We start from the raw sequence: 230,686 nt of genomic DNA on the forward strand, positions 1-230,686 counted from the left end.
GAAGCAGTTTTATGACATCCGGCAATCTGACGGTCATGACGTCACGAACGTCGAGTTTATCTCGACCAAGGGTCGTAGTTTTGCTGTAAGGATTTTCGGAAACGATAGTCCGACTTGAACGTGTAGCCGACTATGAAACTTCTGCTTATCGAAGATGATCCGGAAATGACGGATGCCTTGAAGGTAGCCCTCTCGCAACACGGCATTGTTCTTGATGCCGTTGGCGATCTGGCAACGGCGCGGGAAGCGATCATTATGGCGGATTATGATATCGTCCTTATCGATCGACAACTGCCGGATGGTGATGGCAGTACCTTCCTCGCCGATTTACGCCGCGCGGGTTCAAATACACGATCGATCATCATCTCCGCTCTGAGGTCGACCGACGAGCGAATTTCGGGGCTGAATGACGGTGCTGACGATTACTTACCGAAGCCCTTCGAAATCCCCGAACTGGTCGCGAGAATGAGCGCCGTGCTGAGGCGGGCACCGACAACCGGCCCGTTCGTCCTGTCGGCAGGAAACGTCACCTATGATCGTGTTTCATGTGACGTGCATGTCAACGGCATCCGGCTTGCGCTCACCCGCAGGGAACTGCTCATCATCGAAACGCTTCTGAGAAACCGCGGTCGTACCGTGTTGCGCTCGTCCCTTGAGGGTCAGGTCTATTCCTTTGACGACGAGATCCAGTCGAACTCACTGGAATCCAATATGTCTCGCCTGCGCCGAAAGCTTGGCGAAGCGGAGGCCGACATTGTCATCAAGAACATTCGAGGCATAGGCTATTATCTTCATGAGCAGAAATAGGATGACCAGCACCTCCCTTCGCTGGCGGTTCACTTTTGGTTTTATCGTCCTCCAGCTCTGCGCCGTCATTGCCTCGCTCAGCCTGGTTTTCTATCTTCTTTCCGGCCTCAAGCCCGATGTGGCGATTACGTCCATCTGGCTGTCTCAGGAAATCGCAGATTCAGTCCGTCTCGAGCCGAATGGCCGTGCAAGTCTGATGCCGACGGCTGAACTTAAAGAGATTATGGAAGACTCGCCTAACCTTTGGTTCGTGGCAGATCTGGGAAAAGATATCGTTCTGGCACATGGCACGCCTCCCGGGAAAATTGCCGACAACATGCCATTCTTGCGGACGTTCAGAAGTGTCGAAATTCATGGCGATCTAGATGATCCGTTGAGTGTGGGCCGCGTGGAGCGTTTCGACACCCGGGCCGGTGAGGCGACGATTTTTGCTGGCGGTGTTCCGATGTCTCAATATGGTGTGACCGTGCTGTTGGGGAACCTTGCCATCGGTATTCCGGCGCTGATCCTCATCGCCATCTCGCTCATTGGCGCTCCGGTTGTCACACGCTGGGCTTTGCGATCCTTCAGCGATCTGACCACGCGTCTTGACAGGATCGATCTCGACACACGTGGCGCCCTGGTGGAAGAGCGGGGCTTGCCCACTGAGGTGCTTCGTCTGGTGCGCGACATCAACAGGGCGCTGCGTCGTCTCGATAATGGCTTCGAGGCGACGGAGCGCTTCTTCGTCAACGCGGCGCATGAACTTCGAACGCCGATCGCTGTCCTGCAGGTGAGGATTGATACGCTTTCACCAAGTTCTGACAAGACCCACCTGCAGACGGCCATCAAGCGACTGACAGCGATCGCGAACCAGCTTCTCGACACCGAGAAGTACCGGCAGAAGCCCCAGCAGAATGCACCTGTCGATCTCAACAGCGTTGTGTCGAAGGTCGTCGCCGACCTTGCTCCCCTGGCCATCGCCGAAGGCTACGAGATTTCATTCGACAGCGACGCGCAAGACGTGTTCGTCCCTGGTGATGCCGAATCTCTGGAGCGTGCATTCGTCAATCTGGTACGGAATGCAGTCCAGTACGGAGGTGGAAGAGGACAGATATCGGTCGGTATTGAGGCTGACGGCAGCGTGACCGTAGCCGATCAGGGCTGCGGAATTGCTGGCGACAAGCATTCGCGCATATTCGAACCGTTCTACCGGGTTAACCCTCACGGCTCAGGTGCGGGCCTGGGGCTCAGTATGGTCAATGAGATCGTGACCCGCCATGGCGGTTACGTCGAGCTCTCTTCCGCACCAGGCAAGGGCAGCACCTTTGTGGTGCGCTGGCGCGAAATGCGCGTTTTCAAACAGCGGTAGGGGCTGTCGCCTGCGCCAACAGGTCAAGGCGTTTTCATCCGTCAATGTTGGCTGAGCACGGCCGCGATCGCTTGATGTCGGGGGGAGATTTCTGGGACGCCATCCACATTACAAACACTTTTTGACGATCGGTTGATTTTACAGTGCTTGCCAAACGGATAGGCGCGACGACCGCTCTCCGTAATTTTCAGGTAACTCTCGTGACAGAGAAAGCCCGCAAATTTCAATAGCATGGGCCACGACTAAATGACACGACACATTACCCGCAAGCGTTTCATCCTGGCGGCGGCAACACTTGTCGGTCTGCTGGGCGTCTGGCTCCTGTTTCTGCGTCCGCCGGCGAAGCTTGAACTGGTGACGGCGCAGGCACGAACGGGTGACATTGAAGAGGTTGTGTTGGCGACAGGGGTTCTCGAACCGCTCGAGCTGGTGCGTGTTGGCGCCCAGGCGTCGGGTCGCGTTGAGCGACTGTCGGTCGAGGTCGGTGACGTCGTCGAGGCTGGTCAATTGGTGGCCGAGATCGATTCCCAGACCCGGCGCAACACCTTGCGGGACCGGGAGGCCGCCCTGGCCAACATCCGTGCCGTGCACGCCGCGCGTATGGCCGGTCTGGTCAAAGCCCGGAAGGATTTCGAGCGCGAGCGTGAACTGCTGGCGGGAGGCTCGATACCGCGTGCCCAGTATGACGCGGCTGTCGCCACGTTAGACAGTGCGCGCGCGGAGGTCCAGGCGCTGGACGCTCAGATCACCCAGGCGCAGGTCGCGCTGGCGTCTGCGGACATAGAGCTGGGCTATACCCGCATCACCGCCCCGATCGCCGGCACCGTGGTGGCGATCGTCACTGAGGAAGGTCAAACCGTCAATGCCCTGCAGACCGCGCCGACCATCGTTATGATCGCGCGATTGGACAGAATGAAGGTGCGCGCGGATATTTCCGAGGCTGACGTCGTTCGTGTACGGCGGGGCATGCCGGTCTGGTTCAGTATTCTCGGCGACCCGAAGCGTCGTTTCGATGGGGAATTGCGCCAGGTGGAACCGGCTCCAGCCTCCATCGCCAACGACGGCAGCTCTGCTGCAAGGGAGCTTGGCTCAACCAAAGGTGCTGTCTATTACACCGGGCTGATCGACGTCGCAAACGCGGACGGGGTTCTGCGGCCCTCCATGACGGCGCAGGTGTCCATTGTTCTCAGCCGCGTCAGCGGCGCCGTGCTGGCGCCGCTGAGTGCTGTGGAGGGTGCGCCGCGGGCTGGCGATACGGCACGCATCCGGGTGCTCGACGCGGCAAGCGAGGTCCAGATCCGGCAGGTTCAGGTCGGCGTCGACAACGGCGCGGACATCCAGATCCTTAGTGGTCTTCAGGCAGGCGAGACCATCGTTCTGGGAGCATCCACGGATGAACGCACAGATGGCCAGGCTCAATTGGCCGCGGCGAAGCGATAGGGCGGCGCCATGACGGAACCACTGATACGCGTACGCGGGGTATCCCGCGCTTTTCCCGCAGGCGACGAGATGGTGCGCGTGCTGAAAGACGTCGACCTCGACATCGAGGCCGGCGAGATGATGGCCATCATCGGTGCTTCGGGTTCTGGCAAGTCGACCCTGATGAACATCCTTGGCTGCCTCGATCGTCCAACGACTGGCAGTTACTGGATCGAGGGGCGCGAGACGTCGAAAATGGCCGTGGACGAACTGGCTGCACTACGCCGTGAGCGTTTTGGTTTCATCTTTCAGCGCTACCATCTGCTTGGCGATCTCAGCGCGGCCAGCAACGTCGAGGTGCCGGCCATCTATGCCGGGCGCAGCCGATCCGACCGGCACAAGCGAGCGATCTCCTTGTTGACCCGGCTGGGCCTGGCCGAGCGGACGGGCAATATCCCGAGCAAGCTTTCGGGCGGCCAGCAGCAGCGGGTGTCGATCGCCCGCGCCCTGATGAATGGCGGCGAGATAATTCTGGCCGACGAACCGACCGGAGCGCTGGATACGCACAGTGGCGCCGAGGTTATGAAGATCCTGCGCGAGCTTCACGCCGAAGGACACACCATCATCCTCGTCACTCACGACAAGAAGATCGCCGAACATGCGGATCGGGTTGTAGAGATAAGCGACGGCGTTATCATTTCCGATGAACGCAATGTATCGAGGTCCACGACGGCCCGTCCCATCCGCGAACACGGGCCGAGCGCGGGCTGGCGCGGCGCAATTGACCGGATGACTGAGGCCCTTCGTATGGCGGGCGCGGCAATATGGGCGCACAAAATGCGCTCGCTTCTGACCATGCTCGGTATCATCATTGGCATCGCCTCGGTGGCGGCTATCTCGGCACTGGGAGCCGGCTCGCAGCAACAAATCCTGAGCAGTATCAGTTCACTCGGCACCAACACGATCGAGGTGCGGGCCGGTAAAGGCTTCGGCGATCTGGAAGCGGGCAAGATACGGACGCTGGTTCCCGCCGATGCAGAAGCGCTGGTGAACCAGCCCTATGTCGACAGCGTGACACCAACCGTCACGACGAGCGTAACTGTCAAGCGCGCCGCTGTGGCCGTCAATGCGTCGGTCACCGGAGTTGGCGCCGACTTCTTTCGTGTACGGGGCCTTGAGCTGGCGCATGGACAACTGTTCGACGCCCAGGATGTTATCGCCTACAGCCAGAATGTGGTGATCGATGCAAGTGCCGCGCGAGACCTGTTTCCAGACCGGGTTAACCCGGTGGGGCAGGTCATCCTTCTGGGCACAATGCCGGCGAGGGTTGTGGGTGTGACGAAACGGGAAAACTCTTTCGGCCCGGCGGTTGATACGTTGACCGTTTATGCGCCTTACACAACCGTCATGGGCCGCATGCTGGGTCGTCCGAACGTCGACGGCATAACGGTCCGTATCAGAGACGATGTCGATCCGGGCAATGTCGAGGCCGCAGTTACGCGCCTTATCGAGCGTCGGCATGGCGCGAAAGACTTCTTCCTCACCAACTCGGCGACCATTCGCGAGACTATCGAGACCACCACGCAAACCCTGACGCTGCTGATTTCGTCAGTCGCCGTGATCTCGCTGATCGTCGGCGGCATTGGCGTGATGAATATCATGCTGGTATCCGTGACCGAACGCACCAAGGAGATCGGCGTTCGTGTGGCCGTCGGCGCGCGCCGCAGCGACATCCTCTCCCAGTTCCTGATCGAGGCTGTCATGGTCTGCCTTGTCGGCGGCCTCATGGGGATCATGCTCGCCCTCGGGATCAGCGCTCTTTTCAATTTGTTGAGCCCCGACTTCAAGATGATCTTCTCTCCTGGCTCCATTATTGTGGCCTTCGCCTGCTCCACCCTGATCGGTATTGTTTTCGGCTTCCTTCCCGCCCGCAATGCGGCAAAGCTGGACCCGATAGAAGCCTTGGCTCGCGATTGATGGCTGGAAAGGTGTGTGATGGTATAGTGAAGAATAGCAGTGGGCATTTCCGTTTTGGAATTCCAATTGGAAATCAGTCTCGCAAGTAGCTGGAGAACTGACTGCTTCCGAGTTCACGGCCTGATGATCGGCGGTCTTCACAGTATGGTCTAACGGCATTTCTAAATCAAACCTCTGCCTCCGATTCATTTCCTTCCCCGATCAAGATCCTGGTCGGCACGGTCGCATCGCCCTGAGACGGCAGCGGGTCTCAGACCGCAGGGCAACGGACGGTCCTTTCGGTTTGTCATAACTTGTCTGCTTTGGGCTTTCATCGAGAAACCTGCAAAGCAGACGTCCGGCCCGACCAGACCTATTGACCACGATCAGCCCGAAGTGGCCATTTCATCGATCCGGCGCACGTTCGCTAGGCTGAACCGTCAGATAGCTGGTTGGAGTATGGTTGGTAACCACAGCCGGCCCCTCCGGTTCTCCTGGACCGTAAAACAGACGATTGACCGAGTCATAAAGCAGGATCCCCATCGACGTGGACGACGGCCACACCTTGAATATCACCCCAATCGCTGGTTCTTATCAGCGCGCCGATAGGCCAGCCGAGCGACCTCAACACCCGGCAGACGTCATTCCACAGCGTATATGGCGCGACCTGATCATACGTCATGCCGGTGAGCATTTGCCGAACGCGAACCCCCACAGCCGTCATCCCTTGGCAATTGTGAGTGAAAGGGAAATCGAACTTGGCCGGGCTGGCGCAGTGACATGGTTGAGCTCCTTGATTCACGAATCTCGGCATATTGCCTTTCGACTCATGCCCTCCTCCTCCAGTCCAAGCAGGCCGGACTTGCAGATTCGCAACCGGCCGACTTTCTCCGTGGTGACGAGGCCCGCTTGCTTCAGGACGCCGACGTGCTTCTTCATGCCCGTGAGGCTAATGTGGAATTTCGCGGCGAGCTCCCTGATCGAAGCGTTGTGACGTCCAAGCTGCTCCCGGATGCCGCGTCGCGTGGCGTCCGAAAGCGCGGCGAAATGGGCATCGAGGCGGTCCGCCGCTGTAACTCGATTCCCAGCGTGACGGCCGGTCCGCTCCTGAAAGACACGCGACCTACACTTCGTTCGACCACGCTATGATGGTACAAAGTGGAATGAGGAAGGAGAGCTAGCAGGTGGTAGTATCCAGTTAGCTCCCGCTCTCGTATGTTTAAATCGTGGACCCACGGGAGTGTGTTTAGGTTAGCGTGCCGCCATCAACGGTCAGGATGGTTCCGGTGATTTGTCGGGCCGCGCCAGATGCGAGGAACGCTACCGCTGCCGCGACATCCTCCGGCTCGCCGTACCGGCCGAGCGGTATTAGGGCACGCTGGAAATCTCCGAACTCGCCCTCGGCCGGATTCATTTCGGTGTTGGTTGATCCCGGCTGAATGAGGTTGACAGTGATGTCACGGGGGCCAAGTTCTCGCGCCAGACCGCGGGTAAATGATTGAAGTGCCGATTTGGTCATTGAATAAACCGTCGATGGCCCGACAATGCGTTCCGCGCCTGCGGAGCCGATTGTGACGATCCGACCACCTTTGCCAAGATAAGGCATCGCGGCTTGTGATGCCAAGATTGGGGAACGAGCGTTGACAGCAAAAAGCGCGTCGATCTCGGCGACGGTGAAATCCGCCACGTCCTTGTAGATCGCGATAGCCGCATTGTTCACCAATATGTCGAGGCCGCCCAACGCTTGCGCCGCTTGATCAACCGACCGCTTGACCGCCTCTGGGTCCATGCTATCAGCCTGGATAGCCAAGGCCTTGCGTCCTTTGCCTTCTATCGTTGCGACAACTTGCGCTGCCCGATCAGCGGCGCGTTCGTACGTGATCGCAACGTCGGCGCCTTTCTCGGCCAGAGCGATCGCAATCGCGGCTCCAATGCCGCGGGACGCACCAGTCACGAGCGCACGTTTACCTGCTAGTTCACTCATCGATCATTCCTTTCTTTATCGACATGGGAAATGTTTCGCCCGGCCGCCTTGCGGCGGGCGTCCGTGCGGCCTGCAGCCGTACGATTATTTTCGGTTCAAGCGATCAGGACCGGCAGACCGCTCAAGCGGCGATTGTCCACGTCATCATGCGCTCGGGCTATCTCGTCGAACGGATAGCGTGTCGTTTCGAGATCATCGAACACGCCTGAGCGCAGCGCATCCCATAGCTGGGAAGTTGCGTTTTCGACTGCCGGTCCCCGGACATATTGAGGGGTTCCACCGCTGCGGACATCTACCCCCCGCCGCACAAGATCGGGGGCCGGCGCTGGCTGACCCGTCGCGGCTCCGATCGCGGCAATCACGCCACCATCACGGACACTCGAGGCGGCCAGAGCAAAGGTCGCCCGGCCGACCAAATCATAGACGACGTCGACACCGTCAGGTGCGATCGCACGGATCTTGGCGGCGATGTCTGGCTCGCCAGCGTGGAAGGCATGGGTGGAACCCGCCGCGACTTTGTCAAACTTGCCTGGCGATCCGGCGACGCCGATCACGGTTGCGCCCAGCGACCTTGCCCAGCGTGACAGGATGGCGCCAACGCTTCCCGATGCCCCAAGCACCATCACCGTATCGGCGGATTTGAGATCGTGTAGACCACGAATCCCCATCCAGGCCGTCGCACCCTTCGCCAGGAAGGTCGCCGCAGTCTCGTTCGAGATATCGGCGGGCAGGCGGATGAGCGGCGCTGTCGGAATGACCCTCTCGGTAGCATAGGCGCCTTCCGAAAAGAAGTAAGCGACCCGGTCACCGACCGACAACCCCTCGACGCCGGATCCGACCTCGGTGATGGTACCGGCTGCTTCAAAACCGGGAACCGCCGGCAACGCCATCGGATACTGGCCTTTTCGTATCATCGTATCGACGAAGTTGAGGCCGATCGCGTCTTGAATGAGCCTGACCTCGCCGGCACGGGGCGCGTGCAGGTCTTGCTTGATAACCTGCAAAACCGACGGTCCACCGGCCGACTGCATTTGAATGAATCTTGTCACGATATTTTCTCCGGATTTCAGATGGCGCGCCGCGCTCCGATTGCAGACGGCTGGAGCGCAGTGATGTTCAGTCGAACTTGACGAGATTGAGAGCGGGCAGCGGACCGCCTGGGAACTGAAGCAGTTGGCTGCCGACCGGAAGCCCGCCGAGATCGATCCCGAAGAAGCCGATGCGATCAATGATGGCGCCGACCTCAGCCTTCGCCCTCATATCGTCGCCCGAGTAAAACAGGACGCGCCTGCCTCCTTCCGAGTGGGGGTCGCCCGACAGTTGCTTTGGCGTCAGATGGTTGAACGCCTTGACGACGCGCGCGCCTGGCACGAGGGCGGTGAAAATATCCGTAGAGGTGCGGCCGCCAAGGTCCGCCGGCCTGTAAAGCGGCGCTTCGATGGAGTTGTTGGCGTCGATTACGATCCTGTCGCCGAAGTTCAAACCGGCGAGCGCGCCAGGTATCTTTGACCACGGGACTGCCACGAGAACGATGGCTTGCGCCGCGGCCTCTGGGACGCTTCCAGCCCGAATTGTGCTTCCAAGTTTTGAAACAAGCGCCGTGAGGCTTTCCGGTCCTCGGCTGTTTGCGATCACGGCTTCTATTCCTGCCTTGCCGAGCGCAGTGGCAAATGCGCCCCCGATATTGCCGGCTCCGATAATTCCAACTGTCATCACCCACTCCTTTGCGGTTCGTGAGAATTCTGTCTGCGACGGTCGGTTTTCCCGCTGCATCCTGGGCGTGATGCCGTTGGCGTTGCAGAAATCCGCTTTTGCTGTTGGCTGGAATATGGCTGGCAAATACACGCAGCATAAGTCATAGATGAATTGTTTTAGTTTCAATCAATGTTTGAAGGTTACGCTTTATGGAGACACTGGCAAACCTCGAAGCGTTCGTTCGAAGCGCAGAAGCAAGCAGCTTTTCTGGGGCGGCACGGCGTCTCTCGATCACACCGGCCGCAGTCAGCCGGAATGTTGCAATGCTGGAACGCAACCTCGGTATACGGCTGTTTCACCGCTCAACGCGGAAGTTGACCCTGACCGAGGCGGGGGAGTCGTTTCTGGCAAGCATAGGGGACAGCCTGAACCACCTTCAGGGGGCAATCGACGGGGCATCACAAACGAAGGGCGAGCCCGTCGGCGTTTTGAAGCTCAGTATGAGTTTGTCGTTCGCGATGGGATACGTTCTCCCCGCACTGCCCGACTTTCTGGCCCGTTATCCGGGCGTCCGACCTGACTGGCATTTCGACAGCCGCAAGGTCGATCTTATCGCCGAGGGTTTCGACGCCGCGATCGGCGGTGGTTTCGAACTCAATCCTGGCATCGTTTCCACGACGCTCGCACCCGTGCACGTTATCGCGGTCGCATCGCCCAGCTATTTTGCTGCACGTCGCCGGCCGACCAGCCCCGTCGATCTGGCCGATCATGCCGGAATCTTGATGCGGTCCTCGAATTCGGGCCGGATCAGGCAATGGATGATGCGGGACGCTCAAGGACGCGAAGAGCGCGCGCTCCTCAACGAGACGATTGTGATGAGCGACGCCGCGCCCATGGTCCAGGCGGCAATCGCGGGGTTGGGAATTGCATTGTTGGCTGTACCCGATGTGCTGCCGCATATGGAAAGTGGCGCGCTCGAACGTATCCTTCCGAAGTGGTATGCCGATGCCGGATCTATTTCGCTCTATTACTCAGGCCGCGTGCTACAACCACTAAAAACACGCGCTTTCATCGACTTCTATACCGAGTATTTCCGTCGCGAGCGCCTCAGTGCCCGGTTTGCAGGCAGTCTCGGCTAATGTCCACACGTCCTTGTTAGCTTCTTTGAAAACCGTGGTCTTTTGACTGCGTCGAATATCCCATATTCAACACATGCTTGAAGATGATCCAACCGATATGATGCTAATATTCTAGGACAGGGATGGGCAAATATATCACTCCACAGACACGTAAAAGGAGTGAAAAAATGATTGACTTAACCTCGTCTCGATATCTTCCACTGAACGGAAAGATCGCACTTGTCACGGGTGGATCGCGATCTATTGGCGCATCAATTGCCCAGCGTCTCGCAGCGGATGGCGCTCAGGTTGCCTTCACCTATCGTGGATCACCTGCGAAGGCTGAGGAAGTTGCTGTCGCCATAGAAAAAACGGGCGCGCGCGCGCTGGCTATTGCCGCGGATGCCGCTGATCCGGACGCGATACGCGCTGCCGTTGCCGCGACGGTCGATAAGTTCGGCGGCCTCGACATTTTGGTGAACAATGCCGGTATTGCCTTTGCCGGTCCGATCGACGAAATCGCCTTCGATGACTATCAGGCAATGCTCGCAATCAACGTAACCGGCGTTTTCGTTGCCACGCAGGAGGCCGTACGCCATATGAAGGATGGCGGCCGGATCATACATATTGGCAGTTCGATCACGAAATATGCCGGGGTTCCTGGGCTGTCAGCATACGGCCTCACCAAAGGGGCAGTCGCCGGTTTCAACCGCAGTTTGGCTCATGACCTCGGGCCACGCGGCATCACAGTCAACACCGTGCATCCAGGCCCAACCGACACTGATATGAACCCTGTTGATGGTGAGTTTGCCGCTATGCAGATCTCGCGTATCGCGGCGGGCCGCTATGGAAAGCCCCGGGAAATTGCGAACGTGGTGGCATTCCTTGCAAGTCCGGAAGCCTCGTTTGTAACAGGTGCCGACATCCGGGCCGATGGTGGTTTCACATCCTGAAACTGCCGGGGCGAAATGCAAAATTCGCTTCGCCAGCCGCAGCGATTTCGACGCCTCGCCAACAATCAGGGCTCAAGGCGGGCTTGACCGACGCGGTTGCAAGACGCCGTCGCGGCTTGGCACGATCAAAAACAAGAAGTCGCCTTCGGCCGGTTCACCGTTGTAATCTCGATCTGGAATGCGCGCGTGGCGCCGCCGTTCAAGCGCAAAACCGCACCGCTGCATATGAACTCGTGTTCGCGCGCGCATCGGAACCGGACAATAATCACGTATCATCCACGGTGATTGAGGATGTTTTCCAGCCCTTTATCCCAGTAGGGTTGATTGCCGAACCGATTGACAAGCCAGTCGATGAACACTCTCACTTTCGGTGCCAGTTCGCGAGAACTTGGATACAACGCCCAAAGCGTCTGGGTTGAGATCAGCGGGTACTCCGGAAGGACCGGCACCAATGCGCCGGACTGTAGCTCCTCCGATGCGCACCACGTGGCCATCAGCGCAATGCCCAGCCCGGCGGAAGCGGCATCGCGCACTGCAGTACCGTCATTGATGCGGAGACTCGGAGTAACACGTCGTTCGATCACCACGGAACCTTTTCCCCGAAATGTCCAAAGATCCAGCGCGCCGACGACAAGGCAGGTATGTTCCGCCAGGTCGTCGGGCGTGCTGGGCCGGCCGTGTTTTTCGAGATATTCGGGCGACGCGACCAGCACGCGATTGTCGGGAGCAAGCCGCCGCGCGACAAAGGATGAATCGCTGAGCTCGGTATAACGAACCGCGACATCGAAGGCACCCTCGACCAGATCAACGATACTGTCCGAAATGCGCAAATCAAGCGCCAAGTCGGGATATTGCCTGCAGAAGTCAGCCAGACCCGGCACAATATGCATTCGCGCGAACGAGGCGGGGGCCGCTATTCGTAATGTGCCGCGAGGCGCTGCTTGCTCTCGCCCAAGTGCCGCTCGGGCAGCCTCCGCAGCGACGACAATATGTTCCGCATGCGGCAGGAACGCCAGACCGTCTTCAGTCAAAGTTGCTTGCCGTGTGGTGCGATGGACGAGCCTTGCACTGAGTTTTCGCTCGAGAACCAACAGTTTGGCGCTCGCGCCAGCAGGCGTCAGACCCAAGTCGCGCGCTGCGGCACTGATGCTGCGCAGTTGAGCAATCCGTACGAAGAGATTTAATTCGTCCACGTCCATTCGCTGACTTTCAAATTTTTTTTGAAGGTGATCCTTAATCCGGGCCACTACCGAAAGCAATCGCGATAAATCACATAGGAGCTATTGAAACGGCGGCGGACGCTTTGAGGCCGGCAATGCTCCAACGGCGGAGCATGTTTCTCGTCCGACGCCGTCGACCAGAATCATTACCTTCGATAGAACAGGAACCTGAAATGAAAGCGATGTCACTCAAATCCTTTGGCGGCCCAGAAGCCTTTGATCTTGTCGAAGTTCCAAAGCCTCTTCCGAAGGCGGGGCAGGTTTTGGTACGGGTCCATGCCACATCGATCAATCCCCTCGACTACCAAGTTCGGCGAGGCGATTATCGCGACCTGGTGCCGTTGCCGGCAATTACCGGCCATGACGTATCGGGCGTTGTCGAAGCTACCGGTCCGGGGGTAACAATGTTCGCTCCAGGAGACGAGGTCTGGTACACGCCACAGATCTTCGACGGGCCAGGCAGTTATGCCGAATACCACGTTGCGAACGAAAATATCATCGGACGCAAACCCAGCTCGCTGACCCATCTTGAGGCTGCGAGCCTTAGCCTGGTTGGAGGAACCGCCTGGGAAGCGCTTGTCTCGCGTGCTGCCCTGAGGGTTGGTGAAAGCATATTGATCCATGGCGGCGCTGGAGGGGTAGGGCACGTCGCTATCCAAGTTGCGAAAGCCATCGGAGCAAAGGTCTACACGACCGTCCGTGAAGAAAACTTCGAGTTTGCGCGAAGTGTCGGAGCTGACGTCGTCATTGATTACAGAAAAGAGGATTATGTCGCCGCCATCATGCGGGAGACTGAAGGCCTCGGAGTAGACGTCGTGTTCGACACTCTCGGCGGCGAAACATTGTCCCACAGCCCGAAGGTGCTTGCACAATTCGGTCGTGTCGTCTCGATCGTGGACATCGCCCGGCCGCAAAATCTCATTGAGGCATGGGGCAGGAACGCGAGTTACCACTTCGTCTTCACAAGGCAGAACCAAGGCAAGCTCAACGAGCTGAACGTTTTGGTGGAACGTGGTCAGCTGAGGCCGCACGTGGGCGCCGTCTATTCGCTCGCCGACCTTCCGCTTGCCCATGCGCTGCTCGAGAAACCAAACAACGGTTTGCGCGGTAAGATCGCGATTGCCATTGACCCGCAGGCTGAGACAAAGGTGCAATCATGATTTATGAGATCGCTATGCTGCCGGTCCAAAAGGACAAGATCAGCGAGTTCAGACAAGCGTTCGGAGACGTTGTTCCTCTGCTCAAGCGTGCGCGGGGTTACCGCGGTCACGTTCTCGCCCAAGGGGTCGAAACGCCGGAGGTATTCAATCTGATCGTGCGATGGCGGTCGCTTAACGATCATACTCCGGGTTTCGAAGCGAGCGAAGACCATGAGCAGTTCATGGAAGGCATACAGGACTACTTCTCGGGGGAACCGACGGTCTATCATCTCGAGGGCGACAACAGCGGCTGGAGTGACTATCGTCATGGGAAAAGCGGCGCGGCTTAGAGCGCACAACGGCAAGGGTTCCGCTAATAGCAACGCCGGGTTTCTCTGACGCCGACTTCCGCGATGCCACCATGTCCCTATTCTCCTGACAACAACCACCAAGGAGATCGCGACATGCCTGCAGTCCTCGTCCACGGCGTACCCGACACCCACCGGCTCTGGGACACCGTTCGCTCTCATCTTGAGCGCAGTGACATTATAACGATCGATCTTCCCGGCTTCGGTAATCCGTTGCCATCAGACTTCAGGTCAACAAAGGAAGAGTATCTCGACTGGCTGATCAACCGGATCGATGAGATTGGCGAACCCGTAGATCTGGTCGGCCATGACTGGGGCTGCCTTCTGACAGGCCGTCTGACGTCGATCCGGCCGGATCTGGTGCGGACCTGGACCGGCATCAGTGGGCCGATCGACCCGGAATATCCGTGGCACTATCTCGCCAAGATCTGGCAGACGCCAGGTGAGGGCGAGCAATGGATGAAGGATCTCGACCTCGAGGAATTTGCGGCGAAACTCATCGAGGCGCAGATGCCGAAAGATGCGGCGGATGAATCGGTTCGGCATCTCGATGCCACTATGCGGGCAAGCATTCTCGCACTTTACCGTTCCGCAATCGGGGTAGGGGCGGAGTGGAAGCCGGGTCTGAGCAGCATAACCGCGCCAGCGCTGGTGATCTGGGGCCTGGACGATCCGTTTCTGCCGCACCGCTTCGCCGACGAGCTCGGCAATGCCACACACGCACGCGCCGTCGTTAAGCTGCGCACCTCGCATTGGCCGATGATAGAGCGTCCGGCCGATGTCGCGCGCGAACTCGAGGCCCATTGGGCTCACGGTTAACGCCCTACGCTTGCGTCACTTGGGCTCAAACCCACGCAGCCGCAACGTGAACGGCAATGCTTGGTCTCTCGCTATGTGCCCAAGCATTTGTCCGGAAACGAAACCATGTGACGCAGCACGGCGAGCATTGCCGGGCTGCACCAGACAGGAGCACGCCTACATGACCAATTCAGCAAACTCCCGGATCGGCGTCGGCATCGTCGGCGCCAGTGCCGATCGAGGCTGGGGCGGAATTGCTCACGTCCCGGCACTGCGGGCGCTCGATGCGTTCCAGATCCGCGCCGTCAGCACAACTCGTATGGAGAGTGCGAGCCGACTGGGCGCCGATCTCGCCTTTGACACACATCAGGCGCTGGTCGTTCGGCCGGAGGTCGACTTGGTGGTGGTTGCGGTCAAGGTGCCGGATCACAAGCAGATCGTTTCGGACGCGCTCGCCGCGGGCAAGATGGTCTATTGCGAATGGCCGCTCGCGCGAAATCTATCGGAAGCCGAAGCGCTGGAGGGGCTTGCCCGCGAACGGCGGCTGCGTACGGTTATTGGCCTGCAGGGCGGCCTGCACCCGCCGATCCGCTACCTTCACGACCTCGTCCGGCAAGGCGTGATCGGCAGGCCGCTCAGCACGAGCATCCGAGCGCATCTGAACGACGACATGTGGGTCGGCCGATATGACCCGCCATTCGAGTACATGGCTCGTGCAGAGAATGGCGCGACGCTTCAAAGCATCATGCTCGGCCACGCGCTCCAACCACTGGCCCACGTACTCGGCGGATTCGAGAGCCTGTCCGCCATCGTCGCCAATCAGCGCGGCGACGGCGTTCGCCTTTCGGATGGCTCGTCCCACCCGAAGGATGCGCCCGACGAGATCATCGTCGCCGGCGTTCTCAAAGGCGGGATCGTTACTTCGCTGCATTACAGTGCCGGACAGTCCGTCGGCTTGGTGTGGGAGATCCAGGGCACGGAAGGCAGTCTGCGCGTGGAGACGGCGTCGGGCTACATCCACTTCGGTGATATGACCATCACGTTGCGCCGCGGCAGCGAGCCTGTCCGGCACCTACGGGTCCCAACAGCATATGCGGCTCCCGACCTGCAACTCGAAGCGCCCGCGGCGGGTGTCGCCCGGCTCTACGCCCAACTCGCCGCCGACCTCCGCGACGGAACCGCAGATGCGCCAGACTTCGCGGTCGCGCTCGATCGTCACCGGGTGCTCGAGGCGATTACACAGGCCAATCTAACGGGTCATCGCCAGCATCTGTCCCTCCGCGTTACAGGCAACCCAAATCCCTAAAAACCCAGGAAGGGCTCCAGTTCGCGCGCCGTCGCTCGTCTCTGCGCGTGCAACCGAAAGGCCGAGCAACCGCGTAAGCACCCGGCCTGCTTTCGCAGTACGCTCCAGGTCGACGTGTTGAAACGCCCCAGGAATGCAATCGAAGTCTGACTTCGGTACAGTTGTGCGGCCGGGTTCCAGCGTGTGTCCGGCGTTAGAAAGCGGCTTCAACACGTCGCGGGCCTTTATGGAATACGAAGATCAGATCCAATTGAGCCACCACTTTCCGATATTGTGGCTTTGACTAGATCCGGTTTACATAAAGGGGCGCATCATTGGTGAGAGGCCAGGCGCAAACGTCTCCGCTCAAGCCTCACACCAAACTCGAAACTAGTCCCGTCGTCTCTCTCTTCTCATGCGCTCATGCTGCCGGCGTGCGTCTTCTGCCATGATCTGGCTTAGCCTTGCTGACTCAAGGGTCCGCAGTTGTGCGTCGTCACGACGCTGCTGCTGCTGGAGCATACATGCGGTATGAGACGATGATCCATATTGTGCGCCCATTCCCGAGCAGGTGTCGAGATCGGCGTAGCGTTCCTGTTCCGGTGTCTGGCAACCGGTCAGGATAAGGAGGCCTGCGAACATTGTTCCGGCAGACAGGCGTCGGATGACGATGTGATCTTGGGGGGCTTTGCTCATTTGATGTACCTTCTTTTTAGGCAAGTCAGTCAATTGCGAGAGCGAAGCGCGATCCCGCCAAAGCCATATGGAATCTCACAGTTACGCAGAAATTACGTGATTCCGGACCAAGCTGGCTTTCACGGTTGACCCCGACGCGACGTCATAGTTCAGGCAGTGTGTCGATATTGTTTGATTGTGGCGGCCCGCGTTGGCGCCGTCGACGATGCGAGGTTCGACATGACTGCACCTGATCTCATCCCGATTGAAACGCTTTTTGGAATGCCAGAATTTTCGCGGGCGCAGATTTCGCCCGATGGCCGGCTGGTGGCCTATCTGGCCCCTTGGCGTGGACGGTTGAATATCTGGGTGCGGCCAGTCGGACAAGGCACGGCGCGGCGACTAACGGGCGATGACACGCGCAATATCGACGGCTTTAGTTGGACGCGAGATACTCGCTACCTTCTCTTCATACAAGACACTCAGGGCGACGAGAACTGGCACCTTCATCGTGTGGAGGTGGATGGGGCAGAGGCCGTGGGTGGGAAGGCTAGGACTGTCGACTTGACGCCTTATTCCGGCGTGCGGGTAATGGGACTGGAGTTGTCCGCCGCGTTTCCAAGCAAGGCTTTCGTGCAGATGAACCTTAGAACTCCGGATCTGATCGACCTGTACGAGGTCGATATCGAAAGCGCTGAAACCAGGGTCGCGGCCTTGAATCCTGGTCGGTTCGTACGCTGGATCGTTACGCCGAACGGACCGATGCATGCCTTCATCATCAACGACGTGGGTGACCACGAACTGGCTCGTTACGAAAACGGTGTTTTCACCACGTTGGCGAAGCTGAGCGGACGCGACCAGCCAATCGGACCGATGCCGCTGATGGTTGCGGCGGATGGAGAGAGCGTCTTGGTTGGCTGCAACGCGGGCAGCGACCATACCTATCTTGCTGCCATTGACCTTGCGACGGGCAAGTGCAGGGTAATCGACAGCCAGCCAGATTGCAGCCTCGATACGCCACGGCCCGAGGCCGACCCGCGCTTTCCCTCCAGCCTAATCACCAATCCTGTGACAGGCGAGCTGCTGGCAGTGCGTTACCTTGGCAAAAGACAGCAGATACGGCCGCTAAACCTGCGTTTCGCCGCCGTTCTAAACAGCTTACAGCGTCTGTCAGACGGGGAAATAGGCTACATTTCCTGCGATGCCGGTGGGCGACAATGGGTGGCAGAATTTTGGGATGACCGGCATCCCGGTACAACATGGTTTTACGAACATGAGAGCGGCGAAGCGCATGTGCTTGGCGAGCGATTCTCAGCGCTCTCGGCTGAGCGGCTGGTGAGCGTGCGACCCATCGATGTGATTTCGCGTGACGGATTGACCTTGCCGTGCCATGTCACGCTGCCAGTCGGGTTCGATGCCAAGGATGAGCCGCGTGCGCTGCCCACCGTGCTTCTGGTACATGGCGGGCCGTGGTATCGCGACGCCTGCGTTTATGATCCTGAAGTGCAGTTCCTCGCCAACCGCGGCTATGCCGTGCTGCAGGTGAATTTTCGCGGCTCGACCGGTTATGGTAAGGCGTTCATGCAAGCCGCGATAGGGGAGTTCTCCGGGCGTATGCATGACGACCTGATCGACGGGCTCGACTGGCTAATCGGGCAGGGTATTGCCGACCCGGCGCGGGTGGCGATCTACGGCTGCTCCTATGGCGGTTACGCCGCGCTGGTGGGCGCCAGCTTCACGCCGGAGCGTTTCACCGCAACCATCTCCTACTCCGGCATCTCCGATCTCCGGATGCTAGTGAATGGAGTGGTCCCGTTCGTACAGCCTACGCTGATCAACACCTACCTTTCTTACATGGGCGATCCGGACATCGAGACGCAGAACCGGGACATGCTTGCGCGCTCGCCGGTAAGCCGGCTTGATTGTATTTCCAAACCGCTTTTGGTGGTTCACGGCGCGAACGATGTGCGTGTCGCAAAGGCACAGGCGGATATGGTGGTGGAAAGGGTGCGTGCGAATGGTGTGGAGGTCGACTATCTTCTCAACGAGCGCGAAGGGCACTGGTTCATCAACGAGGATAGCAATATTGAGCTTTATCGGAAGATCGAGCGCTTTCTTGCACGGCATTTGAGGGGCGAGTAATGAGGGCGGCGCATGCGCAGTAAGGAGATTGCAGGACTGGCGCGCGTGAGCATCCGCACGCTGCGGCACTACCACCAGATCGGACTTTTGCCGGAGCCGCCAAGACAGAACAATGGGTATCGCATCTACAGCGTGCCGCATTTGATCCGACTGCTGCGTATCGGTCAATTGACAGCGCTCGGTTTCTCGCTCTCGCAAATCCCAGCGTTTCTCGACGGTCGTGCCGAGATGAGCGGGGACAGTTTGGACGCTCTTCTTGAGGGGCTCACGCGGCAGATCGAACTTCTGGAGCGTCAACGCCGGACTGTTACAGCCCTGCGTGACGGCAAAGGACACCCCGACATGGCGCCGGAATTTGCTGCGTCTCTGATGGCGCTGGAGGTCGGGCGAGAGCCGAAAGCGGTGCGAGCCGGTCGGGAGCAATCTGTACTCCTGTCACACCTTTTGAATGAAGAGCAGCGCGCAGAACTGGCTCGGCTCTATGACGAACTAGCGGATATCGAACATGGTGTTACCCCAAGAGAACTGGGGCATCGATTCGATGCGTTGGGGCCCGGTAGCGACGACGTCGAGATTTCAGCCCTTGCCGAAGATTACATCGCCCATCTTGGATCATGGATGAGGGACTTCGACAACGCGTTGAGCGGCGGTAGGAGGCACCAGGCAGCAACGCTGCTCTGGCTTCATGCCCTGGAGAATACGAACAACCAGCAGAAGCGCCTGCTGGTGGAGATCAACAGCGGGCTGGTGTCTGAGCGGTGATCGGTGGTTTGCGTCGGGCCGCTCGCAAAATGATTGATCGATTGCGGGGTCGAGCACAGTCGGCCCGGCGAGCTTGAAATTTTGCGCTGTCCTTACCCGGACATCATCAAGCCATATTCTATACACTTGGTTATGACTGGATTCAGTTATAACCAAGAGCAATATCATGGATATCAACGTTGCTTTAAAGGCATTCATCCGCACCGTCGAGAAGGGTTCTATTACTGCTGCGGCACGGGACCTCGGGGTAACGCAGCCGGCGGTCACAAAGCATATTTCGAACCTCGAACGGCACGTTCAAGCCAGGCTTCTGGAGCGCTCGTCGAAAATCGTTCGCCCGACGGCGCATGGACTCGAATTATACGAAGCCAGCCGCATTGCGATCGCATCAATCGACGCGGCGCTGGAGGGCGTCCGCATCAACACAGGTGAAATCGAAGGCAATCTAAGAATTCACGCCCCATCTTGCATTGGTGTTGGTCATCTCGAACGTATAGTCGGGGAATTTCAGGATGAGTATTGCGGGATCTCCGTCGAACTGGCTCTCGACGAGCGCACAGTCGACTTGGTCTATGATAATTTCGATTTGTCAGTCCACTACGGCAAAATCGAGGATCAGGACGTCATCGCACGCCGCATCGGTTGGGTGGAGCGATTTCTTGTAGCGTCCCCTCTATATTTGGAACAGGTAGGGCAGATCAACGATACGGGACGGCTTTCAGAGCTCGAGGTCATTGGCACTCCGAAGATGCTCGCTCAGCGCAACACTATTTCCCTATTGGGACCTAGTGCGCGCGCCGAAGACGTCGCCGTCAGGCCATTACTTATAACGAACAATGCGCATGTCATGATTGCAGCACTTTTACGGGGACGGGGTGTGGGACTGGTGCAGAAGAACCTCGTCTTGGACTTGTTGGCCAGCGGCGAGCTGGTTAGGGTGCTTCCCGAGTATTGGCTGCGATCTACCGAAGCTTTTCTTGCTTATCCGTCCACAAAGTTCATGCGACCGGTCGTCCGGGCATTTACGGACTTCGTTATGCCGCGGCTCCGGAACATTGACGGGATCTCTCCGGAGCAGCGGTAGCCCTACATGGCATAGCCAACGGTTATGACGGCTATCACTCATACAGATATGGAATATTCCGTCTGTTGAAGGATACCGTGCGACTCAAGCACGTGTGCCAGCCGCAACCCGAAAGTCGCCTTCCATGATGCAGAACCGAAACAGTTTCATATCCCGTCGTACGTTCATAGTCGGCTCTTTAGCCGCGCCTGTCATACTCGGCGGATGCACAACAGTCCAAGAAAGATCGGCCTCGTCCCAGCCCATTGCCACTCCGCAGCCTTCACCGGTCGGCCCGGATCTTGCTTCCCGTTACGCTGCATTTGAAGACGGTGGACATTTCGTTCCTGCAGTTCCTTTTGAGCGAATGAACCCGGAATATCTCAGGCAGCGCGTTGCTGACCCGACCGGGGAGGCGCCGGGAACTGTTGTCGTCGATACGCCAAGGCGATTTCTCTATCTGGTGGAAAACGGCGGAACTGCGTTACGATACGGCGTTGGCATCGGGCGGGACGGATTTTCATGGGAAGGGAACGGATATATCCACTGGCGTCAGCATTGGCCAAGATGGAAGCCGCCAAGCGAGATGATTGCCCGGCAACCCGAACTGGAAAAATACTCTGTCGCAAACGGAGGGATGGATCCTGGTCTTCATAACCCGCTCGGCGCTCGGGCCCTTTATATTTTCCAGAACGGAGAAGATACGCTGTATCGTCTCCACGGCAATCCCGAATGGCAATCCATCGGCAAGGCCGTTTCATCCGGCTGCGTCCGCCTCATGAACCAAGACATCGTTGACCTTTATGACCGCGTTCCGTTCCATGCCCCAATCGTCGTGCATCAGACGCCGATGGCGGTGTGATGGTAAATTGAGTGTTACGCGTTCCGAGATGCTTGGCGGCGATACGATTGCGATGGTCGCCTAATAATACTGCGGGGCAAGATCGCTGCAGATATTTTCTGAAGAGAGCCACACATGGGGAAACGCGGCGAGCAGACCGTTTCTCAGCCATTGCTGTGCCGGGTGCCCGTCATTGCGACGATGCCAGGACAGCACGAATGGTACCGGGTTTAGGGGGAGCGGGAAATCGAAGACTGCAAGACGCTCCGCAAAGCCTGAATGAGCAACGACGCTTTCGATGACGGTCGCGACCATATCCGACGATGCAACCAATGCCGGTGCGACGTGCATATGAGGAATAGTCACGGCCGCCCGCCTCCTGAAATTCTTCGAAGCCAGTGCGGCATCAGCAACATCCAGACCCTCATTATCGGGCGCGACCAGGATATGCGTCAGAGACAGAAAAGTCTCGGGATCGAAAGGGCGGCCGAGGATTGGATGATCCTTCCTAAGGATACAAACGAACCGCTCCTGGAAAAGCCGGGCACTCAGGATCCGGCTCGTGGGCGTGGGAGGAATGCCGACCGTCAGATCGACGCCGCCACTGTCGAGCAGGGAAACCGCGTCATCACGGCTGCTATAATCCCTGACCTTGATATCAATTCCGGGGGCTTTTTCCTCAAGCAGCGACAGGAGGCGCGGCAATATGACTGAACCAGCATGTGCCGAAACGGCAATGGAAAAAGATATGGTCGATTTGTCGGGATCAAAACCCTGCGTGAATTGCAATGTCCGCTGAATTTCCCGCAGAGCAAGTGAGATCGGTTCGGCAAGTTCTACCGCTCGCGGTGTAGGCTGAAGTCCGTTCGGCCCGCGAACGAATAATTCGTCACGCAGGAGAAACCGCAATCTCGACAAAGCCGCGCTCATGGCCGGCTGGGTCCGCCCAATACGGCTTCCGGCGCGTGTGACATTGCGCTCGGAATTGAGAGCGTCAAAGGCAACGAGAAGATTGAGATCGATACCGTGTAAATTCATGGGATGGATAATTAAACTCATCCTTCATCGATCTCAAGCATCTTTTCCGTGTCAGCGCGAGTGTCCGTTTCCGTCATTCAGCAACCAACCCGGATACTCGACGGGTAGACGACTGACCTCATCGAGCTTCGCCATGTCGTTATCGTCCAGCTCAATCGATGCGGACCGAATGTTTTCCTGCAATTGCTCGACGCGCTTCGCACCGATGATGACGGTCGAGACGACCTTTTGCTTCAGCAGCCAGGCGATCGCGATTTGCGCCGGGCTGGAGCCGTGTTTCTCCGCGACAGCTTTCAGGACCGCGATCAGGGGCTCTCCCCGTATGCGATCGATGGGTGGAAAATCCAATTCCGTCTGTCGACCGCCTGCGGCATTGCCCCCAGCTGAATACTTTCCGGTGAGATAGCCGCCGGCAAGCGGACTCCAGACCATGAGGCCAACACGTTCCGATGAGAGCAGCGGGCCGATCTCGCGCTCGAGATCGCGCCCGACAAGCGTGTAGTATGCCTGCAGTGACGTGATTGGTGCGAGGGCTCTGGCGCGTGTTATCCCGATCGCCTTCATGATCTGCCACGCGGCCCAGTTCGAAAGGCCGATGTAGCGAACGTCGCCGGCCCGCACGAGTGTGTCGAGCGCCTCCAGCGTTTCCTCGATCGGTGTCGCGGAATCGAATGCGTGGATCTGGTATAGATCGATGTGGTCCAGACCCAGCCGGCCGAGGCTTGCCCGGCATTCGGAAATTATGTGCCCCCGCGACGCGCCGCGATGGTTTGGTCCGTCACCCATGGCGGAGGCGACTTTGGTGGCGATCACGACATCGCTGCGCGACACTCCAAGGTTCTTCAGTGAACGTCCCAGTATTTCTTCGCTGCGTCCGTGCGCATAGACGTTTGCCGTATCGAACAGGTTTATGCCGGCCTCGAGAGCGGCCTTGACCAGTGCATCGGCATCCTCCTGGTCAAGTCTCCCCACCTTTCCCCATAGCCCGTCAGTTCCGCCGAATGTCATGGCGCCGAAACACAATTCGGACACGAACAACCCGCTTTCACCCAGCTTGCGCATTTGCATGATGTCGTCCTTCTTTTTGAATTTCCGAGATTGACCGGCGGCGATAGATTTTGTTGAGCGTATTCCCAATTGATTGCGCTAACGGCCGGCTCGACATCCGGTGCGAACGCCGAGCCATTCTGCGATACCTCAAACGAGGTGCTGCCGTTCGCCAGTTCTTGCCGCAAGCTCGACGGCCGCGATCAAACGGCTGTTATGGCGGGCATGGTCGAAACCGGGAGTGGTATATGTACCATTCCTCAAATCGCGCCCCAGGGACGCATAGACCTCCCCGACATTGATAGCGGCGCCTGACCAGAATTCGGCCGCGGTCGGACCGACACCGTTGGCGACCGGTCTATCGGGCGCAGCGAATTCCACGCTCGATGAAAGTAAAATGTCTCCGACTTGTACGCCTGCCAGATGATTGCCGGTTAGCTTCAGCCAGCCCCGGGAACCACGGATCTCGAATACAACACTCGCCTCATCTGCAGGCACGCCCGCCAGAACCTGCACAGATACAGGCGCACCGCTTGCCGTCTTGGCGATCAGATCGAGATGATCCGGAATTTCTCGCTGTGAAGTTTCGCCTGTATCGACGATCTCGATCTCCGGCCAGAGCAACTCCGTGCGCGCATCGACCTCGGTAATGTTGCCGAGCACAGCCTCGATGACGTCCAGCACGTGGCCTGCCGTGATCGTCATGAAACTGGCGCCAGAAGCGGCCTTGTTGAAATAGTCGTACATGCTCGGAGATTGCGGACCGTAGCCGAATGTGGTTGCGCCGACACGGGCGGACATCAAGCGACCCAGCTTTCCTGACGCGACTAGTTCCGCCGCTCGTCGGACGGCAGGATTATGCCGACCTTGCAAGCCGATCGCGGTATGCAAAGACCCGACCGCTGCGGCCATCTCGTTTGTTTCCGCCAGCGTTGCGCCTAGAGGCGCTTCGCAATAGACGGCTTTACCCGCGTGCAAGGCGGCCATCACGAGATTCTTGTGCGCCGGCACCTTCACGGCGACCGTGATGACGTCAATGGTTTTATCACTGATCATCGCGTAGGGATCGGCAAACCATAGCTCTGCGCCGAATGCTTCAGCCGCCGCCCTGGCGCTTTCCTCGCGCCGGGTCGCGACTGCCGCCAGCGTCAGGTGAGCTTGTGACGCCAGAGCTGGCACATGCGATGCGCCTGCCCAACTTGCGTGAGTGTCTGCTCCAATAATACCCACACGAAATTTCTTATCCGACATCTGCAATGCTCCAAATCACGTTACGGAACGCTAACTGCGTCCTGAGCAATATCTAATCGACCCCGGCACTGCGACGAAATCGATAAGTGGTATGAGCGAACATCCACGCCATGGATATCGCCTAGCGCCACTGCGGCGACACTGCGACCAAAACAAGTATTGCCCCCGCTGTAGCTATAGCGCTCAAGACCACACGTGCCTGAAACGAAAGGGTCGACGGGTGCCAAGGCGTTCCTGACTGCGGCTTGGTCGGACCGACCGGATCGAAAGGGGCTGCACCGCTAGCAGACACCTGTTTCTCCCGGCGGATTTCCACCAGCTTATGGCGGATACGAATTGCGAGGAGGACAGCCAGATACGCCGCCGTTAAGAAAGCCAACACTGCTGCCAAGCGCAAGGCGTTCTGGTGGGCAAGAATCCAATCTCGCGAAGCAGTCGCGCGCCGTCGATATAGGATCCGAACAAAGCCTGGCCGGTAAAGGCGCCAATCGAATTGATCGCTCCAAACAGCACGATAAAACTCAAGAGTTCTCGGCCGCCTTTCTGAAGCGCGCTCGTGATGCCTAACACCAGTGCCGGCCCGAGAAAGAACATGGCCGCGAATGAGATCACCGCTTGGGACAAATAAAACCAAGGCAGATGCTCAAGGCTCGTGGCGGAGCTTTCGGCAAGTGTCGCGGCAGCTATCGCAGTGACCGCCAGCATCATGGGCATCACCAGTTTTTCGACATTTACCGCGATAGCGCTCACGATCACGCCGGCAACAGCGCTGACAAAGGTGACGATCGAAAGTGCTCTGAGGTGTTCGTCGCTGCCTCCTAGCGCGCTTAGGAACTTGGTTGCAACATTCTGTTCGGCAAGGACGACCCTGGCCATAAGAATTGCAAAAGCAAGGCGGGCGATATCATCGCTCCCTAGCCAGCGCAGGTTGAGGAGAGGTACGGTCCGGCCTTTCTCGAGTATCAGCGCGGCGATGATCATCGGAAGCGCGAGCGACAGAAACCAAATGATCCAAGGCGCCTTGAACCATCCTTCCAGTCGTCCGAGCCCCAACACTGCTGCGATCAACGCGAGGCTACTAGCCAAAAGTAGAAAGGTGAGGAAATCCGAAGGTTCGAACACTCGCTCTCGCTCGGCGGGTGGCAGCCGGAACGTCCCGACGGCGGCGAGAGAGAGAAATGCGAGACCGGCTTCGAGCAGAAATATCGACTGCCAATGCGAGCTGATAGACAGCCATGGCGAGATGACGGTCGCAAGCGGGAACGCGCACTGCGAGATGCCAAGGCCAAGTATCAGCCCCCTGACACGCCAACGGCCCGGAAGGGCCTGCATCACGTAGAACAAAGACAACGGCGTTAGCGCCGCCGCAACAAAGCCGCTTGCAGCCCTAATTGCGAGTGTGAGCCAGTGATCTGCGGTCAACAAATAGGTAAGGGAGAGGAGGGCATACAGGCCAAGGGCAACCAGCGTGAATACACACAGACCATACTGCTGTCGGAACTTGATCAGCAGCAGATTGGCGGAAATATTGGTCATGGCATAGGCCGTTGGCAGCCAGGCCGCCTGAACGGAGCTCAACGCCAAGCCCGTTTTTAACTCCGTAATGTTGACCATGACGAGTGCGTTGCCCAGTCCGCCTATCAGACCGACCAGAATTGCGACGAGGGCATAGGCGATCCGCAGCGTCAGGGCATGCTCTGGCGTCGCCGGCGACCCAGCGACCACTGGTCTTTCATGCTCGGGAAAGTCCCATGCTTCCTCACGAAAAAAGCTACGAACCCGCTGCGTCAGTCTCATCATCGTGCTCTCGTCGTTGGTTTGTCGGGATCAATCCGCAGCACCGTAACGCAATTTCGGTGGCCTGAGGCGTTGCTGGTTTTGCAACATAGGGTTCGGGGGATCGTGACTTGTTGCGAGCGGTGCCTCGTTCAAAATCACTGCACATCCGTTGACAGAGCGGACAGGTTTCACCTCTTAACTTCACGAGGGCAGCAAAGATGTTTCAAAGGTCTATCGACAGCATTACAACCACACCGCCTCTCGGCCCCGGCTTTGCGGGCGAGAGACACAAAGCAGCCCTCGTCGTTGCACCGGGAAATTTTTCCGCAACCGACCCGTTCTTTTTGATGGCGGACGATCACGTGACCGGCGAGGGGCAATTCGGTGAGGCCCACCCTCATGCCGGCCTGGAGACCGTTACGTTCATGCTTCACGGCACGATGGAGGATGCCGGCGGACGCCTGGGCGAAGGCGACGTGGAATGGATGACTGCCGGAAGCGGCATCGTGCATTCGGAAGATGCCCAGGTTTCGACAGGCATGCGTCTGTTTCAGCTATGGCTGGTTCTCCCTGAGTGGGACCGCAACATGGCGCCAAGGGTACAGATCCTGAGACGGGACGAAATGCCGGTACACTGCGGCGTCGGTTTCGAGGCGACCGTCTACAGCGGTCGTTCGGCAGGGATCATCGCATCGACGAAGAATGCCGTGCCTGTAACCTTGGTCGAAATTCGGCTTGAGGCAGGCGCCGAGTTTGAGCAGGTTCTGCCGTCATCATATAATGGCTTCGTCGTGGTCATCGCGGGCGAAATCGAGGCAGGCACCGGTGCGACGGCTCTAACTACGGATAAGGTCGGCTGGACCAGTCCGTTGGCGGTTCACGGTGACAGCTTTATGCGGCTGAGGGCGGGGAAGGACGGTGCTCGGGTGCTTTTGTATGCAGGCCAACCTCAAAACATCCATGTCGTGGCACAAGGACCATTTATCGCAGGCTCCAAAGAGGAGCTTGCCGGCTACTATGCCGCATACCGCCAAGGCAAATTCCCCAATGCCGGCACTATGCGACCTGTCTGATCTGACTGTCCAGCTGCCATGAAACCACAAAGGGTTTCGTTATCAGCAACCCGACGTTCCGCCATTGCTGTCTTTAGCCGTTCGACAGCACGGATATGTTCGCGAACAGCAGGCCCGCAAACGGGCTGAGAAAACCAGCCGCTTCACCACCGCTCGTTCAAAACTCAAGCGGATCGGATCAAGCCTTTCCGAACACGGATCGCGTGGTCCGTGAGCAGGATCACTCGTCCCGGTATGCGAAATCAGCCCTTGGAGGAAAAGATGACCCAACCCGCCACCGCAGCCGTACTGGAAGAAAAAAACGGCCGTTTCATTCTTCGTGAAGTGAAGCTTGAGGCGCCGCGCCCCGACGAAGTGCTGATTCGCATGGTTGCTACGGGTATTTGCGCGACCGATGCTCATGTCAGGCAACAGCTCATGCCAACTCCGCTGCCGGCGATCTTGGGCCATGAAGGCGCCGGCATCGTCGAACGCGTTGGATCGACCGTATCGCATCTCAAGCCCGGCGATCATGTCGTTCTTTCCTATCACTCCTGCGGCCACTGCAAGCCCTGCATGTCTTCCCATGCGGCCTACTGCGACCACGTCTGGGAAACGAATTTCGCAGGCGCCAGGCTCGATGGAACGATCGGCGTTGCGGCGCCTGATGGGAACACGCTCCATGCGCACTTCTTTGGTCAGTCTTCATTCTCCACCTATGCGCTCGCTCATCAGCGCAATGCCGTCAAGGTCCCGGACGATGTTCCGCTCGAGCTCCTCGGACCGCTCGGTTGCGGGTTCCAGACCGGAGCCGGCTCGGTCTTGAACGCGCTCAAAGTGCCGGTAGGCGCCTCTATCGCCATTTTCGGGGTAGGGGCAGTGGGGTTGTCGGCGATCATGGCTGCCAAGGTCGCCGATGCCGCCGTCATTATCGCCATTGATGTCAATACCGAACGGCTGAAGCTCGCTTCCGAGCTCGGCGCGACGCATTGCGTCAACCCGCGTGAACAAGCCGATGTTGCCTCGGCGATCAGGGATATCGCGCCTCGCGGCGTCGAATACGTTCTCGACACGAGCGGTCGGAAGGAGAACCTCGACGGCGGCATCGGCGCTCTTGCTCCGATGGGGCAGTTCGGTTTTGTCGCCTTCAACGACCATTCGGGCGCGGTTGTCGATGCCTCCCGGCTCACGGTAGGGCAAAGCCTCATCGGGATTATCCAGGGCGATGCCATTTCCGGCCTGATGATTCCGGAACTGGTCGGTCTCTATCGAAGCGGCCGTTTCCCGTTCGACAGGCTGCTCACCTTCTACGACTTCGCCGACATCAATGAGGCATTTGACGATGTCGCGGCAGGACGGGTGATCAAGGCCGTCCTGCGCTTTCCCCCGCAAGCTGCTTAACCACCTACTTTTCTTTCGATATCGCAAACACCATGGAGGATTGATCATATGTGCGACCGACACCAGAAGCTCATTAGAGCAACCGACAAACCGAACTTTTTCGGGATCGACCATTACGGCTTTCCGGAGGCCGGGGAACACCCCGCAGATCCGCCGGGATATTATCCCGAGTATTTCTCTTCCGAACGCTTCCAGCGGCTCGGCTACCATGTCGAGGAGCTTCGCGGCGGTTTCTACTGGGTCACCAGCGGCGGCTATGACGCTGCCTTCGTCGTAACCAGCGACGGCGTCGTCGCCATCGACGCACCGCCGACGATCGGTGAGAACATGCTGGCCGCGATCGAAGACGTCACGGACAAACCGGTAACGCATTTGATCTACAGCCACTGGCACACCGATCACATCGGCGCCGCCTCTGTTTTCGGACCGAATGTCGAGATCGTCGCGCACGATATCACCAAGGAGTTGCTGGAGCGGTTCCCCGACCCGAACCGACCGGTGCCAACCGTGACATTCGACAAGGACCACCTTCTTGTCGTCGGAGGCGTGACGCTAGAGCTATCTTACAAGGGCGAAAATCACTGCCCCGGCAACATTTTCATCTATGCCCCGGCGCAAAAAGTCCTGACCGTCATCGACATCGTCAGCCCCGGCAGCGCCACCTTCATGCATTGCGACGCATCGCAGAATATTACCGGCTGGTACGAAGCCCAGAAGCAACTGATGGAATATGAGTTCGATTTCCTCGTCGCCGGCCATCACATGAAATACGGGACGCCGGAAACGGTCGCAGCTTCAATCGAGTATTTCCAGGACGTCCTCGACGGAGCACAGGCAGCGGTGGATCGATTCAGCCGGTCGGATGCGCTCGTCAGCATCCTGGAGGGCGCCGGCTGGGACCAGGTGTTTTCCGGGACCGAGAACTGGATCAATTCGATGGCCAATTTTGCCACGAAATATGTCCTGGAAAAGAAGAGCAGCAATGGCCAGCTCTGGTCCGAGCGGCTTGCGGGCGTGACGACCCAGACGAAATACCACGCCTATACCGTGCTGGAGTCGATCCGCCTGGAAAGGCCGCGGCCGAACTACCGCCTGCGCGGCGAAAATCCGCCACCGTTCCTGACCTGAACTGGCATTGTCCTCTGGCATACCTCGAAATCGAGTGGGCATTACCGTCGTGTCCGGAGGCCGCCGGAGAGCGCGGGCCGGATCTCGCGCGCCCTTGCAAAATCAGAAAGGCAAGTCAATGACGACGTTTTCCGCAAGCAACTGGATCGACGGCACCTTTGTCTCGTCTTCCAAACGCGGCCGCTCCATCGATCCGGCGACATATGAGACGATCGGAGATTATCCGGACGATGGCGGAGCGGCCGCGCAGTCTGCCATCGAAGCCGCAAAACGCGCATTCCGCGGAACCGCTTGGCGCGACGATGCTGAGCTTCGGGCAAGGGTGCTCGACCAGATGGCTTCGGCAATCGAGCGAAATCGCGAGCGCCTGATCGACATCCTCTCGCTTGAGAACGGCAAACTGCTCGGCGAGGCGGCGCTGGAGATCGACGGTAGTCCGAGCAAGCTTCGATACTGGGCTGCTATGGCGCGTACGGAGGCAGGGCGAGCGAAATCGCCCAAGCCCGGCAGCCTCTCCGTGATTCTGCGACAGCCGATGGGAGTGGCGGGGATCATCGTCCCTTGGAATTCTCCCGTCATATTGTCGGTTCGTTCATTCGCTCCAGCGCTCGCCGCCGGCTGCACGGTCGTCGTCAAGATGCCCGGTCAGACGGCGCAGGTCGGCAGTGTTATAACCGAGGTCCTTGCGGAAGCGACAGACCTGCCGGAAGGCGTCGTGAACATGTTCGTCGAGAGCGGTGCGGACGGCGCTGCGCTTCTGGTTGAAAGTCCCGATGTGCCGACGATCAGCTTCACTGGAAGCACACAGACCGGGCGAACCATCGGGGCTATCGGTGCAAAGAGAATGAAACGGTTCGGGCTCGAACTCGGCGGCAAGACCCCAATGATCGTGTTTGACGATGCCGACCTTGAAGCCATGCTGCCTGTTCTCGAAAAGGCTCTCACCATCTTTGCTGGTCAGTTCTGCATGACCGGCTCACGGCTACTGGTGCACAGTTCGATCTACGAACTGGTGCGCGACCGCCTCGCCGAAAGGCTGCGTGCCGTCAAAGTCGGGCCGGCATCGGACCCAGCGAGCGATATGGGGCCACTCATTGACAAGGAGAACGTCGCCCGTGTCGACAGCGTAGTGAAAGATGCGCTGTCGAAGGGTGCAACTGTGGTCGTTCGAGGCGGTCCCGTGCCAGAAGGCCCTTTGGCAAAAGGTGCTTTTTTCCGTCCTTCGATGCTGGAGGTATTCGACAACAGCCTTCCGATCGTGCAGCAAGAAACGTTCGGTCCCGTCATAACGATCCAGCGGTTCTCAGATGAGCGGGAAGCCGTCGTGCTAGCAAACGATAACGACTATGGCCTGTCCGCCTCGGTCTGGACGCGGGATCTGGATCGCTCGTTACGGGTCGCACAGGCGCTTGAAGCGGGAAGCGTATTCGTCAACGACTGGGCCAAGGTGTACGACGGGACAGAGGAGGGTGGCTTTAAGCAATCCGGTCTCGGGAGGCTGAACGGCGTTGCCGCCATCGAGGACTTTATCGAGTACAAGCAAGTCGCTCTTAAGCCGGGTTTGTTGCGATAAAAGGAGCCAGTTGGCCTTAAGGTGTTCTTTTACGCGGCTGAGATTACTGGAGGTTAAACGGAAATTTGCATGCGGTCTTGCGACGTAATTTCCACTTAATGTTACAAATCCAATCTAGCTGACCAATGGAGATATCCGATCAAACCGGTTGGCATCTCCTCTAGTTGGATGCAGCACCTTTCGAAAGGATAGTAATTTGCAGGACAAGGTCGACGCCTTGAAGCAGGCGGAAATAACTATGATGGATGCGATACATGCAGCTGTCACCCAGGCGGCAAAGGAATCGGAGGCTGCATTTCAGTCACTTGGACCGCGCACCACCGCCCAAACTTACTTCGCGGACGTCGCCATGCGTCGGCTATTTTTGCACCTGTGTGGTGCTGATGCGGATACGGCCAAGGGTGGTGATCCAGAGCACGCCTGGGACATACTCTATGTGGGGCGCGGTACAGCCCGCTATTGGGAAAAAGAACAAGGACTTCGGTCTAGGCGCCGAAAGACGGAGAGTCATGCGGAGCTTGAAAGGGAGACGCGCGACAAATCCGCCCTTGCGCAGAGTGCTCAGAAGCTGGCAACCGACACTGCCATCCGCGCACTGATCGAACATGCGAGCATTTCCGACCCGGACCTGCGTGCTCGCTTGCTGGCCACGATTGAAGAGCGGTTCAGCACCGCCGATCCACTTTCGCAAGTTCACCACGAATTCGCCGATTTGGCTAAGGTTTCGCTCGCTCGCCTTATCGGAAAAGTCACTTGAAAACCTCGGTTGGCCCCGCTCGTCGATGACTGCATCTGGCCTTGCGGTTCTCATCGCAGGTCGTGACCTTTAGAGAACGGCAACGGGATCGCCGCCAGTCGCCTTCTGAGCAAATGATCGTGTAGGCGTGCTATCGTGCGTGGCTGCTATTATCAGCGAAACGCTCCGATCCATGGCAGCGCCAATCGCTTTCTAAGGCTCAGGCTCGTTGCTCGAAAGGGTGACTCGTCTTTAGTATCCGTCGCCATATCGACCTCGAAGGACTGCGAACGCGTCAGATTTCACGTTCGAATTTCTCATACAAGAAGTTCACCAGCGCGCGCACTCGAGCAATACCCGCGCGGGCTGGCGGCATCAATATGTGCAGATCTGCTCCCGCGTGACTATAGCCCGGGACTACCTCTTCGAGGTCGCCGCTGGCGAGCGACTCTTGAACCATGAAGACAGGCAGGACCACGATACCAAGTCCGGCGCGCGCAGCGGAAAGCATCATTTGACCATTGTCTGAGCGGAATTGTGAGTTCACGCGGACTTGTTCCCATCCATCCGGACCTTGAAAACGCCAGCCGAACGTATCAAAGGAGTAGAGGATCGCGTTATGCGCCGCCAGTTCAGAAGGCTTTGAGGGGCGCCCTCTTGCTTCCAGATAGGAAGGACTGGCGACGACAGCCCAGCGGACCTTTGCAAGCTTGCGCGTAATTAGCACGGAATCAGGGATACTTCCGATTCTTACCGCCAAGTCATACGCCTCGGCTACTAGATCCGGCTGACGATCTTCAAAGCGTACATCAAAGTGGATCCGCGGATGGAGCAGGGCGAACTCTGCCAATAGTGGAGCGAGACAGAACTCTCCGAAAGCTACGGGAACGGAAACTCTGACCTGACCGGATGCTTCGGTCGTTGACCTCACAACCATTTCCTGCGCGGACTCTAACTCGGCCAGCCCAGAAGCTGCTCGCAGATGATACTCGCGGCCAACATCTGTGAGAGCTGTTCCCTTTTGGGAACGTGTGAGCAGTGTTGCACCTAGGAAATTTTCTAGACGACTGATGCGGCGGCTGACGATCGATTTGGCAATCCCCAAACGGCTGGCCGCACCCGCGATACTACCGGTTTCAACCACCCGAATGAAAGAGATTAGATCCAGTATCTCAACAGACTCGGGTTCCGCCATCAACAACACTCCCCTCTAGTAATTGCAGCTACTGCAACACGGGGCATGAAAAATTGTCAAGTTCCCAGATCGTTCTTCGGTCGTACTCATGACATTCAGAACATAAGGCCGAGCTGAATTAACGGTCCGCGCAAGTTACAGTCTTGGCGAAGATCACCCTCAACCGCCGCGATAGGAGACGAGGTTGACCCGGCATTATGATCGACTTTGGGAAGGCAGGTGGCCCTCTGCCTCGGAATTCTGCCGCATTAGCCGCCCGAACTTTATCCACGCAGTAAGGGCGTGTCGCGTCGTTCGTAATTCCGCAACAACGGGTTTCGCCTTGACGGGCTATTGCGTCGGCGATCCAGGCCTCATGCTTGTTTTGACAGAAAACCAGGAGATTGAATTGGAGCTGCCAAACGAAAAATCCGCTAGCCGCATCATGGTGGCGCAACTTCTTGCAAAACGTCGGACGCAGTATTCACTTGGCAAAAACATCGTGCTTCCCGACGAGGAGATCGATGCACTTATTCGCGAGGCGGTTCGCCTATCCCCCTCGGCGTTTAACTCGCAGAGTTCGCGGGTTGTGATCCTGCATCGCGACGAAAATCAAAAACTCTGGGATATTGTGAAGTCTGAGCTAAGTCATATCGTCGAAGGAGAAGCTAAGAAGCACTCCTTTAGAAAGATCGACAGCTTCGCAGCTGGAGCAGGAGCTGTTTTATTCTTCGAGGACCGGAATGTGATCAGAATCTTACAAGATCAGTGGCCCCTATACGCTGATCACTTCCCAGATTGGTCAGAGCAAGCCTCTGGAATGGCTCAACTTTCGGTCTGGATCGCGCTCGCGGGCATCGGAATTGGTGCAAGCCTTCAGCACTACAACCCTTTGGTTGATGCAAAGATCAAAAGGCATTGGAACATACCTGATACCTGGAGATTACGCGCGCAGATGCCGTTCGGCTCCAACGAGGCGCCTTTTCCCCCAAAGACAATCATTTCCGACGGTGACCGCTTTCGAAGCTTCTTTCGCTAGACCTGCGGGGAAATCCCACATATCTTTATTCCGTATATTCAATGAGTTAGAAGAATTAAAGCGTAGGCTCAAGGTTCACATCCCTTCAAGGCGTCGTAATGGCCGCCAATGCACGTCGATCTTAAGTATTTGATCTCGCGCAGGGTGCCACGATATATTGAGGCTATCCCCCATTCGCAAAATTGCGGGCAGCTTGGATGAACGCGCTAAAGGCGGCTGGTGGGTTTTTTCTACCGGGGTAGTACAGCGCTAGCGGGGCCAAAGCAGGTGTCCAGTCTTCGAGAACACGGACCAGTCGACCGGCAGCAATATCTTCGCGTACATCGGCCTCCATAACGTACCCGAGCCCAACGCCATTTTGAGCTGCGATCCTGACCAGGCTTGACTCGTCGAGGGTGATCGAGCCTTGCACATCGATCTGCATGGCGTCCCCGTCCTTTTCAAATTTCCACCGAAACAAGGCGTTGTTTGGCAGACGCGCGCGGATGCAGCGAAACCGGTACAGGTCGGCTGGTACCGTTGGTATGCCATGAATGCGCAGGAAATCTGGTGATGCGACAACGGCGTTGCTTCGCTTTAAACCAAGTGACACGGCGATCATGTCGGCCGGCACCAGATCGGCCGGCCTCAAACCCAGGTCGAAGCCCGCCGCAACGATGTCAACGATACGTCCTTCCGTGACCAGATCGATATGGACCTGCGGATAGCGCTGCATGAACGACAGGATGAGCGGTTCCATCACCTCGCGTGCTGCCGTCGCGAACGCGTTGATGCGCAATGTCCCTGCCGGGGTTTCCTGAAGAGATTGGACCGAGAGCATGGCATCGTGGATGTCCATCATTGCCGGTCCAACCCGCTCGGCAAAGGTTTTTCCCGCGTCGGTGAGCGAGACGCTACGCGTTGTTCGATTGAACAGGCGAACCCCGAGACGCTGCTCAAGCTTTGCAATAGCATTGCTGAGTGCTGTGGTGGACATGCCAAGGTCGAGCGCGGCGGCCCGAAACGAACCAAGGCGCGCGATGCTGAGAACGGCGTCCAGATCGACGAGAACAGAACGTGTCATTATCCCTCTTTTCGCAATTCCTCATCCTCTTTTATCCCCGTTATCGTGTCAACCTGTTCGTCTTAGATTACCGTCATCGTCGTCCAAAGGGGGGCGGCGCCCTCAGCTGGTAGAGCCTGAAACCAGGAATGGTGGAACATGACACTCAATTTACCCAAGGCCATCGAGGCGTATTTCGAGGCCGACCGGACAAGCAGCCCGGATGCGATCGCTGCCACATTCACCGAGAACGGCATTGTGAAGGATAAGGGCAAGACCCACAGGGGCCGAGCTGCCATCCTTGCATGGATGGCTGATGAAGCTCAGCAATACAGCTACACGGTGGAGCCCTTCCTCATGACCACCAAAAACGGGAAAACCCAGGTAACGGCCCACGCCGCCGGCGACTTCCCGGGCAGCCCCATTGATCTGCGCTTCTTCTTCGTCCTCGCGGGCGAAAAGGTCGCTGAACTGGAGATCACCGTATGACACAGTTCCTCACGCTGCAGGGCCGTCGCGCCCTCATCACTGGCGGCACTTCGGGGGCCGGCGCTGCAACCGTGGCGCTGTTCAAGGATCTCGGTGCCAGCGTATTGACCACCGCTCGTAAGAAGCCTGCCGACTTCGCGGGAGCGGCGTTCGTCGAGGCCGACCTGACCACCACGGCGGGGGTAAAGACTGTCGTCGATGCGGTGCAGAGAGAACTCGGCGGCCTCGACATTCTCGTCAACGTGCTGGGCGGCTCTTCGGCGCCTTCAGGTGGTTTTGCTGCCCTCACGGACGAGGAATGGGAGAAAGAGTTCAACCTTAACTTTTTCCCCGCGGTCCGGTTGGATCGGGCTCTCGTCCCCGGAATGATCGCTCAGGGAAGCGGTGTCGTCATCCACGTGACTTCGATCCAGAGAAACCTTCCGCTACCGGAGGCGACGACTGGCTATGCTTCGGCCAAGGGAGCCCTCAACACCTACAGCAAAAGCGTCTCCAAAGAGGTTTCTCCGAAGGGTGTGCGAGTGGTGCGCGTCTCTCCCGGCTGGATCGCCGATCCGGGGGCAAACGGTCTGGCGCTGCGCATCGCCGAGGAAGCGGGTATCGACTACGCCGCCGCAGTGCAGGTGATCATGAACTCGCTCGGCGGCATACCGCTCGGACGACCGGCAAAACCGGAAGAGGTTGCCGATCTGATTGCGTTTCTTGCATCGGATCGAGCAGCGTCTATCACCGGGACCGAGCATGTGATTGATGGCGGGACGGTTCCGACCGCTTGATCTGGCCATCGACTACTCTTGCAGGTCAGGCGGGTGCATCCCACCCGCCGATCTGCGAGTAGATCGCGTCACGAAGATGCCGCACGTCACGGTTCAAGGCAGCCAGTTCCGGGGGTGTCTGGGTAGAGGCTGCCAGCAAGGTATCGCTGAGACAGCCTGCCTTGTGCTGCAACGCACGACCCTGGTCTGTCAGCGCCACCAGGACCTGCCGTTCGTTGTTCAGGTTGCGCGTCCGACTTAGGTGTCCTGCTGCTTCAAGCCGCTTTAAGAGCGGGGTGAGCGTGCTGGATTCCAAAGCTAGCTGATCTGCAATCGACACTACCGTCTGCTCGTCTTCCGCCCAGAGCACGTTCAGAACGAGATATTGCGGATAGGTCAGTCCGAGCTCGTCAAGCAGCGGCTTGTATGCGCGCTGGATAGCGATGCCTGCGGTATAAATAGCATAGCAGAGCTGGTCGCGCAGGGGCGGGGGATCATTATCGCGTTTGGTCATTCTGAACTCCTGTAGACACCAATATAACCTAAATTATCACGAAAACCAATATCGCGATAAGAATCATATTGACGCGTGTCCGAAGATATGAAAACCTATAGTTATCGCGATAACAGTTATCGCATTAAGAGAGAGGAGAGCATCATGTCACGCAAGTCCATCACTACCATTTCCGCAATCGCAACTGCAGCCTCGCTGTCGGTTGCCCTGCCGGCAGCGAATGCAGCCGACACCATTCCGAAAGATCAAGCCGTGAAAAACGTCGTTCTGGTGCACGGTGCGTTTGCTGACGGTTCCGGCTGGAAGGGTGTTTATGACAACCTGACGAAGCGTGGCTATCGCGTCACCGTCGTGCAGAACCCGCTGACGTCGCTTGCAGACGATGTCGCCGCCACCAAGCGTGCGCTTGAGCGGCAGGACGGCCCGGTTATTCTCGTCGGACATTCCTGGGGCGGAACCGTCATCACGGAAGCTGGTAGCGATGAGAAGGTCGCGGGTCTTGTCTATGTCTCCGCTCTTTCTCCGGACGCCGGCGAGACGACAGCTCAACAGTACGAAGGATTTGCGCCGGCGTCCGAGTTCGTTATCGAGACCACGAAGGACGGTTTTGGCTATGTCAGCCCGGCAAAGTTCAAGTCAGGCTTTGCACACGACGTCAGCGATGCCGATGTCGCGTTCATGAGTTCGTCTCAAGTGCCGATCAACATGTCTGCGTTCGGCACCAAGCTCGAAAATGCTGCATGGCGCACTAAGCCCAGTTGGGCCGTTATTGCGACCGAAGACAAGGCCTTCGATCAGGCAATGCTGATTCACATGGCTGAGCGCATCAAAGCGAAGATCACCAAGGTCTCCGCAAGCCACGCCCTCTTCATGACGCAGCCAGCGGTCATCGCCGATACCATCGATAAAGCCGCCAAGACCGTGTCAGCAAAAAAGCAATGATCGACGTCGCGCCATCGGGACGGTTGATGACCCTCCCGATGGCGCCGACAAAATTAACTTAAAGGCTCGGCTTTGCCCAAGTGAGATACCGGCGGGACACGTATGCCTCACGCAAATCCATCGGCGTTTCCGCGCCTCTCCAACCCGAACTTCCAGCCAATTCATCTGAAACAATTCATGGAGGAACTCACGTGAAACTACCTACCCATGACAAAAATGCACCCGCGAATCCGTTTTTCCCGCATAACTTCGCCGGCGACGTCTTTGACTTCATCGTCTGCGGCACCGGGTCCAGCGGCTTAGTCGTCGCGGCCCGACTGGCAGGGGATGGAAACGCGAGCGTATGAATGCGGCAAATGCAGCGGTGGCAAATGTAACAGGGCGCAAGATCACTTCAGATCTGGTTATGTTCGTCGGCAGTGTCTTTTCATGGTCGGCCATGGCCTTTTACTCCTCTGGCTGGCTGATAGTGTTTATCGGTTCCACGGCGCCTAGCGTGACGCGATCAGAATCGTCCCGGATTTGCCGGGCCTCTCCACGAGGGCGGCAGCCTTGCCCACATCCGCGAGATCGAACGCCTGCTCGACCTGGAAGAGCTCCGGCCTGCTGGCTGCGAGCTCAAGCGCCAGCTTGATATCGGCCTTGCGGATTTCGACAGGCAGGCCCGCCCACCGCCCGACCGTCACGCCCGATAAGCGAATGTCGCGCGTCGAAAAGTAAAGCGCAGGGACCGAGATCGGCTGTCCGGAAAGGTCGCCGTAGGACACAAGGCTCCCTCCTTGGGCGAGCAGGCCGATCACCGCACTGGCCGTCTCGCCGCCAACAGGGTCGAGCACGACGCCGATGGGATGGCCGTCGGCTGCCGCAACGACCTTGTCCTGCCAGCCCGGTTTGTCGGTAGAAACAACCGGTAAATCCGGAAACACCACATTGATCTCGTTCACGCCGGCTTCGCGCCGGACGATCCCGACCACGTCGAAGCCGCGATCGAGCAGCAGTCCGATCACCAGCCTGGCGACCGCTGATCCGGCAGCCGTGAGAACGACGACGTCGCGACCCGGTTTCGCGCCGGATGCCTCGACGGCCCGCAAGAGAAGCGCCGCTGTCAGCGGATTGATGTGAAGCTGCGCTGCGGCTTCATCTGATACTTTATCGGGGATTTCGGTAACATATTCAGCAGAGACTATTGCCTTCTCGCTCCACGCGCCGCGGCCCGGAAAGAAGGCGACGCGGGTGCCTTGCCTCAGATCGACGCCATCGCCGGCTTCCTCGACGAGGCCGTAGCCTTCAAAGCCGACGCGCACGCCCTCTCTCGAAACCACTGCTCCGGGCTGGTAGCGCCCGGATATGCCGAGAAGGTCGCCGTGGTGGACCGGCCGGAGAAGTACCCGGATCAGCACTTCGTTGTGTGCCGGACGCTTCAGATCTTCGACTTCGACCGCCTGAAGAACGTCCTCAGGCCTCCCATGCTTGAAATAGACTGCAGCACGCATCGCTGGCTCTCCATTAAGAGGTGGAGCGGCTGTCGGCCGCTCCTGTTATTGGGTTAGACCTGGGCCTGGCCGCCGTCGGCGAAGAGTTCGGCGCCGTTGACGAAGCTCGCGTCGTCAGAGGCGAGGAACAGGGTTGCCTTGGCGATCTCCTCGGATTCACCAACGCGGCCGAGTGGGATGCGCGAGGCGAGATAGTCGAGCAGGCCCTGCTGCTGTTCCTTGTCGTCACCGGCAAGCTCGACGAGGCCAGGCGTACGTGTCGCACCGGGCGAGACGACGTTGACGCGGATGCCGGTGCCTTTCAGGTCAAGCGCCCAGGAGCGGGCCAGGTTGCGGACGGCGGCCTTGGAGGCGGAGTAAACGGAGAAGGCGGCCGTGCCTTCGGTGCCTGCGGTCGAACCGGTCAGCACGATGGATGCGCCCTTGCCCATCAACGGAAGCGCCTTCTGCACCGTGAAGATGACAGCCTTCACGTTGCGGCCGAAGGTGTGGTCGATCTGCTCCTCGGTGATCTGGCCGAGCGGAAGCATGCTGCCGCCACCGGCGTTCACAACGAGGGCGTCGAGGCGGCCTTGCTCCGCCTTCACCTGGGCGAACAGCTTGTCGAGATTTTCGTTACTTGCGGAGTCGGCCTGTACGCCGACAGCGCCATGGCCGATCTCGGCCACCGCCTTGTCCAGGGCATCCTTGCGCCGGCCGGTGATGTAGACGCGTGCACCTTCGACAGCGAAAAGTTTGGCCGTTGCAAGGCCGATGCCGCTGGTTGCTCCGGTGACGACGGCGATCTTGTTTTGAAGTCTGTTGGTCATTTTACTTTCCTGATGCTGGGCGCGCGAAAGGGTTCAGCCCGAATGCGCGGCCTGTTGAAATTTTGAAACTGTACGGGAGGTGGCGTTGGTTGTTGGCCTCGTCGCCGTCCGATGAGGAGAAGTTAGTTTGTCAGGCTGGCGACGAGAAGCTGCTCAGGATGGAGACATTATCCATGGGGATGGATGGTGCGCATCTTCACATCGCGTCTGGCATCTACCGCTTCGAATATCTTCGCTGCCCATTCTGTGAAAGCGCGCAGCCGCGGGTTCGGAAATCGATCGGCCGGGTAGACGAGATGCAGCGGATGATTATCCGGCGTCCAGTCGGGTAGGAGTTCGACAAGCGCACCGCTCTTGAAATGGGGCCGCGCGAGAAATCCGAAGCTTTGGCCAATTCCCAGTCCCGACAGCAGCGCGTTCAGATGCGCGGTGCTTTCGTTGACAGAAACGCCGCCAGAGGTCGGGAAATATTCGCTTCGCTCTGCACCGCGCTGAAAGCGCAATGGAAACCTCTTTCCAGAAGACGCGGAGAAGTAGGAGACGATCCGAAACTTCTCGATATCGTCAGGTCGCTCCGGCAACTGCAGACCATCCAGATAGGTGGGCGACGCGCAAATGACGTAGTCCAGCTCGCACAGCTTCCGCGCCTTCATCGAGGAGTCACCCAGCGCCCCGCCGCGAATGACGCAATCGATACCCTCACTGATGAGGTCGGCGGGGCGGTCGCTGACGCCGAGCATGAGATCGATATCGGGGTACTGGTGCTGAAAGTCTGGGAGCGCGGGAATGAGGATCTGGTTCGCCAGCACGGAGCCGATGTCGACACGCAGCTTTCCCTTTGGCGCGCTGCGGGAACCGGCGACAGTGCCGTCCATGTCATCGAGATCTGCGAGCAGCTTCAGCGCACGCTCGTGATAGGCGATGCCCTCGGTTGTCATCGTGACCGACCGCGTGGTGCGCTCCACCAGTTTTGTCCCGAGATGCGACTCAAGATCCTGCACAAGTTTACTGACAGATGACCGGGGCAGGTTAAGCGTATCCGCCGCCTTGGCGAAGGACCCAGCTTCGGCAACGCGGACAAATGTTCGAATGGCGAGTATCTGATCCAAGACAGGCTCAACAAGCAGATGGAGATAATCTACATCTACACTTGGTCGGTGAGCCCGGCCATGCAGGTTCTTGCAAAAGGTGGATAAATCTGCGCCATATCGATGATATCTGAACGTTAATTCACGGAGAAGGCTCTAATTTTCGTGAGGGCCAAAGGTTGACAGCCCATCAAGAGCAAGGCCATGGAGGCCGCGCGCTTATTGCCAGTCCTTTGGCCAATATTGCGCTGATTCCGCAAGCTGACGCATCGGCAAGCTTGCGCTGGCACGCCAGCGACAGTGCTCGCATCTTCGTCATGCAAACAATGAGCACCTCACCTTTGTCAAACGGCGGAAGTATTGCTGCCGCAATCGCGGCTACGTTACGCCCGAATAGACGATAGAGCAGGTAATAGTGGTGAGCATCAGGCCGGCGCGGCGGCGTTCCGTCCCCACCAGCGGCTCGTGTGTCGCCGCACCCAGCCCATCATGTACTGCGCGGTGGCCTCGGCAAGTTGGGATTGTCGTGACGCAGGGACTGGCCAATCTCACTGCTCTCGCAGGCAATTTAGCCGATGAGACGAAGATTTTCCTGGAGATTGGAAAGCGCGAGGAGGCGGACAAGGTCGCGCATGCTATCGTGGAGTAATCGAAAGTAGCCAGTGATGCTGCGCGGAGTGCCATGTCGCCATCGACACGCCAGGCGGCTTGGCCTACCACCCTTCATAGGGAGGGGAAGATCAAATTTCCTCTTTTTCGTCGGAAGACGTCGCGGCGTCGTGGATGCCTAAATCTCAGACTATAATAAAAGAAAATTCGGGGGTGAGGATCATCCTAACGATCGGGAACAACTTGGGAGCTACCATTGAACGAACGACTTCGGATCGAAAACCTCTACAAGGTTTTTTCGGATAGACCGGAAAAGGCTATGGACCTCTTGAAGGCGGGAGCCGGAAAAGAGCAGGTCCTGGCCGAGACCATGGCCGTTGTGGGGCTGAACGACGTGTCACTGAGCGTGCCAGCAGGCGCGATGTACATGATCATGGGGCTTTCCGGCTCGGGCAAGTCCACCCTGGCGCGCTGCATCAACCGCCTCAACGAGCCCACTGCCGGCAAAATCCTGCTTGACGGACGTGATATCGTGCCGCTGAAACCGGCCGAGTTGCGCGACATCCGCCGACGCCGCGTTTCCATGGTTTTCCAGCATTTTGCTCTGCTGCCGAACAAGACGGTAATCGAAAACGCCGAATTCGGCCTGAAGATGCGCGGCGTGCCGCTCCAGCAGCGTCGCGAGCGGGCTGAGGAAATCCTGTCCATCGTCGGACTTGCCAAATGGGCCAAGCATTATCCGCATGAACTTTCCGGTGGCATGCGGCAGCGTGTTGGCCTTGCGCGGGCGCTCGCCACTGACGCGGATCTCTTGATCATGGACGAGGCGTTCAGCGCGCTCGATCCGTTGATCCGTTCCGAAATGCAGGATGAGTTGCTGCGTCTGCAGCGAACCCTCAACAAGACCATCGTCTTCATCACCCACGATTTCCAGGAGGCCCTCAAGCTCGGCACACGGATCGCGATCATGAAAGACGGTGCCGTGGTCCGCGAAGGCACGCCACAGGCGATCGTCGCCGATCCGCGCAATGACTATGTGAGCGCTTTCACGCGCGATATTGACCGCTCGCGGGTTTTTGAAGCTCGGGCCGTGATGCAGCACTGCGAGGCGCTCGGTCGCTCTGGCGAAATCCAGATTGTGGGGCAGACAGCCGGCAAGACGAAAAGGGCAGGCTTCGCGCTCGACCCCTCGGGCCGCGTCGTCGGCTTGCTCGATCAAGCCGCTCTATTGCAACTCGATTCCGGGTCATCCTGCGAAAGCCTGATGTCGCGCGATTTTGTCAAGATACGGGAAAATACGAAGTTGATCGATGCTGCCCGCATGAACCGGCCGCAGCAGCCGATGGCCGTTGTCGATGAGGACGATCGGTTTGTCGGCCTGCTCGAGTCTGACCAGATCCTCGCCTGTATCGCTTCTTCTTCCTCCCCGGCCGCGTCAGCGCATGGTGAAAAAAATGTTTGATGCCAACGATCTTGCCGTCTTTCCGATCGATGCCTGGATTGCCGATGGCGTCCAGTGGATCGCTCTTAATCTTCGCCCTTTGTTTGTTGCCATCAAGTGGCCGATCGAAAACCTGTTGGCGTTCAACGACCACATTCTGCATGCCATCCCGTTCCCGATCTTCCTGGTCCTGTCGTTTTTGATCGCCTATCGCCTAGCCTCGCTCGGCATCGCCATTTTTACCGCGATCTCTTTCGTCGTCATCGCGTCGCTTGGGGTTTGGGATGAATCGATGACAACGCTGTCGCTGATAAGCACCGCAATCGTCATATCGACAGTGATCGGCATTCCGGTCGGCATATGGTGCGCGATCAACAACAGCGTATGGCAGGTCGTCCGGCCAGTCTTGGATATCATGCAGACCACGCCAACCTTCGTTTATCTCGTGCCTGTTGTCATGCTGTTCGGTGTTGGTACGGTGCCCGGCGAAGTGGCCGTCGTGATTGCCGCTGCGCCGCCGCTCATCCGGTTCACCAATCTCGGTATTCGCATGGTGGAGACGGAAATGGTTGAAGCAGGTCTCGCCTTCGGTGCCGACCGGCGCCAACTCCTCTGGGAAATCCAGTTTCCGCTGGCTATCCCGACGATTCTTGGTGGCCTTAACCAGACGGTTCTGACGGCGATGGTCATGTCTGTCGTGGTGGCGATGATCGGAGCCGAAGGGCTCGGGCTTGTCGTGTTGCAGGGGCTTGGGCGTCTTGATGTGGGTCGAGCGGCTGTTGGCGGTATCGCAATTATTCTTCTTGCCATGATCCTCGACCGGATCACGCAAAAGCTCGCCATGCCCGCGACGTCAAAGGCGAAGCGTTCGTTTCGGACGACGCTCAGCACGGTTCTGATGGGAGCCCGCTCGAAACCTTCGGCCGGAACTGCCTGAGCTGCTCGGCTTCCCATGGAAAGCGCGGCACCATTCCTGAAATCCATGTGACTGAAAATCCACCTAGTCCGCCTACCGGCCTGAAACCGAAGGGTAAGGCGAAAATGCGCCCCTTCAGACGTCAAACTAAAACATATAGAGGGAACTATGACACTGAATTTCAAATCATTCGCCTTGCTGGCCTCGACAATCGTCGCAGCCTCTCTTCCAGTCTTGTCGTCCGCTTCTGCCGCGGAACTGCCAGGTGATGGCAAAACCATTCGCTTTGCGCAGTCAGACAGTCTCGGCGCCAACTATGTCGTCGCCAAGATCGTGACCAAGGGCTTTGAAGCGCTTGGCTACAAAGTTAAGCTCAGCACGGTCAACACGACCTTGTTTTTCCAGGCCGTGGCCCAGGGAGATCTCGATATCGCGACCGACATCAATTTCCCTCAGCGCGAGCCCGGTTTCCGCAAGGTGGCCGACAAGGCGGACATGATCGGCAAGGGCCTGATCGAGGGCGGTGGCATCAACGGCTACCTGATCGATAAAAAAACGGCCGATGCCTACAACATAAAGACACTCGACCAGATGAAAGATCCCAAGATAGCAGCACTGTTCGGAACGGATGGTAAGGCTGATCTCATCAACTGCGATCCCGGCTGGAGCTGCGGCGACGTGGTCGAATACCAGCTCGATAAGTTCGGCCTCAAGGATACGGTGAAGTCTGTTCGCGGTAAGTACGAAGCCTTGATGGTCGAGGCCGTCGCCCGCGCGAAACGAGGCGAACCGGTATTTTTCTATGCCTGGAGCCCCTCTTGGATGAACAAGGCGCTGCAGCCAGGCAAGGATGTCGTATGGTTGCCGACACCGTTCGATGCGCTTCCGCCAAGTGTACCAAGCTCGGGAACGAACGCTGTTGCGAACGTCGAGGGTTGCGCTGGCGCTGCAAATCCGTGCCGCATGGCAATGGCTGCCTGGAATTGGACGGCGGTCGGCAATAAAGAATTCCTGAAAGAGAACCCGGAAGTGAAGTCCTTCGTCGAAAACATGTCTTTCCCTCTGTCGACATGGTCGAGCTGGGAGCAGGCGATTAGCCAGAAGGGCGGCAGTGACGCAACGGTTCGTGGCCTTTCGGATGCGTGGCTGAGTGAGAACAAGGCTCTGCTTGACGGTTGGATTACGGCGGCCAAATCCGCGAATTAAACCTAAGCCGATTGAGTTACTATACCAAGTATGAATGGCGGAGGTGCGCCGGAACCTCCGCCGTTTTTCTTGAGTTTTCCAATTATCAGATGAAAGCGCAGAGTTTTCTGCGGATTAAGATGGTCCTGGCTGTATTGCACGCACCAGGTGGTGTTGCAGGTTTTTGCCTTTCAACCGATATCGGCGGACAGGCAGGTGCCTCGCATCGTCGCACAGCGGGCGGTTCCTGCCCATCGGCGAAGCTTTCTTCTGAAAACTGTTACGTCCTGCATGACTGTAGGGTGATGCAATGGGGCACCCAGACGCGCCAACCCTACACAGGGCCGCCCGGATTTCGCAAAATACGGTTAGCATTATTTCCGGTCAGCCGAGTATACCGAACCTCCCGACGGGCGCCATCTCGTAACGAAAAGACGGATCGTCCATCCGCTGCATCATTACGGTTTTCGCATCGACAAGGCGGCAATGTCGCTTGAAATGGTGTTGATCGCCGATACCACACTGGCATGCGAGGAGTTGACATCAAAAGTGCGGGCTTTCGCCCGCACCGGAAATCCAGCTTTAATAGCCGCAGGCGACCGAGGTCAGAGTTTCGCGGCGATGGCTCCGGCTACATCCGACGTAGACGCGGTACCGCCCTGATCGTTAGGCTTCGTCGGAAACAGCATCCCGCCATTCTCCACCGACATAGGCTTTCTCGATAAAAAGCGAAGGGTCTTTCAAACCGTGCCTGGTCATGGTCGTCCTTTAAAGTGTTCAGTAAAGAGAGTTGCGGTCGACGAGGCCGACCATCGTCTTGCCCGCGCGGTGACGGCGGATGTTGTCGATGATGGCATCGACCGCCGTATCCGGCTGGGTCATGCTGGCGGTATGAGGCGTGAGGAAGATCTTCTCGTTTCTCCAGAACGGATGCCCCGGCTCCAAAGGCTCGGGCTCGGTGACATCAAGGATCGCGCGTGAGAGTTGCCCCGTTGCCAGGGCGGCGAGAAGGTCGTTGTGGACAAGGTGCTGGCCGCGTCCGCAGTTGATGAGGGCGGCACCCTTCGGAAGCTTCGAAAACAGCGCATCGTTCAACATGCCGCGCGTCTCCGGTGTCAACGGCAAAAGGCAGACGAGGATGTCGCATTGCGGCAGGAAGGCGTTCAGCCCGTCTTCTCCGTGATAACAAGTAACGCCTTCGATCGTCTTTTCGCTGCGGCTCCAGGCGCTGAGCGTAAACCCGAACGGCCACAGTCTGGCAATGGCCGCCTGGGCAAGCATGCCGGCGCCCAGAAAACCCACCCGCAGGCGGGAGGACGGATGAAAACGCTTCAGCTTCCAGACCTCAGCCCGTTGCTGACCGACATAATCCAGAAAATGCCGGTGCAGCAGCATGACGGAAAGCGAGACATATTCCGCCATCCCCTCGGCAATGCCGGGTTCAATCATGCGCACCAACGGTAAGTCTTGCGGAATGTCGCCGAGATCGAACTGATCGACGCCGGCGCCCAGCGAAAAAAGAACTTCCAGATTGCTGTAGCGCTGCAGCATGCCCGCCGGCGGATGCCAGACGGCAAGGAAACGCACAGCATCCGGTGCGATTGCATCCGGACGATACTCGAACGGGATTTCTGGCGCCCTTTCGGCAAACAACTGAGCCCATTCGGCGCCGCGCTCGGGATCTGCGTGATATAGGAGGGTCATCTAATGGGCCTTGAGGCTGTCTCGCCGACCCCTTCAAGGGGCCGGCTAGTATGTCGCAGGGACGCTTGTCGAGATCAGGATGCCTTGGCGGCGGCATCCTTCGCCATTTCTTCCATGTCCTGGAAACGGTCCGAAATACGCGGATGCGCGCGCGAGCCGTCACTGGCACCGATCGCGACGAGGATTTCGTCGGGAGCGGGCGCATCGACCATCTGGAAGGTGGCTGTAAGAAAATGCGAGCGCTTGCCGGTCTCGCTCTTGTGGATCATCGGCAGCGAAACGAGTGCACCCGGTGCGGTGCGGATATTGGTAAAGCTCAAAAAGGCCGTGCCATTCACCGCCTCGCGGAACATGTTGCCGAACCGCAGCGTATGGATCAGGCCGGATGCGTGCTCGATCTCGCCATTGACGCCGACGACGGCGGCCTTGCCGTAGGCTTCCACCTGATCGGCGGACATCAGCGCGGTCAGGCGGTCCGTCAGTTCGCGACCGAGCGGAGGGGCAAGCGAGAGGATTTCAGGGCGCAGGTTCTCGACCCAGCCACGGCCAGCCCAGGGATTGCGCAACACTGCTGCGACGACGACCGAGCGGATCGGCCTGTCGGCTGCCTTCCCGCCCTCGATCAGCGTTTCTTCCACGAAGGTTGCATATTTGCGGACATTGAGTTCGACCATCTCGGTCATTCCTTTGTTAGATGTTGGGCAGGGATGGCAAGCCAGGTTGCGGTGGTGACTGCACTTCGGTTCACCGCAGCGGCGAAAAATCGGTTGGTAGCAGGATGCGGTTTTCTGAGCTTTCGATCAGGACCGAGAGCCGCGGGATGAAGGCCTGCCAGCGCTGATCCTCCGCCAGCTTGCCGCGGCGTTCTGCTCGATCGTCGAGGCTTGCATAACCCCACATGTGGATCACTTGGCTGAGCGGACCGATATCCGTGACGAAATAGCCGATAAGGTTACCGAGGATCGGCGCCTGAATGGCGATACCTTCCTCGCGCACGAGTTTCAGATATTCCTGCATCTTGCCGCCACGAATGCGATAGATGCGCTCCTCGACGATCATGCCTGAGCTTCCTTCTGCATTTCCGCGCGCACTTCCTGAGCGGCGCGAAAGGCTTCGACGCCGGCCGGAATGCCGCAATAGACCGCGATCTGGGTGAGCGCTGCGCGCAGTTCCGCCTCGGTCAGACCGTTGCGAAGGGCGCCGCGGAAATGGATGCGGAATTCATGCATGCGCCCAAGCGCGGCCAACATGCCGAGATTGAGCAGGCTGCGCTGCTTCAGGTCGAGAGCATCATCCGTCCAGGCCATGCCCCAGCAATATTCGTTGAGAATGTCCTGGAAAGGCCGCGAGAAGTCGTCGGCCTTTTCTAGCGCGCGGTCGACGTAGCTGTCGCCGAGAACCTTACGACGAACGGCTTCGCCTGCCTGCTGCAGGGGCTTATCCATGAGCTTTCCTCGTTTTGTTCAGAAAATCACGCATGATGGACGCAACGAGTTCGGGCGCTTCCGTCAGGATCGAATGACGCAGACCCGGAAGGATCCTGAGCATAGAGTTCGCGATCTTGCTATGGAGGAAGCCGGCCATGCGCGGATTGGAGCCGCTATCGTCTTCGCCGGTTGCGATCAGCGTCGGCACGCCAATCTGCGATAATTCCTCGCCAAGGTCTGTTTCCGCAAGCACCCGATAGGCGGCGGCGTAACAATCCGGGTCGTTTTCGGCATTTCGCGCCCGCAGGCGGGCGATCTTGTCGGGATTGTTTTGCTGGAACTCTTCGGTCAGCCAGCGCGATAGTGATGCGTCGTAGTGAGAACCGGGTTCGCCTGCCGTCAATGCCGCAAGACGGCCTGCCACGCGGTCCTTTTCCTCCTGTGTGCGACCGGCGACGGTCGACAGCAGGATAAGGTGGTCGACGCGCTCCTGATGGGTCAGCGCCAGTTTCTGGGCAATGAGGCCGCCGAGAGAAAAGCCGGCAAGCGAGAAGGTTTTGAACCCCACATGGTTGGCGAGCGCAATCACCTCCCGCACGAAGTCCTCGATTTCGTAGCGACCCTTGATGCGAGACGATGCGCCATGGCCGCGCAGGTCGAAGGTCAAGATCGTGAAGTCGTTCTTCAATGGGTCCACCACACCGTCCCACGCCTCCTTATAGGAGCCGACACCGTGAATGCAGATGAGCGGCCTGCTACCTTCGCCATCGAGCCGGTAGGCGAGTTGCACCTCGCCTACTTTCAAAGTTCCAACGTAGCCCATAGTCAGCCCACCGATGCCGTGCGCTTCATTTCCTTTTCGCGCGCAGCGAAAACCGGCATGACCTCGTCGATAAAGAGGCGGAGCGTCTGACGCTGTAACTCGAAGGGTTGATTGAAGGAAAGACCAAGGCAATATTGGTCAACGCCGGCCGCCTCGTAATCCATCAGCTTTTCGATGACCTCATCCGGCGTACCGAACATCAGGTTCTTGCGAATGCTTTCGGGGTTGTAGTTGTCCTTGTTGCGGACGAGTTCATATGGCACGGCCTCAGGGAAACCGTCTTTCACTGTGCCGATGTTCTGCATCAGGTTTTCGAAGGTGCGGCCATAGTCGATACTGTGACGGACCGGAATTTCCCAATCGTCCGCCTTTGCATAGACCGAGGTGCGTCGCTGCATCATGAAGCGTGGGCGTGGCACTTCCGGATGGTCGGAGATCGCTTTGCGGAATTTCTCGGCCAGCACGTAGATTTCCGCGGCAGGTGACGAGAGTGGCGTCGACATAATATTGGCGCCGATGCTGACCGCCCAGTCGAACGTGCCCGGGTCGCGTGCCGCGACCCAGATCGGCGGCAGCTGTTTTTGCAGCGGCTTTGGCACGGCGGCAGTCTTCGGGAATTTCCAGTAATGGCCGTCATGGGCATAGTCGCCCTGCCAGAGCTTTTGGACCGCCGGCACAAGCTCCTTCATGTAGCCGACACCTTCCTGCTGCTGGATGCCCGGCAGCATACGGTCGAACTCGTATTGATATGCGCCGCGGGCGATGCCGAATTCCAGGCGGCCACCGATCAGGTGGTCGCAGAAAGCGGATTCGCCGGCAAGCCGGATCGGATTCCAGTAGGCGGCAGCGAGCGTTCCCGTGCCGAGCCGGATACGGTCCGTGTGCTGGCCGAGCCAGACCAGCGTCTGGAACGGGTTCGGTGCGATCGTTGCTTCGATCGTATGGTGTTCCGAGGTCCATAGCGTCTCAAACCCGCCTTCGTCAGCCATCTTGGCGATCTCGAGCATGTTGTTCTTGACGGTGTGCATCGAGGCATCGGGCGATCCGCGCTCCATGCTAATGGCAACTGCAAATTTCATGTGTGTCTCCCGAAATCTGTTCTGAATGAATTAGCGAAGACGGATCACGAAGGGGTCCTGCATGGCGCCCGAGTAGTCGATGACGACATTCTTGGCGCGAGAGAATTCGCGCATCACGTCGAAGCCGCCGCGGCGGCCGTAACCGCTTTCCTTGAAGCCGCCATTGGCGGACATGTAAGCGGCCGACCGATAGGTGTTGATCCACACGGTGCCGGCGTCGATCTGGTTGGCGAACCGCATGGCGCGATCGATGTTCTGCGTCCAGATGCCCGATGCCAGGCCGTAATTCGTATCGTTGGCAAGCGAGATCATTTCCTCTTCGGAGGAAAAGGGCATGACCCCGACCATCGGGCCAAACAACTCATGGCGCATGAAGCTCATGTCGTTGGTTGCATCCGCCATCACCGTCGGCTCGAAGTACCAGCCCCTCGACAGTTCCTCCGATTGCGGACGTTTGCCACCGATTGCGATGCGCGAACCTTCGCGGACGCCGGAGGCAACGTACCCCTCGAGCTTTGATAGCTGGCTTTCGAGTGCGAGCGGGCCGATGTCGGTCGCGTCATCCATCGGGTCGCCGAGCTTGATGTTGCGGGTGCGCTCCACCAGCGCTTCGATGAACCGATCATAGATATTGGCTTCAACGAAGCAGCGTGATCCCGCAACGCAGGTCTGTCCAGCTGCAGCGAAGACACCCGAGACGACCCCGTTAACCGTCTTTTCAATGTCGACGTCCGAGAACACGACATGCGGAGATTTGCCGCCCAGTTCCATCTGGCATGGCACCAGGTTGGCCGCCGCGTTCGCGGCGATGCGCCGACCAGTCGCGGTGCTACCTGTGAAGACGAATTTGGCAATACCGTTGTGGCGGGTCAAAGCCTCACCGGTTACCGCGCCACCGCCAGTGACAACATTGACCACACCGGCCGGGAACCCCGCCTCTACGATCAGTTCCGCAAGCGCGAGTGTGGAGGCAGTCGCGTGTTCGGAAGGCTTGATTACCACCGTGTTGCCGATTGCAAGGCACGGGGCGAGCGTTCCGGTAAGCAGCATCAAAGGTGAGTTCCACGGGGTCACCATGCCGATGACACCGAGCGGCTCGCGCATGTTGAAGTTCAGCTGGTCGAGCTTGTTGACGGGGATCGTGTCGCCCTGCAGCTTATCGGCCATGCCGGCAAAATAGAGGTAGGAGTCTGGAATTGCCCGCATTTGCGCGCGCATTTCCTTGATCAGCTTGCCATTGTCGCGCGTCTCGAGCAAAGCGAGATCTTCAGCATGTTCCAGCACGAGATCGGCCAGCCGGCGAACTAGCTTACCGCGGGCGGTCTGCGTCATGCGCCGCCAGGACGGATCACGGAAGGCACGCTGTGCAGAGGATATCGCCAGATCGACGTCGTCGGCACCGCCTTCTGCAAATTGGTACCAGGCTTCGCCCGTGGTTGGATCGTAGCTATCGACGAATTTGCCGCTTCGGGGCTCGACGAAACGGCCATCAATGAACAGGCCAAGGCGTTTGCCCTTGATGGCTTCGGCAGTCGTTTGCATTCCCGTCTCCAATATCCGATTTCACTTGTTGATTGCGTTGGACCAGGGCCGTGCCTGACCGTCGATGGTCGCAAATCGACCGCCGTCGCCCGAGTCCATGTAGATGCCGAAAGATCGGTCCTGCCTTTCGCGCGTGTAGCGGCGCAGCACGGCCTGCAGTTCCCGTGTCGGGATGAGGTCGTAGGGGATCTCGTCTATCGGGAAGAAGCGATAGCCTTCCGGAAGCTCCGGGACTGACGTATGGCTCGATAGCTCGGCGCGGTAGATCAGGTGCCCCGGATCGGTGTCTGCAACGTCATAGACCGAATAGAGAAAGGTTGCGTCAGGGTGCAGGGAGATCGCGCTGTCCTCCCTAAGCTTCAGTTCCGTGTCCGCCTTGCGCTTGCGACCGACGGGCAATACCCAGCCGCCCTTACCATCCGCGCGCAGCAGCACGGAATTATTGGCCTCGACCAGATAACCGATCACCATGCCCTGCGCTTCCAGCCAGCCTTCCGGCAGCGGATCCTTCACGCTGGCATAGCGGCCACGGCAAAAGCCGAGAGGGGCTTGCGGGCTCGTTCCAAAGGCCCGGACTTCGCCGATCAGGATAACGTGGTCGCCAGCCTCAACGCGGTTGAAGACGGTGCAGTCGAACCACGACAGGCTGTCGGCGAGGATCGGCGCGCCTGTATGTACCCGGTGGTGGCGCACTGAGCCAAATTTGTCGGCAGTTTTGGACGCGAAGATTCCGGAAACATCGACCTGTCCTTCATGCAGGAAGTTCACCGCGAAACTTTCCGTCTGGCAGAAGGCTTCATAGCTCGCTGCCGATTTTCCAACACAGATGAGGAGCAAGGGAGGATCGAGCGAAACCGATGTGAACGAATTTGCCGTCATGCCGCGCGGATTGCCATCGGCGTCATAGGTGGTAACGATCGTCACACCGGTGACGAATGTTCCAAACGCCTTTCGCAGGGCAATGGGGTCGATGGCTGGGTGAGTCTCGGTCATAGACGGATAATTCCTCTTGTTCTGCCATTCACCGTAGATGCTGGAGTCCGGGCGATCTTCCGTCTTAGAATAGTAAAAGGACGGGAGGTTTTTACTGCGGTTCGACGGAGCAGTCGGGCAACGTCAACGGTATCGCGAAGGATTATCGGCGTAGGCGTCACGATGAGGCGCGAGCCGATTTAGAGCTCGGGTACACCAAAGCGGTGTAGGAGCTGAAAGAGCTAGAGACTCAATTGTCGGCCGCACGGGGACAGCGAGCACAGTGATGCGGAGGACCTAATTTTCCGAACCGCGCCACTTTCGTGAGACGAACCTGCCGCTCCACCAAGTCGAGGCCATGAAAGTCGATTGCATAGAGTCTCATCGCATATCGCGTCGCGAGCAGAGATTTCCCGGTGAACTCGTTCAACGCCCAACATCGCACGAAGCGCTCCAGAGCGACCTTTCTTCCAGGGAAACGGAGGATTAGATGTTCATCTCTTCCGTCGAGTGATAGTAGACAGGCACAATCGCCCGGCGCATTATCCGGCTTCAACTTGAGTGGACCCGAGGCTTGGATCAGAAATCGAAGATACTTTCCCTTCGCGAGGTTGCAAGCCAGATCAACAGTGGCGGCGATATCGTTACGATCCTGACGGAGCTTGTCGCCGCGTCCTGCAGACACGGCAACTGGACGCTCGGTTCGATCATGGGCATCGATGCGGCGAACGGTTATGCCTACGTCATCGCTCGCCACGATCCCGGGATCATCCCGCGCAATCTCACCGAACGCTGGGAGCTGGCAACCAGCCCCTCGCTTATCGCCCTGCAACGCAACGAGCCTGTCTACATTCGCGACGTGCGGGAATCGGAAGAATTCCCGGGCTATCGTAAGGAGTCCTTCGAGCGAGACTACCGCACGGTTCTGGTCATGCCGATGAATTGTATCGACGAACAAAACCGGCCGATGGTGTTGAGCGTGGTCTCGCGTTCCATCACCGAAATCACCGAAGAAGAGCTCGCTTTCATGGGCACGATCGTCCATCTCGGTGCTATCGCCGTGGAAAAGCAGCGTCGCCTTGCGGCGGAAGAGAAGACTGCAGGGCGACTTGACAGGGCGCTGGCGGCCCACACGTCTATGCTGGAACATGTGCTGAGCGACGGCTCTGTTTCCTCGCTTGCCTCGATGGCTGGAAGGCTTTTGCCCGACCCCCTGATAGTTGTGGACTTTACAACGAACCAGATCATCGCTGGTCGTTCACCGCTTCCCGATACTATTGATGATGATGCCTGGCAGGCTGCAGCAAGTGGCGCATTCGCCAAGGCGCTGACAAAGGCCGCGCGGGAAAGTCTCAGCACCGTCGCTTCCCAGATGGTACCGATCCTTCTTGATACCGGTTCAATACGGCTGAAGGTGGCGGCTCGAATGGAGACGCTGATGGTGGACAAACAGCACGTTGGTGCGCTCATTATCTTTTCCAATCCGGCGACGTCGGGCGAGCTGGACCAGATCATGTTGGATAGCGCGAAATTCGCGCTTAGCGTTCAGATGATGCGCAGCTTCTTGCGCTTCCGCTTCGAGACGAGGACGCAGAGCGAACTGTTTTTCGAGGTTGTGGAACGGCGCTGGCGCGACCCGGCCGACATATCCCAGCGCGCCACGCGGCTTGGGTTGGATTTTTCCTCATCACAACAGATGATCGTGGTGGATTTTCCCCAAAAGGCCAAAGCTTTCGGCGGAGGCTCGGTTGATGTCCAGCACACAATTTCCCGGGTGATGCAGCAGGTCGGGCTTGCAGCCAATCTCGTGGCGATAGAGGGCGGACTCGTTTGCCTGATGCCGTACGAAACGACGCGACGGCGGGAAAAGACCGGTAAAATCATGCAGCGGATCGCTGACGAACTGAAGCGCTATTTCGAGGAAGCGCCGATCGTCGTTGCAAGCACGCGCTGCGCCGGGTTGGATGACTATCCGTCTGCTTGGGACCGCTGCAATCGGATGATCAGCATTGGACGTTCGTTTGGTTTGACCGGCGCGGTTTCGACGCAGGATTTCGGTCCGCTTCCAATGCTGGTATCGGCTGCGGATGTGAGTGATGTCAGGAGCTTCGTCCGCGAAAGCATCGGTGCGATGGCCGAGCATGACCGCGAGCACCAGACGCCCTACCTAGAGACGCTCTCGGTCTATCTGCAGGAATCCTGCCGGGCGCAGGCCTGCGCAGACCGGATGGGCTTGCACGTGACGACGCTTCGTTACCGGTTGGCGCGTATCCAGGAGTTGTTCGGCATCGATGTGGAAACGCCCGACAAGCGGTTCGCGGTAGAATTGGCGATCCGTCTGCACCGAGTCATCGATAATCCGGTCTTTGGTGAGAAGTAAACGGAGTGCGGGGATGGGATGCCGAACCTGTGTTCGTTTCAGCAAAATGTTGCCCGGCTCCATAGATCTTGAGCAAAATCTGCGGGACGGTGGGCTTATGGTGGACCGACTGTCCGCACCCACGGGTGCAGGATGTTGGGAAAATGATCGAGGACATGCGTGTGGATGAGATACTCAAGCCCGGCGAAAGAATCCAGATTGACGCCTTCGCAATGCAGCTCGGTGATGTTGCGGGAGCGGACCTTGAGCAGCTTCATGCGCTGTCGATTTCGGTCGGCTGGCCGCACCGCGCGGAGGACTGGCAGTTCTTACGCAACGTCGGCAATGGCGTCGTTGCGACCGATGACATCGGTCGCATCATGAGCTCAGCCATGTGGTTCCGCCAATCGCCCGAGCTCGCAACGATCGGCATGGTTATCACCTCGCCGCGCCTGCAGACGCATGGCACCGGTCTCTGGCTGATGGAACACGCGCTTCGAGAACTTGAGGGCGTGAACCTGCGTCTCAATGCGACGCGGGCTGCTCAGAGGCTCTATCTGTCACTCAACTTCATGCCGGAAAAGACGGTCTATCAATGCCAAGGCATCGTCACCGAAGCGCCCAACGAGCGGGATTTGTCAGGCGAGTTGAGGGTCCTGGGGCCTGATGATCTTATCGCGGTGACGGCGCTCGACACTGCGGCCTTCGGTGTCGTGCGCGCAGTTGTCATCGAAAAGCTCATGTCCACTTCAAGAGGCTACGGCCTTTTCCGCGATGGCGTGCTGAAGGCCTTTGCCCTTTGTCGTCGGTTCGGCCGCGGCCATGTCGTCGGCCCGATTGTGGCATCGGATGACGAGGAGGCCATCGCTGTCCTTTCGCCGCATATACGCGATCGTCAGGGCCGGTTCCTGCGTCTCGATACCCACTTCGAAACCGGTGACTTCGCACTCTTTGTGCTGCGCAACGGCCTCACCGTCTACGATACCGTGCTCACCATGTCGCGCGGCAAGCGGCTCGCGGATTTTGCGACGGGCGAGACCCGTGCGCCGCTGACCTACTCACTTGCCAGCCAGACACTAGGCTGATCATGCCGAGGCGGTCCCAAAAGTAGGCAGGATACTACGCTGGTCGCGACGCGGGCCTCTTGCTGCTTTCGAACTTTTTTAGGCAATCAAGCGCAACACCCGGCTCTGTCGAAAATTCCAGGTGGTTGGGCAGAGGGACCGTAGGTTTTTCCGTTCTGCAGGATGACGCGCACAATCGGCACTGACTGATCATCATAGATAGATGGATAGCTTCTGAAGCGACAGGCTAGTCAGTTCGATTCGTTTCAACGCAATGGAGAGCCGCTTTTATTTTCCTACTCATTAGATCGGCTTGTAGGCGATCACGTCCATTTCAACTTTGACATCAACCATCATCGGAGATTGAACGGTAGAACGCGCCGGTGGGTGATCGATGAAATGCTTCTGAAAAACTGCATTGAAGCTGGAGAAATCGCGCGCGTCGTCAAGCCAAGCATTGACCTTGACGACATCGGCCAATGTGCATTCGGCTAGCGCCAGCACTTCGATGATATTCGCGATCACTCGTTCTGTCTGAGCAACGATATTGCCGACGATGATCTCGCCATCGAATGTGGGAACCTGACCCGAGACGTAGACGAAGTCGCCTGCTCTCACGGCTTTGGCGAAGGGGCGCCGCTGGCCGCCGGCTTGAGCGTCGGCGACAGCGTAGCGAATCAGTTTCTCGCAATTCATGTCATTTGCCTCTCGTTACTGTTCCCGGCAGCGCGCTCCGAAATTCGCAACCGGTTTCCAAGAAAATCTAATGACAACGTTACCATCAGATGCTACGAGCATTGTCAATGACAACGATACCATCGGGAACAGATGCAGTCTTCTTCAGCTCTTCGGCAATCAACCGGCGATCAGTCGGAATACCATGCCCAGTCGAATATGATCGGCTCTAGCCCGGCGGACGGTTTGCTCGCATTGCCGCTTCTGACCGTCGATCTTGCCGTCTATCGCGGTAATCGGGATCGCTTTCTTGCGCTTGTCTCGGCCCATGGAGCGAAGGCGGCTCCACATGCCAAGACGCCGATGTGCCCGGAGATCGCGATCGATCTGATTGAAGCCGGTGCCTGGGGCGCGACGGTCGCCGATCTCTTCCAGGCGGAAGTCCTGCTCAAGGCCGGCGTGTCGAACATATTGATCGCCAACCAGATCGGCGGATTGACATCCGCCAGACGCCTACGCATGCTCGCAGATGCTTTTCCGAAAGCCGAGATTATCTGCTGTGTCGATTCTGTTCAGGCCTCGGCCAATCTGGTTCAGGCCTTTCAAGGGCGTGTGGATGCCCCATTCAAGGTCTTCATCGAAGTCGGTGTCGGCCGCACTGGCGCCCGTACGTTGAATGTTGCAAAGGATATCATCGACACCATCTCGACAAGTGCAGAAATCGTACTGGCCGGTGTGTCGACCTATGAAGGCTCCGTCTCCGGGGAAACGTCGGAAGCACTCGATGCAAACATGGCGGCCCTGTTCGATCTCCTGACCGACAGTCTTGCATCGATACGCGAAAAAGATCCCGGGCGCCCGCTAACGGTTTCAGCCGGCGGTTCGATCCATTTCGACCGCGTGCTCGCGGCGCTTGTGCCCGTTTGCGAGGCGGATGGCAATGCGACGTTGTTGCTGCGCAGCGGCGCCATCTTCTTCTCTGATCACGGTGTATATCAGCGCGGTTTCCAGGCAGTCGACGCCCGCAACCTACTCGCATCCGGCAAGGTTGTCTTCAAGGCATCCGAGGCATTTCAGCCCTCAATGCGAATCTGGGCGGAGGTCATCTCCGTTCCTGAGCCGGGGCTGGCGATCGTCGGCATGGGCATGCGGGATGTATCGTTCGATCAGGACCTGCCCGTGGCGCTTCGGCTCCATAGGGACGGACATCTGGTCGAAGCTGATCTCTCTTCATCCGCGAAGGTCGGCAAGCTCAATGACCAGCATGCCTTCTTGTCCTTCGGGAACGGCAGCAGTCTGGCAATCGGCGATGTCATAGAATTCGGCATCTCGCATCCCTGCACGTGCTTCGATCGCTGGCGCGTCTTTCACGGAATCGATGGATCAGGCCGGATCCAGCGCATCTACACAACCTTCTTTCACTAGGACCGGCAATGCCCAGCTTCAATTTTCGCCCGCTCTGGCGCTACGAAGACCAGTTCATCGATGGTGTGCTGACCACGCTGCTGCTTACGGTTTCTGCAACAGCGATCGGGCTCATCATCGGGATTATCGGCGCTGTCGTGCTGCGCAGCGGACCGAAGCCCGCTCGCATTGGAGTGCGCGCTTATATTGAGATCATCCGCAATACGCCGGCACTGCTGCAGATCTTCATTATCTTCTTCGTGTTGCCCACTATCGGCCTGAAGTTCTCGCCGATCCATGCTTCGATTGTGGCCTTGTCGATCTATTTCGGCGCCTATGCCAGCGAGATCCTGCGATCCGGCCTGAATTCCATTCCGCCGAGCCAGATCGAGGCGGGCGTCTGCCTCGGTTTAACCCGCTGGCAGGTTCTGTCGCGTATCGTGCTGCCGCCGGCCATCCGCAACATTTATCCGTCGATGACCTCGCAATTCGTGCTGCTTTTGCTCGGCACTTCGATCGCCTCGCAGGTTTCGACCGATGAGTTGTTTCATGCGGCCGGCTTCATCGACAGTCGCACCTATCGCAGCTTTGAAGTCTATGCGCTGACCTGCGGCATCTATTTCACTCTCGTTGTTTTCTTCAAGATTGTCTTCGCGCTTGTCGGGCGGGCCGTCTTCCGCTGGCCAACGCGCCGATAGGTTTCGACCATGCGTCAGTTTTCATTTTCCGACCTGCTCTTCCTCGCAACCGCTCTCGAGTGGACCTTTCTAATGGCAGCGATTGCGCTTGCCTTTGGAGTTCCTCTGGGGCTGGCACTTGCTATCGCTCGTACTAGCGGATCTACGGTTCTGCGCGTCATCGCCTCGGCGTTTGTCGAACTCATCCAGGGCATCCCGCTGTTGGGCCTGCTGATGTTCTTCTATTTCGGCATTCCCGTGCTCGCCGGCAAGGATGTGCCAACCGTCGTCGCCGTCGGTGCTGCCTACACGATCTACACGGCCGTCTTTCTCGGTGACATCTGGCGCGGCGGCATTCAGGCTGTTCGCCAGGCTCAATGGGAAGCGGGAGCCTGCCTCGGTCTCTCCTGGTTGCAGCAATTCGTCCATATCATCGGCCCGCAGGCATTTCGCATCGCGCTACCGGCGACGGTCGGGTTCCTGGTTCAGCTTATCAAGAACACCTCGCTTGCCTCCGTCGTCGGTCTGGTCGAACTGGCCCGAGCCGGGCAAATGATCAGCGCCGGGACCTTTCAGCCGCTTCTCGTCTACACATTGGTGGCGGCCATCTACTTCACCATCTGTTTCCCACTGACCACCTGGTCCCGGACCCTGGAGGCGCGGCTCAATGGCGCTCGTTGAAATCAAGAACGTTCGTAAGAATTACGGACCGCTGGAAGTTCTCAAGGGCGTTTCGCTCGATGTCGAGAAAGGCGAGATCGTCACCATCATCGGGCGCAGCGGATCGGGAAAAAGCACGCTCCTGAGATGCATCAATGCGCTCGAAACAATCAATTCGGGCGAGATCCTGCTCGAGGGACAGCCCGTCTCCGCTAACATGGATGGTCTCCGACAGATGCGGCAGAAGGTTGGCATCGTCTTCCAAGCCTTCAATCTCTTCCCGCACATGACGATCGAGAAAAACGTCACGCTTGCGCCGGTCCTGACTGGAAGGACCGACAAGCGCGGGGCAAGGGAACTTGCCCTCTCGGTTCTCGAACGCGTCGGCCTTGCCGACAAGCTGAAGGCCTATCCGGAGCAGCTCTCCGGCGGGCAGCAGCAGCGCGTTGCGATTGCCCGCTGTCTGGCAATGTCGCCTCACCTGATGCTCTTCGACGAAGTAACTTCGGCACTCGATCCGGAACTTGTCGGTGAGGTGCTGAAGGTGATGGAGGAAATGGCGGCGCAGGGCATGACCATGGTTCTCGTCACCCATGAGATGAGCTTCGCCCGCAATGTCGCGACGAAACTGGTCTTCATGCACCAAGGACGCGTCTGGGAGCAGGGCGACCCAAAGAGGCTTTTCGCCGATCCGCAAACACCGGAACTCAAGAGTTTCATCGGTCACCACGCGCGGTGACCGGTCGAGAGAATTTAAGCGCAACAAAAGGGGAATAACATGAAACTATTCAAGCGCATTATCGCTGCGGCCACCATTGCCGCGGCTCTTTCCGCTCCGGCTTTTGCTGATACGCTGGCTGACGTCACATCGAACGGCAAGCTTCGCGTTGGTGTTCTGCTGGATGCGGCACCGTGGGGTTACAAGGATGCGGAAGGCAAGGACACCGGGCTCGATGTTGAACTCGCACGCATAATGGCCAAGGATCTCAATGCTGAGCTGGAAATCGTGCCGCTGACCGGTGCAAGCCGCATTCCGAGCCTGCTCGCCGACAAGGTCGACGTTCTCATCGCCGCCGCTGGTGCAACACCGGAGCGCGCCCAGCAGGTCATGTTTTCGCAGCCCTACGCCGCTGTCAGCCTCGGCGTTTTCGGTGGTGATGGCGAGAAGATTGATGATGTCTCCGGCCTTGCCGGCAAGCAGATCGCCGTCGCCAAGGGCTCCACCCTCGACACATGGCTGACCGACAACGCACCCGAGGTAAAGCTCGTTCGCTTCGAAGACACGCCATCCGCGATTGCCGCGTTCTTGGCCGGACAGGCTGATTATTTTGCTGAAAACAGCGCGATCGCGGTCAAGGTGGCAGACGACAATCCAGGAAAGAACGTCGCCATAGTCTACCGCATCCGCCTGTCGCCGGCACATGTCGGCGTGAAGCAGGGCGAGCAGAACTTCCTGAACTGGATCAACACCTTTCTGTTTTTCCATAACATGAACGGTGATCTCGCTAAACTGCAGATGACCTTCTTCAAGGAAAAGCAGACCCTCCCGCATATGTGATCTGAATAAAACCGGGGCTCGCCGGAAGGCGGGTCCCGCCCAGAATTGAGATTTAGAACGCGCAGGATGAAACCAGCGCACCATAAGGTGTTTCATGCATACTGGATTATTCCATTCGATCGACTTCAATGCTGAGGGCAAGCAATTCGGCTGGTTATCTGCGCCATTCTCGGTCGATCGTTCTCCATATTTTCATGTCCGGACACCCATATGCACGATCCGCAACGGTGACGGTCCGTCGATCCTGCTGATGGCGGGAAACCATGGCGACGAGTATGAGGGGGAGATAAATCTCAAGCGTCTCATCCGCAGCATCGAGCCTGCCGACATTACCGGCAGGCTGACGATCATACCATTCGCAAACATGCCGGCCGTCATGGCCGCACGCCGCTGCTCGCCGCTCGACGGCGGAAATCTCAACCGCGCCTTTCCGGGTAGCATGGAAGGCAATCCGACCAGCCGAATTGCGAATTTCCTCGAGCGCGAACTCTTCCCCGGCTACGATATCGTCTTCGACATGCATTCAGGTGGAACCTCGATGGCGCATCTGGCGACCGGGCTGATCGAGGAAAACGACGATCCGGAGCGGCATGCCAAGGCTGTGGCACTCCTCAACGCGCTCGGCATGCCCTACGCATTCATCGCCCGGAATGGCATCGATGCACCGACTTCGATGGCTGCTGTAGCCAGAGCAGGAGCAATCGGCATCAGCGGTGAATTTGGCGGCGGTGGGAGCGTGACGCCGGAGACAATGTCGATCACAGCGCTTGCGATCAACAATCTCTTGATCGCCTCGGGTATGGCCACGAAACCCCTTCTGCCCAGCAAGTCAAAGTCGCAAAAGACCCGGTTGCTTAGCCTCAACTCTCATGACCAGGCGATCTACGCCACGCGTACAGGCTGGTTCGAACCAGCCGTTGATATCGGCATCGAAGTCCAGGCCGGAGATATTGCCGGCTGGTATCATAATTTCGAGCAGCTTACGGAGACGGAAGAGGAGTTGCGGTTCGCAGTTCCCGGCGTTGTGATCTCCAGGCGCCTGCATACGCAAAGTCAAAACGGCGATTGCCTGATTCAGGTCGGCAGACTAATCAGAGACTAAGGGTTGATGCAAAGCGGGGCGAGATGATGCGTATGGCTAAGGCGGCAGAGAACGAGACCGGGGGCATCATCTACGACGAGGTGGTGCGTATTCCGGCCCGGTCGCCGCGGGCCGCCGCCACTGCTCTGTTAGAAGACAATGCGCCGCTCGAAACGGCCAGCATCGGTGATGTTGCTCGCCTTGCAGGGGTCGCGCCGATCACGGTGTCTAGGGCGTTGCGCAATCCGGAAAAGGTAAGCGCGGAAAAGCGCGCCCGGATTGAGGCTGCCGTCGAGCGTACCGGGTACAGGGTCAACCCCTTCGCCAGTGCGTTGAAAAGCGGCCGTTCGAATGTCGTCATGGCCTTTGCGTCCAATATGTTCAGCGAGCAGTTCGCGCTTGCTCTGCATGCCTGCGCGAATGTGCTTGAGGAAGCCGGCTATCTTTTCCTCGTGGGTCAGACATCCTACTCATATGATCGCGAAACGGCGGCGATCCGCTCGCTTCAGGCCCTCAAGCCCGCAGCAGTGATGTTTACCGGTGTCATCGAACTCGAACAAAACCGCGAAACACTTCGCAACCTCGGTATTCCGATCATGGAGACATGGGCGTTTCCGCGTGATCCCATCGACATGCTTGTTGGTTTTTCGAATACCGAAGCTGGCCGACTAGCGGCGGAGGCTCTCGCGGATGGCGGGTACAAAAAGGTTGGCTTTATTGGTAGAAGGGGAGGGCGTGGCGCCCTTCGCCTCAAGGGTTTTCGCGATAGTTGCAGGGATTTGGGGCTCGAATTCGTTGGAGAATTCCTTAGCGATGAGGTCGCCGGCCCCTCGGACGGGCGACGCTGCCTGTCCACGCTTCTGGAAAGCGGAGCGAGCGTGGACGCGGTCTTCTGCGCAAATGACCTCCTTGCATTGGGAACCCTGATGGAGGCTCGTCGCCGTAAGCTTTCCATTCCCAAGGATTTCGGTGTTATCGGCTTCGGTGAGAGTGACATTGCCGCCGAAATACCCCCCGGTCTGACGACTGTCGGAATAGATAGCGCCCAACTGGGAAAGATCGTAGGCGAAATGCTGTTAAATCGTTTGTCGAAGGGCGAGATCGCCGCTCCAATTCGACGTGTAGACCTATTGGTCACGCATCGAGGAAGCGTATAAGCAATTTGAACTGTTAGATTTTCAGTCGGATATCGAGTGTTGCCTGTTCGATTCCAGTCAAGAGCGAAGACTGCGACCGCCTTGCGCCTTCATCTCAGTCATTGTTTGCGGACGCTATTGACCAGAAACGGGACGTTTGCACAACAGCTGATAAACGGCTGCCAAACCTGCGGAGAATGGCCGGTCCGATCGGACCTGAAATGATTAGTATCGCCACCCACCCTGTGACGTCGCTGAAATCGGTTTCTCTCGAATTGAACCATTCGGTCCTCCGACCGTTCAAGAGGTACCACGAACTAAGGGCTGCTCAATTCAATGACGGACGAAGGCGGTAGCTGCGACCTCGATAGGGTGATCATCAGCATGTCATTGACCATCTTAAGGTTGAGTATAAACCGGAAATACATTCATGCGGTGTGATCGATGATTTCGGCGAGGCACCGACGCCGGCGGTAAAGAGTTCGCGGTCAGTCATGGCCAAGCGTCCAAAATTCCAATACACGCTTCGTTGGGTTGACGATGCCTGAGCCGGGGCGGCTGCCTGGAGGCCCGCTCCCACCACAGGAATCCCCCCGGTATAAATCCTCAAGCGCCGTGCGGAAGGAACACGCCCCGGAAGCGCATCTTCCCGGTGGATAGCCGCTCATATGCCTCGGTTGCCTGCTCGAGGGCGAAGGTCTCGACAATCGGCTTGACCTTGCCCTTGGCGGCGAGATCGAGGATTTCGGCGAGATAGTGCTGTCCGCCATGCGTGGACCCAACCACGCGTTGGCGCATCATGTGGAACGGCTTGCCGTCGGACGGGATCGAGAACGGCTTGCTGAAGTCGAGCGCGCAAAGAACGATGCGCCCGTCAGGCCTTACGCCCGCCATCGCTTTTTCGGCGGTGTCGAAGTCGTTGGTCGTAACCAGAAGAACGTCCGCACCGCCGGCCTCCAATAACTCTTTGCCATCGGCGACGACGATGTCTGCACCAAGATCGGTGGCCAACTTGTGCTTGTCGGGTGAATGCGTGATCGCGATGGTCTCAAACCCCAAGGCTTTGGAGAACTGCACGGCGACGTGCCCCAGCCCGCCGATGCCAAGTACCGCAATTCTGTCACCAGGTTTGGGCTCGGCGTCGCGCAAGCCGCTCCAGGTCGTGTAGCCTGCGCACATCATGGGTGCGGCATCCGTGTAGTCGAGCCCGTCGGGTAATAACACTGTGCCTTCAGCAGAGATCGCGATGTACTCTGCGTGCCCGCCTTGCGTCGCGAACCCCGTTGTCCTGGGTGAATCGCAGTTCATGGCTGTCTGGCCGGTCAACGGACGGTTCTGGCGGCAGTAGGAGCATCGTCCACAAGAGGACTGCACCCAGGTGGTGCCGACCCGGTCTCCCACCTTGCGCGTATGAACGCCCGCGCCGACCTCGATGATCTCGCCGACAACCTCATGGCCGGGGGTCTGCGGATAGATGTCGCCACCGGCACCCTGCGTCGCCCACACGTCCGTGTAGCACATGCCGGAGGCGTGGATTTTAACAAGGACAAGTCCTGGCTCTGCCTTCGGAACGGGAACCTCTTGAACCTCCCAAGGCTGGTTCGCCCCGGTCATGACAACAGCTTTCATCTTCATCAACTTTTCCTCTCTTCGGCGGGCCGATCGCTGGATAGGTGGTCTGGGGACCTGCCAGCGAACAGCAAGGAGCCTGGTCCCTCATGCTGCTCCCCTACGCTCAATCTATGCCGCATTGACTATCTGAACAATCTGATCAATTCTTGATGTCATGATGAAAGCAATTCACCAATCAAAGGGCAATGATCTGGCTGCCTTTTCCGCATTCCTGGCGGTAGCGACCCATCGCAGTTTTCGGAGCGCCGCTGACGAGCTCAACATGACGCCCTCGGCGATCAGCCATTCGATTAAGGTTCTCGAAGAGCGGTTGAATGTCCGCCTCTTCAACCGAACGACTCGCAGCGTCTCGTTGACGGAGGCGGGTGAACGCCTTGCGTCCAAACTCAAGCCGGCAATGGCTTCAATCGAAGAAGCCGTCCAGGAGTTGGAGGGAAATGGTCCCGTCCCCAGTGGCACGGTGCGGATCAATGCCAGCGAAGGGGCTATCCGCTTAGTACTGCGGCCGGTGCTTGCACCCTTCTTGCGCGAGTATCCTCAAGTCCATCTCGACATAGTCAGCGATGGCAGACTGAGTGACATCGTTGCTGATGGTTTCGATGCCGGCATCCGATTGGCGGAGGCAGTACCAAAAGACATGGTGGCCATCCCGGTGATGGGAGAGGTTCGCTTTGCGGCTGTTGCGTCGCCTGAGTACTTCGAGCGTCGCGGATATCCGCTCATACCGCAGGATTTACACAGCCACGATTGCATCCGCTTCCGGTTTGAAAGTGGAGCAATCTATCGTTGGGAATTTGAACGCATGGGCGCTTCAGAAAGAATCAACGTTTCCGGGCCTCTCACATTGAGTGACCAGCCGCTCATGGTGGAGGCTGCAATCGATGGGATAGGTATTGCTTTCGTGCCTGACCATCTTGCGACGGAAGCACTCGAACACGGTCGCCTGGAGCGAGTTCTGGAAGACTGGTGTCCGGCGCTTCCAGGATTATGTCTTTATTACTCTGGGCGTCGCCACGTATCATCTGGCCTCAGAGCGCTGATCAACATGCTGACTCACCGCCCTATGATACCGAGATCGGGATCGACGCCTTGTTGACTGTCAGGATAAGGCATCGAATTGCGCAATGCTGTCGATCCTGGCCAGCGCCACCAGATCAAAACTGAGCTCGATCTCGCAAGGCGGAACCGACGCTGGCGACTGCCGAGCTGAACGGTCGCGTCGATTCTGAGCCTCCGTTCTGACGGGATTGCTGAAAACGGGCTGCCCTGCGGTGTCCAGCTTGTCGGGTCACCACGCGCGGACCGGAAACCGCTCGAATTTGCGCGCTCCTATGAGGAGGCCGCCAACATCAGGACCGGCAATGCCTTCGACTAAACATCTAGATATCACGTCGCGGCGCCTGCGACCCTCGGTGAAGAGCCGTTACTGCAGCTAGAAGCCTGGCGACCTCGTTGCCGTCGATTGCCTCGATGCGATAGCGGTCATAGGGCGTACCGCCTGTCGTTTCTGCGGCGATCATCGCATTGACCACCGCCTCTTCTACGCTTTGCACCACGGCTTGATAGACCGGATCGAGCACATCGTCATTGACCATGACGATGCTCAACAGCGGTCCGGCTTTGTGGCGCATCGGATGGGGATTGGCAGTCGAGAAGGCTAGAAAAATGTCGCCGGAGTTACTTCCGCCTACTGTGCCGTTGCGGCCGATGCCGATCGCGCCGCGTCGCGCCAGCTTCTGCAATTGGTGCGGTGCGAGCGGCACGTCGGTGGCGATCACGACGATGATGGAGCCGCGCTCAGAAAGGTCTGGGTCGGTCTGTTGGAGGAGTTTGCCAACGGGTAAGCCGCCGATCGACAGCCAATCCCGTTGACCGTGGTTAGCCTGCACCAACGCCGCTACGGTAAATTCCTCACCACCGACGGCGATCCTTCGCGAGGCGGTGCCCGTGCCGCCCTTGAAGCCGTAGGCGATCATGCCCGTGCCACCGCCAACGCTACCCTCGGCGACTGGGCCGGTGTTCGCCCCGTTCAATGCCTCGAAAACGTGATCGACCGTTACATGCTGGCCATTGATGTCATTGAGTAAGCCGTCATAGGTTTCCGCCACCACCGGCATGATCCACAATTGTTCATCGCCCTCGTAGGTCGCGCTATAGCGATCAATCATCCAGCGCGCGGCGCTATGATGGGCAATGCCAACGCTATGGGTGTTGGTAATCAGGACAGGGCCGACAAAGTAGCCTCCGTCGTCGATCCAGTGCGAGCCTGTCATCTCGCCATTTCCATTGAAACGATGGATTCCGGCAAACACCGGTACCGGCTCGCTTGCCGTCGCATGCGGCAGGATCGCTGTCACGCCGGTGCGCACTGGCAGTTTGCGGCCGGGGCGGGGCACCTCCTCCCGGATCGTCGAAACGCCGACATGGATGCCAGCTATGTCGGTTATGGCGTTAAGCGGCCCGGGCATGCCGTCGAAGGCAATGCCGAAGTCGCGCGCGCGTTTTTGGCACGCTTTGTTCGTCTCGTTGATCATTGCGTTCTCCGGTTTCCAGCCGTCTCTTTCAGCAAACAGTCAGCTTCACGCCACTGCTATCCAGGCTTTCCGTTAAATCCTCACCCGGTGCTTTGTCGGTAACGACATGGGCAATGTCACGCCAAGGTGCATAGCGCGCCGGAAACAAGCGGTCGTGCTTGGAATGATCGGCGACCACGATGGTTCGCGCTGCGCGGGAGACCATCGCGCTATAGACAGCACCACATTCGAGCAGGGCGTCCGAGGGGCCATCGGGACCCAGACCGCTGGCGCCAAGTATGGTGAAATCGGCATAGAAGGAATTGAGGAACGACACCGCGTGCGCACCGACGGTCGCGCCCTCGGTGGCGTGATAATCGCCGGGAAGCATGACCACCTTGATGGTCGGATTGATGGCGAGCACGGTTGCCACGCCGAAGGAATGCGTGAGTACGGTGATGTTCTTCATCTCGACTGCGATGCGCCGTGCGGTGTGCACTGTCGTCGAGCCGGAGCCGATCATCAGGACCTGAGCACCTTTCAGGATTTGCACAGCCGCTTTGGCGATCCGTTCGCGCTCGCCGACAAAGAGCGTATGGCGCTCGGTGACCGAAGGCTCGGTGGAAAGCGAACGCACAGCACCGCCATAGGTGCGGTTGAGTAGGCCTTGTTCGGTCATCTCGTCGAGATCGCGCCGGATCGTCTCGGTTGAGACGTCGAGTCGCCGGGCGAGTTCCGCAACGCGCAGGCTCGGCGCTTGGTTGAGTTCAGTCAGGATACGCTCCTGGCGCACGCTTTTTGGTTTTTTCATCGCTCCTGGCTCCCCTGGCTTGTACAAGTCTGCTCCGCCATCCACGCCCGGCCGCCGGCCATCGTGCCTGATTGTCCCAAACGAGGCGTATCCGCGCCGACGGCCGGCATTGGCAAGGTCAACGGTCGCGAGGCAGAAAGCAATGGCGTCGCCGCATTGCCGTTTGGCGGATGATTTTTTGTAACGTCACGCAAGGTCATGAGCTGCGCGGCTTCGCCATAGTCAGCCCAGGTGAGACCTGCGCGAGGCAGGTCCACCGGAGCGATGTCGATCGGCGGGTCTGCATCGGACACCTCAAGCCAGACAGCGGTATCGGCGCGAACGAAACCCGGCCGAGTGAGGGACCAACTCAGTACGGCCTGTTTAGCGGCGAAACGGACCCCGGGGCTCTTGTCGAGGCAAAGGACTTCAGGTGCTTTCATCGGCCAAGTTGTGTCAGGAACGTTCCGGGCGAACAAGTCCAGGCTGCAGTCCATCCCCGATTGTCTCATGCCCCCGTCAGCGGCAGATAGCCGATCACCTCGTCCGTGGTCATTACGTTGGCATAGATCATGTGCAGCCGCTGGAGCTCGCTTTCATGTAGGTCCACCGAGCCGGCGGCGCAGGCATCATCGACAACGATGACGTCGAAGCTCTCATCGGCGAGGCTGCGTACGGTTGAGGAGACACACTGGTCGGTAAAAATGCCAACGCAAACGACGTGGGTGATCCCCATATTTGCCAGCAAAAGCCTGAGATTCGTGCCTGTCAGTGCGCTGTCGGTGGTTTTGGTGACAACGATCTCGCCGTCTCGCGGAGCGATTTGCGGTAGGATCTGCGAGGCTTCCTCATCCTTTGGGAGCAGAAGGTTATTCCACCCTGGTTTCCGCTGGCTGAGTGAACGGTCGCGTCCGTCGGCGCGAAGACAGGCAATTCGCGCGAAAAACACGTCGAGGCCGAGCGCGCGAAACCGTTCCAAGAGATGCTGGGTATTGGGAATGACAGTGCCGTGCATCCGCTCGTGGAACGGTGCCCAGGCATGGTAACGCACGAGATCGTTACCCGATAGAGCGTCGGGATCAGGGCGATCAAGATAAGTGTTCTGCATGTCAATGACGAGGAGCGCCACCTTGCCCTTTTCGAGCACTGGGTCCTCGGGCTCCGGCGCGCCCTGGTAATAGAAGGAACGGCGTTCGGTTTTCCAGTTCATCGCGGCGTCCTCATGCATCCGCCTGCCGGCGGCGAACCAGCATGATGGTAAGCCCGCCGGCCAGCAACAATGCGGCGGCGGAAAGCGTGCTCATCGTGCCAAGCGCCGGCACCATCGGCGAATAGCCGGCAACCATCTTCGAATAGAGCCATTTCGGGATCGTCGAGTCGACGCCTGCCGTATAGAGCGACAGCGGAAAATTGCCCCAGGAGAGCAGGAACGCGAACAGGGCGCCTGACCAGATGCCCGGCCAAAGGATTGGCAAGGTTATCTCGCGCAGAATGAACCAGCGGCTCGCTCCAAGGTCACGGGCGGCCTCCTCCAACGTCGGATCGAAGGAATAGACCTGAATGGCGATGACCAGTGTCACCACCGGAACGATCCAGACGAGATGAGCGACGACGGCCGTCTGCCAACTCGGATTGATGCCAAGTGCATTGAACCACAGGAGCAGCGCGAGCCCCAGCACGGGCTGCGGAAAGAACACAGGCAGAAGGATGGCCTTCTGGAACAGCTTGCGTCCCTTCCACTCGTAGCGGGCAAAGGCGAGCGCGCCAAAGAAGGCGAGGATCACGGAGACCAGAGTGACGATGAAAGCGATAAGAATGGAGTTCTGTACCAGCGTCTGGATCTCGAGCGAGGCCAGGGTCTTGCCCCACCATTCCGTTGAAAAGACGCGGATCGGGAAGCCGAAATAGCGCCCCTTGGACAGGCCGGCCAATGCTCCGCAAAGGATCGGGAGGTATACGGCAAGGACGACGAAAGCGGTCCAGGCCTTGACGAAAGCGCGGGCGCGGATTTGCGAGCGGGTTTCCATGTCTCACTTCTTTCCCAGAATGCGGTCGAGATCGAGCTTGGACAGGACGTAAAGGGCAAGCCCGCTGACGATGGCGACGAGCAGGAGGGCGAGCGCCGAGCCAAGCGGCCAATTCTGTGCATATGTGAAAGCAATCTCGATATCCTGCGCGATTGTGATAACCGACTGTCCGCCGAGGATCTTGGATTCGGCGATCGCGCCTGCCCCGAGCACAAAGGTGAGCAACATGCCGATCAGGATACCGGGCATGGCGAGTGGCAACTCGATCTCCCGCCAGATCATCAGCCGATCAGCCCCAAGATCGCGGGCCGCATCGACGAGGTCCCGGGGGATCATGGCAATGCCAAGCGACATTGGGAAAAGCATGAAAGGGAGATAGACATAGATCATGCCGAAGAGGATGGCACCAGGTGTGTAAAGAAGCTCAGGTCCGCCTGAGAAGCCGAGCCACTTCAGCCCGCCGTCGAGTACGCCGTTCTTGATAAAAAAGAGCACCCAACCATAGAGGCGGACATTTTCCGACACGAACAGCGGAAAGACGAAGAGCACGCCGACAAGGCCAGACCACCTGCCAAACATTCGATTAAGTCCATAGGCGATCGGATAGGCGATTACTGCCAATAATATGACTGTGGCCAAGGCATAGGCGATCGACCAGGCAAATGACATCCAAACGGTGTTAGAGGCGTCAAAGATCACAGCAAAGTTGGCGAATGTGAATGAGCGAAATACCGTGAAGCTCTTCGGCGTGGCGAAGGCGTAGGCGGCCACCGTCAGCAGCGGAGCGAGAAAGCCAAGCAGCAGAAGGATCGTGACAGGCGCGGCGGCGCGCAACCCTGCAGAGAGGGATGGCAAAGGGCTTTTCCCGCCGGCCGTTTCGGCGTGGGTCATGGTTGCCATATCAGTCTCCCACCACGATGGCGTCGCTGGCATCCCAGCCGATGGTAACGAGGTCGCCTGAACTGACACCAGAGACGGCTGAGCGTGCGGCCTCGACCAGGTAGATACGGTCCCCCGAATGAACCTGGTACTGCATGCGCGAGCCGAGAGAGTATTCGTTGTAGATCGTACCGGAGATCAGATTGTCAGCGCTCGATGCGCCGGTGATGAAGCGCATGGTTTCGGGCCGGACGATGACAGTTGCCGTCTCGCCAATCGCTTCTGCGACCGGCGCAACGGTGATCGGCTTGCCGTCGGCAAGCGTCCAGGCGCCCTCACCCTTACGCTTGACTTCGAAACTGTTGACCTCGCCAAAAAACTCCGCGACGAAGCGCGTTGCCGGCTTGGTATAGATTTCCTCGGGCGTGCCAATCTGAACAAGGTGGCCACGGCTCATCACCCCGACGCGGTCAGACATGACCATGGCTTCCTCAAGCGAATGGGTGATGTAGACAAAGGTCTTGCCGCTTTCGCGGTGCAGGTCCTTCAGCTCTTTTTCCAGAACTTTCTTCAGTTTGTAGTCGAGTGCCGATAGCGGCTCGTCGAAGAACAGAACGTCGGGATCGTAGGCAAAGGCGCGAGCGAGCGCCACGCGCTGTTTTTCGCCGCCGGAGCAACGCATCACGTTCTTGGAGTAATAGCTCTCGGGCAGGCGCACCATGCGCATGAATTCGAGCGCGCGGATTCTCCGTTCGGCAGCCGGCATTTTGCGGACCTTCAGCGGAAACTCGATGTTCTCGCCGACTGTCTTGTGCGGGAAAAGCGCAAGTGACTGGAAGACGAGACATGTTGGCCGCTTGTCGGCCGGCACGCTGTTGATCACCTCGCCACGCAGCGTGATATAGCCTTCTGATGGTGATTCCATGCCGGCCAGCATGCGCAGAAGTGTCGTCTTGCCGGACCCGGAGGGTCCGACAATGGTGACGAATTCGCCCTCCTTGATATCGACACTGATGCCGTCAACCGCGGCAAAATCGCCGAAAATCTTTCGAACGTCGACCAGTTGCAGTACCGGTTTCGGCGCCGGTTGCACTTGGGCTTGGATTGTCGATGAGGTGTCGGGCAGGCTGGGCGAGATCATCGCAAGGCTCATGTTCTTTGCTCCGTCGGGACAGGCTTGGCTCAACCGCGCAGTCGCTTGGCAGCGGTCATCAGTTCCAGTGCCTTGTCGTAGTCGGGTACGATGTCGTATTGCGCCGAGCGCGCCATGTCCTCCTCAACGGTATCCCACTGGATGGCTTCCATCTCGTCCTTTGTGAAGAGTTCAAAGCACTTGGGGTTGCCCATCTGCGTTACCGGATTGAATGTGCCTTCGGCAAAAGCGACGGTGTGGGCGACTTTCGGATCCTGGACGTATTTCAGGAACTCCACCGCAAGCGGCGAAAGCTCGGGATTGTTGACCGTCGAGGTGATCTCGATCCAGGAAATGCCGCCCTTGCCGTCCATCGGCCCCCTGAGTGGCGTGATCGCACGCAAGTTCGTATAGCCGTCGGCGCGCGCGGGAGAAACGGAATAGGTGCCACCGGTCATATAAAGGTCGATCTCGCCCGAGACGAGAGCCTGATTGAGTGACGCCATGTCGCCGACCATTTTGGCGCCCTTGAACACCTTTTCAGCGGTTTCGGCGAAGACCTTGAACTGTTCCTGTGTGTGCTCCTTGAACGGGTCTATGCCGGCGATCAGGAAAATGTTGAACACGTTCCAGTCGTCGGATTCCTGTATTCCGTACTTGCCAGCGAGCGAGGCGTCATTGAACAGGTCCCAGCCCTGCTCCTCCGCCGTTGACTTGCTGATCTTGTCTGTGTTGACCACAAAGCTATAGGGCCCGAAGCGTTGCGCCATACCGAGCAGGTCCCCGCCGTCGTCGCTCATCGCCCAACGATAGGGTGCCTTAAAGTTGGGGAGCATGGCATCGAAATAGGGTTCGAACTCGGCGCGCGGCAGCGGCTTGATCAGGCCGGCCGGCCCCATGACCTTGCGGGCCCAGGGATTATTGACGTTGATGAGGTCCCAGATTTTGGTTTCGCCCGCGCGTAGCCGGTTGATCATGGTCGGGTCGTTGGTCAGGCTCTCGGCCTTGACCGTAGCAGACTCGCTGGAGCGGAACGGATCCAGGACCTGCGCGGAATTGTAGCCCTCCCAGCACAGGATATTCAGCTCTTTTTCGCGGGCCGCGAAGGCACGCGTGGCGCTTGCCAGCGGACCAGCAAAAGCGGCCGCACCCATCATCTGCATCATATTGCGTCTGGAGATTTTCATCATCGTGGTTCCCCTTTTCTCGGCCGCGTGAATGGCTCACGGATCAATTATGTTGGAACTTTGTCGCAAAAATGTGTGATTTACAACACGTATTTTCTGCTTCATGTTGGAAAGCGTAACAGGAGGCACAGCGTCCGTAGACCAATGTGATCGTCGCGGAATATGGCTGCTAACGATCTAATATTGCTTTGCATTTCTTTTGTGCAGAAGGAGCGTGATGCGTGCCGATGTTTTGATCTGACGCCTCGAATTGAGGCAATAGCGCCTCGTTAATTTGTGAAAGTTACAACAAAAAAGTGAGTGGAACATGTTGAAGTCATTGCAAGGCAAGACCGTCATCGTTACCGGCGCAAGCCGAGGAATTGGCAAGGGCATAGCACTGCGCTTCGGGGAGGCCGGCCTGAATGTCCTCGTCGTGTCGCGCAGCCAGGTCGATGCCGACAGGGTGGCATCCGAAATCGGAGTAAACGGTTCGGGGTTTGCGGCGGATGTCAGTACAGAGGAGGGCTGCAAGGCGATGGTCGATGCTGCCGTAACCCGCTATGGCGGGGTTAACGTGCTGTGCGCAAATGCCGGAATCTTCCCGGCGGCGAAGCTGGGGGAAATGTCGGCGGCCGATTTCGACCACGTGATCTCAACCAATCTCAAAAGTACCTTTCTCAGCGTTTCCGCGGTGTTGCCGGCGATGACCTCGGCCGGTGCGGGCCGTATCATCATCACCTCGTCGATCACTGGGCCGATCACCGGTTATCCGGGCTGGTCGCATTATGGGGCAAGCAAGGCCGGCCAGCTTGGCTTCATGCGTACTGCCGCGATTGAGCTGGCGCCAAAGAACATTACGGTCAATGCCGTTATGCCAGGCAATATCATGACTGAGGGGCTCGAGGGCAACGGTCCAGATTATATCGCCACGATGGAGGCCTCCGTGCCATTGCGTCGTCTGGGTATGCCGGCGGACATCGCGAACGCCGCGCTGTTTTTTGCATCGGAGGAGGCAGCCTATATCACCGGCCAGTCGATCGTCGTCGATGGCGGTCAGATCCTGCCGGAATCGCTCGGTGCGCTGGAGGTAATGGGCTGAAATTGAAAGAAGCCGGGCGACATCATCGCCCGGCTTGCCTGCAATGTCTTCAGGCGGCTCGGCGCGCCTGGAGAATAATGTCCAGGGTGCCGGTGAAGAGGTCGACATCCTCGTTCGAAAAACACAGTGGCGGCCGGATCTTCAGCGTCGCGCCATATTTGCCCGCTGCCCCGATCAATATACTGTTGTGCCTCAACTGATTGATCGCATGGGTAGCGCGTGTGCTGTCCGGCTCCCCCGTGGCGGGGTCGACAAAATCAAGACCGATGAAAAGGCCGGCGCCCCGCACATCGCCGATTTCCGAATGCCGACTTTGCAAAGCCTGGAGCGACTGCTTGAAGTAACCGCCGACAGTGGCCGAGCGTTCGATCAGACCTTCCTCCTCAATCACTCGCAGCACGGCATGGCCTGCGGCGGCAGCTACCGGATTGCCTCCGAAGGTATTGAAATAACCGGTTTCCTCGCAGAACCTCTGGAGCAGGTCAGGTCGTGTTACGACGCCGCCCATGGGGAAGCCATTGCCCATCGGCTTACCCATCGTGACAATGTCGGGCGTGACACCGTGACGCTCGAAGCCCCAAAGGCTGCCTCCCGTCCGGCCGAAGCCCGGTTGGACCTCATCGGCGATCAACAGGCCGCCGGCTCGGTGCACCACGTCAACCGCCTCCTTCAGGAAACCTGCAGGATCGGCATAGATGCCGTCACTGGAAAAGATTGTGTCAACGATCAACGCAGCGAATTTAATGCCTCGTGAATTGAGCTCGTTGATTGCCTGTTCCACGGACGCGGCGAAGTTTGAGGCCACGCTCATGCCATCACGAGCGGCGGGCGCTGGAATGATTGCCACAAATGCGGCGGGTTTGCGCTTGCGCAGCGACGAGGGGGAGACTTCCGTCACCAGCGCAGTGTTGCCGTGATAGGCTGCCTCGGTGACGATGAAGCCTTCGGCCCCGGTCCCAATGCGGGCGATGCGCAGGGCGAGGTCGTTACTCTCGCTGCCCGTACAGGTCAAAACGACATTGCTGAGGCCTGCCGGGAATTTGGATAGCAGATTTTCGGTGTAAGCCTCGACGACGCGGTTGAGATAGCGCGTGTGGATGTTGAGTTCGCCGACCTGTCGGGCGATGGCCTCGACCACCCGTGGATGGCAGTGGCCGACCGACGGTACGTTGTTGTAGACGTCGAGATACTTGCGTCCGCCGGCGTCATACAGATAGGCGCCCTGCGCGCTCACCATCTCGATCGGCTGCTCATAAAAGAGTACGGAGGAAGCTCCAAAAGTTGCCTGGCGCTTGGCAACGCGCTCTGCAAGTTCAGCGGGAAATCCCTCGGTACGGCTCGCATCAAAACGGTTGAGGTCGAGAATTTCCTTAGTGGTGGCGCTCATTGGGCTCTCCTCAACGGTGCTCGGCCAGATAGCACTCGGCGAGCGCCACAGTGCCATCGGTGTAGGCCGTACCCATGGACTGGGCCGTCGGCGTTTCTGCGTGGGAAGCGATCCATGCGGTGAGTTGCATGCGGCGAAGCATAATGAACATCGGCAGGGCAGCCTCGTGTTGCGCATCGAGAGGTGCGACGCGGCGATAGCCTTCGAGCCAGGCCGCCATCAGGTCTGGAATGAAGGGCTCATGTTCCATGAAGCTGATCGCGGCGGCAAAATCGTAAGCGAACCAGGACAGACCGCAATCGTCGAAATCGATCACTCCAAGTCTGTCACCGTCGACCAGAAGGTTCGCGGCGCGCATGTCGCAGTGAACAAGGCCGAAGCGCTCCTCCCCATAGCCGTAGGCGGAGGTCTGTGTTTCGAGCAGCGCGTGCGTTCTTTCTAAAACGGACTTCCCATCGGGCTTCAGCCCAAGGGCGTCACGCCAGTCGCCCCAATAGGCGCCGTTCCCAAGGATGCGGTTGAAGTTCCAGGTCTTTCGAATGAAATTCTCCGGACGCGTCCATCTGCGGCTATGCGCATGCAGTTTCGCGTTAATTTCGCCGAGCGTCCTGTACCAGTGGACGAGGTCGGATTCAGCATCTGGTTCCTTGCCGGCCATGTATTCGAAGGCGACGGCGTGGCGCATGGTTTCGCCGTCTGAGAAGATTTGAAGGAGGCTGCCATCGTTCGCTGAGATCGGCCGGGGCGTGACAACCACCCCATCCTGCCTCAGCGCATCGATCCAAGCGAGCTCAGAAAGGATCTCTGCTTCAGTATGGTAGTCGGGCCGATGCACTCGCACGATCAGGTTGCGCCCGCTGTTTTCGTCGGCGATCCGAAAAGTCGCGTTCTCGGAGATCGTCAAGAGCGTCAGTTTGGCCTCGGACGAGAGGCCCCACGCTGACGAAAGGTATTTCACGCCTTGTGTCAGCCGCGAAAGAAAATCTGTATTGTACAACATCTGTGCTGCCTTATCTGGGCGAATGTTTGGTGAATACAACAATAAAAATGTTGGAAATGCAACATTAATCGCAAGCACTCAACTCCGTCCCGAGGCGCGGCCAGCTGGTTTGGGGATTCATGTCGCGCTTGGAACATGCCTCGGCTTTCATACTGCGACACGGAGATGGGGCGGAGGTTGATTTGGAATGAGCGGTTATGGCGGATACCACGAGATAATTGCTGACACCAAGCCCCGACAGGTATCGCCAGTTGTCTAACTAAAAGTGCGTTGAGATTGTCGACACACGCCTTTACGGCTTCCCAGTCAGCGATGGTCAGCAAGGAGTGAACATGGGCGGCGAGAGCAAAGCGCTTCGAGCAAGGTGTGTAAATCCCGTCCACATGAGTCCGTCTATATCCATGAAAGAGGACATTATCGCGGGCAATTAACGTAATGAGCTCGGCAGGCATTAAGAGGTCGCGAGTTCGTTTCCGCTCAAGGCGGAGAACCTCTTAATCTGAACGACTGAACTGGAAGTCAGGCGGAAGCTTTTCACCCCAGCGTGGTGCTTACTTTCGTCAGATTTTCAAGGTTCGTGGGTTACCTCCTCGACATTCCATCATGTGCGCTCTTTCGTCGAGGAGTGATCCAGCATTTCTCGAACGATGGAAATTCGGGATGCAAGAGGAGCCATCCCAAAGTGCGTTATTCATGCCATGGATGAAGTAGGCAAAAAAACATTCATTTGTTAAATCTAAACTTCCGTTGGAGGATCAGAAGAAGCGAACTTGTGACATTTCCAGGTTCGAAAAAAGGGAACGAGATGATGAAAACTGGTGTGCTTCTTCTGACCAGCCTGATCGGCCTGGTCGCCCAACCCGTGATGGCGAAAAATTTGACGATCGGTCTAAGCGGAACCGTGACCTCGATTGATCCGCATTTTTACAATGCCTCGCCAAATAACGCGATTGCTATGCAGATTTTCGACCGATTGACGGAGCGCACCGCCGAAGGTCGGCTAGTGGAAGGTTTGGCCACGAAGTGGGACACTGTTTCAGAAACGAAGTGGCGCTTTGCTCTGCGTGATGGTGTGAAGTGGCACGATGGCAAGCCCTTCACTTCCGACGACGTGATTTTCACGCTCGACCGCGCTGGAAGCGTGCCGAACAGCCCCGGCGGTTTTGGCGGTTTCATGCGCAATATTGCAAGCGTCGAAGCGGACGGCGACAATGCGGTCATCATCAGCACCAAGGCACCGGCACCGACGCTTCCAGGCGATCTCGCAAATATCGCTATCGTGTCGCGCCATGCGGGCGAGGGCGCCGATACCGCAGATTACAACTCCGGCAAGGCAGCAATCGGCACGGGTGCTTTTCGCCTTACGACATTCAAGCAGGGTATCGAGGTTGGTCTTGAGCGCAATCCCGATTGGTGGGGCAAGAAGGTCGCATGGGATCACGCAACCTACCGCATGATTTCCAGCGCAAGCGCTCGTACCACCGCAGCTCTCGCTGGTGATGTGGATGTCATCGACGCCCCGGCTGCGACCGATATTGCCCGGTTCAAAACCACGGCTAACCTTTCTTTCGTCAGCACGCCTGGCCTGCGTGTCATCTATCTCGCGCCATCGACATCGGGTGATGCCTGGAAGGCCTTTGTGAAGGGCCCAAAGGGAGAGGCGTTGGATAACAATCCTCTGGCCGATCCCCGCGTTCGCAATGCACTTTCCGAAGCGATCAATCGCGAGGGCATTGTCGACAAGATCATGGAAGGTACCGCAACCGCCTCCGGTCAGTGGCTCCCCAAGGGTGCGTTTTCTTATACGCCTGACATTCAGCCGCCCAAGCCTGATGCTGCGGGCGCCAAGAAGCTACTGGCCGACGCCGGATATCCCGACGGTTTTCAGCTGACAGTTCATGTGCCGAATGATCGCTACCCCAATGCGCCTGCGGTAGTTCAAGCCGTGGCGCAGATGTGGACGCGAATTGGCGTGAAGACGAATGTGGAGGCTCTCCCATGGACGACCTTCTCGTCGCGTAAGTCGGAATTCGCCATGAAGCTGCTCGGGCTCGGTAACGCGACCTATGACGCAAGTTCGATGCTGGTGAATGTATTGGGCACGGTCGATCCAAAGCGTGGTCTGGGTGCTGCCAATGACAGCGGCTATTCCAATCCAGCGCTTGATGACCTCGTTTCCAAGGCGATGATGATCTACGACGACAAGGCGCGTGAAGCGGCCCTCATAGAGGCTGTGAAGGTTGCCATCACTGATGGCGCCATCATCCCGCTCTACCAGCAGAGTAACGCCTGGGTGCTGCGCAAGGGGCTCAATTACGCCCCGCGGATCGATGAGCGCACGCTTGCCAAGGATGTTTCCGAATAAGGTGGAAATATGAGGCTGGTTCCACATCGCCAGCCTTACCATCCGGCAATCGGTGGCGAAGCTGCCCGAGCAAATGTCGGCTATACTGTGCTCCCCAAGCCATCCCCTTGGAAGTGGATGGTCGGTATCTTATCAATAACAAGAGGGTATCATGACCCTATGGATTGTGCAGCGCCTGATGCAAGCGATACTGGTCGCTCTTGCAATGGCCCTGATCGTGTTCGTCGGTCTTCACCTGATCGGCAGCCCGATTGAAACTTTGCTTCCGCCGGAAGCCACCTATGATGACCGCCTGCGTTTGATTGCGGACCTCGGTCTCGACCGGCCTCTTTATGAGCAGTTCTTCCTGTTTCTGAAAGGGCTTCTGCAAGGCAATCTCGGTGTCAGCTATGTCTACAAGGAGCCAGCGGTCGAACTGATCCTGTCTCGCTTGCCCGCGACGCTAGAACTGGCTTTCGCCGCTGTCTTGCTGTCGCTGATCGTTGGCGTACCGCTTGGACTTGCCGCAGGCTGGAAACCCGAAAGCCCCCTTGCACGCATCATCATGATCGGTTCGATCTTCGGCTTCAGCCTTCCGATTTTCTGGATCGCGGTCCTTCTTATCATGATATTTAGCGTCCAGTTGGGCTGGCTCCCAAGCTCTGGACGCGGCGCAACCGAAATCCTGTTCGGCATACCCTGGTCTTTCGTAACACTGGATGGCCTGCGGCATATGCTTTTGCCGGCGATCAGTCTATCACTTTTCAATATCTCGATGGTTACGCGGTTGACTGAGGCTGGCGTGCGCGAGGCGATGTCGAGTGAATATGTGCGATTTGCCCGGGCAAAAGGTCTTTCACCAAAGCGTATCCTCAGCGTCCATGTGCTCAAGAACGTTATGATCCCGGTCGTCACTGTCGTCGGTCTGGATATTGGTCAGACGATTGCATTTTCGGTCGTGACCGAAACCATCTTTGCCTGGCCGGGCGTCGGCAAGATCATTATCGACAGCATTGCCGCGCTCGACCGCCCCGTCATCGTCGCCTACCTCATGCTCGTGGTCGTCATGTTCGTCATCATCAACCTCGTTGTGGACGTCACTTACCGGCTGCTCGATCCACGCATCCGGCTTCAGGGAGAGTGATGTGCAAGCAGTTATGAACTCCTCGACACTTCGGACAGGCCTGCTATTCATGCGACAGTTCGCCCGTTCGCCCTTGGCGGTGATGGGATTGGCGCTGATTTTCCTGATCGTTCTCATGGCGGTGTTTGCGCCATATCTGTCGCCGCAAAACCCATATGATCTGATGCAGTTGGACATCATGGACGGGCGTATGGCTCCCGGCACGGAATCGTCCACGGGCTTTACCTTCCTGTTTGGGTCGGATGACCAAGGTCGAGATATGCTATCGGCTATTCTCTACGGTCTGCGGATAAGCCTTATCGTGGGGCTTGGCTCGGCGGCACTCGCCTTCATCATCGGTACAGCTTTTGGCCTGACAGCTGCCTATGTTGGCGGTAGGGTTGAAACCGCGATGATGCGGCTTGTCGATCTGCAGCTTTCCTTTCCGACGATCCTGTCCGCACTGTTGATCCTCGCTCTCCTTGGTAAGAGCGTCGGCAATGTCGTTTTTGCCATTGTCCTGGTGGAATGGGCGACCTATGCCCGCACGGCACGCGGTGCTGCCTTGACGGAGCTTCGCCGTGAATATGTCGAGGCAGCGCGGTCTCTACGACTGCCGCATCGGAACATTCTGTTTCGCCAATTGCTGCCAAACTGTCTGTCGCCCCTCGTGGTTCTGCTGACCATGCAGGTGGCTCGTGCCATCACGCTGGAGGCAACACTCAGCTTCTTGGGTCTCGGTGTCCCGGTGACCGAACCGTCCCTCGGGCTTCTGATTTCCAGCGGATACGAATTCATACTGTCAGGGACCTACTGGATCGCCCTTTTCCCCGGCATCGCGCTTCTGGTCACGATCTTTGCAATCAATCTCGTTGGAGATCGGCTGCGCCAGTTAGTGGACCCAAAGGCTGCACGGAGATGAGTGCCATGCTTGAAATCAAAGGTTTGAAAACCGAGGTCGTGACCGATGAGGGCAACATTACACTTATCGACGACATCACCCTCAGCCTTGCTGCAGGCGAAGTCATGGGGCTCGTTGGGGAGTCCGGTTCCGGCAAATCCGTGACTGGTCTTTCCATCATGGGACTGCTCGACAAGCCTGTTCAGATGACAGGTGGGAAAATCCTGTTCAAAGGGCGGGACCTGCGAAGCGCATCGCAGAAAGAATTACGGTCGATCCGCGGCAACCGGATCGCGATGATCTTTCAGGATCCGATGTCGACACTCAATCCCGTGCTTCGCATCGATACGCAAATGATGGAAGTTGTGCATGCGCACGAAAACGTCAGCAAACAGGTCGCGCGGGAGCGTGCACGCGACGCCTTGGGCATGGTCGGCATTCCAAGTCCGGAGGAGCGCCTGAGCGCCTATCCGCATCAGTTCTCCGGCGGTATGCGGCAGCGAGTGGCTATCGCCATCGCGCTTCTCATGTCACCAGACGTGATCATTGCAGATGAGCCGACGACTGCGCTTGATGTGACGATACAGGCGCAAATCCTCTCCATCGTTCAGAAGCTTGCGCGGGAAAAGGGGACGGCTTTGATATGGGTCACCCATGACCTGTCCGTTGTTGCTGGCCTGGCCGAGAAACTGTCGGTCATGTATGCGGGGCGTATCGTCGAGCAAGGCTTAACCGCCGATCTACTGAGACGTCCTCTGCATCCTTATACCAATGGCCTGATCGCAAGCCTGCCCGCCCATAACAAGCGAGGTGAAAGGCTAAGGCAGATATCGGGGACCACGCCCTCCGTCGCCAATATGCCCAAAGGATGTGCGTTTCACCCGCGTTGCTCCTTTGCCACCGAAATTTGTCTCAATTCTCCGGCGCTTGAGCCGACAGAAGGGCGTCTTCTTCGCTGTTTTCACCCCGTCATGGAAGGAGCGCCATCGTGAGCAATCGTTTGGAAGTGCGCAACGTTAGCAAGCGCTTCAGCCGTAAATCCGGCGTGGTTGAACGCGGTGCGGAACTGATGGGCCTGAAAGCTCCAAATCCTGTCGTCGGAGCACTGGATGATGTCAGCCTTACCGTTTCAGAACGCGAAGTCGTGGGCATCGTTGGTGAATCCGGCTGCGGAAAATCGACACTGGGTCGCGTAGTGGCCGGGTTGCTGCAAGCTTCCGAAGGTTCGGTTCTGTTTCGCGGCAAGCAATTGGCGGAGATGGACGGCAAGGCAGCAGAAGACGCGCGGCTGAAAGTCCAGATGATCTTTCAGGACCCATCGTCATCATTAAACCCGCGACAGCGCGTGCGCGAGATCATCGGGGCAGCGCCGCTTCACCACAAGATGACGAGCGCCCGTGAGCTGGATGATTATGTCAGCCAGCAGATGGAGCGGTCAGGGCTTGATCCATCCATGGCCAGCTGGTTTCCGCATCAGTTCAGCGGCGGCCAGCGCCAGCGCATCGGCATTGCGCGCGCGTTGGCTGTTCAGCCCGATATGTTGATCTGCGACGAATCCGTTGCAGCGCTCGATGTCTCGATACAGGCGCAGATCCTGAACCTGTTCCTCGATTTAAGAGAGCAACTTGATCTCACCTATCTGTTCATCAGCCACGATCTCTCCGTGGTCGAGCACATATCCGACCGCGTTGTCGTCATGTATCTCGGGCGTGTCGTGGAAGAGGCGCCAGTTGCAGAACTGTTTGCGCACCCCAACCACCCATACACGCGTGCGCTTCTTCAGGAAAGACCAAGCCTAGATCCCGTTCAACGGCGCTTTTCATCCATAGAGGGCGAAATCCCAAGCCCGCTTTCGCCGCCGTCAGGCTGCCATTTCCACCCGCGCTGTCCGTTTGCGATGGAGCGATGCCGTGTAGAGCGACCAGAACTTCGAACCATCGGCTCAGGGCACAAAGGTGCCTGCCATCTCAACGATTGAACCTCCCACAATCGACAATGTCAAAAGGATCAAACATGTCTGTTTCAGCACCTCTGGAACATCAACAACTGACCATAAGTCAGGAATTTCCCACTAAGGAATGGGCGAATGTGACCTCTCCAGAAAAATACGGGCTCTCTGCTGAGGTCAGAGAAAGAGTCGACGCCATGCTCGATGGTCTGTCGACCACATCTTTCATGGCGGTCGCCGCTGGCAAAGCGCTATACACCTACGGCGACGTATCTGAAGTCAGCTATCTCGCATCGACCAGAAAAAGTATTCTTTCGATGCTTTTCGGCAAGGCTGTTGCCGAAGGCAAGATCGATCTCGATCTGACCATGGCGGATTTGAACATCGATGAGGACCATGGTCTTCTTCCGATCGAAAAGACCGCGACGCTGCGTAATCTGCTGATCAGCAGTTCTGGTGTCTATCATCAGCCCGGCAGCCCCGGCAGCAACACCAAGAACATCCCAGAGCGCGGCTCGAAAAAGCCGGGTGACTATTTCCATTACAATAACTGGGATTTCAACGTTTTGGGCGCGGCCTTCGAACAGCTGACAGGTCGCAGCGTCTTCGAGGCCTTCGAAGAGGATTTCGCAGGTCCGATGGGCCTTCAGGATTTCGACCCTTCTCGCCAGCGCATGATGGGTTACGACGGCGCGTCGCGCTATCTTGCCTATCACTTCTTCCTGTCGGGCAGGGACATGGCGCGACTGGGTCTGTCGATGGTGCGCAACGGTCGCTGGGGTGACGAGCAAATCATACCGGCAGACTGGGTTGCAGAAAGCACGCGCATTCGTGTTCCCGCCGGTAAGATGAATGAGAGCGAAAAATCCCGCATTGCCGGCTATAGCTACCTTTGGTGGATCCCTGTGGTGACCAAAGATACGCCGGAGTGGGACGGTGCCTTTGTCGCAGCTGGACATTTTGGGCAGTTCATTCTGGGCATGCCTGCACTCGATATGGTGTTAGTCAACCGACGCGCCATTCCAGACGATCTGGCCATTGCCCGCAACGACGGAAGCTTCAAGGAAGAACTGCCCGCTGTGACAATGGAGCAGTTCCTGAGCGTTGCCGACCAACTCATCACGGCGAAGCTCAGCGTCAGGTGAGGGAAGCTGATCAGTGCAGGTCATCCGTAAAACATGCGGAGATCTGTTCACGTAGCCACAGGCTTGCCGGATCGCGTTCTTTTTCGGCGAGCCAGATCATGCTGGTGGATTGCTTTTCCTCCTCGAACGGCGACTCCAGCAGCAACAACTCGTGCGACCGCTCGAATAGCTTTGCCACGCTCTCCGGCATCATGGCGACGAGATCGCTGCGAGAAACGATGGCGACGGCTGCGGAAAAATGCGGTACGACCGCAACAACGCGCCGCTCCAGCCCCATCGCATCCAGTCGCTCATCGATCCAGCCGCGACGACTTGGGGACGACGTAACCTTCACATGCCCCAGTGACAGCAATGCATCAAGCGTCAGCGGTTCTTTCGCTGCCGGATTGTTTGCCGACATGATGCAGACGCGTCTTTCGGTGAAGAGAGATGCGCAGCGATAGCGCGCAGGAAAATTCTCAGCGGTCATGACAGCCACATCGATGGTTCCTTCATTGAGATGCTCCTGAACCACGGGCATGAAATCCCTGTTATGGCTGATACCGGTGCGCGGCATGTGAATGACCTCCAGAACGCAATGCTCCGCCTCGGACCGAACCCGCTCCACGAGACGCGGCATGAGGACGACGGAAAAATAGTCGTTCATGCCAATCCTGAAAGCGCGATGCGAGGTCGCGGGATCGAATGCCAGCCGCTGCAACATAACGGTTTCTGTGTCTTCGATAATGCGTCGTACTGCGGGGAAAATCTCGGTGCAAAATCGCGTCATGACGAAGCCGCGGGAGGTTTTTTTGAAGAGTTCGTCGCCCGTTATAGCGCGCACCCGCTTCAAAGCATGGCTCATGGCGGGTTGGGAAAGGCCGATATATTCTCCGGCGGCCGTCATGTTGCCTTTGACGACCAGCGCATAAATGACTTTCAAAAGATTGAGATCGACTGACCCCAATTGAAACCGCTGCATGGCAAACCTGTCCCCCTCCTGAAATTCTACCGTGATTATAATGATATGCGGGATGACTAGATAAAATAAAAGCTTGCCGCTGGCGAGCAATCGTGCTGTCTCGCAAGAAAGATTGATCAGCACCCGGTCTGTTCCTGAAGAGCAGGACCTCCGAGAGAGATGCGGGCGAGCCCGGGTGCCGAACCGGGCTTATGTTCTGGCGGCGACCACCGATTCCGCAATCTTCATGAAATCACCGGCCGAGACCTTGGTCGGCTCGTAGGTGGTTTTTCCCTGATTTCTGGCGATGGCAAACTCATCGGTTACCGCACGGCGATGAACAATGACGGTGTCGATGGCCGGAAGGCACAGAACGAATTGTCCGAAATTGCCGTTCATCAAATAGGCGCCTTTGAACGCGGGGTCGCTGGATGTGGGTATCCACCATAGATAGGCATATCCTAGACCTTCCTTGCTCTTGGTCTGCTCTGGCGTGAACCGCATCTTGGTACTTTCTGCAATCCAGCTTTCAGGCACGATGGTTTTTCCCCCCCATTTTCCACCTTTCAACATCAATTGCCCAAGGCGCGCCATATCACGTGCCGACAGGAAAAGATGATAGGCTAGATAGCGGGACTGATTTTCGTACCCCATCATCCGCTGGCGATTAATGTCGAAATCTTCGAAACCCAATGGGTCCGCCAAATCCTCTTTCAGTGCCTGGAACACAGTTTTTCCGGTACGATTCTCGAAGATCGCACCAAGCACGTTGAAATCCCAGTTGTTGTAAAGAAAAACAGTACCGGTTTTCGTCTTGCCGCGTTCCGGCGTGTTTTCGCTACCGCCGGGGCTACCTGCTGCATGATAGACGCCGGAACTTGATGTCAGAAGGTCTTTGAGCTTAGCTGTTTTTTCCAGCGGCAGAAGCCCGTCGTCCTCTTCAATGCCGATCTCGCCAATCGTCATATCGAGATCGATTTTTCCTTCCGCGACATAGCGTCCGAACAGCATGGACAATATGCTTTTTCGAGCCGAAGCCAGGTAACTCACATCGGACAGATTGCCGTAGCGATAAACGATCTCTCCGCCCTGTGCCACCATCATAGACGTGGTGGCCATTGGGTAAAGCTTTGCCTCCATTTCCGCGAGTTTTGCCGAAGACCAGCCTGCGGCAGCCACATCGCCTGCGGTCTTCCATGGTTTCCCGTTCGCGACGTAAGGTGTCGTGTCTACCGCGGATACGGTTTTTCCGACAAGGCTGACAGCGGCGAATGTCGATGCAGCCGATGCTGCGAGAACGGCACGTCTTGATAAAGTGGGACCTGCTGTCATTCTATTCCTCCCAAAAAATTTTTATTGGTGTGTTGAGCGCCTTTGGGTCAATCATCGGCGCAGCTGAAGCTTGAAGCGATTGCGACGTCGCCATCGCCTTTATATTTTGGCCAGCTTGGATATTCGCAAAGCGGTCTGCTACGGCCCTTGGTCGATGATTTTGTCGCGTCAACGACGACCGGATTGGATGGGGGCACATCGTGTTCAACCCAATTGTCGAGCGCAGCGAGGTTATCCCAAGTCGGCGAGAAACGACCGCCACCATGCGCCAGGCCGGGTACAAGAAAGAAGCGCATGAAGCCCTTGACCTTATCAGCGCCCATCTTCGCGACGATGGATTCGAACAACTTGGCATTGCCCAGCGGACTTACACTTGGGTCGTCATTGCCCTGAAGCCAGATGATCTTGCCGCCCCGGTCGCTGAAGGTAGACCAATCCGTCCTCGTAGCACCGATTACATCAGAAAGCTCAACGATCCGATCCTTGAGTTTTCCCGGCTCGCGGATATCGAATGAAAGCAGATTGAGAGGTTGATCGCGCTGGACGAAGTTTTGCAGGAATTCGAAAGAGCGGCTTGAGTGATGCGCGTTAGGCCCCGAAACGGGAGGTGTGCGCATCTGAGGCTCCGACCCGAGCTGCATCATGATACCCTCAAGGCTGTTATAGCCGGGATAGGTGTTTATGCCGTTTGCCAACTGATAAGGCAGTGAATATCCTTCATGGTAAATCTTCAGCGTTCGCTCGATCTGTGCTTGCGTCAAACAATCGTCAGGGTTTCCGGTCACGTCTGATTTGCAGGCCAGGCTTTGAACCAGCACCGCGGATTGAGCACGGCACTGCTGCATGTTGCCCACAAGGCCATCTTCGACGCCATCAAGGCCGTCACAAGATTTCAGGGCCTCTTTGGAAATTCTCTCCACGAGCTTCGGCGGAATCCAGCCTGCGGATTTGTCGTCATAAACGGCCCGCGCTAGACCGGCTCCCCAGAGCCGAAGTCCCACAAAGTTTGCCGTTGGGTAATTCGTCAAAATGCCGTCGTAGGATTCCGGCCAGCGCGAGGCTGCCGTCAACCCTTCGCGTCCACCTGTCGATCCGCCCTGAAAATAGACGCGGGTAACAGGCTTCTCATATCGCTCAGTAACGAGAACCTTCGCCACATCAAGCACTTTCTTGATGTGCATATAGCCGTAATTAAGCATCGCCTCATCGTTTTTGGCGAAAGAGGCGTCGTCCGCGTTCGGAGCTTGATGGCCGGAATCGCTGCCGAAGGTGACGTAGCCCTGCGTCAGCGGTGTCGGCACGACATCCAGTCCTAAAGTCGTTTTGTCCGTAGTGGGCGGAATGCTACCGTTGTAGCCACCGCCTCCATACTGCAGCATCTTGCCATTCCACACGCTTGGCAAGTTGACCTGCCAGATGATGTCCGGGGCCTTCGGATCGACAGGCTTTATTTGCCCGATAACCTTGCAATATTCGCCATTTTGATTGGCTGGATCAGACCCGCCGATCAGGGTTGCGGATTGTATCTTTGCGCCCGTGGTTGGCAGGCTTATCCTTGACGCGGGGATGGATGATGCAGCTATCGCCGAACACAGGCCAGCCGCATTCTGTGGCGCGGCGAAAGCAGATTTTACTGGCACATAAGCGAGCGAGATCGTCACCACAACACGTGATGTTGCTACAAGCAGAGATGTCATGATGTCCTCCAAGCCGTCAGTTACTCCAATCGCTGACAGCGTTCCTCTTCCTTAGACTTAACTGAAAAATCTTTCGTCTGTGAAATGCAAATAATAGGCCTATTGTTGCGTTCTACGCATGAACCTTACGGCTACCTGTGACGCTATTAAACCTGTGTCGTTTCAATTCTAATGCGGTAACCATATGGCCGCGACCGGCGGGAAGGGGAGTTCGTTCATCCGGTCCAGCAACTGTTCGACCCCTCAGGTGACCTCATCGGTCGGGCTGATCGCGATATGGAGTTCAGGCTCACGACCGGGTGCCGGTGGACCGGATTCACGCGATCGGCTGAAGCCCGTTATCCCACCAGACATGTCCACGCCGGACCTCGATATTGATACGGTGAAGGTGAAGAGCAAGAATGTTCAGTGATTTGCGGTTAGTGAACTACCAGTCTGGGGTCCGAATTGGTTCAAGACCCCCACCACTGGCATCCGCATTAGCGACGAAAAGCATGGTTGAAGACTGTCAGCCTCACGCCTCCGTCCCCATCGCTAAAACCGCCTTGTGCCGGTAACGATTGGAGTGCGTTCACATGCGATCTGGTTCAGGGTCCGGCCGGCAGTTTGAAATACCGGGCAAAAAAGGACTTGTGGAGATCGTGCCCGACATACTGTGCAGGCTTAGATGCTATCCCTTTATCCCACTCGCCGCGATACTGGAGATGAACAGTCTCTGCAAGCACAGATAAAAGATCAGCACTGGCAGGGTGATGATGGTGAGATAGGCCATGACTTCACCCCAGGGCGTGTTGAGCTGGAAGAAATATTGCAGCCCCACCATTACGGGCCTGTATGCCTCGGACTGGGTAACGAGAAGCGGCCATAGGTATTGCTGGCTGTACATGACGAGAAACTTCAGGATCGCCGCCGTCGCGATGACCGGGCCGCTGAGCGGCATCACCACCTGGGTATAAATCCGCAGCCAGCTGGCGCCATCAATGCGCGCCGCCTCCAGCAATTCCTTCGGCAGATCCTTGAAATATTGCACGAAGAGGAAAATCGTCAGCCCGTCTGCGATCCACGGAATGATCTGCACATGCCAGGAGTTGAGCCACCCCCAGGTAAATCCACCGCTGCCAATCCATGGCAGATTGTTGACTTCCAGCAGGAGTGGCACAGCAATTGTTTCAAAGGGAATGATGAGAGTGGCGAGGATGATCGAGAATAAAACATCCTTTCCGCGCCAGTTCAAAAAGGTGAAGGCGAAGGCGGCAAGCGAGCCAAAAAGCAGGGCGAGAAACACGGTAACGACCGTGACCAGAACCGAATTGAATATGAAGGTGGCAATCGGCGCCCGGACGAAAGCTGCCGTATAGTTTTCAAGCGAGAGATATCCCACCGGCAGGAAGGCTCGTATCGACGTCGCGTCACTCAGCAATTGGTCATTTGGTTTCAGTGACGAGAACCCCATGAACAATAGCGGCAAAATGAAGATCGCCGCGAAGGCGAGCATGAGCACATAGTTGCCGATGAGAAAAGCGAGGCTCTTGCGTTGTCCGGCCTGCATCATTGCTTCTCCCTTGTCATGTATCGCTGAGTTAAGGAAATGCACAGAACAAGCAGAAACAGAACGACAGAGATTGCGGAGCCTGCTGCGATGTCCTGCTGTCGGTATCCTCGCTCAACGGCCTGGTAGACGATGCTTTGAGTGGAATCGCGAGGTCCCCCCTTGGTCATCACATCGATCTGCGCAAAAAGCGCAAAAGCCTGCATGGTGATGACGATGACAATCAGCACGGCTGTGTTGCGCAGCAGCGGCCAGGTTATCATGCTGAACCTCTGCCAGCGGCTCGCCCCTTCAATGTCGGCTGCCTCGTAAAGATCCGGAGAGATGGTTTGCAGGCCGGAGAGCCATATGACCATGTGGAATCCAACGCCCTGCCAGACCGACATCACCAGAATGGCCCATAAGGCGGTGTCAGTTCTGCCCAGCCAGTCGATGGGCTGGAAGAGCCCGAAGCTCATGTAACTCAAGAGGCTGTTCAGGAGCCCGTTATCAGCTGCGTATATGAACCGCCAGAGCAGCGCCACCACCACCACTGACAGCACGACAGGCATGAAGTAGATCGCTCGGAAAATCGTGACGCCGGGGATCTTCTGGTTCACCAACAGGGCAAGAAATAGCGCCAGTGCAGCCTGAACAGGCGCGACGACGACCACGAAGGAAAGCGTGTTGACAAGGGCGGTCAGGAATACGACGTCCCTGGCCAGAATGATGATCTGGTGCTCGCCCCAGTTGAAGCTCTTATATTCCCGCATCCCTTCCAGATGGGGATAGTCGGGATTGTTGCGGGTGAAATTGCGAATTCTCGGATAGGAGACGGAGCCATCCGCATCCCGGCTGATGCTGCCGTCCGCCTCCTTCTCCGGTTGGAGCGTCAGCACGCCAATACCCAGCAGCCGGGTGTAATTTTCAACGCCGACAAACTCGGTAGGATTGGGAGACGTCAGCCGCTGATTGGTGAAGGAAAAACCGAGTCCCAGCAGAAAGGGCGTGATCAGGAACAGCCCGATCAGCACCATGGCCGGTGCAGCCATGAGCCAGCCCGTGACGCCGTCCCGGGTGAGTTTCTCCTTTGAAGAAAAGAACGCCATCGATCACGACCCCTATTTGGGTTGGTAACCGGAATTGCGTTCAATGTTGTTGTTTATCTCATCCGTTGCATTGTCCAGCGTATCGGCAACATCCGCACCATTGGCAATGTCGGAAAGAGCCTTGGAAAAGACCGGCGAGATAAAGGCGTAAGCCGGCGTGACTGGACGCAACGTTCCCTGGCGCTTGGACAGTTCGAAGAAAACTTCGAGCGGGCCGCCCTGCCTGTAATTCTTCGTCATCTGGGCAGCAGAGGAGGTGGCGGGAATGAGGCCGACCGCATCGGAAAACTGCGCGAGATATTTGTCCTGTATGGCGAATTCGATAAAGGCGGACGCGCCTTGCGGATGCTTGCTAGTGGCCGACACACCAAATTGCCACGATCCGGCACCGATCTTCGGTCCCTGCCCAAAATCCGGCGAAGGCAGGAACAGCAGGTCGTCGCCATATTTCTCCAGCGCCTTCACCGCAACCCAGTTGCCCATCCATTGCAAGGCGTGGCGACCTTCCAGAAAACCGGTTTCATGATCGGCAGGCGATTGTGACGTTCCGGGTGCCAGCTTCTTCTCGAACAGAGATTGCCACCATTCTCCAAACTTGACGGCACTGTCGCCGTTGAGGAAGTTTTCGGCTGTTTGATAATCTTTCTTGTCGATCAGGCTGCCGCCGAAGCTCTCCAGAAACGGGCTGAAGGCATAGCTGTACCATTCGGTTTTGTCAGCCATGCCAAGGTCGATGGCATATTCGAACTTGCCGCCGGCCGCGATTTTCTCGAGCGCCGCATTGAACTCCTCGCCGGTCCACGGCTGTTCCAGTGTAGGAATGCGAATGCCGTTTTCATCGAGAACCGATTTGCGGGCGAAGACCGCAACGGCTGCATCCCACAGCCCGACGGAATAGAGCTTGTCTCCCCACTTGCCCACCGCGCCGGGCAGGAAATTTTCAAGGTTTGCCTCATCGATCTGCAGTGGCTGCAAATAACCCGACCACGCCCAGTTCGGCATGTTCGGCCCATCGACATCCAGAATGTCGGGCAGCTTGTTGGAAAGTGCTGCGGCGGTGACGGATTCGTTATAGGCACTCTGCGGGAACTCCTGAAGCGAGACCCGCCAATCTGATTGAGATGAATTGAAGTCTTCGATGATGCCGGCCAAAATCTTGCGTTCTTCAACATTGCCCGCGCCGTGATACCACATCGTCAGGTCGGTCTGCGCCAGTGCCGCAGTGGAAAAAAACATCGACAGGGCGGTGAATGCGCCCGCAAAAATGGCTTTGTTAGTCATGGATGGTCCTCCTCCTGAAGAAGGGTAACTTCACCATCCAGAGATTGTTCCGAAGAAAAGTTGCAGTCTGTCGCTGCACCTTCTCAAGAGCGCGAATAGGAGGCGGCGTGCCGAGCCGCCCACCGCAGACTCGATCCGGCGATATCATGTAAGCGATCACATATGGCCGTAGAGCTGACGAGGTGGGAACCTTGCGATGAACTGTCCCGCTGAGGGAGAATTGTTTTATCTCAGCGCGGTCGAGCCCAAGAAGCAGGTTAAATGCCGTGCGATTATTCGGAGTACGTCACGCTTTTCCTCACTTTACAGATTTCCGAACCTCCTTCTCTATTTCGCCTTACGATCATGTCCGACAGGCTCGACTCGCCGTATAAAGTATTGTCAATTGAGGGTAAGTAAGAGCTAATGTGACGGAGGGCCGCATGAGACTCAGGAATCAGATCCTTGCATTGGCCATCGGCCCCCTCGTTCTTGCCATTATCATCATCACGGCGCTCATTACCTGGCAGTCAATGACGTTGGCGCGCACCAGCATCGACGCTTTCGAACGAAATATGCTTGCTGCCAAGGAGGCGGAGCTCCTCAACCTCACCAATCTTGCCCTTTCCGCGATTCGTTCGGTTTATGACAAGGCCGGGCCTGATGACGAAGCCGCGAAGAAAGAGGTCAAGCGTATTCTGATGGACCTTGATTATGGCACGGACGGTTATTTCTTCGTCTATGACTATGACGGGTTGAATGTCGTTCATCCGCGGCAAAATTTCCGTCCGGGTAATAATTGGCTGGATCTCTATGACCCCGATGGCAATCGGGTTATCTATGACCTGATCGTCAAGGCGAAGGAGGGGGGAGGCCTTGTCCAGTACAAGTGGGAGAAACCTTCAACCCGGAAGATCGCCGACAAGCTTTCGTTTGCGGCCGGCCTCGACAAGTGGCGATGGATGATTGGCACGGGTGTCTATCTGGATGACGTTTTTGCGGCGACGGCGGCAGCCAAAGAAGAATTGCGCCACTCGATCACATGGAATTTCCTGATCGTGGCGCTGTTTGCAGTTCCCGCTGTTCTCCTGGTGTTTGCCACCTGCATGCTGCTCAATCTGCGCCAGCAGAGGCTGGCGGACGGGCGGCTGAAGGAGCTGATGCAGAGGGTCATCGATACCCAGGATGAGGAACGCCTGCGCATTGCCCGGGAACTGCATGACGGCATTTCTCAAAATCTCGTCGGCGTGCGTTTTGCAATTGATCTCGCGCGGCGCAAGGTGACCCCGGATAATGTCGGCGCGGTGGAGGCGATCGGCAAAGGCGCGTCGGCATTGACCGAGGCGATCAAGGAGGTCCGTCGTATCTCGCACGACCTGCGTCCCCGCGTTCTTGACGACCTGGGACTGACTGCAGCTTTGGAGGCCCTGATCTCAAGCTTTTCCGAACGCACCGGCATCGCTGCGACGCTGGAATCGGTGGCCTTCAAGCACATGCTCGTTCCGGAAGCCCGTGTCGCCCTTTATCGTGTCGCACAAGAGGCGCTCACCAATATCGAGCGTCATTCGGATGCAACGCGGGTCACCATCAGGTTCTCCAGCCGGGATGAGCGGGTGCAGATGGTCGTCAGCGACAATGGCCGCGGATTTCCGGCCACGCGAACAGAGAACGAGATGCCGGCCGACAAGGGTCTTGGTCTCAGAAACATGCAGGAACGCATGACCCATTTCGGCGGCAGGCTCGATGTGGAAAGCTCCGCCAAGGGAACCGTCCTGCGGGCGGTCCTGCCCATGACGGCCATGAAGGATCATGGCCCTCGTTTGCAGGAGGCTGCGGAGTGACCGGTCATCCGATCCGGGTTCTTCTTGTCGACAACCATCCTCTCGTCCTCGACGGGTTGAAGGCGGTGCTCGAGACTTACGAGCATATTGCCGTCGTCGGAACCGCGGTGTCCGCCATGGCGGGTATTGACGCGGCTGTCGCCACAAAACCCCATGTAGTGCTGATGGATATCAACATGCCCCAGATCAATGGCATCGATGCCCTGGAGCTGTTCAAGGAAAGACAGCTTTCCGCCCGGGTACTGATGCTGTCGATGCATGACAGCCGGGAATATATCTCGACATCGGTGATGTATGGGGCGGCCGGTTATATTCTGAAGGATGTGGCTACGGAGGAAATAGTGGCGGCAATCGATACCGTTGCGGCCGGCGGCACCTATTTCTCCTCAGGCGTTCGGGACGTGCTGATGGAGAGTTCCACCGGCAGGCTGAAGGAACTGACCACCCGCGAGCAGGACGTTCTGCTTTTGATTGCCAGGGGAAAAAGCAACCGCGATGCTGCTCTGGCCCTCGATATCGCCGAGCGTACGATGGAAACCCACCGCAAGAACATCAAGCGGAAACTGGATATTGCGACGACCGCCGGCCTCATTCGTTATGCGATAGATCACGGGCTCATCAAGGCGTAGCCAAATAAAAGAGCAAGGCCCCGCAAATGTTGCCATCCGCGGGGCCTTGCTGTAGGTCACTCCGTCTTATTTGCCTGCGGTCTGCATCGCATAGCCATAGCTGTCGTAGGTATATTCGGCGACTCGGAACCATTCATAGCTCTCGTCGCGGAACGTCTTCCAGCCTGGATAAATCTTGGCCCAAGCGGGGTATTTCTGCGTGTACTCGTCGTAAAGCTCGAATGTTGCCTTGTAGGCGGCGTCGAGCACATCCCGGGGCAGCGGACGAAGCTGTGTGCCCTTGGAGACCAGCGAGCGGATCGCATCCTTGTTCTTGACGTCGTAGAGCGCCTGCATGTTGATGTTGGCGGCCTTGCAGGCGGTATCAAGCGCTGCCTTGTATTCGTCAGGCAGGGCCGCATATTGATCTTTGTTGACGAAGAAGTGGATCGTCAGACCACCCTCCCAGAAGGCCGGATAATAATAATAGGGCGCGATCTGGTAGAAACCGAGTTTTTCGTCGTCATAGGGGCCGACCCATTCTGCGGCGTCGATGGTGCCACGTTCCAGTGCCGGATAAATGTCGCCGCCGGGAAGCTGCTGTGGTACGGCGCCAAGCTTCGCAAGCACCTGCCCGGCGACCCCGGCAATACGCATCTTGAGGCCCTTGATATCCTCGATGCCCTTGATCTCCTTACGATACCAGCCGCCCATCTGGGCGCCCGTCGCACCACCGGGAATGCCGATGACGCCGTAGTCGGACAGGAATTCATTATAAGCCCCGTTGCCACCGCCATGGTAAAGCCATGCGTTCTGCTGACGGGCATTCAGACCGAAGGGGATCGTCGAGCCGATGGCGAATGTCGGATCCTTGCCTGTGAAATAATATCCGCAGGTATGAGAAATTTCGACCGTGTTGGCCTTCACGGCATCGATGGCTTGGGCGCCGGGAACAATCTCTCCGGCCTGAAAGACCTGGATGTCGAACTTGCCACCCGTCATGGCCCTCAGAGCATTTGCCATGACAACGGCACCGCCGTAAATCGTGTCGAGATTGTTCGGAAAACCTGACGTCAAACGCCAGCGAACGCTCGGCGATGACTGGGCTATGGCAGGTGTTGCAAGCGTCGACGCAGCCGCAGCCGCCCCCGCAAGCACACCGCCCGACAAGAATTGTCTGCGGCCTGGATTATCCTTCATAATTTACCTCCTCCTGTTGAATACGGGCGACGTGCTCGGGCACTTGCGTGCCCGGTCAATTGTCACGGTGTGCTTGGCTTGCCGAAGCTCGGCGCGGTGTTGCCGGGCGCGAGGAACGGGTTGGCGAAAGGATCGGCGTCGGTTCCCGCACCGGGCATGGGTACGTTGATGTGAACGGCGGAAGGATCGGCCACCTTGGCGCCCGACTTGTAGTGCATCACGATGCCGGGGAACGCGATGATGATGATGACCATTGCAAGCTGGATAAAGAGATAGGGAATGGCGCCGAGATAGATCTGGCTCGATGTGATCGGCTGGATCGTCTGTCCGGTGATGCGATCCCTGTAGGCCCTTGTCGGCGCGACGGACCGTAAAAAGAACAGCGAAAAACCAAAGGGCGGGTGCATGAAAGAGGTCTGCATATTGACCGCCAGCATGACGCCGAACCAGATCAGATCAATGCCAAGCGCATCGGCGACCGGCGCCAGAAGCGGGATGATAATGAAGGCCAACTCGAAGTAATCGAGAAAGAAGGCTAGGAAGAAGACCAGCAGATTGGCGACGATCAGGAAGCCGATTTCGCCGCCCGGAACCGAAGTCATCAGATGCTCGACCCAGACATGGCCGTTCACGCCATAGAAAGTCAGGGAGAAGACGCGCGCGCCGAGCAGAATGAGCAGGACGAAGGACGACAGTTTTGCCGTCGCGTAAAGCGACTGCTGAATGAGTCCTAAATTGAGCTTGCGATTGGCAAGCGCAAGGGCGAGGGCGCCCACCGCACCCATGGCGCCACCTTCCGTGGGTGTGGCGATGCCGAGGAAGATCGTACCGAGCACGAGGAATATCAGGACGAGCGGCGGCACCAGCGAAGTGATCACCTTCAAAAGTAATTTGCTGCCCCGCAGGGTCCGCGCCTCCGAAGGCAGGGCAGGTACTTTTGCCGGGCTGATGATCGAGGTCACGACGATGTAGAGCGTGTAGGCGCCAACGAGCATGAGGCCCGGAATGAGGGCGCCTTTGTACATGTCACCCACCGAGCGACCGAGCTGGTCCGCCAGCACGATCAAGACGAGGCTTGGCGGTATGATCTGCGCCAACGTGCCGGAAGCAGCGATTGTGCCGGCCGCGATTTTACGGTCGTAACCGTAACGCAACATGATCGGAAGCGAGATGAGGCCCATCGAAATGACCGAGGCGGCGACGACACCGGTGGTGGCCGCCAGAATAGCGCCAACGAAAATCACCGCAAAGGCAATTCCGCCACGGACTGGTCCAAACAACTGGCCGATCGTATCCAAAAGGTCTTCCGCCATGCCGCTCTTTTCAAGAATCAGGCCCATGAAGGTGAAGAAGGGGATGGCGAGCAAGGTCTCGTTCGACATCTGGCCGAATATACGATCGGGAATGGCCTGAAACAGGGTTGCCGGTAGCAGGCCGAGTTCAATGCCGATGAAACCGAAGAAAAAGCCGACAAAAGCGAGTGCAAAGGCCACCGGATAACCCAGCAGCAGCACGATGATGAGCGCCGCGAACATGATCGGGGCGAGATTTTCCGCAAGGAATGCCATTATTGTTTTTCCTTCGATCAGAGCATTGCCGCTTCGGCGTCCGCCGCTGCAACCGGATCAGGAATATCGCCCCGCAGGATGGCGACGCGCTTGATGAGTTCTGACACTCCCTGCAAGGAGAGCAGGGTGAAGCCGATCGGTATCAGTGCCCAGACCGGCCATTGAATGAGGCCGCCCGTATTATTCGATACTTCACCGGAGGCGAATTTCTGAAGAAACACCGGCCAGGAGAGGTAGACCGTGATGAGGCAGAAAGGCATGAGAAAAAAGATCGTCCCTAGAATGTCGACCCACAATTGGCCTTTGCGCGGCAGGCCTCCGTAAATCAGATCGACCTTCACATGCTCATTATTGAGGAGTGTGTAAGCGGCGGCGATCAGAAACACGGCGGAGAACAAATACCACTGGGATTCAAGCCAGGCGTTTGAGCTCATGGAAAACGCCTTGCGCATGGCGGCATTGATGGCGCTGATGAAAATGGCAGCAAGAAGCAGCCAGGAAATACATTTGCCAATGGCTGAATTGGCTGCATCAATGGCGCGCGAAACGGCCAACAGAAACTTCATGATATCCTCCCCGGAAGCGGCCGCGTACTCCTCAATACACATGCTGCCGCTATAGTTCGGGCACGATATCAATGGCGGCTTCACGCTCAAGGGCCGGTGCCGGTGAAATTCCTCAGGCATACCGAGAACTGGGTACGTGGAGGTCGGCCCCTGGAGGACGACACAGCATAATGAAATGAAGAAGCCTGTTTAGGCACGTCATAATCCGTCGCGCTAGACACCAACCCGGAGGTCAAGCGGTAAAACTTCAGCCAGCTGATCCAGTTGAAGGGTCCAGATCAACCTCCCTAAGCTGGAGCCAGCTTCCTTTTTCATTCCCCGGCATGTTTCGGCTTGCCTAGCGTTGGTTCACCTTCACGCTCGTTGCTTCGGCTTATCGAGAATCTCACGTGTTGCATGGGTTCACTTTAATGTGGCCAGCTTTTTTGAGTGACGACGTATCTATCTAAAAAAGTGAAGCTCACTTGGTCCGCCTTCGCGCCCTCTGATCGCGATGGTATATTCACGCATATTGAGGCCGATAATCCGATCGCCGCCATCGCCGTCGATGACAATATCTTAGCTTCGGTCCGTTGATTTCAGAACTTTACCGAAAGCGGCTGTCCTGGCCGGATTGCGGGGACACGCGAACTGGTTCCGCCGTATGTCGCCGCCTACGCAATGACGGAGACGGCAGGGCGGATATTGCGTGTCCTCCACGGGGCGCAGCAATGGCCCGATGCTCTGCCTGAAAATTGACGTCGCCAGCTTGGCAATCCCCCTGCCTTCTTCTGACCTTCAAGGCGAAGACGGGGACAAGGCATTCTCGCAATGACAGCATCGCACGTCAGTGCGGCCGTTCGGATCTGCTGCATCTTCGAACAGCAGTCCGACCGCGGTACGTGGTCACGCCGGCCGTATCGTCGTTTTGGTTACTGGCTGGCCAATATCATCTTTGATGTTTCGGGCGCACCGGCGTTCAGAATGGCAACGAAGTCCCTGAGCAACTGAACCCGGCGCGGTCGGAAGCTCTCCTCCGTCATATTGATGTCGGCGATGCGATCGACGCGGAACTTGCGGAAATCCTGGCGCAGGCAACACCAGGCAAGCAACACCAGCGTCCTCTCCAGATAGACGATCGCCAGCGGCAGAACTTGCCGGTCGGTCCGTCGCTGCTCCGCGTCCACATAGCTTATCACCACGGCGCGTTCTTGCCAGCAGGCCTCGCGCAGAAGGCCGACGTTGGCGAGCGGCGGGTCGCGGCGCTCGAATCGATAAACCTGGGAGGCGGCATGCAGTGTTTGGCGTTGTAGTCGGTCGGGCAGCGTTGCTGTGACCTTCGAAAGCACGGCGCCTGCGGCCGCAGCGAGAGCCGGTTCACCCATATGCCGCACCTCTGCAAGGCCCAGCACCAAGGCTTCGATTTCAAGCCGTGTGAACGTCTGCGGTGGCAAGGCGATGTCTTCCGTCAGCCTGTAGCCGAAGCCGCGCTCGCCATCGATGACGGCACCTGCGGCGCGCAAGCTCTCGATGTCCCTATAGAGCGAACGCAACGACACGTCGGTCTCCTCAGCAAGGCGCGCGGCCGTCACCGGGGAGGGGAGAGTGCGAAGCGCCTGGAGCAGGCGGAACAGACGATCACTACGAGCCATGACTTTGGAGGATAGATGAAGCCTACTGACGGAAACTGGCAGTTGGCGGACTGTACAAGATCCGCATTGCCAAACGCAACCGAGGATCCAGACTATGCTAACGCTCTTTCACGCCCCCCGCTCGCGCTCCACACGTATTGTCACCCTGCTTCGCGAACTAGACGCCATCGACAAGGTCGCGATAAAGATCGTCGACATCACCCGCGGCGACGGCAGCGGTCGCAAAGATCCAAAGAACCTGCATCCGGAAGGCAAGGTGCCGCTGCTCGACCATGACGGCGTCGTCATCTGGGAGAGCATAGCGATCATTCAGTACCTGACGGATCTCTTCCCGGAAAAGAAGATGGCGCCTGTTGCCGGCGATCCGCAGCGCGGTAGGTATCTCAGCTGGCTGGCTTGGTATGCCGGCGTGGTCGAACCTGTGCTGATCATGCAGGCAGCCGGGATTTCGCATCCTTTTGTGGATTTCACCTTCCGCAGCCCGGCGGAGCTTGCAGCACGCCTCGAAACCGCGCTCAAGGATTGCCCCTACCTGATGGGAGAGCGATACACAGCCGTTGATCTGCTGCTGCATTCGCCCTTTGCCTGGTGCCCTGCAGCGACGCCTGAGAGCGACGTGGTCAAGGCCTGGATTGAGCGCTGCGGCGAGCGACCATCGCTGCAATGGACCGCCAACTATGACGCCTGCACCGTGGTTGCGGCTTGATTATTGGCACTGGCCGCTCCGACCGTGCGGCCACTTTCGTGTGAGATGGCTCGCGCTCGTCACCCCTTATATAGCTGCTACGGAAGCATCGCGAGTGTCGGGTTCGACCGCTTCACTTGGCCACGCTGGCGCTACGTCTTGATTTTGTCCCGTATGGTGTCGAGTGATTGCTTGATCGCTCGCAATGCCTCGGCATCCACTCCGACGGCTTCGTCGATACAGCGCATGATATCGGCGGCACGGGCTCTAAGCGCGCCGCCTTTCTCCGTCAGGTGAATGAGCACCTCCCGTTCGTCAATGCGGTTCCGGGTCCTGGTGATCAGCCCGGCCGCCTCCAGCCGCTTGAGGAGCGGTGTCAGGGTGCTTGAATCGAGGAACAGTGTCTTCCCCAGCTCCCTTACGGTCTGGCCATCGCGATGCCAGAGTGTCACCATGACCAGATACTGCGGACAAGTCAGGCCGACTTTGTCGAGCAGCGGCCTGTAGAGCTGTGTGAATGCGTGGCCGGCTGAGTAGAGAGAAAAGCACAGCATGCTTCCAAGGCAAAATCGTACTTGTCGTTGCCTGACCCTCAAAGGCGATCACCCACAGAGCAGGCACCAGCTAATAGCAAAAGGAGTTCACGATCTGCGGTTGAATTACAGCGCTTCCCTCACCGGCGCATCGGTCATCCATTGCTGGCTGCCCTTGAATAGGCACCGGGCGTCTGGCCGACGTGTCTGCTGAAGGCAACGCTGAATGCGCTGGCCGAGCCATAGCCAACCCGTTGTGCGATCTCGGCTGTTGCGACGTCCTTTCTAAGGAGCTCCTTCGCCAAGGCCATGCGCCAGCCTGTTGCGTATTCCATCGGGGCCACGCCGACCTCTCGTCGGAAGCGTTCAAAGAAGGTCGAGCGGGACATGGCGGCGAATTGCGCCAGGCCCTCCACCGTCATGTTTCGACCGGGGTCCTCGTGGATTCGCCGCAACGTCGGTGCCAATTGTGGGTCGGCCATTCCGCGCAGAAGACCGGGTGGTGCTGAAGCTCCACCCGTCGAACGGAGCACCTCGATCAGTAGCACCTCCAGCAATCGGCCAAGCACCATTTCCCGAGCGGTCCGCTCGGCTCCTGTTTCATCGTTTATCATCTGGACAAGCAGAGCCAGTCGTTGCTCGCCGCGAACGTGGATAATCTCCGGTAGCAACGAAACGAGAAGTGTCTTGTCATCCGACCCGAACAGGCAGTGTCCGACCATGGCCTTGATTTCGACCGGCGCGTCGGGGTCTCCCAGTCTGAACACGCCGGGACTGGTTTCGAGGCGCTGCAACAGCGCGCCCCGAGGCGGTGGTTCGATGCTGCTCATCGTGAATGAAAAGATTTCTGGAACCAGCACAAAATCACCGGTCGTCAAGACGATCGGTGCCTTTCCGGCAACTGTCAGCAGACATCGCCCTTCGACGACCGCGCAATAGAAGGGACTTCCAAGCTCGGTTCGCTCGACCCGCCACCGACCACCGCCCGTGACGAGCTTTGAAATGGACGGGCTCGGCTTGAGTAGCGAGACGACCTCTGCGATGGGATCAGTCATGATTCTGGACTTATGCTAAAGAATAATGGATATCGGAATATAGAGAGTCCGGCCGAGATCGTCCATCCTGGGGACAGCACTTTACTAGACCCGTATCCAGACCAACCCAGAGGACACTGAGCATGAACAATCTGATCGACTTGGCCCGTCACATCCCTGCGCCTGAACCCAGTCTCACGGTCGCCTATACCCCGATCAAGCTTCAAATGGATGGTCGCCAGCCACTGGAACTGAGGCTAACCGCGCCGTCAACAGGTGCTAAGTTACCCATCGTCCTGTTATCGCATGGGTACGGTCCATCGAACTATATCCCTTCGAAAGACGGGTATGCCCACCTTGCGCAGTTCTGGGCTGAATGCGGCTTTGCGGTCATACAGCCGACGCACGCCAGTTCCCGTGTCGGCGGCCTTCCGGCGGACGCGGCGGGAGCACCATTCTTCTGGCGGGACCGGGTCGAGGAAATAAGGATCCTCATCGATCAGCTTGCCCAAATTGAAAGCCAGGCGCCCGCAATTGCCGGTCGATTGGATCACCAGAAGATTGCTACAGCCGGCCACTCTTTTGGAGGCCACACGGTGAGCCTGCTGTTGGGTGCACAGCTCCACGGAGAAGACTTCTCAGATGCTCGGATTTCAGCCGGTATTCTGATGGCTGCCCCCGGGCGCGGCGGTAAGGACATGACCGCCGAAAGCGCCGCCCGGTTCCCGTTCTTCGACCTCGATTTTTCAAAGATCGTGACACGCTGCCTGGTGGTTTGTGGCGATGCGGATAATCCCCATTTTACGACCCGCGGTTCCGAATGGCATACCGATGCCTTCCACGACGCTCCCGGGGCGGAAGCGCTTTTGATGCTGCACGGCGCTGGCCACGGGCTGGGTGGCATCGCCGGGCTTGACGCAAAAGAAACCGAGACCGAGTTGCCTGACGTACTCGAAGCAACCAAACGTGTGACGCTAGCCTGGCTTCATACCGCGCTTGCAACTGAACCTCACGCGTGGAACCGGGCCTGCAGTGCGCTCAAAGGACCGTCATTTTCCCTCGGGCATGTCACGCTCAAGACCTCCTGAACCAAGTGAAGACGGCGGCGATGGACAGCTTGCGCCATTCATCACCGCCGACCGTCGTTGGCCGCGCTTATCATGAAGTCGACGGTGGCCGGCGACCCAGGTCGGCGGCCGAGTGCGCATCAGATCATGATCTCGCCGCCGGTCACGGGAATGACGGCTCCCGTCATGTAGCTTCCCAGATCCGAAGCAAGCAGGACGTAGGCTCCTGCGAGCTCTGCCGGCTGCCCGGCACGGCCAATGAGGGTATTCTCTCCAAACTTGGCAGCCTTTTCAGCGGGCATGGTCGAGGGAATGAGAGGGGTCCAGATCGGCCCCGGTGCGACCGCATTCACGCGAATACCTTTTTCCGCCAGCATTTCCGCCAGACCCGCAGTGAAGTTGGATATCGCGCCCTTTGTGGAAGCGTAGGCGAGAAGTTGAGGCGAGGGCTGCCGCGACTGAATTGAGGTCGTGTTGATGATCGAGCTACCCGGTTTCATGTGGGGAGCGGCCGCTTTCGACAGGAAGAAAGGTGCATAGATGTTGGTGCGAAAAGTTTCGTCCCACTCCTCGGCGGTGATGTCGGCTATATCGTCATAGGTTCGCTGGAACGCTGCGTTGTTCACGAGAATGTCGACAGCACCGAGCTCATTGACGGCGCGATGTACGAGATTCTTGCAATGTTCCTCAGACTTGATGTCGCCGGGTACCAACAAAGCTCCTTGGCCGGCTTCCTTTACCCACTTTGCAGTGTCGCGGGCGTCATCGTCCTCGTTGAGGTAGGAAATGACGATGTCGGCGCCTTCTCGCGCAAAAGCAATGGCGACAGCCTTGCCAATTCCTGAATCGGCTCCGGTGATGAGGGCAACCCTGCCTTTCAGCTTACCGTCACCCACGTAGGACTGTTCACCATGATCCGGGATGGGTTTCATCTCGGCTGTCTTGCCCGGTGGCTCCTGCTGTTGTTCCGGATAGGGCGGGGTAGGGTGTCGGGTGTCTTCCATGTTTTCTCTCCTTTTTCAGGGGGAGCGCGATAAACCATCGCGGGCGCTCCGGGTTCCACAGGAATGATTTCTAGACAGGGCAGGTAACGTCAGTCGGCGGCTGTGCTCTCTCCCCCGAACATTTACGGTTATCGCCACCCGCATAATTGAAATTGGAAACTGCTCGCTTTCGCCTTACCGCTAACCTCGGAACCAACGCATAGTTCCATTGTTGGAGGACCCAAGACGCGTCGTGCCCTGGCTAACTGTCCAGTCTTCTGGCGGTCAGGTCCCCGTTGTCAGCAGCGAGGTGCAGCACCGTGAACAAGTTCTTTACGCTTTTTGCGAGCCGTACTGCCTCTTTTGCCGGCTCATCGACTGCTTTTGTCGTCGCGTTCGGCACCGTCATCGCCTGGGGCATAAGCGGGCCTTTCTTCGGGTTTTCTGAAGTCTGGCAGCTGGTAATCAACACTGGTACGACCATTGTGACATTTCTAATGATTTTCCTCGTACAGAACTCGCAGAACCGAGATTCTGCTGCAATGGAAGCAAAGCTGGACGAACTCTTGAGGGCTGTGGAGCAGGCGCGCGCGGATTTTATCGGAATCGAGCATCTCACGGCCCAAGAAATCGAGGATATCCGTGCTCGACTGGAAAAGGAGAACGGACATGGAGGCGAGAAGCCGTCGCCACATCATGCCATGGCGCGATTGCTTTCCCGGCGTTAGGTCGGACAGTTTCCCGGATAGCGGCGGTGGCAGCCATCTGCCGCCACTCATAGCCGCAACGGACGGCGTATAAAAACGACAGATAGCCCGTTAGCCACGCCGCGCCGGGCGCGCGGGTACGGCAATAATCCGGCTGAGACGGCATTTTCCCTTCCACTAATTATTTTCGGAACTCTCCGCATTTCGGTTTGTTTGGAAAGCGCCCATGCCGTCCGAGACCGGTTTCAGCCTACTGGAGGAAACTCCGTAAGGGAGGCTCGCAAGCATGTTTCTAGTGGAGGAAAAACCAGATGAAGAAAACTGTTGCCTTGCTCCTCGGTGGGAGTGGGCTTTTGGCTTACCGCCACCAAGCAACAGGAGATTGAAATGGCTGAGAAGACATTGAAAGACCTTTTCCTCGATACGGTGAAGGACATTTATTTCGCCGAGCGGCAGATCCTGAAGGCGCTCCCAAAGATGGCGCGGGCTGCGCAGTCAGCGGATCTGAAGGCCGCCTTCGAAAAGCACAGGGACGAGACCGAGGTTCATGTGGAGCGTTTGCAGAATGTCTTTGAGTTTCTCGGCAAGCCGGCACGCGGCAGGACCTGTGAGGCGATCCAGGGCATTATCGCGGAAGGCGAGGAGATCATGGAGGAGTTCAAGGGGTCATCAGCGCTGGATGCTGGGCTGATTTCATCAGCCCAGGCGGTAGAGCACTACGAGATCACCCGTTACGGCACTTTGAAGACCTGGGCGGTCGAACTGGGCATGAAAGAAGCAGCCAAGCTGTTCGAACAGACGCTGGGCGAAGAGAGCGCGACGGATACGGCTCTCTCATCGCTTGCTCAGGCAAGGGCCAACATCAAGGGAAAATCCAAAGCAGCGTGACCCGTCATACGGACGTGCCGCTGAAACCGGCGGCACGTCCGTTATGAAATATTTCTTTCATGCGAGGTTGAATCATGAGGCTGGTACGCGACAATGGATTGACGATTGTCCTTGTCCTGACTTCCCTGTTAACGATCGGAGGCATGCTCGCGACCGGCTGGGCTGTTTACAATAAGGAGCTTGTGCAGCATCACGCGACGCCGCTCACACTATTCTCTTACGCAAGAAGCGGCCATTTCCTTTCCGCACTGTTCGAAAACTGGGAGAGCGAATTTTTGCAAATGTCGGCGTATGTCATGCTGACCGCTTTTCTGTTTCAACGAGGCTCGTCCGAATCCAAAAACCCCGACGAGCCATCTTCACAGGATGAAGACCCTGCGCAAAAAGCAGATGATACCGAGGCGCCCTGGGCAGTGAGAGCAGGGGGATTTATCCGCGCCATCTATTCCTACTCTTTGGGGCTTGCCCTGTTCTTCCTTTTTGTTGTCAGTTTTGTCCTGCATCTGAAATACAATGCCGACGCGGCTGCCCTGGAGACTGCCATGCACGGCAATCCCGAGACGACGCTGTTTTCGCATCTGGGAAGTACAGAGTTCTGGTTTGAATCGTTTCAGAACTGGCAATCGGAGTTTCTTTCGACCGCAGTTCTTGTGGTTCTTTCGATCTTCCTGCGCTTCCGTGGGTCACCGGAATCGAAACCCGTCGCCGCGCCTCACAGCGAGACCGGCGGATAGAGGGGGAGGGAATTGATCGAGTTTTCTGCGGAGGGGGACTGGCGGCACCTGTGCGTCGACATGCAGCGTGTCTTCGCTGAAGATACGCCGTGGCACGTCGAATGGATGGACCGCATCAGTGAAGAGGTTGAGGTTGTGGTTGCGAGCGACCCCGCGCGATGCATCTTCACCTGTTTTGTGCCGCCTAGGTCTGTAGGGGAGGCCCGTGGGGCATGGCGAGCCTATTATGAAAAATGGCCGATGATGACACAGCAGGCCCTGGCTCCCGAACTCATCGAGGTCATCCCTTCGTTATCGCGCTACATCCCGCCCGCCCGCATCTTCCGCAAAAGCGTCTATTCACCGTGGCAACATGGAGGCCTCGGCGAAATCCTGCGGCAGGAGCAGGTTTCGACCCTGGTGATTACCGGCGGGGAAACAGATGTCTGCGTGCTCGCTACTGTGCTTGGGGCGATCGACCAAGGATTTTACGTCATTCTGGTCGAGGATGCACTTTGCAGCGGAAGGGACGCAACACATGATGCAGCCATGAAGCTGCTCTCGGGTCGTTTTTCAACGCAACTGCAGGTATGCGATACGGCAACGCTCCTTCAGGCGCTTCCACCGAAGAAAGGAGCTAGATTGCCCGAGATAAGTTAGGCCACCCGGGCCGCGACCCCAAAGGTAATCAAAATCATTGTGGGCAAGCGCACGGTACTTGAGGGTATCCTCAACACTGGCAGTGTTCTGACGGTCAAGACACGAAAGCGCGCCGAACCTCAATCCATCGAGCTTACAATCGGCGACCTGGCGCCTAAGGTTAGGACTCCGGGACCGGGTTAACCCCTGAAATCGCCCTCGTCAGCGTCTCGCTCGTCGTAGTTCAAGTCCCAGTCTTTTTCGGGTTTTTTGGCTCCGGGTGGCAGCTTGTTGGCTGTTGCGTCGTCGGACCCGGTGATAACGCGCGGCTTTGCACTCACCACGCCGTTGTTATCAGAGGTTTTTTTGCCGCGCGCAAATTGCGGTTCGCTGTCCTTGTGAATCTGCTTCAGCTTTTCGTCCTTGTTCATCGTGTCCTCCTTGATCCTTTACTAACCGTTTTCCCGCGTCACTGTTCCCTCAAAGCCTTTATCGGGCTGGAACTGCCTTCAGATGCCGCAGTTAGACCGCCGGATGAATCCATTTATTCCGCGATCCCCAAGCGGTGATGAAGCGATGAATCAGCCAGACGAAGATATCAAGCCAGAACCCGGTACAGATGATGCCTTCTACCGGAACGGCCACGAAAGCTGCCAAGACAGGGAACAAAGGAGAAAAAACGCCGAACTTATGATTGATCAGAGGCCGCAGCGGCTGTCAGCTGGCGGCGCGGAAAACGCCGATCAATTGTAGGAACTAACGCTTGGAGCGGTTCAACTGTTCGAACACCGACGCGGGAGAGTTACTGATTTTGCGATTGTACGTTGGCGTACGGCAGCCAAGCGTCTCGCGAGACATTTTTCCATCGTGAAAGGATAGAAAAATGGCCAAGCACGCTGTGAGTGGAGTTTCCGGAAACACATTGAATGATACGCAGCTAGAGGTGTTGCGTATCGGTATTTCAGACCTGGCGCCGGCCCTGCGGTTTTTGCCCGCCGCTTCGTCAGAAATGAGGAGGATGTCGATGATCTCGTTCGAGAGACGATGTTGCGAGGACTGAGGGCTCTACACGGTTTTACTCCCGGTACGGCATTAAAATCATGGCTCTTTACCATTTTGCGCAACACGTTCTGCACCCGCTACAAGGTGTCTAAACGCGAATGTGTAGGCTTGCCCGTTGGTATCGAGCAAACCATGTCTACCCCTGCCAGCCGGGAATGGCATGTGCAGCATCAGGAAGCCATGCGGGCGATACGGGATCTCGACAAGGATCAGAAAAAAGCTCTCCTGCTTGTCGCCGGAGGGACGAGTTACTCCGATGCTGCGGCGATTTGCGGCTGCCGGGTTGGCACCATCAAAAGCCGGGTCAACAGGGCAAGGGAATCGCTACGGCGCAATCTTGACTAAAGCATTTCCGGTGAAAATCGGATCTGCGGAAATGACCTTTCTCTTTGTTTTTACGCAGTCCGAACCCAATTTGCTGGACATGCGTTAGCGGCCTGCATAGATCGCAAATTGCGCCGCATAACCTTCGTATCGCGTGTTACCGACGCTGCCGTTCCGGTGAAGGATTTCTCCTTTCACCGCCGGCAGTTCGCACATGTTTTCCGAAAGGTTTGCCCGCATTTCCAGCCGTCCCGCTTTGAAATGCCAGTCGATTGCAAGACACCGAGGCTCGCAATCAAGGGAAATGCCTTTCTCGAAGTGTGAGCAGAGGAGAGGCCAGATGTGCCCGCGGCGTTTTGCAAGCAACGCGGCCATGTCTGCTCTTGACTGTCTCCCCTCGGTTGTTTCTGCATGGGTCCACTTCAGTGTAGAGAGCTGCATGGTGTGCTGATCATTCGGGTCCATTACCATCTGGGAAGCATCTGGCGGGAGTTCTCCCTGAAAACTTTCCGCCTGTTTAAGCCGGTTCCTTATTTCCTGTTCCCGGTTGTGGTCGGGGTGGTCGGAAAAGAAGAAGAACGGGTTGGCCGAGCCGTGCTCGTCCCCCATGAAGACCAGCGGCGTCTGCGGGCAAAGCAAGAGGATCGCCTCGAGCGTGCCGAAAAGCGGCGGCGGTATGAGGGCACGCAGCCTCTCACCGCGCAAACGGTTGCCGGCCTGATCGTGATTATGGAGAAAGTTCACAAATCGATGGGGCGGGAGATGCCCGCTCGGCTCGCCGCTGGCGGCAAAATTCCGAGAGGGCCGCGGTTCTCCCTGATAGACGAAGCCGGTCGCCAGCGAGCGGCGAAGATTTTCATAGGGCCGACTGGCGAAATCTTCGTAGATACCGCCCTCTTCGTTCGTGGTCGCCACGTGGATGACGTGGTGAAAATCGTCGTTCCACTGCGCATCGACCAAGATCGCCCCATCGGCCATGGGTGTCATTGGCGAGGCCGCGTTTCTCGCATCCTCTATGACCAGATGCACATGCCTGTTTCTTATTGTGCGCTTCACCTCCCGCGCCATCTCAATAAGGAAATCAACCTCTCCGTCGCCGCCAGCGAGATGATCTGCGGCATCGATCCGCAATCCGTCAAAGCGATAGGTCTCGAGCCAGTAGAATGCATTCTGAAGAAAGAACGACCGAACTTCGGCACGGTTGAAGTCCGGCGCGGGTCCCCACGGTGTCTCATGCTTCTTGAAAAATGCCGGCGCGTAGGCCTGAAGGGTATTTCCTGCGGGGCCGAAGTGATTGTAGACGACATCCAACAGCACCATGATGCCATGGCCATGGGCTTGATCAATGAAAGCCTTGAGCTCGTCTGGAGTGCCATAATCCCGCTGCGGTGAAAATTGCAGGACGCCGTCGTAACCCCAGCCGCGACTTCCAGCAAAGGTCGCAAGCGGCATAAGTTCGATGGTGGTAATGCCCACGTCTGCAAGATATTCAAGTTTCTCTGCCGCGGCGGCAAAGGTGCCCTCGGGTGTAAAAGTCCCGATATGGAGCTCATAGACGACTGCTTCGTGCCAAGGCCGGCCCTTCCAGTTCGGGTTTTTCCAGGCGAAATCATGGTTGACGATCAGGGAGGGGCCACGCGGGCCTTCCTGCTGCCGGTTGGAAGCGGGATCTGCAACCCTCGTCCTGTCGGCCAGCACGAAGCCATAGCGATCGCCGGGGAGGGCGGGTTTTGTGATGTCGTGCCAGCCATCACCAGCCGTGTGCATGTCGAATTCCGCATCGTTCAGCCACAGTTTCACTGTTGCCGAGGCGGGTGCCCAGATGCTGAAATCCGTGTCGCCGGATTGATGGCGCTGCGCACCCCATTTGCGATAATTCGCTGCATTCATCACCAGAGCCTCCTGTTGCCGGTGGCCTAACCTGTTGGTGATCCTGGGGTTCCCGCCAGCCGCCTATCAGCTCTTATCTTTGCAAAAGTCTCGGTTCTGATGTCGGCGACGGCATCCGTTTCGCGCGTGCTGTTGCCGACAAGGCTCTCGAAAAGCGCCATATATTGTGCGGCACTCTTGTCCCAGGAAAAATTGGCCTGCATGGCCTGCGTCTGAAGCCGTCGGAAAAGTTCCCGGTCGTTATAGGCGCTAATGGCACGCTCCAGCGCGGCGCGCAGATCGTCTTCATTCGCCGGCTCGAATTGAAAGCCTGTTGCTACGCCCGCTTCAATGGCCGCGTCATTCGCGTCGATAATGGTTTCCGCCAGCCCGCCCGTGCGGCTGACGATGGGCAGCGCGCCGTATCGCAGCGCGTAAAGCTGCGTCAGCCCGCAGGGTTCGAACCGTGACGGCTGGATGATGAAATCCGAGCCGGCCTGGATCATGTGCGCCAGCCGTTCGTCATAGCCGATATGGGCGCAGACTAGTTCCGGATAGCGCTTTGCCAGCGCCTGCAAGCTGTCTTCCAGTGCCGTATCTCCCTCTCCGTGAACGATCAGCCTGCCTTTCCTTTCTATTATAAGGGGTACGACGTGAGGGAGGAGATCGATTCCCTTTTGCCAGGTCAGGCGACTGACCACGCCGAAGACAGGGCCCTGGGTAGGGGCTAGGCCAAGGGCCTGAAGCAAGGCATATTTGTTGAGGCTCCGTCTTGTCGCCGTGGCAGCCGTGAAATTTGCGAGAATGTACGGATCTGTTGCCGGATTCCAGACGTCGTGATCGACACCGTTGACGATGCCGCGCAGGTCCCCTCGCCGCCTGGCGAGCACGCCATGCATTCCCATCCCCATTTCCGGCGTAAGGATTTCTCTTGCATAAGTTGGACTAACCGTCGTTACCGCCGACGCGGTCGTCAGACCGCCCTTCAAAAATGACATGTCATCGTAATATTCAAGGCAATCGACAGTGCAGAGGTGCGAGGGTAGTCCAAGCATACCCGCCCTCTCCAGCGGATACTGACCCTGAAATGCGAGATTGTGAAGGGTTAGAACGGAGGCTACCGAGGGCGTCGAATCCGCGAGATAGACGCAGGTCAGAGCCGCGTGCCAATCATGGACATGGACAACATCCGGCTGCCAGCCGTCAATCGCGCCGAGGGCTATTTCCGCCGCTACTTTGGACAGAACCGCAAAGCGAAGATCGTTGTCAGCAAAAGGCTCGCCTTTTACGCCATAGGGATGTCCGTCTCTGTCGAACAGGCTTGCCGCTTCAAGAAGCAGAAGCTTGTGACCATCGGAAACAACGTAATAAACTGATACCGGCTGCTCCAGAATATTGGCAACCAGGACCGGCTTCCGGCCGCGGACAAGCGGCGTGAGCCCGCGGTAGAGGGGTAGCAATGTCCGAACGTCAGCCCCTTTTCGTTCCAGCGCCTGCGGCAAAGCGCTCGTGGCATCGGCCAATCCGCCGGTTTTGACGAAGGGAAACATTTCGGCCGTAACGGCAAGAATCCGCATTTGGCGCCTCCGGGAACGCAGTGATTTCAGATGGTGGGGAGCCCGGAAACAGGTTGGTGACAACCAAGCCGCCAGCCGGGAACAGGCGGGCGCTCACCTGTCCTGCTGGTGGCGGTGATGAGTCATATTTATGTTTGCCTGTCTGCCCGTCTGCGTCGAAGCCTCCTGTTCCTTCACAGGACAGGTATCTTCCGTGCTCAGACGGTCACTGACACCGAGACCTTGCTGGCTATGGTTTCTTTCAGGAATGGGGAGTGCTTTCCTGGTCATGTTACACCTCGTCGGGCATGAGTGCAGTAGAGCGAACCAAACCGTACTTTCCCCTGTTTGTTCCCCTTGTCCGCCAAGTTTTATGGCACGGACAAGTAATCCCGCGCGTGAACCAAGGGGCAGGAACGTTCCGCCTACAGGCATGGCGAGATACTGGATCATCCGAAAGTTGAGCAGCGCCCTTTTGGACGGAATCAAGACCGCAACCTGGGCACCATGCCAGGCGCAATTCATGGATGTCAGCCGATACGCAACTTTGTTCGAAAATAGAGAGCGGGCAATTGCTGAAGTTTTGACGGATCGACAACACCGCGATCGAACGTTCTCAGGACATAGCGGGCGAATGCGGCCAGCCTCGCCTGCTGCCGGCGCTTTGGGTTTGAGATTCTGCCCAAGTCGGATGTAAACGGCTTGCTCCTGTCGCGCGTGGCGGACCTACGGGTTGAGGGACGCGAGTTCATGCGGCTTCTAGGTCGAGGCTGCAAACAAGATATCGCTCGTTTTCTTCGACTAGATCGTAGTAAAAGCTGCGAGGTGGCTGATCGAGACCACTGGTCCCGAACAGGGTTTGACGCGAGCTCAGATATGCCGTGACGCTGACAAACAATCGTCTCCAGGCATGACCACACGTAGCCGCGCCGGGGTTGGCGCACGCGTTAGGTCACATCGACTATCTCGGCGTGAGCTTCAAGGTGACAGAGCGCCGTGTGGCGCCCTGTCTAGTCGATTACAGGCCCGCACGCCGATAGCGCAGGCGTTCCTGCTCGATCTGGGCTGCATCATAGGGGTCGAGCGCGTCGTCGAAACGCGTCCAACCCTGCTCTTCGTAGGCAACTCGGCGTGCGGCCGGATCCACCCAGTTCGAGCGCTTGAGGATCGCCTCGGCTTCCGAGACCAGTGCGTCGTCGACCTTGGCGGTGACGAGGGTTCCGCCGCGGCGAACACCCTCCGCATATACGTGGGCATCATGTTCGGAGACACCGGAGCTCGTCATCGCTCCAATGATGCCGCCGGTCGCACCGCCCGCGACTGCCCCAGCCGCAGCACCCGCAGCTGTCGCAGCCAGCCAGCCAGCGGCAACAACGGGACCGACGCCCGGTATCGCCATCAGACCCAGGCCGGTCAATAGCCCGCCAGCACCACCAACGACCGCGCCGATGCCGGCGCCGGTTCCGGCGCCTTCGGCTGCATTGGAATCGCCATGACGCTTATCAGCGTTATTGGAGACGATGCTGATATCGTCGGAGCGCACGCCAGCGGATTCGAGCGCGCTAACCGCAGCACTCGCATCGCTGTAGTCGTCAAACAGTCCAGTCACAGTTCTCATTTTGATCTCCTTGGGTTACTTGGCGACCACGTTGCCTTGGTAGTCGAGGGCGATCGAGACGGCTTTGCCGTCCTTCATACCCGCCGCGTTCCAAATACCTTTGTCGTCCTTCTTCAGGTCCTTGACGTCGCTATAACCAGCCTTTTCGATGCGGTCCTTGGCCTGAGCTTCGGTAAAGCTATTGGCGCCTTCGACCGGTGCGGTCGGGTTCTTCGTGTCAGGGGTAGCAACGGCCGGCGTATCGCCGTTGTTGTTGGCGGTCGGAGCGGTCTGGGCGAAGGCCGAAATGGACGTGGCGGAAAAGAGCGCGGCGGCAAAAATGGCGTTTTTCATAGGGCTTCCTCTCGTGTTCGGAACTTCGTGAACGGATCCGGTGAGATAACCCCGCTGCAAGCTGATGGTTCCGGCGCGGTCTGCGCGATCTATCAGGACTATGTCTCGTTCTCAGGTATTTGTCGGCTTGATAGCTAACCGGTGCCAAGCGTTTGCGGCGCCGGGCGCATGCAACGCTGCACGCGTCGTCGGCTTCTCTGCGTCGCTCCAATCTCGAATAGGTTCGCCCCGCGCCTTTACTCGTGTGGGAGGAACTCACAGATATACCTCGCAGAGCGCCTTCGGGCACGCTTATCGACAAGCCTTTGGAACATGCCTGCGATCACACACGCGGATCACCTGACCGGACCTCCTGGATGAGACTTCCGAATGCTTCTTCCAGCAGGTCGACCATTGGCCGCACGCCTTTCTCCTGACTGAAGATGTCACCGGCGATCCGCATCGCTCCGACTGAAAGCATCGCGACGACCCGCAAAGCCGTTGATCGCTCGGGCTCAGGCCACCGCTCGCTGAGAGCTTCGTAGATCTCACCTTCCTGTTGAACGTATGATACCTGCTTGCGCGCCTGAACGCTCGGGCTTGTCCGCATCAACCGATCCATCTCGATCATGTCATTTGTCGGAATTACCTTACAGACGCCTATAGCCGCATCGCGGACCACTTCAATCGGCGTCGAGCTTGAGGGAGCCCTTCGCACGGCGTCGGCGAGCATCTCGCCAATCCCGCTTTGAAGAGACAGCAAAATCTCGTCTTTCGACTTGAAGTAGTAGAAGAAAGTCCTGCGCGAGATGCCTGCCGCGGAGGCAATTTCGTCGAGTGTGGTGTTATCGAACCCCCTCTCAAGAAAGAGTGCGATGCCTTTCTCGGTAAGACGCTTTTTAGTCTCTCGTTTCTTCCGTTCCCGCAGACCGCCGTCTGCTTCACCGTGGCTCTCGGAATTCTTCAACGCGGCTCTCTTGCAAATTTACACTCAGTGTAATATTTATTTTACACCAAGTGCGAAAATTATGGAAGAGACCCGAGATGACAAAGTGGACCGAAGCCAACATCCCAAATCAGCGCGGACGATCCGCCGTGGTGACGGGAACAGGTGGATTGGGTCTGGAAACGGCCCTGGCGCTAGCCCGCGCAGGATGCGACGTGACCATAGCCGGCCGCAATCCTGAAAAAGGTAGCGACGCCGTATCGCGCATTCAACGTGCCGCTCCCCATGTAACTGTAAGCTTCGAGAAGCTCGATCTTGCGGATCTCACCTCTATTGCCTTGTTCGCACAGCGGATGGAGAACGACAGGGAGAGTCTGGATCTGCTGGTGAACAATGCCGGCATCATGGTGCCACCGAAGCGGCAGGAAACTCGTGACGGCTTCGAGTTGCAGTTCGGTACGAACTACCTTGGCCATTTCGCGTTGACCGCTCATCTGATGCCACTGCTAAAAAAAGGAACGGACGCGCGCGTCGTTACCGTGTCTAGCGTCGCAGCTCGCGCTGGGAAGATCAATTTCGCCGACATCAATTCGGAAAAGAACTATCATCCAATGCGGGCCTACAGCCAGTCGAAACTCGCATGCTTGATGTTTGCGCTCGAGCTGCAAGATCGAAGCCGAGCAGCAGGGTGGGGTGTTTCAAGCATCGCGGCACATCCGGGAGTCTCTCGGACCGATCTCCTGCACAATGCACCCGGCCGAAATAGCTTGCAGGGTTTGGCGCGAACTTTTCTCTGGTTTCTGTTTCAGCCCGTCGCACAAGGCGCGTTGCCGCAGCTATTCTCCGCCACGTCGAAGGAGGTGAAATCAGGCGGTTATTACGGTCCCGATCGCCTTGGTGAGACACGCGGACATCCGCAACCGGCACGCATCCCGCCAGAGGCTCTCGATCGCGTCGCCGGTAAGCAACTTTGGGAGATCTCCCAACGCATGACCGGACTCTAGGAATATCCTGATATTAAGCTCTTAAAACAGGCTCGACGCTTGAATGCCGGCACGCAAGTTTGTCTGGAAGCTGGCCAGGTCACGACTTTCTGACCGCTGGCGATCATATATCTCGTAGAGGCTCGGAGGAAAGTCACCTTGACAAAAGAACGACCGTTCGTACTATTGTCTATGAGCTCAATCAATACCAAAGCGAAAATTCTTCATATAGGCATCGATCAGCTCAGCGTATCCGGGTTGGCCGGGGTGACGGTAGGGCAGCTGGCGAATGCGTCGGCCCTGTCAAAGAGCGGTCTCTTCGCTCACTTCAAATCGAAGGAACAGCTACAGATCGAGTTGCTAAGCGAGGCAGCCCGTATCGCAAAGCTGACGATTGTCGAGCCGGCAATGAAAGCAGATCAGGGCCTTTCGAGACTGCGTGCGGTGGTCGAGCTTTGGTTTGGATGGTCCCGCCGGGCAGGCCTGCAGGGCGGGTGCCCCCTCGCGGCCGCCCTGTTTGAGTTGGATGATGACGTCGGTGACGTGCGCGATCACGCGGCCCAGCTAACGGTACGCTGGAGAAATCTACTGACAATGCTGGTGGGCGAGTCAGTGACGGCCGGTCATTTGTCGGCTGCAACTGATGTGGCGCAGTTCATCTGGGAGCTGAACGGCATATACCTGAACCATCACGTGTCGACGCGGTTCTTCCGTGAGAAGGAAGCCGACGCACGGGCGACGTATGCCTTCGAAGCGCTGATTGCCAGGCATCGCCCTGAATCCGGCTCAGCTGTGACCGCCTGGAAGGAGTGCACCGATGGATGAAGGCGCAGAGGCGGACGCCGAGAGCGCTCTGGTCGAACTCCAACAACTGAGACGTCTTGAAATGGCATCGATCGCGGAAGCGACAACCCTCGTGCTTCTGGTGGGACTCGCTGTTCCGGCCAAGCATATCTTCAACTGGCCCGAAGGATCAAAATATCTGGGCCCCATCCACGGCATCGCTTTTCTCACGTACATGTGGATCACCCTCCAGACTTTAGCCGGAGGCGGCTGGCGGCGGCGGGATGCAGCACGGTTATTCGCCGCAGCGTTCATACCATTTGCGGGATACTTCAACATTCAGTGGCTGCGCCGTCGCACGATTTTGATGGCCACCAATATAGGTGACGGGACGTGAACGAACTGTATCCGTACATCGTGGCAGCGCATGTCACGTCCGTCGTATTCCTGGTTGGCGGCATGCTCATGCATGAGCGCCTTGTGAGGGAGATCGCTCTGCTTCCGGCCTCGAATCAATCGCGGATGCTGGGCGCTGTTCTCCGGCTCGACCGTCAAGTGATCTCTCCTGCCTTGTTATCGACCTGGACCTTCGGCTTGATCCTGGCGTTTTGGTTGGGGTGGTTTTCCTCTCCCTGGCTACAGGTCAAGCTCGTTGTGGTGACTGCCCTGTCCGCGTTACACGGGATCCAGTCCGGCCGCCTTCGGCGATGGGTCCGCGACGGTAGCGCCGCAAGAAGCACAAGGGGTGCAGGCGCTGGTATTGTCATTGCAATGGCCGCAATCGCATTGCTTGCGATCGTAAAGCCATTCTGATCGAGATATCTTTGCTACGCGGATCAGTGATCCCAGCTCGAGTCGACCCTGACCTTAGGAACAAGATCAGCCGACTTCTGCTGCTCAGCGCGGTTCTTGAAAGGCAACTCGGCGGCCGTATTGTCCGCGAATGGGGCAGGGAGGGCTTGTGTCTCCTTGTCGGATTGCCATCCCTCGACCGCGTGGGGCAAGGCCTCAAGTCAAATCCATAAGGCCAAGGTCAGCCTTGGTCTAGCGGCTCACCCGGCGTGCATGGCAGCGGAAACCACCGTGCGAAATTGCGGGAACTCATGAAGCCTAAACCACAAGTTTGCGAGTCTTGCCGACACTATGGGCGGCCAAGAAGGGATGACGCGCTGAAAATGGTCAATACTCCCTGGGTCAGGCGCGGTGGGTGAGCGGCGATTGACCCTTCAGATGGCAATGTCTGCTTCGGTGCAGGGGGGCGTAGTACTCGCTCGCAATTTCAAGCGGTACGATCGCGGCGCGTGCGGCGCTCGATTAACCGGTTCGCTGGATCCGCAATGCTTCTTGAATCACCTCTTCCAGTTCGCTACGCGTGGCGCCATCTCGAGCCTGAACGGACATGCCCTGAAGTACAACGGCGAGAAATCGGGCGAAGGATTTCGAACGTTCCGGATCGAGCCACCGACCCAATGCTTCAGCAATCGCATCCCGCATCGCGTCTCGGCGCTTCGACACGGTTAGAGCGAGGGGGCGTGTTCTTCCGCGCATTGGAGCATGCCGCTTGAGACCATGCACCCTCTTTCACCCCCAGGATCGGTCACGGCATCAGCGCCTTGACGCAAAATAGTCGCCACAACTTCATCCAGTGTCGATGCTGCATCCAGGTTGAGAAGCGCGCCGGGAATTCCGCCATATCGGTCCAGAGCCTCGCGATATAACTGCGCTTTGCTCCCGAACGCAGCATAGAGACTTGGCGGCGCAATCCCGATCGCCGTCGTCAGGTCATTGAGCGACACGCCTTCATAGCCGTGCCGCCAGAACAGCCGCATAGCAATGTCGATCGCCTCTTCTCGGTTGAATGTACGCGGCCCGCCGCGCCGCCTTTTGACCTGCTTATCCATAGCGATCACTAAAGACTGCTTGACGGAAGAAATCAAGTGGATAGTTTGTAGTGATCGCTAAACGTAGCAAATCAGGAGAAGCTTTGTGGTTGAGTATCGTTTCGTAAGGACAGCAAGGCACGTGTTTGCCGCCGTCGTACTGCTGGCGGCGTCGGCTGCCGCGGCTGCCGACAAGGAATACACCGTCCAATCGTCCGATGGTGTGGTGATCGCCGTTGAGGAAACCGGAAATCCGACCGGCCAGCCCATCGTGTTCGTCCACGGCCTGCTCGGCAGCCGCATCAATTGGGACAAGCAAACGACCGACCCTGATCTGCAAAAGTTTCGGTTGATCACCTATGATCTCAGGGGGCACGGGCTTTCAGGAAAGCCGGATGACGCAGAGGCCTATAAGGACGGTCATCGGTGGGTGGACGATCTCGCTGCGGTTCTGAAAGAGAGCAAAGCCAAGAACCCCGTTCTGGTCGGCTGGTCTCTGGGGGGCGTGGTACTCTCGAATTACCTTGCCGCTCATGGCGACGCCGGGATCGGCGGTCTCATCTATGTCGATGGTGTCATCGAGATCAAGCCCGACCTCATCACGCCACACCCGGAGGTTTATGCTGGGCTGGCGTCAAAGGACCTGCGGACGCATCTTGACGCTGTGCGGACCTTCCTCGCGCTCTGCTTCCAGACGCAGCCGGACCGGTCAACATTCGAACGGCTGCTTTCAAACGCAGCCACGGCGTCATGGGTGATGACGCGCACAGTTCCCTCGATGACAGTCCAGGCAGCAGAGGGCCTGCCCAAGGCAAAAGTGCCGGTTCTGTTGATCTATGGCGGTAAGGACGATCTGGTGCGGCCAGCGCCGAGCATTGCCCGCGCGAAATCCTTCAACGGACAGATCAAGTCTAAGATCTACGACGACTCCGGTCACGCGCCTTTCCTCGAGGAGGCGGCCCGGTTCAATAAGGATCTCATCGATTTCACGACATCGACGCAAGGCGGCAAGTGACACAGGGAGCCGGCATGAAAGAGCGCCCAGCTTTTACGTCATATCGCAAGGCGTTGATGACTTAGAATCGCCGAACTACCCGTCGGAGAAAGATGATGAGATGAGAGATTCAGACAACGTCGGAGATAGCATCTTCTACCCAGGTTGGCGGCCATTCGAGATGGAGGCGGATGGCGTCCAGTTCAGTGGCGTGATTGGCGGATCCGGGCCGCCGCTCCTTCTTCTGCACGGGTTCCCCGAAACGCATATTGCCTGGCGTCGCATGGCGCCCGCTCTCTCTCGCGAATACAGCCTCGTCATTCCGGACCTGCCGGGCTATGGCAGGAGCTTAATTTTAGATCACTCTGAACGGTTCACCAAACGCCGGGCGGCAAGGGCTGTGTCGTCACTTATGACCGCCTTCGGTCACAAGACATTCGGCGTGATCGGTCACGACCGCGGCGCCCGCGTCGGTTATCGTCTGGCCCTCGATCATCCAGACCGGGTCAGGGGATTCGCATCACTGACCGTTATTCCCACTCTTGATGCCTTGGCGTCTGTCGATCACGAATTCGCTCTAAAAAACTTTCACTGGTTTCTGTTCGCGCAGCCGGATGACCTTGCTGAGCATCTGCTTGATTTGGACCCGCGCGGCTATCTTGAACGGGTTCTGGCCAGGATGACGGAAGGACGTGATTTCCTGAAGCGCGAGGCCACTGAAGCCTATCACGAGGCATTCAGCCGACCGAGCGTGCGGGAAGCCATCATCGAAGACTATCGATCTGCGCTACGCGAGGACCTGGAACATGATCGGGCTGATCGCAGGGATGGACGTAAACTTCGATGCCCTGTTTTCGTCTCCTGGCCCGAAAGAGGAAGTCGATCCGACCGCGGAAGCCCGATCGAAGTTTGGAGGCGGTGGGCGGACGAGGTCACAGGCGGAGCAACATCTGGTGGTCATCTACAGCCGGAAGATGCGCCTGATGAGGTTCTGGCGATGCTGATACCTTTTCTGAGCAAAAGCTTTCTGCCTGGTCGCGCTTAACCGCAAGTTATGGGACTGACGCGTGGTACAGCCCCGTAGAGTTGGCCAGCGTAATAAATTCAATCACTTTAACGGATTTATGGCGATGAGTGCAGGTTCGATTCCTATCAAGCCGATAAAGCCGCGTTCCTCATTGCGAGCTATCCCCGCAAGCGTTATACTGTTTTTGAAAAACAGTATAACATCGGAATCGAGCTTATGAAATCCGTTGATCTGATGTACCAAACTATGCTCGCCGAGCTAGGTCAGCGCTCGCTCGACGCTGCTTGGACGGCCGATTTCCCGCCGGAGGGTCGATTCACCCCGGCGAACATCAAGGGACGGAAGTATTGGTATTTCGACATCCCGGATGGACACGGTGGTACGAAACGTCGTTATGTTGGTCCTGCTGATGATCCGGATATAGCTCAGCGCGTATCTGATCATAAGCGGGACAAGGACGATCTACGCGCTCGCAGGCGGTTGGTAAATACCCTGACCCGCGAAGGCGGGATGATTTCCCCCGACGCGATGTCGGGCGATATCGTCGAAGCTCTAGCCAATGGTGGTCTCTTTCGACGTCGTGGCGTTCTCATCGGCACGGTGGCCTTTCAATGCTACTCAGGGCTGCTGGGCGTGCGCCTTCCCATGGCTGCCATACTGACCGGCGATGCGGACATCGCTCAGGATTATGCCATCAGTCGAGAAGTTGAAGATTGTCTGCCTCCGATCGTGGAGTTGCTGCAAGAGGTCGACGCCAGTTTCCGGCCCGTCCCACATAGATCGGGAGCAGCGGCTTCGTCGGCATTTCAAAATGCCGACGGCTACAGGGTGGAATTCTTGACATCGAACCGAGGCTCGGACGACTACATCGATCAGCCGGCGAAGATGCCCGCCCTTGGCGGCGCCAGCGCGGATCCACTACGCTTTCTCGATTTTCTCATCAGGGAACCCGTAAGGACAATACTGCTCCACCGAAGCGGCATCCCAGTCGTTGTCCCCGATCCAACTCGATATGCGGTCCACAAGCTCATAGTCGCCAGCCGCCGCCACATTGACGGGCAGGGGTCAGCGAAGCGCGAGAAGGACATTCGCCAAGCCGCGCTACTTTTTGAGGCACTGCAGCAGACAAGGCGATCTGCCGACTTGGCCCTCGTCTACAACGAAGCGTGGGAGCGTGGGCCAGCGTGGCAAGAAGCTATCCGAGTCGGGGCGGGGATGCTGCCGGCACCAGATGCGGACCGGTTCAAAACGGTCCTAATCGGCGGTGCAAAGAAAAACCGAGAAGATATTGAACTTCCGTTTAGCGAATAGACCGCCCTCGCATTGAACGCCAGGCTGCCGAGTTCATTCGAATCGCGCAGAATAATAAGGTCCAATTCCGCTCAAGAGCGAGACGACGGCAGTGCGGACGACGGACGCGTACATTTTGCACGCATGCCTGCAATGGGCTGACGACGCAGCCATCACACTATGCGGCCTCCCACACCTGATTGAGGATCCGCGCCACCAATGCTGCTTTGTCCTGCGGCAAAAAGCGCCCGTAGTGCTGCTGCACGACGTCTGGCGTGTCCTGGATGGCATAACTTGCCTGCCGCATGGAGATCGGTAAGGAAATCATCTGGCGACTTGCTGGTCACACCATGGGCGAGAAGGTCTCTCGCGGGAAAGTCCTTCAGGTTCCAGGTTACGATCACGGAGGCCCTCGCTGAAATGGCGGCTGCCAGAACATGTCGATCGTCGGGATCCGGTAGCGTGAGATCCGCAATCAACGGGTGATAGTCCGCCACAACAGCCTCTGGAGGGCCCCCGTTCATCCGGTCGCGCGTGGCTTCCAGACGGTCGATGGACAAACCTGGTGTGTTAGCGGCGAGATTGCGCATCCACTCATTATGTATCTCGTCGGTCCAGCGTGCCTAGACGAGACCGGCGAAGGCGCATTGGATCAGAATGTTGCGCAGGTGGAAGGGTAGAGGACGCAGGCATCGTGGACAGCGACTGGCGGATTAGAGGCCATAGGTCTCGATCAGGTCCTCTGTATCTTCGGCTAGCGCTTCAATCGCCGTCTGTCGTTTGTCGAGCTTCGACTTCAACGCGAGCACCTCCTTAAGGAGGGCGCGGCGGTGTTTGCCGACGTAGCGGAATGGCAATCTAGCTATTCAATCCCGGGCAACATTGCATAAACATGGGACGAAGAAAGATAAGTGATGTGGCGATTGAGGCACGCGCTTGGTAGATCTGGCTTGATTCCGTTCAAGGCGAAGTCGTGTTGGAATTGCTGGGTCCCAGGTTCGACTATCAAAAGCAGACAGGCATGTACTCGCCGGGTCACTCTATGATCCCGGTGCCCAGAACGCCTATTTTAGTGCGAGCATGCGACCGCCACCACTTAGTCCATTGCGATCGCGACGAGCGGCAGGACGGGCAATCCGAACTGTCCTTCTCGTCTGCCAGCCGCCCGCATCACCAAGTCGCGCCGGCTGCTGTATAGCTGCTGCAGGAGGATCAAGTTCATCGGAGGAAGCATCGGAAAGAGGAGGACGAGAACGGCAAGCCGCAGATTGCCGTCCATCGGAGCACTCTCTGAATACCGGAGCAGGTCGCGACCAGAGACAATGGTCGCCGCCACCGACGACGCGAAGAGAGAGCGGGTGAACAGCGGCTACACATGCCGACTGACGCGACGGCAGCTATTGCGGCAGCCACCAGCACGACGGCATGCATCATCCGGTCGACGACCTTTCCTTTAGCGCGATCACCACACGACGGCTCGATCACGCTCCTGAGGCAGCCTGAATGGAATCGGACATGATCTCGATACCGTGGTCGATTTCCTCGTCTGAAACTGTCAGTGGCGGCGCGATGCGAAACACACCGCCCATTCCGGGCAACTTGACGATATTCATGCTCAGTCCCCTCCGCATCGCCTCTTCCATGATTTTAGCACCGAGAGCGAACCCAGGCGCTTTCGTCTGCCGGTCCGCGACGATTTCCAGACCCATCAGAAGGCCGCGGCCGCGCACATCGCCCACGCATTCGAATCTCTGTTGAAGGGAGACAAGTCCGGCCCGCAACCTTGCGCCACGCCCGATTGCAGCAGCGAGAAGGCCTTCTCGCTCGACAACGTCCAGGACAGTGACGCCGACTGCGGCCAGAAGCGGATCAGAGACGTGCGTGGTGTAGAACAGATATCCCTTCTCGAAGGCCTTCTGCTCGATAGCCTCGGTCGTCATCACCGCAGCCAGCGGCAAGCCGGCACCGAGTGTTTTCGAGAGCGTCAGAATATCGGGAGTGACGCCATCCCTTTGGAACGCGAACATGTGCCCGGTTCTGCCCACGCCGGTCTGAGCTTCATCTAGGATGAGAAGCATGCCCCGCTCCTCGCATTTTAGTTTGAGCGCAGCCAGATAACCTGCCGGAAGTTCCAGGATTCCACCGCTCGAGAGAATCGGTTCGGCTATGAACGCTGCCAAGCTACCAGTCGACTGATTATCGATGAGCGCGAAAGCATCATCCAGTTCGGTTTGCCAATCGTTCGTGCCATCCGGCTTTGCGAAGCGAGGACGATAAGAGTTGGGTGCGGGGATCACCAGAGAACCTGCAGCCACCGGCCCATATCCGCGACGCCCCGCGCTATAGGTCGCGGCGGCGGCGGCGCCGGTCATGCCATGCCAGCTCTGCGCGAAGGCGACCACTTCATGGCCGCCGGTCACAAGTTTGGCCATGCGAATGGCAGCCTCGTTGGACTCGGCTCCCGTCGTCAGCAGCTGCACACGATCGAGACCTGGTGCGAGCGCCGCAAGGCGCGACGCTAGTTCCACCACCGGACGCGAGAGCATGCCGCTGAAGAGATGTGCGACCGAGCGCATCTGCCGATCGACTGTCGCAACGATGTCCGGATGGGTATGGCCGAGGAGGGCGCTCATCTGTCCCGACGTAAAGTCCAATATGGGGCGGTCGTTGGCGTCATAGACGTAGCTTCCGCTCGCACGCTCGACGATGATGCTCTCGAAGCTTGGCCCGTATCGCGTCAGGTGCCTGTTTGCTTGATTCCAGAAGCTCTGTTCGTTGTTGAGAGACACGGGTCAATTCCTTCAGTTGGCGCTGAAGAAAACTACGCAGTGTTTTCTTTATGGGCAAATTGATATTATTCTATTCCGATATCAACAAAATCGATGGCCATATGACCCTTGACCTATCAGTCCTCAGAAACTTCGCAGTGGTTGCCAGGGCTGGTTCCATAAGCGTGGCATCTCAGCAAGTTGGACGCACGCAATCGACATTGAGCATGCAGATGCAGCGCCTTGAAGAGATGATCGGGCAGATCCTGCTCCATAGGAGCGGATCCGGTGTCCGCCTGACATCCGCAGGCGAAAAGCTGCTTATGCATGCGGAAGCGCTTCTTGCTCAGCATGACGAGTTGCTGGCTGATATGAACGGGGCTACTCTACAGGGCTCAGTCAGTCTCGGCTGCCCGGAAGATTACTCCATCGCTTTCCTTCCTTCCATCCTGAAGGGCTTTTTCGAACGGCACCCGGACGTCGAACTACGAATGGTCTGCGCGCCTACCACCGAGCTACGGCCGATGCTAAGAAGAAGGCAGATCGATCTCGGGATCGTCTCGCTTTCGGAATTGGCCAGTCCGGAGATCATCAGGCGAGAGGATTTCGTATGGGTGGCAAATTCGTCCAGGCCAGCTATTCTCGATCGGCCCGTCCTGCCGCTTGCCCTTTCCGCTCCTGCCACGCTTGACTACCGAGCGGCCTGCGACGTCATGGGGGCGTCAAACCGCCGGTACCGCGTCGCCTTTGCAAGCAACAGTCTCGCGGGCCTGACGGCAATCGCTCGTTCAGGTCACGCCATTAGCGTCTTCACGAGGACGGCTGTTCCGCCGGATCTCTTCGTCATAACGGACGGACTGCCGACCCTTCCCACAATAGGGCTGGCTGTGGAGCTCGGAGAGAGCCGGCCTTCGCTAATTGCGAAGGCTCTTGCCAAACATGTCCGCTCGACCCTCCCTCGCCTTTAGGGTTTGAAACCTGCATAGGACAGCCTGGACAGGCCTGGCTCTTCATTCGCTGAGACGATCAACGCGGCCGCGGTGTAATCGGATCGCAGAACGGTAAGGTGCTGGCACGGCGGATCGCCTGCGCGAGCCGGTCGTTGGTTTCCTCGACGGTTGGGATTTGTCCATATTTCACCGCCGCCCTACTGATGGTCTCGTCGATGATCCGCATGCCAGCTGTAACGGTTGCGGCACATAGGGCGTACCTCGAAGTCGGTCGGCGACATATCCGGCCTGTAAGCAATCACACGCACCATGGCGATTTCGGTCATGCGTCTTGCCATGAAGTAAGGCTCCAGCAGTGCGGGCTCGCCAAGGCACGCGGCGATGGGTATGTTCTCGAAGCTCTCTTGCCATTCAAGAACAGGGCCGCCGCCGCATTGGCAGTCGCCGAGAGAATGGATGCAAGCCTCGCTAGCGCAGTTATGGGGAAGCTTCAGTACAGAGAAGGATATGCTGATATTTCGAAAACTGCTCAAGCGACGACAATCTCGCTTTTGAAATCGGTGTGCGATCCCAAGCCAGCGGTAACCGCAGCACCTTGCTCTCCGTCTCCGCGCTGATTTCTCAGCAACTTGGTGGCCTTGGCTGTGCCGCCGTTAGGTCGACTTCCCTTTAGATGGGCGTTATTCCTATTGGCCAGCAAAACCTGTTTACGGCGGCGTCTGTGAATGAATTGTGTTGCAAGTGTTTAGCCAATCTCAGGGGCGGGGTTGACGGTTCGAATCCGCTCAAGAGCGAAACGAAGAGGTCATAGGTTTAGCTGGCATTTTAAACGCTCCGGAATGTATATTCGGTCGATCTGCATCCAACGGATCCACATCTAGTGAATGTGGGGAAGAACTGGCTTTTCAAAAAAGCAATGTTGGAAGGCCTTTGCGGCCGCCATAGCGAGCCCAAATCCAGATATCATTTTTGCTAGTAACAGGTCAGGCAGCGAATGGGACACTAACCAGTAAAAAGTTCCAAATGCCAAGAACGATAACGCAACGAGACTGAGGTGACTGGCGGCAACGGGGCGACGAAGGGCTACAAAGTGAAAGCCAGCGACACCTCCTACCAAACACGGGACGAGCTGCCCAAAAGTAGTCGTTGGCTTCGCGGTAATGGCGTCCAATAGACAAAATAGAACTACCAAGAATGCGGTGCTGAGCAATTGCAGAACGACGCCCCCTAAGAGGCGAGTACGCCAGGAATATCTAGGTTTGGAATGTCGAAAATACGTGACCAAGACGTTCTCCTCCGGAGTGTGTCGCCTCGACATGAGCCGCGACCGTCTTGCAATTCCTACAAACTCAACCAAAGCTGAGGTCAATAGGGGCTAAGGCTGGAATTTCTACTGTCTAAAACGGGGCGCTCCGCCCATAACTGCCGATTCTCTGATCGGCGGGGTAAGGTCGAGCTCTTTCGAGTTTTCCTGAGCCGGACGTTTGGATGTCAGTTCTCGCTTTACGGTACCCAACATCGGAAAGTCCTCTTACGGCGTCATATCGGCCGTTCGGCGGAAGACACGGCACGTCCGCCGCTGACCAATCTCAACGTGTTAGCTTATGAAAAATAACAGGGTCGATGGTTCTGATCCTTCAACTGCAAAGTGGTCTTGAGGCCGGCAGTTGGGCTAAAGCGGCCGCCGACCATCGCTGCAATTGCGTTGCTTATTATTTAGGGCTTATGAGATGTAATCTCTTTCCCGATCAAAAGTAGGCAGGTGGTATTTTCTGTTCTCCACTGCTGCGCGAAATCTCACCTTGGATGTGGACCGATATAGTGGGATTGTGGGCGAATGAGGCGGCCTGTCCGCTCCTGTTCCAAGACATGGGCTGTCCAGCCCGCCATACGCCCGGCCGCAAAGACATTGGTGAAGCTATCGCGCGGAAAACCCACCGCTTCCAGCACGAGTGCGGTATAGAATTCGACATTGGTCTGCAGAGGGCGCAGAGGCTTCTTTTCCTTGAGAAGTGCTAGTGCCGCTTCCTCCACTTTACCCGCAAAGGCAATGCGGTCGGAGCCCTCTTTCAGGGTGGAAACCGCGTGTTTCAGCACGTCGGCGCGCGGGTCACGAACGCGGTAGATCCGGTGGCCGAATCCCATAAGACGTTCTCCGCGCCCAAGCGCATCCAGCAGCCAAGGCTCGATTTCCGCCTCGGCGCCAATGGCGTCCAGCATATCCAGTACCGGGCCCGGTGCGCCACCATGAAGTGGTCCCTTCAAGGCGCAAAGCGCACCGACGACCGATGAAAACAGCCCGGCCCCGGTCGAAGCGATTACCCGGGCAGTGAAGGTGGAAGCGTTCAGCCCGTGATCGGCAACGGTGGTCAGATATGTATCAAGGGCGCGCACTTTCTCCGTAGAAGGCAATGTGCCGGACAGCATTCGCAGGAAATCCGCAGAATGGGTAAGTGACGCATCGGGTGCTATCGGTGCAAACCCCTGCCTGTTGCGGATGATGGCCGTGGCAAAGACCGGCACGGCTGCGACAGCCACTAAGTGATGCGGCGTGGTTTCATCATCCGGCAACCATGACAGCAGAAGGCGCAAGGCCTCGACGGAGGTGAGGGCGGCCAGGCCCGGAAATAGAAGCTGCATGAGTTCGAATGCGCGCAGCCGCGCCTTCCCCAGTTGCGAACGAATGTCTTCGGCTGTGATCTTCGTCGCCGTCTGCCCGGACCACAGAAGTTCAAGCACCTGTTCGAAAGACCAGTCAGCCAGCTCCGCCAGATGATGGCCTCGAACGACAAGCTCGCCCGCCTGGCCGTCTACATGACTGAGCATAGTTTCGGCGGCAACGACATCATCAAGGCCGGGAGCCGGGTTCTTGCCGACAAGAGCGGGGGTGGCAGACATGGTCAATCTCCTCATTCAACGTGAAACATGCTTGAGGATGCTGTGGTACACATATATGGTCAATCTTGATTTATATAATCAATACGAGATCATCATGCGGCATTCCGACAAGTTCATGACCGCCGATCGCGCTGCGGCCGAGTTGGGCATCAGCCGTGCAACGCTTTATGCCTATGTAAGCCGTGGAATGATCCACACGAGCGACGCAGCCGATGATCCGCGCCGCAGGCTGTACAGCGCACATGACATCGAAGCGCTGAAGAAGAGAAAAAACGTTGGACGGCGTCCTCGGCAGGTGGCTGCGGCTGCGCTTGACTGGGGGTTGCCCGTGCTCGAGTCCGCCATTACCGAAATTGCGGAGGGCCAGTTACGTTATCGCGGTCAGGACGCTCTTGCTCTTTCGCAGGCGGCGAGCCTTGAGGACGTTGCCCGGCTGCTATGGGACTGCGGCGAAGTTGATCCATTCGATGATCTAAAAGCTGCCCCAACGCCGTGGCCACAGCCGGTACTCGACTATGTCAGAGATCTGCCACTGACAGAGCGGTGCCAGGCGCTTCTCCCTCTTTTGGAAGCGGGCCGGGTGACCACCTGGCGGCGTGACAACCGGCGTCTTTGGCCTGGTGCCGCAGCCTTGTTGCGGGGCATCGCCGGTGCCTGCATCTCAAGCCAACCGAAGACGCAAGCAGTTCACCTGTCCCTCGCGGACGCATGGCAGACGGACGCGGCAGGTGCGGATCTCATTCGCCGGGCCCTGGTTCTACAGGCCGATCACGAACTCAATACCTCGGCATTTGCGGTGCGCGTCGTAGCTTCGACGGGCGCATCGCTGGGGGCGTGCCTGAATGCGGGGCTTTCCGCGCTGAGCGGCCCCCTGCATGGCGGCATGACAAGCCTTGTCGAAATTTTATTCGACGAGCTGGATCGATATGGGGATGTCGAGCGGGTCATCGACGAACGCTTGCGTCGGGGTGAAGCCATTCCCGGCTTTCGTCATCCGCTCTATCCAGACGGCGACCCTCGAGCGACTGGCCTGTTGCTCTATCTCCCGCCGGATGCTCAACGCGACGAGCTTCTGCAAATGATGAACGATACTACCGGGCAACTGCCCACCTGCGATGTGGCGCTCGTCAGCCTCCGGCGAAGCCTGAAGCTGCCTCGCGGTGCGGCGCTTGCACTTTTTGCCGTAGCACGAACTGTCGGCTGGGTCGCCCATGCACTGGAACAGAAGCTGGATGACAAACTCATTCGACCCCGGGCCCGTTACATCGGGCGATAGGCGCTCACTACAAAAACGCTGGAGCGAGGTCAAAACTTGGAAGCATCGGCGGCTATTTGAACCGCGTGAGGATTTGATCGTGATGGTTACGGTGCACACCCACTACGGCAGTTCATGCTAGCGACCGGTTTGGCGAGCCGCGCCAACCTAATGAAATTCGCAAAGTTGATGAGGCAGTTGCGGAGGGCGATGCCGTTGCAGATCGACATCCGTGCCGGCGGCGAGGTCCATTATCTCAGATCTGGAATATGATCGAACCCGGCCCAAGGAGGATTTTCTTTTTCCAAAAAGGTCGTCAGGTTAGTGATCGATAGGAATGAGAGCCTGATGGAATACGACGCAGTAACTTTCGATACGCAGAAGGTACGAACCAACGGCTTCAACTTTAACACCGGTCTTCTGAACGAGCTGAAGAAGCTAAGGCATGACAGGTTTCAGGTAATTGTTTCAGACATAATTCGATCAGATATACTGAAGCAGCTCTCCGAATACACACAGCAAGTAACGATTCAGCTGAATACAGCTATCAAAAAGGCGAACGAGCTCGGCATAGCGTCGATTAACAACCAGCAAAAGGTCGACCCGCGGCATGTCGCCACATCGCAACTCCGCAAGTACTTTGTTTCGCTAGGTGCACTCGTCGTATTGGTCCCTCCAATCTTATGAAGCATTACTTCGCCGGTCTTCCGCCATTCGCGTCTAAATTGGTGGTTACGCTGCGAAGGTGGCGCGGCTGTGGGACACTAACGTTTCCACAAGCCTGAAAAGGCACCCTCCGATCGACAAGACAAAAATCTTCTCTGTGTTCGGAACAGGCATAACATGAGTTTTCTTCTCTACTATTGCCAGCTGTTGTGCGAACCGGTATTGCGTCGAAAACAAATTCGGGCGAGCAAGGAGCGAAGGGATGGCAAGTTACGACGACGAGCTTGTGGCAGCTTTTTCGCGCAATGAACGCCGGATCAAACGTTACCTCATCAGCAGAACCCGTTCGCAGGCAGACAGCGATGATCTCGCTCAGGAAGCTTGGATCAAACTTGCCCGCAATGGCGCGGCGGCGTTAGCCGCGCCCGTTCCCTATCTAATGCGGATCGCGCGTAGCCTTGCGGTCGATCACGACCGCGGGCAGAAACGCAAACTCACCTCCAACGACATTGATGTTCTCATGTCTGTCGCCGACGAACAGCCGGGACCGGAGAAGCAGTTCGAAGACCGGGATCAGGTGCGCTGCCTGATAGAGATCATCGATGAACTTCCAGAACGCCAGCGCAAAATGCTGGTTGCTTGCCGGCTCGACCAGCGCCGCCATGCCGATATTGCCGCAGAATTTGGGGTCTCGATCCGCACGGTCGAGCTGGAAGTCCGCAAGGCAGTCGACTATTGCAGGGAGCGGCTCGAAACAATAAATCGAGCCTGAAGCTTCGGCTTCTCATTTTTCAATCGTTGATAGTTTTAGAAACAGGTATAGGCAGCATCCTGTAACGAACACGTATAAGGGAGCGGATGTTGGACGAGAATTTCGAAGCTCTCAGGCGCGAAGCGACAGCCTGGATCGTCCGCATCACGTCCGGTACGGCAACCACCGAAGATGCCGAGGCGCTTCTACGCTGGCGCTCCCGCAGCGACGCTCACGAGCAAGCCTTCCAGCAGTCGGCACGGCTTTGGAAAAATCTCGGATCAGCGCTTGGTGAGACCAGAAAGACATCTGCCTCGACTGTCACGCGGCGATCCTTTATCGCCGCTGGAAGTGTTGCAGCCGGTGCAGCGGGCGTAGGGGTCGTCCTGTCGGAGCTCGGATTTCTGCCGTCGGTAGACGCCATGCTCGCTGATTACGCCACCGGCGTCGGCGAACAGCGAACGGTCGAACTCGTTGATGGATCGACGGCCATTCTCGACGGTGGCACGACCCTTTCCCTTGACTACTCCCCATCAAGCCGGCACCTCGTGCTAACATCAGGAGCGGCGGTCTTCGATGTGGTCCACGATGCCGCGCGACCCTTTGTGGTGACCGCCGCCAATGGTGATACGACGGCAACTGGAACGTCGTTTTCGGTTAAGCATGGCGAGGAGGATGTCTCGATTGAGTGTCTCGAGGGACATATCACCGTGCAATGTCTGGGCGATAGCCAGCTAAATGGCGGCGAAGGCATCAGCTATTCCCGGGCTGGGCTTGGTAAGAAAGTCGCTGCCGATATCGAGACGGCGGCGGCGTGGCGGCGTGGCCTGCTGATTTTCGAGGACCGCCCGCTTGCAGACGTTGTCTCGGACCTCAATCGCCATCGGCGCGGCAGGGTGGTGATTGCAAGCAGCGATCTCCGCTCACGCCGGATGTCCGGGGTGTTTCACCTTAATCGTCCGGACGAAATCCTCGCGCATTTGGAAGAGACGTTGCAGGTTCGCCCCGTCAGTCTCGTTGGTGGAATCGTGCTGCTGCGATAGCCGGAAATTTTCTTCAAAAAAATCGAAGAAAAAATTTCGGGTTTTCAAATTCGGATCGTTCTTCCTGGTAGAGGCCGCGTCAAGGGATGGCGCGGCGACGACTGGCATGGGGACATCGGAATGGGGCAGTTCAACGTCGGCAAGCAAGGCCGTGAGGGCAAGGCAATAAACAAATGGCGAATTGCCCATCTGTCTGCGTCCATCGCATTTTCGGCGCTCGCCATGACCTCGTCCACGGTCTTCGCACAGCAAAGCGTCAGCTACTCTATTCCTGCCGGTTCTCTTGAGCGCGGCCTGATACGGTTCGGCGCTGCAAGCGGCATCCAGGTTCTCTACAACAGTGCTGTCGCTAACGGACGGGACACTGCCGGCATCAGCGGTCCGCTTTCTCCGGAGGCGGCATTGCAGGGGCTCCTCGCCAATACGGGTCTGACATACCGTTTTACCGGTCCGAAGAGTGTAACAGTCGCCGACCCGGCACCGGCACCGGGTGCTGTCACGGATGAAAGCGCGACAATACTACAGACAATTACGGTACAGGGCGCTGAGAGCGCCTATGGTCATGTCGATGGCATTGTTGCCAGCCGGTCCGCAACGGGAACGAAAACCGACACGCCGTTGATTGAAGTTCCGCAATCGATTTCCGTCATCACCGCCGATGAAGTGAAAGCCCGAGGCGCTGAAACGATCAAGGAAGCGGTAAATTATACGGCGGGCGTCCATGTCGGCGGCAGCAGTGCCTCGACCCGCGCGTTTGACAACATCGAGATACGTGGATTCGCGCCAACGCCTCTCTATCTCGACGGCACTTATCTGCCCTATATCGGCGATCTCGGTGGCTCACCACAGATCGACCCTTACCTGCTCGAGCGGATCGAAGTCCTGAAGGGACCATCTTCCGTCCTCTACGGCCAGAACTATCCCGGCGGCATGATCAACATGGTCAGCAAACGGCCAACGGACAAGCCATTCAATGAGGTTGTTGCAGGAACCGGCACGGACGGCCGAGCCTACGGTGCATTCGATTTTTCCGGCCCCGTGGCCGGTAACGATGCTTTCCTCTACCGGCTGACAGGCGTTGCAACCCGCACCGGGACGAATATCGACTACACCAAGGACGAGCGATTCATGCTGGCGCCCTCATTCGCGCTGAAGCCGGACGAGGACACCACCTTCACGTTCCTATCGCATTATCAAAAGGACAATGGCGTCCCGGACTACCAGCCCTTGCCATACATCGGAACGGTGAAGGCTGGGCCTTATGGAGCAATCAACCGTGATTTCTTCACCGGCGAGCCCGCCTACAACGGCTATGACAGGGGCCAGGCCGTCCTTGGCTATGAATTCAAGCATCAGTTCGACGACGTCTGGTCGATCCGACACAACGCGAAATATATCTCCGTCGATGATTCCTACCGGACATTCTTTAGCGGTGGTTATGTCGAGACGGGCGGCGTGACCGACTATACGAAGATGCGACGCAACGCGATCGACTATTCGTCGAACAACCAGGTTTTTGCCACCGATACCAATCTCCAGGCCGAGTTCTCGACCGGTGAGGTTGGGCACACAGTCATCGTCGGCACCGACTACAAATGGTTCCGCAATGATTATACGGGCCGTTATGGCTTTGGCAACACGCCGCTGGATGTGTTCAATCCTCGCTACGGATCTTACAGGGAGCCAACGGTCGGCGCCCGTTGGGACAACAGGATCAGCCAGCTGGGCCTTTATGCCCAGGATCAGATCAAATGGGACAATTGGATTTTGACGCTTGGCGGCCGTTATGATTGGGCGTTGCAGACCGACAACGACATCCTCTCATCGACAATTGGCAAAAAGACCGACACCGCATTCACCGGCCGCGCGGGGCTCATTTACCTCTTTGACAATGGCTTTGCGCCTTACGTCAGCTATTCCACTTCCTTCATGCCCTATTCGGGGTTTGACGGGCAGAACAACCCATTCAAGCCCACGACCGGTGAGCAGTGGGAGGTCGGACTCAAGTATGAGCCGGTTGGTTACGATGCTCTGATCACGGTCTCCGCGTTCGATTTGAAGCAAAAGAATGTGCCTACCTATGATGAATTTACCTATCTTCCGGCGCAGACAGGCGAAATTCACGTCCAGGGTATCGAGATCGAAGGCAAGGCAACGGTGTTTGATAGCCTTGATCTGATTGCAGCCGCCTCCTACACGGATTCGGTCTATTCTAAGGCGGATGACGGAACACAGGGGAACAAGGTTCGTTTCATGCCTCCGGTCAACGTATCCCTTTGGGGCAAATACCGGATCGAAGATGGTCCGCTCGAAGGGCTCGGGTTTGGCGCCGGGGTGCGTCACTCAAGCAGCGGATATGGCGATGCAGCCAACAGCTTCAAGTATCCCGCCTACACGGTCGTGGATGCAGCATTGTCCTATGACTTTGGCAAGCAGAATCCCAAGCTGGAAGGCCTGGAACTGAACGTGACGGCCCAGAACCTGTTCGACAAAACCTATGTGAGCGGGTGTAGCAATATAAACTCCTGCTTCTATGGAAAATCGCGGGCGGTCTATGCCAACCTGAGCTACAAATGGTAAGTGAGCACGCTATTGTTCTCACCTCTTAAAATAGCAATCTTGCTGTCGGCGGTGCTGTTGCTCATCGGCGGGCCAGTCCGGTCCGAGGACGGGTTTCCGCGAACCGTTCAGCATGCCCTTGGGAAAACGGCGATACCGAGCGATCCGGAGCGGATCGTGACGTTGGGCTGGAGCGGCGAAGATGCGGTTCTTGCGCTTGGAAAGACGCCGGTGGGTATGCCGCGTTATCGCTTTTTCGAGAGCGGAATCTTTCCTTGGAACGAGCAACGGCTGGACGCTATCCGGCCATATCTCTTCGAAGGCGATATTGATTATGAGGCGATCGCAGCGTTGCGGCCAGACCTCATCCTCGGCATCTATTCGGGCGTGGATGATCTCGCCTACAAGCGGCTTTCCTCCATCGCACCGACTGTTGTCTATCGCTCTGCGCCGTGGTCGGCCGACTGGAAGGAACAGACGGAAATGGTCGGGCAGGCACTCGGCAGAAGCGACGAGGCCAAAGCACTCATCGAAAAGACGGCATCCACTCTCAAGGCAATGGGCGACAGCTGGCCTGTCCTGCGTGGCAAGACATTTACCTTCGGGACCTATTTTCCCGGCGGGTCTGGCCTTGTCGTCTATCTGCCGGAGGATCCACGCGTTGCCGCCCTGCTTGAACTGGGGCTTAAACCATCGGCGGGCGTACTATCGCTATCGGCTGCCAAGCCCGGCCAGGGCTCCGTCACTGTTGGCATGGAACAGGTCGATAGCCTGGACGCCGACATCCTTATCATGTGGTACGGCGAAGGTGCACGCATTGCGGCCGAGGCGCAGCCGCTGTTCATGCGGCTTCCGGCGATCAAGCACAGTCGCTATGTGGCCCTGGAAGATCCTGTTTCCGTCTGGTCGACATCAGCCTTGAGCGTGTTGTCAATTCCCTATGGTTTCCCGAGGTTTTTGCCTCGTCTTGCCGCAGTGGCCGAGCGGGCGGGCAAGGAGTAATGATGTCCCACGATAATGTTCACGAACCCTATGTGGAAGATTATTTCCTCTGCGAGGTTACTACTGTTACACAATTGACGCCATCGATGACCCGGGTCGCCTTGCAAGTCGAGGGCGGTGAACGGTTGATATCGACCGGTCACCCCGACGAATGGGTGCGGCTTGCGTTGCGGCCTGATCCCCATACACCGGTGACGTTGCCGGTCTTGATGGGCAATGGGGAATGGGGTCGGCCGGATGGTTCGCAGCATTGCCCCAACCGGCCCTATACCGTCCGTCGCTGGGATGCGGAGCGCAGGGAGATGCTGATCGATCTTGTCGCCCACGCGGGTGGCGTTGCCGCCAGCTGGGCGATGGGCGCCAGGGTGGGCGACGTCGTCGGCATCTGTAATCCGGAAGGCCGTTTCGAGCCACCTGAGGATACGGACTGGATGTTGCTCGTCACCGACATCACGGGGCTTCCGGCAGTCGGTCGGATTTTGGAAGAACTGGGCAAGACTGAGCGCGCCATCGTGCATGTCGAGATCCCATCGCCTGCCGACCGCCAGGTGATCAACAGTGACGGCGACGTTTCGATCAACTGGTACGAGACCTATGGCCCGAGTACTGGTCGTGACGGCTATACCCAGCTGCCGCAAATCGCCGGCGCGATCGACATCTTACCCGAAGGACCGGGCTATATATACATCGCCGGGGAAGCACGAGCAGCCTCTGAATGCCGCAAGCATTTTCGCGATCGGCTCGGCTTCGACAAGACGCGGATCGATGCGATCGGCTACTGGATTGAGGGGCAGGCGCGCGTATGACCGCGCAAGTCGTGGATCAGACATGTGCCGATCCCAACGGCCGACCGCCGGCTGTAAACGGGCCATGCGGGCGCGCCTGGCAATTGCGGGCGCGGCTGCTGGTACTGGTTGCTCTGTCCGCAACCGTCCTGATGCTACTGTTTATCGCGAGCCTCCTGACAGGTGCACGCGCCATTGCACCCTCCACCGGCTTCTATGCACTGTTCGCCTATGATCCGGCATCTGCCGAACACATCATTATCCGCGATTACCGCCTGCCGCGAACGTTGCTTGGCCTCTTGTGTGGTGCGGCGTTCGGCGTCTCCGGTGCGTTGATCCAGGCTATTACCCGCAATCCGCTCGCCGATCCCGGTATCCTCGGTGTAAATGCGGGCGCTGCCTTCTTCGTGACACTGGCGGTTGGGCTTTTAGGCTTTCACGCGATTTCCAGCTATCTCTGGTTTGCGTTTCTCGGCGCAGTTGCCGTAACGCTTATCGTCTATTCAGTTGGATCGCGCGGGCGCGATGGGGCAAGCCCGGCGCGGCTTGTTCTGTCCGGCGTGGCGCTCTCAGCCGTGCTCGGGGGCATCGGTTCCGCGATCACGCTGCTTGATCCCCGCACCTTCGACGGTCTGCGGGTCTGGTCGATCGGCTCGCTTTCCGGACGAAATATGGATGTCGTGTTGACAGTGGCACCATTCATCATATTCGGACTTGTCCTCTCGCTCTGCGTGGCGCCATCCCTCAATGCCGTCGCCCTGGGTGACGATCCCTCCCGCGCGCTCGGGGTCAATCTGGTGCGCACCCGCATCCTCGTGGTAATCGCCGTGACTCTCCTGGCGGGCGCGGCGACGGCAGCCGCAGGCCCGATCGGTTTTATCGGGCTGATGGTTCCGCATGTGGTACGCTGGCTCAGCGGACCCGATCAGCGAAGGATCATCGCCTTCACCATCCTCTGTTCGCCAATCCTTCTTTTGACCGCCGATATCGCCGGGCGGCTGGTGCTGTTTTCCGGCGAACTGGAAGCCGGGATCGTCACAGCTTTCATCGGGGCGCCGGTACTGATCGTCTTGGCACTGCGCCGGCGAGCGAGCGGCCTATGAGCGGACATCACCCTGATCCTTCCAAGGCCGGTGCTCGTCGACTTGCTGTCTCAAGCTCCAGTCAAATCGACTTCGGTCGCAGAGCTGCCTTGATCAGGCTGTTTGGCGGGCGGCTGTCGATGCGGTTCGATCCGCGCAGCCTTTTTGTCGGTGTGATCCTTCTGTCGCTAACAGTGATGATCGGGGCCGCATCGCTGGCAAGCGGAAAGTTTCCGGTCCCATCTGCAGATGTTTTTAAGGCGCTGCTGGGTGCCGCCGACAGCACGATGAATATGGTCGTGATGGAATGGCGGCTGCCGCGCCTGTTTCTTGCCTTTTTACTTGGCGGCGCCCTTGGTTTGAGCGGAGCGATCTTCCAGTCGTTGACGCACAATCCGCTGGGATCGCCGGATATTATCGGGTTTTCCGCCGGCTCCTATACCGGCGCGCTTGTTGTTATTTTCGTCTGTTCCGGCGGGTATTACGAGACTGCAGCTGGTGCCCTCGCCGGTGGCGTCGTCACGGCAGCCGCCATCTATCTCCTGGCCTATCGGGGCGGCTTGCAGAGTTTCCGGCTGATCGTCGTCGGTATCGGGATATCGGCTATGCTTAATGCGCTGAATGCATGGATGATTCGCCAGGCCGATCTTAAGGTTGCCATGTCGGCAGCGATCTGGGGAGCAGGTTCGCTGAATGGTCTCGGTTTCGAACAGGTCTGGCAGGTCTTGCTGATGCTGGCGACGATCATACCGTGTGTTCTGGCGCTCGCGCGGCCAATGCGGCAACTGGAACTGGGCGATGATATGGCAACAGCGTCCGGCATCCATGTAAACCGTCTCCGCCTGATTCTGATGATCTGCGGTGTTGCGCTGACGGCGATTGTCACGGCAGCGGCTGGGCCGATCGCCTTCGTTTCTCTGGCCGCACCCCAGATTGCGCGGCGCCTCTCGGGCTCTGGTGGCGTCACCCTGCTTCCGTCGGCGCTCACAGGTGGGTTGCTACTCATCGCCGCAGACTGGGCGGCTCAGCATGCCTTCGGTGCGCAATTGCCGGTTGGCATCATGACCGTCAGCGTCGGCGGGTTCTATTTTCTCTGGTTGCTGATCCGTGAGGCAAGACAATGACAGACCGGCCGGATACCCGAATCGAAAGGCTTGAGGTTCAAAATGCGACGTTGCGCTATAACCAGCGGATCATCGCTGAGGATTTGTCTGTGAAGATTCCAGACGGTTCCTTTACCGTTATCGTTGGACCCAATGCCTGCGGTAAGTCCACATTGCTGCGTGCCCTGTCGCGGCTGCTGACGCCTTCAGCAGGAGAGGTTATTCTCGACGGCAAGGCGATCGCCGGCTATCCCGCCAAACAGCTTGCCCGCGCGATTGGCCTTTTGCCACAGAGCTCGATCGCCCCCGACGGCATCACCGTCGCTGAGCTCGTCGCTCGCGGCCGCTATCCCCATCAATCCCTCTTCCGGCAATGGTCGAGCGAAGACGAAGCGGCAGTCGCATTGGCAATGGCTGCGACGCAGACGACGCAGCTTTCCACTCGTCTTGTCGACGAGCTTTCCGGCGGCCAGCGGCAGAGAGTGTGGGTTGCCATGGTGCTGGCACAGGAAACACCGATCCTGCTCCTTGATGAGCCAACCACTTTCTTGGATATCGCCCATCAGATTGACCTGCTTGATCTTTGTCAGGAGCTTAACGCTGCAGGCCGCACGATCGTCGCGGTGCTGCACGATCTCAACCATGCTTGCCGCTATGCCACCAATATCATCGCCATGAGGGATGGCGCCATCATCGCACACGGCTCTCCACCCACCACCGTAACCGAACGGCTGGTCGAAGACGTCTTTGGCCTCCCCTGCATGATCATTCCCGATCCGGTCTCAGGCACACCGTTGATCGTCCCAAAAGTTAAGGTAAGAGCCGCCTGCATCCCAATAACGCCGGACATTCCTGAGCATTAAGGTCCGTTACAGAACGGCTCCGGCAAGAGCTGGGGATTTGGCATGGTGAGTGTGAGGGGTCATTGAATGCTCGATGTATCGAAGAAGCCATCCAGCAGATCCTCGAAGATTATATGTCGGGTCGTCTCCTATTCCCAAAAGTAAATCCCCCAACGCCAGCCGCGTGGACGAAATCGAGCAACATGTTTAAAGACGCCGGTAAATCAAGAGGGGAACTAAAATTCTGCCGCGCGTTCCCCTTCTCCTGCCTTTCTAAGCTCGTGAGCTTGATAAGCTGCTGCCTGAACCTCCTGTGTTTTGTTGGAACAACCTGTACCGACGGTTGACCCAATCGACCGCCCAGATGCTCCCCAATACACTTCGCTGCATGGTTCGTGCCCGGCAGGTTCCAATCCCGAACACAGGAGCGCATCATGACGCAAGTAAAAAGCAAACGCCGGTACAATGGATCACCAGCAGACAAACATGAGCTTGGAAAACACGCGGCGTGCCGGCCGACCGGCAACCCAAGAACTGAACCCTTTCCGCTATGGGGTGAAGGTCGGTGAAATCGAAGTACTGGTGATCAGCGACGGCGTGCTGCCTCTTCCGACGAAGATGTGGGGCACAATGCCAATCCAACGGAGCGCGCAGCGTGGTTGGACAATATGTTCCTGCCTCAGGATGCTTTCGACTGGGCGCTGAACGCGGTGGTCGTGCGCAGAGGCACGCAGGTCAAACTTATCGACGCAGGCCTCGATCCTGAACTAAACCTGCCACGGGCTGGCAGCTCGTGCAGAGACTAGAAAGCGCGGGCATCGACCTCGGCTCCGTAACCGACGTCGTCCTGACCCACATGCACATGGACCACGTTGGCGGTTGCTCGTTGACGGCGTGAAGGAAAAGCTGCGCCCGACCTGCGCATTCATGTGGCCGCCGCCAAGGTTAAGTTCTGGGAGGCACCCGATTTCACGCATGTCCAGATACCTCCCGGCTTTCCGGATGCACTTCGTGCGACCGCCAAGAGGTTTGCCGAGGAATACCATGACCAGTTGCAGCTGTTCGATGAGAAGCACTAGGTAGGCTCCAGGTGTCGTCGTCTTTCGCACCGGCGGCCATACCCCATGGCACAGCGTGGTGCGCGTTGCATCCGGACATGATGTTTGCAGGCGACGCTGTATTCGCGGTTGGCGTCGAACATCCCGATTGGTTCAACGGCTTCGAGCACGATCCCGAAGAAGCTGCCCGCGTACGGGTCAGGCTTCTAAAGGAGCTGGCAACGACAGGGAAACTGCTGGTGGCCACGCATATGCCGTTCCCTTCGCTCGGGAAGTCGACGGCGACACCTTCCGTTGGGTACCTGTTTTCTGGGATTACTGACTGCAGACCAACCAAGGTGCCAGTCACGCGACCGCATGCGATCCTACATCCAGTATATCGCGTGCGGCTCTGGAGGAAGTTAGAAGGTGCGAATTCGCAACTTTTCCCAGATTTACCCGACAAGAATGTCAGAAGAGGTTATGTCATGACTCCGACGGAAACACGCATGCTGGTGTCTGGTACCCTCGTGCAATGGTACGAAGGTCTGCTGCAAGAAATTGACGTCATTTTGAAGCAGCACCACGCCAGCGGGAAGAACGCTTCGGTCATTTTGGAAAGCTTCTCGGCTCAAGGTCGAAAACTCACCGCAGAGAAGCCGCACCAACTATACAAAGACATTCTTCGCGTCGCCGCGTCGTTTCGGGAACACGGCGTAGAGCCGTACGAAGAAGAAAGAAGGCGTTGATCGATCGTCGATGACGATGGGCCCATATCCGGAGGTGCCGCATGCCCTTTACCGGCAGCGCGAGCAATACAGGCTGGCGATCTTCATCAACTCCCGCGATGATCTGATTGCATCGACGGTCGCTGCCATCGGTGCATCATTCGGCTATGTCATCACCGCGGAGCAGGCCGGTGCGTACAAACCGTCGAGGGAAATGTTCCAATACGCGTACCGGCAGATGGATGCCACTCCAGACGAGGCCGTGCACGTCACTATGGGTAAGTATTGGTATATGAAGGCACGTTACGAACCAGGATTGCGGGGTATTTGGGTCAACCGGCAAGGAGAGGAGGGTAACCCGGACTGGCTGCCTTATGCCGAGCTTTCAAAGGGGCCGCCAGCCTGCTTCGTCCGTAACGCCAGAGGATGGGTCGCAGATTATTTTGCGCGACCGCGCCAGAATGCGGCGGACACGGTATTCGGCGAGACGGGGACATCCAGTTCTTACAAACTCAACTTGCCGGTTGCGTTTATATCAGTTATCCATAGTTCAATAATTCAAGGATTGTAGAAATATGGACGAACGTCAGGCCCTCACGTCGTTCGCGGCGCTGTCCCAGGAAACCCGCCTCCATATCGTGCGCATCCTTGTGGTCGCAGGCCCCGACGGCATGGCTGCGGGGGCTGTCGCGGAGAGGGCCAAGGTTTCGCCATCGAACGTTTCGTTTCACCTAAAGGAACTGGAGCGCGCTGGCCTGATCAAACAGAAGCGCGAGGCACGTTCGATCATATATACCGCCAATTACCACTGTCTCGGCGCATTGATCCGTTTCCTGATGGAAGACTGCTGCGCCGGCCACCCGGAAATCTGCGCACAAGCCGTCGAGGTTGCCGCTTGTGGCGTACAAACTGCGGAGGCCAAGCGCGTTGTTTGATCTGCCCGCGGCATACGCGGCGCATTTGCGTCAACCAGACCAGGATGCGCTGCGTCCGTCGTTTTCCACGCATAAGCCACGGATACTGATACTTTACGGTTCGCTGCGGCACGTGTCCTATAGCCGCCTGCTGGCACAGGAAGCTGCAAGACTGCTCGAACACTTTGGCTGCGAGGTGCGTATCGTCGACCCCGCAGGCTTGCCGTTGCCGGACGCTGGGCCGGTCAGCCATCCAAAGGTGCAGGAGCTGCGAGACCTGTCCGCCTGGTCGGAAGGTCAGGTCTGGGTCAGTCCGGAACGCCACGGCGCGATGACCGGCATCATGAAGGCGCAGATCGACTGGATCCCACTTTCCGTCGGCTCGGTGCGGCCGACCCAGGGCAAGACTCTGGCGGTGATGCAGGTCTCAGGCGGTTCGCAATCGTTCAACGCCATCAACCAGCTCCGTCTCCTCGGTCGCTGGATGCGGATGATCACAATTCCCAACCAGTCCTCCGTTGCCAAGGCGTTTCAGGAATTTGATGCGGATGGTCGCATGAAGCCCTCGTCCTATTACGATCGCGTCGTCGATGTATGCGAGGAGCTGGTTAAATTCACGCTCCTGACCCGTGACGCCTCCTCCTATCTCACCGATCGCTATAGCGAGCGGAAGGAAGAAGCGGAGAAGCTGGAGCAACGCGTGAGTTTGAAATCCATATGAGCGAGCGGGTTCCGATTGCCGCCATTGTTGCCCTCGGTGTCACTCAGAATATCGGCTACGGTACCCTCTATTACAGCTTCAGCATCTTGGCACCGGATATGGCGACGCATTTTGCGTGGTCGACCGAATGGATCTTCGGTGCATTGTCGATCGCGCTGCTGATCGGCGGTCTGACGGCCCCCTGGCTGGGCAGGCTGTTTGACCGCATCAGCGCCGGCCGGGTGATGACGATCGGTTCAGCTGTCGCGGCCGCTTCCCTGGTCGCCTGCGCCTATGCGCCGGGCAAGGCGTCATACGTCGCCGCCCTGATCGTGATCGAGGTGTCTGCCAATCTCGTGCAATACGGCGCGGCATTCGCGCTTCTGGTCCAGCTCCGCCCGCAGGTGGCATCCCGCAGCATAACGTACCTGACCCTGATCGCCGGGTTCGCCTCGACGATGTTCTGGCCGATCACGACCACCTTACATGCGCAGATGTCGTGGCAGAATGTCTATCTGGTTTTTGCCGCGCTCAATCTACTCATCTGCCTGCCGGTCCATGCCTGGCTGTCGCATGCCGCAATTCAAAGAAAGGCTAACGCGAAGACGGCACCTTCAAACGTTCCCGGCGTTCTGGCACCTGAGCGCCGCCGGTTGGGATTTCTGTTGATGGTCATCGGATGTTCGCTGATGTCGCTCGTCGGGGCAGCGCTGCTCGTGCACCTCGTGCCGCTTCTTTCCGGCCTTGGCCTCGGCGCAACCGCCGCTCTGGTCAGCACTTTGTTCGGCCCGTCGCAGGTCACCAGCCGCCTGATCAACATGGCCTTTGGCAAGCGCGTGGCGGCCCTTCATCTGGCTGTGATCGCGGCGGTGCTTATTCCAGCCGGAGTGTTGATCCTGTTATTGACAGCGCCATCGACCATGGGGGCGATGGCCTTTGCTGTCGTCTTCGGAATGGGCAACGGCTTGCTGAGCATTGTCACGGGAACGCTACCGCTGCACCTGTTCGGCAGCGCAGGCTACGGCCAGCTCCAGGGAAAGATGATGGCGGCACGGCTGATCCTGTCAGCGCTGGCGCCTTTTGCGTTGGCGCTTTCGATAGCCCGTCTCGGGATAGCCACTTCACTTGTCATTTGCACCGTGCTTGGTATTTCCGCAGTCGTCACGCTGCTGAGGATTTTCCCGTTGGTGCGAAGCAATGATGCACCGCCGCCGTCTTCTTTACCGAAGCCTAGCGGTTGTGAGGCCATCGGTCCTGAGGAAATTCGTTGATGATCAGCCGGCGAAAAGAACGATTTTGCCCTGGATACCACCTCCTGAAGCTCGTTCGTGGGCAGCCGCAGCCTCCGCCAACGGGGAGGTGCTGTCGATCACGACGCGAATGGAACCGTCGTTGAGCAGGCGACCCGCTTCTGCAAGTTGTGCACCGTTTGAGCGAACCTGCGTCGATGACACGGTTATCCCACACCGGGCAGCATCCTTGTGCGCCGAGAAGCCCAAGGGATTGACCAGGAAGAGCGCTCCGCCAGGCCGGACGACGTTCAGAAAGCGCTCCATGTTCGACCCGCCGACCGCATCGATGACAAGGTCTACATCCTCTGCGGCCGTCTCAGCGGCCGTCTTCGTGTAGTCGATGATTTGATCTGCGCCCAGCGCACGCAGGAGCGCTTCGTGCTTACCGGAAGCAACAGCAATGACGTGCGCGCCCCTCCACTTCGCCAACTGGATCGCCAAATGCCCTACGCCGCCGCCGGCGCCATTGACCAAGACCGTCTTGCCTTGCAGCGGGATCGGTGAATGGCGGAACGACTGGAACGGGTTGGGTGCATCATGACCAAGATCGACCAAAAACTGCCAGGCCGTCAATAGCGACATCGGGGCACCCGCCGCCTGGATGTGATCAATACCTGCAGGCTTCAGTGCCAGCTCCGATGCGGGGACCGTGACATACTCGGCATAAGCACCGCTTCCCTGCATCAAGTCCTCAGGAAAGCGTACCATAGCAAAAACCTCGTCACCGACGCTGAATGCCGAAACACCGTCGCCGATGGCGGCCACGACGCCCGACACGTCGGTGCCAAGGATCAATGGAAAGGTCGGTTCAGGCTGCCATTCGGGCGGAAGCGTCCGATATCCGTCGCGCAGATAAAGGTCTGGTGGGTTGATGCCGGCCGCATGCACTCGGACAAGCACTTCTCCAGATGCGGCGACCGGACGCGGAGCCTCCTCATAACTCAGGACCTCCGGGCCACCGAATTCATGCAACCGCACCGCTTTCATCATCTCAATCATCATAGCCTCGCTCAGTCTGTATTCGCATCCAGAAGATAGGGTCAATCGAAGCCGTTGATAATTGCGCTCTGCTTCGGTTTAATAGTGCCATGAAGGAACAAATCGGTTTTGAACGGCTGACGGGGCTGATCGCTTTTGCGCGGGCGGGCTCTTTGGGCAGCTACACGGCTGCTGCTCGTTCGTTATCCGTCTCGCCGTCAGCGATCAGCAAGAGCATCCAACGGCTGGAAGCGCATCTCGGCGTCTCATTGTTTACGCGTACGACGCGCTCGCTTACCCTCACGGCGGAGGGGCGCGACATTCACGGACGCGCACTGCGACTGTTGCGCGATGCGGAAGCCATCGAGCAGGCGGCAAAAACGGCTCGTGCTGAACCCACCGGCATGTTGCGGATTGCCACTTCAATGGCGATAGGCCTTCATGTGATCGCCCCTGCGCTCGCGAAGTTTCGCAAACTCCACCCAAAGGTGGCGTTCGACCTGCGGCTGAGCGACCACAGGGTGGACCTCGTTGAAGAGGGCATCGATCTCGCTGTCAGGATCGGCGACCTGCCAGACTCGCGCCTGTTGTCGCGACGGCTCTCACCACACCGACTCTGTTGTTATGCTTCGCCCGATTATCTGGCGATGCACGGCACTCCCAAACACCCGGATGATCTGGAGGCGCACGAAACCGTCAACCTGCGCTACCAAAGCACGGGTCAGGTCTTTCGCTGGCCTTTCCGGATTGGCGATCGTGACGTCGAGATCGTACCATCCTCTGGTATCATTGTTGATGCGAGTGAGGCCGTCATGGCAACGATTGCTACGGATGGCGGCATTGGAATGGCCGCGAGCTTCATGGCTCGACCCTGGGTCAATCGCGGGGAGCTCGTGCCGGTCCTGTCGGATTTTGCTGTGGAGCGCAACAACATCACGGCAGTCTGGCCCGAAAGCCGCCGCTCCAACCCTGCTGTTCGCGCCTTTCTGAAAACGTTGATCGAGCTGTTTTAACCTTTGATTGTAAAAGAGCGAGACCGGACGACCGTTTGGCAAGCCGGGACGGCGTATCAGGTGAGATCTCGTCAACCGGCAAGGTTGGTTTCCAATTGGCGCATTCCAATGAAGTGTCCGCGACGGCTCAAACGGTCCGCGATTTACCGCTTCATCTACAAGCAAGCTCGTCGGCTGGCGGGGCGGGAAGGTCGCCCGCCCCGCTGACATCGAACATGGCTTGCATCGTTTTCGGATAGACGAACTTGCTTTTCATTAGTGCGAAAAGCGATCCGTTCCCGGGGCCTCCAATACCAACCGAGGGGCATCGTCAGTCGGTTCGGACAGGTGAGTTGCTCGTTGAGGTCCGTCGATGGCGCGATCTAGTTCGGTGAACCTGGCGCTCTTACGAGCATCCCGCGCCCGAAGCGGACATTCCTCGCGGGCAGATTCGTCCTCTGCGCGCCATAAGAAATCTCAGCGCAGCTTCAGTCAGCGCGGTATGCCATACGGATCGCTCAGCCTAGCCAAATTCTGATGCAGACGATCTATTATCTGTGCGCGCGTTCCTGACCGCCGTTCCAGGAGGCCTATCGGTCGTAATATCTGGGGTTCGCCAAACTGCACCGCGACGATCGGAGCAGCAATGTCTCTCAACGCGATCCAGGGAACAACAGACACGCCCAGACCATGAATAACGCAAGAGACCACTGAAGCAATCGTGTCTATCTCAGCTATCAAGTTTGGTACGATCCGGGTTTTTGCAAGCTCCGTCTCAATGATCTGCGCCAGCCTGAATTTACTGTTGAACCTGACATAGGGCAGCTTCGACAGCATATCGAAACCGGACATTTTTGGAGTGCCGTTGGGACCGATGACCAGTAGAGGTTCGTTGATAAACGGTTGCCATCTCAATGCTGAAGGAATTCCTGAGTACTCGGCAACCATCGCGCAATCGAGACGGCCTGACATGACATCCTTCAGCAATTCGTCCGTATTGGCGACCTGGAGCTTGATCCTCAAATCGGGGTAGTCGGCCTTGAGAGCGACGATTGAGAGAGGCAGAAGCGAAAGAGCACTTGAGCGAACGGAGCCGATTGTGAACGTGCCGCTCACGGCTCTGCCGGAGATTGCGTCGATGATATTGTCTGCATCGCGCACCAAGGTCCGCGCTGCTTCGAGCATCTGCAGACCGTGGCCGTTCAGCATGATTGGTCTGGTCGCGCGATCAAACAGTTCACCCCTTACCTCCGATTCCAGCGCCTGTATTTGCTGGCTCACCGCAGATGGGGTCAGACCTACAGCGTCGGCAGCCTTCGCAAAGGTTCCGTGCTCGGCTATCGCGATGAATGTCTTGAGCTGGCGAATATCCAATGTCGTCCCGCCACGAATTAAGATTTTCTGTTTATCTTAGGCAGAATTATTCGCTTTAATCAAGAACTCCTTATGTTAAGTTTTCGCCTCAGGAGACGCCAGGAGGAACTTTGGCGTATGGGAGGATGCCAAAACGTTGCAACGGCAGCGCCGCGTCCTCGCGCATCCAATTCGAGGTACGCATGGGAAGCCGCAACATCCTGGTGACAGGACCAGCCATCAACGAGCAAGCCGTAAAACTGATAACCGACAACGGCTACCAGGTGTCTTACGTCCCCCCTTACACAAGCGAAGCCGATCTGGTCCGCATCGTGACAGAACTTGATCCCGTCGGCGTCGTGGTTCGAATGGGCCGCTTTAGCGAAGCAGCGATCAAGGCCGCGCCATCGCTCCGTGTTCTTTCAAAGCACGGGGTTGGGGTCGACAATATTGATGTGGATGCTGCGTCACGCCGGGAGATACCCGTGGTCGTCGCTGCTGGCGCAAATGCACTTTCGGTTGCTGAACATGCAATCACACTGCTTTTTGCCGTGGTGAAGCGGATAGTGCCGCTCGACAGCGGTATCCGCGCCGGGCGCTGGGAAAAAGCGGGCTATTCCGGCAAGGAACTTGCCGGCATGATTATCGGCCTGGTCGGCTTCGGCGCCATCGCTCGGCAAACTGCCGTGTTCGCCAGGGGTTTTGGCTTGAAGGTCCAAGCCTACGACCCCTTCACAGACGAGACGGCGTTTGTCGAGGCAGGTGTTCACCGGGTGGCTGATGTCGACGACCTCATCTCGTCCTCGGATATATTGAGCTTGCACTGCCCTCTGACACCCGACACGCGCAACCTGCTAGATGACCGTCGTCTTGGCATGATGAAGCCCGGTTCGTTCATTATCAACACCGCGCGAGGCGGATTGATAGATGAGGATGCCCTTCTTCGAGCTGTGGAGAGCGGTCACATTGCCGGGGCCGGCCTGGACACCTTCCAGATCGAGCCGCCTGCGGCCAACCACCCATTTTGGCAAAACCAGAAAATCGTCGTCACACCGCATATCGGCGGCGTGACCCAGGAGGCCAACGTTCGCGTCGGCGTCGATGCTGTGGAAGGTATCTTTGCGATCGTGGAAGGGCGTCACCTCGGTCGCGAAAGGATCGTGAATCATCGGGCGCTGGCAAAGACGCCCGCCTGAAAAAAAAAGACAATCAAAAGCATTGAGGAGAAGACGTTGACTATAGGATTTAGGGTTCGCAACAGGGACAGGATCGTCGATCAGGAATGGATCGACAAGTTCCGGGAGCTTCCAGTCGCTAACATCAGCGACAGCATGCACCGCATGTATGCGGGCGGGGCCGAGCTTCGCCCGATGCATCGTGACGGCAAACTTGTCGGCCGTGCACTGACTGTCAAAGCGCCTCCAGGCGACAATCTTATGCTCCATAAGGCGATGGACATGGCTGTGGACGGCGACGTCATCGTCATGGATGCAGCCGGTGACGTGACCCACGCCCTGATGGGCGAGATGATGCTCGACTACGCTCACCGTCGCGGCGTCGTGGGTTTCGTGCTCAACGGTGCTATCCGTGACGCGGATGCCTTTCTTGAGATGAACATCCCAGCGTTCGCGGTTGGGGTCACCCATCGAGGTCCCTACAAAAACGGGCCGGGCGAGATTAACACCCCGATCGCCATCGGCGGCATGGTCATCACGCCGGGAGACCTGATCGTCGGTGACGCGGATGGCGTCGTGGTTGTTCCGATCGACGATGTTGCGGAGGTCTACGAACGGACCGTTGCTAAGCACGCCGCTGAGCTAAAGCAGATCGAGAATATCAAAGCAGGGACGCATAAGCCGACATGGTTCAACGACGCTCTGGTTAAAGCCGGTTGCGAGCTGCCGTCCACGAACTGAACGATGCTGGCCGGCGCTCCGGAGGGGAAACGCCGGCCAGTCTCTAGCGCTCTGAACTAAACCAGTCGAAACCATCCTGGGAGGATAAGATGAAACATTTGATTAGAAATACCGCGCTGGTGACGACGCTTTTTCTCGGCGCAGGCGTAGCGCATGCTGACTGGCCAACCGACCGCCCTATTGAATTCATCGTGGCGTTCGCTCCTGGTGGCGGTACGGACGTGATGAACCGCACGCTTGCTCCATATGTGGAGAAAGAGCTGGGCGCGAAGATAACCGTACTGAACCGCCCCGGAGCTTCTGGCGAAATTGCCTATACTGCAATGACGCAAGCCCGGCCTGACGGCTACACGGTGTCCTCGCTTAACACGCCGGGCTATCTGACGATGCAAATGGACCGCAAGGTGCGTTTCGATCCCGCGAAGCTCTGCCTTGTTGCGCGTATCGTTGAGGACCCAGGTTCTTTTATTGTTCAGTCAAGTTCAAAGTTCATCACGCTCAAGGACCTCGTTGCCTTCGCGAAGGAAAATCCGGGTGCCGTAACCGTGGGGACGACCGGTCTGGGAACTGACGAGCACCTCGCGATGCTTCAGTTGGAGAAAGCTGCCGGTATCGACCTGACTGCTGTAACCTTCAATGGGGCGAACGAGGCTCGTACCGCGCTTCTTGGTGGACATGTCGACACAATCGGCATCAACGTCGGTGAATTTGTGGGCAGCGATCACTCGGCGTTCAAGAATCTCGGTCAGTTCGCGGAAGATCGTGCCTCGATCGCTCCTGATCTGCCGACTGCAAAGGAGCAAGGTTTCGAAGTCCTCATGAGTTCCGAGCGCGGCATCGCAATGAGCTGCGATGTTCCCGACGAAATCCGTACGAAGTTCTCGGGCGCGATCAAAAAAGCCCTCGAAAATCCTGATTTCCAGGCAAAGGCGAAGCAAATGTCGCTGGCGCTTTCTTACCGGTCATCGGAAGATTGGAATAAGGAACTTCCTGTCCGCGGTGAACGCCTGAGCGCGATCTGGAAACTGGCCAAGGAACAGAAGTAATGGCCACTCCTCGCAAGGTTAGAGGAACCGGTGACCGTCCGGACCTCTTCACCGCAGCGATATTCATTGGATTCGGCGCGCTCGGCCTCTGGGCTGGGCGCGATTTGACCATGGGTACCGCTTCCGCAATGGGGCCAGGTTATCTTCCCAGAATAGTGTGCTGGCTTCTTATCATCATTGGCGCGGTGATTGGCGGGTTCGGTGCAGTCCGGGCGCGCGTGGGTATTGCCAAGCCGAAGCTCTGGCCCTTGGTGATCATTCTGGCGGCGGTGGTTGGGTTCGCTTTTATTGCGGAGTTCTTTGGTTTCGTTGCGGCCTCTGTTTGGTTGCTTCTTGTTGGCAGCATCGCCGACCGGGATTCGAGGCTTCGCGAGGTCATCCTGCTTACCGCTGGCCTGACAGCGTTTGGCGCATTGGTCTTCATCGTCGGCCTTGGCGTTCAAATGCCAATCTGGCCGTTCTGAGGAGGAAACTCATGAACTTCGTCGACCTTCTCATGCTCGGATTCAGCGAGGCTTTGACGCCCACCAATCTCGGATTTTGTCTTCTTGGCGCTCTCCTAGGTACGCTGATCGGGGTGTTGCCCGGTATCGGACCGACAGCAACAATCGCTGTTCTGCTGCCGATCACGTTCTACCTTCCACCTCTTGCCGGGCTGATCATGCTCTCTGGAATTTATTATGGCGCTCAATATGGAGGTTCAACGACTGCTATACTCGTCAACCTGCCTGGCGAAGCGTCATCGGTCGTTACCGCTGTCGACGGTTATAAGATGGCTCAACAGGGGAGGGCTGGTTCGGCGCTCGCTGTTGCCGCACTCGGTTCATTCTTTGCCGGGACCGTTGCGACATTTGGCATTGCTATAGCAGGACCTACTCTGTCGTCTTTCGCGCTTTCGTTTGGTCCAGCAGAGTACGTTTCACTGATGCTGTTTGGACTTCTGGCCGCAACAATCCTGGCGCGAGGGTCCGTGCTGAAGGCGATCGGCATGATCCTTCTCGGGTTGTTGCTGGGCATGGTCGGCATTGACGCGAGCTCTGGTGAAGAGCGTCTCACGTTCAACGCTGTCGAGCTTTTCGACGGTATAGACTTTGTGGTCATTGCCATCGGGCTATTCGGTTTTTCGGAGATCGTCGAGAACCTTGAAAATGTCGAAGCCCGCGGCGTACTGGTCAGCAAGCTAAGTCGGCTGTGGCCAACGCGGGAAGATTTCCGGCGTGCATGGCCGGCTGTGCTGCGGGGAACCGGCGTCGGCACCTTTCTTGGCGTCTTGCCAGGTGGGGGGGCAACGCTGGCATCGTTCTGCGCCTACTCGGTCGAAAAGAAGGTGTCCAAGCGCCCCAACGAGTTTGGCGAAGGTGCCGTTGAGGGTGTCGCTGGACCGGAAGCCGCGAACAATGCGGGTGCACAGTCGTCATTCATCCCGCTTCTGACACTGGGCATACCGTCGAACAACATGATGGCGATGATGTTGAGCGCCTTCATCATCCACGGTATCACGCCAGGACCGACGGTGCTGGCCACCCAGCCGGAAATCTTCTGGGGTCTCGTTGCCAGCATGTGGATCGGCAACCTGATGCTCGTCGTCATCAACCTGCCGCTCATCGGGGTCTGGGTAAAACTGCTGACGGTACCCTACCGGCTGCTCTATCCGGCAATCCTTCTCTTCTGCTGCGTCGGGGTCTACAGCATCAACAACCGCATCTTCGACGTGGCTCTGGCTGCAGGGTTCGGACTGCTCGGATATGCATTTCGCAAGGCAAAGTGCGAACCGGGTCCGCTGCTTCTGGGATTCGTGCTTGGACCGCTGTTGGAAACCAATATCCGTCGGGCTCTGACGATCTCCCACGGAAATCCGAGCGTTTTTGTGGAGCGGCCGATCAGCCTCGTCCTTCTGATCGCGACAACTGGAGTCCTTCTCCTGATGATCCTGCCGTCGTTCCGTAAAACCCGCGAAGAGGCCTTCCAGGAAGAAGAAGCCTAAGGCCGATCTTCGATGAGCGGCCGCTGGAATGCGGCCGTTATTCTTTCCTTCAAACTCGGTGTTCTCCCCATGTCTGATGCTGCCAGCAAACCTCTTCGCGTCGTTCTCCTAGATCGCAAGACGTTGCCCGACGACATTCGCTTCCGTGCGTTCTCGTTCGCCAACGAACTCGTAGCGTTCGACCAAACGGCTCCCGACGAGGTGTCGGAACGCATCAAGGACGCCGACATCGTCATCACAAACAAGGCTCCTGTACGGGGTCCGGCGATCGCCTCCGCCCCACGACTCAAGCTTGTTGCGGTGGCCGCGACGGGAACCGACGTCGTCGATGTCGCCGCATGCGCGCAACGCGGGGTCGCCGTCTCGAATATCCGCAATTACGCAGTCAACACGGTTCCAGAGCACACCTTCGCTATGATCCTCGCGCTTCGCCGCAGCCTCCTTGGGTATCGAAAGTCGGTCAAGGCTGGACGATGGCAAGAAGTGAACCAGTTCTGCTACTTCGATTTCCCTATCAACGATCTTGCGGGTTCGACGCTGGGCATCATCGGTGACGGCGCACTCGGTCGCTCGGTGGCCGACCTCGGCCGGGCCTTCGGGATGAAAGTTCTCTTTTCCGACTACAAGGGCACAAAGGGAATGGGACCGCTTTATACGCCCTTCGAGAAAGTCCTTGAGGCTAGTGACGTCATCACTTTGCACTCTCCGTTGATGTCTTCCACCCGCAACATGATTTCGACCGCGGAGTTCGCACAGATGACAAAGCGGCCGCTTTTGATCAACACCGCGCGAGGCGGTCTCGTTGACGAGGCCGCGCTGGAGGTTGCGTTGAGAAGCGGACAGATCAGCGGAGCGGGCTTCGACGTCGTCACCACGGAGCCCCCAGCCGCCGATCATCCTCTAATGCGTCTACTCGACCTGCCGAACTTTATCCTGACACCGCATGTGGCGTGGGCGAGCCGCGAAGCGGTTCAGTCGCTTGTCGACCAGTTGATCGACAACGTCGAGGCGTTCGAGCGCGGCGCACGGACGAATATCGTGGCCGCGTGAACATGGGAGCCGTAGCGGACACCAGAGTCTTCTTGTCCGAACTGTTTCGAGCGGCGGTTGCTGCTGCCGATCCTTACGAGGCCATCAAGGCAAACCTTCCGCGAGAGCCGAAAGGGCGCACCGTCGTGATAGGAGCCGGCAAGGCATCGGTGGAAATGGCGCGTGCGTTCGATGCCCTGTGGAAAGGCTCACTCGAGGGTGTCGTCGTGACAAAGCACGGGACGCGGTCCTCCTGCAGTCGAATAGAGGTCATTGAAGCCGCTCACCCTGTTCCGGATAGGGCAGGCTTCGTGGCTTCCAGGCGATTGCTAGATGCCGTTTCCGATCTTACCGAAGACGACCTTGTCGTGGCGTTGATCTCCGGAGGCGGATCGTCCTTGCTGGCATTGCCCTGCGAAGGTCTGACGCTGGATGACGAGATCGCTGTCGCGAAGATGCTTCTCTCATCAGGTGCTCCCATCTCCGCGATGAACACCGTGAGGACCCAGCTTTCTAGGATCAAAGGTGGACGCCTGGCGATCGCCGCCTATCCCGCCAAGGTCGTGACGCTGATCGTGTCTGACATTCCGGGAGATGATCCTGTTCTGGTTGCCAGCGGCCCGACTGTCCTGTCCCGTTCGACGCCGCAAGACGCGCTTCGCGTTATAGACCGATATGGCATGGCATTGCCGGACCATGTCATCCGACATCTTCAAGACGCGGCAGTCGGTATGGACCCGGACCACCCGTGTTTCGACAACAATCAGGTTACGGTCATCGCATCCCCTCGCGCTTCACTGGAAGCTGCTGCAGTCCTTGCGCGGAGCCAAGCCGTTTCGGCGGTCGTGCTAAGCGACGCCATCGAGGGCGAAGCGAGCGAGGTCGCCAAGGTTCACGCCGTGATCGCGAAGGAGGTCGCGCGCAATGATCAACCGTTTCGGAAGCCGGTGGTGATCCTATCGGGAGGTGAAACGACGGTAACGCTACGCGGCAAAGGAAAAGGCGGCAGAAACACTGAATTCCTCCTCTCTCTGGCCATCGAGATTGCCGAGCATGGTGACATCACCGCGCTTGCTGCCGACACCGATGGCATAGACGGGTCCGAAGACAATGCGGGGTCGTTTGTCGACGGAGGCTCGGTGGCGAGACTTTGCGCCGCGGGCCTCGATCCCTACGACTTGCTCGTTTCGAACGACGCCTGGACGGGGTTCAATTCCACAAAAGACCTTTTCGTGACCGGGCCGACCGGAACCAACGTCAACGATTTTCGGGCGATCCTGATCGGATAAGAGATGCAGGCGAACGCGCGCAACCTCGACAAATATCTTTGCCTTGATGACTTCGAGAAAGCGGCCAGACGTCACCTACCTCGACCGCTGTTCGGGTATGTGTCAGGAGCCAGCGAGACGGGCGCTTCGCTGCGTCACAATAGGGAAGACTTCGCCGACTATGCCTTTCGGCCCCGCGTGCTGAGGGATGTTTCTCAACGGAGCACCCGTACGACGATACTCGGCGAAAGCTACAGCGCGCCCTTTGGTATCGTGCCGATGGGCATCAGTGCTCTCATGGCCTATCAGGGTGATCTTGTTCTCGCCCAGGGGGCGAGCCAAGCCGGAATTCCCATGATCATGAGCGGGTCGTCGCTGATTAGACTTGAAGAAGTGGTTGCCAAAGCCCCCGCCACCTGGTTTCAGGCCTATCTTCCAGGAGAACCCGAGCGGATCGACGCGCTAGTGGATCGGGTGGCCGAAGCTGGGTTCAAGACGTCGGTTCTCACTGTCGACACCTCGGCATTGGCAAACCGGGAAAACAACATCCGGGCAGGATTTGCCCGGACCGGAAAGTTAATGCCAGTAAAACCAAATGAACTACGGGTTGCCGGTTCGAGTCCTTTCGAGAGCATCCGATTACGAAAATCTCCCTCATCAACCTATGCCGTCAGGCTCGTGTAGGACGAAATCTCGATCGGCGTCCTGAAGACCCGGCTCGCCCTTGAGCGGACGACTGGTCACGGACCAGGGAAGGAATTTCTCCGCGTAGGCAGGCAGGAGGGCCACGCCTCGTGTCGAAGCAATCAGCGACATGGCCATGGTGAGATCTATTTATGTCTCGCGAGCCTCGGCCCAGTGCGGATAGGTCACAAAAGCCGTTGTCGCGCCTTCTCCCTCGGTCGTGATCGTCACGGATTGGCCCTTAGGCATGTAGACAATGTCGCCGGGCCCCGCGGTGACCGTGCCATCGCTGGTGGACACGGACAGTCGTCCCTCAAGGACGATCATCGTGTCGTCTACGGCCATCGTCTCGGTCAGCGACTGACCAGGAGCATACCGGCCATAGCCAATCGAGACCGGGCCGCCGTTTCGTTCGTCCACTAGGTTTCCGACATAGATGCCGGCATCCTGTCCCGGCGATTTGACGAGTTCTGCGTCGGAAATGCTGAACTTTTGAACCTTCATTCGCGACCTCCTGCGTTTCCAGTTGAGATAGCACAAATTCCAGACACACCAATATGACTTTGGAGAAGACATGACAGAGAACATTTGCTGCGTCTCGACGCCCGAACAGCGGAAGTCCGTTGATATCCGCGACGCGACGGAACGTCCGATGCTAGACAAAGTCTTTAAGGCGATCGACGTCGCAGTCACCGAAGTCGCAGACGGTTTCAGGGAAGTCGGGCTAGAATTCGACCCTACCAGCGGGGTAATATTTTATGTTCACGGTTCAGCAGGTGACATTCGTCCGCCTCTGCGGCGGCGTCCCGAATACGCTAAAGGGCGGCGATCCCGAACTCTGCCAGCGGATTGTCAACAATGGCCAGCATATCATCGACACCTACTGGCGAGGCGGCTGAAGACCCATAAAGAACTCCAGCCTGTCGCGAACATCCAAGTCAGCGTAATATTTCCGAGAAACGCCTTTTCGCCATTCAAGAAGACCGTAAGGATGCAATGCAATCGTTCTTCAGGCCGAAGGCGACGGCGGTTTGACCCTGTTTAAAGACCTATGGGGTACTCGCTGCTTTAATTGTCCTGGCTGGTGTCGATCGCAAATTTGTTGGGCTCGTTCCGGTCAGTCTCCTGAACATCGCGATGAACGCCGACGGGCTGTTATAGCCAAGTGTTTTGGCGATCGACTGGACCGATTTGCCATCTTCGATCAGCGACAGTGAAGCAACCAGCTTCAGTCTTTGTCGCCATTCGTTGAAAGACACGCCGAGGTGCCCGAGGAATCGGCGCGACAAGGTTTTTTCCGTAGTTTGCAGTAATCTTGCCCATTCCGAAAGCGAGCGGCGGTCGCCCGGGTCAGCCTGCAGCGCGTCGATGACAGGCTGTAGCAGATCGTCGTTCGAGACCGGCAGAAAACTCTCGCGCCTTGGTGCGTTCAGTAGCTGGTCGACCAGCACGAATGCAAGGCGCCGGTCCGCTTCCGTCTGCGGCACCGTTATGCGACGCTCGGCAAAATCGGCGAGGATCGCCTTGATCAGTGGGCTGAGCGCAAGCGTGCATGCCGTTTCGGGCATGCCCGCGCAGAGGTCGCGGTCGATATAGATCGAAACGAATTTGACGTTTTCGCGGTTATGGCAGGCATGCACCGCATCGGCCGGAATCCACGTTGCGTAATGCGGTGGGCAGAGAAAGCGTTTTCCCTCAACCCGCGCTTCCATCACGCCAGTCAAGGCATAACCGACCTTGCACCACGGTTGCCGTTTCTCTTCGAAAATTCCTCCTGCCTCGTAGCTTTCCGTGCGGAAGGAGAGGGGCGCCGGGTTCTCGCCAGCGGCAATGCGAGTTTTCATACGTCGTCCGATCGTCGCAGCTCTATGTCTTTTTATCACTATATAATGAAGAAAAGACATTTGCTAGGCAAGAGCCACTATGAACAAGGAGGCTCCGATGCCTGTCAAATATCTGCTCTTCTCTCTGCTGGCGGTCCTGATTTGGGTGGGAAACACCATCGTCAGCAAGTTGGCCGCTGGTGCGATCGCGCCCGGCACCATCGCTTTCGAACGCTGGTTCATCGCCTTCGTCATCCTGACGCCGCTGGTCTACCGGGATGCCTGGCGTCACCGCCGGACGATCGCGGCTCACCTGCCAAAACTCATCCTCCTTGGCCTTCTCGGCATGGCTGCGTGTCAAGGACTTGGATATTACGCCGCCGGTTTAACCACGGCCACCAACATGGCGATCATGCTCTCGCTCGTGCCGCTGCTGACGTTGATCCTCAGCGCAGTTTTCCTGGCTGAAAGGCCGTCGAGCCTGGCCGTGATCGGCGGTATTATTTCCCTGTCGGGTATCTTTATCGTTCTCGGACAGGGCGATCCATCCCGCCTCCTGTCGCAGGGTGTCGGGCGCGGCGATGCGATGATGCTGGCTGCGGTGCTGGCTTATGCGGGCTATGGCATTCTTCTGCGGCGCTGGGCCATTCCGCTTGCCACCTGGACATCGATCTACGTACAGATCGGTGCCGCGGTCGTGCTTCTCGTCCCGAGCTATCTCCTGTCGGCCCCATCCGCCTTGACTTTGCCGAATACGGCCATGGTGCTTTATGCGGCGATCCCCGGCTCGATCCTCGCGCCCTTTGTCTGGATGACGGCGGTAAAACATCTCGGCGCCGCCCGCACGGCGATCTTCATGAACCTGATTCCGATCTTCACCGCCATCGTCGCGGCCATCTTTCTCGGTGAGGCCTTGTATATCTACCACCTCCTCGGCGGCGGCATGACAGTGGCCGGGATCATCCTCGTGCAACGCAAACCTTTCCGCGAAAAGTCAGGCCAGAAGGCAGTCGTGGCGAGAGCTCAATGAAAAATAAAATCTCCAGCGCGGCGTCGGTTCTAGCGTCGGACATTGGAATTTTCAGCTGAACTGCCGTGAGGATCGGCTCGCACGCTGTGTGGGCTTGCCCGGGGACGACTTCCCTATCCCAGGATGCTGTCGACTGCGAGCGATTAGAGATCTGACGCCGGGAAAACTGACGCTGAGCTTTGGCCGCTTGTCGTCCTCCAGTTGCAGGCAGGTTTTTTTGCAGACTCGATCATTCCAACCCCGCGTTCTAATAGTAGCACGGGTCTTTATGATTTGTGTCGGCATCACGAGCCTCGGCCTGGAACGAATCTGAAGAGAAGGGCGGACGCGAGAGCGGCGGAAAAAAATCACGAAACTGAAAGAACGTCGGGACCGTGCGGAGCCCTGCTGGAGCAGGCCGGGTTTGCCATCGACATGAAGGGGAGTGGAAATTGTCATCGTCATCCATGGGGGCTGTTTCCACCGCTTGGTGGAGCGGGAACACGGCTTTCTTGTTTTCCCCGTAGAGCCAAAGGTTTCCATTCCTATCAAGAGCAATACCGCGAATGGCCGGAGCGTTCACTCGGTTCGTCATTGTCTCGAAAACATACTTTGTCGGTAGGTGTTGAGTTCACACTTTACCGTTTGATGATGAGCGAAATGCGCGAATTCGTCGGAATCGACAACAGCAATGGGCGACTGATTATGTTCAGCGGCCAATGCCCGGCAAGTTCGAGCTCATTGCTCTGACGCAGCTTTTATGGCGTTCGAATACGTTTTGGGGCTATACTTATTTCGATCATGAGGTGCCGCCATGCGCTCACGATGTCGAGATAACCGTTACCTTCTTCCGGCGCAGGGTTTCTCCGAATTTCAATCTGTAGGCGCGTGCAAGCGTGGACGGGGAAGAGAACCCAGTGCGAAACGCAATTTCATAAAGCGTCAGATTGGTTTCCAATGCGAGTGCGCGGGCATGGGACAGTCTGATCTGACTGTAGTACTGGCCGGCAGACATACCCAGGTATCGGTGAAACAAGCGATCCAAGCTACGCTCTGATACCGCCACACGGTCGGCAATGTCAGGCAGTTTGAGCGGCTGTTCGGCAGTTTCGCGCATAACAACGATCGCGCGCTGCAGGGCCGCGGGCAGTCCGTGATCGCTCATTCGACCCGAAAGGCCTCGCGCTAATGTCCTCTCAGCTGATTTCTGGACGCCGCCAAACATGTTAGCGACATCAAAACGCAGAGCCTCATCCGCGTGTTTTCCGATGAGGTCGAGTGACCACGTCAGAACGCTCTGTGCATCGCCGCAGGTCACGATGTTTCCATCAACGACATAAGGCGCATCCGTGACACGAACCTCCGGAAAATTTTCTGCGAATTCCTTCTTCTCCATCCAATGGATCGTTGCCCTGCGTCCGGCAAGAAGACCGATGCGCGCGAGCAACCACGCACCGGTGTCAAGCCCGCCCACAATCGGAAGACCGCGTGCTTTTCTGCGCACGGCCGCCGCTGACTCCTGGTTGAGGTGATTTCTTATTCCATAGCCTGCGACAAGGATAAGTGCGTCTGTCGCTCCCACTCGAGATAGCGGAAGATCAGCAGCGATCGCGGCGCGTGACGAACTGATAATCGCATTTCCGTCCAAGGAACACAATTGCCATGAAAAAAGCTGACGGCCCGAAAGGTCGCGTGCGGCACGAAGCGGCTCGATGGCGCTGGCAAGCACCATATTGGAAAAGCTCTCAAATAGCAGAAACGTCAGGTGAAACGGCGATTTTGGCGACATGCGCACAGTTTAGCGTGAATCATGCACATTGCGACAGGAAATTTGCTGTCACACTCTCATGGAATTCACCTCATTCCCGGAGTATTTCATGAACCGCGACGTCTTCATAACATGCGCTGTTACCGGTTCCGGTCAAAGCCATACGAAGTCAAGTCTCGTGCCGATCACGCCAGCACAAATTGCCGATGCGTGCATCGAGGCCGCCAAGGCCGGCGCCGCCATTGCCCATGTTCATGTCCGTGACCCAGACACCGGGGCACCCTCCCGCGATCCGGCCCTTTATCGGGAAGTCGTCGAGCGTGTGCGCGCCTCCGATACTGATGTTGTGCTGAACCTGACGGCAGGAATGGGCGGGGATATCGTTCTCGGATCGGCGGAAGCGCCTTTACCGCTCGCGCCACAATCCGATCTGGTTGGCGCTACCGAACGGCTTGTGCATGTGGAAGAACTGCTTCCAGAGATTTGCACGCTCGACTGCGGAACGATGAATTTCGCGGAAGCAGACTATGTGATGACAAATACCCCCGGCACTTTACGTGCCATGGCACGGCGTATTCAGGCAGCTGGTGTGCGTCCGGAAATAGAGGTCTTCGATACGGGGCATCTATGGCTTGCGAAGACACTTGTCGACGAGGGCCTTATCGATGATCCCGTAATGATCCAGCTTTGCATGGGCATCCCCTACGGTGCGCCAGCCGATATCAACAGCCTCATGGCGATGGTCAACAACATCCCGCAAGGATGGACCTATTCGATGTTCTCCATCGGTCGCATGCAGCTACCATATGTTGCACAGGCGGCCCTGGCGGGCGGACATGTCCGTGTCGGTCTGGAAGATAATATCTGGCTGGACAGAGGCGTGCTCGCGCGCAACGGCGACCTGGTCGAACGCGCAGCTACCATTCTGACGGCCATGGGCTGCCGGATACTTACCCCACAGGAGGTTCGCGAAAAGCTCAAACTGCTTCGGCGCTAATCAGCATCTCATCAAACCTATAATAAAGAGAGGAACTGTTGAAATGAGCAAAGCACTATTCGATATCACCCGACGTAGTCTTCTGGCTGGTGCAGCCGGTCTCGCCGCCGCCGGGATCGTGCCATTTGGGGCAAGAGCAGCAGAGCCGAGGCGTGGCGGTACCTTGCGGATCGGTCATCTTGGCGGCGCAACCTCCGACACCATCGACCCGGCGACGTTTGCGGCCGGACCGGTCGTGACCGCCATGCTTGCGGTGTGCAACAACCTCGTGGAAATCGATGCCGAGGGCAAAGCCGTGCCGGAGCTTGCGGAGAGCTTCGAGACCGACGCAGACGCGCGCATCTGGACCTTCAAGCTGCGGCAGACCGCAACTTTTTCCGATGGGCGCAAACTGACTGCAAAAGACGTTATCGCCTCATTCAATCACCATCGCGGGCAGGATTCCAAGTCCGGCGCGAATGGATCACTCTCGCAATTGACTGACATTCGTTCCGATGGCGATCACGTCGTGATCTTCGAACTCAAATCCGGCAATGCCGACTTTGCCTATCTTACCTCCGATTACCACTTCGTCATCATGCCGGCCAACGAGGACGGAACGCTGAACTGGCAATCCAAACTCGGAACAGGTGGCTACGTGCTGGCCGATTTCGAACCGGGCGTTCGCATCACTCTGAAACGTCGCGATGACTACTGGAAATCGGATCGGGCGTGGTTCGATACCGTCGTTCTGTCAACCATCAACGACGCCACGGCCCGTCAGAACGCATTGATAACTGGTGAAGTCGACGTCATTAATTCGCCTGACCTTGCGACACTCCCGCTTCTTTTGCGCCGACCAGGGATCAAGGCGACGGAAGTCACGGGCACTGCGCATTATGCGATGCCGATGTTCTGCGACGCCGCGCCATTCAAGGATCCCAATGTCCGCCTTGCTCTCAAACACGCCATTGATCGCAAGGCGGTGCTTGAGAAGGTTCTGCACGGGCACGGCCGCATCGCCAACGACAGCCCAATTGCGCCTGCTAACCGCTACTTTGCGGCCGACCTGCCTCAGCACGACTATGATCCGGATAAGGCAAAGCACTATCTCAAAAAGGCGGGCATGGATGCGCTCAAGGTGGAAATATCCGCGTCCGACGCAGCCTCCGTCGGCGCTCTCGCCATGGTCCAGCTGTTCCAGCAGTCCGCCAAGGCGACAGGGATCGATCTCGGCATCAAACGGGAGCCGGATGACGGTTACTGGTCGAATGTCTGGCTGAAAAAGCCGTTCTGTGTGAGCTACTGGAATGGTCGCCCGACCGAGGATGATATGTTCAGCCTCGTCTATGCCAAGGGCGTCGATTGGAACGAAAGCCACTGGGATAACGAGCGGTTCAACTCGCTTCTTGTAAAGGCGCGCACCACTTTGGACGAAAAGTTGCGCGCAGAAATGTATCACGAGATGCAGGGCCTGGTCAGCGAGGATGGCGGGACGATCATTCCTGTCTTCGTAAATTATGTCGATGTCTCCAATGACAAGGTTGCGCATGGCCCCGTTGCCAACAACCGCTTCTTCGACGGCTGGAAAATCGTGGAACGGTGGTGGCAGGCATGAAAATCGCAGCAATTGGAGGCGGTGTCATCGGCGGCGGCTGGATCGCCCGCTTCATATTGGCCGGTCATGACGTCACTGTCTTCGACCCACATCCCGAAGCAAACCGCATCGTCACGGAGGTAATGGCAAATGCTGCCGAGGCCTGGGGGAGACTTTATCAGTCGCCTCTTCCAAAGCCAGGGTCAATCAACTGGGCAAGCTCGATCGCCGAGGCTGTCGCCGGCGCCGATTACATTCAGGAAAGCGTTCCAGAGCGGCTGGATCTTAAGCATCGCATCATTGCCGAAATTGAGGCAACGGCTTCACCGCAGGCGATCATTGCCTCTTCTACCTCCGGGTTCAAGCCGTCCGAATTGCGCGAAGGTTCAGTTCATTCCGAGCGCGTTATTGTCGCGCATCCCTTTAATCCGGTCTATCTTTTGCCGGTCGTGGAAGTGGTGGGCGGCGGCGTTGCGGCGCAAAGGGCGTCAGATATTCTGGTGTCGGTGGGCATGAAACCGGTGCAGATAGGCCGGGAAATCGATGCGCATATAGGTGACCGCCTGCTCGAAGCGATCTGGCGGGAAGCACTTTGGCTGGTCAAGGATGGTATCGCCACCACTCAGGAAATAGACGATATCATCCGCTATGGCTTTGGATTGCGTTGGGCTCAGATGGGTCTGTTCGAGACCTACCGCATCGCTGGCGGCGAGGCCGGCATGCGTCACTTCCTTGCTCAGTTCGGCCCGGCGCTGAAATGGCCCTGGACCAAGTTGATGGACGTGCCGGAGTTCAATGACGAACTGATCGACCTGATTGCCGGCCAATCAGATGCGCAGTCAGGCGCATACTCCATTCGAGAGCTGGAGCGCATTCGCGATAGCAACCTGATCGGCATTTTCCATGCGCTCAAGGCCAATGATTGGGGAGCCGGACAGACCGTGAAAGCGATGGAAAATCGCTTTTATGCCCGCAACGGTAAGGTTCAGGCAGATTATCCGCTGCGTCTCCATGAGGCTCATGTCAATGGTGGCTGGGTAGACTACAACGGACATATGACCGAGTTTCGCTATTTGCAGGTACTGGGCGATGCGACAGACGCCTTGCTCATCCATATAGGGCTCGATGCCGACTACCGCGCCGCAGGTCATTCCGCTTACACGGTCGAAACCCACATCCGCCATCTGGCGGAAGTAAAGGCAGGTGCGCGGCTCACGGTGGAAACCAGGCTGCTCGGTTATGACGACAAGCGCCTCCGCCTCCATCATGCGATCCTGAACGAAGATGGCGAGACAGTCGCAACCGGCGAGCATATGCTTCTGCATGTCGATACCAAGGCAAACCGTACAGTGGCAATGCCGCCAGCATTGATGCGCGCACTTGATCATCTCAACGCGCAGGAAGAAGGACCACTTCCAGATCACGCCGGATCGGGAATCCGTGCGGTGCGGTTGAAGGAGACGTCGGCATGAAGAGCGGACGAAAGCACCCTATTCAGCGCATGGTGGCCGTGCGGCTGGGTCTCGGCTTGTTCACTCTGCTTTTTATCTCCCTACTGATCTTTCTTGCTGTTGGCCTGCTGCCGGGCGATATTGCCCAACAGGTTCTAGGCCAATCGGCCACACCAGAAACAGTTGCTGCCTTTCGACGCGAGCTTGGTCTCGATCAACCTTTGTCATGGCGGTATCTGACCTGGATCGGCGGTATCCTCACCGGCGATTTTGGTCACTCGCTCGCCAACGGCCGACCTGTTGCGGAGCTCCTGTCGGCGCGACTTGGCAACACGCTGTTTCTGGCCGCATACGCAGCCGCCATCGCCATACCCCTTGCAGTTCTGCTGGGGCTGCTGGCGGCGATGTGGAGGGGTACGTGGTTCGATAGGGTCATCAATGTTATGACGCTATCGGCTATTTCATTTCCTGAATTCTTCGTCGCTTACATTCTGATGTTCTGGCTTTCAGTTCACATGGGATGGTTTCCGTCGGTGGCCGATCCTGGTGCGGCACCCGACCTGTTCGACATGCTGCGCCGTGCCTTCCTTCCGGCAATAACGCTCGTCCTTGTTGTCACAGCGCATATGATGCGAATGACGCGTGCTGCGGTGTTGAATGTGCTGGCCGAACCCTATGTCATAATGGCACGCCTCAAGGGCGCCTCTCGCTGGCGCATCATTACCCGGCATGCCCTGCCGAATGCGCTTGCGCCGATTTCCAACGTCATCGCGATCAATGTTGCCTGGCTCATCACCGGTGTCGTCATCGTAGAGGTTGTTTTTGTCTATCCTGGTCTTGGCCAGCTGATGGTCGACAGCGTTACCAACCGTGACATGCCGGTGGTGCAGGCCTGCGCGCTTATCTTTGCCGCTGTTTATATTCTCTTGAACCTTTTGGCCGACGTGCTGGCAATTGCCACCAATCCGCGCCTGCTGCATCCGAGGTGAGGTGATGACGAGCCTTGCCCGGACAATCAGAACCATGCCTTTAACCGCACTGATCGGCCTTATCATCATCGTCATCTATGTTCTTTTGGTCACATTTGCCCCGATGATAGCGCCCTACGATCAGGCCGAAATTGTCGGTGCACAATTCGAACCCTGGAGTACGGCATTTCCCGTTGGCACGGATGCGCTCGGCCGCGACATGCTCTCGCGGCTTATTTGGGGTGCACGCAATACTGTCGGAATTGCTGCCACGACCACGGTGCTTGCCTTTGCGCTCGGTGCGATAGCCGGTCTTCTTGCGGCTGCTCTTGGCGGGTGGTTTGATCTCGTTCTTTCCCGCATTGTTGACGTAATGATGGCGGTGCCGCCACTGATCCTCACATTGCTGGCGCTGTCAGCGCTTGGGTCGGGAGTGGTCAATCTGATCCTGATCGTTGCCGTTCTGGATTCAACACGCGTCTTTCGTCTGGCGCGTGCGACAGCGGCAAATGTCATGGTAATGGACTATGTTGAGGCGGCGAAACTTCGTGGCGACGGCATTGCCTGGATCATTCGCAAGGAAGTGCTTCCCAACATCACCGCGCCACTTATTGCTGAGTTCGGGCTGCGATTTTGTTTCGTCTTTCTGACGATTTCGGCGCTTGCCTTTCTGGGGCTTGGGCTACCGCCGCCAATGGCTGATTGGGGCGCGATGGTCCGCGACAACGCAGCCCTCATCACCTTTGGAGATATCACGCCGCTTCTGCCGGCCGCTTGTATCGCCGTGCTGACCGTTTCGATCAATTTTGTCGTGGACTGGATGTTGCATCGCGCCTCGGGATTGAAGGACTAAAAGCCATGTTGCTAAAGATCGACAACCTCAAAGTTGAAGCGAAGGGTGAGGAGGGTTGGTCCCCGATCCTGCACGGCATAAATCTGGAAGTGAGGCGTGGCGAGGTCGTTGGCCTCATCGGCGAGTCTGGTGCCGGCAAATCGACTCTTGGCCTTGCAGCACTGGGTTTTGCTCACGCCGGCCTTCGTTTCGCAGGTGGGCGCGTTCTCGTTGAGAATGTTGATCTGCTGCGTCTGACCGAACGTGAGAGATCGGCCTATCGAGGTCGGCGTGTCGCTTATGTAGCCCAATCTGCTGCCGCAAGTTTTAACCCTGCCTGGCAATTGCTCGATCAGTTCTGCGAGGGCCCTGCTATACACGGCACTGCGAGCCGACCGGATTGCGAGATACTTGCTCGCCAGCTTTATGCGAGCATGCAGCTCCCTGATGCCGCAAATTTCGGGCTGAGATTTCCGCATCAGGTTTCGGGTGGACAGTTGCAACGTGCCATGGTCGCAATGGCCATGGCCTGCAAACCCGATCTCATCGTCTTTGACGAACCGACAACGGCGCTCGATGTGACAACACAGATCGGCGTGCTTACTGCCATCCGCTCGGCGGTCGAAACATCGGAAACTGCTGCGATCTACATCACCCACGATCTCGCCGTCGTTGCTCAGATGGCTGATCGTATCAAGGTCATGCGTCATGGCAGGGAAGTGGAGGAGGCACCTACACGCCAGATCATGCAGTCTCCACGCGAAGACTATACCCGTTCGCTCTGGGCCGTGCGGGAGTTCCATCGCCCTGAACGCCGTCTGGAAAGAAACGACGCGCCTGTCATCAGCATCAACAATGTCACCGCGTCTTATGGGCACTTCGATGTTTTGCGTGACGTCGCGTTTGAAATTCCACGCGGTGCCACCGTCGCTGTTGTTGGAGAGTCAGGTTCGGGAAAGTCAACCGCCGCCCGCGTCGTTACGGGCCTGCTGCCGCCACGCATTGGAAGCATAACCTTGAACGGTGAAGTGCTGCCACCGAGCTTCAGCCGCAGATCGCGCGAGCAACTGCGCAAGATCCAGATGATCTATCAAATGGCCGACACAGCCCTCAATCCGCGCCAATCCATCCGCCAGATTCTCTGCCGTCCGCTGCAATTTTATGTGGGCTTGAAGGGAGCGGCACTGGAAAGGCGCCTTGGGGAGCTGATGGAGCAGATCGAACTTTCGCCCAGGCAATTTCTTCATCGGGTGCCCGGCGAGTTGTCTGGTGGCCAAAAGCAGCGGATCGGCATCGCCAGGGCGCTGGCGGCAAATCCTGAAATCATCATCTGCGACGAGGTCACGAGCGCACTTGATCAACTGGTGGCCGAGGGCATTTTGCGTCTTCTCAGTCGCCTCCAGGATGAAACTGGCATTTCCTACATGTTCATCACGCACGACATCGACACAGTGCGCGCCATTGCTGACGACGTTGTGGTGATGAAGAGTGGGACGGTGCAGGATAAGGGCAGCAAGGCCGAAGTAATGGATCCCCCGCGCCATCACTATACGCGCCAGCTACTCGCCTCTGTGCCGCAGATGGATCCGGATTGGCTAAGGCGTCTTAACGCGGACAAACCATATGATCAGTGATCCTCAGGTTCTCGCCTTCATCCGCAAAACAGAAGCCAGCTATCCAGCGCAGGCCAACACGGCGAGCGCCGCGGAAAACCGCGCCTACTACGATGCGATGTGCGCTGATTTCCGAGCACCTCGACCAGAGAATGTCATCGTCGTTGATCGGTCGATCAGCGGCGTGGCTTGTCGGTTATACGGTTTGGCATCACCTGTTTGCGTCCTCTATCTGCATGGCGGCGGCCTTGTCGTGGGCGGGCTGGACAGCCATGATGACGTCTGTGTGGAAATCGCTGATGCAACCGGCTTGCAGATCATTTCGGTCGATTACCGTCTTGCGCCGGAGCACCGGTGGCCGGCACAGATAAACGACGTTGAAGCGGTTTGGCGCGCAGTGGATCAGCCTGTTGTTGTCGTCGGTGACAGTGCCGGCGGCTTGCTCGCTGCAGCACTTTGCCTTTCGCAGAAAGGCAAGAGGCAGCCGCTGGGCCAGGTCCTCATCTACCCTGGCCTGGGTGGTGACGGAGATGCAGCGTCCTATCGCGAAAACGCTGAAGCCCCGCTGTTGCGCGCGAGCGACGTGCTGACCTACCGGGACTTTGTCTTCGGTGGCCAGCCCGCAACCGATCCCATCGCCCGACCTTTAAAGGCTCCGGATCTTTCAGACCTCGCGCCTGCTTTTGTCGTTACAGCGGATGTGGACCCCTTGCGTGACGACGGGTGGGCTTATGCCGAGCGGCTGGCGGCGGCGGGTGTCCCGGTAACGTTGCGCAACGAGGCTCAATTGCCTCACGGTTTCTTGCGCGCGAGGATCATGAGCGACCGTGCGCGCCGGAGTTTTCAAGCCGTGATTGCGGCGATCAGCCGGTTCGCATCTAATGAGGTCCCTTTAGCAAATTTTCCCCATGAGCCATAGCGGAGGCGCGAAGGACTGTCCGCGTCCATATACTGTACGCACGTCCGCGTTTCTGAGTAGCCATTGCCGAAAACAGGCGCGCCACCGCCGCGATGCGCGACGAGGACCGATTGAGAGCGCAATCCCGTCCTTTCCAATCGAACACTAGCCGGAAATCCTCATCGACGCGATCCTCTGCGATGTCCGTCGCGCATGGACGGCAAATGCGACAGTTGCCCCGCTCGCGCAACTCTCGTGGCTTGCGCAGCCGGAAAAGCTATGGTCACCCTGGAAGTTGCAGGACGAGAATTAATCGAGAGGAAACGGGATCTTCTGCGCTTGACGTGGGACGATCAACGGCAGACAGGCAATCGATGTTGTGAGCCATGGCGAGCAAACGTGCCAGCAATTTTGTGACGACATAAATCGACTACCGACGTGCTCCCATTTTTTGAGACGACCTCATGAACTGGTCAATCAGAGAGATCGCAATGCTGAAGAAAGGTAACGTTGAGTTAGCTCTAACCCGCCGATTTTGGCGAGATCAAGCGCGGCATCGATATGCTTTTCCAATCCGGATGCGTTGAGCTTGATCTCCATTTCTCTTTCGATTAGCACGATACCCGAATAAATGGACGGCACCCCATTTTGATCCTTCGAGCAAGAACCCATGCTTAGGAGAGATCTTATACGTCCATCCGCGCATCGGATGCGGTAAGGCGAAACAAATGGCCTGCCACCAAGGATGACGTCGTGTATTCGCGCAGCAAGGCGAGGGCGGTCTTCTTCTACAATCCGTTCAAGAATGGCTTCGACTGGAACACCTTTCTCAAGGTCATCTTCGCCAATCTCGTAAATCGCGGCAAAAGCTGCATCGGCAGTCAGCGTGTTCGTTGACAACGACCACGAATAGAACCCAGCTCCATCCAGAAGATTTTCAACCAAGCTTCTAGGCGGCGTTTCCATGCCGGTCCGCTCCCTTTCCCGTTACCGTGCTTCTGGCGCCTTACGATGATGTCGGTACCTTCGCCGGCCGTATCCGAGTGGCGGTTTCACGAATGGGCCTGGAGTAGAACGCCGCGACAAGCCTCGCCCTAGTCAACCATGAACTGGCGACAAATTCCTTCAAACACGGCGCGCTGTCGAATGACGCCAGCTTGCTGGACATATCCGGAACTGTCGTGGATGACGATATCGAAATCGTATGGAGCGAGCACGGTCGTGATTCAGTCGAACAGACGAGCTCGGGAGAATTATATGGCAGTAAGCTCCTATAACGGACAGTTTCCGGCCAACTCTGAGGTTCAATCGACTACAACTGGATCGACGGCGGTGTGGTCGTGACGCTGAGGTTGATGGAATGCCATCTCGCGGCCTAAGCCGCGATCGCTACGTCTTGAATGGAGAGCCGCAGCTTGTGGTGCTGAGCGATAGATGGGATTGCAATAGCTCATTTATTGCATAATTATGAGTTATAGATAGGGGCGCAATCACTCATGAAATGGAACTGGCAAAACACTGATTGGCCAAACTTCCGGCACGACACCGCAAGCATGGTACCATTAGAGCAGAAATTCTTGCAATCCGCCGGTGAGGTTATTGGCGCTGTTCGACATTTCAACGAGGACGACAGCAACCAACTTCGCATCGAGTTGCTGAGCGACGAAGCGGTCAAGACCTCAGAGATTGAGGGGGAATTTCTGGACCGCGTGAGTGTTCAGTCATCGCTCCGCCGGCAGTTCGGGCTAAGCACTGATGATAGACAGATCCGCCCACAAGAGCGGGGGATCGCGGAGATGATGGCGGATGTCTATCGAAGCTGGCATACGCCGCTGCGTCATGAAGGACTGTTCCATTGGCACTCAATGCTGATGGCTGGAAACCGATACATTGAAACGGTTGGTGCTTACCGGACGCATGAAGATGCCATGCAGATCGTGTCAGGTCGATTCGACAAGCCCACAATCCACTTCGAGGCTCCCCCGTCTCGCCAGGTTACCGGTGAAATGGAGACGTTCATCGCATGGTTCAATCAATCCGGGCCAGATGGCCAAACCTCGGTTCAAGCTTTGACGCGTGCAGCAATAGGCCATCTGTACTTTGAAAGCATACATCCATTTGAGGATGGCAACGGCCGAATTGGGCGCGCGCTCGCTGAGAAATCCCTGGCGCAAAACATAGGGCAGCCAAGCCTCATTTCACTCGCTTTTACAATCGAGAAGAGCCGGAAGGCCTACTACTCCGAGCTTGAGCGGCACCAGCGTACGCTCGATATCACCGGCTGGATCATTTTCTTTGCAGAAACTATCCTGGATGCTCAACGGGTGACGCTTGAGCGCATCGATTTCTTCATTCATAAAGCAAAGTTCTATGATCGTTTTCGAGGCCAGCTGAACGAGCGGCAGGAAAAGGTAGTTACGCGCATCTTCAAGGAAGGCACGGCAGGCTTCAAGGGGGGACTAAGTGCCGAAAACTACATTTCGATCACAGACACATCCCGCGCTACAGCAACACGCGACCTTCAGCACCTCGTGGAGATCGGTGCACTTACGCGTACGGGTGAACGTCGGCATACTCGGTACTCGCTGTCATTGAAGAAATGAATTGATGCCAGGCAAAAGCATTAGGTGAACGGCTGTTCGATTCCGCTCAAGGCGAAGTTTCGTAGCGGATGTCGCCTTCTTCGATTGAGGCCGAAGGCGGCACATCAAAACCAGCTGGACTCAATCGTTGACAGGATGATGAAGGACAAGATCGAGCTTTATCAAAAGCTGAATATGCCCCATCTTCGCACCCGCTAAGGGCATTACCTAAATCTCACGTAAAACCGGGGAATCTTGGGGCGGGAACAAGAGCAGTCCGAAATCGTACGCTAAGAGCGAACGGAAGGGGAACTTATGCGACCCGCCGTAGCCCGGCTGGCAGACGAAGCGATCGAAATCCGTCGGGCATCTGGTGTTCGGCATCCCAGGTGTAGATGCCGGTAAGGTTGATGTGCTCCCAACTGAGCGGCGAAATATGCTTCAACAAAGTATCGGGAATATTTCGACCCTCTCGCTTCAACTGCGTGATTGCGCGGTCGAGATAGACTGTATTCCAGTGGACGATTGCACTGACAACGAGGTTGAGACCAGAGGCGCGGAATGCTTGGCTCTCGAACGACCGGTCGCGGATTTCGCCCCGCTCGTGGAAGAACACAGCGCGTTTCAGCTTATGAGCGGCCTCGCCCTTGTTGAGACCAGCTTGGCATCTCCGCCGTAGTGCCGGACTTGAGTACCATTCGATCATGAAGAGCGACCTTTCGATACGGCCGAATTCGCGGAGCGCCCTCGCGAGATGGCTTTGCTTTGGCGTTGCGGACAATTTCTTGAGGATGGTAGATGGCACCACGGACCGCGTCGTGATCGACGCCGCAAGATGGAGCAGATCGTCCCAATGGTCGAGGATCAGATTGGCATTGATCGGCGCCCCGATGTGGTTCGACAGCGCCGGATATGCATCACCCTTCTCGAACGTATGGAACTTCCGATCTTTGAGATTACGCAGTCTTGGTGAGAACCGCTTTCCGATCAAGGCGAAAAGCCCGAACATATGATCACTGGCACCGCCAGTGTCGGTAAAGTGCTCCTGGATATCGAGGACCGTGTCCTGATCGAAGAGCCCGTCCAGCACATAGGCCGCCTCGCTCTCGGTGGGACTGATGGGCAAAATGCTGAAGTAGCCGTATTGATCTGACAGATGGCTATAGAATTTCGATCCGGGCTCGCTACCGTAATGCAAATTGATGTCGCCGCGCTTTGCAGCCCGGTCGCTCGCACGGAAGAATTGGCCATCGGACGATGACGTTGTGCCATTGCCCCAAAGGCGCGAATGCGGATGCTGGGTGTGGGCATCGGTGATGCACGCTTGAGCCGTGCGGTATGTCTCCGATCGCGCGTGGAATGTGCGCATCCACCCAATCTGGTGAGCGCTAATCCCTTTGGAAGCGCCCGCCATTCGTTTGGGGCCAAGGTTCGTAGCATCGGCCAGTACACCAGCGAGCATTGCAGAGACATTTTTTGGTACGTCGCCGGTCCGAACATGCGTGAACTGATCCGCAAAGCCGGTCCATTCATGCACTTCCCTTAACAGATCGGGAACCTCGACCAACGGATACATATCGCTGATCTCGGCATTCAGTGCCTCGGCGGCCGCAGGGATTTCGCTGGCGGTTGGTGTGATGATCAACGTTCCGGCCTCAAGACGAACTCCTTCGAGCTTTCCGGATCGTGCCCTGTGCGCCAGACGCTGCAGGTTGAAGTCGAGCATCTGACGCGCTTCGGCAAGCCACTGCGCGCCATCAGCTTGGACGCCTAATCCGAGACGATCCTCCTCCTTCAACGTGATGAATGTTGTTCGCGGCATCAAATGCTCGTCAATGGGCCGGAAAGATCGGCTGCCGTCGACCCATATCTCCGCAGATCGAAGCCGGTCTCGCAAAGCAGCGAGCGTTGCGATCCCGTAGAGTCGGCGATCAGGTTTTTCTCGTTCGAAGATGAGCCGCCGGTCAGTTTGGCTAAGGTGGGTGAGCGGGACGCGATCAGGGAGCGTCCGTCGCTTCTCGGCATGAAGCCGTTTAAGCAGCGCAATTGCCGCTAGAAGTGGAGGGGGTGCGGACGAAAACTTGGACCACCAGGAGGTAGTTCATGTATTCCTACGCAGACAGACTTCGAGCGGTTGAGCTTTATATCCGGCTGGGCAAGCGGCTTAACACGACCATTCGCCAGCTGGGATATCCCACCAAGAATGCGCTGAGGGGTTGGTATCGCGAGTATGTGCAGCATCTCGACCTGCGTACTCAGCCGGTAGCGCGAGCGCCAAAATATTCAGAGGCTCAGAGGCAGGCGGCACTTGAGCACTTTCGCACCCATGATCGTTGCATCTCTGGGACGATGAGGGCGCTCGGCTATCCCGGTCGAGGAACTCTAACCGCATGGGTTCGTGAGGCTTTTCCGGAGGCGCGGACATCAATGGTCGGTCGATCGTGGCACCCTGGCTATTCCGAGGAGGTCCGGCAAGCGGGGGTAATCGGACTATGCAGTGGAGATGAAAGTGCTCAGCAGGTAGCTGACCGTCTGGGCGTCTCGAGACCGACATTGTATAGCTGGAAAGACCAGTTACTCGGTCATGAGGCTTCTTCATCCATGAAACGCCGCAAAGCCAACCCCAAGGTGCCTGAACGTGAAGAACTCGAGCGAAAGCTTGAAGCCCTCCAACGCGATGTCCGCCAGTTGCAACTCGAACATGATCTCCTGAAAAAGGCCAACGAACTATTAAAAAAAGGTCTGGGCGTCGATCTGCTGATCCTGAGTAATCGGGAGAAGACACAGCTGATTGACGCCCTCAAGGAAGTTTATCGCTTGCCAGAGCTGCTTGCCCAACTGCGAATTGCCCGAAGCTCGTACTTCTACCATCGCGCCCGTATGTGCCTGGCAGACAAGTATGCCGCCGTCCGCCTCAGCCTTGCGGAAATTTTTGAAGCGAACCGTCGTTGTTACGGCTACCGCAGACTACAGGCGTCACTGGCCAGGAAGAGCGTGATCGTCTCGGAAAAGGTTGTCCAGCGCTTGATGAAGCAGGAGCACTTGGCCGTAGCCAGACCGCGCCGACGGCGTTTCGGATCATACTTGGGAGAAATAAGTCCGGCACCCGAAAACCTGATCAATCGCGACTTTCATGCAGACGCGCCGAACGTGAAATGGCTGACAGACATCACCGAGTTCCAGATCCCAGCTGGCAAGGTCTACCTTTCGCCCATCATCGACTGCTTTGACGGAATGGTCATCAGTTGGTCCATCGGAACCCAACCAGATGCGGGTCTCGTCAACACCATGCTGGATGCAGCCATCGGGACCGTCGCCAACGGCGAGGAACGGCCTATCATCCATTCTGATCGAGGAGCCCATTATCGATGGCCCGGCTGGTTAACCCGTATCAGCGAAGCAAGACTGGTTCGTTCGATGTCCCGAAAGGGATGCTCGCAAGACAACGCCGCGTGCGAAGGGTTCTTCGGTCGGTTGAAAACTGAGCTCTTCTATCCACGCGACTGGAAGGCAATCACGATCGAACAGTTCGTCGCCGAGGTGGACGCCTACATCCGATGGTACAATGAGAAGCGTATCAAGATATCGCTGGGATCACTCAGCCCCGTCGAGTATCGTCAGAGCCTCGGCCTGAAATTATAAAGCAGTCCAACTTTTTATCCGCACCCCCTTATGCGCCTAACCGGCTCAGTTCTGCGCGGAAACCAACAGGTGTTGTCGCACCTGGCAAGCTAGTTTGATCAGAATGGCGGGAACGCTGGTTCGAATCCCTTCAGCCGCAAATGCAATGAGGTCGCGAAGTCAACCAGTATCAACACTGCCGATCGATCCTGCAGCGTTTCGAATGTCTGTTGCGCAAGCGCGCAGTGAGGCCCGTCAGCGTAGCGTGACTAATCGCGATGGCCAGAATTATCGGCTTCCGGGGCAGATTCGGGGTATCGGGCCGATCTATGAATTCTCGATCACGGGTGCCGATATCGTCGACGTTTATTACATCGGCACCTTGAATGTTCCGATACCGTCGACCTTTTACCACTTCACGCGTAGGCCCACCTGTCCCTTGACGGAGTAACTGTCGCCGAAGTCATTCAGGCTGGTCTGAACCAGAGCTTCGCCATAGATCGAGTACTTGTCGTCGTCCCAGCTATAGGTTCCCCCGAGCCCCAGTCCGGCCCAGACACGATCATTGCGGCTGGCGAGTCTCACGCCCTGGACATCGACCCTGGTGCCTTCGAGGAACTCATAGTAGAGATTGCCAATGCCGTAGACGTGGGAGCGGTTGAGCAAGCCCTTGTCATTCTGCCACGCGCTTTCATGGTCGAGGGTCACACCGAGACGACCTTGCAGGCTTTCTCCACGGTCGAGGCTGACACGGGCGCCGAATGTGTCGGTAAACGCGTCGAAGTCGACATTGGAATAGACCAGCTGGGCCTGCGGTGTGACGGACCAGCCTGGATCGATGGCAATGCGCGTGCCGCTTTCCAACGACAGTGTATAGCCAAAACCGTCATTGTTGTCGGTGAGGTTCGTGCGGGCAAGGAGAGAGTTGAGACCGCTTGTGTACCAGGTCATCTGGGCCTGACCGTCCAGATAGAAGCCATTCTCGCCATACCAGGTCAATGTCCCGCCAAGACCGTAACCGTCCGTGCTGATCTCACCATCGCCCCAAACGGACCTGGTGTCGGTTTTGCCATGGGCGTAATGGACCGTGAACCCGCCAATCAGCTTGCCGCTTTCCGTTTCCGTCAACAGCCCATCAATGCCGGCCTGAAGCTTGAAGACATTCTGGTCGTACTCGGCGGCCGCGGCGGAGAAACGCGGCTCGATGTGGTTATGTACGCCTTCAATGCGACCCCATACACCGTTTCCTTCGATCGCAACGCCTGCTCCTTCGGGAGTGGCATAAGGTGTGCCGACAGAAGCGCCATTACCGGCCCAGAAACGACTACCGACACGTTGCTGCAAGGTTGGGACGCCGTTCAGACCCAGCAATGCCTGAGGATATGCCTCATAGCTCGGAACACCGGCCTGGTAAAGCGGAGCAGTCGGCGTCGGATTCGACACGGTCAGTTGCGACCGCAAATACCAGTTGCCATCATTCGGTGATGAAGTGCCTCCCTGATAAAGCTGATAGGCGTAGGCGCCTGCAACGACCGCCTGCCTGTCGCCAATTGTGTAATCGCCAACGAGCGAGAAATACCCGTTGGAAGCACCGTTCACTTCGATGATACGGATACCTTCACTGGTCTGCGCACCCGTGCCTCCAACATTGTTGACGCCGACATTTGTCATGCCCGATGTGTCGCCATTGATGATGACCATATCCGTCTTGGAGTTGTCGTCACCAAGAGCAACATCGAACAGTATCTGTCCGCCATTGCCGTTATAGTTTCCACCGATGATGACAACATCGCCGACAGCATCATCTACCGTGGTGATGGTTCCGGCATTGGCCACATCGCCGCTGAACGAATAGACCCCGGTTCCTCCGCCCGTCCCGACGAAAGCGGAGGTTGAATCAATCGTCATGTTGCCGTCGAAGGCGAGCGACGCTATGCCGTCAAGTCTAGACCTGTTGTCCAGGAACACACCGGTCGTTGCTTCGTCCGGTTCGCCGACATGCCATACACCGTCATCAATCGACAGACTGGCTCCATCCAGATTGACAACTTCCCAATTGATGATCTTGCCGCCATTAGTCGTCGCCGTCACACCCTTAAGCGTAAGCGTATCGATCATACCATCGGCAACCGAGGTATCATCACCGCCGTCAAGCACCTGAGAACCATCATAGGCCGATGCGCTTACCATAGCCGTATCGGAACCGTCCTGACCGTAGAAGCCGCCAGCCAGAGTGCCGCCCGTCCATGTGAACGTATCATTGCCTTCATGGTTTGTGACACCGTCGTTGCTTCGAGGGTCGTCTCTGTCGTCACCGTAGATATTACCGGCATAGGTTCCACCAGCCAAATTGAAGGTGTCATCGCCGAGGCCGAGGACCGCGTCACCGGTTACGATGCCGGCGCTGTTAACGACGACATTACCGCCAATCGTGTCCGATGCAATCGGGCTACCCGCAACACCTCCGTCACGGATAGCAATCCCCGACGTTGCTGTGACCGTTGCCGAAGATGCAATATCGATGGTCGAGCCGTTCGCTGCAATCGTTTGAATACCCGCGCCCGCACCGCCACTCACTCTACTACCGACGCTGACCAGCGAGGCACCCGTACCCCTATTCGACGCCAGAATGCCGGTTCTGCCAGCAATAGAACCCGCCGTCTGTCTCACCATCAGATCGGTGGCGCTGCTGGCATTACGCGAATAGACACCGTAGTCACCGGAGGCGATCACATCGCCGGACAGTGTAACCGTTGTTGAGCCGGTTCCCGCATTGTCTGCGAAAACACCATAGGTACCGCCTTTGACCGTTCCGGATGTCTGGCTTACGAAGATACTGTCCGCTGGGGCCGCGTTATAAGCGTAAAGTCCAGCGCGTACGATTGCCGTGACATCGCCGGAACTGATGATCCTCGTTGAGCCGCTTCCCTGGTTATTGGCATACATGCCGAACCAATTGCCGGAGATCGATCCCGCGGTCTGGGTAAGAATGATATCTGTCCCGGCTGTGGAATTGTAGGCATAGACACCAAAGGTGTCGTTATTTGCCGCGCCAGTCTGGGTCTGGTTGATGACCCCGGCTGTTGTGATCGATATAGCGCCGGCCGCCCAATTATCGGCGCGGATGCCATGCGTATAACCGGTGATCGTGCTGCCGACTGCCTGGGTAATCGTGATGCCTGTCGCGTTAGCGAAATTTTGCGCCCATATGCCGTTTTCGGCTGCACCGTCCACATCGCCGGCGACACTAATTGCGGTCGCCCCAAATCCACGATTGGTTGTGGAAATTCCGTTATCCGCGCCAAAAATCGTCCCGCCCGTCTGACTGACGGTCAGGTCCGTTGCGAAGCCGTCGTTGGAAACATAGACACCATTACCGATTGTCCCAATCGCCGTGCCTGAGGATGTGATCGTTGTGGGACCTGTACCGGTATTGATGACATAGATTCCGTCAATGCCGGTGATGCTACCGTTCGATGTTATTTCAACCGCACCGGAAACATCATTGATCGCCAAAATACCCTGCCCACCAGAGGACGTGATGGACGACGCATTTCCGTCCGTTATGGCGATCCCTCCGATCGTCTCGACTCTGATGGCCTCCCCAGAGGTTGACAAACCAAATCCTGGTTGTGTGACTACCGTTACGGGCGCAGAAGAAAAGATAACCGCTGACGGATCGCTGCCTGTGGCAGCACCCGAACAGCTCCAGGTTTCAGGGCCAGCAGGATCACAGCTACCTGCCAGCGATGGCGAAGACCAAATGAGCAACGATGTAAATGCCGCCGCCGAAACGACGGACAAACTTTCAAACGACAGTACCAAACCCGCTTCACAAGGCGCTATTCCACCGACGATCCCCTTACACTTCCCCACTCGGCCGCCACTGATGAGCATGTTATTTGCTCGATTTGTATCAGAATTATCGACGAAAGACCCATCCCCGCTAGATGGACGCTTCTCGAAAAATGCTGCAGGTACGGTCATTCACGGTCCCCATTTGCTTTATATTCCGTCCCGATTGAAGCTGAAGAGTACTTCTCCCAGAACTATCTCCCCGAATCGAATTCGCCCAATGGTTGTTTCAGATGATTGGTCTCTATATTACTAAAATATAATTAACGGTGAGCCCGAGGTTGCGTAACCGTTAGAAGACTGGAACGACGCAGCCGAAATGCCAATTGGTGTTCCGCATCCCCGCATCAAGCCGCTACTTAGCGTATTGATTTAGGGTGTCGTTGGTACACACCCCTCTCTGGAGCGTTAACCATATAGGGAACCGCTACCCCAAATCCGCTTCGGTTATGTTAACCGTTGGTAAACAGAGGTGATTGGGCGGACCAACGACGTGAGCTTTGTGTTGGAGAAACACTGGGAGCGGCTGCTTAAGGAGATCGCGGCCTGTGAAATGGCAGTTCGAGAGATCGAAACCGATCTTCGACTGCGCGCAATGTCGAACGACGCCAACGACAGAGAATTGGCCCTCCCGCGGCGACTAAAAGGTGAAAAGGCCGATTTGCTTCATCGTTACCAGAACCTGAGAGAAGCGTTCATTGCGCTGCTGTGCGAAAACGATATCGCGGCCGAGCAGTTTCCTGGCTGAGATCACAGGCTAATCGTGTGAGCCTCCCTCAAATACGAAGTGTCATAGTATCGCCCGCCCGCGCACCTTGCAAATGCGCCTCCGTCCGCACCGTCGGAGCGTTCTGACCAGCCAAGCTTTTCGCTAAGCTCATTCCGATAGGTGCGACGACAGCTTGGTTGGTTTGCCATAATGTTCTGCTGTTCGATCCCGCAGTTGACGCTGAGACAGCACCCGATCGCCATCCCGCGTAAGAACCTGTCGGCCCGCAACATCATTAGCGGCCTAACCGCTTTCAGGCTGACGGAGGATGACGCGGCCATTCAGCATCGCAAAGGGCGGTCGCTTAAGGGCCGACTTTTGCACCTTACCTTTGTGACGGAAATTACACGGAAAATCCAGCGCGGCTGGCTCGCAAAACTTTGGAATTGTGCGACAGCCGCGTTCCAGTTTTCGATGCGATTTGTCAGCGCGTTCTCAGAAGGTACTCCAAGCCCCGCGTAAAGCCACGCGGCGCGACTGTGAGGTGATCCTCGTCATCGAAGACCACCGACTTCAATTGCAGATTCGGATAGTTTCGGCTCTGCAACGCTACTTCTAAAGCCCGGTTGTCGGCGACCATATCTACCGTCTGGTTGTAGCGCCGGTCGCCTTTGCGCTGCGCCTCATAGGCGCCGACATAAAGATAGACCTTCGCCGGCAGGTCCTTGTTCTGCGTGGCGTAGTCCGCTTCGAGCTTCAAGGTGTGGCGCTTATCGTATCAGAGAGAGGGGCTGCCAAGGATATAGCCGCTAAACAAGTCAGGTTCGGTGAACAGGATCTGTGCGCCGAGCAAAGCACCGTAGGAGTGGCCGAGGAAGAGCGATCTGGCGGGATCGGTCCGATAGCGAGTGGCGATAAATGGTTTCACCTGATCACCCAAATAACGCTGATAGGCCCGTCCCTGCCCATGGATCGCACCAGCAGGTGCGCTTTTTGGACCGTTCGACTTGGGGGGGGGAACACACCTTGCCGCAGCGATTCTTTTCGGCCCATATCTGTCGTAGATATCAGGCGTAGAGTTGCCGTGTTAATCAGGTTTCGCAACGGGCTGACGGGATGTGCATGACTACAAAGAAAATTGCCAAGGAACTCGGTCACCGAGCTTTCGGTGATGACACCGCAAGCTTTACCTCGCTTTGGGCGCGGTCCAATGCTATCGCTATTGTTGTTGGAAACGGAGGAGGACAATCATGGATCTGGTAATTCCCGGTGCAGCCAATCTCGGCCTGTTCATCAGTACCACGCTGGTGCTGCTTCTCGTGCCCGGCCCGGCAGTCCTTTATATTTTCGCGCGGTCGGTCGAGCAGGGCCGCTCCGCCGGCCTCGTTTCGATCCTTGGCATCCATACGGCGACGCTTGTTCATGTCGTCGCCGCCGCCGTTGGACTGTCGGCGCTTCTCGCCTCGTCCGCGCTCGCCTTCAGCGTGGTGAAATATGCCGGCGCGGCCTATCTGATCTGGCTTGGTCTCAAGAAGCTTTTTGGCCCGTCGGACATTCCCGATGTCGAGGGCGGTTTGCCGACGCGCAGCCGCATGCGCATCTTTCGCGAGGGCTTCATCGTCAACCTCCTCAATCCGAAGACAGCGCTGTTCTTTCTGGCCTTCCTGCCGCAGTTCGTCGAGGTTGACCGGGGCCATGTGGCGATGCAGATCGCTTTCCTCGGGATTCTCTACACGGCGATCGGCATTTTGACGGATGGAACCTATGCGCTTGTGGCCGGCACCGCCGGCAACTGGCTGAAGCGCAGCCCCGTGTATCTGAAAGCCGAACGCTGGGTTAGTGGTTTTGTCTATATCGGCCTTGGCGTAACGGCCGCTTTCGCGGGCAATCAAAGGAAATAAACCGCCGGACTTCCCGGTCGTTACCCTGGCGGTTACCCCTGGGGGCGAAGATCCGGAATTGACGGCATTCGATCCAGACAAACCTGAAAACCAGCAAGGGATCGGGAATTTGCGTTCCCGATCCCTTTTTTTAGTCAAACGGTTGCTGTCGTCTGATCGACGGTTTCAGCGCCCGGCGAGTTTTTCTTGATGGATTCGATGGCGTTCAAGACAGAAGCCTTGGCCTTGTATCCTTCTGAGCTGAACATGATTTCGCCGTTCGATGCCCGGAAGCGGAACCGGAATTCGCCAGCCTTGTCCTTGAAAACCTCAAATTTGTACATGGTATTTCCTTGCATTTCTTTTCAGGGGGTCCTCTCCTCGTGGAGAGGAGCTTACTTGGCGACGAGCTTGTTCTTGATCAGACCGACGATGATTTGCAGAATTAGGCCACCGACACCGCCACCCACGAGCTGACCGGCAATCGCGCCTATATCAAGACCACCGGCTGCCGCATTTTCAGCCGCTCCGAGCAGCGATCCGAGTACGGTTCCTCCGCCGAGGCCGCCGATCGCACCCGCGATCAGGTTACCGATCTGTCCAAGATCGGAATCCTTCAGTATCTTCCGCCGGCCGTGCCGCCAACCGCGCCGCCGATGAGTTGCGCCAATATCGAAGCAATGTCCATTTCACCCTCTCCACAATGGTTTCCCTGACCATTCAGGGAAACAAACCGATTTCGATCCGCGTCTATGCCGGTTGGCAGCGACCTTATGGCGACTTAATCTTTCTCTCCGAAGAGCTTCCAGATCACGGCGCCGGCAGCACCACCGACGATCGGGGCAAGCCAGAACAGCCAGAGTTGCTGCAATGCCCATCCACCGACAAAGAGTGCCTGGCCGGTCGAACGGGCGGGATTGACCGACGTATTCGTGACCGGAATGGAAATCAGATGGATCAGCGTCAAGGCAAGGCCGATGGCAATCGGCGCAAAGCCTGCGGGAACCCTTCCATGTGTCGATCCCAAAATAACGATCAGGAAGAACGCCGTCAGAATGATTTCGATCAGCAGGGCCGAAACGAGGGAATATCCGCCGGGCGAATGCTCTCCATAACCATTGGAAGCAAAGCCACCGAGATCGATCCCTGCTTTGCCGGTGGCGATAACGTAGAGGGCCGCAGCCGCAACGATTGCGCCGGCTACCTGTGCGATGACATAGGGCACCAGGCTCGATGCCGGGAAGCGTCCGGCAACAGTCAGGCCGACAGAAACGGCTGGATTGAAATGGCCGCCCGAAATGCCGCCGACCGCATAGGCCATCGTCAGGACCGTGAGGCCGAATGCGAGAGCAACACCTGTGAAGCCGATACCGAGTTCAGGGAACGCGGCGGCAAAGACGGCGCTACCGCACCCCCCGAACACCAGCCAGAACGTTCCAAAGAATTCCGCGAGAAGTTTTCGTCCCATAAAATGACCTCCTAGGTTAGACTTTTATCAACTTGTAGGTGTAGTCAGATCGCAGTCAAGACAAATGCCCAGGGTGAACCGGCCTCGTCTGGTCGTCTTCCGGAAAGGCGCGTGCTCCGGTGTGTCAGGTTACCACCTCTGCCGTCAGGCCGATCCATTACTGCGGCTGCAGAAACACCGGGCCGACAATCCTGACCGGCCGCTCGATCAAAGGTTCGACTTCTTTGACGCTACCTGTCTCTTCCATCGATACTCTGTTTTCCTCGATCTTCGGGCGGAGTGCAGGTGGCGGAACCGAAACATCTGCCATTTCTTTAGACATCTGTTTTGTCTGTTGAAGCTCATAGATGCGGGCAACATAGCGATTCCAGTCACATTTCCGGAAGTTTTCCTGATCGCGATACCTGAACGCACGGGGGAAATCCTGATAGCTCGTCTGGCTGCGGATCGAAATCATTTGCTCCGTTCCGAGATTGGCATCTTCCAGAACATAGACGTCCATTGCCGGGTCTTCGCAGATATATTGGCATTGCCGCAGGATCGCATCCGCTGCATCGCTTGCGACGAATTGTGAGTTCGGCGCCGGGAAGAGATACCCGTCAGCGAGGCGCACGCAATAGAGCACGGCCCTGCCGGTACGAAATGTTCCAGCGAATTTTGAAGATGCATGTGCCGGAGATGTTGATTTCCGTTGCTGCCGTGCAGACGCGCTGCAACCATCGGAACCGCGGGAAAACACTTTTCCTCCGAGGTCGGCGAGGTCGGCTTCCACCTTCTTCCTCTGGCCTGCAAGGTCGCGGCAGGCATTAAAAAGCCCGCCAAGAGATTTTTCGTCCCCACATTGCCGCTTGCGCTCAATGGCCCGAACCGCGGCAAGTTGCCGTTGCAACTGGGCGGCCTGCGCGCTCGCTGCGGCGTCTTTCGACGAAAGCCGGCTGTTGCCGGGGCGCAGCTTTGGGCCTGCGCCCCGGTTTGGCCAATGACCAGCGGGAACAGAAGAAAAATCACCGCCGACCGGAACCGTGTCATTGACTGATACTCGGCTTATCGGACGACGGGAACGATGGGTTCACTCCGGCCCCAAGCACCGCCTCCGGATCGAGTTCCGCCACCAGAGTGGCAAGGGCAAAACGAAGATAGGCGGGCGATGTCACGCTATCGACCGATCTCAAGGTGGCGACCGAAACGTCGAGCCGTCTGGCAATCTCTTTGTCTGACAGGGAAAGCACTCTGGCCGCACTGGCGAGATAAACGTTTCTGCTCATCTGGGCTGCGGCCTTGGAGGACGCGGGCGATGGTCCCAATGGGGCGGACGTGGGCGATGACCCCAGTGGGGTGGTCTTGGCGGACGCGGACGATGCTCCCAATGGGGTGGGCGCGGCTTGTGCACGATAACCGGCAGCCCGATGACCGGACCGATATGAATCACCGGTCGCCGCCGGTTCTGGTAGGTGGCCTGCAGATAATTGCTGGAAGCCCAGCCACTTTGTCCGGCAAAGATCACCTCGCACCAGCTATAGCCGTTCAGGCATCCGCGAATGGTCAGCGTCGCTCCGGCGGGAATGGTCCCCGTGCGGGGATATCGGGTTCCCGGCCCGGTTCTCACATTCACATTGCCCGTCGCGTAGGCATTGGCCGCTTCTACGAGTGAAGGCAGGGAAATCCCCAAAAACAAAGCAAGCGCTGCAAGAATGTTTTTTGTCCGCATTTTCTACCCCCGGTTAATGCTCGGCCGCTGACTTTGCCCGCGGCGGCACGGCTACCACTTGATGTTGAGACCGATATTTCCTTCAATGGCGCGTTTTCGTTCGCCGCCGAGATTGGTCGTATAGTCCACGGTCGCAAACACGCTGACCTTTTCGGTCAGGCTGGCGACCAACCCCCCGCCAATTTCCAGCGAGGTTCCACCCGTCTCGGTGACGATGGGATCATTATCGAAGCGGGTCATCTGGTCGGAGGAAAAGCCGTGCCAGATATTCGCCTTGAGATAGGGTTGAATGAGACCGCTGTCGGTCTGATAATTCCCCTGCAGTCTGACGCCGAGCCGTCCGGTAACGGCGTTGTCGGAATCGAATGCGACCGAGGAGAAGCGGTCGGCTTCATCGTCGAGGGAAAGTTTTTGCCAGATGATCTGGGCCTGCGGCTCCAGTGTCCAGTCTTCCGTAAGTGCGATCGGGTAACCGCCCTCAAGAGAGGCCGCGACGCTGGAGCCATCGATGTTCACCGATTCACCGGCCCTTGACGTGGCATCGCCACTGAACCATGTGCCCATCAGGACGGCGTCGAGATACCAGCCCTGAGCGCCGACATGCGTCCAATATGCACCGAAGCTCGTGCCACCGATGTCAACCTCACCCACGGCGAGGTTGTTCCACCCGAGCGCCTGACCCTTGATGTCGCCATTCATCCTGGAATAGCCGACAAAAAGGCCGAAGCGATCGAAACCTCCGGCTTCGGTTTCACGGCCGAGCAGATCCTGCCCCGCCTGAAGGCCGAAGAGATTGCCGTCAAAACTCGGCGAGACGGTTCCATCCCATTTCATCTCGGTGTTCTGGCCAAAGGTGCGCGCCCAGCTCGTCGGCATCCATCCGTCACCCTGAAGCAAAGCCTGTTCGCCGCGACGTTCATGGAAGGTGCCGAGCGTCGACAGGGCCAGATATTGCGCAAGCGGTTGTACAGCCGAATAGGTCGGAACCTCGACCCGGTAGAGCGGCACGATATCGGCAATCACCCGTGTCGCGCCCGGTGTCGGCGGTATTGCAGAGGCGCTCGGGATCATGGCGAGCGTGGTCGGCGGCACGGGCGGCGCAGGCGGAGGACTTGCAGTCCCTGCCGCCTGTGGCGTGGGCGGAGCAACCGGCTGTGGATCGCCAGCATTGATCGGAGGCGTCGGGTCCGTTGGCTCCGTCGTCGAGCTTCCCTCGGTGGGCAGGGGCGTTGGCGGCAGCTGCGAAGCCGGAGGCGCGCCGGTGATATCGGGAGCCTCAGCCTCCGGGGTGGTATTTGGCTGAAGCGGGTCCGGCGCCCCGGCAACCGCCCCGCTCCCCGGCACGATCGTCGAGCGAAGATACCAATTGTCCTGCGTGCCGGCCGAAACGCCGCCTTTGAACAGATAATATTCGTAGGCGCCGGCGGCGACGCGGCTGTTGAGCGCAAATGCACCGCCTGCGGTGGTCGCCCCGTTCGTGGCCTGAACGACCATGATGCCATCTGCGGTCGTTCTGGCGCCGGAACCGCCGGCATTGACCACGTTCATGCCCGTGCTTCCGGAAGCGGCGCCTCCGTCGATGACCAGCTTGTCGGAAGCTGAGCCGTCGGTGCCGAGAACGGTGTCGAGAAAAATCTGGCCGCCGTTGCCAACGTAATTGCCGGAGACCGTAAATGTGTCCGAGGCACCGCCGCCGCCATTGGTGAGATCGATACGGCCTGAATTGACCAGATTGGCGAATGCACCCGCCGAAAAGGCGGAAACTCTTCCATTCTGCCCGCCGCCATAGACCGTGCTGGCGGAATCGATCGTTAACGTGCCCGTCCCTGTGCCGCTGTCACCAAGTGTCAGCGTGCCATCGAAGACAAGCTCGGTATCATTGGTAAGGTTTATCGTTTCCCAACTGTCGAAGCGCGCAACGCCTCCCGTCTTGACGTTGCTCATCGTCAGGCTGTCGGTGCCCAGGCCACCACTTATCTGCGTGGTTGCCCCGATGTGGGCATTCGCGAGATTGGTGAGCGTGGCAGTGTCGTCATCCGCGCCAAGGTCGATCGCGCCGTAGATGATACCGCTACCATTCCAGTTGAACCTGTCGTTGCCGAAGCTCAGCAGCACGCTGCCGCCAACCACGCCCCCGGTAACGGTGACGCTGTCGGTTCCGCCGCTGACGCTGATATTGCCGCCGATCGTTCCACCCGAGAGAATGATCGTATCATTGCCAAAACCGGTCACCAGATTCCGGTCGATAATGCCGCCCGACATGTCGAAAACGTTGTCGTCGAGCTTCATGTTGACACGACCGATACGGCCACCCGTCATGGTGGCGACATCGCCATCATCGAACGCATCGATGATGCGTCCGTCGGACATGAAGAAAGTATCGAGATTGTCGCCCTGGTTGAGTGACTGAATGGTCCCGCCCGTCATCCGGAAATCGTCAACGCCGCTGCCCTGCTGCACATTGCCGGTAACGGCCCCGCCGGAAATCACAAAGGCGTCGCTGCCGTCTCCCTGAACCACGGCGCCGTTGATGGTGCCGGAATAGATTTCGATCCTGTCGGCACCGGCGCCGAATGTGACGTTGCCCGCGACGGTTCCAGTGCCGGCACTGGGAAGAAGCAAGGTGTTGTTGCCTCCCGTATCGGTCAGCCCACCCACCGACGTTCCGCTGTCGCAAATATAAATGTCATTTCCAACCGGGGCTGGGAAATTGCAAGCTGCGTTTGCGGGAGGAGGACAGCAGAGAAGCAATCCTGTAAGAAGTGCCGTACCAGACAAAAGCACCTTCGTCCGGCAGTCAGTAGCTCGATGCCGCATCGTCCTTCGGAACCGGCTACTCCAGCCTTCAATATTTGCAGGGCCTCCCCCTGGACGCGTTGAAGATAGACAAGTCCTTTGTCGACACGGTGGGCAAAAATACCGCAACGAGTTCGGTCACGTCACACATCATCGGCATGGCGAAAGCGCTTGGCCTGTTTACCGTGGCAGAGGGTATCGAGGCAGAAGACCAGTTGGCATATCTCAAGGCCCAGGGTGTCAACTTCGGACAAGGCTGGCTGTTCTCGAAAGCACTTCCGGCCTGCGAGTTCAACGCCTACCATCGCCGCTCAAAACAAGAGTATGGTGCCTCCCCGGAAATCATTAAGGCATCTATCAACTAGAATGCTGACTGATATATAGTTGTCGCCCATCGTCCTGGCATCCGGAATGGCTGAACGATTTTTGTTGTTTCAGGTCCAGGATATCTTCGGGACGCAACCCGTTTGGAACGATAGCATGCAACCGCTCGGATTGGAGCCGTCCAAAAGTTGGCGTTCCGACCGTCAGCGGCACCTGAGTTTTGCGCGAGCGCGCTGACTTTCGTCATGTTCACGCGCCGTGCCGCCAGCTGCAGCGTCCCATGATCAGGCTGACGGCTACCCCCGGTAGCCCTTGGAACGTCATAAAACCCGACTGTGCTTTGCAAGATCAACGGTAAGCGACAAGGAGACCCCATCTGGCGGGTCTGATGCTGAGTAAGGTATTTCGGGCATACGAGTTCTTTGGATGTGAGGATCTATGTCTAGACCTGCGGCTAGCCTTGGGTTGATGCGAATGATCGAGGCGGTGCCCGATCGCCTGGACGGGTCCCCGCGACAGTTGCGACGGTTCTGGTCTGACGAATTTAAGGAGACAGCGGTTGAGCAGGCCTGTCAGCCCGGAGTGAACATGTCGGCCGTGGCGCGGCAGATCGGTATCTTGCCATCTCAACTCTACCGCTGGCGTAGAGAGCTGTTGGCCAGTGATAAGCCTGGAGAGGCACCAGCGGCAGTTGATCCGCAGAGCGTCGCACCTGACGCCAACCCCGTTGTCGAAATCGTCATTGACGGTATCGTCGTGCGGGCCGACCGGCATATCGAAGAAGCGCATCTGCAGCGCGTGATCCGGGCGGTTCGCTCAGCATGATCCCCGCAGGTGTAAAGGTCTTCCTCGCCAGCCATCCCATCGACTTCCGCAAAGGGCCGGACAGCCTGCTGTCGCTGGTGCGTGATCCTGGCAGTGATCCATCCAACGGCTCGCTTTATGTCTTCCGGGCCAAACGGGCCGACCGGATCAAGATCGTCTGGTGCGATGGATCCGGGGTTTGCCTTTACGCCAAGCGGCTGGAGAAGGCGCAGTTTTGCTGGCCGCGGATAGGCCACAACCGAGTCCAGCTCAACCATGCCCAGCTCATGGCGCTCGTTGACGGCATGGACTGGAAACGGGTGCGCTCGGTGGCGGTGAAGCCGCCGGAGATTGTCGGGTAAATGCCTGCGGCAAAGTGAATCAACCGCCTGAAAGGGCAGGAAAACCGGAGCAAAATATGCTCTGGTAGACGTCATGACGCCGCCCGATCTGCAGCTCCCGGATGATATAGAGACCCTGAAAGCCATGGTCCTTGCCATGGCCGAGAAGGCAGCGCACACCGATGCTCTTGAGAGCGAGGTCGCAGACCTGAAAGCCAGAAACGCCGATGCTGATGAACGCATCGAATGACTGACCCAGATCCTGAAAGCCTTCGATCGTGCCCGTTTCGGCCGGCGATCGGAAAAGCTCGGCTCTGCAGGCATCGATGATGAGCAGCAGGCCTTTGTCTTTGAGGAAATCGAGACCGGCATCGCGGCGATCCGAGCCAAGGTGAACAAGGGTGCCGCCCATGCTGAAAAGCGTCCGCCGAGACCGCGCAAGGGTTTTGCTCCTCATCTTGAGCGGGTCGAAGTGGTAATCGAGCCGGATGAACTGCCCGAACACGTCGGCAAACAGAAGGTGCTGATCGGAGAAGACGTCTCGGAGCGACTTGACGTCGTGCCGGCGAAGTTCCGCGTCATCGTCACACGCCGACCGAAGTATGCCTTCAAAAATGAAGACGGCGTCATTCAGGCCGCCGCACCCGCGCACATTATCGAGGCGGGCATTCCGACGGAAGCGCTTCTTGCGCAGATCGCCGTCTCGAAGTATGCCGATGGCCTTCCGCTCTATCGGCAGGAGGCAATCTATGCCCGCGACAAGGTCGAGCTTGACCGGAAACTGATGGCTCAATGGATGGGTAGGCTCAGCTTTGAACTTGATATCCTGGCCGACTACATCCTCGCCGAGATCAAGAAGGCTGAGCGTATCTTCGCTGACGAGACGACGTTGCCCACACTCGCGCCCGGATCCGGATCGGCTAAGACGGCCTGGCTTTGGGCTTATGCCCGCGATGACAGGCCCTTCGGTGGCAGTAGCCCGCCGATGGTCGCCTATTGCTTCGAAGATAGCCGTGCTGGCGATCGGGTCGCCCGGCATCTGAATGGCTATCGCGGTATTCTGCAGGTTGACGGACATGGTGCCTATAACAAGCTTGCCAGATCTGACGGAGGCAATGACGGCGTGATGCTGGCCTACTGGCCTGCTGCCGGTTTATCGGACACGAGGTTAGGCTAATCCCACCTTTGTTTCAAAGTCATCGGGGCTGAGATAGCCCAGTGTCGAGTGGCGACGCTTGGGATTGTAGAAGCGCTCGATGTAATCGAACACATCCGCTCTGGCGTCGTTCCTCGTGCGATAGACCTTTCGTGCCGTTCTCTCCGTTTTCAATGATGAGAAGAAGCTCTCCATTGCGGCGTTGTCCCAGACATTTCCAGAGCGGCTCATCGAGCAGGTGATGCCGTGGTCGCCCATGAGGCGCTGGAACTGCTCGCTCGTATATTGGCTTCCCTGATCGGAATGATGCAACAGAGCATCCGGTTTTCCTCGACGCCAGATCGCCATGATCAGCGCGTCCGTGACGAGCTGGGCTGTCATGTTGGCATTCATCGACCAGCCGACGACACGGCGCGAGAACAGGTCAATGACAGCCGCGACATACAGCCAACCCTCTGCGGTCCAGATATAGGTGAAGTCGGCCACCCATTTTTGGTTGGGCCGATCTGCCACGAACTGACGGTCCAGCACGTTAGGCATGACGACGGGGCGGTCACCCGCATCCTTTGGAAAACCACGACGCCTCGGCCTTGCCCTGAGCGCATTCAAGCGCATCAGCCGCTCAATGCGATGGAGGCCACAGGATAATCCTTCTTCCAGCACATCGTGCCAGACCCGTCGGGCACCATAAGTGCGGTCACTGGACTGGAAGCTCTGCTTGATCCTTTCTAGTAGCACTTCATCATGGCGTGCGTGTTCGCTCGGAGAACGATTGAACCAGGCATGAAAGCCTGAACGGGAAACTCCCAACGCTTCGCACAGCCATGCCACCGGCCAGATCGAACGGTGCTTTGCAATGAACGCGAACTTCATATCGCGTCCTTGGCAAAGTAGGCTGCGGCCTTTTTTAGGATATCGCGCTCCGCCTTCAGCTTTGTGACTTCACGACGGAGCCGCTCGATCTCAAGCTGCTCGGGCTTCATCTGCCCTTTTCCAGGAAAGGACTGGCTTGGATCGTCGCCGTATTCCCGAACCCATTTGCGCAACACATTCTCGTGGACATCAAGGTCACGGGCAGCCTGCGCAACAGTGACCCCGCGTTCCCTGACCAGCTTCACCGCCTCAAGCTTGTACTCGCGGCTGAATATTCGTCTTTGCATTCATGCTCTCCGGTTTCAGGAGGAACACCTTAACTCGGTGTCCATAAAACCGGCAGCAGGCCAAAGGAACCGGTGCAAGGCAGATTATTTGGCGAGCTTATATTGTCAATTGCACGTAGCGAGTAGAGGACCGCACTGGCTTCATTGGAACGTCAACGACAAGCATCGTTTCAACGAAAATCCTAGCTAATTTCGAAATACCAGCTTAATTGGCTTACCCTATAGTCGCCGCGCGCACTTAAGCCGCCGAGGAGCACTCAAGCCTTTATGCCTGTAGCTTTACTTGATTGGGCAGTTCCCGTTACAATTTTGCTTTCTGGACTGGCTCTTATCGCGATGAGGTACCTTGGTTTCGCGACTTCGCGATGGGGATATGCATTATGCTGTCTCAGCATTGGCTTTGCCCTCATGCTGATCGAGACCAATTATGCTACGCCTTTTAAGCAAATAGTCGAGGACAACTTCATCGTTGCCAGTGTCATATTGGCATGCCGTGCCCTGAACGATCGAGTGCAATTGAACAATAATATAGCATTCGATCTGACTATGTTGCTCACATCGACTATCATGGTAGCTATTTCACGGACCATGTTCGACAGCGCCAGGTTAGAGACATTATTTGTCCAAGCTTGCTGCGCCTTCGTTTTGTGGAGAGGCTACATCAGGTTTTCAATTCTGGCAGCGACAAAATCAGACAAAATCCTGTCTTTCACATTTCTGCTGCTGGCAATGGTGCTGACAGGTCAGTGTTTGCTTTACATCGCCGCGTCCGAAACTGAACGCCTCAGCGGAGCATGGCGGACATCTGTTTGGGGAAATCTGGTCCAGTTCACGGGTCTGATCGGTAGTATCACATTGGTATTCTCCGTGGTGATAGCCACCACCTATGAAGCGATCGAGAAATATCGCAGATATGCAAACCTTGATCCGCTAACGAACCTGCTCAATCGACGAGGTCTTGATGCGGTTCTGGCGTCAGCACAGGGCGAGCGCCTCAAGAAGCCAGCGACCGCGATCATCTTGGCAGATATTGACCACTTCAAGGCCATAAACGATCGCTTCGGTCATTCCTTCGGCGATCTGGTTATCAAGAGATTCGGCGCGCTGGTCCAATCCCATACCACTACACAAGGCTGCGTTGCTCGCCTAGGCGGTGAGGAGTTTGCGGTCCTCCTTCCAGACACATGCCTTGATGATGCTATTGCTGCTGCAGAAAAGATGCGACGGTCTTTTGCGGCCGAGCGGTGGCCGTGCGATAGGAAGGAGAGCGAGTTCACTGCCAGTTTTGGCGTAGCATTGGTGGAGGATGGTGAGGCGCTTTCAACTGCATTCGAAAGGGCTGACCAGTTTCTTTATGCCGCCAAAAGAATGGGGCGAAATCGCGTTGCTGCGGCAAAACACGTTTGGAGGGAAACACTGGATCCCAGCCTGCAGCTCGGGCATGACAATGTCGTTTACATCGATCGCGTCACCAACGAAAGTACCCACCGACCGGGCGTTTGAGGATGAGACTAAAGCTCGGGTAGCCGCTGTCCGGATGCATGCTCCCTCTCTTCGGCTTTCGCCGCTAACTTCAGCCGCATGCTGGTCAAGGGCAGGGACCCGTTCAACGGAATGCCAACAATACCATCGATGCAAAGATTGCGGATTTCACGCGGCGGCAATCCGAAATACGACGCCGGCAAGGCGTTCGGAACGGCTCTCGGCATTCCGGGACTAGCCGCTGTCCGACTCGATCTGCCGCCTACCTGGACGGAAAAGGGCGGCACAATCTCCTCAATGCAACTCGGAAATTAGCGCCAAGCAGAGCGGCGCTTGTTCAATACAGACCACCATTCACATCAATCACCGAGCCGGTGAGGTAACGGGTCTTCGGCAAGAACAGAAAAGATACCACATTGGTGATTTCGACCAGTTCGGCAACCACGCCATCTATTCATAGCCGTTTAATATGGGTTCGCGTTATTAGGCTTCGATCTGAGCCGGAGGACTACCCGGCTGCCAAATCGTTTTCACGCAGCAACGCGATGAACGCTTCTTTCAGGTTCAGACAACGATAAAGTAGATCGGCCTTTTCCTCTTTTAGCCGTCGCAGGAGGATCAACTCTCTTTCGTTGACGTTATTCGCCATTGCCCGGAGGCGAAGATCGATTTCGATCTCCCTAACCGCCATTTCGCAAGCGGCGATTTCCTCAAGCAGCCGTTCCCAATGTTTTTCCAGCACAAAGCTCACTTTGTGGCCCCACCCAATCGCCCTGTTTACCAACAATTAACATAACCACAGGGGATGTGGACCAGCGTTTCCAGATATGGTTAACACCTCGGCTGAGTTACGATCCGTTGACGTTTGGTCTCGCACGCCAGTGCGTTCGACACCTTTCCGATGCGGCAACATCCAATTGTGATGTCCAGGATTTTTGGTAATCTTGATCGCTTTGAGGCGTTTGCCGCGCTTCTCGACAATCGACAATCCTCCCCAATGATGTCGTATTGCGACGATCGGGAATGCGACGATTGTGCGCCATCACCACAGCTATTGCGCAGTGGTCAAAATATAATATCTTCTAGTTTATTGGGTCTTCTGCGAGCCTGCCAGCAGACATTTCAGCATTCGACGAGTACCCATGAGATGGAAGAATATTCCCACGCCGATGATGGCGCAACGAACGAAGCCCGTCTGCAGCGGCGGCTGACACAATTGAAAGGAGCGCAGCCGGGATATGAAGCTGCGGCTTTCCTTGCGGCAATCGTCGAATCGTCCGATGACGCCATCATCAGCAAATCGTTGCAAGGGATCATTACCACCTGGAACCTGAGCGCGGAGCGGCTGTTCGGCTATTCAGCTGACGAAGCAGTGGGACGACCAATTACCATGCTGATCCCGGAGGATCGTCTGGACGAAGAGCCTGCGATCCTTGCAAGGATCAACGCGGGAGAGCGTGTCGATCATTTCGAGACAGTCCGCCGTCGCAAGGACGGCACCCTCATTGACATTTCCCTCACGATCTCACCCATCCGGGCCGGTGACGGCACGATCATCGGCGCGTCCAAGATCGCCCGTGACATCTCTGAGCGGAAACGTGCAGCAGAACATCAGGATATGCTGCTCCGGGAGATGCATCATCGGGTAAAAAATCTTTTTACGATCACCGGCAGCATTATAACTCTGGCCGCACGCACGGCGCAGACGCCTGCTGAACTCGCCGACGGCATGAAGAATCGTTTGATTGCTTTATCGCATGCTCACCAGCTGACCTTGCCCAGCTTCAGCGGCGGCGAATCCCCATCGGAACGATCCACGACCCTCTTTAATCTCCTGTCGAACCTGCTTTCTCCGTTTGCAGACAAAGACGCCGGGCGATGGCATCTGCATGGCGAGGACCCACACATCAGTGCAGAGCGCGTGACAAGTCTTGCGCTGCTGTTTCACGAGTATGCTACCAACGCAGTGAAATACAGTGCTCTTTCTGTGGCGGACGGGCGGCTCGATGTTACCCTGACGCCTGGGCCGGACTGTTTCGAGATCGCCTGGCTGGAATCCAATGCGAGAACCACGGCCGCAGGGAAGACCAAGGAAGCAGACTTCGGAACCACTCTTGAAAACATGCTGGTCAGGACCCTGAACGCACAGGTATCGAGGGACTGGCAACGGCAAGGACTTCTGATCCGGCTCACCCTTCCACGCAACGTTTTTTCGCTTCCGTCATAAGAGGTTGGAAGTCGCTACCCTCTATAATGTGTGTGGATTGGAACTGATTTAGTGCTCGCTAATTCTTACTGTCACCCAGCAGACTTCGGTGGGCGTTGGCGGCTGAAAGCCGTGTTGCTCTTGCCTGCCGAAGGGAGTGCGCGCGTCATGGCTTGTTTTGACAGTACAGATGCCTCTTATCGACTAATGCGGAGCGCGGTCAAAGTGCTGGCTGATCGTTTTACACATTCTGAAACTGCGAGCGCTGCAATTGTTGAGCATTCTTTACAGATCATTCTCGCTGATCCGGATCTGCTTTCAGACGGTAGCCGGGGGGCACTTTTTCCGGTTGTGCGACGCGTTGCCCTTGAACACTTCGGCATTTTCAACAACCTGCCGACTGCGCCAGCAGCCGATCATCCGGATGGCCTGGACAAGGCTGCTGCTGCTGAGTCGTCAAAGAACAAGGACGGGAATAGCGCACGGCGGTAATGTGAGTAAAAGAAACGGGCTGTCGGCACTTCGCCACGCCTACTGCATTCTTCAGATTGAACCACTAGCCCTCTCGAGCGTTCTGACTGGTTAAACTGTAGGCTTCGGCTGAGGAGGCCAAGGGCTAGATGAACGACAATATTATTTTTAGCGGCGTTCGCACCGCCGTTCCGACGAAACAGCATATGGAAGATTACGAGGACTTTTTTGAGAACGGTGCGGTCGCCCTTCATCTTGTTGGTGAGGATGGTACGATCCTGCGTGCCAATCGAGCGGAGCTCGATCTTCTCGGCTTCACTGCGGAAGAGTACATCGGCCGGCCAATCTCCCAATTCCATGCAGATTCCGATACAATCCGCGAGATACTGGCCCGCTTGTCAGGTGGAGAAAAGCTGAACCGCTTTCCCGCCCGGTTGCGCGCGAAAGACGGCTCCATTAGATACGTAGAAATCACCTCGAGTGTCCAGTTTCGCGATGGCAAATTTCTCAATACCAGGTGTTTCACAATCGATGTCACTGACACGGTACAACTGAGACGACAACTCGCTCGAAAAGAACAGGAAATGCGCCAGATCCTGGAGGCGCTTCCTGCGGCCGTCTACACCACGGACGCGCAGGGAAAGATCACTTACTACAACAGGGCCGCCACCGAACTCTCCGGGAGGGAGCCGGTCGTGGGCCAGGACGAATGGTGCGTGACCTATCGCTTGTTCACACCTGATGGGCAGCCGCTTCCCCACGATCAGTGTCCGATGGCAATTGCGCTCCGCGAGAAACGAGCCGTGCGCGGAGTTGAAGCGATTGCGCAACGGCCGGACGGCACAATGGTGCCTTTCCTGCCGTTTCCGACACCGATGTTTGACGAGGACGGTGAACTGATCGGGGCGATTAACATGCTTGTCGACATCAGTGACCGAAAGACTGCCGAGACGAACCAGAAGGTCTTCCTCGATGAACTCAATCACCGCGTTAAAAACAACATGGCAATGCTGTACGGGCTCATCAATTCTGCCGCGAGGGAATCGAGGAGCGACGAGGCCCGCCGCGTATTGGGAGACGCCGCACAGCGCGTCGGAGCCATGGCGGCCGCCCAACAGACCCTCTACATGGAAAAAGACCGGACCCGCGTGAATGCGAGGGAATTCCTTCAAGCTGTTTGCAGCAGTGCCAGGCTAGCCTTCTCAAAGGAGGTTGCTCTCCATATCGACGTGGACGCGGTACAATTGCCGAACGACGTCACGATGCCGCTGGCGCTGGTCCTCAATGAACTGCTGACGAACGCCGCCAAGCATGGCTGCGACGACGCGGGGAAATGCGACGTCTGGATCACCCTTTCACATCATGACGGAGAATTCGTGCTGACAGTCCGCGACAGTGGATCCGGGTATAATTTTGAGGCCACGGGCAAGCGCTCCTCGGGTACGGGCCTGGTGTCTGGCCTGGTAAGACAGCTGCGTGGTTCCTTCTCCGTGGCGCCAGGTCCAGGTGCGATGTGCACAATCCGATTCATTGACAATAAGCTTGGCTGAACATGTATCCAACGACGACGTCTCCAACTTCTTCTCATGGCTCCAACCCGTCAACACCGGAAACGAGACACGAATATGCGCGGAACTGAACCCGAGGATTTGCGCATTCTTATTGTCGAGGACGAATTTCTGATCGCGCTGGAACTAGAGAGTAGCCTTCTCGACGCAGGCTATAAGGTTGTCGGAATAGCCGTGACGGCCACAGAGGCCGTCGCGATGGCTCGTGCCGAGCAGCCGAATCTGGCGGTGATGGACATCCGGCTTGCTGATCGAACCGACGGTGTCGAGGCCGCAATCGAGTTGTTCGGTATGTTCGGCATTAGGTCAATCTTTGCATCTGCTCATGCAGATGAAGAAACGCGGAAAAGAGCCGCACCAGCCAGACCCATTGGCTGGGTCCAAAAACCTTACTCCGCTGACGCGCTAATTCGCGTTATCAGGGACTTCTGCAATTAAATCGCCATGGGTCTTTTTTGAGATCGTCGAGAACTCCGAGGAGCTTGCATACGTTCCCAACTCGAGACCTCAAATCCTCCGCATGTGAAGCGGCGTCATCTGTGATGGCGCCGCTCCGAGATCAATGATGGGCGTGATGCTCGTTACGCTTGCGTGTTACCGCAGCCTTTTTTTTCCGAAGCGGAACGCTCCGCCTTGGTCCGTGATGCAGCAGCGGCACCGCCCTTGCGCCCGCCCTTTTCGGAGGATGCATGATTTTCCGCATGGCCACGGCCGGAGCCGGACTTCTTGCCGCCACCGCTTTCCTTGTTGACGGTGGCCCAGGCGCGGCGCTCGGCTTCCCTCTCGGAAACGCCACGGTCTTCGTAGCCTTCTTCGATGTGCTCAGCCTTGCGCTTCTGCTTGTCTGTATAGGCGGACTTGTCACCTCGGGGCATGAAACATCTCCTTTGCTGACGTGAAGCAAAGAAAACTGCGATTTCGCGGCAGAGTTCCCGGGATCGTCCACAGGGTGCGCGCAGCCGATGAACCAGCCTTGCGTTTTAACCGGCCCTTGTTTGCGAGCGGAGCCAACACGGCCAGGCGAGGTTTTGTTGGTACGTCCGCTGACCATGGCATCGAAAGACAACTTCCGTGGCATAGACAGTCGGTCATTCATCGTTTCCCGCCTTCACTCTTGGGCGTCAGGCGCATATTCGGGTACACGGACGTTGGTGGTCGCAGCTTTGCGTCGACATGGGTTATGGGTCCGTGATTGGACGTCGCCTTCGAAATAGAAGGCGGTTTCGATCATGGAGGCGGCGCGCGAATACAAAACCAGCCTTCTCCAAAACCCTCTGCGAGCCGCTGTTATCCGGATGGGCCATCGCCCAGACCTCTGGTAGCTTGAGCTGAGTATCTGCAAAGCCCAAAGCCGCGCTGACGAGCTCAGAAGCGTAGCCATTTCCCCAAACTTCCGGGCGGAAGTAGTACCCAACCTCATAATTCCAACCTGGATCAAATGGATCCTCGTACAAGCCACCCCATCCAATGATGCGGCCATCTTCGCGACGTACCACTACCCATGGTGCACAGCCATCGCGGCGTCTTCGCCACTCATGGACCATAACTCTTCTTTGGCATTCCCTAAGCGTTTTGTCGCTGTGGGTATGCTGCATTGCCACAGCGTTTCCCAGGAATTCGAAGAGTTCTGGAATGTCCGCGCGACGGGATGGGCGAAGTATCAAACGTTGAGTTTCCAGCATAGTCTCAGCATCGAAAGGTGTTCGTACGACAATCAGATTAGCATCGCAATTGCGCCGATCTCGTCAACTGATTTCTCATAACTTTCCACCGATGTGGCCGAACTCCACCTTTCATTTCTTTGAAATTATGCCAAGCTACCAGGCGGCTTCACCTGAAATCTCGGGCTTTAGGGAACGAGCTCGGCATAGTATCGGGCTCGGGATAAACGCCGGATCTTCATATCAATACGCTAAAGGTGAAGAGCCGGAATTTTTACTAAAATGCCCAAGCCAGCGAGTCGGAAGCGGCGCCTACACCTCCAAAGCCGCTTTAGTCATCAAGTATGGAGACTTCGGATGCATCCGTGACAACAGGTTTCTTCGAAGCACATCTCGCCGTTAAGTTGGGAGCATATCAACCTTACCGGCATCTACACCTGGGATGCCGAACATCAGATGTCCAACGGATTTCGACCGCTCCGTCTGTCAGTCGGGCTACAGCGGGTCGCACAAGCTCTCAATCAGTTCGCCCTTAGCGTACGATTTTGCACTCCTCTTGTTCCCGCCCCACCTCCGGTCGGTGCATCGATCCGAAAATGACTTCCGCTCCCGGAAAGTACAATGCGGAAATTCAAATGTTCCCGAAGGCAATATTGGGCATGTTCGCCGGCTTGGCGACAAATATTCTCGCTGGCCCCTGAAAATTCAGGGACCGGCGTGCTCGGCGGTGGTTCGTTATGGCGTTATTCGGCGGCCATCGGCATGTCGCGATGCTCTTCGAAAAGCTCGCCCTGGCTGGCGGGCTTCTCGTCTTCCTTCTTCGCCTTCGGCTCGCGGCCGAAGAACAGCGCGTAAGCTGCCGGCAGGACGAGGATGGTCAGCACGGTCGCAACCAGAATGCCACCCATCATCGCATATGCCATCGGCCCCCAGAACAGACCGCGCGAGATCGGGATCAGCGCCAGCACGGCGGTCAGCGCCGTCAGCATGATCGGCCGGAAACGGCGCACGGCAGCACCGACGATCGCCTCCGCCCGCGGATGGCCGGCTGCGATATCCTGGTCGATCTGGTCGACGAGGATGATCGAGTTGCGCATGATGATGCCGAGCAGCGCGATGACGCCGAGAATGGCAACGAAGCCGAACGGGGCACCGGTGATCAGAAGCGCCATGGCAGCGCCGATGATACCGAGCGGACCGGTGGCGAGCACCAGCATCGCCTTACCAAAATGCTGCAGCTGGATCATCAGCAACACGAGGATGACGAGCAGCATGATCGGCGCCTTCGCAGCGATCGACTGCTGGCTTTCCGCCGCATCCTCGGCACCGCCCTGGATTTCGACTTTGTACCCCGCCGGCAGCTTGGCGCGCAAATCGGCCATGCTGTTATAGAGGTTCATGGTCACCTGGGTCGGCTCGACGCCATCGGGCAGCGTTGCCTTGACGGTGATGGTCGGCAGGCGGTCACGGCGCCATTCGATACCCTGTTCGAGCAGCGGCACGACCCTGGCGATCTGCGATGCCGGCACGAAGCCACCAATGTCGGTCGGGATATAGACCGAATTGACGGCCGAGAGCAGGCTGCGGGTCGCATCCGGCTCGCGTACCACGATGGAGACGGTTTCTTCACCGTCGCGGAAATCGCTGATTGCGGCACCGTTGGTCGCGGCCTGCAGTATCTGCCGCACGCGCTGCGAGGAGACGCCGAGTGCACGGGCACGATCCTGGTCGATCACCAGTTTCATCGCCGGCACCGGTTCCATCCAGTCGTCATGAACGGCACCAAAGTTCGGCTGCTGTTCAAAACGCTGCTTCACCTGATCGGCAATGCTGCGCACTTCCGCACGGTCGGGACCGACGACGCGCATCTGCACAGCCCAGCCGACCGGCGGGCCGAGGAAGAGGCGGTCGACCTTGCCACGCACGGTCGGGAAGTCCTCGGCCAAAATCTTGCGCAGCTTGACGATCATCCGCTCGCGCTCTTCGAGCCCGTTCGACATGACGAGAAGCTGGGCATAGTTCGGGTTGCGAAGCTGCTGGTCTAGCGGCAGGAAGAAGCGCGGCGCGCCTTCACCGATGAAGGTGGCGACGAACTTCTTGTCGGGATCGTCCATGATCTTAGCTTCAAGCGCCTTGGCCTGGCGTTCGACTTCCTTGATCGCGGTGCCTTCCGGCAGCCACATGTCGACAAGGATTTCCGGCCGCGACGATTGCGGGAAGAAGCTCTGCGGAATGAACTGGAAGGACCATAGGCTGCCGACAAAGGCACCGAGCGTCAGTAGAAGCACGATCGCCTTGTGACGCACGGCCCAGCCGACGGTGTGGCCGACGCCGCGATAGAAACGGGTGTCATAGGCATCGTGATGCGTGCCGGCATGCGCCCGCTGCTTCAGGATCATATAGCCGAGCCAGGGGGTGAAATAGACGGCGACGAACCACGAGGTCACCAGCGCGATGCCGACCACGAAGAACAGCGAGCGGACATATTCACCCGCCGTCGAGGCGGCAAAACCGACCGGGATAAAGCCGGCCGTGGTAATCAGCGTGCCGGTCAGCATCGGAAAGGCGGTCGAGGAATAGGCGAAGCTCGCCGCATCCAGACGATTCAGCCCCTCTTCCAGCTTCCGTTCCATCATCTCAACAACGATCATCGCATCGTCGACCAGCAGGCCGAGCGCAATGATCAGCGCGCCGAGCGAGATGCGCTGCAGCTCGATGCCCATGTAGAACATGATGGCAAGCGTCGCGGCCAGAACAAGCGGAATGGCGACGGCGATGACGATGCCCGAACGCCAGCCGATCGAGATCAGCGAGACGATCAGCACGATCCCCAGAGCTTCCATTAGCGCCTGGGTGAATTCGCCGACCGCTTCGGTGACGACTTCCGGTTGGTTGGAGATCTGCGTCACCTCGACGCCGACCGGCAGCGTGTCCTCGAAGCGCTTGTAGGTTTCCTCGATGCCCTTGCCGACATCGGTGACCTTGAAGCCCTTGGCCATCACCACGCCGAGCTCGACCGTGTCATGACCATTGACGCGGAATTTGCGCTGGAAGGGATCTTCGAGCCCGTCCCTGACGGTGGCGATATCGCCGAGACGGATCACCTGATCACCGGCCTTGAGCCTGAGTTCGCGGATTTCCGCCGGCGTCGTGACATCGCCTTCAACGGAGATGCGTACGGAGCGATCGGCGGTTTCGACACTGCCGGCCGGATCGACATCGTTCTGGCCCTGCAGGGCGTTCTGGATATCGACCACGGTCAGGCCGCGTTCGGCCAGTGCCTTGGAGGAGACGTCGATAAAAATCTTCTGCGGCTGGTCGCCGAGGATGACGGCCTTTTCGACGCCGGGCATGGCGATCAGCATGTCGCGTGCCTGGATCGCGAACTTCTTCAGCTCCGGATAGGAATAACCGTCACCGCTGATCGCATGCAGGGTGATGTAGGTATCGCCGAACTCGTCGTTGAAATAGGGACCGAGCAGGCCGGACGGCAGATCCTGCTTGATATCGCCGACCTTCTTGCGCACCTGATAAAAGGCGTCCGCCACGTCGGCGCCGTTGGTATCACCCTTGATCTGGATCGTGGTGATCGCCACGCCAGCGCGGATATAGGATTTGACCCAGTCGAGATGCGGGGTTTCCTGCAGCTTGCGCTCGATCTTGTTGACGACCTGGTTCTGCATGTCGTCGATCGAGGCGCCCGGCCAGACCGACTGCACGACCATGACACGGAAGGTGAAATCCGGATCTTCCTTCTGGCCCATGTTGATGACGCCAAGGGCGCCCATGACGATGATCAGGCCGAATAGGAAACGGGCGATGCTGGGATGCGAGATCGCCCAACGGGAAAGGTTGAATTTATGCTTCTCTTCCGTCGAAGAAGGCGCGTTGTGCCAAGTCATGAGCGTGGTCCTTCGATCCTAAGAGTCAGGGTACGACCGAGGCCGTGGTGAGGCTGTTGACGCTGCCGAAGCGTGAGGTCACCGTTTCCGGCAGCCTCACCTTCATGTCTTCGCGCATGAACTGCGTGCCGGCCGAAACGACCAGAACGCCGGTCGAAAGACCCTTGGAGATGCGGGCGCCGTCATCGGAAAAATCGACGACTTCGACCGGCCGCGAGCTGACCGTGCCCTTCTGGCGGTCGACGACCCAGACGACCTTCTTGCCGTCCTTTTCGCCGAGCGCGGCAAGCGGCACCGAAAACGCGGGAACCGCATTGTCGGCCTTTGCCTCGATCGTCGCGGTCATGCCGAGCAGCACACGCTGATCCTCGGGCAGGCTGACGCGGACGGAAAAGGTGCGCGACTGGGGATCGGCACTCTGGGCGACTTCACGGACTTTTCCTGTCAGCACAATCGTGTTGGCAGCCCAGAAGCTGGCGGAGACCTGCTTGCCCGGCTGGAAATGCGAAACATCCATTTCCGGCACGGCGATCTGCACTTCCTTTTCGCCATCGACGGCGACCGTGACGACCGGCGTGCCGGCCGACACGACCTGGCCGACATCGGCGCTGACCGTGGTGACGATGCCCTTCTGATCGGATTTCAGATCGGAATAGGCAACCTGGTTGCGGGCCTGCTCGAGTGCGGACTCGGCCGACTGGCGGGAGGACACGGCCTGATCGCGTGACAGCGACGCCTGCTCGAGGGCCGATTGCGACGTAGCATTCTGGGCAGCGAGCGTCTGGGCGCGGCGATACGCGAGATCGGTGATTTCGACCTGTTTCCGGGCTGACGAGAGATCGGCTTCGGCGCGGGTGACGGCAAGCTTGTAATCGACCGGGTCGAGGCGCGCGAGCACGGCGCCGGGGCTGACATGGTCGCCGACATTAACCAGCCGCTCGGTGATCTTGCCGGAAACGTGGAAGCCGAGGTTCATCTCGGTGCGAGCCTTGACCGCACCGGAATAGATGAGCTTGCGGCCTTCATCCGGCGCGCCAATCTCGGCGACCTTGACGGGTCGCACCACGTCCGGTGCCTCCGCCTTTTTCTCTTCCGAGCAGGAGGCAAGAAGCGAAAGTGCTCCTGCGACTACGGCGATTTTCAGAACTGTCGTGGCAGTAACAAAACGAAACGAGGACATGGCCCCACTCCATGGAATGATGACGGGTGGCGCGGGAGACGCCGGTGCTTGGGTAGAAATTATTTCAGGCCCCGAAGGGCGAAATCGATCAGGTCTTCCGGCTTACCGATACGGGTTTCGGCAAGGCATTTGGCAACCAGCTGCGGATGACAGAGGAGGATTGTTGCCGACATGAAATTCTCGGCGGCAAGTGCTGCATTCTGTTCGCGGAACTCTTCGGCGGCGATGCCCTCGGCGATCACACGTTCGATAACGACGCGGATCCGTTCGATATGTTCCTCGATGACGGGCCAGTTCTCTTCCATGGCGACGACGACCATTTCATGGACCTTCTTGTCGGCCAGCATGGTCTCGGCGGTGATCTTGAACTGGGCAAGGATGAAATCCCTCAGCCGCACGCAGGCGCTGTCTTTGCGCGCGGCAATTTCCACGGCAACCTGCTGGCTGGCGGCGAGCATCCGGCGGCAGAGTGCTTGGTGGATATCGGCCTTGGAGGAGAAAAAACGGTAGATATTTGCCGGCGACATGCCGAGATCGCGGGCAATATCGGCGACATTCGTTTTCGTATAACCGTAATGCTTGAACAGCCGCTCGGCCGCATCAAGGATGCGGGTGATATTTTCCCGGCGGACTTCGTCGGAGCTGGTGGTCGTATCCATGGCAGTGACGGCTTTCGAGTGACGTGTGACGATTTTCATTTTTCGTTAGTCGTAAAACGAAAGCTGGTATCTGTCAACCATCGGCAGGCTTGATAGTCGATCGGTGGCTGGGAAATCGTAACCGGCGCAGCATTCGCCTCAGCGGCTGACCCCCAGCGGTGGCGTCCGCTCGATCGCCGGGGCCAACTTCAGGCAGGATGAGCCAGACACGCAAAGTTCCTCGTCAACACGAAGCTCGAAGCCACGGACGGTTCCGACCCGTACACACCGCTCGATGAGGCAGTTAAGGCACGCTGGTATCGATCGGACGCTGCCAGGTGCCCGACGAGGCAATGCTGCAGACGCTAGCCAATGCATGATCAGGGCGCTCCGGTCAGTCGCCGGGGCGCCCCATCCAGCCATAAATGAACGGAAAACGAGAAATGCGCTTTCAGGCGACTTAAAGGACGAAGTGCGAAGAGCTCCGCCAGAAGCATCGGTCGCACCAAATAAGTCATGCAGGTCCAGATGTCCCTCGGCGATAGCCTAAGAGGGTTCTTTCTGCCGGCTCCCGGGATATCGCAACGCCGGCAAGCGCGACGCGTTCAATCATGGCTGATTCCGTTGCCTGGCATCGTCGGTTCGCGGGATCACGAAAATTCAATGCCTTAATCAGTTTTAGGGTAATGGCCACCGGTTCAGATCTCTTCAAGGTCTAAACGAGGAGGCTCGGTCCAGATGCAAGATGGTTTAAGCATCTGAGCCGAGTATCTCATTCGATCTTACGCGGCTTCCCAAACCTGATTGAGAATCTTGGCGGCCAACGCTGCCTTGTCTTGCGGCAGGAAGCGCCCGTAGTGCTGCTGAACGACATCGGGCGTATCCTGAATCGCGTAGCTCGCCTGCTCGTAGGATCCGGTCTGCTTCAGAATATGCGTCGCGAGAATGTCCCGCAGGTTATGGGGGCCATGTGGCAACAAATCTTTGATCGCACCTCGTCCGGTGTAAGGGTTATAAATTCCATAGCGTTGGATGACGGTTCTCCAAGCTTCGTAGAACGTGGTCGAGTTGTAAGCTGCGTCGGTGCTGGTGGTCTTCACCGTTTTGACAAACAGAGTATGTGGATCTTTCGCACCACCCAGCAGGACGCCTCGATGGCGATCGATGTACGCATCGAGATATTGGTAGAGTTCGAGCAGGTCCGGCAATATCAGCCGAAACGGTTTCTGTCCGAAGAAGGATGAACTGGAGTTCTTGAATGCCGCAGCTGGGATAAGGACTTCCCAACCGTTGTCGCGATCGCTCCAGCGCAGCTCGCCGCATTTCATGTCCTCAAGTCGCCGTTCCGATGTCGGGTGATGCCCACGTGGGCAGAGACGCAACTGTCGAAGGTTCTTTTGTCTGAGCCCGAGATGCAATCCGAGGCGGAGCAACAGGAATGATCTGACGGCTTCGGCGGCCGGTCGTGGATATCTATTCTCGTCCGGCATACGTTTCACGATCTCGTCCGTGATCTTGCGATATTCGGCTAGCGGACTGTCCGCTTCAAGTACACACATGATCGGTTCAAATGGATCGCGATGCACACGCATCACTCGCTGGATCTCCTTGGAACGGTTCGCGGCATGTCGGTGAAAGGCATCACAGGCGCCATGCCAATCGCGAGCCGCGAATTCGATTTCTTCCTGCTCAATCAAGCCTGTAATCGGTCTGACGTTCTGAAGTAGCTCCGGGTGCTGCCGTATCCAGCCGACTTCCGCGCGAGTAAGAGCCTGGGCGACCATCAGCATGTCTTCTTCCCACTTGGTGTAGAAGCCACGTCGCTGTTCCCGCCACTGCAGATACCAGTCCCAGACACCGGGGAAGATGAGGAGGCCGAAGCTTAACTGGCTGACTGGCACACCAAAGCCCTTCACGACACCGTTTGGTGAGGCAGCAAGCGCGCCAAACATCAAGCCGAGGTGCTCAATCTTCTGAGAGGCCGTTTCCTCACCCCAGACGCCATTTCGCTGGAAACCAATCGCCGTCAGTGTCGAGGTTTTGAAACGGATGAGATCAGCCATTTCCATGGCAAGCCTTGGCGGCGCGTCGACGACGCCGGAGAGCAGATCAGGATCAACAATTTCTGCGGCAACGTTCTGATTGGCGCCGGCCGCCGCGGCCACAGATCGAGAGGAAAGAAAGCTGCTGCCATAAGTGACGCCGGGAAAGCGGATGGCATATCGCTGCTTGCTGGCCGCCGCCTGATAGCGGCGATATTCCGTAGAGCCGGAAATGATCACCCGGCGCACCCAATCGAGGATCTCCTCGCGCTTGGTAAAGGGCAGGCTGTTGAAGTCCTCGGGTAGGTGCAATGAAATCCTGCGCCGCTCAGCCGGGCTGATATCACCAAGTTCGTGACCATAAAGCGAGCGCGCCTGATGCGGCAGTTTCTCTTTGAAATATCCTTCTGCAAGTTGATAGCGTCGCTCGATGCGGCGGAGAATATTGAAACTGGCAACGGATCGGGGCACACGCTCTCCCTGGATCCAGGATAGCAGCGTCTTGTTGTCAAAGGTCTCATTCAGATGAACAACGGCGCGATAGAGTTGCCAATAGGTGTCGCCGAACCGACGCATATGGTAGACCAATGCGTCCTGAAAGCTCGCCGGATCTTCTGTCGCTTCAAATAGTGCCTGTGGGAAAGGGCTTATCGGTTTTGATGCAGGACCGCGCTGTGTCGACGCAGACCGGGTAAAGGCACCGTCGGTCGCCGCGCATTGCGGCTTTCTGGTCGAGGATGCGGAAGCTGCTTTCCTGGCGGGCGCCATTTTGCTCGAGCTAACTGTCGACTTTGGCGCTCGTCGTTCTTCGGCCGCTGGTGGTACGCCGAGCCAGCGGATGATTGCATCCAAGCCTGGCCGGAGCTGTTTTTTCAGTTCTGCCGTCAACTCGGCTTCGATCCCACAGGCCTGACTGATCATCGTCCAGTCGATATGGCCATTCAGAAGCGGGGGCGATTCCCGGTAGATGATTAAGCTGATCAGGAAGGGCCGGATGTTCTCCAGCGCCCGCCTGGATGTAATCGGCGCGATGCGAAGCTCGCAGAATTCCGAAATTTTTCGCTGAAAATGACGTGATGAAAGGTCGTGTTTGGTCATGCTCATTCCGTTTCTTTCGGCACCAGTGCCGAGGGCGAGCGGGAATAGGGGGCGAGCTTTAACAAAGGATGTATCGGGCGTGTCACTTTAATGGCGCCAAATCATCGTATTAGGCGCCTGTGCCGCCTGGACCAAAGCTCAGGAGTTCAGTGTCGGCGCGTTAATTAAGCGCACTTATCTACGTCTGTTGCTTAATTAAATGAAATGCGCCTTGCTTAATTAAGGGGCGCGGCTGATATTAGGTTATGTCTGATTCCCAATCCAGAAATCGCCTGGGTCGTTTCGTCGAAACGGTCGCTGCCAGTGAAACAGTACGGGCGTTCGTGCCCCCACCATTGCCGCCCGAGCCGGCAATTGATGTGCTTTCATTGCTAGAGCGCCTCAGCTTGGCAGAGCGCGCACTAGGACGCCTGGACGGTATCACAATGCTGCTGCCGAGACAGGAGCTTTTTCTTTATATGTACGTAAGGAAGGAAGCCGTTCTTTCCTCGCAGATTGAAGGCACGCAGTCGACCCTCTCTGATCTCTTGCGGTTTGAGACCGAAGCTCAAGCCGGGCAACCGGTTGATGATATCCGTGAAGTCTCCAACTATGTTGACGCCATGATGTATGGTCTACAGCGGTTGGAAACGTTGCCCATGTCGTTGCGTCTGATCCGTGAGATGCACGCCAAGCTCCTGCACAGTGGGCGGGGAGGCACTAAGGATCCAGGGGAGTTCCGCCGCTCGCAAAATTGGATTGGGGGCACGCGCCCCGGTAACGCACTCTTTGTACCGCCACCCGTTACTGAAATGGCCGGTTGCCTGGATGCGTTCGAGCGCTTTATGCACGACGACCAATCACGGTTACCCGCGCTAATCAAAGCTGGCCTGCTGCACGTGCAGTTCGAAACGATCCATCCGTTTCTCGATGGTAACGGTCGTATCGGCCGGCTGCTTGTAACCCTATATCTTTGCATGAACGGAGTTTTGCGAAAGCCGCTGCTCTACCTCAGCCTCTATCTGAAGTCGCATCGGAGAGAGTACTATCGGCTACTGCAAGAGGTTCGCGAACATGGTAATTGGGAAGCTTGGCTGGAGTTCTTCCTGACGGGCGTCGCCGACACTGCCAATCAAGCGTTTGAGGCTGCTACTCAGATCGTCGATCTTTTCAAGGAAGATCGGGAGCGGATAACGATGGAGAGTGATAGAGCTGGGTCGGCCCTTCGCATTCACGAGCTGTTCCAGCAAAATCCTTTTCACACAGCGAATCAGATTGTTCAGGTGACTGGTTTGTCCGCGCCAACGGTCAACGCCGCACTCGCCGACCTAGAGCGATTGGGCATCGTTGATGAGGTTACCGGACGCAAGCGTGGCCGGGTGTTCAGCTATCGACGATACCTTGCGATTCTAGGAGAAGGCACCGATCCCTTGCCTCTCAATTCATGACAAATTGATGGGCAGAAGGTTCGACTTTTATCAAGGCGGAGATCGGCCTCACCGATAGGACGACGAAACACCAAACAGTGCCGCCTGAGCGGCCCGCCGGTTTCATCATCGCGATGAGCCCGCGGGTGATATGCCTATGACCCTTAGGTTGACCCGTTTGAAAAGCCTTCGTCGTGTACAGTCGCTCCTTCGAGGATCAGTCGCCGATGCAGCTGGTCGATAGCCCGTTGGAAGACGGCCGGATCATCCAGCGCTCGAGACAGAACGATCGCGCCCTGAATGGCGAGAACGGCGTCTTCCGACAGGAGACGCGCCTGCTCAGCGTCACGTCCTTGCCGGACGAGCGCCGCTTGCAGAGCGTCTACCCAGGCGACGAAGTAACCCCGGATGGCTTGAGCGAAGAGGTCTCTGGTGTTGGCGACAGCCAAGGCACCAACGAGACAGACGCGCCGGCCAGACCTGAAGTATTTTGCGGTTTCATCGAGCATCGTCGCAATTGCGGCGTCGGCATCGTCTCCGTCCCGCAGGGGAGAATAGACGGAATATTCAAACCATTGCTCGATTTCGGCGAGCACAGCCCGGACCATCTCCTCCTTTCCGTTCGGGAAGAAGTGGTACAGGCTGCCCTTGCCGAGACCGGTAGCCTTGCCGATCAAGGCAAGGCTCGCACCTTCGTATCCATGTTCGCGGAAAACTTCGGCCAACGGGGCTAGTGTGTCGGATCTTTCAGCGACCAAACGGGCCATTATTAGAGGCCCAAGTCGGTAAGGCTGGGGTGGTCGTCAGGGCGACGGCCGAGCGGCCAATGGTAGAGGCGATCACTTTCAGCGATCGGCATTTCGTTGATGCATGCGTGGCGGTGCGCCATCAGGCCGTCCTCTGCGAATTCCCAGTTCTCGTTACCATATGCGCGGAACCACTGGCCGTTGTCGTCGCGATATTCGTAGGCGTACCGTACAGCGATGCGATTGCCGGTGAAAGCCCAGAGCTCCTTGATGAGGCGGTATTCATGCTCCCTGTTCCACTTGCGTGTCAGAAATGCCTGGGCTTCTTCGCGGTTGGTCGCGAATTCGACTCGGTTCCGCCAGCGGGTGTCGACAGTGTAGGCGAGGGCGACCTTGGCGGCATCGCGGCTGTTCCAGCCGTCTTCGGCCAGGCGGACCTTTTCGATTGCAGTTTTGCATGTGAATGGAGGAACGGGAGGACGTGACATGGTAAACTCCTTTGGAAATTGTTGATTTTGTACTCATTGGTAAAGGCTTTACTGATTGGTACAGTAACTACGGTGTCTTTGTCTGTCAACAGACTTTCTGCGGGGTCGTCAAAATTTGGGGGCTTATCTTCGGCCTTAAATCGCGGGACCATTTTCGTTGATACAGCCAGACAATGATGAGGGTCCGCGCACCGGCCGGGTGCGGGGCGACACTTCGATCTCTGCCATTCAAAAGATAGCCGCCCTGGCCTCCAGAGGCGCGGAGCAGATCCCCGTCGCGATCATCCAACCCGGCCACGCTGCTTCAAAGCGACTTGCCATAGGCGGGAATCCGACCGGTTCCCGCGTGGCCATCAGCCATGCCTGGGAACAATCAGACAAAAAGCGGCGCCCGCAAAATGGACGCCGCTCGATAGGAAGATCAGTTGTTGGTGTCGCGCAAAATCTCGAACAGGAACCAGACGCGCTTCTCGGCCTCGTCGAATCGGGATCAGCCCTTGATGAAGGCTAGCAGGTCCTGATTGAGAACGTCGGCGTTGACGGTGAGCATGCCGTGCGAGAAGCCCGGATAGGTCTTGATCTGACCGTTCTTCAGAAGCTTGATCGACTTCCTGGCGGCATCAGCGATCGGCACGATCTGGTCGTCTTCGCCGTGCAAGACGAGCGTCGGCACGGTGATCGCCGTCAGGTCTTCCGTCTGATCGGTTTCGGAAAAGGCCTTGATGCCGTCATAATGAGCCTTTGCGCCGCCCATCATGCCCTGGCGCCACCAATTCTGGATCACGCCCTCCTGCACCTTGGCGCCATCCCGGTTGAAGCCATAGAACGGGCCGGCCGGAACATCACGGAAGAATTGAGCGCGGTTGGCGGCAAGTGCCGAGCGGAAACCATCGAAGACTTCGATTGGCAGACCCTCAGGGTTGGCCGTGGTCTTGACCATCAGCGGCGGAACGGCCGAGACGAGGACAGCCTTGGCAACGCGACCGGCCTTCTGGCCGTGTTTTGCGACATAGCGGGCGACTTCACCGCCGCCGGTGGAGTGGCCGATATGCACGGCGTTCTTCAGGTCTAGTGCCTGGACGACTGCGAAGGCGTCGGCGGCATAATGATCCATATCGTGACCATCGGCGACCTGGGCAGAGCGGCCATGGCCACGCCTGTCGTGGGCGACGACGCGATAGCCCTTCGAGAGGAAGAACAGCATCTGCGCGTCCCAATCGTCCGACGACAGCGGCCAGCCGTGGTGGAAGACGATCGGCTGGGCGTCTTTTGGACCCCAGTCCTTGTAAAAGATTTCAGTGCCGTCCTTGGTTGTTACGAAGCCCATGTCGATATCTCCTTGTGATGAACCGTCTGTGGAAGAGGTGTGTGAGAAGGCGAGTGCCGGAACGCTCACACTGGCAAGTGCGAGGCTCCCGAGCAGTACGCTGCGTCTCGACACGAAAAACCGATCTGTATCGGAAGCCATTCAATTTCTCCTGTCGCGCTGTGTTTGCAAATTCCGTATTTGACAAAGACAAAATATCGCCATCTCCTGACAGGAACACGTGGCGGAAATGACTTTATCCGAGGCAAAAGTGGCAAAACGCAAAGAAGCTGATTTCATCGAGGTGGGGTTACTGGTCTACCCGAACTGCCAGTTGGCTGCCGTCTACGGATTGACCGATCTGTTTCGCGTCGCCAGCGAATGGTCGACGGATCTGCAGGTGCCGACAAGCCTTCGCAGCATCCGCGTCAGTTACTGGAAGATAGAGAATGGGGATGTGTCATGCTCATGGGATTCACACCCTGGAATCCCGCACTCGCTGAGCTACGTTATCTCGCCACCGAGCATCATCATGCCGGAGAAAATGCAGAACATGAGCCCCGCCTCGCAATGGCTCGCGTCTCAGCACGCGCGCGGCGTCACCGTCTGCTCTATATGTGCTGGAGCGTTTGTCCTCGCCGAAACCGGCCTGATGGATGGTAGGCGCGCCACAACGCACTGGGCCTTTGCCGAAAGGCTTGCCGAACAGTTTCCCAGTATTGACGTCTTGCCTGATAATATGATCATCGACGATGGTGACGTAATCACCGCCGGCGGCATTCTCGCCTGGGCGGATCTGGGTCTGCTCCTTGTCGAGAAGCTGCTTGGACAGACCGTAATGCTTGAGACGGCACGCTTTCTCGTCGTCGATCCGCCGCGTCGCAGTCAAAGCCGGTACAAGGCTTTTCTTCCGCGCTTCGATCACGGCGACAAAGAGGTGCTGCAGGTCCAGCACCAGTTCCATGCGACACCGGAGATGCAAAAGTCGATTGGCGAGTTGGCGGAGAGCGTGCGTCTTTCAGAACGGACACTTCAGCGCCGCTTTTTCCGAGCGACACGGCTGAAACTGACCGAATATCTGCAGAACGTTCGCATCATGAAGGCGCGACAGTTGCTCGAGACGACGAATGGTTCGGTCGAGAGCATCGCATATGCAGTGGGTTATATTGATCCGGCCGCATTCCGAAAAATATTTGGCCGACTGACGGGCGCGAAACCGAATGTTTATCGCGGTGATACACGACTCAAATCATCGACAAATTGATGCCTTTTCGGGTGATCGACGGGCCGCCAGTTTCTTAATGACAGCACGCGCCGGGCGGCGGGCAATGGCGCGAATGGATCAGGACGGAGTGCTGCGCTTAGAAGCCGAAATCGTTGAGCGACGAATAAGAAACGGGAGTTAAGTATCTTTTGAGACTGCCATTCTCAAGATAAGCGCGATCGAATGTAAGGGGTCGAGGGTTCGGCCCCCATCAAGGCGAAGACGCCGAAACGGCATTTTCTTGAGGGGTACGCCGATCGCCCGTTACGACCGTATTGCGCCTTCATACCGGACACGGAGACCAGCTTGGGCTCTGACCGTACGTAGACGTCACGAGCGATGGCGCGCCTTGGTATCTGCCAACCTTCGGAACCCGGCGCTTTACTGTCGCCGGATCCCGGTGCTTGGGGAGTGTCACAATGTGCCCATGCCACCGTCGATCATGATCTCGCTACCGACCGTGTAGGCGGCTTCGTCCGATGCCAGGAACACTACTGCCTTTGCAATTTCGGACGGTTCGCCAAAGCGGCCGGCCGGGACCAGATTTTGAATGCTTTCAGCGACATTTTTCAGGTCAGTCTCAGTGAAACCAAGCTTACCATAGAGCGGTGTAGAGATGGGACCTGGGCTCACCGCATTCAGCCGGATGCCGCGCGCGATCAGTTCGCCGGACAAGGTGCGGATGAATGACTGCAGTGCCGCTTTCGAGGCGGCGTAGACACTCGAGTTAGGCATGCCGATGTGGGCATTTACCGAGGTGTTCAGCACGATAGAAGCCGGATTGGCCAGTATCGGCAGCAGTGCCTGCAGCAAAAAATACGGACCTTTCACGTTGATGTTGAAGACCCTATCAAAGCCTTTTTCGTCCCATGCTTCCAAAGGCTTGAGAAGGGCGACGCCTGCGTTGATGAAGACGACGTCCAGGCCCCCGAACGCCTCCCTGATCGTTTCAGCGACGACCTTCTGGCCATCCACGTCGGCAGCGTCTGCCTTGATGACCAATGCACTCGGGCCAAGCTCCCGCCGTGCAGCATCCAGCGTCTCGGGGTTGGTTCCCGTGACTGCTACCCGTGCACCCTCACTGATAAATTGACGTGCTGTCTCAAGTCCGATGCCGCTGGTGCCACCGGTGATGAGCGCCCGCTTGCTTTTGAGCCTATCCATGATCCGAATTCCTTCTCGTTGTGTGGGTTTTCGTAAGTGTGAATATGGCGCAAGCTTGCTGTTCGTACTACTGTACCAATGGCAGACGTACCTTTCGGAAAGATCGAACAATGAAACTGGATGGTATTGCGAGTTTCGTGGCTGTCGCCGAAGAGGGCTCGATCAGCGGGGCGGCACGCACGCTCAGACTGTCAAAATCGGTCGTGAGCGAACGACTGGCGGAATTGGAGCGCAGCCTCGGCGCTACTCTACTTCACCGCACGACACGTCGCGTTTCAGTGACGGAAGATGGCGTTGCCTTTCTCGAACGCGCCAAGCGAATCCTGCGAGAGGTCTCTGAGGCAGCGGCGGACTTGGCCGAGCGGCGTGGAACGCTGGGCGGTCCAATCCGCATTGCTGCGCCTGTCACCTTCGGCCGGATGCACCTGGGACCGGCTCTGTATCCGTTCCTGACTGCCAATCCCGATATCGAGATGTCGCTCGAACTCGACGATCGGCGCGTCGATATTGCATCAGACGTTTACGATGGTGTCGTGCGCCATGGGGCGGTTGACGATTCGAGACTGATGGTCTGGCGTTTAGCGCCAAGCCGCCGTGTGTTGGTGGCCTCCGAAGCCTATCTGGCGGTCAACGGGACACCCGCAACGACTACGGAACTCGCCGCCCATAAGGGTCTGTTTTACACGAACCGAGGTGTTGGGGATTGGCGTTTCCTTGCGCCTGGAGGCATTGAAATCGTTCGTGCACGCATTGGATTCAGAGTGAACAACGGCGACATGCTGCGAGATGCGGCAATCGCCGGTCTTGGCATCGCACTCCTTCCGCTCTTCATCGCAGGACCGGATATTCGCGATGGGAAGCTTAGGATCGTCGATGTCGGCGTTCGGCCGGACGCGGAATTCGTCTTTCTAGCGCACCCCGAGGGCCGTCGTCCTTCGGCAAAATTGCGCGCACTTGCGGCTCACTTGAAAGCGTCGTTCGGCGACCCGCCCTATTGGGAGGACGGCGTGGGTTGAGGGGGCCACAGCATGATGGCCCCGCGCGCTTTACGGCAGTTGCGCACTATAGCGATCAATGGCCTCCTGCAATATACAGGTGAAGCCTATACGCGTGACTCAATCCAATGCAACAAGTCGTGCCAATGGCATCAGTGCGCGGCCCTGTCACCGTGCTTACGCACAAAAGCACGCATGCGTCGTTATGTCGTCTGAGCGCCTCTGTGACGACCGCTGTCTCAGTCTGCCTCTTTCGTCACCCGAGGACGCTCGATAAGGATCAAGCTAACTACCAAGCCTGGCCGTAGACTTGCGTGGAATCAACGTCGGAGCAGATACGAGAATCCGGTTATCCCGCAGGGCCGTCGTATGTGTGAGTAAGTCGATGGCGTTGGCTGCAATCTGATCAAAAGGAACGCGCAGGGTCGTAAGTGGCGTTGGCAGATGGCTGACGATGGGGATATCGTTGTAGCCGACTAAGGACACGTCATCGGGCACCGAAATTCCCATCTTGCTCAATGCTGAGAGAGCGCCAATCGCGGTATTGTCGTTGACTGCAAAAATTGCGGTCGGGCGGCATCCTAGTCCCATGAGCTTTTCAATGGCTTCCGCACCGGACTGAATACCGAATGTCGATGGGACGATCAGTTGCGGATCAACGGATATGGATGCCTCCTCAAGGGCGTGTCGGTATCCGTCGACGCGCCCCGTTGCGCTAGATGCATAATCCGGTCCGGCAATCACGCCTATCCGCTCATGTCCCAAATCCAGCAAATGACGGGTCGCGAGATAGCCGCCGAGGCGATCATCGCCGACCGCCGACAGGCTGTGGCCATCCGTCCTGAGTGCCAGAACATAGGGTACGCCACGTTCTCGCAACTCGTCTGGAAAATCATCGTCGCCACGTGCCGTGGAGAGGATCAACCCGTCGACACCACGATTGAGTAGCGACTCTGCAGCCAACCGATCAGCTTGGGGTTTGTCCTCGGTCGTTGCAACGATCGCGAACCGTCCGGAGCGCGTGCAGGCTTTAGCGATTGCCTCATAAAGCATGGCCATCACAGTGTCTGTTAGCCGTGGAACGATGACGCCGATCGTCATCGTGCTGCCACGGCGCAGGTTGGCGGCTGAGACATCCCGCACATAACCCAGTTCCGCTGCGATCTCGCGGACACGCTGGGCAGTTTCACTGTCGGATCGCGGCAGTCGCTCGTCAAGGATGCGCGAGACGGTCGATTTGGACACGCCCGCCGCGGCGGCAACGCTGTGAACGGTCACGCGCGGTTGGCGCAGACGATCCTTTGATTCCATTATCTTTTCTTCCGTTCCAATTCTTTTGTCTGACGCTGCCGAATACATTGCACGAAAAAGGCAGTTGACTCCAGAACAATTCAGATCGATAACGGGAACGTTCCCATTAACGATCCCACTGCTGATCGATTATGGCCAGCAGCTGATAGGAGGAGAAATCAGATGCAACCCATGGATCTTCGCGGCCTGAGCCCGGCACCCGTCACCGCGTTCACGCGGGATGGCGAGGTCGACTATGCAGCCAATGCCAAAATCGCTAGATGGCTCGCCTCGATGGAAGGCGTAAAGAGCCTGGTCATTCTCGGCCACGCCGGCGAGGGCACGTTCCTGACCGAAGACGAACGCCTCGAACTCATCCGCGTTTACGTCGATGCCGTTGGCGGTTCTCTCCCCATCATCGCCGGTATTACCGGTGAAGGAACCCGCGTGGCTGCTGCAGAGGCCAAGAAGTGCAAGGCCGCTGGTGCCACCGGTGCGCTTGTTTATCCAAACCACGGCTGGCTTCGTTTCGGTTTCCAGAGAGGCGCTCCGCAGGACCGCTACAAGGCGATCTGGGAAGAATCGGGCCTGCAGGAAATCCTGTTCCAGTATCCTGACGTGACCAAGGCGTCATATGACCTTGATACGCAGCTTGCAATCGCAACCCAGCCCGGCGTCGTTGCGACGAAGAACGGCGTGCGCAACATGAAGCGCTGGTATGTGGAAATCCCGGAACTAAAGAACGCCAATCCGAACCTCCAGGTCCTCAGTTGCCATGACGAGTGGCTGCTGCCGACGATGTTTGATGTCGACGGTCTACTTGTTGGCTATGGCAATATCGCGCCGGAGCTTCTGATTGATCTGATCAAGGCGGGTAAGGCTCAGGACTATCCGCAGGCGCGAAAGATTTTCGAACAGCTGCTGCCAGTCACCCGTGCGGTCTACCACCGCGGCTCGCATATGGAGGGCACAGTCGCTCTCAAACTCGGCCTTGTTCACCGGGGTGTCCTCGATCATGCGACGATCCGCGAGCCGCTGAAGAACCTCGGCGAGAAGGCGGAACAGGAAATCTTCGCAGCCTTCGACGCCGCAGGCATTGGCCGGGTCGAGGAGTTGCTGGCCGCCGCCGAATGACCGATCTGCCGCCCGCGCGCCATTGCGTCGGGCGGCAAACCTCGTGGCCAATCACAGGGCGCTTAAGCGGCGATGCCACATCGGTTTATCCCTGACAGGACGACAGAAACACCGTAGCAACGACGACGAAGCAAATCCGTAGCCGGGAGAGAGATTGGCGTCGGATCGAGGAGGACATCATGAATATCATGCAGCCGTTAAGGGCTGACGCGACGGCTGTTGCCGATCCGCAGGCCGACATCAGCGCCCGCCTGGAGCGCCTCCCCATCACAAGGGAAGTCTTCTGGGCCCGCAACATCGTTGGGGCGGCGACTTTCTTCGACGGTTACACGGTTATCGCTATCGCCTATGCGATGCCGGTTCTCGTCCGGGAGTGGGGGCTTACTCCATCTCAGACAGGTATGATCCTGTCGATGGGATATTTGGGGCAGCTCATCGGCGCCATCCTGTTCGGCTGGCTCGCGGAAAGGATTGGCCGGCTCAAGGTCCTCCTGTTCACCATTCTCCTGTTCGTCAGCATGGATGTCGCCTGCCTGTTCGCGGCTGGTGCAGGAATGATGATGGCGTTCCGCTTTGTGCAGGGAATTGGCACTGGCGGCGAAGTGCCCGTCGCTAGCGCCTACATCAACGAGCTGATCGGCTCGAAAGGTCGCGGACGCTTTTTTCTGCTCTATGAAGTCATGTTCCTGCTCGGCCTCGTTGGCGCGGGTCTAATCGGCTACTTCATGGTTCCCCTCTACGGCTGGAAAGCGATGTTCATCGTTGGCCTGGTCCCTGCCATGCTGATGATCCCGCTGCGTTGGTTTCTGAAGGAATCTCCACGCTGGCTGGCAGCAACAGGCCGATACGATGAGGCCAACGTCATCGTAAAACGCATGGAAGAAAGCGCTCGGGCGGCCGGGAAGGCGCTTCCCGAACCAAGGATCATTGCAACGCCGGCCAAACGCGTGTCCGACTGGAGAGAACTCTTCCAGGGGATCTACCTGAAACGCACCCTGTCGATCTGGGCTATGTGGTTCTGCGCCTATATGGTGGCGAACGGCACGATCACCTGGCTGCCAACACTCTATCGCCAGACGTTCAATCTGCCGCTCGAAACAAGCATTCTCTATGGCTTCATGACGTCTGCGGCAGGCGTGGTCGCTGCCGTCATCTGCGCGCTTCTGATCGACAAGGTCGGTCGCAAACGCTGGTACGCAGGGGCATTGCTTCTGGCTCCTGTGCCGCTTGCCATTCTGGCATGGCTTGGCGCAACATCGCCAATGCAGGTCCTGATCTTTGCAGGCCTTGCCTATGCCATCGTGCAGACTGTGACCTTCTCTCTGTATCTGTATTCGGCCGAAATCTACCCGACCCGCATGCGAGCAATAGGGACGGGTGCTGGCAGTGCCTGGCTGCGCTTGGGTTCCTCTGCCGGTCCGATGCTTGTGGGGTTCGTGATGTCATCGATGGGTATTCAGTACGTGTTTGCGACCTTCGCCTTCATTCTGATCATCGGCGCTGTTGTGACCATGCTGTTTGCCGTGGAAACCAAAGGCAAGGTCCTGGAAGAGCTCTCACCTTAGGAGCAAGGCGAGATTCTTGGCCTATCTTACGACCGCTCCTTTGTTCACCGAGGGGCGGTCGTATTCTCATCACTGTGGCGTCGTCATTCCTGTTTGGAAATCGTAACTGGCCGAAGGTTGATCCGTTGAGAGCCGACCAGGAGAGCTGCCCGGGGATGATTCGGGTCATGCACTCCTCTTGTTCCCGCCCCTACAATCTCGGCACGGCAAACGGGCGCGACACTCGGCGACCCAGACGAGAGGTGATTCGCCCTCAGACCGTACGTTCCGCCACTTCGTTCACCGTCACGCCGAGCCGCAAGCGATCCGAGACGATCCGCGGCTTTACCTCGTCAAGCCAGTGACGATGAACCTCCCGTCGACCCGTGAGAACCTCCGCGGTAGTCTCCGTGGAAAAACCCATCGTCGATCGTCCAGGGAACGTCGATCGTAGATCACGCGGCTGCGCGCACAATGTGGCACAGAACACCGGTTACAGAAAACCTCGAAGCATGCCGTATTCAACTTGACCGCGGCCGCTTAACACGAACTGCCTCTCGCGCAGAGGTGGCGTCGAGACCGCGGTCGATAGGTGTCGGATTGTCTGCCTAGTTTCTATCTTGGCTGCTTTGCGTACAAAGTGAAAGGCCCGAACGCAGAAGATGTCGCGTCGGTGTTGAGCTACGCAGTCTTATGGCGGGCTTTGAGGAGGCATTTCACATCGCCGCGACAAATCCTTTCGCTCCAGTAGAGCCCGAAAAGAGAGAAGCTGCGACAAAGGTAGCTGACACCTGTGCTCCCTGTTGCTGCGCGCGAGAATAAAGCGGGCCGGGGAACAGCGGGCGAAAAACAGCCAGCCGGCGCAACAGAAGCGCCGGCAACAGGCGGAGAGACCTCGGCCAAAATAAAGCCTGCTGGTGGCGGCGCGATCCTTGCCCATGGCGAAAGCCGAACATGATGCGCGTATTGCCCTTGCCCCTTTCGTCGTTGAGGGTGTTGTCACAGCAGAAACCTTTGAGATCGATCCCAAGCGCACTTTTGCCACCTTGGATTTTCTGAAGGCGGCCCAGTGAGCGGGACGGTTCCCGGCGGCCATCCGGAGTTCTTCGCCTATCATGATCGCGAATAGAGCTTCCAGCCCTTCTGTATCGAGCGGGGGCTTCGAAACAGCCCAAGCTACCTTGTCAAAGTGCGAGGGCAACAACCGCGCTTACCTTTAGCAAAACGCCCGGAACTGTTTAGACGAGCCGAACCACCTTTGCTTTGCGTCTGGCCGTTGACGATAGCGGTGAGTGTGGCGAACAGCGACACCTCAAAACACCGCATGATGGGTCTGCCAAATGACCGCAGCCAGTCACATGCTCAAAGGCGGCACCTACTAAACGGGGCATCAACACATGGAACCTCCGGCAAATCAGTGGCTATTCTAGGCCTATCCCTGACGATGTCCCGAGAGACGGTTGATTCCTTTCGAGAACCTGACGTAAAAAGTGAAGGGTGGATCACGAGCGGGCTGAGCCGATTACCGAGCTGCCATTATCCGTTGCCGGAAGTCGGTGGTTCCCTGAATGATCTTGTCCAGCAGTGGCTCTATCGCCCAGAAACGCTCCTGAATATCGAACGTCACCGCACGGCTTTCGATGTCGTTTATGGTGCCGAGGCGCTGGTGATAAAGCTTCGCCAGTTTGGGATAACCCATGGGCTCCGCCATGGCGGCGAGCGCCAGATAAACTGATAGTTCATCAGCCAGTTCCGGCTTCCGGCCGGCTTCCGTCAGCAGCCATTTGTAGAGATCGGGATGAAAATTGGTGAAGACCCCGGTAAAGCCGCGCGATCCCGCTTTCATAGCGTCGAATGCGATCGCCGCATTGGCGTTGACGATGGCGAGCGGCGTATTCGCGGTGAGCGCTACACGCCGCTTGACGGTTTCAAGATCGCAGGAGACATCCTTCAGGATAACGAAACGACCGCTGTTGGCGCAGAAGGAAATTTCGGCATCGGTCATAAGACGGCGATAGGGCGCCGGGCATTCGTAAAGGCCAAGCGGCAGGTTGGGAGGAAGACGATCGAGGAGCCAGCCAAGATCGTCGAGAAACTTAGAGCCGCCCTCCTGCCGGGCATCCATCCGGTTGGTAACAAGCACTATGCCGTCAACACCCGTCCGCGCGATGGCGTTGAGCTCCTTTTGCTGATCCTCAAGCGCCTCGCTGATGTGCCCCGAGGCAATGACGGGAATACGGCCGGCTGCGGCCCTCTTAACAAAGGCAGCCAGTTCGACCCGCTCCTCTAGGGTGAGGAACATCATCTCGGAAGACTGACAAACGGCAAACAGCGCGTCCGATCCATTGGCGATGTACCATTCCACGAGATTGGCGACGCCCTCGAAATCTATCTTGCCGTCCCTGAAGGGGGTGATCATCACGGGAATGATGCCTTCGATACGCTTGGTCATGTTTTCGTCCTGTCAAACATAGTGGCTCGGGCGTTCCGGTTCGGAAGCCTTGCCGGAGTGGATCAGAGCTGGTTGCGTGGCTGGCGGTTCGCGAGCACATCGATCACGGCCTCGGCGGTGATCCGGCCAATGGAGGTGTAGGTTTCGTAGGTTTCTGCTGCCGTGTGCGGCGTGGTGACAATCTGCGGCAGGGTGAAGAGCGGATTGTCGGGCAAGGCAGGCTCCGTCTCATAGACATCGATCGCTGCAGCCTGAAGATGGCCGCTGACGAGGGCGTCGTAGAGTGCCTTCTCGTCCACAAGGGCGCCGCGCGCCGTGTTTATGAAAATCGAGCCGGGTTTCATCCGAGCAAAACGGCCGGCATCCATGAGACGGCGCGTTTCCGGCAGGCTCGGCATCATCATCACGAGAATGTCCGAAGACGAAAGCACCTCGTCCATCTCGCACATCCGCACGCCAAGCTTCGTTGCGGCGACCTGATCGGGAAACTTGTCGTAAGCGATCACCTCCACGTCGAAACCGCAGAGTTTGCGCGCGATCTTACGCGCGATGTTCCCGAAACCGAGGAGGCCGACGCGGCGGCCGATCAGCTCCTGCCCGACGAAACGGTCCCACGCGCCGCCACGCAAGGCATCATGCAGATAGGGTATCCGGCGCATTGCCGAAAGGATCAGTCCGAGCGTCAGTTCGGCCACCGCATTGGCGTTGCCGCCCGGCGCATTTGTCACCGCGATGCCATGCCGGTGAGCCGCATCGATATCGATATTATCGACACCGACACCAAAGCGCGCGATCGCCTTCAGTCGCGGGGCAAGGTTGAAAACACGTTCGTTCCAGGTATCGACACCAGCGATGACGGCATCAACATCGCCAAGTCTTGCCGATAATTCATCAAAGGTCATCGGCCGCCCGAAGCCGTTTTCAACGACGTCGATACCTTCCGCCGCCAGCATCGCCTTGGCGTCCGCGCAATAGCGGGAATAATTTGTTGCCGTTACCAATACGGTCTTGCTCATTGCAGTGTCTCTCGGAAAATCGGAATTAAAGACGTGCGCCGGCCTGATCGAACAGAACGCAGCGACCGGGATCGAAACTCACGGTCAGGATTTCGCCCGGCGTAGGCGCCATATCGCCCGGCAGGCGGCAATTCAGCCGGTTACCGGCAATATCCAGCAAGGCGAGAGTGTCGGCTCCCAATGGTTCAATCAACTGAACGGAACCGGAAATCGTGGCGGACAACGAAGCCCGATGGGCCACATCGAGCGAAAGATGTTCCGGGCGCACGCCGAGTTCCGCTGCACCTTCATAGTCCTGGCGTTCGACCGGAACGGCGATGCGGGTGCCATCTGGCAGGGTTGCGGCTCCCTTCGAAAGCTGCACGGGCAGGAAATTCATGGCCGGCGCGCCGATAAAACCGGCAACGAAGCGGGTTCTCGGGTTGCGGTAAAGCTCTTGCGGCGCGCCGATCTGCTGGATGTGACCGTCCTTCAGCACAACAATGCGGTCGGCCATGGTCATGGCTTCCACCTGATCGTGGGTAACATAGATCATGGTGCTGCCGAGCCGCTGGTGCAGTTGTTTGATTTCCGCGCGCAGATCGACACGCAGCTGCGCGTCGAGATTGGAGAGCGGCTCATCAAAGAGAAAGACCTTCGGTCCGCGCACCATGGCGCGCCCCATCGCCACACGCTGGCGCTGACCACCGGAAAGTTCGCGTGGGCGCCGCTTCATCAGATGAGTAAGCTGCAGGGTGCGCGACACCTCTTCGACGCGCTGCCTCACCTGCGCCTCCGGCACGCCGTTCATCCGCAGAGCAAAACCGATGTTCTTTTCCACCGTCATATGGGGATAAAGCGCATATTCCTGAAACACCATCGCCACGTCCCGTTCCCATGGACGGAGCCTGTTGACGACCGTGCCGTCAATGGAGATCGAACCCTCCTGAAAATTCTCCAGTCCGGCAATCATGCGCAGCAGCGTCGATTTTCCGCAGCCGGAAGGACCGACGAAGACAATGAACTCACCATCGACAATATCAAAGGAGAGGCCATGGATGACACGGTGTGCGCCGTAAGCCTTGACGACGTTCTGAATGGAAAGAGTGGCCATGGGATTATCCTTTGACTGCCCCTGCGGACAGACCCGCGACAAGGCGGCGCTGGACGAGCAGGGTAAGAATGAGCGGCGGAAGAGCGATCATGGTTGCGGCGGCCATCAGCGCGCCCCAGTTGGTGACGCCCTCGCCGATGAAATTGAACGACGCAACGATTGCGGTCTTGGTGTCGAACCCGGAGAGCGCCAGCGCGAACAGGAAATAGTTCCAGGTGAAGATGAAGCAGAGAATGGATGACACCACCACGCCGGGCATGACCACTGGAAGAACAATGCGCCAGAGCACCGACAGCGGACGGCAGCCATCCATCTGAGCGGCTTCCACCAGTTCGCGCGGCATGGCGTCGAAATAGGGCAGCATCGTCCAAAGGGCGACCGGCATGGCGATGACGGCATGGGTCAGGATCAACACTGTGTAGGAACCGACGAGCCCGAGTTCGGAAAAGATGATGAACCAGGGCAGCAGGAACAGCGTTCCCGGTGCCATGCGTGAAAACAGCGCCAGTGTCGCGGGCCATGTGGTGCGATGCCAGGAGACAGCAAAGGCCGCCGGAAATGCGAGCATGATGCCGAGCAATGTCGCGCCCGTTGAAACGATGAGCGAATTCAGCGTATTGGACAGAAATTCCGTGCGCTCGAAAAGCTGCCGGTAATTGTCCAAGGTGGGCGTGAAAAAGAGGCTCGGTGGCAGCTTCGTCACCTCGTAGCGGTCCTTGAAGGACGACAGGATCATCCAGAGTATCGGGGTGATCGCGGCGATGACCAGAATGACGGTGCTCAGGCCGCCACGCAGTCTTTCGGTAAGGGAAGGCTGATATGCCTCGTATTCGTGCATCAAAATTCCTCCTCGATTTACCAGGTGACGGCCTGTCGCAGCCGGGAAAAGGCGACGACGGTGACCATGACGACAGCTGCAAGCGTGATCATTCCAGCCGAGGCGTAGCCGAAACGGGAGAACTCGAAGCCCTGCTGGTAAGCATAGATATTGAGCGTGGTCGACGCGTTGCCCGGCCCCCCGCGCGTGGTGATGTAGATCACGTCGAAGAAACGCAGCAGGTCGACCGACCGCAGGATCGCGGCGGAAAGCAGCGTCGGTGCAAGCAACGGAAGTGTGATGTGAACAAGCCTCTTCCAACCGATAACCCCATCGATCTCGGCCGCCTCGAACACCTTCGTCGGCAGGGATTGAAGACCGCCCAGAACCAGAAGCCCGATCAACGGCGACCATTGCCATGTATCGACGGCGGCAACCGTCAGAAGAACCCACTTGGGATCGGCGAGCCAGAGGCTTGGGCCGATCCCCACCTGTCCGAGCAGCCAGTTCGCAACGCCGACGGCCGGATCGAGAATGACGATCGCCATCATGCCCACGACCACCGGCGGCATCATGAAGGGCATGATAGCCGCCGTGCGAACGAGATTGCGCGCGCTACGCACCCGGTTGAGGGTGAAACCAAGCCAGGTGCCGATCACCATCTGCATGGCGAGCGCGAGCCCATAAAGCACCCATGTCAGTATGAAAGCGTTGTGAAATTCGCCGTCGGAAAGCAGCTCAACATAATTCGCAAGACCGACGAAACGGTCGTCCATGCCGAGCGAGTTTTCACGCAGCGAAAGCCAGATCGCATAGAGAATTGGGAAAACGATCATCAAGCCGACGAATGCCACGGCGGGCGCCATCATCCAGCGAAAGGAAAGAACAGTCTGGCCGGGGCCGGAGATGCGGGAAGGCATCGAAGCGGTCATCACACGGGGATCCCTCATGAAAATGGTATATGTGTCTGAAATTGCTTCCCTCAAACCGCGCCAAATCGCCCGCAGAGAAACTGACTGGCGGCCTGCGCGACACTTGGAGAGAGCAATGCTCCCCGCCGAGGATCCAGCTCCAAACTTTGCAGTCCGGAACCGGATTTCCCGGGAGGAATTCCTGGAGCAGGTGGGTTATTGCAGGGCGAGCAAGGCTTTGTCCGCCTCGCAGGCGCCCTCCTTGATCGTATTGGCGCCGAGCAGATAATCCTGAACCACCTTGCCGATGATTTCGCGGGTCTGCGGCACCTTGTCGGTCGGCGATGCATAATCGCCGGTGCCGGTTTTGCTGATCTGCCTGATGGCGTCGGCCCAGCTCTTGCGGATTGGCAATTCGTCGGTGAATTTTTTCATATCTGCACCGTCAAAGACCGAACTGCGGGGCGGCGCGACACCGGCCTGAATGAGACGGGCCTCGATCTCCGGCGACGTCGCCCATTGCATGAACAGCCAGGTGGCCTCCTTGCGCTTGGAGAAATTCGACATCGACAGGCCCCAACCGAAGGCAACGGGCTTGGAAATGCCGCTCTCCTTGCCGGGCGGCAGCACTTTTATGGCAAGGTCTTCAGCCCGGCCGGGGAATTTGACGATATTGGAGAACTCGTTGGAGGACTCATGCGTCATGGCAACCTTGCCCTGACCAAGAAGCTCGACGACCTGCGGGAAGGAATGGTTGGAAGCACCGACGGCACCATAGGTTTTCAGAAGATCCCCATACATCTGCAGACCAGCTATGGTCTTGTCCTGGCACAGACCCGGCTTGGTCTTGTCCGCGGACTTAAAGTCGCCGCCAAGATTGAAAACGAAAGACGCCATTGGATAGGGGATCGCGTTGCGCACGCCGCGCGCCGTCCAGGCGTTGACCGACTTGTCGCATTCCGAGATTGTTTTTGCAGCAGCGGGAATGTCCTCGAGATATTGCGGTTCCGGAACGTTGCACTTGGCGAAGATATCCTTACGCCAATAGAACAGCGGACCTTCGACATTGATCGGCACGCCGGTCAGCTTGCCATCAAATATCTCGTTCTTGCGAAGCCCTTCGCCGAAATCCTCGAAATTGAAATCCGGCGACGTCAGGCTCGCATCCTTCAGCAGCGGGTTGAGATCGGCATACCAGCCGGCCTTGTTGTAGACGGCTCCCTCACGGATTTTCAGCGAAATGAAAGCATCGACATCGGATGATCTGGCCTGCATGAGCGTAGACAGACGCGCGCGGATCGGGTCTTCGTTGAGAATCTCGACGCGAACCTTGATGCCCGTCTTTTTCGTGAACTCACTGGTCATATCCTTGATGGCATTCGGCCAAGGATGGTTCGTGAAGAGAACATTTATGGTCTGGCCTTCCTGTGAACGCCAATTGAAATCGACGGCTCCCGCAGTCGAACCGGTAAAAACGACGCATGATGCAAGGGCTACCATTTTTGACGCCGCCGCCAGACTGTTCCTGAAAAAGTTCATGTCAATCATATCCTCCCAAATCTCGGTGATTTTTCCTCAATGGCGAATCGCCCCCAGATAAGAATGTGGGCGCATACCTCTCTCCCTTCCGGTCGGCGCGGATTTGCTGCACGACCGCATCTCCTCCTCAAGACAGAAGGAAGCTAGCAGGAAAATTTCACTGCTGCAATGTCTAACATGTTACCTTGATTGATAGTGACATTCTATTTGGGGAGACGTCATGCATTCGGCAGTAGTTTTATTGATGTCACACTCTGGCACGGCTGCCCTGAGCGCAGGGAACCGGGCCGGAAGAACTGCCAGAACGGCGTCTACCGTGCGAGTGCGCGGTTTTTGGCATTGTGAATATGCTGCTCCATCGCGGCGGCGGCAGCAGGCGGATCGCGTGAGGCAATTGCATCGATGAGGCTCAAGTGATCGTACATCGTGGGAAGGACGAGCGGAGGATTGAGCTGCGTATGCGCCTGACGGATCAACCGAATTTTTATGGCGTTCACACGGTAGATATTGGTGAGAATCGAATTCTGCAGGGAATCGATCATCCCGTGATGAAATCGCGAATCCAGTTCCTGTGCCCTGTCCACGAGAGCTTTGGATACATGATTGGCGTCGGGTTCAGCGTTGCAAGCATCGATGACATCCAGGTGCTCCTGCCGGATCGCCTCCAATTTCTCATCACTGACCAGCCTGGCGAATATCTGGACCGCTTCCTTTTCCAGAAACAGCCTCACCTGAAATGCATCCTGCACCAGATTGAGATCTACCTGGGCGATCTGCATGCCACGCTGCGGAACCGTCACCAGCAGCCCTTCGGCCTCAAGGCGCGGGATCAGTTCACGGATCGCCGCAAGCGGCAACTGGGTAAGCTCGACCAATTGCCGTTGCGAAACAAATTGTCCGGGGCGAAGTTGCCGGGAGAGAAGATGCTCCGTGAAACTGGAATAGGCGCGGTCTCTCTGATTGACGTGGCCCTCCGCGTTTCTCAGACTACGGCCATCACTTTTCTTTTTCTCTACCAAAGAGCGAACCTCCAATACATGGACCTAACATGTTAGTAAGGTTGCCAATGAGATTCAATCACAAATGAGCGATGCGTCAGCTCATTTCTCGGGAGGACATAGGTCCGCCATCGGCGTAAGTTCGAATCCTCAAGCATCGTGCTTCAGGAACTTGGCCTTTCCTACAATCTAGTCCGAGTGGACAATCACACAAAGCTCATGTCAGAGCCTGTTGATTTCCTGACCATCAATCCAAAAGGCTATGTGGCAGCGCTCACGCTCGACACGGGGGACGTCCTGACCGAAGGGCCGGCGATCGTCCAGTATCTGGCGGACCTGAAGCCGGATTCGGGCCTGGCCCAGGCAATGGCACCTTGGAGCGCGCCCAGCTTTAGGAATGGCTCAACTTCATCACCAGCGAGATCCATGCTGGATCGAGCCCGCTGTTCAACACAAACCTGCCGAAGACGGTGCGGGACCTCTTCGAGACGAAGCTGACGCGGCGTTTCGATCTCATCGAAACCGGTCTCGCGACGCAGGATTATCTGATAGGCAACCGCTTCACGGTCGCCGACGCTTACCTGTTCACGGTCCTCGGTTGGATGAAGGGCTTTGGCATTGACCTCAGCCGCTGGCCGAAACTCACGGCCTATATGCAGCGGATTGAGATTCGCCTTCGGTCGCGGCGGCGCTGGAACGGGAAGCCGCAGTCGCGTTCGTGGCGTGAGCAACTGCTTGCTAGAAGTAAAGCACGGGGTAGCGCCGCCGAGGTTCCTTCACATAGAACGGTGGTAAAGCGACGAAGACTTGGTAAATGCGACCCGAAACCGGATCGGGCACATCCCAGACTTCGCTATCGATGATCTCGTATGCACCTCCTGCTCCCAACTGAGCCTTTGGATTCGACTGGGCGTACGTGTGCGTCTGACCACCAGGGACGTCGAAGGCTGCGATGACAGCTATCAGTAAGGGATTCGGAAAACATCGTCGCATTTGAAGTCTCCGCGCGTGGGATTTCTATGGTGTCGACCACTAATGGCGTACCCGCGCGGCATTAAGACTCAAATTTTATCGAATGGATTCGTACTTAAAGAAACGTGACGGCTGAGAATGGTGGCTTTCAGCCAGCTAAGCTGTAAGGCTGTCTATAGTTGTCGCAAAAATCCCGAAACTTCGGCGGAAATGATTCAAGATGACAGGGATCTACATGGTCCGCATTAGTCGTTTTCATCTCCTATCATCGAACGGCCGCAATGGGGTCGGAAGCGGTCATAGAGGTCGCCGGCGCTCTATGACAGCCATGTCACCCCGGCATGCAGGGCTGGAGCTCTGCAGCCGGCGCCATATCGGCCATTCACTCAAAGCAAGCAGCTAACCGTGCAGGGATATTCGGCGCGAACATAACCACTGAACGACGGGGCCGGCGGTTTGAGTCCTTTCAAGGCGGATGATCAGGAAAAGTTCTCCAACACCGCCATGAAGGTATGTCGATCGCCTTGGCCTGCTGTCAGACGTACACGGCCTTCGATATCGGCGAGGTGGTGGTCCATCAACTGTTGCGCCTTGGCCAAGTCCTTAGCCTTTAACGCGGCGACGATCATGCGGTGGTGGTCGGCGCCGCAGTCATCCTTCTTGTCTTCTCCATAGAGTGCCATGACGAGGGAAAGGCGCGCGACGATCTTGGAGAGCGTTTCGGTCATGACAACATTGACGCCAAGCTCTGCCAGCACGATGTGGAATTTTCCAGAGAGCACCGTCTTCGACTTTTCGTCGCCGTGGTGGTGAATATGCTCTTCCTCATCGGTCAATTTTTCGAGCGCATCGAGTTGTTCGGTTGTGGCACGGGCCATCACGAGGTCGAGGATCGCGTGTTCGATCTTGCGGCGCGCCTCAAACAGAGCCCTAGCTTCTTCGATGCCCGGTTCTGCGACGAAGGTGCCGCGGTTGCGCTTGCGCTCAAGCAGGTGGTCGCTTTCCAGCACGCCGAGAGCGCCACGAACGACGGTGCGGCTGACGCCAAAGTGGTCCGCAATGGCATCTTCGAGGATTTTGGTGCCGGGCTTTAGCGCGCCCTCTCCGATGGCATTGGCCAGGGTCGTGCGAATGCGCTCAGAGACATCGTCATTGGCATTCTCCGCACTTTCCGCAGCGATGGGCGCCTTCGGGGCGGCTTTAGGGTTTTGCCGACGCGTCTTCTTCATGTCCTGCTCCGCATCCAGTCGAGCGGCGGTCGCTCGATTTGATCACATCCATACACATATTGTTGCGTACATTGACAGGCGCTGGAAATCCACCAGATCCTGGGGTTTTGCACGCTGACGGCGGCGATCTCCGCCGTCAGCGATATCAAGCCGCTTGGCGTTTCGCGACGGATGCCGAGAGATCGATGCCGTTGTCGGCGCAGATCTCCTCGATATGCTGGGCTGAGTTGCGGATGAAAGTGATAGCCGCGTCGAAACTATAGGCCTGCCTCTCATAAGTCGGGTAGCCGTAGTTGCTTGCCTCATAGGCCTCCCAATCCGGAATCTCGCCGGAAGCAACGCGCTTTTCAAAGGCACCGATCATGGAAAGATAGGCTTCCAGCTCTTCCGCATTCAGGTCGGGGTGGGCAGCGCGCCATGAGGGGTCTTCAATCTCGATACACTGGCGTGGATTGGCCTTGCGCGGCTTGTCTTCGACGGAGGCTGCAACTTCCAACGAGAGATTGAGATCGGGGTTCGCAGCGGCCAGGATCGGAATGATCGCGGCAAAATCCACGATACCGCGACCGACAGGGCGGGTCTGGAAATCAAGGCCGCCCGGTGCGCGGCC

Annotated in this window: 205 protein-coding genes and 16 pseudogenes (1 of these 221 cut by a window edge); 117 read left to right on the forward strand and 104 right to left on the reverse strand. The window is 57.6% G+C overall.

All coding sequences use genetic code 11. The annotated features are described in order from the left end of the window. The first annotated feature begins 132 nt into the window (after positions 1-132). From ATU_RS24760 to ATU_RS24775, 4 genes are all read left to right on the forward strand, one after another. A complete protein-coding gene (locus tag ATU_RS24760) occupies positions 133-807 on the forward strand; it encodes a response regulator transcription factor (protein WP_010974434.1) in 675 nt (224 codons plus the stop codon). A gap of 1 nt (position 808) precedes the next feature. After that, complete coding sequence (locus tag ATU_RS24765) at positions 809-2,158, forward strand: sensor histidine kinase (RefSeq protein ID WP_010974435.1); 1,350 nt, start codon at positions 809-811, stop codon at positions 2,156-2,158. A 246-nt stretch (positions 2,159-2,404) separates the two neighbouring features. Continuing rightward, entirely contained in the window at positions 2,405-3,598 is a 1,194-nt protein-coding gene (locus ATU_RS24770) for an efflux RND transporter periplasmic adaptor subunit (protein ID WP_010974436.1), read from the forward strand. Positions 3,599-3,607: 9 nt separating this feature from the next. Then, on the forward strand, positions 3,608-5,554 hold the full coding sequence (locus ATU_RS24775; RefSeq protein WP_010974437.1) for a MacB family efflux pump subunit: 1,947 nt from the start codon (positions 3,608-3,610) through the stop codon (positions 5,552-5,554). Between the two features lie 813 nt (positions 5,555-6,367). Here the strand turns inward: ATU_RS24775 and ATU_RS24780 are convergent. From ATU_RS24780 to ATU_RS24795, 4 genes and pseudogenes are all read right to left on the reverse strand, one after another. Beyond that, positions 6,368-6,595: pseudogene (locus tag ATU_RS24780) on the reverse strand (helix-turn-helix domain-containing protein); the annotation flags it as partial. A 184-nt stretch (positions 6,596-6,779) separates the two neighbouring features. After that, a complete protein-coding gene (locus ATU_RS24785; RefSeq protein WP_010974439.1) occupies positions 6,780-7,517 on the reverse strand; it encodes an SDR family NAD(P)-dependent oxidoreductase in 738 nt (245 codons plus the stop codon). 95 nt (positions 7,518-7,612) lie between these two features. Further along, positions 7,613-8,566, reverse strand: coding sequence for a zinc-binding dehydrogenase (locus tag ATU_RS24790; protein WP_236762355.1), 954 nt, complete (start codon positions 8,564-8,566; stop codon positions 7,613-7,615). Between the two features lie 67 nt (positions 8,567-8,633). After that, entirely contained in the window at positions 8,634-9,230 is a 597-nt protein-coding gene (locus tag ATU_RS24795) for an NADPH-dependent F420 reductase (protein WP_010974441.1), read from the reverse strand. A gap of 191 nt (positions 9,231-9,421) precedes the next feature. On the opposite strand from ATU_RS24795, the gene ATU_RS24800 reads away from it, so the two are divergent. Both ATU_RS24800 and ATU_RS24805 read left to right on the forward strand, forming a co-directional pair. Continuing rightward, positions 9,422-10,351, forward strand: a complete 930-nt coding sequence (locus tag ATU_RS24800) for a LysR family transcriptional regulator (protein ID WP_010974442.1) — start codon at positions 9,422-9,424, stop codon at positions 10,349-10,351. 167 nt (positions 10,352-10,518) lie between these two features. Next, positions 10,519-11,283 (forward strand): 3-oxoacyl-ACP reductase family protein, encoded by a 765-nt coding sequence (locus tag ATU_RS24805; protein WP_010974443.1) that lies wholly within the window; start codon positions 10,519-10,521, stop codon positions 11,281-11,283. A 272-nt stretch (positions 11,284-11,555) separates the two neighbouring features. Here the strand turns inward: ATU_RS24805 and ATU_RS24810 are convergent, their stop codons facing one another. After that, the gene (locus ATU_RS24810) at positions 11,556-12,482 is read right to left on the reverse strand and encodes a LysR family transcriptional regulator (protein WP_010974445.1); all 927 of its coding nucleotides are present in this window, start codon (positions 12,480-12,482) and stop codon (positions 11,556-11,558) included. A gap of 194 nt (positions 12,483-12,676) precedes the next feature. Here ATU_RS24810 and ATU_RS24815 point away from each other — a divergent pair, with 194 nt between their 5' ends. The 8 genes from ATU_RS24815 to ATU_RS24850 all read left to right on the forward strand — a co-directional run bounded on the left by ATU_RS24815 (position 12,677) and on the right by ATU_RS24850 (position 21,597). Beyond that, positions 12,677-13,663: a zinc-dependent alcohol dehydrogenase family protein gene (locus tag ATU_RS24815; protein WP_010974446.1), complete on the forward strand. Its 987-nt coding sequence runs from the start codon at positions 12,677-12,679 to the stop codon at positions 13,661-13,663. Next, a complete protein-coding gene (locus ATU_RS24820) occupies positions 13,660-13,992 on the forward strand; it encodes an antibiotic biosynthesis monooxygenase family protein (protein ID WP_010974447.1) in 333 nt (110 codons plus the stop codon). The genes ATU_RS24815 and ATU_RS24820 overlap by 4 nt, the downstream gene beginning before the upstream one ends. Before the next feature lie 114 nt (positions 13,993-14,106). Beyond that, on the forward strand, positions 14,107-14,829 hold the full coding sequence (locus ATU_RS24825; protein ID WP_010974448.1) for an alpha/beta fold hydrolase: 723 nt from the start codon (positions 14,107-14,109) through the stop codon (positions 14,827-14,829). A gap of 160 nt (positions 14,830-14,989) precedes the next feature. Then, entirely contained in the window at positions 14,990-16,114 is a 1,125-nt protein-coding gene (locus tag ATU_RS24830; protein ID WP_010974449.1) for a Gfo/Idh/MocA family protein, read from the forward strand. Positions 16,115-17,008: 894 nt separating this feature from the next. Next, a complete protein-coding gene (locus tag ATU_RS24835; RefSeq protein ID WP_010974451.1) occupies positions 17,009-18,910 on the forward strand; it encodes a S9 family peptidase in 1,902 nt (633 codons plus the stop codon). Between the two features lie 12 nt (positions 18,911-18,922). Further along, positions 18,923-19,672, forward strand: coding sequence for a MerR family transcriptional regulator (locus ATU_RS24840; protein ID WP_010974452.1), 750 nt, complete (start codon positions 18,923-18,925; stop codon positions 19,670-19,672). A gap of 166 nt (positions 19,673-19,838) precedes the next feature. Then, the gene (locus ATU_RS24845) at positions 19,839-20,756 is read left to right on the forward strand and encodes a LysR family transcriptional regulator (RefSeq protein WP_010974453.1); all 918 of its coding nucleotides are present in this window, start codon (positions 19,839-19,841) and stop codon (positions 20,754-20,756) included. Between the two features lie 124 nt (positions 20,757-20,880). Further along, positions 20,881-21,597 (forward strand): L,D-transpeptidase, encoded by a 717-nt coding sequence (locus tag ATU_RS24850; RefSeq protein ID WP_010974454.1) that lies wholly within the window; start codon positions 20,881-20,883, stop codon positions 21,595-21,597. A gap of 60 nt (positions 21,598-21,657) precedes the next feature. On the opposite strand, the gene ATU_RS24855 is transcribed toward ATU_RS24850, so the two are convergent. The 4 genes from ATU_RS24855 to ATU_RS24870 form a co-directional block, all read right to left on the reverse strand. Then, the gene (locus ATU_RS24855) at positions 21,658-22,635 is read right to left on the reverse strand and encodes a LysR family transcriptional regulator (protein ID WP_010974455.1); all 978 of its coding nucleotides are present in this window, start codon (positions 22,633-22,635) and stop codon (positions 21,658-21,660) included. Between the two features lie 30 nt (positions 22,636-22,665). Beyond that, positions 22,666-23,682 carry an aldo/keto reductase gene (locus tag ATU_RS24860; RefSeq protein ID WP_010974456.1) on the reverse strand — a complete coding sequence of 339 codons (1,017 nt, stop codon included), beginning with the start codon at positions 23,680-23,682 and terminating at the stop codon, positions 22,666-22,668. Between the two features lie 129 nt (positions 23,683-23,811). Then, positions 23,812-24,912 carry a Gfo/Idh/MocA family protein gene (locus tag ATU_RS24865; protein ID WP_010974457.1) on the reverse strand — a complete coding sequence of 367 codons (1,101 nt, stop codon included), beginning with the start codon at positions 24,910-24,912 and terminating at the stop codon, positions 23,812-23,814. Positions 24,913-25,278: 366 nt separating this feature from the next. Beyond that, positions 25,279-26,712: an MFS transporter gene (locus tag ATU_RS24870; RefSeq protein WP_071241517.1), complete on the reverse strand. Its 1,434-nt coding sequence runs from the start codon at positions 26,710-26,712 to the stop codon at positions 25,279-25,281. A gap of 197 nt (positions 26,713-26,909) precedes the next feature. Here ATU_RS24870 and ATU_RS24875 point away from each other — a divergent pair, with 197 nt between their 5' ends. From ATU_RS24875 to ATU_RS26815, 5 genes are all read left to right on the forward strand, one after another. Next, complete coding sequence (locus tag ATU_RS24875; RefSeq protein ID WP_010974459.1) at positions 26,910-27,764, forward strand: pirin family protein; 855 nt, start codon at positions 26,910-26,912, stop codon at positions 27,762-27,764. Between the two features lie 261 nt (positions 27,765-28,025). After that, entirely contained in the window at positions 28,026-29,144 is a 1,119-nt protein-coding gene (locus ATU_RS24880) for an NAD(P)-dependent alcohol dehydrogenase (protein WP_010974460.1), read from the forward strand. A gap of 48 nt (positions 29,145-29,192) precedes the next feature. Next, entirely contained in the window at positions 29,193-30,272 is a 1,080-nt protein-coding gene (locus ATU_RS24885) for an MBL fold metallo-hydrolase (RefSeq protein WP_010974461.1), read from the forward strand. A gap of 118 nt (positions 30,273-30,390) precedes the next feature. After that, a complete protein-coding gene (locus ATU_RS24890) occupies positions 30,391-31,845 on the forward strand; it encodes an aldehyde dehydrogenase family protein (RefSeq protein WP_010974462.1) in 1,455 nt (484 codons plus the stop codon). Positions 31,846-32,041: 196 nt separating this feature from the next. Further along, positions 32,042-32,602, forward strand: coding sequence for a hypothetical protein (locus ATU_RS26815; protein WP_236762357.1), 561 nt, complete (start codon positions 32,042-32,044; stop codon positions 32,600-32,602). A 274-nt stretch (positions 32,603-32,876) separates the two neighbouring features. On the opposite strand, the gene ATU_RS24900 is transcribed toward ATU_RS26815, so the two are convergent. Continuing rightward, on the reverse strand, positions 32,877-33,776 hold the full coding sequence (locus ATU_RS24900; protein WP_010974464.1) for a LysR family transcriptional regulator: 900 nt from the start codon (positions 33,774-33,776) through the stop codon (positions 32,877-32,879). Between the two features lie 424 nt (positions 33,777-34,200). Here ATU_RS24900 and ATU_RS24905 point away from each other — a divergent pair, with 424 nt between their 5' ends. Further along, positions 34,201-34,794 carry a nitroreductase family protein gene (locus tag ATU_RS24905; protein WP_035257092.1) on the forward strand — a complete coding sequence of 198 codons (594 nt, stop codon included), beginning with the start codon at positions 34,201-34,203 and terminating at the stop codon, positions 34,792-34,794. 163 nt (positions 34,795-34,957) lie between these two features. On the opposite strand, the gene ATU_RS24910 is transcribed toward ATU_RS24905, so the two are convergent. Continuing rightward, complete coding sequence (locus ATU_RS24910; protein WP_010974466.1) at positions 34,958-35,857, reverse strand: LysR family transcriptional regulator; 900 nt, start codon at positions 35,855-35,857, stop codon at positions 34,958-34,960. Positions 35,858-35,995: 138 nt separating this feature from the next. On the opposite strand from ATU_RS24910, the gene ATU_RS24915 reads away from it, so the two are divergent. Together ATU_RS24915 and ATU_RS24920 are read left to right on the forward strand one after the other, a co-directional pair. Next, positions 35,996-36,325 (forward strand): nuclear transport factor 2 family protein, encoded by a 330-nt coding sequence (locus ATU_RS24915; protein ID WP_010974467.1) that lies wholly within the window; start codon positions 35,996-35,998, stop codon positions 36,323-36,325. Further along, on the forward strand, positions 36,322-37,101 hold the full coding sequence (locus ATU_RS24920; RefSeq protein WP_010974468.1) for an SDR family oxidoreductase: 780 nt from the start codon (positions 36,322-36,324) through the stop codon (positions 37,099-37,101). Before ATU_RS24915 ends, ATU_RS24920 begins: the two co-directional genes overlap by 4 nt. A 25-nt stretch (positions 37,102-37,126) precedes the next feature. On the opposite strand, the gene ATU_RS24925 is transcribed toward ATU_RS24920, so the two are convergent. Beyond that, a complete protein-coding gene (locus ATU_RS24925; protein ID WP_010974469.1) occupies positions 37,127-37,594 on the reverse strand; it encodes a MarR family winged helix-turn-helix transcriptional regulator in 468 nt (155 codons plus the stop codon). Positions 37,595-37,738: 144 nt separating this feature from the next. Here ATU_RS24925 and ATU_RS24930 point away from each other — a divergent pair, with 144 nt between their 5' ends. Continuing rightward, positions 37,739-38,536 carry an alpha/beta fold hydrolase gene (locus tag ATU_RS24930; RefSeq protein WP_035257024.1) on the forward strand — a complete coding sequence of 266 codons (798 nt, stop codon included), beginning with the start codon at positions 37,739-37,741 and terminating at the stop codon, positions 38,534-38,536. Positions 38,537-39,027: 491 nt separating this feature from the next. Here ATU_RS24930 and ATU_RS24935 read toward each other — a convergent pair whose 3' ends face one another. The 3 genes from ATU_RS24935 to ATU_RS24945 form a co-directional block, all read right to left on the reverse strand. Next, on the reverse strand, positions 39,028-40,029 hold the full coding sequence (locus ATU_RS24935) for a zinc-binding dehydrogenase (protein ID WP_010974471.1): 1,002 nt from the start codon (positions 40,027-40,029) through the stop codon (positions 39,028-39,030). A 53-nt stretch (positions 40,030-40,082) separates the two neighbouring features. Next, a complete protein-coding gene (locus tag ATU_RS24940; protein WP_010974472.1) occupies positions 40,083-40,838 on the reverse strand; it encodes an SDR family NAD(P)-dependent oxidoreductase in 756 nt (251 codons plus the stop codon). 167 nt (positions 40,839-41,005) lie between these two features. Continuing rightward, complete coding sequence (locus ATU_RS24945) at positions 41,006-41,947, reverse strand: LysR family transcriptional regulator (protein ID WP_010974473.1); 942 nt, start codon at positions 41,945-41,947, stop codon at positions 41,006-41,008. Between the two features lie 844 nt (positions 41,948-42,791). Between ATU_RS24945 and ATU_RS24950 the strand changes: the two genes are divergently transcribed. The 3 genes from ATU_RS24950 to proX all read left to right on the forward strand — a co-directional run bounded on the left by ATU_RS24950 (position 42,792) and on the right by proX (position 46,098). Continuing rightward, positions 42,792-43,997: a quaternary amine ABC transporter ATP-binding protein gene (locus ATU_RS24950; protein ID WP_035257031.1), complete on the forward strand. Its 1,206-nt coding sequence runs from the start codon at positions 42,792-42,794 to the stop codon at positions 43,995-43,997. Beyond that, complete coding sequence (locus tag ATU_RS24955) at positions 43,990-44,913, forward strand: ABC transporter permease (protein WP_010974477.1); 924 nt, start codon at positions 43,990-43,992, stop codon at positions 44,911-44,913. The genes ATU_RS24950 and ATU_RS24955 overlap by 8 nt, the downstream gene beginning before the upstream one ends. Positions 44,914-45,060: 147 nt before the next feature. After that, a complete protein-coding gene (gene proX / locus ATU_RS24960; RefSeq protein WP_010974478.1) occupies positions 45,061-46,098 on the forward strand; it encodes a glycine betaine/L-proline ABC transporter substrate-binding protein ProX in 1,038 nt (345 codons plus the stop codon). A 756-nt stretch (positions 46,099-46,854) separates the two neighbouring features. Here proX and ATU_RS24965 read toward each other — a convergent pair. The 8 genes from ATU_RS24965 to ATU_RS25000 form a co-directional block, all read right to left on the reverse strand. Beyond that, the gene (locus ATU_RS24965; protein WP_010974480.1) at positions 46,855-47,781 is read right to left on the reverse strand and encodes a 2-hydroxyacid dehydrogenase; all 927 of its coding nucleotides are present in this window, start codon (positions 47,779-47,781) and stop codon (positions 46,855-46,857) included. A 74-nt stretch (positions 47,782-47,855) separates the two neighbouring features. Continuing rightward, entirely contained in the window at positions 47,856-48,464 is a 609-nt protein-coding gene (locus ATU_RS24970) for an amino acid synthesis family protein (RefSeq protein ID WP_010974481.1), read from the reverse strand. 61 nt (positions 48,465-48,525) lie between these two features. Then, positions 48,526-48,840 carry an NIPSNAP family protein gene (locus ATU_RS24975; protein ID WP_010974482.1) on the reverse strand — a complete coding sequence of 105 codons (315 nt, stop codon included), beginning with the start codon at positions 48,838-48,840 and terminating at the stop codon, positions 48,526-48,528. Beyond that, positions 48,837-49,226 (reverse strand): carboxymuconolactone decarboxylase family protein, encoded by a 390-nt coding sequence (locus tag ATU_RS24980; protein ID WP_010974483.1) that lies wholly within the window; start codon positions 49,224-49,226, stop codon positions 48,837-48,839. The genes ATU_RS24975 and ATU_RS24980 overlap by 4 nt, the downstream gene beginning before the upstream one ends. Beyond that, a complete protein-coding gene (locus ATU_RS24985; RefSeq protein WP_010974484.1) occupies positions 49,219-50,031 on the reverse strand; it encodes an alpha/beta fold hydrolase in 813 nt (270 codons plus the stop codon). The genes ATU_RS24980 and ATU_RS24985 overlap by 8 nt, the downstream gene beginning before the upstream one ends. Before the next feature lie 2 nt (positions 50,032-50,033). After that, positions 50,034-51,110 (reverse strand): LLM class flavin-dependent oxidoreductase, encoded by a 1,077-nt coding sequence (locus tag ATU_RS24990; RefSeq protein WP_010974485.1) that lies wholly within the window; start codon positions 51,108-51,110, stop codon positions 50,034-50,036. Between the two features lie 30 nt (positions 51,111-51,140). After that, a complete protein-coding gene (locus ATU_RS24995) occupies positions 51,141-52,652 on the reverse strand; it encodes an aldehyde dehydrogenase (RefSeq protein WP_010974486.1) in 1,512 nt (503 codons plus the stop codon). Positions 52,653-52,673: 21 nt separating this feature from the next. After that, positions 52,674-53,645 carry a flavin reductase gene (locus tag ATU_RS25000; protein WP_010974487.1) on the reverse strand — a complete coding sequence of 324 codons (972 nt, stop codon included), beginning with the start codon at positions 53,643-53,645 and terminating at the stop codon, positions 52,674-52,676. 553 nt (positions 53,646-54,198) lie between these two features. Here ATU_RS25000 and ATU_RS25005 point away from each other — a divergent pair. Continuing rightward, the gene (locus tag ATU_RS25005; RefSeq protein WP_010974489.1) at positions 54,199-56,004 is read left to right on the forward strand and encodes a helix-turn-helix domain-containing protein; all 1,806 of its coding nucleotides are present in this window, start codon (positions 54,199-54,201) and stop codon (positions 56,002-56,004) included. Between the two features lie 143 nt (positions 56,005-56,147). Continuing rightward, on the forward strand, positions 56,148-57,068 hold the full coding sequence (locus ATU_RS25010; protein ID WP_236762359.1) for a GNAT family N-acetyltransferase: 921 nt from the start codon (positions 56,148-56,150) through the stop codon (positions 57,066-57,068). A gap of 282 nt (positions 57,069-57,350) precedes the next feature. Here the strand turns inward: ATU_RS25010 and ATU_RS25015 are convergent, their stop codons facing one another. Further along, on the reverse strand, positions 57,351-57,743 hold the full coding sequence (locus ATU_RS25015; protein ID WP_010974491.1) for a RidA family protein: 393 nt from the start codon (positions 57,741-57,743) through the stop codon (positions 57,351-57,353). Positions 57,744-57,875: 132 nt separating this feature from the next. Between ATU_RS25015 and ATU_RS25020 the strand changes: the two genes are divergently transcribed. The 7 genes from ATU_RS25020 (at position 57,876) to ATU_RS25050 (ending at position 64,259) form a co-directional block, all read left to right on the forward strand. Then, on the forward strand, positions 57,876-59,147 hold the full coding sequence (locus tag ATU_RS25020; protein WP_010974492.1) for an amino acid deaminase: 1,272 nt from the start codon (positions 57,876-57,878) through the stop codon (positions 59,145-59,147). A gap of 8 nt (positions 59,148-59,155) precedes the next feature. Then, positions 59,156-59,824 carry an amino acid ABC transporter permease gene (locus tag ATU_RS25025; RefSeq protein ID WP_010974493.1) on the forward strand — a complete coding sequence of 223 codons (669 nt, stop codon included), beginning with the start codon at positions 59,156-59,158 and terminating at the stop codon, positions 59,822-59,824. A gap of 9 nt (positions 59,825-59,833) precedes the next feature. After that, positions 59,834-60,484, forward strand: coding sequence for an amino acid ABC transporter permease (locus tag ATU_RS25030; RefSeq protein WP_010974494.1), 651 nt, complete (start codon positions 59,834-59,836; stop codon positions 60,482-60,484). After that, the gene (locus ATU_RS25035) at positions 60,471-61,202 is read left to right on the forward strand and encodes an amino acid ABC transporter ATP-binding protein (protein WP_010974495.1); all 732 of its coding nucleotides are present in this window, start codon (positions 60,471-60,473) and stop codon (positions 61,200-61,202) included. Before ATU_RS25030 ends, ATU_RS25035 begins: the two co-directional genes overlap by 14 nt. 39 nt (positions 61,203-61,241) lie before the next feature. Further along, positions 61,242-62,021 carry a transporter substrate-binding domain-containing protein gene (locus ATU_RS25040; protein ID WP_010974496.1) on the forward strand — a complete coding sequence of 260 codons (780 nt, stop codon included), beginning with the start codon at positions 61,242-61,244 and terminating at the stop codon, positions 62,019-62,021. Between the two features lie 94 nt (positions 62,022-62,115). After that, entirely contained in the window at positions 62,116-63,123 is a 1,008-nt protein-coding gene (locus ATU_RS25045; protein WP_010974497.1) for a succinylglutamate desuccinylase/aspartoacylase family protein, read from the forward strand. A gap of 26 nt (positions 63,124-63,149) precedes the next feature. Further along, positions 63,150-64,259, forward strand: a complete 1,110-nt coding sequence (locus tag ATU_RS25050) for a LacI family DNA-binding transcriptional regulator (RefSeq protein ID WP_010974498.1) — start codon at positions 63,150-63,152, stop codon at positions 64,257-64,259. 585 nt (positions 64,260-64,844) lie between these two features. On the opposite strand, the gene ATU_RS25055 is transcribed toward ATU_RS25050, so the two are convergent. Continuing rightward, positions 64,845-65,867 carry an alcohol dehydrogenase catalytic domain-containing protein gene (locus ATU_RS25055; RefSeq protein ID WP_010974500.1) on the reverse strand — a complete coding sequence of 341 codons (1,023 nt, stop codon included), beginning with the start codon at positions 65,865-65,867 and terminating at the stop codon, positions 64,845-64,847. Positions 65,868-66,024: 157 nt separating this feature from the next. On the opposite strand from ATU_RS25055, the gene ATU_RS25060 reads away from it, so the two are divergent. Further along, positions 66,025-66,966 (forward strand): LysR family transcriptional regulator, encoded by a 942-nt coding sequence (locus tag ATU_RS25060; protein WP_010974501.1) that lies wholly within the window; start codon positions 66,025-66,027, stop codon positions 66,964-66,966. Positions 66,967-67,249: 283 nt separating this feature from the next. Here the strand turns inward: ATU_RS25060 and ATU_RS25065 are convergent, their stop codons facing one another. The 8 genes from ATU_RS25065 to ATU_RS25100 are packed head-to-tail and all read right to left on the reverse strand — an operon-like array spanning position 67,250 to position 74,401. Beyond that, entirely contained in the window at positions 67,250-68,404 is a 1,155-nt protein-coding gene (locus ATU_RS25065) for a DmpA family aminopeptidase (RefSeq protein ID WP_010974502.1), read from the reverse strand. 28 nt (positions 68,405-68,432) lie between these two features. Further along, positions 68,433-69,194, reverse strand: a complete 762-nt coding sequence (locus ATU_RS25070) for a DeoR/GlpR family DNA-binding transcription regulator (RefSeq protein ID WP_010974503.1) — start codon at positions 69,192-69,194, stop codon at positions 68,433-68,435. Next, positions 69,191-69,670: a hypothetical protein gene (locus tag ATU_RS25075; RefSeq protein WP_071241518.1), complete on the reverse strand. Its 480-nt coding sequence runs from the start codon at positions 69,668-69,670 to the stop codon at positions 69,191-69,193. Before ATU_RS25075 ends, ATU_RS25070 begins: the two co-directional genes overlap by 4 nt. A gap of 11 nt (positions 69,671-69,681) precedes the next feature. Continuing rightward, positions 69,682-70,383 carry a cysteine hydrolase family protein gene (locus ATU_RS25080; RefSeq protein WP_010974505.1) on the reverse strand — a complete coding sequence of 234 codons (702 nt, stop codon included), beginning with the start codon at positions 70,381-70,383 and terminating at the stop codon, positions 69,682-69,684. A 10-nt stretch (positions 70,384-70,393) separates the two neighbouring features. Then, the gene (locus ATU_RS25085) at positions 70,394-71,200 is read right to left on the reverse strand and encodes an ABC transporter permease (RefSeq protein ID WP_010974506.1); all 807 of its coding nucleotides are present in this window, start codon (positions 71,198-71,200) and stop codon (positions 70,394-70,396) included. A 3-nt stretch (positions 71,201-71,203) separates the two neighbouring features. Further along, complete coding sequence (locus tag ATU_RS25090; RefSeq protein ID WP_010974507.1) at positions 71,204-72,100, reverse strand: ABC transporter permease; 897 nt, start codon at positions 72,098-72,100, stop codon at positions 71,204-71,206. A gap of 1 nt (position 72,101) precedes the next feature. Beyond that, positions 72,102-73,232 carry an ABC transporter ATP-binding protein gene (locus tag ATU_RS25095; RefSeq protein WP_010974508.1) on the reverse strand — a complete coding sequence of 377 codons (1,131 nt, stop codon included), beginning with the start codon at positions 73,230-73,232 and terminating at the stop codon, positions 72,102-72,104. 29 nt (positions 73,233-73,261) lie between these two features. After that, a complete protein-coding gene (locus ATU_RS25100) occupies positions 73,262-74,401 on the reverse strand; it encodes an ABC transporter substrate-binding protein (RefSeq protein ID WP_010974509.1) in 1,140 nt (379 codons plus the stop codon). Between the two features lie 304 nt (positions 74,402-74,705). On the opposite strand from ATU_RS25100, the gene fabG reads away from it, so the two are divergent. Beyond that, a complete protein-coding gene (gene fabG / locus ATU_RS25105) occupies positions 74,706-75,479 on the forward strand; it encodes a 3-oxoacyl-ACP reductase FabG (RefSeq protein ID WP_010974510.1) in 774 nt (257 codons plus the stop codon). A 49-nt stretch (positions 75,480-75,528) separates the two neighbouring features. On the opposite strand, the gene ATU_RS25110 is transcribed toward fabG, so the two are convergent. Together ATU_RS25110 and ATU_RS25115 are read right to left on the reverse strand one after the other, a co-directional pair. Further along, a complete protein-coding gene (locus tag ATU_RS25110; protein WP_010974511.1) occupies positions 75,529-76,866 on the reverse strand; it encodes an aspartate aminotransferase family protein in 1,338 nt (445 codons plus the stop codon). A 10-nt stretch (positions 76,867-76,876) separates the two neighbouring features. Then, entirely contained in the window at positions 76,877-77,866 is a 990-nt protein-coding gene (locus tag ATU_RS25115; RefSeq protein WP_010974512.1) for a phosphotransferase enzyme family protein, read from the reverse strand. 805 nt (positions 77,867-78,671) lie between these two features. Here ATU_RS25115 and ATU_RS25120 point away from each other — a divergent pair. The 6 genes from ATU_RS25120 (at position 78,672) to ATU_RS25145 (ending at position 85,327) form a co-directional block, all read left to right on the forward strand. Next, positions 78,672-80,231 carry an ABC transporter substrate-binding protein gene (locus tag ATU_RS25120; RefSeq protein WP_010974513.1) on the forward strand — a complete coding sequence of 520 codons (1,560 nt, stop codon included), beginning with the start codon at positions 78,672-78,674 and terminating at the stop codon, positions 80,229-80,231. A gap of 151 nt (positions 80,232-80,382) precedes the next feature. Beyond that, positions 80,383-81,354 carry an ABC transporter permease gene (locus ATU_RS25125; RefSeq protein WP_035257039.1) on the forward strand — a complete coding sequence of 324 codons (972 nt, stop codon included), beginning with the start codon at positions 80,383-80,385 and terminating at the stop codon, positions 81,352-81,354. Positions 81,355-81,367: 13 nt separating this feature from the next. After that, positions 81,368-82,255, forward strand: coding sequence for an ABC transporter permease (locus ATU_RS25130; protein WP_010974515.1), 888 nt, complete (start codon positions 81,368-81,370; stop codon positions 82,253-82,255). Next, entirely contained in the window at positions 82,252-83,226 is a 975-nt protein-coding gene (locus ATU_RS25135; protein WP_010974516.1) for an ABC transporter ATP-binding protein, read from the forward strand. Before ATU_RS25130 ends, ATU_RS25135 begins: the two co-directional genes overlap by 4 nt. Continuing rightward, positions 83,223-84,212 (forward strand): ABC transporter ATP-binding protein, encoded by a 990-nt coding sequence (locus tag ATU_RS25140; protein ID WP_010974517.1) that lies wholly within the window; start codon positions 83,223-83,225, stop codon positions 84,210-84,212. Before ATU_RS25135 ends, ATU_RS25140 begins: the two co-directional genes overlap by 4 nt. Before the next feature lie 35 nt (positions 84,213-84,247). Beyond that, entirely contained in the window at positions 84,248-85,327 is a 1,080-nt protein-coding gene (locus ATU_RS25145) for a serine hydrolase domain-containing protein (RefSeq protein ID WP_010974518.1), read from the forward strand. Between the two features lie 10 nt (positions 85,328-85,337). Here ATU_RS25145 and ATU_RS25150 read toward each other — a convergent pair whose 3' ends face one another. The 6 genes from ATU_RS25150 to ATU_RS25175 all read right to left on the reverse strand — a co-directional run bounded on the left by ATU_RS25150 (position 85,338) and on the right by ATU_RS25175 (position 93,214). Next, positions 85,338-86,288 (reverse strand): LysR family transcriptional regulator, encoded by a 951-nt coding sequence (locus tag ATU_RS25150; protein WP_010974519.1) that lies wholly within the window; start codon positions 86,286-86,288, stop codon positions 85,338-85,340. Between the two features lie 189 nt (positions 86,289-86,477). Next, on the reverse strand, positions 86,478-87,599 hold the full coding sequence (locus ATU_RS25155) for a serine hydrolase domain-containing protein (protein ID WP_010974520.1): 1,122 nt from the start codon (positions 87,597-87,599) through the stop codon (positions 86,478-86,480). 47 nt (positions 87,600-87,646) lie between these two features. After that, positions 87,647-89,296 carry a tannase/feruloyl esterase family alpha/beta hydrolase gene (locus ATU_RS25160; RefSeq protein WP_010974521.1) on the reverse strand — a complete coding sequence of 550 codons (1,650 nt, stop codon included), beginning with the start codon at positions 89,294-89,296 and terminating at the stop codon, positions 87,647-87,649. Positions 89,297-89,966: 670 nt separating this feature from the next. Next, on the reverse strand, positions 89,967-90,848 hold the full coding sequence (locus ATU_RS25165) for a carbohydrate ABC transporter permease (protein ID WP_010974523.1): 882 nt from the start codon (positions 90,846-90,848) through the stop codon (positions 89,967-89,969). Next, positions 90,845-91,933: a carbohydrate ABC transporter permease gene (locus ATU_RS25170; RefSeq protein ID WP_006315886.1), complete on the reverse strand. Its 1,089-nt coding sequence runs from the start codon at positions 91,931-91,933 to the stop codon at positions 90,845-90,847. The genes ATU_RS25165 and ATU_RS25170 overlap by 4 nt, the downstream gene beginning before the upstream one ends. 12 nt (positions 91,934-91,945) lie before the next feature. Next, the gene (locus ATU_RS25175; RefSeq protein ID WP_010974524.1) at positions 91,946-93,214 is read right to left on the reverse strand and encodes a sugar ABC transporter substrate-binding protein; all 1,269 of its coding nucleotides are present in this window, start codon (positions 93,212-93,214) and stop codon (positions 91,946-91,948) included. Positions 93,215-93,636: 422 nt separating this feature from the next. Between ATU_RS25175 and mctS the strand changes: the two genes are divergently transcribed. Then, entirely contained in the window at positions 93,637-95,034 is a 1,398-nt protein-coding gene (gene mctS, locus ATU_RS25180; protein WP_010974525.1) for a two-component system sensor histidine kinase MctS, read from the forward strand. Next, positions 95,031-95,663, forward strand: coding sequence for a two-component system response regulator MctR (gene mctR / locus ATU_RS25185; protein WP_010974526.1), 633 nt, complete (start codon positions 95,031-95,033; stop codon positions 95,661-95,663). Before mctS ends, mctR begins: the two co-directional genes overlap by 4 nt. A gap of 66 nt (positions 95,664-95,729) precedes the next feature. Here the strand turns inward: mctR and ATU_RS25190 are convergent, their stop codons facing one another. The 3 genes from ATU_RS25190 to ATU_RS25200 all read right to left on the reverse strand — a co-directional run bounded on the left by ATU_RS25190 (position 95,730) and on the right by ATU_RS25200 (position 98,976). Continuing rightward, positions 95,730-96,842 (reverse strand): TRAP transporter substrate-binding protein, encoded by a 1,113-nt coding sequence (locus tag ATU_RS25190; protein WP_010974527.1) that lies wholly within the window; start codon positions 96,840-96,842, stop codon positions 95,730-95,732. Between the two features lie 62 nt (positions 96,843-96,904). Then, positions 96,905-98,413, reverse strand: a complete 1,509-nt coding sequence (locus tag ATU_RS25195) for a TRAP transporter large permease (RefSeq protein ID WP_046033417.1) — start codon at positions 98,411-98,413, stop codon at positions 96,905-96,907. Positions 98,414-98,427: 14 nt separating this feature from the next. After that, on the reverse strand, positions 98,428-98,976 hold the full coding sequence (locus tag ATU_RS25200; RefSeq protein ID WP_010974529.1) for a TRAP transporter small permease subunit: 549 nt from the start codon (positions 98,974-98,976) through the stop codon (positions 98,428-98,430). 453 nt (positions 98,977-99,429) lie between these two features. On the opposite strand from ATU_RS25200, the pseudogene ATU_RS26820 reads away from it, so the two are divergent. Continuing rightward, positions 99,430-99,714 (forward strand): annotated as a pseudogene (locus ATU_RS26820) (type II toxin-antitoxin system RelE/ParE family toxin). Positions 99,715-99,887: 173 nt separating this feature from the next. Here ATU_RS26820 and ATU_RS25205 read toward each other — a convergent pair. Next, positions 99,888-100,607: a helix-turn-helix transcriptional regulator gene (locus ATU_RS25205; protein WP_006315869.1), complete on the reverse strand. Its 720-nt coding sequence runs from the start codon at positions 100,605-100,607 to the stop codon at positions 99,888-99,890. 94 nt (positions 100,608-100,701) lie between these two features. Here ATU_RS25205 and ATU_RS25210 point away from each other — a divergent pair, with 94 nt between their 5' ends. Next, the gene (locus ATU_RS25210) at positions 100,702-101,313 is read left to right on the forward strand and encodes a glutathione S-transferase family protein (protein WP_010974531.1); all 612 of its coding nucleotides are present in this window, start codon (positions 100,702-100,704) and stop codon (positions 101,311-101,313) included. Positions 101,314-101,444: 131 nt separating this feature from the next. On the opposite strand, the gene ATU_RS25215 is transcribed toward ATU_RS25210, so the two are convergent. Both ATU_RS25215 and ATU_RS25220 read right to left on the reverse strand, forming a co-directional pair. After that, the gene (locus tag ATU_RS25215; RefSeq protein WP_046033418.1) at positions 101,445-101,846 is read right to left on the reverse strand and encodes a MarR family winged helix-turn-helix transcriptional regulator; all 402 of its coding nucleotides are present in this window, start codon (positions 101,844-101,846) and stop codon (positions 101,445-101,447) included. 134 nt (positions 101,847-101,980) lie between these two features. Further along, complete coding sequence (locus ATU_RS25220) at positions 101,981-102,880, reverse strand: AraC family transcriptional regulator (protein ID WP_010974533.1); 900 nt, start codon at positions 102,878-102,880, stop codon at positions 101,981-101,983. Between the two features lie 122 nt (positions 102,881-103,002). Between ATU_RS25220 and ATU_RS25225 the strand changes: the two genes are divergently transcribed. After that, positions 103,003-103,947, forward strand: coding sequence for an alpha/beta hydrolase family protein (locus tag ATU_RS25225; RefSeq protein ID WP_010974534.1), 945 nt, complete (start codon positions 103,003-103,005; stop codon positions 103,945-103,947). 119 nt (positions 103,948-104,066) lie between these two features. Here the strand turns inward: ATU_RS25225 and ATU_RS25230 are convergent, their stop codons facing one another. Next, positions 104,067-104,930, reverse strand: coding sequence for an SDR family oxidoreductase (locus ATU_RS25230; RefSeq protein ID WP_169539103.1), 864 nt, complete (start codon positions 104,928-104,930; stop codon positions 104,067-104,069). A gap of 299 nt (positions 104,931-105,229) precedes the next feature. Between ATU_RS25230 and ATU_RS25235 the strand changes: the two genes are divergently transcribed. The 4 genes from ATU_RS25235 (at position 105,230) to ATU_RS25250 (ending at position 107,877) form a co-directional block, all read left to right on the forward strand. Then, the gene (locus ATU_RS25235) at positions 105,230-105,637 is read left to right on the forward strand and encodes a low affinity iron permease family protein (protein WP_010974536.1); all 408 of its coding nucleotides are present in this window, start codon (positions 105,230-105,232) and stop codon (positions 105,635-105,637) included. A 366-nt stretch (positions 105,638-106,003) separates the two neighbouring features. Continuing rightward, the gene (locus ATU_RS25240; RefSeq protein WP_010974537.1) at positions 106,004-106,504 is read left to right on the forward strand and encodes a YciE/YciF ferroxidase family protein; all 501 of its coding nucleotides are present in this window, start codon (positions 106,004-106,006) and stop codon (positions 106,502-106,504) included. Between the two features lie 74 nt (positions 106,505-106,578). Beyond that, on the forward strand, positions 106,579-107,238 hold the full coding sequence (locus tag ATU_RS25245) for a DUF6766 family protein (RefSeq protein ID WP_035257054.1): 660 nt from the start codon (positions 106,579-106,581) through the stop codon (positions 107,236-107,238). Positions 107,239-107,250: 12 nt separating this feature from the next. Further along, positions 107,251-107,877: a cysteine hydrolase family protein gene (locus tag ATU_RS25250; RefSeq protein WP_035257059.1), complete on the forward strand. Its 627-nt coding sequence runs from the start codon at positions 107,251-107,253 to the stop codon at positions 107,875-107,877. A 179-nt stretch (positions 107,878-108,056) separates the two neighbouring features. Here the strand turns inward: ATU_RS25250 and ATU_RS25255 are convergent, their stop codons facing one another. Beyond that, positions 108,057-108,287, reverse strand: a complete 231-nt coding sequence (locus ATU_RS25255) for a hypothetical protein (protein WP_010974540.1) — start codon at positions 108,285-108,287, stop codon at positions 108,057-108,059. Positions 108,288-108,369: 82 nt separating this feature from the next. Between ATU_RS25255 and ATU_RS25260 the strand changes: the two genes are divergently transcribed. Both ATU_RS25260 and ATU_RS25265 read left to right on the forward strand, forming a co-directional pair. Further along, positions 108,370-108,609 (forward strand): hypothetical protein, encoded by a 240-nt coding sequence (locus ATU_RS25260; protein ID WP_006315858.1) that lies wholly within the window; start codon positions 108,370-108,372, stop codon positions 108,607-108,609. A gap of 130 nt (positions 108,610-108,739) precedes the next feature. Further along, positions 108,740-109,263, forward strand: a pseudogene (locus ATU_RS25265) (sigma-70 family RNA polymerase sigma factor). Positions 109,264-109,347: 84 nt separating this feature from the next. Here ATU_RS25265 and treZ read toward each other — a convergent pair. The 5 genes from treZ to ATU_RS25290 form a co-directional block, all read right to left on the reverse strand. Next, complete coding sequence (gene treZ / locus ATU_RS25270; RefSeq protein ID WP_010974542.1) at positions 109,348-111,132, reverse strand: malto-oligosyltrehalose trehalohydrolase; 1,785 nt, start codon at positions 111,130-111,132, stop codon at positions 109,348-109,350. A gap of 26 nt (positions 111,133-111,158) precedes the next feature. After that, a complete protein-coding gene (glgA, locus tag ATU_RS25275; protein ID WP_010974543.1) occupies positions 111,159-112,688 on the reverse strand; it encodes a glycogen synthase GlgA in 1,530 nt (509 codons plus the stop codon). Positions 112,689-113,685: 997 nt separating this feature from the next. Continuing rightward, positions 113,686-114,285 (reverse strand): general stress protein, encoded by a 600-nt coding sequence (locus tag ATU_RS25280; RefSeq protein WP_010974545.1) that lies wholly within the window; start codon positions 114,283-114,285, stop codon positions 113,686-113,688. 15 nt (positions 114,286-114,300) lie between these two features. Continuing rightward, complete coding sequence (locus tag ATU_RS25285) at positions 114,301-114,618, reverse strand: PepSY domain-containing protein (RefSeq protein WP_035257065.1); 318 nt, start codon at positions 114,616-114,618, stop codon at positions 114,301-114,303. 322 nt (positions 114,619-114,940) lie between these two features. After that, positions 114,941-115,564 (reverse strand): TetR family transcriptional regulator, encoded by a 624-nt coding sequence (locus tag ATU_RS25290; RefSeq protein WP_010974547.1) that lies wholly within the window; start codon positions 115,562-115,564, stop codon positions 114,941-114,943. 77 nt (positions 115,565-115,641) lie between these two features. Here ATU_RS25290 and ATU_RS25295 point away from each other — a divergent pair, with 77 nt between their 5' ends. The 4 genes from ATU_RS25295 to ATU_RS25310 all read left to right on the forward strand — a co-directional run bounded on the left by ATU_RS25295 (position 115,642) and on the right by ATU_RS25310 (position 118,122). After that, the gene (locus tag ATU_RS25295) at positions 115,642-116,547 is read left to right on the forward strand and encodes an SDR family oxidoreductase (RefSeq protein WP_010974548.1); all 906 of its coding nucleotides are present in this window, start codon (positions 115,642-115,644) and stop codon (positions 116,545-116,547) included. Between the two features lie 138 nt (positions 116,548-116,685). Then, positions 116,686-117,351, forward strand: a complete 666-nt coding sequence (locus tag ATU_RS25300; RefSeq protein ID WP_197970164.1) for a TetR/AcrR family transcriptional regulator — start codon at positions 116,686-116,688, stop codon at positions 117,349-117,351. Beyond that, positions 117,344-117,706, forward strand: a complete 363-nt coding sequence (locus tag ATU_RS25305; RefSeq protein WP_010974550.1) for a DUF3817 domain-containing protein — start codon at positions 117,344-117,346, stop codon at positions 117,704-117,706. Before ATU_RS25300 ends, ATU_RS25305 begins: the two co-directional genes overlap by 8 nt. Next, positions 117,703-118,122 (forward strand): CopD family protein, encoded by a 420-nt coding sequence (locus tag ATU_RS25310; RefSeq protein ID WP_010974551.1) that lies wholly within the window; start codon positions 117,703-117,705, stop codon positions 118,120-118,122. Before ATU_RS25305 ends, ATU_RS25310 begins: the two co-directional genes overlap by 4 nt. Positions 118,123-118,623: 501 nt before the next feature. Here ATU_RS25310 and ATU_RS26825 read toward each other — a convergent pair. Next, the gene (locus ATU_RS26825) at positions 118,624-118,803 is read right to left on the reverse strand and encodes a hypothetical protein (protein ID WP_243823393.1); all 180 of its coding nucleotides are present in this window, start codon (positions 118,801-118,803) and stop codon (positions 118,624-118,626) included. Positions 118,804-118,826: 23 nt separating this feature from the next. Continuing rightward, positions 118,827-119,210, reverse strand: coding sequence for a TetR/AcrR family transcriptional regulator (locus ATU_RS25315; protein ID WP_243823394.1), 384 nt, complete (start codon positions 119,208-119,210; stop codon positions 118,827-118,829). 85 nt (positions 119,211-119,295) lie between these two features. On the opposite strand from ATU_RS25315, the gene ATU_RS25320 reads away from it, so the two are divergent. From ATU_RS25320 to ATU_RS25330, 3 genes are all read left to right on the forward strand, one after another. Then, positions 119,296-120,204: an alpha/beta fold hydrolase gene (locus ATU_RS25320; RefSeq protein WP_010974553.1), complete on the forward strand. Its 909-nt coding sequence runs from the start codon at positions 119,296-119,298 to the stop codon at positions 120,202-120,204. Positions 120,205-120,304: 100 nt separating this feature from the next. Continuing rightward, on the forward strand, positions 120,305-121,228 hold the full coding sequence (locus ATU_RS25325; protein WP_010974554.1) for an alpha/beta fold hydrolase: 924 nt from the start codon (positions 120,305-120,307) through the stop codon (positions 121,226-121,228). A gap of 198 nt (positions 121,229-121,426) precedes the next feature. Then, entirely contained in the window at positions 121,427-122,521 is a 1,095-nt protein-coding gene (locus ATU_RS25330) for a nucleotidyltransferase family protein (RefSeq protein WP_010974555.1), read from the forward strand. A gap of 422 nt (positions 122,522-122,943) precedes the next feature. On the opposite strand, the pseudogene ATU_RS27020 reads toward ATU_RS25330, so the two are convergent. The 4 genes and pseudogenes from ATU_RS27020 to ATU_RS25350 all read right to left on the reverse strand — a co-directional run. Next, positions 122,944-123,090 (reverse strand): annotated as a pseudogene (locus ATU_RS27020) (PIN domain-containing protein); the annotation flags it as partial. A gap of 123 nt (positions 123,091-123,213) precedes the next feature. Further along, positions 123,214-123,357, reverse strand: a pseudogene (locus ATU_RS25340) (DNA-binding protein); the annotation flags it as partial. A gap of 239 nt (positions 123,358-123,596) precedes the next feature. Then, positions 123,597-123,779: a hypothetical protein gene (locus tag ATU_RS25345; protein WP_071241520.1), complete on the reverse strand. Its 183-nt coding sequence runs from the start codon at positions 123,777-123,779 to the stop codon at positions 123,597-123,599. 202 nt (positions 123,780-123,981) lie between these two features. Beyond that, positions 123,982-125,289: an aspartate aminotransferase family protein gene (locus ATU_RS25350; RefSeq protein WP_010974558.1), complete on the reverse strand. Its 1,308-nt coding sequence runs from the start codon at positions 125,287-125,289 to the stop codon at positions 123,982-123,984. 101 nt (positions 125,290-125,390) lie between these two features. On the opposite strand from ATU_RS25350, the gene ATU_RS25355 reads away from it, so the two are divergent. Continuing rightward, on the forward strand, positions 125,391-126,236 hold the full coding sequence (locus ATU_RS25355) for a LysR substrate-binding domain-containing protein (RefSeq protein ID WP_010974559.1): 846 nt from the start codon (positions 125,391-125,393) through the stop codon (positions 126,234-126,236). 179 nt (positions 126,237-126,415) lie between these two features. Here the strand turns inward: ATU_RS25355 and ATU_RS25360 are convergent, their stop codons facing one another. Both ATU_RS25360 and ATU_RS25365 read right to left on the reverse strand, forming a co-directional pair. Beyond that, on the reverse strand, positions 126,416-126,556 hold the full coding sequence (locus tag ATU_RS25360; protein ID WP_162180322.1) for a hypothetical protein: 141 nt from the start codon (positions 126,554-126,556) through the stop codon (positions 126,416-126,418). Between the two features lie 1,459 nt (positions 126,557-128,015). Continuing rightward, a complete protein-coding gene (locus tag ATU_RS25365) occupies positions 128,016-129,116 on the reverse strand; it encodes a citrate synthase/methylcitrate synthase (protein ID WP_010974562.1) in 1,101 nt (366 codons plus the stop codon). Between ATU_RS25365 and ATU_RS25370 the strand changes: the two genes are divergently transcribed. The 16 genes and pseudogenes from ATU_RS25370 to arsK all read left to right on the forward strand — a co-directional run bounded on the left by ATU_RS25370 (position 129,115) and on the right by arsK (position 144,854). Beyond that, positions 129,115-130,392, forward strand: a complete 1,278-nt coding sequence (locus tag ATU_RS25370; RefSeq protein WP_236762366.1) for a citrate synthase family protein — start codon at positions 129,115-129,117, stop codon at positions 130,390-130,392. The genes ATU_RS25365 and ATU_RS25370 overlap by 2 nt on opposite strands. Before the next feature lie 327 nt (positions 130,393-130,719). Further along, positions 130,720-131,058 (forward strand): PIN domain-containing protein, encoded by a 339-nt coding sequence (locus ATU_RS25375; protein WP_010974564.1) that lies wholly within the window; start codon positions 130,720-130,722, stop codon positions 131,056-131,058. A gap of 241 nt (positions 131,059-131,299) precedes the next feature. After that, positions 131,300-131,809, forward strand: a complete 510-nt coding sequence (locus ATU_RS25380; RefSeq protein WP_010974565.1) for an RNA polymerase sigma factor — start codon at positions 131,300-131,302, stop codon at positions 131,807-131,809. A gap of 86 nt (positions 131,810-131,895) precedes the next feature. After that, complete coding sequence (locus ATU_RS25385) at positions 131,896-132,831, forward strand: FecR family protein (RefSeq protein WP_010974566.1); 936 nt, start codon at positions 131,896-131,898, stop codon at positions 132,829-132,831. A 120-nt stretch (positions 132,832-132,951) separates the two neighbouring features. Then, positions 132,952-135,411 carry a TonB-dependent siderophore receptor gene (locus ATU_RS25390; protein ID WP_010974567.1) on the forward strand — a complete coding sequence of 820 codons (2,460 nt, stop codon included), beginning with the start codon at positions 132,952-132,954 and terminating at the stop codon, positions 135,409-135,411. Between the two features lie 156 nt (positions 135,412-135,567). Next, entirely contained in the window at positions 135,568-136,392 is an 825-nt protein-coding gene (locus ATU_RS25395) for an iron-siderophore ABC transporter substrate-binding protein (RefSeq protein ID WP_230060038.1), read from the forward strand. A 2-nt stretch (positions 136,393-136,394) separates the two neighbouring features. Beyond that, the gene (locus ATU_RS25400) at positions 136,395-137,198 is read left to right on the forward strand and encodes a siderophore-interacting protein (RefSeq protein WP_236762367.1); all 804 of its coding nucleotides are present in this window, start codon (positions 136,395-136,397) and stop codon (positions 137,196-137,198) included. Beyond that, a complete protein-coding gene (locus ATU_RS25405; RefSeq protein ID WP_010974570.1) occupies positions 137,195-138,280 on the forward strand; it encodes a FecCD family ABC transporter permease in 1,086 nt (361 codons plus the stop codon). Before ATU_RS25400 ends, ATU_RS25405 begins: the two co-directional genes overlap by 4 nt. A gap of 119 nt (positions 138,281-138,399) precedes the next feature. Next, positions 138,400-139,383 carry a FecCD family ABC transporter permease gene (locus ATU_RS25410; protein ID WP_010974571.1) on the forward strand — a complete coding sequence of 328 codons (984 nt, stop codon included), beginning with the start codon at positions 138,400-138,402 and terminating at the stop codon, positions 139,381-139,383. Further along, positions 139,380-140,225: an ABC transporter ATP-binding protein gene (locus tag ATU_RS25415; protein WP_010974572.1), complete on the forward strand. Its 846-nt coding sequence runs from the start codon at positions 139,380-139,382 to the stop codon at positions 140,223-140,225. The genes ATU_RS25410 and ATU_RS25415 overlap by 4 nt, the downstream gene beginning before the upstream one ends. Positions 140,226-140,669: 444 nt before the next feature. Next, a pseudogene (locus ATU_RS25420) lies at positions 140,670-141,584 on the forward strand (MBL fold metallo-hydrolase). Positions 141,585-141,729: 145 nt separating this feature from the next. Next, positions 141,730-141,990 carry a hypothetical protein gene (locus ATU_RS26830; RefSeq protein WP_155276044.1) on the forward strand — a complete coding sequence of 87 codons (261 nt, stop codon included), beginning with the start codon at positions 141,730-141,732 and terminating at the stop codon, positions 141,988-141,990. 10 nt (positions 141,991-142,000) lie between these two features. Next, entirely contained in the window at positions 142,001-142,540 is a 540-nt protein-coding gene (locus ATU_RS25425) for an HAD family hydrolase (protein WP_010974574.1), read from the forward strand. Between the two features lie 4 nt (positions 142,541-142,544). After that, the gene (locus ATU_RS25430; protein ID WP_010974575.1) at positions 142,545-142,904 is read left to right on the forward strand and encodes an ArsR/SmtB family transcription factor; all 360 of its coding nucleotides are present in this window, start codon (positions 142,545-142,547) and stop codon (positions 142,902-142,904) included. Then, complete coding sequence (arsH, locus tag ATU_RS25435; RefSeq protein WP_046033440.1) at positions 142,879-143,604, forward strand: arsenical resistance protein ArsH; 726 nt, start codon at positions 142,879-142,881, stop codon at positions 143,602-143,604. Before ATU_RS25430 ends, arsH begins: the two co-directional genes overlap by 26 nt. Further along, positions 143,601-144,854 carry an arsenite efflux MFS transporter ArsK gene (gene arsK / locus ATU_RS25440; RefSeq protein WP_010974577.1) on the forward strand — a complete coding sequence of 418 codons (1,254 nt, stop codon included), beginning with the start codon at positions 143,601-143,603 and terminating at the stop codon, positions 144,852-144,854. The genes arsH and arsK overlap by 4 nt, the downstream gene beginning before the upstream one ends. 3 nt (positions 144,855-144,857) lie before the next feature. Here the strand turns inward: arsK and ATU_RS25445 are convergent, their stop codons facing one another. Further along, the gene (locus tag ATU_RS25445) at positions 144,858-145,874 is read right to left on the reverse strand and encodes an NADP-dependent oxidoreductase (protein WP_010974578.1); all 1,017 of its coding nucleotides are present in this window, start codon (positions 145,872-145,874) and stop codon (positions 144,858-144,860) included. An 89-nt stretch (positions 145,875-145,963) separates the two neighbouring features. On the opposite strand from ATU_RS25445, the gene ATU_RS25450 reads away from it, so the two are divergent. Then, positions 145,964-146,866, forward strand: a complete 903-nt coding sequence (locus ATU_RS25450) for a LysR family transcriptional regulator (RefSeq protein ID WP_010974579.1) — start codon at positions 145,964-145,966, stop codon at positions 146,864-146,866. A 471-nt stretch (positions 146,867-147,337) separates the two neighbouring features. Here ATU_RS25450 and ATU_RS25455 read toward each other — a convergent pair whose 3' ends face one another. Continuing rightward, positions 147,338-148,219, reverse strand: a complete 882-nt coding sequence (locus ATU_RS25455; protein ID WP_010974581.1) for a LysR family transcriptional regulator — start codon at positions 148,217-148,219, stop codon at positions 147,338-147,340. 182 nt (positions 148,220-148,401) lie between these two features. Between ATU_RS25455 and ATU_RS25460 the strand changes: the two genes are divergently transcribed. The 8 genes and pseudogenes from ATU_RS25460 to ATU_RS25495 form a co-directional block, all read left to right on the forward strand. Further along, on the forward strand, positions 148,402-149,394 hold the full coding sequence (locus ATU_RS25460; protein ID WP_035258743.1) for a hydroxyacid dehydrogenase: 993 nt from the start codon (positions 148,402-148,404) through the stop codon (positions 149,392-149,394). A gap of 36 nt (positions 149,395-149,430) precedes the next feature. Then, positions 149,431-150,114 (forward strand): RraA family protein, encoded by a 684-nt coding sequence (locus ATU_RS25465; protein ID WP_035258731.1) that lies wholly within the window; start codon positions 149,431-149,433, stop codon positions 150,112-150,114. Between the two features lie 89 nt (positions 150,115-150,203). Continuing rightward, a complete protein-coding gene (locus ATU_RS25470; protein ID WP_010974584.1) occupies positions 150,204-151,160 on the forward strand; it encodes a tripartite tricarboxylate transporter substrate binding protein in 957 nt (318 codons plus the stop codon). Next, positions 151,160-151,624, forward strand: a complete 465-nt coding sequence (locus tag ATU_RS25475) for a tripartite tricarboxylate transporter TctB family protein (protein ID WP_010974585.1) — start codon at positions 151,160-151,162, stop codon at positions 151,622-151,624. The genes ATU_RS25470 and ATU_RS25475 overlap by 1 nt, the downstream gene beginning before the upstream one ends. Before the next feature lie 11 nt (positions 151,625-151,635). Further along, the gene (locus tag ATU_RS25480) at positions 151,636-153,144 is read left to right on the forward strand and encodes a tripartite tricarboxylate transporter permease (protein ID WP_010974586.1); all 1,509 of its coding nucleotides are present in this window, start codon (positions 151,636-151,638) and stop codon (positions 153,142-153,144) included. Positions 153,145-153,213: 69 nt separating this feature from the next. Continuing rightward, on the forward strand, positions 153,214-154,194 hold the full coding sequence (locus tag ATU_RS25485) for a D-2-hydroxyacid dehydrogenase (protein ID WP_010974587.1): 981 nt from the start codon (positions 153,214-153,216) through the stop codon (positions 154,192-154,194). A gap of 2 nt (positions 154,195-154,196) precedes the next feature. Further along, on the forward strand, positions 154,197-155,462 hold the full coding sequence (locus ATU_RS25490) for a glycerate kinase type-2 family protein (protein WP_010974588.1): 1,266 nt from the start codon (positions 154,197-154,199) through the stop codon (positions 155,460-155,462). A gap of 3 nt (positions 155,463-155,465) precedes the next feature. Next, positions 155,466-156,038: pseudogene (locus ATU_RS25495) on the forward strand (alpha-hydroxy acid oxidase); the annotation flags it as partial. 120 nt (positions 156,039-156,158) lie between these two features. Here the strand turns inward: ATU_RS25495 and ATU_RS26835 are convergent. Both ATU_RS26835 and ATU_RS25500 read right to left on the reverse strand, forming a co-directional pair. Continuing rightward, positions 156,159-156,272: pseudogene (locus tag ATU_RS26835) on the reverse strand (LysR family transcriptional regulator); the annotation flags it as partial. A gap of 3 nt (positions 156,273-156,275) precedes the next feature. Beyond that, positions 156,276-156,629, reverse strand: a complete 354-nt coding sequence (locus ATU_RS25500; protein ID WP_010974590.1) for a cupin domain-containing protein — start codon at positions 156,627-156,629, stop codon at positions 156,276-156,278. A 254-nt stretch (positions 156,630-156,883) separates the two neighbouring features. Here ATU_RS25500 and ATU_RS26840 point away from each other — a divergent pair, with 254 nt between their 5' ends. Then, positions 156,884-157,024, forward strand: coding sequence for a hypothetical protein (locus ATU_RS26840; protein ID WP_162992053.1), 141 nt, complete (start codon positions 156,884-156,886; stop codon positions 157,022-157,024). A 150-nt stretch (positions 157,025-157,174) separates the two neighbouring features. Here the strand turns inward: ATU_RS26840 and ATU_RS25510 are convergent, their stop codons facing one another. Continuing rightward, positions 157,175-158,029 (reverse strand): AraC family transcriptional regulator, encoded by an 855-nt coding sequence (locus tag ATU_RS25510; protein ID WP_236762369.1) that lies wholly within the window; start codon positions 158,027-158,029, stop codon positions 157,175-157,177. A 37-nt stretch (positions 158,030-158,066) separates the two neighbouring features. Between ATU_RS25510 and ATU_RS25515 the strand changes: the two genes are divergently transcribed. Continuing rightward, positions 158,067-158,978 carry a DMT family transporter gene (locus ATU_RS25515; RefSeq protein WP_010974593.1) on the forward strand — a complete coding sequence of 304 codons (912 nt, stop codon included), beginning with the start codon at positions 158,067-158,069 and terminating at the stop codon, positions 158,976-158,978. A gap of 799 nt (positions 158,979-159,777) precedes the next feature. Here ATU_RS25515 and ATU_RS25520 read toward each other — a convergent pair. Further along, positions 159,778-160,746 (reverse strand): GlxA family transcriptional regulator, encoded by a 969-nt coding sequence (locus tag ATU_RS25520; protein ID WP_010974595.1) that lies wholly within the window; start codon positions 160,744-160,746, stop codon positions 159,778-159,780. Between the two features lie 88 nt (positions 160,747-160,834). Between ATU_RS25520 and ATU_RS25525 the strand changes: the two genes are divergently transcribed. From ATU_RS25525 to ATU_RS26845, 8 genes and pseudogenes are all read left to right on the forward strand, one after another. Further along, a complete protein-coding gene (locus ATU_RS25525; protein ID WP_010974596.1) occupies positions 160,835-161,722 on the forward strand; it encodes a beta-keto acid cleavage family enzyme in 888 nt (295 codons plus the stop codon). A 43-nt stretch (positions 161,723-161,765) separates the two neighbouring features. Beyond that, positions 161,766-163,319, forward strand: a complete 1,554-nt coding sequence (locus ATU_RS25530; RefSeq protein WP_010974597.1) for an ABC transporter substrate-binding protein — start codon at positions 161,766-161,768, stop codon at positions 163,317-163,319. Beyond that, entirely contained in the window at positions 163,316-164,770 is a 1,455-nt protein-coding gene (locus ATU_RS25535) for a carnitine 3-dehydrogenase (protein ID WP_010974598.1), read from the forward strand. The genes ATU_RS25530 and ATU_RS25535 overlap by 4 nt, the downstream gene beginning before the upstream one ends. Continuing rightward, positions 164,767-165,738, forward strand: a complete 972-nt coding sequence (locus ATU_RS25540; protein ID WP_010974599.1) for an ABC transporter permease — start codon at positions 164,767-164,769, stop codon at positions 165,736-165,738. Before ATU_RS25535 ends, ATU_RS25540 begins: the two co-directional genes overlap by 4 nt. Positions 165,739-165,772: 34 nt before the next feature. Further along, the gene (locus tag ATU_RS25545) at positions 165,773-166,570 is read left to right on the forward strand and encodes an ABC transporter permease (protein WP_162180367.1); all 798 of its coding nucleotides are present in this window, start codon (positions 165,773-165,775) and stop codon (positions 166,568-166,570) included. A gap of 5 nt (positions 166,571-166,575) precedes the next feature. Next, complete coding sequence (locus ATU_RS25550) at positions 166,576-168,183, forward strand: ABC transporter ATP-binding protein (RefSeq protein ID WP_010974601.1); 1,608 nt, start codon at positions 166,576-166,578, stop codon at positions 168,181-168,183. Then, the gene (locus ATU_RS25555; protein WP_010974602.1) at positions 168,173-169,081 is read left to right on the forward strand and encodes an alpha/beta hydrolase; all 909 of its coding nucleotides are present in this window, start codon (positions 168,173-168,175) and stop codon (positions 169,079-169,081) included. Before ATU_RS25550 ends, ATU_RS25555 begins: the two co-directional genes overlap by 11 nt. A 169-nt stretch (positions 169,082-169,250) precedes the next feature. After that, positions 169,251-169,472, forward strand: a pseudogene (locus tag ATU_RS26845) (hypothetical protein); the annotation flags it as partial. Positions 169,473-169,537: 65 nt separating this feature from the next. Here the strand turns inward: ATU_RS26845 and ATU_RS25565 are convergent. Continuing rightward, on the reverse strand, positions 169,538-170,026 hold the full coding sequence (locus ATU_RS25565; RefSeq protein WP_010974603.1) for a PAS domain-containing protein: 489 nt from the start codon (positions 170,024-170,026) through the stop codon (positions 169,538-169,540). 530 nt (positions 170,027-170,556) lie between these two features. Here ATU_RS25565 and ATU_RS25570 point away from each other — a divergent pair. Continuing rightward, entirely contained in the window at positions 170,557-171,663 is a 1,107-nt protein-coding gene (locus ATU_RS25570) for a Fic family protein (RefSeq protein WP_010974604.1), read from the forward strand. Between the two features lie 292 nt (positions 171,664-171,955). Here the strand turns inward: ATU_RS25570 and ATU_RS25575 are convergent. Continuing rightward, positions 171,956-173,704, reverse strand: a pseudogene (locus ATU_RS25575) (Tn3 family transposase); the annotation flags it as partial. Positions 173,705-173,745: 41 nt separating this feature from the next. Between ATU_RS25575 and ATU_RS25580 the strand changes: the two are divergent. After that, positions 173,746-175,284 carry an IS3-like element ISAtu3 family transposase gene (locus tag ATU_RS25580; protein ID WP_010972061.1) on the forward strand — a complete coding sequence of 513 codons (1,539 nt, stop codon included), beginning with the start codon at positions 173,746-173,748 and terminating at the stop codon, positions 175,282-175,284. A gap of 387 nt (positions 175,285-175,671) precedes the next feature. Here ATU_RS25580 and ATU_RS25585 read toward each other — a convergent pair whose 3' ends face one another. Next, positions 175,672-179,250: an autotransporter outer membrane beta-barrel domain-containing protein gene (locus ATU_RS25585; protein ID WP_010974607.1), complete on the reverse strand. Its 3,579-nt coding sequence runs from the start codon at positions 179,248-179,250 to the stop codon at positions 175,672-175,674. A gap of 361 nt (positions 179,251-179,611) precedes the next feature. On the opposite strand from ATU_RS25585, the gene ATU_RS25590 reads away from it, so the two are divergent. Beyond that, entirely contained in the window at positions 179,612-179,866 is a 255-nt protein-coding gene (locus tag ATU_RS25590) for a hypothetical protein (RefSeq protein WP_071241522.1), read from the forward strand. Positions 179,867-180,311: 445 nt separating this feature from the next. Here the strand turns inward: ATU_RS25590 and ATU_RS26850 are convergent, their stop codons facing one another. Beyond that, the gene (locus ATU_RS26850; protein WP_080728821.1) at positions 180,312-180,587 is read right to left on the reverse strand and encodes a hypothetical protein; all 276 of its coding nucleotides are present in this window, start codon (positions 180,585-180,587) and stop codon (positions 180,312-180,314) included. An 18-nt stretch (positions 180,588-180,605) separates the two neighbouring features. Further along, positions 180,606-180,893: an alpha/beta hydrolase-fold protein gene (locus ATU_RS26855; RefSeq protein ID WP_338081342.1), complete on the reverse strand. Its 288-nt coding sequence runs from the start codon at positions 180,891-180,893 to the stop codon at positions 180,606-180,608. Between the two features lie 184 nt (positions 180,894-181,077). On the opposite strand from ATU_RS26855, the gene ATU_RS25600 reads away from it, so the two are divergent. After that, positions 181,078-181,728, forward strand: a complete 651-nt coding sequence (locus ATU_RS25600; RefSeq protein WP_010974610.1) for a LysE family translocator — start codon at positions 181,078-181,080, stop codon at positions 181,726-181,728. A gap of 134 nt (positions 181,729-181,862) precedes the next feature. Here ATU_RS25600 and ATU_RS25605 read toward each other — a convergent pair whose 3' ends face one another. From ATU_RS25605 to ATU_RS25635, 7 genes and pseudogenes are all read right to left on the reverse strand, one after another. Continuing rightward, on the reverse strand, positions 181,863-182,051 hold the full coding sequence (locus tag ATU_RS25605; RefSeq protein ID WP_035258281.1) for a YegP family protein: 189 nt from the start codon (positions 182,049-182,051) through the stop codon (positions 181,863-181,865). A gap of 51 nt (positions 182,052-182,102) precedes the next feature. Beyond that, positions 182,103-182,395 (reverse strand): annotated as a pseudogene (locus ATU_RS26860) (hypothetical protein). Between the two features lie 93 nt (positions 182,396-182,488). Beyond that, a complete protein-coding gene (aqpZ, locus tag ATU_RS25615; RefSeq protein WP_010974613.1) occupies positions 182,489-183,175 on the reverse strand; it encodes an aquaporin Z in 687 nt (228 codons plus the stop codon). A 157-nt stretch (positions 183,176-183,332) separates the two neighbouring features. Further along, complete coding sequence (locus ATU_RS25620) at positions 183,333-183,947, reverse strand: DUF2865 domain-containing protein (RefSeq protein ID WP_162180353.1); 615 nt, start codon at positions 183,945-183,947, stop codon at positions 183,333-183,335. Positions 183,948-184,200: 253 nt separating this feature from the next. After that, entirely contained in the window at positions 184,201-184,440 is a 240-nt protein-coding gene (locus tag ATU_RS25625) for a hypothetical protein (protein ID WP_046033441.1), read from the reverse strand. After that, a complete protein-coding gene (locus tag ATU_RS25630; protein ID WP_010974615.1) occupies positions 184,437-184,883 on the reverse strand; it encodes an SH3 domain-containing protein in 447 nt (148 codons plus the stop codon). Before ATU_RS25630 ends, ATU_RS25625 begins: the two co-directional genes overlap by 4 nt. Before the next feature lie 51 nt (positions 184,884-184,934). Next, entirely contained in the window at positions 184,935-187,700 is a 2,766-nt protein-coding gene (locus tag ATU_RS25635) for an autotransporter family protein (protein ID WP_010974616.1), read from the reverse strand. A 59-nt stretch (positions 187,701-187,759) separates the two neighbouring features. On the opposite strand from ATU_RS25635, the gene ATU_RS25640 reads away from it, so the two are divergent. From ATU_RS25640 to tnpC, 4 genes and pseudogenes are all read left to right on the forward strand, one after another. Then, the gene (locus tag ATU_RS25640) at positions 187,760-188,044 is read left to right on the forward strand and encodes an EAL domain-containing protein (protein WP_272872554.1); all 285 of its coding nucleotides are present in this window, start codon (positions 187,760-187,762) and stop codon (positions 188,042-188,044) included. A gap of 433 nt (positions 188,045-188,477) precedes the next feature. Continuing rightward, positions 188,478-188,828, forward strand: coding sequence for a transposase (locus tag ATU_RS25645; RefSeq protein WP_161597239.1), 351 nt, complete (start codon positions 188,478-188,480; stop codon positions 188,826-188,828). Beyond that, positions 188,825-189,169 (forward strand): IS66 family insertion sequence element accessory protein TnpB, encoded by a 345-nt coding sequence (gene tnpB / locus ATU_RS25650; RefSeq protein ID WP_010974619.1) that lies wholly within the window; start codon positions 188,825-188,827, stop codon positions 189,167-189,169. Before ATU_RS25645 ends, tnpB begins: the two co-directional genes overlap by 4 nt. A gap of 73 nt (positions 189,170-189,242) precedes the next feature. After that, positions 189,243-190,283, forward strand: a pseudogene (gene tnpC / locus ATU_RS25655) (IS66 family transposase); the annotation flags it as partial. A 33-nt stretch (positions 190,284-190,316) separates the two neighbouring features. Here the strand turns inward: tnpC and ATU_RS25660 are convergent. Continuing rightward, positions 190,317-191,464, reverse strand: a protein-coding gene (locus ATU_RS25660; RefSeq protein ID WP_113519832.1) for an IS3-like element ISAtu4 family transposase whose coding sequence is annotated in 2 segments (ribosomal slippage) — positions 190,317-191,215 and positions 191,215-191,464 — 1,149 coding nt in all. Because the reading frame shifts where the segments join, the coding sequence is not laid out codon by codon here. Positions 191,465-191,872: 408 nt separating this feature from the next. Here ATU_RS25660 and ATU_RS25665 point away from each other — a divergent pair. Continuing rightward, the gene (locus tag ATU_RS25665; RefSeq protein ID WP_162180352.1) at positions 191,873-192,967 is read left to right on the forward strand and encodes a GGDEF domain-containing protein; all 1,095 of its coding nucleotides are present in this window, start codon (positions 191,873-191,875) and stop codon (positions 192,965-192,967) included. Between the two features lie 487 nt (positions 192,968-193,454). On the opposite strand, the gene ATU_RS25670 is transcribed toward ATU_RS25665, so the two are convergent. Then, positions 193,455-193,697, reverse strand: a complete 243-nt coding sequence (locus ATU_RS25670) for a hypothetical protein (protein ID WP_010974626.1) — start codon at positions 193,695-193,697, stop codon at positions 193,455-193,457. Between the two features lie 396 nt (positions 193,698-194,093). On the opposite strand from ATU_RS25670, the gene ATU_RS25675 reads away from it, so the two are divergent. The 4 genes from ATU_RS25675 (at position 194,094) to ATU_RS25690 (ending at position 197,629) form a co-directional block, all read left to right on the forward strand. Continuing rightward, on the forward strand, positions 194,094-195,173 hold the full coding sequence (locus tag ATU_RS25675) for a PAS domain S-box protein (RefSeq protein ID WP_035258276.1): 1,080 nt from the start codon (positions 194,094-194,096) through the stop codon (positions 195,171-195,173). Between the two features lie 147 nt (positions 195,174-195,320). Further along, positions 195,321-195,644 (forward strand): hypothetical protein, encoded by a 324-nt coding sequence (locus ATU_RS25680; protein WP_010974628.1) that lies wholly within the window; start codon positions 195,321-195,323, stop codon positions 195,642-195,644. Positions 195,645-195,772: 128 nt separating this feature from the next. After that, complete coding sequence (locus tag ATU_RS25685; RefSeq protein ID WP_010974629.1) at positions 195,773-197,173, forward strand: sensor histidine kinase; 1,401 nt, start codon at positions 195,773-195,775, stop codon at positions 197,171-197,173. A 75-nt stretch (positions 197,174-197,248) separates the two neighbouring features. Then, on the forward strand, positions 197,249-197,629 hold the full coding sequence (locus tag ATU_RS25690) for a response regulator (RefSeq protein WP_010974630.1): 381 nt from the start codon (positions 197,249-197,251) through the stop codon (positions 197,627-197,629). Positions 197,630-197,750: 121 nt separating this feature from the next. Here ATU_RS25690 and ATU_RS25695 read toward each other — a convergent pair. The 6 genes and pseudogenes from ATU_RS25695 to ATU_RS25720 all read right to left on the reverse strand — a co-directional run bounded on the left by ATU_RS25695 (position 197,751) and on the right by ATU_RS25720 (position 207,718). Continuing rightward, positions 197,751-198,066 (reverse strand): annotated as a pseudogene (locus ATU_RS25695) (plasmid stabilization protein). Between the two features lie 303 nt (positions 198,067-198,369). Continuing rightward, positions 198,370-198,873 carry a GNAT family N-acetyltransferase gene (locus ATU_RS25700; protein WP_010974632.1) on the reverse strand — a complete coding sequence of 168 codons (504 nt, stop codon included), beginning with the start codon at positions 198,871-198,873 and terminating at the stop codon, positions 198,370-198,372. 722 nt (positions 198,874-199,595) lie between these two features. Next, a complete protein-coding gene (locus tag ATU_RS25705) occupies positions 199,596-202,754 on the reverse strand; it encodes an efflux RND transporter permease subunit (protein WP_010974633.1) in 3,159 nt (1,052 codons plus the stop codon). Positions 202,755-202,779: 25 nt separating this feature from the next. Next, positions 202,780-203,934: an efflux RND transporter periplasmic adaptor subunit gene (locus tag ATU_RS25710; RefSeq protein ID WP_010974634.1), complete on the reverse strand. Its 1,155-nt coding sequence runs from the start codon at positions 203,932-203,934 to the stop codon at positions 202,780-202,782. A 59-nt stretch (positions 203,935-203,993) separates the two neighbouring features. Beyond that, complete coding sequence (locus tag ATU_RS25715) at positions 203,994-204,632, reverse strand: TetR/AcrR family transcriptional regulator (protein WP_407061428.1); 639 nt, start codon at positions 204,630-204,632, stop codon at positions 203,994-203,996. A gap of 722 nt (positions 204,633-205,354) precedes the next feature. After that, positions 205,355-207,718 (reverse strand): hypothetical protein, encoded by a 2,364-nt coding sequence (locus ATU_RS25720; RefSeq protein WP_010974636.1) that lies wholly within the window; start codon positions 207,716-207,718, stop codon positions 205,355-205,357. Between the two features lie 239 nt (positions 207,719-207,957). Between ATU_RS25720 and ATU_RS25725 the strand changes: the two genes are divergently transcribed. Next, entirely contained in the window at positions 207,958-209,139 is a 1,182-nt protein-coding gene (locus tag ATU_RS25725) for a Fic family protein (protein ID WP_010974637.1), read from the forward strand. A 143-nt stretch (positions 209,140-209,282) separates the two neighbouring features. On the opposite strand, the gene ATU_RS25730 is transcribed toward ATU_RS25725, so the two are convergent. The 3 genes from ATU_RS25730 to ATU_RS25740 all read right to left on the reverse strand — a co-directional run bounded on the left by ATU_RS25730 (position 209,283) and on the right by ATU_RS25740 (position 211,679). Beyond that, a complete protein-coding gene (locus ATU_RS25730) occupies positions 209,283-209,885 on the reverse strand; it encodes a TetR/AcrR family transcriptional regulator (protein WP_010974638.1) in 603 nt (200 codons plus the stop codon). Positions 209,886-209,887: 2 nt separating this feature from the next. Then, a complete protein-coding gene (locus tag ATU_RS25735) occupies positions 209,888-210,352 on the reverse strand; it encodes a nuclear transport factor 2 family protein (RefSeq protein ID WP_010974639.1) in 465 nt (154 codons plus the stop codon). A gap of 490 nt (positions 210,353-210,842) precedes the next feature. Continuing rightward, a complete protein-coding gene (locus tag ATU_RS25740; protein WP_010974641.1) occupies positions 210,843-211,679 on the reverse strand; it encodes an alpha/beta fold hydrolase in 837 nt (278 codons plus the stop codon). Positions 211,680-211,908: 229 nt separating this feature from the next. Here ATU_RS25740 and ATU_RS25745 point away from each other — a divergent pair, with 229 nt between their 5' ends. Beyond that, the gene (locus tag ATU_RS25745; RefSeq protein ID WP_010974642.1) at positions 211,909-212,922 is read left to right on the forward strand and encodes a GlxA family transcriptional regulator; all 1,014 of its coding nucleotides are present in this window, start codon (positions 211,909-211,911) and stop codon (positions 212,920-212,922) included. 414 nt (positions 212,923-213,336) lie between these two features. Here the strand turns inward: ATU_RS25745 and ATU_RS25750 are convergent, their stop codons facing one another. Then, positions 213,337-214,086, reverse strand: a complete 750-nt coding sequence (locus ATU_RS25750) for an SDR family oxidoreductase (RefSeq protein ID WP_010974643.1) — start codon at positions 214,084-214,086, stop codon at positions 213,337-213,339. 110 nt (positions 214,087-214,196) lie between these two features. Between ATU_RS25750 and ATU_RS25755 the strand changes: the two genes are divergently transcribed. After that, positions 214,197-215,102 (forward strand): LysR family transcriptional regulator, encoded by a 906-nt coding sequence (locus ATU_RS25755; protein WP_010974644.1) that lies wholly within the window; start codon positions 214,197-214,199, stop codon positions 215,100-215,102. A 264-nt stretch (positions 215,103-215,366) separates the two neighbouring features. Here the strand turns inward: ATU_RS25755 and ATU_RS25760 are convergent, their stop codons facing one another. Beyond that, positions 215,367-216,392, reverse strand: a complete 1,026-nt coding sequence (locus ATU_RS25760) for a LacI family DNA-binding transcriptional regulator (protein ID WP_010974645.1) — start codon at positions 216,390-216,392, stop codon at positions 215,367-215,369. A 162-nt stretch (positions 216,393-216,554) separates the two neighbouring features. Between ATU_RS25760 and ATU_RS25765 the strand changes: the two genes are divergently transcribed. Both ATU_RS25765 and ATU_RS25770 read left to right on the forward strand, forming a co-directional pair. Then, positions 216,555-217,505, forward strand: coding sequence for a dihydrodipicolinate synthase family protein (locus tag ATU_RS25765; protein WP_035258268.1), 951 nt, complete (start codon positions 216,555-216,557; stop codon positions 217,503-217,505). 179 nt (positions 217,506-217,684) lie between these two features. Continuing rightward, on the forward strand, positions 217,685-219,070 hold the full coding sequence (locus ATU_RS25770; RefSeq protein ID WP_010974647.1) for an MFS transporter: 1,386 nt from the start codon (positions 217,685-217,687) through the stop codon (positions 219,068-219,070). Positions 219,071-219,323: 253 nt separating this feature from the next. Here ATU_RS25770 and ATU_RS25775 read toward each other — a convergent pair whose 3' ends face one another. Continuing rightward, positions 219,324-219,473, reverse strand: coding sequence for a hypothetical protein (locus tag ATU_RS25775; protein ID WP_162520657.1), 150 nt, complete (start codon positions 219,471-219,473; stop codon positions 219,324-219,326). A gap of 369 nt (positions 219,474-219,842) precedes the next feature. On the opposite strand from ATU_RS25775, the pseudogene ATU_RS27025 reads away from it, so the two are divergent. Then, a pseudogene (locus ATU_RS27025) lies at positions 219,843-220,122 on the forward strand (hypothetical protein). Positions 220,123-220,571: 449 nt separating this feature from the next. On the opposite strand, the gene ATU_RS25780 reads toward ATU_RS27025, so the two are convergent. The 7 genes from ATU_RS25780 to ATU_RS25810 form a co-directional block, all read right to left on the reverse strand. Beyond that, the gene (locus tag ATU_RS25780; protein ID WP_010974650.1) at positions 220,572-221,501 is read right to left on the reverse strand and encodes a dihydrodipicolinate synthase family protein; all 930 of its coding nucleotides are present in this window, start codon (positions 221,499-221,501) and stop codon (positions 220,572-220,574) included. A gap of 62 nt (positions 221,502-221,563) precedes the next feature. Further along, positions 221,564-222,517, reverse strand: a complete 954-nt coding sequence (locus ATU_RS25785; protein ID WP_010974651.1) for a phosphoglycerate dehydrogenase — start codon at positions 222,515-222,517, stop codon at positions 221,564-221,566. Positions 222,518-222,542: 25 nt separating this feature from the next. Further along, a complete protein-coding gene (locus ATU_RS25790; RefSeq protein WP_035258265.1) occupies positions 222,543-223,610 on the reverse strand; it encodes an ABC transporter ATP-binding protein in 1,068 nt (355 codons plus the stop codon). Positions 223,611-223,614: 4 nt separating this feature from the next. Then, complete coding sequence (locus ATU_RS25795) at positions 223,615-224,448, reverse strand: carbohydrate ABC transporter permease (protein WP_010974653.1); 834 nt, start codon at positions 224,446-224,448, stop codon at positions 223,615-223,617. A gap of 17 nt (positions 224,449-224,465) precedes the next feature. Further along, entirely contained in the window at positions 224,466-225,359 is an 894-nt protein-coding gene (locus ATU_RS25800; RefSeq protein ID WP_010974654.1) for a carbohydrate ABC transporter permease, read from the reverse strand. 195 nt (positions 225,360-225,554) lie between these two features. Next, complete coding sequence (locus tag ATU_RS25805) at positions 225,555-226,838, reverse strand: ABC transporter substrate-binding protein (protein WP_046033451.1); 1,284 nt, start codon at positions 226,836-226,838, stop codon at positions 225,555-225,557. 350 nt (positions 226,839-227,188) lie between these two features. Beyond that, positions 227,189-227,896 carry a GntR family transcriptional regulator gene (locus ATU_RS25810; RefSeq protein ID WP_010974656.1) on the reverse strand — a complete coding sequence of 236 codons (708 nt, stop codon included), beginning with the start codon at positions 227,894-227,896 and terminating at the stop codon, positions 227,189-227,191. A gap of 135 nt (positions 227,897-228,031) precedes the next feature. Here ATU_RS25810 and ATU_RS25815 point away from each other — a divergent pair. Next, positions 228,032-228,602, forward strand: a pseudogene (locus tag ATU_RS25815) (glutathione binding-like protein). 17 nt (positions 228,603-228,619) lie between these two features. Here the strand turns inward: ATU_RS25815 and ATU_RS26865 are convergent. From ATU_RS26865 to ATU_RS25825, 3 genes and pseudogenes are all read right to left on the reverse strand, one after another. Then, positions 228,620-228,868, reverse strand: a pseudogene (locus ATU_RS26865) (hypothetical protein); the annotation flags it as partial. A gap of 458 nt (positions 228,869-229,326) precedes the next feature. After that, entirely contained in the window at positions 229,327-230,076 is a 750-nt protein-coding gene (locus ATU_RS25820) for a GntR family transcriptional regulator (RefSeq protein ID WP_010974657.1), read from the reverse strand. Positions 230,077-230,221: 145 nt separating this feature from the next. After that, positions 230,222-230,686, reverse strand: the final stretch of a protein-coding gene (locus tag ATU_RS25825; protein ID WP_010974658.1) for a sugar phosphate isomerase/epimerase family protein. It continues 666 nt past the right edge of the window; the window shows 465 of its 1,131 coding nt (coding positions 667-1,131); its start codon lies off the right edge, out of view — the gene reads right to left on this strand; it ends in the stop codon at positions 230,222-230,224.

This window comes from Agrobacterium fabrum str. C58, from assembly GCF_000092025.1.
GTDB classification, from domain to species: Bacteria; Pseudomonadota; Alphaproteobacteria; order Rhizobiales; family Rhizobiaceae; genus Agrobacterium; species Agrobacterium fabrum.

What these genes read in the sequence shown, in the direction of transcription:
- ATU_RS25370 (WP_236762366.1), top strand. Translation starts at nt 129,115, where the DNA reads ATGGTCAATCTCCTCATTCAACGTGAAACATGCTTGAGGATGCTGTGG.
- treZ (WP_010974542.1), bottom strand. Translation starts at nt 111,132, where the DNA reads ATGAATGCAGCGAATTATCGCAAATGGGGTGCGCAGCGCCATCAATCC.
- ATU_RS25020 (WP_010974492.1), top strand. Translation starts at nt 57,876, where the DNA reads ATGCAGTCTTCTTCAGCTCTTCGGCAATCAACCGGCGATCAGTCGGAA.
- ATU_RS25060 (WP_010974501.1), top strand. Translation starts at nt 66,025, where the DNA reads ATGATGAAAGCAATTCACCAATCAAAGGGCAATGATCTGGCTGCCTTT.
- ATU_RS25010 (WP_236762359.1), top strand. Translation starts at nt 56,148, where the DNA reads ATGATCGAGGACATGCGTGTGGATGAGATACTCAAGCCCGGCGAAAGA.
- ATU_RS25030 (WP_010974494.1), top strand. Translation starts at nt 59,834, where the DNA reads ATGCGTCAGTTTTCATTTTCCGACCTGCTCTTCCTCGCAACCGCTCTC.
- ATU_RS25540 (WP_010974599.1), top strand. Translation starts at nt 164,767, where the DNA reads ATGAAGAGCGGACGAAAGCACCCTATTCAGCGCATGGTGGCCGTGCGG.
- ATU_RS25315 (WP_243823394.1), bottom strand. Translation starts at nt 119,210, where the DNA reads ATGGATAAGCAGGTCAAAAGGCGGCGCGGCGGGCCGCGTACATTCAAC.
- ATU_RS25385 (WP_010974566.1), top strand. Translation starts at nt 131,896, where the DNA reads ATGTTGGACGAGAATTTCGAAGCTCTCAGGCGCGAAGCGACAGCCTGG.
- ATU_RS25380 (WP_010974565.1), top strand. Translation starts at nt 131,300, where the DNA reads ATGGCAAGTTACGACGACGAGCTTGTGGCAGCTTTTTCGCGCAATGAA.
- ATU_RS25805 (WP_046033451.1), bottom strand. Translation starts at nt 226,838, where the DNA reads ATGGTAGCCCTTGCATCATGCGTCGTTTTTACCGGTTCGACTGCGGGA.
- ATU_RS25330 (WP_010974555.1), top strand. Translation starts at nt 121,427, where the DNA reads ATGAAATCCGTTGATCTGATGTACCAAACTATGCTCGCCGAGCTAGGT.
- ATU_RS25125 (WP_035257039.1), top strand. Translation starts at nt 80,383, where the DNA reads ATGACCCTATGGATTGTGCAGCGCCTGATGCAAGCGATACTGGTCGCT.
- ATU_RS25255 (WP_010974540.1), bottom strand. Translation starts at nt 108,287, where the DNA reads ATGAACAAGGACGAAAAGCTGAAGCAGATTCACAAGGACAGCGAACCG.
- ATU_RS24830 (WP_010974449.1), top strand. Translation starts at nt 14,990, where the DNA reads ATGACCAATTCAGCAAACTCCCGGATCGGCGTCGGCATCGTCGGCGCC.
- ATU_RS25645 (WP_161597239.1), top strand. Translation starts at nt 188,478, where the DNA reads ATGATCGAGGCGGTGCCCGATCGCCTGGACGGGTCCCCGCGACAGTTG.
- ATU_RS24855 (WP_010974455.1), bottom strand. Translation starts at nt 22,635, where the DNA reads ATGAGTTTAATTATCCATCCCATGAATTTACACGGTATCGATCTCAAT.
- ATU_RS25095 (WP_010974508.1), bottom strand. Translation starts at nt 73,232, where the DNA reads ATGAGCCTTGCGATGATCTCGCCCAGCCTGCCCGACACCTCATCGACA.
- ATU_RS25390 (WP_010974567.1), top strand. Translation starts at nt 132,952, where the DNA reads ATGGGGCAGTTCAACGTCGGCAAGCAAGGCCGTGAGGGCAAGGCAATA.
- ATU_RS24775 (WP_010974437.1), top strand. Translation starts at nt 3,608, where the DNA reads ATGACGGAACCACTGATACGCGTACGCGGGGTATCCCGCGCTTTTCCC.
- ATU_RS25110 (WP_010974511.1), bottom strand. Translation starts at nt 76,866, where the DNA reads ATGAGCGCCACCACTAAGGAAATTCTCGACCTCAACCGTTTTGATGCG.
- ATU_RS24990 (WP_010974485.1), bottom strand. Translation starts at nt 51,110, where the DNA reads ATGAAATTTGCAGTTGCCATTAGCATGGAGCGCGGATCGCCCGATGCC.
- ATU_RS25605 (WP_035258281.1), bottom strand. Translation starts at nt 182,051, where the DNA reads ATGTACAAATTTGAGGTTTTCAAGGACAAGGCTGGCGAATTCCGGTTC.
- ATU_RS25445 (WP_010974578.1), bottom strand. Translation starts at nt 145,874, where the DNA reads ATGATTGAGATGATGAAAGCGGTGCGGTTGCATGAATTCGGTGGCCCG.
- ATU_RS25415 (WP_010974572.1), top strand. Translation starts at nt 139,380, where the DNA reads ATGACAGACCGGCCGGATACCCGAATCGAAAGGCTTGAGGTTCAAAAT.
- ATU_RS25665 (WP_162180352.1), top strand. Translation starts at nt 191,873, where the DNA reads ATGCTGATCGAGACCAATTATGCTACGCCTTTTAAGCAAATAGTCGAG.
- ATU_RS24865 (WP_010974457.1), bottom strand. Translation starts at nt 24,912, where the DNA reads ATGTCGGATAAGAAATTTCGTGTGGGTATTATTGGAGCAGACACTCAC.
- proX (WP_010974478.1), top strand. Translation starts at nt 45,061, where the DNA reads ATGACACTGAATTTCAAATCATTCGCCTTGCTGGCCTCGACAATCGTC.
- ATU_RS25745 (WP_010974642.1), top strand. Translation starts at nt 211,909, where the DNA reads ATGACTTTATCCGAGGCAAAAGTGGCAAAACGCAAAGAAGCTGATTTC.
- ATU_RS25430 (WP_010974575.1), top strand. Translation starts at nt 142,545, where the DNA reads ATGGACGAACGTCAGGCCCTCACGTCGTTCGCGGCGCTGTCCCAGGAA.
- ATU_RS25760 (WP_010974645.1), bottom strand. Translation starts at nt 216,392, where the DNA reads ATGGAATCAAAGGATCGTCTGCGCCAACCGCGCGTGACCGTTCACAGC.
- ATU_RS25545 (WP_162180367.1), top strand. Translation starts at nt 165,773, where the DNA reads ATGCCTTTAACCGCACTGATCGGCCTTATCATCATCGTCATCTATGTT.
- ATU_RS25735 (WP_010974639.1), bottom strand. Translation starts at nt 210,352, where the DNA reads ATGTCACGTCCTCCCGTTCCTCCATTCACATGCAAAACTGCAATCGAA.
- ATU_RS26840 (WP_162992053.1), top strand. Translation starts at nt 156,884, where the DNA reads ATGTTCACGGTTCAGCAGGTGACATTCGTCCGCCTCTGCGGCGGCGTC.
- ATU_RS24890 (WP_010974462.1), top strand. Translation starts at nt 30,391, where the DNA reads ATGACGACGTTTTCCGCAAGCAACTGGATCGACGGCACCTTTGTCTCG.
- ATU_RS24900 (WP_010974464.1), bottom strand. Translation starts at nt 33,776, where the DNA reads ATGGCGGAACCCGAGTCTGTTGAGATACTGGATCTAATCTCTTTCATT.
- ATU_RS25630 (WP_010974615.1), bottom strand. Translation starts at nt 184,883, where the DNA reads ATGCGGACAAAAAACATTCTTGCAGCGCTTGCTTTGTTTTTGGGGATT.
- ATU_RS25740 (WP_010974641.1), bottom strand. Translation starts at nt 211,679, where the DNA reads ATGGGCTTCGTAACAACCAAGGACGGCACTGAAATCTTTTACAAGGAC.
- ATU_RS25145 (WP_010974518.1), top strand. Translation starts at nt 84,248, where the DNA reads ATGTCTGTTTCAGCACCTCTGGAACATCAACAACTGACCATAAGTCAG.
- ATU_RS24800 (WP_010974442.1), top strand. Translation starts at nt 9,422, where the DNA reads ATGGAGACACTGGCAAACCTCGAAGCGTTCGTTCGAAGCGCAGAAGCA.
- ATU_RS25475 (WP_010974585.1), top strand. Translation starts at nt 151,160, where the DNA reads ATGGCCACTCCTCGCAAGGTTAGAGGAACCGGTGACCGTCCGGACCTC.
- ATU_RS24835 (WP_010974451.1), top strand. Translation starts at nt 17,009, where the DNA reads ATGACTGCACCTGATCTCATCCCGATTGAAACGCTTTTTGGAATGCCA.
- ATU_RS24870 (WP_071241517.1), bottom strand. Translation starts at nt 26,712, where the DNA reads ATGATGAGACTGACGCAGCGGGTTCGTAGCTTTTTTCGTGAGGAAGCA.
- ATU_RS26825 (WP_243823393.1), bottom strand. Translation starts at nt 118,803, where the DNA reads ATGCGGGATGCGATTGCTGAAGCATTGGGTCGGTGGCTCGATCCGGAA.
- ATU_RS25550 (WP_010974601.1), top strand. Translation starts at nt 166,576, where the DNA reads ATGTTGCTAAAGATCGACAACCTCAAAGTTGAAGCGAAGGGTGAGGAG.
- ATU_RS25375 (WP_010974564.1), top strand. Translation starts at nt 130,720, where the DNA reads ATGGAATACGACGCAGTAACTTTCGATACGCAGAAGGTACGAACCAAC.
- ATU_RS24975 (WP_010974482.1), bottom strand. Translation starts at nt 48,840, where the DNA reads ATGATCGTCGAGGAGCGCATCTATCGCATTCGTGGCGGCAAGATGCAG.
- ATU_RS25245 (WP_035257054.1), top strand. Translation starts at nt 106,579, where the DNA reads ATGAGGCTGGTACGCGACAATGGATTGACGATTGTCCTTGTCCTGACT.
- ATU_RS25240 (WP_010974537.1), top strand. Translation starts at nt 106,004, where the DNA reads ATGGCTGAGAAGACATTGAAAGACCTTTTCCTCGATACGGTGAAGGAC.
- ATU_RS25200 (WP_010974529.1), bottom strand. Translation starts at nt 98,976, where the DNA reads ATGAAGTTTCTGTTGGCCGTTTCGCGCGCCATTGATGCAGCCAATTCA.
- ATU_RS25555 (WP_010974602.1), top strand. Translation starts at nt 168,173, where the DNA reads ATGATCAGTGATCCTCAGGTTCTCGCCTTCATCCGCAAAACAGAAGCC.
- ATU_RS25770 (WP_010974647.1), top strand. Translation starts at nt 217,685, where the DNA reads ATGAATATCATGCAGCCGTTAAGGGCTGACGCGACGGCTGTTGCCGAT.
- ATU_RS25155 (WP_010974520.1), bottom strand. Translation starts at nt 87,599, where the DNA reads ATGACAGCAGGTCCCACTTTATCAAGACGTGCCGTTCTCGCAGCATCG.
- ATU_RS25165 (WP_010974523.1), bottom strand. Translation starts at nt 90,848, where the DNA reads ATGATGCAGGCCGGACAACGCAAGAGCCTCGCTTTTCTCATCGGCAAC.
- ATU_RS25450 (WP_010974579.1), top strand. Translation starts at nt 145,964, where the DNA reads ATGAAGGAACAAATCGGTTTTGAACGGCTGACGGGGCTGATCGCTTTT.
- ATU_RS26830 (WP_155276044.1), top strand. Translation starts at nt 141,730, where the DNA reads ATGACTCCGACGGAAACACGCATGCTGGTGTCTGGTACCCTCGTGCAA.
- ATU_RS25295 (WP_010974548.1), top strand. Translation starts at nt 115,642, where the DNA reads ATGACAAAGTGGACCGAAGCCAACATCCCAAATCAGCGCGGACGATCC.
- ATU_RS25025 (WP_010974493.1), top strand. Translation starts at nt 59,156, where the DNA reads ATGCCCAGCTTCAATTTTCGCCCGCTCTGGCGCTACGAAGACCAGTTC.
- ATU_RS25720 (WP_010974636.1), bottom strand. Translation starts at nt 207,718, where the DNA reads ATGAGCATGACCAAACACGACCTTTCATCACGTCATTTTCAGCGAAAA.
- ATU_RS25530 (WP_010974597.1), top strand. Translation starts at nt 161,766, where the DNA reads ATGAGCAAAGCACTATTCGATATCACCCGACGTAGTCTTCTGGCTGGT.
- ATU_RS25280 (WP_010974545.1), bottom strand. Translation starts at nt 114,285, where the DNA reads ATGAGAACTGTGACTGGACTGTTTGACGACTACAGCGATGCGAGTGCT.
- ATU_RS25135 (WP_010974516.1), top strand. Translation starts at nt 82,252, where the DNA reads ATGAGTGCCATGCTTGAAATCAAAGGTTTGAAAACCGAGGTCGTGACC.
- ATU_RS24820 (WP_010974447.1), top strand. Translation starts at nt 13,660, where the DNA reads ATGATTTATGAGATCGCTATGCTGCCGGTCCAAAAGGACAAGATCAGC.
- fabG (WP_010974510.1), top strand. Translation starts at nt 74,706, where the DNA reads ATGTTGAAGTCATTGCAAGGCAAGACCGTCATCGTTACCGGCGCAAGC.
- ATU_RS24970 (WP_010974481.1), bottom strand. Translation starts at nt 48,464, where the DNA reads ATGACCGAGATGGTCGAACTCAATGTCCGCAAATATGCAACCTTCGTG.
- ATU_RS24920 (WP_010974468.1), top strand. Translation starts at nt 36,322, where the DNA reads ATGACACAGTTCCTCACGCTGCAGGGCCGTCGCGCCCTCATCACTGGC.
- ATU_RS25790 (WP_035258265.1), bottom strand. Translation starts at nt 223,610, where the DNA reads ATGGCCACTCTTTCCATTCAGAACGTCGTCAAGGCTTACGGCGCACAC.
- ATU_RS25470 (WP_010974584.1), top strand. Translation starts at nt 150,204, where the DNA reads ATGAAACATTTGATTAGAAATACCGCGCTGGTGACGACGCTTTTTCTC.
- ATU_RS25485 (WP_010974587.1), top strand. Translation starts at nt 153,214, where the DNA reads ATGTCTGATGCTGCCAGCAAACCTCTTCGCGTCGTTCTCCTAGATCGC.
- ATU_RS25190 (WP_010974527.1), bottom strand. Translation starts at nt 96,842, where the DNA reads ATGAAGGATAATCCAGGCCGCAGACAATTCTTGTCGGGCGGTGTGCTT.
- ATU_RS25410 (WP_010974571.1), top strand. Translation starts at nt 138,400, where the DNA reads ATGCGGTTCGATCCGCGCAGCCTTTTTGTCGGTGTGATCCTTCTGTCG.
- ATU_RS25425 (WP_010974574.1), top strand. Translation starts at nt 142,001, where the DNA reads ATGACGATGGGCCCATATCCGGAGGTGCCGCATGCCCTTTACCGGCAG.
- ATU_RS24910 (WP_010974466.1), bottom strand. Translation starts at nt 35,857, where the DNA reads ATGACACGTTCTGTTCTCGTCGATCTGGACGCCGTTCTCAGCATCGCG.
- ATU_RS25525 (WP_010974596.1), top strand. Translation starts at nt 160,835, where the DNA reads ATGAACCGCGACGTCTTCATAACATGCGCTGTTACCGGTTCCGGTCAA.
- ATU_RS24805 (WP_010974443.1), top strand. Translation starts at nt 10,519, where the DNA reads ATGATTGACTTAACCTCGTCTCGATATCTTCCACTGAACGGAAAGATC.
- ATU_RS24760 (WP_010974434.1), top strand. Translation starts at nt 133, where the DNA reads ATGAAACTTCTGCTTATCGAAGATGATCCGGAAATGACGGATGCCTTG.
- ATU_RS25080 (WP_010974505.1), bottom strand. Translation starts at nt 70,383, where the DNA reads ATGAACTGGAAAACCGAACGCCGTTCCTTCTATTACCAGGGCGCGCCG.
- ATU_RS25580 (WP_010972061.1), top strand. Translation starts at nt 173,746, where the DNA reads ATGTATTCCTACGCAGACAGACTTCGAGCGGTTGAGCTTTATATCCGG.
- ATU_RS25355 (WP_010974559.1), top strand. Translation starts at nt 125,391, where the DNA reads ATGACCCTTGACCTATCAGTCCTCAGAAACTTCGCAGTGGTTGCCAGG.
- ATU_RS25170 (WP_006315886.1), bottom strand. Translation starts at nt 91,933, where the DNA reads ATGGCGTTCTTTTCTTCAAAGGAGAAACTCACCCGGGACGGCGTCACG.
- ATU_RS25405 (WP_010974570.1), top strand. Translation starts at nt 137,195, where the DNA reads ATGACCGCGCAAGTCGTGGATCAGACATGTGCCGATCCCAACGGCCGA.
- ATU_RS25075 (WP_071241518.1), bottom strand. Translation starts at nt 69,670, where the DNA reads ATGGACTGCAGCCTGGACTTGTTCGCCCGGAACGTTCCTGACACAACT.
- ATU_RS25160 (WP_010974521.1), bottom strand. Translation starts at nt 89,296, where the DNA reads ATGACATCTCTGCTTGTAGCAACATCACGTGTTGTGGTGACGATCTCG.
- ATU_RS25460 (WP_035258743.1), top strand. Translation starts at nt 148,402, where the DNA reads ATGGGAAGCCGCAACATCCTGGTGACAGGACCAGCCATCAACGAGCAA.
- ATU_RS24765 (WP_010974435.1), top strand. Translation starts at nt 809, where the DNA reads ATGACCAGCACCTCCCTTCGCTGGCGGTTCACTTTTGGTTTTATCGTC.
- ATU_RS25230 (WP_169539103.1), bottom strand. Translation starts at nt 104,930, where the DNA reads ATGGAAGACACCCGACACCCTACCCCGCCCTATCCGGAACAACAGCAG.
- ATU_RS24905 (WP_035257092.1), top strand. Translation starts at nt 34,201, where the DNA reads ATGGTGGCGCAACTTCTTGCAAAACGTCGGACGCAGTATTCACTTGGC.
- ATU_RS25510 (WP_236762369.1), bottom strand. Translation starts at nt 158,029, where the DNA reads ATGTCTTTTCTTCATTATATAGTGATAAAAAGACATAGAGCTGCGACG.
- ATU_RS24875 (WP_010974459.1), top strand. Translation starts at nt 26,910, where the DNA reads ATGTTTCAAAGGTCTATCGACAGCATTACAACCACACCGCCTCTCGGC.
- ATU_RS25365 (WP_010974562.1), bottom strand. Translation starts at nt 129,116, where the DNA reads ATGTCTGCCACCCCCGCTCTTGTCGGCAAGAACCCGGCTCCCGGCCTT.
- ATU_RS24930 (WP_035257024.1), top strand. Translation starts at nt 37,739, where the DNA reads ATGTCACGCAAGTCCATCACTACCATTTCCGCAATCGCAACTGCAGCC.
- ATU_RS25725 (WP_010974637.1), top strand. Translation starts at nt 207,958, where the DNA reads ATGTCTGATTCCCAATCCAGAAATCGCCTGGGTCGTTTCGTCGAAACG.
- ATU_RS25215 (WP_046033418.1), bottom strand. Translation starts at nt 101,846, where the DNA reads ATGCTGTGCTTTTCTCTCTACTCAGCCGGCCACGCATTCACACAGCTC.
- ATU_RS24925 (WP_010974469.1), bottom strand. Translation starts at nt 37,594, where the DNA reads ATGACCAAACGCGATAATGATCCCCCGCCCCTGCGCGACCAGCTCTGC.
- ATU_RS25515 (WP_010974593.1), top strand. Translation starts at nt 158,067, where the DNA reads ATGCCTGTCAAATATCTGCTCTTCTCTCTGCTGGCGGTCCTGATTTGG.
- ATU_RS25520 (WP_010974595.1), bottom strand. Translation starts at nt 160,746, where the DNA reads ATGTCGCCAAAATCGCCGTTTCACCTGACGTTTCTGCTATTTGAGAGC.
- ATU_RS25305 (WP_010974550.1), top strand. Translation starts at nt 117,344, where the DNA reads ATGGATGAAGGCGCAGAGGCGGACGCCGAGAGCGCTCTGGTCGAACTC.
- ATU_RS25775 (WP_162520657.1), bottom strand. Translation starts at nt 219,473, where the DNA reads ATGGGTTTTTCCACGGAGACTACCGCGGAGGTTCTCACGGGTCGACGG.
- ATU_RS25710 (WP_010974634.1), bottom strand. Translation starts at nt 203,934, where the DNA reads ATGTCCTCGTTTCGTTTTGTTACTGCCACGACAGTTCTGAAAATCGCC.
- ATU_RS25100 (WP_010974509.1), bottom strand. Translation starts at nt 74,401, where the DNA reads ATGATGAAAATCTCCAGACGCAATATGATGCAGATGATGGGTGCGGCC.
- ATU_RS24850 (WP_010974454.1), top strand. Translation starts at nt 20,881, where the DNA reads ATGATGCAGAACCGAAACAGTTTCATATCCCGTCGTACGTTCATAGTC.
- ATU_RS25795 (WP_010974653.1), bottom strand. Translation starts at nt 224,448, where the DNA reads ATGCACGAATACGAGGCATATCAGCCTTCCCTTACCGAAAGACTGCGT.
- ATU_RS25175 (WP_010974524.1), bottom strand. Translation starts at nt 93,214, where the DNA reads ATGACTAACAAAGCCATTTTTGCGGGCGCATTCACCGCCCTGTCGATG.
- ATU_RS25685 (WP_010974629.1), top strand. Translation starts at nt 195,773, where the DNA reads ATGAACGACAATATTATTTTTAGCGGCGTTCGCACCGCCGTTCCGACG.
- ATU_RS25690 (WP_010974630.1), top strand. Translation starts at nt 197,249, where the DNA reads ATGCGCGGAACTGAACCCGAGGATTTGCGCATTCTTATTGTCGAGGAC.
- ATU_RS25085 (WP_010974506.1), bottom strand. Translation starts at nt 71,200, where the DNA reads ATGGAAACCCGCTCGCAAATCCGCGCCCGCGCTTTCGTCAAGGCCTGG.
- ATU_RS25285 (WP_035257065.1), bottom strand. Translation starts at nt 114,618, where the DNA reads ATGAAAAACGCCATTTTTGCCGCCGCGCTCTTTTCCGCCACGTCCATT.
- ATU_RS24885 (WP_010974461.1), top strand. Translation starts at nt 29,193, where the DNA reads ATGTGCGACCGACACCAGAAGCTCATTAGAGCAACCGACAAACCGAAC.
- ATU_RS24880 (WP_010974460.1), top strand. Translation starts at nt 28,026, where the DNA reads ATGACCCAACCCGCCACCGCAGCCGTACTGGAAGAAAAAAACGGCCGT.
- ATU_RS25780 (WP_010974650.1), bottom strand. Translation starts at nt 221,501, where the DNA reads ATGACCAAGCGTATCGAAGGCATCATTCCCGTGATGATCACCCCCTTC.
- ATU_RS25115 (WP_010974512.1), bottom strand. Translation starts at nt 77,866, where the DNA reads ATGTTGTACAATACAGATTTTCTTTCGCGGCTGACACAAGGCGTGAAA.
- ATU_RS25325 (WP_010974554.1), top strand. Translation starts at nt 120,305, where the DNA reads ATGAGAGATTCAGACAACGTCGGAGATAGCATCTTCTACCCAGGTTGG.
- ATU_RS24995 (WP_010974486.1), bottom strand. Translation starts at nt 52,652, where the DNA reads ATGCAAACGACTGCCGAAGCCATCAAGGGCAAACGCCTTGGCCTGTTC.
- tnpB (WP_010974619.1), top strand. Translation starts at nt 188,825, where the DNA reads ATGATCCCCGCAGGTGTAAAGGTCTTCCTCGCCAGCCATCCCATCGAC.
- ATU_RS24815 (WP_010974446.1), top strand. Translation starts at nt 12,677, where the DNA reads ATGAAAGCGATGTCACTCAAATCCTTTGGCGGCCCAGAAGCCTTTGAT.
- ATU_RS25700 (WP_010974632.1), bottom strand. Translation starts at nt 198,873, where the DNA reads ATGCTGGAAACTCAACGTTTGATACTTCGCCCATCCCGTCGCGCGGAC.
- ATU_RS25500 (WP_010974590.1), bottom strand. Translation starts at nt 156,629, where the DNA reads ATGAAGGTTCAAAAGTTCAGCATTTCCGACGCAGAACTCGTCAAATCG.
- ATU_RS25625 (WP_046033441.1), bottom strand. Translation starts at nt 184,440, where the DNA reads ATGAGCAGAAACGTTTATCTCGCCAGTGCGGCCAGAGTGCTTTCCCTG.
- ATU_RS25565 (WP_010974603.1), bottom strand. Translation starts at nt 170,026, where the DNA reads ATGGAAACGCCGCCTAGAAGCTTGGTTGAAAATCTTCTGGATGGAGCT.
- ATU_RS25130 (WP_010974515.1), top strand. Translation starts at nt 81,368, where the DNA reads ATGAACTCCTCGACACTTCGGACAGGCCTGCTATTCATGCGACAGTTC.
- ATU_RS25730 (WP_010974638.1), bottom strand. Translation starts at nt 209,885, where the DNA reads ATGGCCCGTTTGGTCGCTGAAAGATCCGACACACTAGCCCCGTTGGCC.
- ATU_RS25205 (WP_006315869.1), bottom strand. Translation starts at nt 100,607, where the DNA reads ATGGCTCGTAGTGATCGTCTGTTCCGCCTGCTCCAGGCGCTTCGCACT.
- ATU_RS24795 (WP_010974441.1), bottom strand. Translation starts at nt 9,230, where the DNA reads ATGACAGTTGGAATTATCGGAGCCGGCAATATCGGGGGCGCATTTGCC.
- ATU_RS24955 (WP_010974477.1), top strand. Translation starts at nt 43,990, where the DNA reads ATGTTTGATGCCAACGATCTTGCCGTCTTTCCGATCGATGCCTGGATT.
- ATU_RS25050 (WP_010974498.1), top strand. Translation starts at nt 63,150, where the DNA reads ATGCGTATGGCTAAGGCGGCAGAGAACGAGACCGGGGGCATCATCTAC.
- ATU_RS24940 (WP_010974472.1), bottom strand. Translation starts at nt 40,838, where the DNA reads ATGACCAACAGACTTCAAAACAAGATCGCCGTCGTCACCGGAGCAACC.
- ATU_RS25680 (WP_010974628.1), top strand. Translation starts at nt 195,321, where the DNA reads ATGGCTTGTTTTGACAGTACAGATGCCTCTTATCGACTAATGCGGAGC.
- ATU_RS25765 (WP_035258268.1), top strand. Translation starts at nt 216,555, where the DNA reads ATGCAACCCATGGATCTTCGCGGCCTGAGCCCGGCACCCGTCACCGCG.
- ATU_RS25055 (WP_010974500.1), bottom strand. Translation starts at nt 65,867, where the DNA reads ATGAAAGCTGTTGTCATGACCGGGGCGAACCAGCCTTGGGAGGTTCAA.
- ATU_RS24935 (WP_010974471.1), bottom strand. Translation starts at nt 40,029, where the DNA reads ATGCGTGCTGCAGTCTATTTCAAGCATGGGAGGCCTGAGGACGTTCTT.
- ATU_RS25090 (WP_010974507.1), bottom strand. Translation starts at nt 72,100, where the DNA reads ATGGCAACCATGACCCACGCCGAAACGGCCGGCGGGAAAAGCCCTTTG.
- glgA (WP_010974543.1), bottom strand. Translation starts at nt 112,688, where the DNA reads ATGCGGATTCTTGCCGTTACGGCCGAAATGTTTCCCTTCGTCAAAACC.
- ATU_RS25480 (WP_010974586.1), top strand. Translation starts at nt 151,636, where the DNA reads ATGAACTTCGTCGACCTTCTCATGCTCGGATTCAGCGAGGCTTTGACG.
- ATU_RS25070 (WP_010974503.1), bottom strand. Translation starts at nt 69,194, where the DNA reads ATGAAAAAACCAAAAAGCGTGCGCCAGGAGCGTATCCTGACTGAACTC.
- ATU_RS25755 (WP_010974644.1), top strand. Translation starts at nt 214,197, where the DNA reads ATGAAACTGGATGGTATTGCGAGTTTCGTGGCTGTCGCCGAAGAGGGC.
- ATU_RS24810 (WP_010974445.1), bottom strand. Translation starts at nt 12,482, where the DNA reads ATGGACGTGGACGAATTAAATCTCTTCGTACGGATTGCTCAACTGCGC.
- ATU_RS24985 (WP_010974484.1), bottom strand. Translation starts at nt 50,031, where the DNA reads ATGGGCTACGTTGGAACTTTGAAAGTAGGCGAGGTGCAACTCGCCTAC.
- ATU_RS25820 (WP_010974657.1), bottom strand. Translation starts at nt 230,076, where the DNA reads ATGAAGAAGACGCGTCGGCAAAACCCTAAAGCCGCCCCGAAGGCGCCC.
- ATU_RS24785 (WP_010974439.1), bottom strand. Translation starts at nt 7,517, where the DNA reads ATGAGTGAACTAGCAGGTAAACGTGCGCTCGTGACTGGTGCGTCCCGC.
- ATU_RS24770 (WP_010974436.1), top strand. Translation starts at nt 2,405, where the DNA reads ATGACACGACACATTACCCGCAAGCGTTTCATCCTGGCGGCGGCAACA.
- ATU_RS25360 (WP_162180322.1), bottom strand. Translation starts at nt 126,556, where the DNA reads ATGGCAAGACGCATGACCGAAATCGCCATGGTGCGTGTGATTGCTTAC.
- ATU_RS24965 (WP_010974480.1), bottom strand. Translation starts at nt 47,781, where the DNA reads ATGACCCTCCTATATCACGCAGATCCCGAGCGCGGCGCCGAATGGGCT.
- ATU_RS24980 (WP_010974483.1), bottom strand. Translation starts at nt 49,226, where the DNA reads ATGGATAAGCCCCTGCAGCAGGCAGGCGAAGCCGTTCGTCGTAAGGTT.
- ATU_RS25715 (WP_407061428.1), bottom strand. Translation starts at nt 204,632, where the DNA reads ATGAAAATCGTCACACGTCACTCGAAAGCCGTCACTGCCATGGATACG.
- ATU_RS25035 (WP_010974495.1), top strand. Translation starts at nt 60,471, where the DNA reads ATGGCGCTCGTTGAAATCAAGAACGTTCGTAAGAATTACGGACCGCTG.
- ATU_RS25785 (WP_010974651.1), bottom strand. Translation starts at nt 222,517, where the DNA reads ATGAGCAAGACCGTATTGGTAACGGCAACAAATTATTCCCGCTATTGC.
- ATU_RS25635 (WP_010974616.1), bottom strand. Translation starts at nt 187,700, where the DNA reads ATGCGGCATCGAGCTACTGACTGCCGGACGAAGGTGCTTTTGTCTGGT.
- ATU_RS25015 (WP_010974491.1), bottom strand. Translation starts at nt 57,743, where the DNA reads ATGAATTGCGAGAAACTGATTCGCTACGCTGTCGCCGACGCTCAAGCC.
- ATU_RS25345 (WP_071241520.1), bottom strand. Translation starts at nt 123,779, where the DNA reads ATGGACGGCAATCTGCGGCTTGCCGTTCTCGTCCTCCTCTTTCCGATG.
- ATU_RS25225 (WP_010974534.1), top strand. Translation starts at nt 103,003, where the DNA reads ATGAACAATCTGATCGACTTGGCCCGTCACATCCCTGCGCCTGAACCC.
- ATU_RS25675 (WP_035258276.1), top strand. Translation starts at nt 194,094, where the DNA reads ATGGAAGAATATTCCCACGCCGATGATGGCGCAACGAACGAAGCCCGT.
- ATU_RS25045 (WP_010974497.1), top strand. Translation starts at nt 62,116, where the DNA reads ATGCATACTGGATTATTCCATTCGATCGACTTCAATGCTGAGGGCAAG.
- ATU_RS25600 (WP_010974610.1), top strand. Translation starts at nt 181,078, where the DNA reads ATGGATCTGGTAATTCCCGGTGCAGCCAATCTCGGCCTGTTCATCAGT.
- ATU_RS25150 (WP_010974519.1), bottom strand. Translation starts at nt 86,288, where the DNA reads ATGCAGCGGTTTCAATTGGGGTCAGTCGATCTCAATCTTTTGAAAGTC.
- ATU_RS25065 (WP_010974502.1), bottom strand. Translation starts at nt 68,404, where the DNA reads ATGATCAACGAGACGAACAAAGCGTGCCAAAAACGCGCGCGCGACTTC.
- aqpZ (WP_010974613.1), bottom strand. Translation starts at nt 183,175, where the DNA reads ATGGGACGAAAACTTCTCGCGGAATTCTTTGGAACGTTCTGGCTGGTG.
- ATU_RS25750 (WP_010974643.1), bottom strand. Translation starts at nt 214,086, where the DNA reads ATGGATAGGCTCAAAAGCAAGCGGGCGCTCATCACCGGTGGCACCAGC.
- ATU_RS25800 (WP_010974654.1), bottom strand. Translation starts at nt 225,359, where the DNA reads ATGACCGCTTCGATGCCTTCCCGCATCTCCGGCCCCGGCCAGACTGTT.
- ATU_RS25490 (WP_010974588.1), top strand. Translation starts at nt 154,197, where the DNA reads ATGGGAGCCGTAGCGGACACCAGAGTCTTCTTGTCCGAACTGTTTCGA.
- ATU_RS25220 (WP_010974533.1), bottom strand. Translation starts at nt 102,880, where the DNA reads ATGACTGATCCCATCGCAGAGGTCGTCTCGCTACTCAAGCCGAGCCCG.
- ATU_RS25260 (WP_006315858.1), top strand. Translation starts at nt 108,370, where the DNA reads ATGCCGCAGTTAGACCGCCGGATGAATCCATTTATTCCGCGATCCCCA.
- ATU_RS25585 (WP_010974607.1), bottom strand. Translation starts at nt 179,250, where the DNA reads ATGACCGTACCTGCAGCATTTTTCGAGAAGCGTCCATCTAGCGGGGAT.
- arsK (WP_010974577.1), top strand. Translation starts at nt 143,601, where the DNA reads ATGAGCGAGCGGGTTCCGATTGCCGCCATTGTTGCCCTCGGTGTCACT.
- ATU_RS25210 (WP_010974531.1), top strand. Translation starts at nt 100,702, where the DNA reads ATGCTAACGCTCTTTCACGCCCCCCGCTCGCGCTCCACACGTATTGTC.
- ATU_RS25040 (WP_010974496.1), top strand. Translation starts at nt 61,242, where the DNA reads ATGAAACTATTCAAGCGCATTATCGCTGCGGCCACCATTGCCGCGGCT.
- ATU_RS25570 (WP_010974604.1), top strand. Translation starts at nt 170,557, where the DNA reads ATGAAATGGAACTGGCAAAACACTGATTGGCCAAACTTCCGGCACGAC.
- mctS (WP_010974525.1), top strand. Translation starts at nt 93,637, where the DNA reads ATGAGACTCAGGAATCAGATCCTTGCATTGGCCATCGGCCCCCTCGTT.
- ATU_RS25000 (WP_010974487.1), bottom strand. Translation starts at nt 53,645, where the DNA reads ATGACCGAGACTCACCCAGCCATCGACCCCATTGCCCTGCGAAAGGCG.
- ATU_RS25535 (WP_010974598.1), top strand. Translation starts at nt 163,316, where the DNA reads ATGAAAATCGCAGCAATTGGAGGCGGTGTCATCGGCGGCGGCTGGATC.
- ATU_RS24825 (WP_010974448.1), top strand. Translation starts at nt 14,107, where the DNA reads ATGCCTGCAGTCCTCGTCCACGGCGTACCCGACACCCACCGGCTCTGG.
- ATU_RS24845 (WP_010974453.1), top strand. Translation starts at nt 19,839, where the DNA reads ATGGATATCAACGTTGCTTTAAAGGCATTCATCCGCACCGTCGAGAAG.
- ATU_RS25400 (WP_236762367.1), top strand. Translation starts at nt 136,395, where the DNA reads ATGTCCCACGATAATGTTCACGAACCCTATGTGGAAGATTATTTCCTC.
- ATU_RS24840 (WP_010974452.1), top strand. Translation starts at nt 18,923, where the DNA reads ATGCGCAGTAAGGAGATTGCAGGACTGGCGCGCGTGAGCATCCGCACG.
- ATU_RS24860 (WP_010974456.1), bottom strand. Translation starts at nt 23,682, where the DNA reads ATGCAAATGCGCAAGCTGGGTGAAAGCGGGTTGTTCGTGTCCGAATTG.
- ATU_RS24915 (WP_010974467.1), top strand. Translation starts at nt 35,996, where the DNA reads ATGACACTCAATTTACCCAAGGCCATCGAGGCGTATTTCGAGGCCGAC.
- ATU_RS25705 (WP_010974633.1), bottom strand. Translation starts at nt 202,754, where the DNA reads ATGACTTGGCACAACGCGCCTTCTTCGACGGAAGAGAAGCATAAATTC.
- ATU_RS25120 (WP_010974513.1), top strand. Translation starts at nt 78,672, where the DNA reads ATGATGAAAACTGGTGTGCTTCTTCTGACCAGCCTGATCGGCCTGGTC.